This window comes from Scytonema hofmannii PCC 7110 (assembly GCF_000346485.2).
GTDB classification, from domain to species: domain Bacteria; phylum Cyanobacteriota; class Cyanobacteriia; order Cyanobacteriales; family Nostocaceae; genus Scytonema; species Scytonema hofmannii.
On the sequence record NZ_KQ976354.1, the window covers coordinates 3867107 to 4097792 of the forward strand.

200 protein-coding genes, 3 tRNA genes and 2 pseudogenes (2 of these 205 cut by a window edge) are annotated in these 230686 nt (G+C 40.8%); 81 read left to right on the top strand and 124 right to left on the bottom strand.

All coding sequences use genetic code 11. The annotated features are described in order from the left end of the window. Nucleotides 1–182, bottom strand: partial view of a protein-tyrosine phosphatase family protein gene (locus WA1_RS15780; protein WP_017749455.1) — the 5' end (the start) only. It extends 364 nt beyond the left edge of the window; the window shows 182 of its 546 coding nt (coding positions 1–182); it begins with the start codon at nt 180–182; its stop codon lies off the left edge, out of view. A 127-nt stretch (nt 183–309) separates the two neighbouring features. On the opposite strand from WA1_RS15780, the gene WA1_RS15785 reads away from it, so the two are divergent. Further along, nucleotides 310–486 (top strand): hypothetical protein, encoded by a 177-nt coding sequence (locus WA1_RS15785; protein WP_272819149.1) that lies wholly within the window; start codon nt 310–312, stop codon nt 484–486. Here the strand turns inward: WA1_RS15785 and WA1_RS15790 are convergent. Then, entirely contained in the window at nt 483–761 is a 279-nt protein-coding gene (locus WA1_RS15790; RefSeq protein ID WP_017749457.1) for a DUF7219 family protein, read from the bottom strand. The two genes, WA1_RS15785 and WA1_RS15790, sit on opposite strands and share 4 nt — an antisense overlap. Before the next feature lie 709 nt (nt 762–1470). Here WA1_RS15790 and WA1_RS15795 point away from each other — a divergent pair. Next, nucleotides 1471–2010 carry an MgtC/SapB family protein gene (locus WA1_RS15795; RefSeq protein ID WP_017749458.1) on the top strand — a complete coding sequence of 180 codons (540 nt, stop codon included), beginning with the start codon at nt 1471–1473 and terminating at the stop codon, nt 2008–2010. A gap of 60 nt (nt 2011–2070) precedes the next feature. Here WA1_RS15795 and pstB read toward each other — a convergent pair whose 3' ends face one another. The 5 genes from pstB to WA1_RS15820 form a co-directional block, all read right to left on the bottom strand. Then, nucleotides 2071–2877, bottom strand: a complete 807-nt coding sequence (gene pstB / locus WA1_RS15800) for a phosphate ABC transporter ATP-binding protein PstB (RefSeq protein ID WP_017749459.1) — start codon at nt 2875–2877, stop codon at nt 2071–2073. A 69-nt stretch (nt 2878–2946) separates the two neighbouring features. Beyond that, nucleotides 2947–3837 (bottom strand): phosphate ABC transporter permease PstA, encoded by an 891-nt coding sequence (pstA, locus tag WA1_RS15805; RefSeq protein WP_017749460.1) that lies wholly within the window; start codon nt 3835–3837, stop codon nt 2947–2949. 19 nt (nt 3838–3856) lie between these two features. Next, nucleotides 3857–4807, bottom strand: a complete 951-nt coding sequence (pstC, locus tag WA1_RS15810) for a phosphate ABC transporter permease subunit PstC (RefSeq protein WP_017749461.1) — start codon at nt 4805–4807, stop codon at nt 3857–3859. Between the two features lie 1696 nt (nt 4808–6503). Continuing rightward, nucleotides 6504–6926 (bottom strand): protein-tyrosine phosphatase family protein, encoded by a 423-nt coding sequence (locus tag WA1_RS15815; RefSeq protein ID WP_017749463.1) that lies wholly within the window; start codon nt 6924–6926, stop codon nt 6504–6506. A 41-nt stretch (nt 6927–6967) separates the two neighbouring features. Further along, nucleotides 6968–8113 (bottom strand): sensor histidine kinase, encoded by a 1146-nt coding sequence (locus tag WA1_RS15820; RefSeq protein ID WP_017749464.1) that lies wholly within the window; start codon nt 8111–8113, stop codon nt 6968–6970. Nucleotides 8114–9021: 908 nt separating this feature from the next. Here WA1_RS15820 and WA1_RS15825 point away from each other — a divergent pair. Beyond that, the gene (locus WA1_RS15825; protein ID WP_017749465.1) at nt 9022–12453 is read left to right on the top strand and encodes a glycerophosphodiester phosphodiesterase family protein; all 3432 of its coding nucleotides are present in this window, start codon (nt 9022–9024) and stop codon (nt 12451–12453) included. Between the two features lie 270 nt (nt 12454–12723). On the opposite strand, the gene WA1_RS15830 is transcribed toward WA1_RS15825, so the two are convergent. After that, nucleotides 12724–14112 carry an RNA-guided endonuclease InsQ/TnpB family protein gene (locus WA1_RS15830; protein WP_017750189.1) on the bottom strand — a complete coding sequence of 463 codons (1389 nt, stop codon included), beginning with the start codon at nt 14110–14112 and terminating at the stop codon, nt 12724–12726. 180 nt (nt 14113–14292) lie between these two features. Here WA1_RS15830 and tnpA point away from each other — a divergent pair, with 180 nt between their 5' ends. Then, complete coding sequence (gene tnpA, locus WA1_RS15835) at nt 14293–14706, top strand: IS200/IS605 family transposase (protein WP_017750190.1); 414 nt, start codon at nt 14293–14295, stop codon at nt 14704–14706. Nucleotides 14707–14765: 59 nt separating this feature from the next. Here tnpA and WA1_RS15840 read toward each other — a convergent pair whose 3' ends face one another. Both WA1_RS15840 and WA1_RS15845 read right to left on the bottom strand, forming a co-directional pair. Further along, a complete protein-coding gene (locus WA1_RS15840) occupies nt 14766–15401 on the bottom strand; it encodes a DNA-3-methyladenine glycosylase family protein (protein ID WP_066612902.1) in 636 nt (211 codons plus the stop codon). A 54-nt stretch (nt 15402–15455) separates the two neighbouring features. Further along, entirely contained in the window at nt 15456–16094 is a 639-nt protein-coding gene (locus WA1_RS15845; protein WP_017746414.1) for a hypothetical protein, read from the bottom strand. A 195-nt stretch (nt 16095–16289) separates the two neighbouring features. On the opposite strand from WA1_RS15845, the gene WA1_RS15850 reads away from it, so the two are divergent. Both WA1_RS15850 and WA1_RS15855 read left to right on the top strand, forming a co-directional pair. Next, nucleotides 16290–16799 (top strand): MarR family winged helix-turn-helix transcriptional regulator, encoded by a 510-nt coding sequence (locus tag WA1_RS15850; RefSeq protein ID WP_017746415.1) that lies wholly within the window; start codon nt 16290–16292, stop codon nt 16797–16799. Between the two features lie 90 nt (nt 16800–16889). Next, nucleotides 16890–17429 carry a hypothetical protein gene (locus tag WA1_RS15855; protein ID WP_017746416.1) on the top strand — a complete coding sequence of 180 codons (540 nt, stop codon included), beginning with the start codon at nt 16890–16892 and terminating at the stop codon, nt 17427–17429. A gap of 238 nt (nt 17430–17667) precedes the next feature. Here the strand turns inward: WA1_RS15855 and WA1_RS15860 are convergent, their stop codons facing one another. Continuing rightward, the gene (locus tag WA1_RS15860) at nt 17668–19209 is read right to left on the bottom strand and encodes an RNA-guided endonuclease InsQ/TnpB family protein (RefSeq protein WP_017750194.1); all 1542 of its coding nucleotides are present in this window, start codon (nt 19207–19209) and stop codon (nt 17668–17670) included. A 948-nt stretch (nt 19210–20157) separates the two neighbouring features. Between WA1_RS15860 and WA1_RS59820 the strand changes: the two genes are divergently transcribed. After that, nucleotides 20158–20913 (top strand): sensor histidine kinase, encoded by a 756-nt coding sequence (locus WA1_RS59820; RefSeq protein ID WP_272819150.1) that lies wholly within the window; start codon nt 20158–20160, stop codon nt 20911–20913. Between the two features lie 120 nt (nt 20914–21033). Continuing rightward, complete coding sequence (locus tag WA1_RS15870; protein ID WP_017746418.1) at nt 21034–21672, top strand: response regulator; 639 nt, start codon at nt 21034–21036, stop codon at nt 21670–21672. Nucleotides 21673–21679: 7 nt separating this feature from the next. On the opposite strand, the gene WA1_RS15875 is transcribed toward WA1_RS15870, so the two are convergent. Next, entirely contained in the window at nt 21680–23533 is a 1854-nt protein-coding gene (locus tag WA1_RS15875) for an alpha-amylase family glycosyl hydrolase (protein WP_066613375.1), read from the bottom strand. A 431-nt stretch (nt 23534–23964) separates the two neighbouring features. On the opposite strand from WA1_RS15875, the gene WA1_RS15880 reads away from it, so the two are divergent. Further along, a complete protein-coding gene (locus WA1_RS15880; protein WP_017746420.1) occupies nt 23965–24207 on the top strand; it encodes a type II toxin-antitoxin system VapB family antitoxin in 243 nt (80 codons plus the stop codon). 90 nt (nt 24208–24297) lie between these two features. On the opposite strand, the gene groL is transcribed toward WA1_RS15880, so the two are convergent. Continuing rightward, nucleotides 24298–25971: a chaperonin GroEL gene (gene groL, locus WA1_RS15885; RefSeq protein WP_017746421.1), complete on the bottom strand. Its 1674-nt coding sequence runs from the start codon at nt 25969–25971 to the stop codon at nt 24298–24300. A gap of 660 nt (nt 25972–26631) precedes the next feature. Between groL and WA1_RS15890 the strand changes: the two genes are divergently transcribed. Then, nucleotides 26632–27711 (top strand): MraY family glycosyltransferase, encoded by a 1080-nt coding sequence (locus WA1_RS15890; RefSeq protein WP_017746422.1) that lies wholly within the window; start codon nt 26632–26634, stop codon nt 27709–27711. A gap of 78 nt (nt 27712–27789) precedes the next feature. Here WA1_RS15890 and fabG read toward each other — a convergent pair whose 3' ends face one another. After that, a complete protein-coding gene (fabG, locus tag WA1_RS15895; protein ID WP_017746423.1) occupies nt 27790–28551 on the bottom strand; it encodes a 3-oxoacyl-[acyl-carrier-protein] reductase in 762 nt (253 codons plus the stop codon). Nucleotides 28552–28696: 145 nt separating this feature from the next. Between fabG and trxA the strand changes: the two genes are divergently transcribed. The 8 genes from trxA (at nt 28697) to WA1_RS15930 (ending at nt 40277) form a co-directional block, all read left to right on the top strand. After that, nucleotides 28697–29014, top strand: a complete 318-nt coding sequence (gene trxA / locus WA1_RS15900; RefSeq protein ID WP_017746424.1) for a thioredoxin — start codon at nt 28697–28699, stop codon at nt 29012–29014. A 286-nt stretch (nt 29015–29300) separates the two neighbouring features. Beyond that, nucleotides 29301–29504: a hypothetical protein gene (locus WA1_RS55020; RefSeq protein ID WP_148662696.1), complete on the top strand. Its 204-nt coding sequence runs from the start codon at nt 29301–29303 to the stop codon at nt 29502–29504. Between the two features lie 103 nt (nt 29505–29607). Next, the gene (locus WA1_RS15905; RefSeq protein ID WP_272819151.1) at nt 29608–31503 is read left to right on the top strand and encodes a ShlB/FhaC/HecB family hemolysin secretion/activation protein; all 1896 of its coding nucleotides are present in this window, start codon (nt 29608–29610) and stop codon (nt 31501–31503) included. Between the two features lie 173 nt (nt 31504–31676). Then, complete coding sequence (locus WA1_RS15910; protein WP_017746426.1) at nt 31677–34391, top strand: CHAT domain-containing protein; 2715 nt, start codon at nt 31677–31679, stop codon at nt 34389–34391. A gap of 176 nt (nt 34392–34567) precedes the next feature. Next, nucleotides 34568–35530, top strand: coding sequence for a DUF1822 family protein (locus tag WA1_RS15915; RefSeq protein ID WP_017746427.1), 963 nt, complete (start codon nt 34568–34570; stop codon nt 35528–35530). A 105-nt stretch (nt 35531–35635) separates the two neighbouring features. After that, the gene (locus WA1_RS15920) at nt 35636–37957 is read left to right on the top strand and encodes a CHASE2 domain-containing protein (protein WP_017746428.1); all 2322 of its coding nucleotides are present in this window, start codon (nt 35636–35638) and stop codon (nt 37955–37957) included. A gap of 167 nt (nt 37958–38124) precedes the next feature. Beyond that, complete coding sequence (locus WA1_RS15925; RefSeq protein ID WP_272819152.1) at nt 38125–38964, top strand: DUF928 domain-containing protein; 840 nt, start codon at nt 38125–38127, stop codon at nt 38962–38964. Between the two features lie 170 nt (nt 38965–39134). Continuing rightward, nucleotides 39135–40277: a SpoIID/LytB domain-containing protein gene (locus WA1_RS15930; RefSeq protein ID WP_017746430.1), complete on the top strand. Its 1143-nt coding sequence runs from the start codon at nt 39135–39137 to the stop codon at nt 40275–40277. 100 nt (nt 40278–40377) lie between these two features. Here WA1_RS15930 and WA1_RS15935 read toward each other — a convergent pair whose 3' ends face one another. The 3 genes from WA1_RS15935 to crtA all read right to left on the bottom strand — a co-directional run bounded on the left by WA1_RS15935 (nt 40378) and on the right by crtA (nt 43246). Next, complete coding sequence (locus tag WA1_RS15935; protein ID WP_017746431.1) at nt 40378–41613, bottom strand: hypothetical protein; 1236 nt, start codon at nt 41611–41613, stop codon at nt 40378–40380. A gap of 115 nt (nt 41614–41728) precedes the next feature. Next, nucleotides 41729–42382 carry a cyanoexosortase A system-associated protein gene (locus WA1_RS15940; RefSeq protein WP_017746432.1) on the bottom strand — a complete coding sequence of 218 codons (654 nt, stop codon included), beginning with the start codon at nt 42380–42382 and terminating at the stop codon, nt 41729–41731. 33 nt (nt 42383–42415) lie between these two features. Beyond that, nucleotides 42416–43246, bottom strand: coding sequence for a cyanoexosortase A (gene crtA / locus WA1_RS15945; protein WP_017746433.1), 831 nt, complete (start codon nt 43244–43246; stop codon nt 42416–42418). Nucleotides 43247–44008: 762 nt separating this feature from the next. Between crtA and WA1_RS15950 the strand changes: the two genes are divergently transcribed. Then, on the top strand, nt 44009–44488 hold the full coding sequence (locus tag WA1_RS15950) for a hypothetical protein (protein WP_017746434.1): 480 nt from the start codon (nt 44009–44011) through the stop codon (nt 44486–44488). A 72-nt stretch (nt 44489–44560) separates the two neighbouring features. Here the strand turns inward: WA1_RS15950 and WA1_RS15955 are convergent, their stop codons facing one another. Together WA1_RS15955 and WA1_RS15960 are read right to left on the bottom strand one after the other, a co-directional pair. Beyond that, nucleotides 44561–46792 carry a GumC family protein gene (locus WA1_RS15955; RefSeq protein WP_017746435.1) on the bottom strand — a complete coding sequence of 744 codons (2232 nt, stop codon included), beginning with the start codon at nt 46790–46792 and terminating at the stop codon, nt 44561–44563. Nucleotides 46793–47243: 451 nt separating this feature from the next. Beyond that, nucleotides 47244–47315 (bottom strand) — tRNA-Gln (locus WA1_RS15960). A gap of 317 nt (nt 47316–47632) precedes the next feature. On the opposite strand from WA1_RS15960, the gene WA1_RS15965 reads away from it, so the two are divergent. Both WA1_RS15965 and WA1_RS15970 read left to right on the top strand, forming a co-directional pair. Beyond that, entirely contained in the window at nt 47633–47947 is a 315-nt protein-coding gene (locus WA1_RS15965; protein WP_017746436.1) for a hypothetical protein, read from the top strand. 691 nt (nt 47948–48638) lie between these two features. Continuing rightward, nucleotides 48639–50270 (top strand): PEP-CTERM sorting domain-containing protein, encoded by a 1632-nt coding sequence (locus tag WA1_RS15970; protein ID WP_017746438.1) that lies wholly within the window; start codon nt 48639–48641, stop codon nt 50268–50270. A 47-nt stretch (nt 50271–50317) separates the two neighbouring features. Here the strand turns inward: WA1_RS15970 and WA1_RS15975 are convergent, their stop codons facing one another. The 31 genes from WA1_RS15975 to murA all read right to left on the bottom strand — a co-directional run bounded on the left by WA1_RS15975 (nt 50318) and on the right by murA (nt 86464). Next, nucleotides 50318–51508: a glycosyltransferase family 4 protein gene (locus WA1_RS15975; RefSeq protein ID WP_017746439.1), complete on the bottom strand. Its 1191-nt coding sequence runs from the start codon at nt 51506–51508 to the stop codon at nt 50318–50320. A gap of 90 nt (nt 51509–51598) precedes the next feature. Further along, nucleotides 51599–52471 carry a beta-1,6-N-acetylglucosaminyltransferase gene (locus WA1_RS15980; protein ID WP_017746440.1) on the bottom strand — a complete coding sequence of 291 codons (873 nt, stop codon included), beginning with the start codon at nt 52469–52471 and terminating at the stop codon, nt 51599–51601. A 126-nt stretch (nt 52472–52597) separates the two neighbouring features. After that, nucleotides 52598–53842: an O-antigen ligase family protein gene (locus WA1_RS15985; protein WP_017746441.1), complete on the bottom strand. Its 1245-nt coding sequence runs from the start codon at nt 53840–53842 to the stop codon at nt 52598–52600. A gap of 51 nt (nt 53843–53893) precedes the next feature. Then, nucleotides 53894–55090 (bottom strand): glycosyltransferase family 4 protein, encoded by a 1197-nt coding sequence (locus WA1_RS15990; protein WP_017746442.1) that lies wholly within the window; start codon nt 55088–55090, stop codon nt 53894–53896. 29 nt (nt 55091–55119) lie between these two features. Next, a complete protein-coding gene (locus WA1_RS15995; RefSeq protein WP_017746443.1) occupies nt 55120–56262 on the bottom strand; it encodes a glycosyltransferase family 4 protein in 1143 nt (380 codons plus the stop codon). Next, nucleotides 56263–57540 (bottom strand): glycosyltransferase family 4 protein, encoded by a 1278-nt coding sequence (locus tag WA1_RS16000; protein ID WP_017746444.1) that lies wholly within the window; start codon nt 57538–57540, stop codon nt 56263–56265. It lies immediately after the preceding gene. Next, entirely contained in the window at nt 57527–58582 is a 1056-nt protein-coding gene (locus WA1_RS16005; RefSeq protein ID WP_017746445.1) for an NAD-dependent epimerase/dehydratase family protein, read from the bottom strand. The genes WA1_RS16000 and WA1_RS16005 overlap by 14 nt, the downstream gene beginning before the upstream one ends. Nucleotides 58583–58981: 399 nt before the next feature. After that, the gene (locus WA1_RS16010; protein ID WP_017746446.1) at nt 58982–60085 is read right to left on the bottom strand and encodes a glycosyltransferase family 4 protein; all 1104 of its coding nucleotides are present in this window, start codon (nt 60083–60085) and stop codon (nt 58982–58984) included. A gap of 47 nt (nt 60086–60132) precedes the next feature. Beyond that, nucleotides 60133–61368 carry a glycosyltransferase gene (locus WA1_RS16015; protein ID WP_017746447.1) on the bottom strand — a complete coding sequence of 412 codons (1236 nt, stop codon included), beginning with the start codon at nt 61366–61368 and terminating at the stop codon, nt 60133–60135. Between the two features lie 24 nt (nt 61369–61392). After that, a complete protein-coding gene (locus WA1_RS16020; protein WP_017746448.1) occupies nt 61393–62616 on the bottom strand; it encodes a glycosyltransferase family 4 protein in 1224 nt (407 codons plus the stop codon). Between the two features lie 86 nt (nt 62617–62702). Then, on the bottom strand, nt 62703–63920 hold the full coding sequence (locus tag WA1_RS16025) for a polysialyltransferase family glycosyltransferase (RefSeq protein ID WP_017746449.1): 1218 nt from the start codon (nt 63918–63920) through the stop codon (nt 62703–62705). 8 nt (nt 63921–63928) lie between these two features. After that, complete coding sequence (locus tag WA1_RS16030) at nt 63929–64459, bottom strand: KdsC family phosphatase (RefSeq protein WP_017746450.1); 531 nt, start codon at nt 64457–64459, stop codon at nt 63929–63931. Between the two features lie 23 nt (nt 64460–64482). Continuing rightward, nucleotides 64483–65298, bottom strand: coding sequence for a 3-deoxy-8-phosphooctulonate synthase (kdsA, locus tag WA1_RS16035; RefSeq protein WP_017746451.1), 816 nt, complete (start codon nt 65296–65298; stop codon nt 64483–64485). Between the two features lie 138 nt (nt 65299–65436). Beyond that, complete coding sequence (locus WA1_RS16040; protein WP_017746452.1) at nt 65437–66315, bottom strand: hypothetical protein; 879 nt, start codon at nt 66313–66315, stop codon at nt 65437–65439. 97 nt (nt 66316–66412) lie between these two features. Then, complete coding sequence (locus tag WA1_RS16045) at nt 66413–67333, bottom strand: glycosyltransferase family 2 protein (RefSeq protein WP_017746453.1); 921 nt, start codon at nt 67331–67333, stop codon at nt 66413–66415. A gap of 56 nt (nt 67334–67389) precedes the next feature. Beyond that, nucleotides 67390–68391, bottom strand: a complete 1002-nt coding sequence (locus WA1_RS16050) for a glycosyltransferase family 2 protein (RefSeq protein WP_017746454.1) — start codon at nt 68389–68391, stop codon at nt 67390–67392. Nucleotides 68392–68513: 122 nt separating this feature from the next. Next, the gene (locus WA1_RS16055; protein ID WP_017746455.1) at nt 68514–70157 is read right to left on the bottom strand and encodes a glycosyltransferase; all 1644 of its coding nucleotides are present in this window, start codon (nt 70155–70157) and stop codon (nt 68514–68516) included. A 95-nt stretch (nt 70158–70252) separates the two neighbouring features. Beyond that, a complete protein-coding gene (kdsB, locus tag WA1_RS16060) occupies nt 70253–70984 on the bottom strand; it encodes a 3-deoxy-manno-octulosonate cytidylyltransferase (RefSeq protein WP_017746456.1) in 732 nt (243 codons plus the stop codon). 91 nt (nt 70985–71075) lie between these two features. After that, on the bottom strand, nt 71076–71975 hold the full coding sequence (locus tag WA1_RS16065) for a hypothetical protein (RefSeq protein WP_201789099.1): 900 nt from the start codon (nt 71973–71975) through the stop codon (nt 71076–71078). A 161-nt stretch (nt 71976–72136) separates the two neighbouring features. Further along, nucleotides 72137–73558, bottom strand: coding sequence for an MBOAT family O-acyltransferase (locus WA1_RS16070; protein WP_017746458.1), 1422 nt, complete (start codon nt 73556–73558; stop codon nt 72137–72139). Nucleotides 73559–73645: 87 nt separating this feature from the next. Further along, nucleotides 73646–75724, bottom strand: coding sequence for a carbohydrate-binding protein (locus WA1_RS16075; protein ID WP_017746459.1), 2079 nt, complete (start codon nt 75722–75724; stop codon nt 73646–73648). 174 nt (nt 75725–75898) lie between these two features. Next, nucleotides 75899–76891, bottom strand: coding sequence for a KpsF/GutQ family sugar-phosphate isomerase (locus WA1_RS16080; RefSeq protein WP_017746460.1), 993 nt, complete (start codon nt 76889–76891; stop codon nt 75899–75901). 25 nt (nt 76892–76916) lie between these two features. Beyond that, on the bottom strand, nt 76917–77771 hold the full coding sequence (locus WA1_RS16085; RefSeq protein ID WP_017746461.1) for a glycosyltransferase: 855 nt from the start codon (nt 77769–77771) through the stop codon (nt 76917–76919). Nucleotides 77772–77832: 61 nt separating this feature from the next. Next, nucleotides 77833–78510, bottom strand: a complete 678-nt coding sequence (locus WA1_RS16090; protein ID WP_017746462.1) for an acyltransferase — start codon at nt 78508–78510, stop codon at nt 77833–77835. 10 nt (nt 78511–78520) lie between these two features. Further along, on the bottom strand, nt 78521–79843 hold the full coding sequence (locus tag WA1_RS16095) for an ABC transporter ATP-binding protein (RefSeq protein ID WP_017746463.1): 1323 nt from the start codon (nt 79841–79843) through the stop codon (nt 78521–78523). Nucleotides 79844–79845: 2 nt separating this feature from the next. Further along, on the bottom strand, nt 79846–80760 hold the full coding sequence (locus tag WA1_RS16100; protein WP_017746464.1) for an ABC transporter permease: 915 nt from the start codon (nt 80758–80760) through the stop codon (nt 79846–79848). A gap of 672 nt (nt 80761–81432) precedes the next feature. Further along, complete coding sequence (locus WA1_RS16105; protein ID WP_017746467.1) at nt 81433–82248, bottom strand: WecB/TagA/CpsF family glycosyltransferase; 816 nt, start codon at nt 82246–82248, stop codon at nt 81433–81435. Nucleotides 82249–82695: 447 nt separating this feature from the next. Continuing rightward, nucleotides 82696–82980, bottom strand: a complete 285-nt coding sequence (locus WA1_RS16110) for a hypothetical protein (protein ID WP_017746468.1) — start codon at nt 82978–82980, stop codon at nt 82696–82698. 922 nt (nt 82981–83902) lie between these two features. Further along, a tRNA-Leu gene (locus WA1_RS16115) sits at nt 83903–83986 on the bottom strand. Further along, a complete protein-coding gene (locus WA1_RS52775) occupies nt 83965–84840 on the bottom strand; it encodes a M48 family metallopeptidase (RefSeq protein ID WP_026135002.1) in 876 nt (291 codons plus the stop codon). Before WA1_RS52775 ends, WA1_RS16115 begins: the two co-directional genes overlap by 22 nt. 226 nt (nt 84841–85066) lie before the next feature. Beyond that, nucleotides 85067–86464 carry a UDP-N-acetylglucosamine 1-carboxyvinyltransferase gene (gene murA / locus WA1_RS16120; RefSeq protein WP_017746469.1) on the bottom strand — a complete coding sequence of 466 codons (1398 nt, stop codon included), beginning with the start codon at nt 86462–86464 and terminating at the stop codon, nt 85067–85069. A gap of 166 nt (nt 86465–86630) precedes the next feature. Between murA and WA1_RS16125 the strand changes: the two genes are divergently transcribed. Then, nucleotides 86631–86712 (top strand) — tRNA-Leu (locus WA1_RS16125). Between the two features lie 101 nt (nt 86713–86813). Beyond that, nucleotides 86814–87602, top strand: coding sequence for a TrmH family RNA methyltransferase (locus WA1_RS16130; protein WP_017746470.1), 789 nt, complete (start codon nt 86814–86816; stop codon nt 87600–87602). Between the two features lie 50 nt (nt 87603–87652). Here the strand turns inward: WA1_RS16130 and WA1_RS16135 are convergent, their stop codons facing one another. Both WA1_RS16135 and WA1_RS16140 read right to left on the bottom strand, forming a co-directional pair. Next, nucleotides 87653–87901 carry a hypothetical protein gene (locus WA1_RS16135; protein WP_017746471.1) on the bottom strand — a complete coding sequence of 83 codons (249 nt, stop codon included), beginning with the start codon at nt 87899–87901 and terminating at the stop codon, nt 87653–87655. Nucleotides 87902–88201: 300 nt separating this feature from the next. After that, the gene (locus WA1_RS16140; RefSeq protein ID WP_017746472.1) at nt 88202–88612 is read right to left on the bottom strand and encodes an acyl-CoA thioesterase; all 411 of its coding nucleotides are present in this window, start codon (nt 88610–88612) and stop codon (nt 88202–88204) included. Between the two features lie 398 nt (nt 88613–89010). On the opposite strand from WA1_RS16140, the gene WA1_RS58115 reads away from it, so the two are divergent. The 5 genes from WA1_RS58115 (at nt 89011) to WA1_RS16160 (ending at nt 95635) form a co-directional block, all read left to right on the top strand. Beyond that, nucleotides 89011–89148 carry a hypothetical protein gene (locus WA1_RS58115; RefSeq protein WP_169886889.1) on the top strand — a complete coding sequence of 46 codons (138 nt, stop codon included), beginning with the start codon at nt 89011–89013 and terminating at the stop codon, nt 89146–89148. Nucleotides 89149–89643: 495 nt separating this feature from the next. Next, entirely contained in the window at nt 89644–90675 is a 1032-nt protein-coding gene (locus WA1_RS16145) for a glycine zipper 2TM domain-containing protein (RefSeq protein WP_017746473.1), read from the top strand. Between the two features lie 42 nt (nt 90676–90717). Further along, nucleotides 90718–92679, top strand: coding sequence for an Hsp70 family protein (locus WA1_RS16150; RefSeq protein ID WP_017746474.1), 1962 nt, complete (start codon nt 90718–90720; stop codon nt 92677–92679). A gap of 137 nt (nt 92680–92816) precedes the next feature. Then, nucleotides 92817–95267: a phenylalanine--tRNA ligase subunit beta gene (pheT, locus tag WA1_RS16155; RefSeq protein ID WP_017746475.1), complete on the top strand. Its 2451-nt coding sequence runs from the start codon at nt 92817–92819 to the stop codon at nt 95265–95267. A gap of 98 nt (nt 95268–95365) precedes the next feature. Then, nucleotides 95366–95635: a YciI family protein gene (locus WA1_RS16160; protein ID WP_026135003.1), complete on the top strand. Its 270-nt coding sequence runs from the start codon at nt 95366–95368 to the stop codon at nt 95633–95635. Between the two features lie 170 nt (nt 95636–95805). Here WA1_RS16160 and rsmH read toward each other — a convergent pair whose 3' ends face one another. Continuing rightward, nucleotides 95806–96705, bottom strand: a complete 900-nt coding sequence (rsmH, locus tag WA1_RS16165; protein ID WP_017746477.1) for a 16S rRNA (cytosine(1402)-N(4))-methyltransferase RsmH — start codon at nt 96703–96705, stop codon at nt 95806–95808. Nucleotides 96706–96974: 269 nt separating this feature from the next. On the opposite strand from rsmH, the gene WA1_RS16170 reads away from it, so the two are divergent. Next, nucleotides 96975–98159 carry an NAD(P)H-quinone oxidoreductase subunit H gene (locus tag WA1_RS16170; RefSeq protein ID WP_017746478.1) on the top strand — a complete coding sequence of 395 codons (1185 nt, stop codon included), beginning with the start codon at nt 96975–96977 and terminating at the stop codon, nt 98157–98159. A 308-nt stretch (nt 98160–98467) separates the two neighbouring features. On the opposite strand, the gene WA1_RS16175 is transcribed toward WA1_RS16170, so the two are convergent. After that, nucleotides 98468–98893 (bottom strand): EamA family transporter, encoded by a 426-nt coding sequence (locus WA1_RS16175; protein WP_017746479.1) that lies wholly within the window; start codon nt 98891–98893, stop codon nt 98468–98470. Between the two features lie 71 nt (nt 98894–98964). Between WA1_RS16175 and WA1_RS16180 the strand changes: the two genes are divergently transcribed. Then, complete coding sequence (locus tag WA1_RS16180; protein WP_017746480.1) at nt 98965–100161, top strand: class I SAM-dependent methyltransferase; 1197 nt, start codon at nt 98965–98967, stop codon at nt 100159–100161. A 398-nt stretch (nt 100162–100559) separates the two neighbouring features. After that, the gene (locus tag WA1_RS16185; RefSeq protein ID WP_017746481.1) at nt 100560–101423 is read left to right on the top strand and encodes an NAD(P)-dependent oxidoreductase; all 864 of its coding nucleotides are present in this window, start codon (nt 100560–100562) and stop codon (nt 101421–101423) included. Between the two features lie 468 nt (nt 101424–101891). On the opposite strand, the gene WA1_RS16190 is transcribed toward WA1_RS16185, so the two are convergent. From WA1_RS16190 to WA1_RS16205, 4 genes are all read right to left on the bottom strand, one after another. Continuing rightward, entirely contained in the window at nt 101892–104048 is a 2157-nt protein-coding gene (locus WA1_RS16190; RefSeq protein ID WP_017746482.1) for a tetratricopeptide repeat protein, read from the bottom strand. Nucleotides 104049–104305: 257 nt separating this feature from the next. Further along, nucleotides 104306–104485 carry a photosystem II assembly protein Psb34 gene (gene psb34 / locus WA1_RS16195; protein WP_017746483.1) on the bottom strand — a complete coding sequence of 60 codons (180 nt, stop codon included), beginning with the start codon at nt 104483–104485 and terminating at the stop codon, nt 104306–104308. Nucleotides 104486–104715: 230 nt separating this feature from the next. Next, entirely contained in the window at nt 104716–106698 is a 1983-nt protein-coding gene (gene thiO / locus WA1_RS16200) for a glycine oxidase ThiO (RefSeq protein WP_017746484.1), read from the bottom strand. Nucleotides 106699–106876: 178 nt separating this feature from the next. Next, on the bottom strand, nt 106877–107287 hold the full coding sequence (locus tag WA1_RS16205; protein WP_026135005.1) for a hypothetical protein: 411 nt from the start codon (nt 107285–107287) through the stop codon (nt 106877–106879). Nucleotides 107288–107846: 559 nt separating this feature from the next. Between WA1_RS16205 and cimA the strand changes: the two genes are divergently transcribed. Further along, nucleotides 107847–109502, top strand: coding sequence for a citramalate synthase (gene cimA, locus WA1_RS16215; RefSeq protein WP_017746487.1), 1656 nt, complete (start codon nt 107847–107849; stop codon nt 109500–109502). A 78-nt stretch (nt 109503–109580) separates the two neighbouring features. On the opposite strand, the gene WA1_RS16220 is transcribed toward cimA, so the two are convergent. Continuing rightward, nucleotides 109581–109826 carry a hypothetical protein gene (locus WA1_RS16220; protein WP_017746488.1) on the bottom strand — a complete coding sequence of 82 codons (246 nt, stop codon included), beginning with the start codon at nt 109824–109826 and terminating at the stop codon, nt 109581–109583. Nucleotides 109827–109985: 159 nt separating this feature from the next. Here WA1_RS16220 and WA1_RS16225 point away from each other — a divergent pair, with 159 nt between their 5' ends. Further along, on the top strand, nt 109986–112127 hold the full coding sequence (locus WA1_RS16225; RefSeq protein ID WP_017746489.1) for an NAD(P)/FAD-dependent oxidoreductase: 2142 nt from the start codon (nt 109986–109988) through the stop codon (nt 112125–112127). 56 nt (nt 112128–112183) lie between these two features. Here WA1_RS16225 and WA1_RS16230 read toward each other — a convergent pair whose 3' ends face one another. Both WA1_RS16230 and WA1_RS16235 read right to left on the bottom strand, forming a co-directional pair. Next, nucleotides 112184–113614 carry a hypothetical protein gene (locus WA1_RS16230; RefSeq protein ID WP_017746490.1) on the bottom strand — a complete coding sequence of 477 codons (1431 nt, stop codon included), beginning with the start codon at nt 113612–113614 and terminating at the stop codon, nt 112184–112186. Between the two features lie 490 nt (nt 113615–114104). Beyond that, nucleotides 114105–115445 carry a hypothetical protein gene (locus WA1_RS16235; RefSeq protein WP_026135006.1) on the bottom strand — a complete coding sequence of 447 codons (1341 nt, stop codon included), beginning with the start codon at nt 115443–115445 and terminating at the stop codon, nt 114105–114107. 981 nt (nt 115446–116426) lie between these two features. Between WA1_RS16235 and fmt the strand changes: the two genes are divergently transcribed. After that, complete coding sequence (gene fmt, locus WA1_RS16240) at nt 116427–117422, top strand: methionyl-tRNA formyltransferase (RefSeq protein WP_017746493.1); 996 nt, start codon at nt 116427–116429, stop codon at nt 117420–117422. Between the two features lie 31 nt (nt 117423–117453). Here the strand turns inward: fmt and WA1_RS16245 are convergent, their stop codons facing one another. Beyond that, nucleotides 117454–117819 (bottom strand): DUF6464 family protein, encoded by a 366-nt coding sequence (locus WA1_RS16245; protein WP_017746494.1) that lies wholly within the window; start codon nt 117817–117819, stop codon nt 117454–117456. 907 nt (nt 117820–118726) lie between these two features. Here WA1_RS16245 and psaC point away from each other — a divergent pair. Both psaC and glmS read left to right on the top strand, forming a co-directional pair. Continuing rightward, the gene (psaC, locus tag WA1_RS16250) at nt 118727–118972 is read left to right on the top strand and encodes a photosystem I iron-sulfur center protein PsaC (protein WP_010997613.1); all 246 of its coding nucleotides are present in this window, start codon (nt 118727–118729) and stop codon (nt 118970–118972) included. Nucleotides 118973–119230: 258 nt separating this feature from the next. Next, complete coding sequence (glmS, locus tag WA1_RS16255) at nt 119231–121129, top strand: glutamine--fructose-6-phosphate transaminase (isomerizing) (protein WP_017746495.1); 1899 nt, start codon at nt 119231–119233, stop codon at nt 121127–121129. Between the two features lie 512 nt (nt 121130–121641). On the opposite strand, the gene WA1_RS16260 is transcribed toward glmS, so the two are convergent. The 4 genes from WA1_RS16260 to WA1_RS16275 all read right to left on the bottom strand — a co-directional run bounded on the left by WA1_RS16260 (nt 121642) and on the right by WA1_RS16275 (nt 128076). Then, nucleotides 121642–122193: a hypothetical protein gene (locus tag WA1_RS16260; protein WP_017746496.1), complete on the bottom strand. Its 552-nt coding sequence runs from the start codon at nt 122191–122193 to the stop codon at nt 121642–121644. 2 nt (nt 122194–122195) lie between these two features. After that, nucleotides 122196–123164, bottom strand: a complete 969-nt coding sequence (locus tag WA1_RS16265) for a ParA family protein (protein WP_017746497.1) — start codon at nt 123162–123164, stop codon at nt 122196–122198. 515 nt (nt 123165–123679) lie between these two features. Further along, nucleotides 123680–126505: an nSTAND1 domain-containing NTPase gene (locus tag WA1_RS16270; RefSeq protein ID WP_017746498.1), complete on the bottom strand. Its 2826-nt coding sequence runs from the start codon at nt 126503–126505 to the stop codon at nt 123680–123682. Between the two features lie 236 nt (nt 126506–126741). Next, the gene (locus tag WA1_RS16275; RefSeq protein WP_017746499.1) at nt 126742–128076 is read right to left on the bottom strand and encodes a P-loop domain-containing protein; all 1335 of its coding nucleotides are present in this window, start codon (nt 128074–128076) and stop codon (nt 126742–126744) included. Nucleotides 128077–128875: 799 nt separating this feature from the next. Between WA1_RS16275 and WA1_RS16280 the strand changes: the two genes are divergently transcribed. The 4 genes from WA1_RS16280 (at nt 128876) to WA1_RS56975 (ending at nt 130702) form a co-directional block, all read left to right on the top strand. Further along, a complete protein-coding gene (locus WA1_RS16280) occupies nt 128876–129613 on the top strand; it encodes a TIGR04255 family protein (RefSeq protein WP_017746500.1) in 738 nt (245 codons plus the stop codon). After that, a complete protein-coding gene (locus WA1_RS16285) occupies nt 129613–129906 on the top strand; it encodes a hypothetical protein (protein WP_017746501.1) in 294 nt (97 codons plus the stop codon). Before WA1_RS16280 ends, WA1_RS16285 begins: the two co-directional genes overlap by 1 nt. Then, nucleotides 129903–130442 (top strand): hypothetical protein, encoded by a 540-nt coding sequence (locus WA1_RS16290; RefSeq protein ID WP_017746502.1) that lies wholly within the window; start codon nt 129903–129905, stop codon nt 130440–130442. Before WA1_RS16285 ends, WA1_RS16290 begins: the two co-directional genes overlap by 4 nt. A gap of 83 nt (nt 130443–130525) precedes the next feature. Beyond that, entirely contained in the window at nt 130526–130702 is a 177-nt protein-coding gene (locus tag WA1_RS56975; RefSeq protein WP_017746503.1) for a hypothetical protein, read from the top strand. A 24-nt stretch (nt 130703–130726) separates the two neighbouring features. On the opposite strand, the gene WA1_RS16295 is transcribed toward WA1_RS56975, so the two are convergent. From WA1_RS16295 to WA1_RS56980, 6 genes are all read right to left on the bottom strand, one after another. Then, nucleotides 130727–131065 carry a type II toxin-antitoxin system PemK/MazF family toxin gene (locus WA1_RS16295; protein ID WP_017746504.1) on the bottom strand — a complete coding sequence of 113 codons (339 nt, stop codon included), beginning with the start codon at nt 131063–131065 and terminating at the stop codon, nt 130727–130729. Continuing rightward, nucleotides 131052–131276: a ribbon-helix-helix domain-containing protein gene (locus WA1_RS16300; RefSeq protein WP_017746505.1), complete on the bottom strand. Its 225-nt coding sequence runs from the start codon at nt 131274–131276 to the stop codon at nt 131052–131054. Before WA1_RS16300 ends, WA1_RS16295 begins: the two co-directional genes overlap by 14 nt. Nucleotides 131277–131575: 299 nt before the next feature. Continuing rightward, nucleotides 131576–133126, bottom strand: coding sequence for an ATP-binding protein (locus WA1_RS16305; protein WP_017746506.1), 1551 nt, complete (start codon nt 133124–133126; stop codon nt 131576–131578). A gap of 207 nt (nt 133127–133333) precedes the next feature. Then, nucleotides 133334–134131: a sugar phosphate isomerase/epimerase family protein gene (locus tag WA1_RS16310; RefSeq protein ID WP_017746507.1), complete on the bottom strand. Its 798-nt coding sequence runs from the start codon at nt 134129–134131 to the stop codon at nt 133334–133336. Continuing rightward, nucleotides 134131–134829: a hypothetical protein gene (locus WA1_RS16315; protein WP_017746508.1), complete on the bottom strand. Its 699-nt coding sequence runs from the start codon at nt 134827–134829 to the stop codon at nt 134131–134133. The genes WA1_RS16310 and WA1_RS16315 overlap by 1 nt, the downstream gene beginning before the upstream one ends. Before the next feature lie 81 nt (nt 134830–134910). Next, nucleotides 134911–135078, bottom strand: coding sequence for a hypothetical protein (locus WA1_RS56980; RefSeq protein WP_158516643.1), 168 nt, complete (start codon nt 135076–135078; stop codon nt 134911–134913). 102 nt (nt 135079–135180) lie between these two features. On the opposite strand from WA1_RS56980, the gene WA1_RS16320 reads away from it, so the two are divergent. Continuing rightward, nucleotides 135181–135984, top strand: coding sequence for a prohibitin family protein (locus WA1_RS16320; protein WP_017746509.1), 804 nt, complete (start codon nt 135181–135183; stop codon nt 135982–135984). 77 nt (nt 135985–136061) lie between these two features. On the opposite strand, the gene WA1_RS16325 is transcribed toward WA1_RS16320, so the two are convergent. Next, nucleotides 136062–136523: a DUF7980 family protein gene (locus tag WA1_RS16325; protein ID WP_017746510.1), complete on the bottom strand. Its 462-nt coding sequence runs from the start codon at nt 136521–136523 to the stop codon at nt 136062–136064. Nucleotides 136524–136696: 173 nt separating this feature from the next. On the opposite strand from WA1_RS16325, the gene WA1_RS16330 reads away from it, so the two are divergent. Next, on the top strand, nt 136697–136984 hold the full coding sequence (locus tag WA1_RS16330; RefSeq protein ID WP_017746511.1) for a hypothetical protein: 288 nt from the start codon (nt 136697–136699) through the stop codon (nt 136982–136984). A 277-nt stretch (nt 136985–137261) separates the two neighbouring features. On the opposite strand, the gene WA1_RS16335 is transcribed toward WA1_RS16330, so the two are convergent. The 4 genes from WA1_RS16335 to WA1_RS16350 all read right to left on the bottom strand — a co-directional run bounded on the left by WA1_RS16335 (nt 137262) and on the right by WA1_RS16350 (nt 141015). Beyond that, complete coding sequence (locus WA1_RS16335; protein ID WP_017746512.1) at nt 137262–137834, bottom strand: DUF1634 domain-containing protein; 573 nt, start codon at nt 137832–137834, stop codon at nt 137262–137264. Nucleotide 137835: 1 nt separating this feature from the next. Then, nucleotides 137836–138675 (bottom strand): sulfite exporter TauE/SafE family protein, encoded by an 840-nt coding sequence (locus WA1_RS16340; RefSeq protein ID WP_017746513.1) that lies wholly within the window; start codon nt 138673–138675, stop codon nt 137836–137838. Nucleotides 138676–138821: 146 nt separating this feature from the next. Next, nucleotides 138822–139466, bottom strand: coding sequence for a cadmium resistance transporter (locus WA1_RS16345; RefSeq protein WP_017746514.1), 645 nt, complete (start codon nt 139464–139466; stop codon nt 138822–138824). A 91-nt stretch (nt 139467–139557) separates the two neighbouring features. After that, entirely contained in the window at nt 139558–141015 is a 1458-nt protein-coding gene (locus tag WA1_RS16350) for an APC family permease (protein ID WP_017746515.1), read from the bottom strand. A gap of 698 nt (nt 141016–141713) precedes the next feature. On the opposite strand from WA1_RS16350, the gene WA1_RS16355 reads away from it, so the two are divergent. Further along, complete coding sequence (locus WA1_RS16355) at nt 141714–142391, top strand: hypothetical protein (RefSeq protein WP_033336121.1); 678 nt, start codon at nt 141714–141716, stop codon at nt 142389–142391. 122 nt (nt 142392–142513) lie between these two features. Here WA1_RS16355 and WA1_RS16360 read toward each other — a convergent pair whose 3' ends face one another. Continuing rightward, a complete protein-coding gene (locus WA1_RS16360) occupies nt 142514–143299 on the bottom strand; it encodes a phosphatase PAP2 family protein (protein WP_017746517.1) in 786 nt (261 codons plus the stop codon). Between the two features lie 488 nt (nt 143300–143787). Here WA1_RS16360 and WA1_RS16365 point away from each other — a divergent pair, with 488 nt between their 5' ends. Then, nucleotides 143788–144585, top strand: coding sequence for a sulfite exporter TauE/SafE family protein (locus WA1_RS16365; protein ID WP_017746518.1), 798 nt, complete (start codon nt 143788–143790; stop codon nt 144583–144585). Here WA1_RS16365 and WA1_RS16370 read toward each other — a convergent pair. After that, nucleotides 144568–145230, bottom strand: coding sequence for a cadmium resistance transporter (locus tag WA1_RS16370; RefSeq protein WP_017746519.1), 663 nt, complete (start codon nt 145228–145230; stop codon nt 144568–144570). The two genes, WA1_RS16365 and WA1_RS16370, sit on opposite strands and share 18 nt — an antisense overlap. Before the next feature lie 75 nt (nt 145231–145305). Between WA1_RS16370 and WA1_RS16375 the strand changes: the two genes are divergently transcribed. Continuing rightward, entirely contained in the window at nt 145306–145989 is a 684-nt protein-coding gene (locus WA1_RS16375; protein ID WP_017746520.1) for a cadmium resistance transporter, read from the top strand. Nucleotides 145990–146196: 207 nt separating this feature from the next. Here WA1_RS16375 and WA1_RS16380 read toward each other — a convergent pair whose 3' ends face one another. The 3 genes from WA1_RS16380 to WA1_RS16390 form a co-directional block, all read right to left on the bottom strand. Then, on the bottom strand, nt 146197–147141 hold the full coding sequence (locus WA1_RS16380) for a DUF4351 domain-containing protein (protein ID WP_017746521.1): 945 nt from the start codon (nt 147139–147141) through the stop codon (nt 146197–146199). Between the two features lie 157 nt (nt 147142–147298). Further along, complete coding sequence (locus WA1_RS16385; RefSeq protein ID WP_017746522.1) at nt 147299–147733, bottom strand: RrF2 family transcriptional regulator; 435 nt, start codon at nt 147731–147733, stop codon at nt 147299–147301. Nucleotides 147734–148016: 283 nt separating this feature from the next. Further along, complete coding sequence (locus tag WA1_RS16390) at nt 148017–148943, bottom strand: LysR substrate-binding domain-containing protein (protein WP_017746523.1); 927 nt, start codon at nt 148941–148943, stop codon at nt 148017–148019. Nucleotides 148944–149098: 155 nt separating this feature from the next. Here WA1_RS16390 and WA1_RS16395 point away from each other — a divergent pair, with 155 nt between their 5' ends. Further along, on the top strand, nt 149099–149515 hold the full coding sequence (locus WA1_RS16395; protein WP_017746524.1) for a YidH family protein: 417 nt from the start codon (nt 149099–149101) through the stop codon (nt 149513–149515). 27 nt (nt 149516–149542) lie between these two features. Here the strand turns inward: WA1_RS16395 and WA1_RS16400 are convergent, their stop codons facing one another. Then, nucleotides 149543–150025 carry an RrF2 family transcriptional regulator gene (locus tag WA1_RS16400; RefSeq protein ID WP_017746525.1) on the bottom strand — a complete coding sequence of 161 codons (483 nt, stop codon included), beginning with the start codon at nt 150023–150025 and terminating at the stop codon, nt 149543–149545. Between the two features lie 412 nt (nt 150026–150437). Between WA1_RS16400 and WA1_RS16405 the strand changes: the two genes are divergently transcribed. Beyond that, the gene (locus tag WA1_RS16405) at nt 150438–151640 is read left to right on the top strand and encodes an FtsW/RodA/SpoVE family cell cycle protein (RefSeq protein WP_026135007.1); all 1203 of its coding nucleotides are present in this window, start codon (nt 150438–150440) and stop codon (nt 151638–151640) included. A 174-nt stretch (nt 151641–151814) separates the two neighbouring features. Here WA1_RS16405 and thrS read toward each other — a convergent pair whose 3' ends face one another. Next, nucleotides 151815–153029, bottom strand: a complete 1215-nt coding sequence (thrS, locus tag WA1_RS16410) for a threonine--tRNA ligase (protein WP_017746527.1) — start codon at nt 153027–153029, stop codon at nt 151815–151817. 610 nt (nt 153030–153639) lie between these two features. On the opposite strand from thrS, the gene WA1_RS16415 reads away from it, so the two are divergent. After that, nucleotides 153640–154263 (top strand): HD domain-containing protein, encoded by a 624-nt coding sequence (locus WA1_RS16415; RefSeq protein WP_017746528.1) that lies wholly within the window; start codon nt 153640–153642, stop codon nt 154261–154263. 87 nt (nt 154264–154350) lie between these two features. Here the strand turns inward: WA1_RS16415 and WA1_RS16420 are convergent, their stop codons facing one another. Then, nucleotides 154351–157002 (bottom strand): EAL domain-containing protein, encoded by a 2652-nt coding sequence (locus WA1_RS16420; RefSeq protein WP_017746529.1) that lies wholly within the window; start codon nt 157000–157002, stop codon nt 154351–154353. Between the two features lie 838 nt (nt 157003–157840). Next, nucleotides 157841–158428 (bottom strand): hypothetical protein, encoded by a 588-nt coding sequence (locus WA1_RS16425; protein ID WP_017746530.1) that lies wholly within the window; start codon nt 158426–158428, stop codon nt 157841–157843. A gap of 419 nt (nt 158429–158847) precedes the next feature. On the opposite strand from WA1_RS16425, the gene WA1_RS16430 reads away from it, so the two are divergent. Both WA1_RS16430 and WA1_RS16435 read left to right on the top strand, forming a co-directional pair. Further along, a complete protein-coding gene (locus WA1_RS16430) occupies nt 158848–159075 on the top strand; it encodes a type II toxin-antitoxin system ParD family antitoxin (RefSeq protein WP_017746531.1) in 228 nt (75 codons plus the stop codon). Nucleotides 159076–159086: 11 nt separating this feature from the next. Further along, nucleotides 159087–159389 carry a type II toxin-antitoxin system RelE/ParE family toxin gene (locus tag WA1_RS16435; RefSeq protein ID WP_017746532.1) on the top strand — a complete coding sequence of 101 codons (303 nt, stop codon included), beginning with the start codon at nt 159087–159089 and terminating at the stop codon, nt 159387–159389. 223 nt (nt 159390–159612) lie between these two features. Here WA1_RS16435 and WA1_RS52790 read toward each other — a convergent pair whose 3' ends face one another. Further along, nucleotides 159613–159807, bottom strand: a complete 195-nt coding sequence (locus tag WA1_RS52790; RefSeq protein WP_081402892.1) for a methyltransferase — start codon at nt 159805–159807, stop codon at nt 159613–159615. A gap of 23 nt (nt 159808–159830) precedes the next feature. Continuing rightward, nucleotides 159831–160253: pseudogene (locus tag WA1_RS16440) on the bottom strand (TetR/AcrR family transcriptional regulator); the annotation flags it as partial. Between the two features lie 459 nt (nt 160254–160712). Here WA1_RS16440 and WA1_RS16445 point away from each other — a divergent pair. After that, complete coding sequence (locus WA1_RS16445; RefSeq protein WP_017746535.1) at nt 160713–162125, top strand: HlyD family efflux transporter periplasmic adaptor subunit; 1413 nt, start codon at nt 160713–160715, stop codon at nt 162123–162125. A gap of 511 nt (nt 162126–162636) precedes the next feature. Beyond that, the gene (locus WA1_RS16450) at nt 162637–166209 is read left to right on the top strand and encodes a WD40 domain-containing protein (RefSeq protein ID WP_017746536.1); all 3573 of its coding nucleotides are present in this window, start codon (nt 162637–162639) and stop codon (nt 166207–166209) included. 360 nt (nt 166210–166569) lie between these two features. On the opposite strand, the gene WA1_RS16455 is transcribed toward WA1_RS16450, so the two are convergent. Together WA1_RS16455 and WA1_RS16460 are read right to left on the bottom strand one after the other, a co-directional pair. Next, nucleotides 166570–166836: a hypothetical protein gene (locus tag WA1_RS16455; RefSeq protein WP_017746537.1), complete on the bottom strand. Its 267-nt coding sequence runs from the start codon at nt 166834–166836 to the stop codon at nt 166570–166572. 96 nt (nt 166837–166932) lie between these two features. Further along, entirely contained in the window at nt 166933–167787 is an 855-nt protein-coding gene (locus tag WA1_RS16460; RefSeq protein ID WP_017746538.1) for a hypothetical protein, read from the bottom strand. A gap of 728 nt (nt 167788–168515) precedes the next feature. On the opposite strand from WA1_RS16460, the gene WA1_RS16465 reads away from it, so the two are divergent. Then, complete coding sequence (locus WA1_RS16465; RefSeq protein ID WP_026135008.1) at nt 168516–168896, top strand: response regulator; 381 nt, start codon at nt 168516–168518, stop codon at nt 168894–168896. 242 nt (nt 168897–169138) lie between these two features. On the opposite strand, the gene WA1_RS16470 is transcribed toward WA1_RS16465, so the two are convergent. Beyond that, nucleotides 169139–169546 carry a hypothetical protein gene (locus tag WA1_RS16470; RefSeq protein WP_017746541.1) on the bottom strand — a complete coding sequence of 136 codons (408 nt, stop codon included), beginning with the start codon at nt 169544–169546 and terminating at the stop codon, nt 169139–169141. A 963-nt stretch (nt 169547–170509) separates the two neighbouring features. On the opposite strand from WA1_RS16470, the gene WA1_RS58700 reads away from it, so the two are divergent. Then, nucleotides 170510–170980 carry a hypothetical protein gene (locus WA1_RS58700; protein WP_017746542.1) on the top strand — a complete coding sequence of 157 codons (471 nt, stop codon included), beginning with the start codon at nt 170510–170512 and terminating at the stop codon, nt 170978–170980. Nucleotides 170981–171308: 328 nt separating this feature from the next. On the opposite strand, the gene WA1_RS16480 is transcribed toward WA1_RS58700, so the two are convergent. After that, nucleotides 171309–171986: a sugar transferase gene (locus WA1_RS16480; RefSeq protein ID WP_017746543.1), complete on the bottom strand. Its 678-nt coding sequence runs from the start codon at nt 171984–171986 to the stop codon at nt 171309–171311. A 397-nt stretch (nt 171987–172383) separates the two neighbouring features. Here WA1_RS16480 and WA1_RS16485 point away from each other — a divergent pair, with 397 nt between their 5' ends. Next, entirely contained in the window at nt 172384–172683 is a 300-nt protein-coding gene (locus WA1_RS16485) for a hypothetical protein (protein WP_026135009.1), read from the top strand. 3 nt (nt 172684–172686) lie between these two features. Here the strand turns inward: WA1_RS16485 and surE are convergent, their stop codons facing one another. The 3 genes from surE to WA1_RS16500 all read right to left on the bottom strand — a co-directional run bounded on the left by surE (nt 172687) and on the right by WA1_RS16500 (nt 176151). Next, nucleotides 172687–173367: a 5'/3'-nucleotidase SurE gene (surE, locus tag WA1_RS16490; RefSeq protein WP_017746545.1), complete on the bottom strand. Its 681-nt coding sequence runs from the start codon at nt 173365–173367 to the stop codon at nt 172687–172689. Then, nucleotides 173345–174784, bottom strand: a complete 1440-nt coding sequence (locus WA1_RS16495) for a sodium/proline symporter (RefSeq protein ID WP_017746546.1) — start codon at nt 174782–174784, stop codon at nt 173345–173347. Before WA1_RS16495 ends, surE begins: the two co-directional genes overlap by 23 nt. A gap of 428 nt (nt 174785–175212) precedes the next feature. Continuing rightward, nucleotides 175213–176151: a manganese catalase gene (locus WA1_RS16500; RefSeq protein ID WP_017746547.1), complete on the bottom strand. Its 939-nt coding sequence runs from the start codon at nt 176149–176151 to the stop codon at nt 175213–175215. 359 nt (nt 176152–176510) lie between these two features. Here WA1_RS16500 and WA1_RS16505 point away from each other — a divergent pair, with 359 nt between their 5' ends. Further along, nucleotides 176511–177368 carry an RNA-guided endonuclease InsQ/TnpB family protein gene (locus tag WA1_RS16505; protein WP_017746548.1) on the top strand — a complete coding sequence of 286 codons (858 nt, stop codon included), beginning with the start codon at nt 176511–176513 and terminating at the stop codon, nt 177366–177368. Nucleotides 177369–177513: 145 nt separating this feature from the next. Here WA1_RS16505 and WA1_RS16510 read toward each other — a convergent pair whose 3' ends face one another. The 4 genes from WA1_RS16510 to WA1_RS16525 form a co-directional block, all read right to left on the bottom strand. Further along, nucleotides 177514–178635, bottom strand: a complete 1122-nt coding sequence (locus WA1_RS16510) for an alpha/beta fold hydrolase (RefSeq protein WP_017746549.1) — start codon at nt 178633–178635, stop codon at nt 177514–177516. A gap of 706 nt (nt 178636–179341) precedes the next feature. Next, nucleotides 179342–179743 (bottom strand): fasciclin domain-containing protein, encoded by a 402-nt coding sequence (locus WA1_RS16515; RefSeq protein WP_026135010.1) that lies wholly within the window; start codon nt 179741–179743, stop codon nt 179342–179344. A 320-nt stretch (nt 179744–180063) separates the two neighbouring features. After that, complete coding sequence (locus tag WA1_RS16520; RefSeq protein WP_017746551.1) at nt 180064–180495, bottom strand: Hsp20/alpha crystallin family protein; 432 nt, start codon at nt 180493–180495, stop codon at nt 180064–180066. A gap of 207 nt (nt 180496–180702) precedes the next feature. Next, the gene (locus WA1_RS16525) at nt 180703–181008 is read right to left on the bottom strand and encodes a YkvA family protein (RefSeq protein ID WP_017746552.1); all 306 of its coding nucleotides are present in this window, start codon (nt 181006–181008) and stop codon (nt 180703–180705) included. Nucleotides 181009–181310: 302 nt separating this feature from the next. On the opposite strand from WA1_RS16525, the gene WA1_RS16530 reads away from it, so the two are divergent. Beyond that, the gene (locus WA1_RS16530; protein ID WP_017746553.1) at nt 181311–182546 is read left to right on the top strand and encodes an ABC transporter substrate-binding protein; all 1236 of its coding nucleotides are present in this window, start codon (nt 181311–181313) and stop codon (nt 182544–182546) included. 65 nt (nt 182547–182611) lie between these two features. On the opposite strand, the gene WA1_RS58705 is transcribed toward WA1_RS16530, so the two are convergent. Together WA1_RS58705 and WA1_RS58710 are read right to left on the bottom strand one after the other, a co-directional pair. Next, entirely contained in the window at nt 182612–183145 is a 534-nt protein-coding gene (locus WA1_RS58705; RefSeq protein WP_017746554.1) for an alpha/beta fold hydrolase, read from the bottom strand. Continuing rightward, nucleotides 183135–183434, bottom strand: coding sequence for an alpha/beta fold hydrolase (locus WA1_RS58710; RefSeq protein ID WP_017746555.1), 300 nt, complete (start codon nt 183432–183434; stop codon nt 183135–183137). Before WA1_RS58710 ends, WA1_RS58705 begins: the two co-directional genes overlap by 11 nt. Nucleotides 183435–183663: 229 nt before the next feature. Here WA1_RS58710 and WA1_RS16540 point away from each other — a divergent pair, with 229 nt between their 5' ends. Then, nucleotides 183664–184467 carry an MOSC domain-containing protein gene (locus tag WA1_RS16540; RefSeq protein WP_017746556.1) on the top strand — a complete coding sequence of 268 codons (804 nt, stop codon included), beginning with the start codon at nt 183664–183666 and terminating at the stop codon, nt 184465–184467. Nucleotides 184468–184773: 306 nt separating this feature from the next. Here WA1_RS16540 and WA1_RS59830 read toward each other — a convergent pair whose 3' ends face one another. From WA1_RS59830 to WA1_RS16555, 3 genes are read right to left on the bottom strand one after another with little or no spacing between them, the layout of a single operon-like run. Then, nucleotides 184774–184947 (bottom strand): macro domain-containing protein, encoded by a 174-nt coding sequence (locus WA1_RS59830; RefSeq protein ID WP_272819154.1) that lies wholly within the window; start codon nt 184945–184947, stop codon nt 184774–184776. 34 nt (nt 184948–184981) lie between these two features. After that, nucleotides 184982–185422 (bottom strand): hypothetical protein, encoded by a 441-nt coding sequence (locus WA1_RS16550; protein ID WP_017746558.1) that lies wholly within the window; start codon nt 185420–185422, stop codon nt 184982–184984. After that, on the bottom strand, nt 185376–185861 hold the full coding sequence (locus WA1_RS16555; RefSeq protein WP_017746559.1) for a hypothetical protein: 486 nt from the start codon (nt 185859–185861) through the stop codon (nt 185376–185378). Before WA1_RS16555 ends, WA1_RS16550 begins: the two co-directional genes overlap by 47 nt. A 459-nt stretch (nt 185862–186320) precedes the next feature. On the opposite strand from WA1_RS16555, the gene WA1_RS16560 reads away from it, so the two are divergent. The 4 genes from WA1_RS16560 (at nt 186321) to WA1_RS16575 (ending at nt 188772) form a co-directional block, all read left to right on the top strand. Further along, nucleotides 186321–186926, top strand: a complete 606-nt coding sequence (locus WA1_RS16560) for a hypothetical protein (protein WP_017746560.1) — start codon at nt 186321–186323, stop codon at nt 186924–186926. Between the two features lie 13 nt (nt 186927–186939). Beyond that, entirely contained in the window at nt 186940–187335 is a 396-nt protein-coding gene (locus tag WA1_RS16565) for a hypothetical protein (protein ID WP_017746561.1), read from the top strand. Between the two features lie 151 nt (nt 187336–187486). Beyond that, complete coding sequence (locus WA1_RS16570) at nt 187487–188023, top strand: opioid growth factor receptor-related protein (protein ID WP_017746562.1); 537 nt, start codon at nt 187487–187489, stop codon at nt 188021–188023. A 500-nt stretch (nt 188024–188523) separates the two neighbouring features. After that, nucleotides 188524–188772, top strand: coding sequence for a hypothetical protein (locus tag WA1_RS16575; RefSeq protein ID WP_033336100.1), 249 nt, complete (start codon nt 188524–188526; stop codon nt 188770–188772). Between the two features lie 691 nt (nt 188773–189463). On the opposite strand, the gene WA1_RS16585 is transcribed toward WA1_RS16575, so the two are convergent. The 3 genes from WA1_RS16585 to WA1_RS16595 form a co-directional block, all read right to left on the bottom strand. Further along, nucleotides 189464–189763, bottom strand: coding sequence for a hypothetical protein (locus tag WA1_RS16585; RefSeq protein WP_017746565.1), 300 nt, complete (start codon nt 189761–189763; stop codon nt 189464–189466). Continuing rightward, the gene (locus tag WA1_RS16590) at nt 189756–190058 is read right to left on the bottom strand and encodes a hypothetical protein (RefSeq protein WP_017746566.1); all 303 of its coding nucleotides are present in this window, start codon (nt 190056–190058) and stop codon (nt 189756–189758) included. The genes WA1_RS16585 and WA1_RS16590 overlap by 8 nt, the downstream gene beginning before the upstream one ends. 618 nt (nt 190059–190676) lie before the next feature. Continuing rightward, nucleotides 190677–190868: a hypothetical protein gene (locus tag WA1_RS16595; RefSeq protein WP_017746567.1), complete on the bottom strand. Its 192-nt coding sequence runs from the start codon at nt 190866–190868 to the stop codon at nt 190677–190679. Nucleotides 190869–191467: 599 nt separating this feature from the next. On the opposite strand from WA1_RS16595, the gene WA1_RS16600 reads away from it, so the two are divergent. The 4 genes from WA1_RS16600 to WA1_RS16610 all read left to right on the top strand — a co-directional run bounded on the left by WA1_RS16600 (nt 191468) and on the right by WA1_RS16610 (nt 196680). Then, nucleotides 191468–194212 carry a DUF4394 domain-containing protein gene (locus WA1_RS16600; protein WP_017746568.1) on the top strand — a complete coding sequence of 915 codons (2745 nt, stop codon included), beginning with the start codon at nt 191468–191470 and terminating at the stop codon, nt 194210–194212. Between the two features lie 457 nt (nt 194213–194669). Then, nucleotides 194670–195671: a sensor histidine kinase gene (locus WA1_RS16605; protein ID WP_017746569.1), complete on the top strand. Its 1002-nt coding sequence runs from the start codon at nt 194670–194672 to the stop codon at nt 195669–195671. Nucleotides 195672–195862: 191 nt separating this feature from the next. Then, entirely contained in the window at nt 195863–196036 is a 174-nt protein-coding gene (locus tag WA1_RS52795) for a TIGR03985 family CRISPR-associated protein (protein WP_081402894.1), read from the top strand. Nucleotides 196037–196056: 20 nt separating this feature from the next. After that, nucleotides 196057–196680 (top strand): HD domain-containing protein, encoded by a 624-nt coding sequence (locus tag WA1_RS16610; RefSeq protein WP_017746571.1) that lies wholly within the window; start codon nt 196057–196059, stop codon nt 196678–196680. Nucleotides 196681–196898: 218 nt separating this feature from the next. Here the strand turns inward: WA1_RS16610 and WA1_RS16615 are convergent, their stop codons facing one another. Further along, nucleotides 196899–197153: a hypothetical protein gene (locus WA1_RS16615; RefSeq protein ID WP_017746572.1), complete on the bottom strand. Its 255-nt coding sequence runs from the start codon at nt 197151–197153 to the stop codon at nt 196899–196901. 232 nt (nt 197154–197385) lie between these two features. On the opposite strand from WA1_RS16615, the gene WA1_RS56985 reads away from it, so the two are divergent. Genes WA1_RS56985 through WA1_RS16625 form a run of 3 tightly spaced genes read left to right on the top strand, consistent with a single transcriptional unit; the run spans nt 197386 to nt 199293 of the window. Then, the gene (locus tag WA1_RS56985) at nt 197386–197592 is read left to right on the top strand and encodes a hypothetical protein (RefSeq protein WP_158516644.1); all 207 of its coding nucleotides are present in this window, start codon (nt 197386–197388) and stop codon (nt 197590–197592) included. Next, nucleotides 197579–197716, top strand: coding sequence for a hypothetical protein (locus WA1_RS56990; protein ID WP_017746574.1), 138 nt, complete (start codon nt 197579–197581; stop codon nt 197714–197716). The genes WA1_RS56985 and WA1_RS56990 overlap by 14 nt, the downstream gene beginning before the upstream one ends. Before the next feature lie 59 nt (nt 197717–197775). After that, entirely contained in the window at nt 197776–199293 is a 1518-nt protein-coding gene (locus WA1_RS16625) for a caspase family protein (protein ID WP_051077092.1), read from the top strand. 750 nt (nt 199294–200043) lie between these two features. Here WA1_RS16625 and WA1_RS52810 read toward each other — a convergent pair. Both WA1_RS52810 and WA1_RS52815 read right to left on the bottom strand, forming a co-directional pair. Then, nucleotides 200044–200187: a hypothetical protein gene (locus tag WA1_RS52810; protein WP_017746577.1), complete on the bottom strand. Its 144-nt coding sequence runs from the start codon at nt 200185–200187 to the stop codon at nt 200044–200046. Continuing rightward, nucleotides 200171–200335, bottom strand: a complete 165-nt coding sequence (locus tag WA1_RS52815) for a type II toxin-antitoxin system HigB family toxin (protein WP_017746578.1) — start codon at nt 200333–200335, stop codon at nt 200171–200173. Before WA1_RS52815 ends, WA1_RS52810 begins: the two co-directional genes overlap by 17 nt. 66 nt (nt 200336–200401) lie before the next feature. Here WA1_RS52815 and WA1_RS16630 point away from each other — a divergent pair, with 66 nt between their 5' ends. The 3 genes and pseudogenes from WA1_RS16630 to WA1_RS52820 form a co-directional block, all read left to right on the top strand. Next, nucleotides 200402–200746, top strand: coding sequence for a hypothetical protein (locus tag WA1_RS16630; RefSeq protein WP_017746579.1), 345 nt, complete (start codon nt 200402–200404; stop codon nt 200744–200746). An 8-nt stretch (nt 200747–200754) separates the two neighbouring features. Continuing rightward, nucleotides 200755–201192 (top strand): type II toxin-antitoxin system VapC family toxin, encoded by a 438-nt coding sequence (locus tag WA1_RS16635; RefSeq protein ID WP_017746580.1) that lies wholly within the window; start codon nt 200755–200757, stop codon nt 201190–201192. Nucleotides 201193–201229: 37 nt separating this feature from the next. Next, a pseudogene (locus tag WA1_RS52820) lies at nt 201230–202345 on the top strand (IS4 family transposase); the annotation flags it as partial. A 175-nt stretch (nt 202346–202520) separates the two neighbouring features. On the opposite strand, the gene WA1_RS16650 reads toward WA1_RS52820, so the two are convergent. From WA1_RS16650 to WA1_RS16670, 5 genes are all read right to left on the bottom strand, one after another. Next, nucleotides 202521–202766: a hypothetical protein gene (locus WA1_RS16650; protein ID WP_017746583.1), complete on the bottom strand. Its 246-nt coding sequence runs from the start codon at nt 202764–202766 to the stop codon at nt 202521–202523. A gap of 143 nt (nt 202767–202909) precedes the next feature. Further along, complete coding sequence (locus WA1_RS16655) at nt 202910–209215, bottom strand: DEAD/DEAH box helicase (RefSeq protein ID WP_017746584.1); 6306 nt, start codon at nt 209213–209215, stop codon at nt 202910–202912. After that, complete coding sequence (locus tag WA1_RS16660; protein ID WP_017746585.1) at nt 209212–210165, bottom strand: hypothetical protein; 954 nt, start codon at nt 210163–210165, stop codon at nt 209212–209214. Before WA1_RS16660 ends, WA1_RS16655 begins: the two co-directional genes overlap by 4 nt. Nucleotides 210166–210256: 91 nt before the next feature. After that, nucleotides 210257–214075: a coiled-coil domain-containing protein gene (locus tag WA1_RS16665; protein ID WP_017746586.1), complete on the bottom strand. Its 3819-nt coding sequence runs from the start codon at nt 214073–214075 to the stop codon at nt 210257–210259. Nucleotides 214076–214211: 136 nt separating this feature from the next. Then, the gene (locus WA1_RS16670) at nt 214212–215081 is read right to left on the bottom strand and encodes a sugar kinase (RefSeq protein WP_017746587.1); all 870 of its coding nucleotides are present in this window, start codon (nt 215079–215081) and stop codon (nt 214212–214214) included. A gap of 89 nt (nt 215082–215170) precedes the next feature. Here WA1_RS16670 and rsmI point away from each other — a divergent pair, with 89 nt between their 5' ends. Continuing rightward, nucleotides 215171–216013 carry a 16S rRNA (cytidine(1402)-2'-O)-methyltransferase gene (gene rsmI / locus WA1_RS16675; RefSeq protein WP_017746588.1) on the top strand — a complete coding sequence of 281 codons (843 nt, stop codon included), beginning with the start codon at nt 215171–215173 and terminating at the stop codon, nt 216011–216013. A 30-nt stretch (nt 216014–216043) separates the two neighbouring features. Here rsmI and pth read toward each other — a convergent pair whose 3' ends face one another. The 3 genes from pth to psbH all read right to left on the bottom strand — a co-directional run bounded on the left by pth (nt 216044) and on the right by psbH (nt 217453). Beyond that, on the bottom strand, nt 216044–216679 hold the full coding sequence (pth, locus tag WA1_RS16680; protein ID WP_017746589.1) for an aminoacyl-tRNA hydrolase: 636 nt from the start codon (nt 216677–216679) through the stop codon (nt 216044–216046). A gap of 57 nt (nt 216680–216736) precedes the next feature. After that, nucleotides 216737–216985 carry a TatA/E family twin arginine-targeting protein translocase gene (locus WA1_RS16685; protein ID WP_017746590.1) on the bottom strand — a complete coding sequence of 83 codons (249 nt, stop codon included), beginning with the start codon at nt 216983–216985 and terminating at the stop codon, nt 216737–216739. 264 nt (nt 216986–217249) lie between these two features. Beyond that, nucleotides 217250–217453 (bottom strand): photosystem II reaction center phosphoprotein PsbH, encoded by a 204-nt coding sequence (psbH, locus tag WA1_RS16690; protein WP_017746591.1) that lies wholly within the window; start codon nt 217451–217453, stop codon nt 217250–217252. A gap of 83 nt (nt 217454–217536) precedes the next feature. On the opposite strand from psbH, the gene psbN reads away from it, so the two are divergent. Then, entirely contained in the window at nt 217537–217668 is a 132-nt protein-coding gene (gene psbN, locus WA1_RS52825) for a photosystem II reaction center protein PsbN (protein WP_081402896.1), read from the top strand. Nucleotides 217669–217927: 259 nt separating this feature from the next. Here psbN and WA1_RS16695 read toward each other — a convergent pair whose 3' ends face one another. The 4 genes from WA1_RS16695 to WA1_RS16710 all read right to left on the bottom strand — a co-directional run bounded on the left by WA1_RS16695 (nt 217928) and on the right by WA1_RS16710 (nt 222656). Then, nucleotides 217928–218134: a bacteriocin gene (locus WA1_RS16695; protein WP_017746592.1), complete on the bottom strand. Its 207-nt coding sequence runs from the start codon at nt 218132–218134 to the stop codon at nt 217928–217930. Nucleotides 218135–218649: 515 nt separating this feature from the next. Then, nucleotides 218650–220380: a serine/threonine protein kinase gene (locus WA1_RS16700; protein ID WP_026135013.1), complete on the bottom strand. Its 1731-nt coding sequence runs from the start codon at nt 220378–220380 to the stop codon at nt 218650–218652. A 269-nt stretch (nt 220381–220649) separates the two neighbouring features. Then, nucleotides 220650–221504 carry an alpha/beta fold hydrolase gene (locus tag WA1_RS16705; protein WP_017746594.1) on the bottom strand — a complete coding sequence of 285 codons (855 nt, stop codon included), beginning with the start codon at nt 221502–221504 and terminating at the stop codon, nt 220650–220652. Between the two features lie 708 nt (nt 221505–222212). Then, nucleotides 222213–222656 carry a retroviral-like aspartic protease family protein gene (locus WA1_RS16710; protein WP_017746595.1) on the bottom strand — a complete coding sequence of 148 codons (444 nt, stop codon included), beginning with the start codon at nt 222654–222656 and terminating at the stop codon, nt 222213–222215. Nucleotides 222657–222828: 172 nt separating this feature from the next. Here WA1_RS16710 and WA1_RS16715 point away from each other — a divergent pair, with 172 nt between their 5' ends. The 5 genes from WA1_RS16715 to WA1_RS16735 all read left to right on the top strand — a co-directional run bounded on the left by WA1_RS16715 (nt 222829) and on the right by WA1_RS16735 (nt 227114). Then, a complete protein-coding gene (locus WA1_RS16715; RefSeq protein ID WP_026135014.1) occupies nt 222829–224664 on the top strand; it encodes an ABC transporter ATP-binding protein in 1836 nt (611 codons plus the stop codon). A 379-nt stretch (nt 224665–225043) separates the two neighbouring features. Beyond that, on the top strand, nt 225044–225445 hold the full coding sequence (locus WA1_RS16720) for a hypothetical protein (protein WP_017746597.1): 402 nt from the start codon (nt 225044–225046) through the stop codon (nt 225443–225445). Nucleotides 225446–225887: 442 nt separating this feature from the next. Then, entirely contained in the window at nt 225888–226157 is a 270-nt protein-coding gene (locus tag WA1_RS16725) for a hypothetical protein (RefSeq protein WP_017746598.1), read from the top strand. Nucleotides 226158–226302: 145 nt separating this feature from the next. Continuing rightward, nucleotides 226303–226674 (top strand): hypothetical protein, encoded by a 372-nt coding sequence (locus tag WA1_RS59835; RefSeq protein WP_272819156.1) that lies wholly within the window; start codon nt 226303–226305, stop codon nt 226672–226674. After that, entirely contained in the window at nt 226674–227114 is a 441-nt protein-coding gene (locus tag WA1_RS16735; protein ID WP_017746600.1) for a hypothetical protein, read from the top strand. Before WA1_RS59835 ends, WA1_RS16735 begins: the two co-directional genes overlap by 1 nt. A 56-nt stretch (nt 227115–227170) precedes the next feature. Here WA1_RS16735 and WA1_RS16740 read toward each other — a convergent pair whose 3' ends face one another. After that, nucleotides 227171–229096 (bottom strand): di-heme oxidoredictase family protein, encoded by a 1926-nt coding sequence (locus WA1_RS16740; protein ID WP_017746601.1) that lies wholly within the window; start codon nt 229094–229096, stop codon nt 227171–227173. 1 nt (nt 229097) lies between these two features. On the opposite strand from WA1_RS16740, the gene WA1_RS59840 reads away from it, so the two are divergent. Further along, on the top strand, nt 229098–229253 hold the full coding sequence (locus tag WA1_RS59840; protein ID WP_017746602.1) for a hypothetical protein: 156 nt from the start codon (nt 229098–229100) through the stop codon (nt 229251–229253). 323 nt (nt 229254–229576) lie between these two features. Continuing rightward, nucleotides 229577–229807, top strand: coding sequence for a hypothetical protein (locus tag WA1_RS55040; RefSeq protein WP_148662700.1), 231 nt, complete (start codon nt 229577–229579; stop codon nt 229805–229807). Here the strand turns inward: WA1_RS55040 and WA1_RS16745 are convergent. Next, nucleotides 229804–230686: the 3' portion of a WD40 repeat domain-containing protein gene (locus WA1_RS16745; RefSeq protein WP_017746603.1), read on the bottom strand. It continues 143 nt past the right edge of the window; the window shows 883 of its 1026 coding nt (coding positions 144–1026); its start codon lies off the right edge, out of view — the gene reads right to left on this strand; its stop codon occupies nt 229804–229806. The two genes, WA1_RS55040 and WA1_RS16745, sit on opposite strands and share 4 nt — an antisense overlap.

The following is a 230686-nucleotide window of genomic DNA, read 5'->3' on the forward strand; positions in this document are numbered from 1 at the left end:
TAAACTTCAAGCAAATTTGAATAGCGGGTTAGCTGAGTTTCAGGAAGCAAACAGCAGACGCGCTTGATGTTTTGATTCTCCATGAACACAATCCACTCGTTCACTAGCTTATCGCTGTATCCAGGTCGAGCAGATCCAAACACAATGGGTTCGTTCACCGAAGCTGCAGCAAATTTATACATAGCTTAAAAAGTTAAACTCTTTTAGGTTAAGATTAGGTTATAAAATTTATCGGATTTCACTTGTATAAGTTCTTCTTGAAATTTTCAGGTGAGGAGTGCTATTTACCCCAAAGTAGGAGACAAAGTTTTGATACTACGCCCTGCATACGTTGCCGGGAAAGTTGGTGTTATTCTCGATAGAGAGATGCTTTCAGGTGCTACATTTAGCGATCGGTGGCTCATTCAAGTAGATTCTGAAAATATTGTTGTGTCATTGATTCCAAATGAATTTGAAGTAGTCAACGGTGAAAATGAAATACTTTAAATGCCATCTAACGATTCCGATCCATTTGGTTGGTCGTTGCCAATACCAAGTTCCTTTTTACTCCGTTTTAACTGTTTCCAAAGGACTTTAATTTGGTTGTAAGCTTCTTCAGGAGAAAGCTTCCCAGATGTCTCTAAACTAGTAATAATGGCGACTTTTTGAGCAAATTCTTGAAGATTGGCATTAAACAATAGATTTGCCGGCTTAACTTGACCGTAGTAGCGACCACGAGGATAGAAAAAACCATCTTTGTCTTCTTGATTAGATTGTTCCATCAATACATCCTTCGTTAATCAGTTAGTCATTTTTTTAATGCTATTTAATCTTAGCCTCATCTTAAATATAAGAATATTTATTAAGAAAACACCTTTAAAAATTACGCGTCACCTATCAAAAGATAGATTTTTTACAAAAAGGCTTAAAGATCTCATCCCATTTGATACCAACAGGCCATCGTCTGTACACAATCACAGCAGTATGAATATATCTCCAATGATAGAGAGCGTGTGACAAAAGAATAGTAATGAGCAACAAATTTGTTCAAAACTGGTTTTTTGTTCCGGATAAATTCGGTAGTTTGTAAAATTTTGTACTATATGTATGTAGCACTTCCGTCAACAGCATCTGTATTTCGGCAGATTCTCATCGAGAATTAACTTGTTGATTTTAATCTATTTTTAACCTAAAATTAATCTTAATTAACTAAAACTTGAGCTATTGACCGTAATAACTTGAGACTGTCCAACCGAAAACATACAATGTCTGAAACAGCTTGGCTGTCCTTGCTCAATTTTTCTTTGGCGTTGTGGAAGCGTGCGTATGAGTGATTTTTTAGCCTCACGCCAAGACGCAAAGACGCCAAGCTTTTTTTGGGTCTTGGCGCTCATGCTTTGAGATTTTCATAGTATCAATCAGCAACGCCTTTTCTTTAGTACCAATGTGGACTAAAGGATACGTGTTTTAGTTCTCTTGGAGATACAGGCAATGAATGAGATGTTTTTTAGTCCGAGTGATTGGCAGAGTGTAAGTTTTCGGCTAGTTGTGGCTCTACTAGTTGGTGGTGCAATTGGTATTAACCGCCAGCGAACTGGTAGACCAGCTGGGTTAAGAACTTTTATGATAGTCAGTCTGGGTGCTGCTCTTTTTGTGATGATACCCTTGCAGATAGAGTTTAACGGTAGTTTGTCTGATAATCTTCTGGCTCGCTCTACAGCTCTGAATGCTATGGCTCGCATTGCCCAAGGGATAGCAACAGGCGTCGGATTTCTAGGAGCTGGAATCATTCTACGACAGCAAAGGTCGGACTTTGGTAAGGAAGAAATTAAGGGGCTAACTACCGCAGCCAGTATTTGGCTCGCGGGTGGATTGGGAGCTGCGTCTGGCTGTGGTTTATGGCGAATGAGTCTGATAGGTACGCTCTTAGCGCTGGTGGTTCTGAGTGTAGTCAAAAAACTCAAAAAGTCTAATTTGATCCCTCAAAATCCCAAGTCAGAGGAAACAGAAAAGTCGGAGACAAAAATTTAATCAGTCATAGATGAAAGAAACACGGTTTCACGTGCGTGTTTCTTCGGAAGAGAGCAAATTTCAACCAAACTTACCACTAACGTACTCTTTAGTATCTTCCTGTTTGGGATCTTGGAAAATGGCTTCTGTGCTGTCATACTCTACAAGGTAACCAGTACGATTGCCGTTGTCTGTTGTTTGAACGTTAAAAAAGGCAGTCAGATCGGACACTCGTAAAGCTTGTTGCATATTGTGAGTCACAATAATAATTGTGTAATGCTGTTTGAGTTCGTGCAGCAAGTTTTCAACCCGTATGGTGGAGATGGGGTCAAGTGCGGAGCAAGGTTCATCCATCAGAATGACTTCTGGCTGCACTGCGAGCGCACGCGCAATACACAAGCGCTGTTGTTGTCCTCCAGACAAGGATAAACCACTTTGGCGTAGTTTATCTTTGACTTCATCCCACAAAGCCGCTTGTCGGAGCGATCGCTCTACCAACTCATCCATATTCCCTTTGAAACCGTTGAGCCTGGGACCAAAGGCTATATTGTCATAAATTGACTTTGGAAATGGGTTTGGTCTTTGAAACACCATTCCAATCCTACGACGTACTAAAACAGGGTCGATGTGAGGTGCATACAAATTTTCTGCCTGGTAATAAACTTTTCCTTCAGTACGAAACCCTACAATTGAGTCGTTGAGGCGGTTATAACACCGTAGTAAGGTACTTTTTCCACATCCAGAAGGACCAATGAAAGCAGTCACTCGATTTTGAGGAATCTCAAGCCAAATCTTGCTTAACGCTAAAAATTTGCCGTAGTAGACGTTGAGATCCTCTGTACGTAAAACAATTTTCGTTTGATTTTCGGTCTTTGTCTGAGTTGCCATAAGTTTTAGAGATTTACATTTGCGTATCGTTAAACTTTTACTCGGCTTTAGTTATGCTTTGTGTGTGACTTATCTAACTGTGCGACTAGTTGCCACGCGAGCAATGACGCTAGTCAGTAGAACCAAAAGCACCAAAATCAGAGACGCCGCCCAAGCGAGTGACTGCCAATTTTTAAATGGAGAAATAGCGAAGTTATAAACCAACACAGCCAGAGAAGCTGTCGGTCCGAATACATCGCGAGGCCAGTACTGAGAGAAGAGAGCCGTAAACAATAAAGGTGCAGTTTCTCCGGCGGCGCGGGCGATCGCCAAAGTTGCACCAGTGACAATTGCTGGTACTGCAGCTGGCACAACAACGAGTGCAACTGTCTGAAAGTTAGTGGCACCTAATCCCACAGCCGCAGTTCGCAAATCTTGTGATACCAATTGCAAGGCTTCATCAGCTGTTCGCACGATAATTGGCAACATCAAAATCGACAAAGCAAATCCCCCAGCCACCGCAGAGAATCCACCCATCCTAGCTACGACAATACCGTAAGCAAAAACACCTGCAATGATTGAGGGGACTCCACTGAGAACGTTAGTTGCAAAGCGAATCCAGCGCGATAGCTTACCAGAGCTAAATTCAGTTAAATAAATGGCTGCTAAAACTCCAAAAGGAATGCTAATCAGACCACCGATTCCTACCATAAATAGCGTTCCTATGATGGCATTGCCAATACCCCCTTTTTGTGACAATGGTGGTGGTGGCAATTCGGTAAACAAGTTGAGGTTGAGACTGCTCCCGCCTCGAATGATGACGTAAGAAAGCACTGCTATCAAAGGCAAAAGCGTGAGAAAACCGCAGAGAACTGCCACGACTGACATCACCGTGCTCAACAGAGTCCGAGAAGACATGGGAGAACGAGCTAGGCTGCCGATATAGCTGGCAGACGGCTTGTCTGAAACAGGAGAAATCATGAATTATTCAACCCAAATCCTATATTCGCTTGGCTTGCACAACAATTAACTCTGCTAAAATGTTCACGAGCAGAGTCAACACAAACAAAACTAATGCGGCATACATCAGAGCACTGACTTGCAGACCACTGGCTTCCGCAAATTGATTTGCCAACAGAGAAGAAATCGTATTGGCTGGTGCAAACACAGAAACATTAATCACGTTTGCGTTGCCAATCAGCATCGTCACAGCCATTGTTTCTCCCATCGCCCGACCCAACCCCAGCATCACAGCACTCACAATGCCTGAAAAAGCCGCTGGAATTAAAACTTTTAAAATCGTTTCCCACCGGGTGGCACCAAGTCCCATAGCAGCTTGGCGCAAACTAGAGGGCACAGAGATCAGTGCATCGCGGGAGATTGCTGTAATGATTGGCAACGTCATAATTGCCAAGATGACGCCTGCGCTTAACATCCCTGGTCCTGTGGGAGGAGTGCTAAAAATAGGTATAAAGCCCAAGTTAGCGTTTGCCCATTTTCCAAATCCTGATAATAAAGGAACTAAAACGAAAACTCCCCAGACTCCATAGACAACACTAGGAATCGCTGCCAGTAGTTCTACTAAGAAAACTAGTATCATTCTGACTGAGGATGGAAGCAAATTTTCGCTCAGTAAGACCGCCGTGCCAACGCCGATTGGTACGGCTATGAGCAAACCAATCAAAGCGCTTACCAAAGTCCCATATATTTGCGGTAGCACTCCATACTCACTCTTGACTGGGTTCCAAACGCTTGTAACCAAAAAGCTAACTCCAAACTTTTGGAGTGCGGGCATCGCCTCAATGGCAACCTGTATGGAGATCCACAGCAAAATAACTACCACTGCCAGTGCAAAAATCCGAGTCAGCCAAATAAAACCTCTATCCAGAGACTTTTCCAAGTTAGAGCGAGGTCTAATTTGAGATTGAAGAATGTCGATTTGTGTATTCATGAATGACTTCACCCTTGAGCTGGAAAAAACGTGGGAGTAAACCATATGTGTCAATTGTCTTCAGAAGGACTGGCTGAAGTTCAGCCAGTCCTGAGCTCGATCGAGCCCACCCTTCGAAGCGCTTGATTTAATCTGGACGCTTTTTTAGTTCGGGCTACACTTGTGCTCAAAATTCTGATTCTTTCTCCATATATGAATTCAGGGCTTATAGCGATTAATTCTCTTCCACTTCTGAACTTTTGAACTACTTTTCGGCCAATCTTGACTTTTTAGTTTTACTGAGTGCTATTTGCTAGAGCATCGATACATTAAGCCCAAAAGCCCAGTTTCTTTAGTAAAACCAGAAAAAGAATAGTCAAGAGTAAAACTGTTTTGTGCTTGCTCTCTACCGCCGCACCTAGCTAAACTCATTGTCAGTGGTACAACTGAAAATGCCTTTGTAAATCTAGAATTATTTATTACAGGATAATGAAAAAACATAGACGTGCAATGTTAAAGATTTTCAAACTGCGCGTGTTACTATACACATGCATAGTAAGGAACAGGTGACAGAGATGTTCAGGTAGATGCACTACGTTGCAGGAAGTTAGACACTACAGTTGTACCGCAGCATATAGTCTAAACAAATGAAAACTGCTATAAGTAGTGGGAGTTCTTCAAAAATTTGGCAGAAAATAGAGAGTCCTGTTTCAACAGATTCAGGCGACGCTACAAATTAGCCAGACCAAAAGCTATCTCAGTCACTGTCTCAATATAGAATAAAAACGCAGTTGTTCAGCAGTTGTTGCCGGATTATAAAGATATAATGCCTACAATTTTGTCATCTTTGCTAAAAGCATTGGCACCAAGACGCAAAAAAAGCTTGGCGTCTTGGCGTGAGGCTCAAAAATCATTCATAGGTAAGCTTCAGTAACGCCCAAGAAAAACTGAGCAAGGATAGCCAAGCTGTTTCAGACATTGCATATTTTCGGTTGGACACGCTCAAGTTAGTAAGAAAAGTAGCTGAATTTTTAGTGATTTAAGATTAAGTTAAGGTTAAAAAAAGATTAAAAACAACGAGTTAATTCTCAATGAAAGTCTGCCGAAATAAAGATGCTGTTGACGAACGTACTACAAAAATGCATTATAATATAATACAAAGCCTTGGCTTTATTCGGAACAAAAAACAAGATTTGAATAAATTTGTCGCATTTCACCAAACGATCGCTATATGCGATTGGAACTAGCCCTCCTTTAAGGGCAGCAGGACTGTTTATTATTATAAGAAAGGAATTTTGTCAATACCATGCGTCGATATTCTAGAGCGCCAGTACAATGATCAAAAAGGAGGCCAAAAACCCGGTAACTTCATCGTTGAGCATACGAGATATCAAGCTTTGCAAGGGAGAGAAACCGGGTTTTTATGAATACTAGAGCATCGGTTCAGTAATCCCAAAGCAAAAAACTTTTGCTTTTATCCCATCACTATAAAAATCTTACTGAAGAGAAGCGTTGGATTTTTTGACCTTAGAGATCCATCCTTTGTATAAATTCAAAATTTCTGAATAGGACATTGTGGTGTCAAATATCAACTCTGAAATAGGAGGTGTAAAGTATTGCGGGAACGTTTTGTGTAAAATTCTAGCAACGCTTTCCCTTAAAACAAACTCAATAAATAATCCTGTAGTTGAAGGAAAAGCTTTATCACCAAGCTCTACTAAAGCATGGGCGTCCTGCTTTCGACGGCAACTTCTGGAAAATTTTTTTGAAAAAATTGGAGAACTTCTTCTGTTGTAGAGAAAGAATCGACCTGATTTTTGTTATGAAGAAATAGAATGACACCGCTCATTCCTCCATCCAGTTGATGCAGTAAAACTACATATGTGCCATCTTTTTGTATCCAAGAGTGAATTTTGCCTTGTTCTAGATTAATTTTTGCATCTTGAAGAGGAGGAAGGAAAATCGATTTATAGTCATTGGCGACGTACTTTTGTTCGCAGTGAAAATCTTTTGTGTGTAAAAAATATTCTCTGACCACAGAACGAGATCCATCTGCACCAACTAAAATATCGTAATCAACCTCAAAATCTGTTTCTGGCTCTAAGTTTTGAACTCTTATATTCTTCGCCGTAAAATCCACGAAAGTGCATTGACTATTGAAGTGAGTATTAAGCTGACTCGTCAATTAATAGAGTCAGGAAAAGTAAAGTAAAATGTAGTTCCTACTCCCGGCTCAGATTCAGCCCAAATACGTCCGTGATGGCGATTGACAATCTTTTTGCAAATAGCTAGACCGATACCAGTACCGGGAAACTCTTGACGAGTGTGGAGACGTTTGAAAATTTCAAAAATGCGATCGAGATACGTTGGTTTGATGCCAATTCCATTATCTCTTACCGAAAACAGCCATTCCCGATCCTTTAACTCAGCAGAAATATGAACTTGGGAAATTTCCTCCCGACGAAACTTAATAGCATTGCCAATCAGGTTTTGAAAAAGCTGTATTAATTGAATTTTGTCGCCTTGAATTGTTGGTAAATGGTCATGCGTCACAATGGCATGATTCTCCGCAATTGCTACTTGCAGATTCTTCAAAGCCCGATCTAACACATAATTGCTATCAGTAAGTACAAATACTTTATTCCGAGTCCCAACGCGAGAATAGGTTAGCAAGTCTTGAATTAACTGCTGCATCCGCGTTGTTCCGTCTACGATGAAATCCATGTATTCAATTGCTGTTCCATCCAGACGCTCTTGATATTCCTGCACTAGAATCTGAGTGTAACTTGTTATTGCCCGTAATGGTTCTTGTAAATCGTGAGCCGCTACATAAGCAAATTGCTCTAGTTCTTGATTTGAGCGTTTTAACTCAGTGGTTATTTGTTCGAGTTTCCGTTGTGCTTCTTGTCGTTCATAGTTCTCTGTTTGCAACAAAGCATTTTGCTCTGTGAGTTTCTTTTGCAACAACCGGAGATCCAGTTGATTTTTCACACGAACTAAGACTTCTTCTACCTGAAACGGTTTTGTAATATAATCAGATCCACCAACGTTAAACGCTTTTACTTTATTCAAGGTTTCATTAAAAGCACTTAAAAAGATAACTGGGATATCGCGAGTCTGTACATCGGCTTTGAGATGTTGACAGACTTTATAGCCATCAATATCTGGCATGATAATATCCAGCAGAATTAAATCAGGTAAGGTTTCTCGCGCTGTAAGTAAAGCCAATTCTCCGTTCTTGGCACACTGCACTTCATACCCCTGCTGAGTCAAGGTGGTAGATAAAATGCGTAAATTGTGCTGTTCGTCATCTACTATCAATATCATATTATTAATTTTTAATGGTTGGTTTAGTTAGGCTATTCTGTACTGTTGTCTTAGCACAAAGAGTAGTTAGCTCCAGAATTTGCTAGATTCAGCACGATATAAAAATCCTAAATCATGCATAAACAATTTTAAGTACTGTAGGTAGGGCTAAAGCCCACTCTACGTGTATTTCAAAAATCAACTAGGATTGCTGTATGTAATCATTTTTTCTACAGTAACCTCTTCTTTGAAGGTTGACATAGGTAATTTCAACAGAGTGTGGGTAGATCGGGAATTTTGTTTAAGCGTTAATAGCTTGATATTTATAGCGGTTTTCAATTGAGTGCAATACATAAAAAAGTTATGGAACCGCAGCCTGTAGCAGACGAACGCGGATAAATCTGTACTTCATTCAAGTGATAACCGCTATATAAATGAAAAAGCTTGTTATTTGACGGTTTAGTTAAACTTTAATAAATTTTTACTTATTTTAACGGGAAAAATGCTTCTCCTCAGTGCATACCGATTTAGAAAAAATACTGAATTTTAATCAAAACATTTATTGTTCTTAACCTATAAGCGGTTGGATGGAAATGTATAGAAAGCTTAACTCAGGCTTCCGTGCATTTTATTAGATTAAATGCGCGGAGCGTATCCTTTAAGACTTTCTATAGAAAACGCTGGCTCGATCTTCACGATCCAATTTTAATTCTGATAAAGAAAATACACCGTAAATAGAGCCTAAAGGATGAAGGAAGAAAAGATGAAACAAGAAGCAGTATCAAGTTTAAAAGATAAAACATTTTATACTTCATTTCACACTTCATACTTAATCTTTCATCCTTCAAAAAATCCATTGTCCTTTGCTATGGATAAGCAGAATATCCGTAGCCCAGGACATTGTGTGTCTCACAAGATAGGAAAATATTATGGCAGACGTAACACTCAAGGGATTTGCAGTTCTAAGCGCAGATACATTTGCCGAAGGTCCTCAATCTGGCAAATTTCTCACAAGCACCAATGGAAGAACCATTCCATTCCCAGGTCAACCTGTTCAGGGCTTTAGTGGTGTACAGTTTGCCGACCAAAACACTTTCTGGTTCTTAACAGACAATGGTTTTGGTGCAAAAAATAATAGCGCCGATTACCTGTTACGAATTTATCGCCTTGACCCTAGCTTTCAAGGTATAGAAGGGGGTGATGGTAGTGTTAAGGTGTTGAACTACATACAACTCTCTGACCCAGATAACCGAGTCCCTTTTAAGATTGTTAATGAAAGTACGAGCGATCGCACCTTAACAGGTGCAGACTTTGATGTAGAATCATTTGTATTAGCAAAAGACGGCACACTTTGGCTCGGTGACGAGTTTGGTCCTTACTTGCTGCATTTTGACAACACGGGTAAGCTACTTGAGGCTCCTATCTCTGTACCTAACAGCAGTGTTGTTAAACTCAACACCCTCAACGGTCAAACCCCTCTAGTTGTCGGACACCGAGGTGCAAGCGGTGAATTGCCAGAACACACTCTCGAAGCTTACAAACTGGCTATCGAACGAGGTGCGGACTTCATTGAACCAGACTTGGTTTCTACTAAAGATGGAGTGCTAATCGCCCGCCACGAACCAAATTTGATTGCCACAACCGATGTCTCAACTCGTTCTGAGTTTGCTGACCGGAAAAAAACTAAAGTCATTGATGGAGTGACGGAAGAAGGTTTCTGGGCTGAAGACTTTACTTTAGCAGAAATCAAAACTATACGGGCGATTATGCCTCAAAGCTTCCGCCCTCAAGTCTTCAACGGAGTGTTTGAAATTCCTACCTTAGAAGAAGTCATCAATTTGGTCAAAGAGGTAGAAACACAAACAGGGAAAAAAATTGGTATCTATCCCGAAACCAAACACCCCACCTACCATGACTCCATTGGTCTATCTCTAGAAGAACCCCTGTTGGCAACTCTAGAAAAAACAGGATTTACTGACCCTAGTCGAGTTTTTATCCAATCCTTTGAAACCAGCAACCTCAAAGAACTGAATCAGAAAACAGACATTCCTTTAGTTCAGTTGTTAGACGCTACTGATGTTAGAAATGATGGTTCTTTGATTGAAACCAAGCCTTATGATTTTGTTATCAACGGCGATTCCCGTACTTACGCAGACCTGCGGACTCCAGAAGGCTTGAAAGAAATTGCCACTTATGCTGATGGCATTGGTCCCTGGAAGCGGATGATTGTCTCAGTGAAGACAGTTGATAAGGATGGAGATGGCAAACCAGACGACCTCAACAATGATGGGGTCATCAATGATACTGATAAAGTCACAACTCCACCCACAACACTGGTACAAGATGCCCATGCAGCAGGGTTACAGGTGCATCCTTATACCTTCCGTGATGAAGGACGTTATCTAGCATCAGATTACAATGGGAACCCACAACTAGAATACAGACAGTTCTACCAGCTTGGAGTTGATGCTCTATTCAGTGATTTTCCCGGTACTGCTGACTTAGTGCGCGACCAAATCGTCGCAACTTTTGTCCGCTCTCCTGACAACCCTGATGTCCTGAGAAGGGCTGAATTTGATACATTAACTGGTAGTGCTCCTATTGTTATTGGTCATAGAGGAGCGAGCGGCTCTCGTCCAGAGCATACTTTAGAAGCTTATAAATTAGCGATCGCATTAGGTGCAGATTTTATCGAACCCGATCTCGTCGCCACCAAAGATGGAGTCTTAATTGCTCGTCACGAAAACGCTCTTGCCATTCTCAACGCAGATGGTACGCTCAACGCTTCCGACACCAGCACCGACATTTACCAACGTCCTGAGTTTGCCGATCGCCTGACCACTAAAGTCATTGATGGTCGTACTATCAGAGGCTGGTTCTCAGAAGACCTGACCCTGGCAGAAATTAAAACTCTCAATGCTATTGAGCGCTTACCCGATTTGCGAGGAACCGAATATAACAATGATGGTTTAAAAGTTCCTACCCTAGCAGAAGTCATCGACTTGGTGCAGCAAGTTGAAAAAGAAACCGGACGCAAGATTGGCATTTATCCTGAAACCAAGCACCCCACCTATTTTGCTACGGAAGGCAAACGTATCGATGGTAACTCCATCAATACCAACTTGGGTAAAGAGTTAGTTGATACCTTAGTTGCCAAAGGCTTTACCGATCCAAAGCGGATCTTCATCCAATCCTTTGAAGTGGGCAATCTACAGGAACTTAATGATGTACTGTTACCCAAAGCAGGAATTGATGTGCCACTAGTTCAGTTATATGGTGGTGCAACAGAAAAACCTTATGACTTTACAGTCAGTGGCGACTCCCGTACCTACGGCGACTTAGCAACCCCAACAGGGCTAGACTTTGTCAATGACTACGCTGCTGGTATTGGTCCTAACAAACGTTTAATTGTCCCAGCGCAAACAGTTGACCGCAATGGCGACGGTCAACCAGATGACCTCAACGGTGATGGTACAATTAGCGATGCGGATCGAGTCTTGGGCAATGCCACAACTTTAGTTCAAGATGCTCATACCGCCGGATTGTTGGTGCATCCTTACACCTTCCGCAACGAAAGTGTTTACTTAGCATCTGATTACAACGGCGATCCAGTACAGGAGTACAAGCAGTTCATCGAGTTGGGCGTTGACGGTTTCTTCACAGACTTCCCCGGAACAGGAGATACGATACGCGACCTGTATGTAGGAGAAACTGTAGTTGCTAACCTTGGTGGTTCTAGAGGGTTTGAGGGCTTAGCAATTAACCCCAGTAAAACGACTCTGTATCCATTACTTGAAGGAACTGTTGTGGGCGATCCAGTAGGTTCTTTGAGAATCTATAAATACGATCTGCAATCCAGTAAGTTTGACGGTATAGCTGGTTACTATCAGCTGGAGAACCCAAGCAACGCTATTGGCGATTTTACTGTCGTTAACGAGAATGAGTATCTCATCATCGAACGTGATGGCGGTCAAGGTGCTACCGCACAGTTCAAGAAGATTTTCAAAGTTGACCTTTCTCAGAAAGATGCCAATGGCTTTGTTGCTAAAGAGGAAATTGCTAACCTGCTGAATGTTCAAGATCCAAATGACTTGAATGGAGATGGCAATAAATTGTTTACTTTCCCCTTTGTGACTATCGAAGATGTGTTGGTGCTCGATCGCAATACTATCTTAGTTGCCAATGATAACAACTACCCTGGTGGTGGTGGGCGATCGTCTGCTCCCGATAATAACGAAATTATTGTGCTTGAGTTAGGAACAACACTGAATCTCGATCCGCGTGTGGGACTTGCTGGGCTAGAATATGGCTTGGCTAACAATAACCTTGCGATCGGTAATATCGACGGCTTCATTGCTTAGGGACTTCCAAATAAAAAAATATCCCAAAATTTCTTGTGGTGCGGGCGTCCTCGCCCGCCACTAATAGAAGACGGGCGGGGACGCCCGTCCCACAATATGGGATAATTTATCTCCTGGAAATCCCTTAACGGAATCTTACCTTTCTACTAAGCCATTAGATTCCCGATTTCTTGAAGGATGCTGTAGGCGAATGATGGCTTTCTGACCCCAATTTTAACTACGGGACTGGTGCTCTAATTGAGTTCTCCCTCGGTTGAAACACGAGGGATTCTAAATGGATGTTGCTACGTGGTCTAAAGACGCACTTCGCAACGAATTGCGAAATGAATTCTTTAGATCGCGGAACAAGTCATACCGATGTGGCAGACTCAAAACTGCCCTACCCACCTTAACTAAGACAAGTCCTAGCTGTGTGGCTACTTTACGCATGATGTTGGCTGCGCCGTTGCAGTCAGCATTGATTACAAAACCAAGAAAGGTTTTGTAAAGACCACGTTCAATTCTTTCACCTGATGGCTTCCATCCGTTGGGTTTCTCACCAAATGTAGGTAGCAAGTCATCATCAAGAAATGAACTCTTGGATGTGTAGCTCTCTTCGGTAATTGTTAAAACAATTCCGTACTCTGGACAAAGTTGTTTAAGACGTTCAATCAATCTACCCGTTGGAATGGGTACAAAATTTTGATTGCCACGCTTGCCCATATCAGAACCATTCTTCTGTCCCTCATTCCAACCAATAATAAGATTTCCCACACCATCAGCGAGGCATCGATTAATAATAAACCTAGCTGCTTTATTAATGGCATCTCTCATCTGGTTATTGCGTTTGCGTTGAATCCTATCAAGGTTAGAGTCCCAGTAAAAATCTGACTTCCCTTGCTTATATTTGGCAACAAGACGGCAGTAACCCTGATTCATTGAACGTAACTTTCTACCATCAATAATTAAGCTCTGCCCAAGTGTTGAAACACCTGTTAACCAATTATTTCCACCGTGGTCAAAACTCCAAGCTTGCGTGTAAACAAGATTGGGATTCATCTCCATTATTTGCTTGCCATCATCAATTACCCAATTAATCCAAAACTGACCGTAACAAGGACGAACTGTCACTTCCTTCACCCAATCTGAATCAATGAATTCTGGTAATGGTAAAGCAATTTCAGCTAACAAATGTGGTTTAGTTTCTCTACTAATCGAAGGATAAAAACAACCATTTTTGTAAGTAAGTGCTTGCCTTGGGAACGTAACTGCCGCCAGTCCACCGCTTTTTCTATATTGTGGTAACGATGGTTTATCAACCTCACCTCTGTAATAAGCATTAACAAGTCCGTTGTAAGAAGTAATTGACTCACCAATAGATTTCAATGTTTGCTGTGCAGCCTGTGCAGCCAAAGCCTTGTAATGTGGATTGTCTTTGAGAATTTTATCAAGTTCTGGATAAGTAGTATTGCATCTGTAGGTTTTCCATCCGTGGCGTAATTCATCACCTTTCCAGTAGGTCGTGAAAGCATTACCCGACTCTTCAAGTCTTGAATAATGAGTTTGACGAACATGATAAAGAGCGCAATTAATCAAACTGTTAGCGTGTTGGCACTGGTCTAGCCAAAACGCTTGTTCAATATCTGTAAACCTTGCTTTAACTGGTAAAGTTTTGTACACCTTGTCACGGGGGTCTTACACGTACAAAAATGGGGCAGCCTTAAAAACAAATTGTTCATCTGTATTAGGGATTGCAACCTCAGGAAGGCTGCCCCATTTTTGAGGGGACAATGCGTCGTCATCACCTCCTGTCGTTTATTATATTAGTTACTACATATAAAGTCAACAATACTCCGGAAAATGGCAAAGCTCTCAAAAGAAGACCATGACTACAGAAGAACGGAGAATTCCGTGTCCTCAATCAATTATCATTTTGTATTTGTACCAAAACGACGAAGACCCGTATTGGTCACCGATGTGGCAAGAAGACTGCAAGAAATTATTTTTGAACTAGTGCAAGAACACAACTGGAGACTCATTGCATTAGAAATTCAACCCGACCACGTGCATATGTTTATTAATGCACCTACAGATGAAGCGCCTTCACAGATTGCTAAATGGGTTAAAGGTAGAGCATCCCATCATCTAAGAAAAGAATTTCCAGAACTTTTAAAACTACCTGCTTTGTGGACTCCAACCTACTTTGTAGCGTCAACAGGTCAAGTTAGCACAGAGGTAGTTAAAAAGTACATTGAGAACCAGCGTGGGAAGTGAGACAACAGGTTAAAACCTGTTGAGTCGGGTTTCATCCCCTGGCTGAAGCGCAGGGGTTCTCACCCTCCCATGCTGTTTTGATAGTAATGCCACAAAATTCTTGCCGCAACAGCACGCCACGGTCTCCAAGTCTCTGCGATCGCCTCAAGTTCATTTGGAGTCGGGCGTACCGTCCAACCCTTCATTTTTTGTAAGGCTATAGCCAGTGCTAAATCACCTTTGGGAAAGACATCAGGACGTTGTAGAGCCATTAGCAAGTAGATATCCACAGTCCAGTCTCCGATCCCCTTAATACGCTTGAGTTCGGTTCTGATAACAGCTTCGTCTAATGTTTCTAGCTGAGTTAAATCAAGCTGACCGCAGGTAATTGCGTTTGCTAGCGCACGACCATAAACGGTTTTTTGCCGACTAAAACCGATTTCCTTCAATTGCATATCGTTAAATGTGAGAAAATTTTCGGGTGTTAGTGGCACGATTACCCCACACAAACGGTTGAACACAGCCCTTGCAGAAGCTAGGGATACTTGCTGCTCTAAAATAATGCGGAGGATTGTTGGAAAACCTGTTTCTCTACTCCAAAACGGTGGATGACCAAAAATGTCTAAGATGCAAGCAAAATCGCGATCGCGACTAGCGAGTTCCATCAAACCCAGCCTCAGGCTTTCTTCTGTTAGGGATGTTAAATTAGTCAACATAAAGGACACTTAAAGAATGATAATACCTGAAGCTAACAAATACTATGTTCATGTTCAAATGATGGCGATCGCATCCAATGGCTGCTGTTGAGAGTCTTTAATCATCCATAGCAGAATACTTAGTATTTTTTCAACAGGCGGTAGAGGATAGTCAAAAAGTTCAATAGTGACGATATTCCCCTCCAGCTTTAGAAATCGCCACGCTGTTCCAGTGGTCACACTTCCGTATACAGTTAGAATATTTGTTCTGTCATCAGTATTAAGTTTCTGGGCGGCAACCATTTGAGCAATGCACTGTCCTAAGCAACTTTTTATGTTATCTCTTTTCGCCTCAACTATTAATAAGACTGGCGCTTCTATTTCAACTTGTTCTAAAGAAGCGCTTATTAAGAAGTCACAGACGCCGTTGAGACCTCTAGACTCATCTACTGTAAAATCTTCCCCTGAGAATACGTTTACTACTCTATCTAATAGTTCTCTTACTTCTATTAGAACAGGGTATACTATACCTTCACTTCTAACTTTTTCACTACTTGAGGCGATGACTGAAGGAATCGTTCTTTCTAGAAAAGCGCTTAATACTGATGAAGCGGATATTGGTTCTAACTGAGGAATAAAATTTATCTTCTCAACTATAGTTAAATTGAAATCGTTTTTAACTTGTTTAAGTGTCTTAAACTGAGTGTAAGGCATAGTATATCCCAGTATAATCTACAGTATAACATATTAATAACTATTTCACCACTTGAGAGCATGGCATGAGCGTTTTATAAGACTTTTTTACCCTTACTCCCGTACAGACGCGCCATGGCGCGTCTCTACTACTCCTCACTCCCTCTTTTCTAAACAGTTTATAATTAACAAGCTCATCAAATTTCCTTTTTGACTGTGGTTATATTGCGTTCTTTTGTTGATAAGCAGACCATACTGGATTTTGCCAAGTCTTATCCTGAGTTAGATCTTGCTTCAGTGGAAACTTGTTTGGCTTTTCTTAACACTACAGCTGATGTTTATCAAGCCTTGGATAGTCATTTCGCCCGCTATGGTCTTTCAAGAGGAAAGTTTACTCTACTAATGCAATTGTATCTAGCTGGTGACCAAGGGTTAACACCTTCTGAATGTGCTGAACGTGCTGGTGTCGCGAGAGCAACAATCACAGGTTTGCTTGATGGACTCGAACGAGATGCATTGGTAAAACGCGAACCTGACCTCTCTGACAGAAGAATGCTGCGGTTGCAACTGACAGACAAAGGGCGTAACTTGCTGTCTCAAATGCTTCCAGACCATTTTTGCCGCACCACTAACTTGATGGCTCATCTTACTGATGGCGAAAAAAAGACACTCATTGAACTTTTAAACAAGGTACGGGCTGGAACTCCAGCAATGTTAGATCCTTAAGAAAAATGCTTGTGAAGGATCGCAGCTTGATATAATCTTATAATTAGGTAGCTAACTATAAGGTAGCTAATCAATTTTGGGAAACAGTGTATGAATAAGCTAAGTGTCAAGCAAAAAAACTGGTTGCTAACTTTTCATGTTGCTTTTGGAGGAATTTGGTTCGGTACTGCTTTATGTATGGTGGCTATTGGTTTGGGGACTCAACACACTTCTAACGGTGATGAACTGTACGCTATCAACTCTGTTTTAAAGTTGATGGATGACTTTGTGATTATCCCTTCCGCCACCTTATCCCTGATTACAGGTGGATTGCTCTGCTGGTTAACAATTTGGGGATTTTTTAAACACTATTGGGTAATCGTGAAATGGATAGCAACTGTAGCACTTATTGTCGCTGGTACTATCTGGCTTGGTTCTTGGACAAATGCGATGACTGCGATTTCTGAAGTAGAAAGATTACAAGCACTGCAAAATCCACTGTACGTTTTTGATAAAAGGGGAGTGCTTGTGGGTGGAATAATTCAGTCTTTCTGTCTTCTAGTCATTATCGGTATTTCAGTTCTTAAACCTTGGGGAAGAAGAAACCTCAAAAAGCAGGAAAAACAGCAGCCAGCTGCTTCTAGTAGTTAGTTGTTTTAGTGACAGTCTGAAACGACGCATCCCAATACTGGATATAAGGCAATACGGTTCAGTTAAGGGTCGCGAGGGGAGCACCAAACCCGGTATCTTGGAGATACCGGGTTTCTGGCACCTCAACTATCCTTAACCGACAAGTATTGGGTAGGAAGGGAGTAGAAACATGGGGAACAGTTTATCAAACCTTGACTATCATGAACCACCCCACCGCATGGCGGATGGGGTTTCTAATTTACTGACCCGGTTCAGTGAGTCCTATAGTCGTACAACAAGACAAGCCTGCTGCCGTACCTTTACGTGATGGGAATTTTTTACCGAGGATTAAGCCTTTAAAAAAAGGGGGAATGCCCAAGCCCCTTGATTTATTGAGGGGTAGTGCAGGATATCCATTAATGGCATTCCCCCTTTTTTTCTTGCCCTGTGCGTGACCTATCCAAATATTGATTGTCTTGAGAATTTGACACACCCGAAAAGTAATTTTTGATGTATCAATTTTGGCCTTTCTCAAAATATTGGAAGCCCCATTGGCATCCGCGTTGATAATTGTGTTATTTCCTGTTTTGTATTCCCCGCGTTTTGTTCTTCTTCCAGAAGGCTTAAGATTCTTCTGTTCTTCGGTTTCTTGACCGTAAACGGGTAATTCATCACCGTCAAAAAATGACATTTTTGAGGTGTATGATTCTTCTACAACTACAAATTCTATACCAGATCTCTCACAGAGATACTTGAGTGTATCACGTAATGCGGTGAATGGAACCTGTACAAAATTTTGATTATTGACACGTCCGTTATCTATTTCATTCTTAATTCCTTGGTTCCAACCAAATACAATTTTACTTATTCCTGATTCTAAACATTTATTGATTATTGTCCGTGCAGATTTCTTGATAAAATCGCGGACTTGGTTATTCCTAGACTGCGTTGCCCTAGCTAAACTACCACTCCAGAAATTCTCATCCTTACCCTTTTTTAGCTTAGATACAGTCTTGTTATAAAACTGATTTATTGCCTTTAATGGTCGCCCATTTATGAGAAATCCTTCTTCACCTGTGTTCGGAATACAGGTAACAAAGTTGTTCAATCCGATGTCAATTCCTAAAACACTTGACTTATTTAATGTGGCAACAATTTCATTTTTCTTTCTGCATACCCAATGTAGATAAATCTCTCTATGCTTTGATGTAATCACTAGCTCAACGAGGTTAGAGGGGTCAATGTCATCGGGAACTCTGAATCTCAATCTCTCATTTAAACTTGTTCCCATGACATCTTCTTTGTGCTGCTTCTTGAACATAATGCCAGTAGAAACAGTAGCAAATATAATGCCATGCTCTTGTGATATATTGACTGATTGACTGGGATATGTCACTTCAAACATACCACCTTTTTGACGATAACCTGGTAATAATGGTTTCTTTGTCCCCTCTCTAAAATGTTTGTCTAAAAGCTGTTTGAATGATTTGAAATTCTCAGTTACCTTGTGACACACGGATTGTGCTGCTTGAGAATGCAGCATTTTGTAATGATAGTTTTCTTTGAAGTCAGTTTGTAAATCAATAGTTAGAGATTGAAAATTCAGAATTTTGTGTACAAAAAATCCTTGCCTCAGATTGAAGGTTAAAGTATTGTATAAACTGTTTGCGTGTGACAATATGTCTGATATTACAGCATACCCAAGATTGGACAATTTCAGATGCTGCACAACAGTTGAAATGTGAGTATTTTTATTCTTTTCTTTATCCTGCTCTTTTTGTTCCTTACTTTTGAATGACATATTTGAACCACCACCTTGCCGTTTTGTCGTTACCCTTTTATTCTGACATTCATGTAGACGTTGTGTAGATAGCTATGACCGGAGACCAAGCTCTGAAAAAAGGGGAATGCCCAAGCCCCTAGATTAATCGAGGGGTAGTGCAGGATATCCCGTAATGGCATTCCCCTTTTTTCTTTCGCAAAATTCGTGACCAAAAAAGGATTGAACTTACGGATATCTGAGCGGAGGCTGAATAAGCTAAGGTTATATGCCGCAAGCAAGGAGAAAACTATGACTCAATTGGTTGAAAATTGGATTGATAGATTGCCGAGCTTAGAGGTTGACAACCACTCGGACACCCATAAAGGGTGTACCTCGTAGTTGTCGCGCTATCCATCCCCACCGCATGGCGGATGGGGAATTCCGCGAATATGTTAAAACAATAGCTATAGCGATCCACGCACCTGAAGTGTCTTTTATCCCTGCACATAATATTTCTTAATGTTCCAGTTAAATTTCACCCCATGAATACTAATGAGTTCCATCACAAGCACTTCATCTATCCGCCGTACTCTGCAATATATAGAATGGACCCTTTTAGGTGTATATCTAGTTCTTCTCATTGCAAATCGTCGAGGAAATAGCTATTTATCACTACCAATCCCCACTTTTGTTTCATTTTCTTGTCTAGCTGTATTGACTCTCTTAAGTTTTTTCTTCCCAATTAATCGTCCAAATTGGCAAAGAAAATTTTATATATTTTTAGAGATATTATCAGTTATGATTCCCCGATCTGTTGATGTAAACTTTGAAATATTACTATACCTTATAATAGCTAAAAGCTGCTTCTTGCTAGAGCGCAAACTTATTGTTATAATTGTTATTATATCAGGAATAATTTGGAACTTACTTATAGTTTGGAGTTTACCTCCCAAGCTAGAGTTTAAACGTTCTCATCTTGCTCAAAAAATGACTGAATTATATGATACTAAATTCAACATTACTAAAGAAATTATCAATGATACAGGTAGTTACTTAGCAGCGAGTACTTTTGTGCTGTTACTTTCATTTGTAGTTATTGCAGAGCAAAAAAGCAGACAAAAAGCAGAGATTTTAACCAAACAAGTAGAGACCTTAGCTGCCACTTTGGAAAGAACGCGCATTGCTCGTGAAATTCATGATTCTTTAGGGCATTCTCTGACAACCTTAGATGTACAATTAGAATTAGCGCAAAAACTTTACCAACGCGATCCCATTCAATCTGCTAGATCTTTGGATATTGCCAAACAATTAGCCAATCAGTGTTTAAGCGAAGTGAGACGGTCTGTACAAACAATGCGACAGTCTAACTTTAATTTGAATGAAGCATTGAGTACTTTAGTAGAACACGTAGGCAGAAATCAATCATTTGTTATCCATCTAGATGTAAAACTTCCACAATTACCTGTTCAAACTAGCCACCAACTCTACTGTATAGTTCAAGAAGGTCTTACTAACATTCAAAAACACGCCTCAGCAAGTTTTGTTAGTCTCAAAGGTTACCAAACATCCAGTGAGATTATCATAGAACTGACTGATAATGGACAAGGATTTGAGGTTAGCGCCCCACATAGTGGCTTTGGGCTGAGGGGAATGAGAGAGCGAGTCCACATTTTGGGAGGAGAAATCAAAATAAACAGCTCTCTCAATTCAGGAACTCAGATTTACGTCATGATTCCAATATGATGGGGATTGGGCATTGGGAATTGAGTATTGGGAATTAGTGATTAATATTTCTCCATAGCCCAATCCAAAATTCAAAATCTAAAATCCAAAATCCAAAATCTAAAATCCAAAATCATTAAAATGATTCGAGTGTTGCTTGTAGATGATCAACCACTTTTTCGCCAAGGATTAGCGTCTTTACTGTCGCTAGAAGAGGATTTGGAAATTATCGGACAAGCGAGTCATGGAAATGAAGCTATTGCTCTTAGTGAAACTTTACAACCAGATGTCATTCTTATGGACGTAAGAATGCCCATCTGTGATGGTGTGGTTGCAACTCGCGAAATTCACCAGCGTTGTCCTTGGATAAGAATTCTTGTGCTCACAACTTTTGATGAAGATGAATATATTTGGGAATCACTACAAGCAGGCGCACTCGGTTATCTTCTGAAAAGTACCCCCTCAGCACAGTTAGCTGCAGCAATTCGTACTCTTCATCAAGGACATTGTCAACTCGGACCCACAATTGCGTCAAAAGTCTTTGCTCAGTTACGTCCCCCAACTGTTGGTAAGCAAAATACAGTACAGTCTCGTTTGAGCGATCGCGAATTAGAAGTTTTGACTTTAATTGCTCAAGGCAAAAGCAATCGGGAAATTGCCAAAACGCTATTTCTCACTGAAGGGACGGTGAAGAATTACGTGACTCAAATTCTGGGACGGTTGGGTTTGAGAGATCGGACGCAAGCTGCTTTGTGGGCAAAGGAAAATTTAACAATTTAATTTTTTCTCATTGAGAATAAATCAGAGCACTGTAAGGAGCGATCGCAAAACCAGCGCTGTATGCCATTCCATCTTTAGGAGAAGACTCGCCACTAACAGTATGTCCGCCAAAATTACTGAAATCGCTACTATACCCATTCCAATCGCTTGAGAAGCGACACCACCAAGTCCCCAACCGAGGTAACCCCACTCGGTAAGAATTCCAATAGCGGTTGGAAAAATTCAAAATGACAATAACGTCATCACCAGGACCACCTCCATCCCAACGATGGTAAGCAGTGACTTTATTTAAGTTATCAACCACATGGCAGTTGATATGCTGTCCTCTCAAACCGCGAGTATTATTATCCCAGTTGCGGCGCAATTGACAAAGACGTTGGTAGAGGTCGTGAATACCAGCAAAGCGCTGCAGTCTATCCCAGTCCAAAGGATCGTCATCACGAAAATGATCCACTTCTAGAAACTCTTGACCTTGCCAAATCATTGGAATTCCAGGTGCGGTGAGAACAATGGCAGTCCCCAAAGTGGACCGCTTTTTAGCAACCCATGATTCGGGGTTCTTAGGATCTATTTGCCTGTTGAGTCGAGTTTTTCCATTGGCAGTTTCATCATGGGATTCTATATAAATTACTCGCTTAAAGGCATCGCCATTGAAACGACCGTAAAGTGCACTGGCAATCTCATTCATGTTCCGATACTCATCCAAGGGATTTTCCAATTCGTGTCTGACTTTGTGAATAAACCAGTGCCATTCAGCATTCATTCCTGCACCCCACGCAGGGGTAGGTTTAGTTAACCACCCGTCGTTATGCCAATCTTCAGCAATCAAAATTTTGTGTCTGGGGTATTTGAAAAAGTAGTCGATCTCATCGCTAATCCAACGCAACAGATTAAAACCATCATTGTTCCAGCCTTTACCATTGTCAAACCCCCAAATGTTACAGGTGCTATCTATTCTCAACCCATCACAGTGGCATTCTCCCAGCCAAAACATGGCATTATCTCGGAGAAACTGACGCACTTCCGGTCTGCCATAATCTGGTTTCGTATTTCCCCAAGGCGTTATGGCACGTCCATCGTTGTAAAAATAGACACCTCCCCAGTTATCTAAACTCCATCCATCGAAGCGCCACATTCCATCTTGTAGATCGCTAGGGCCAAAATGGTTGTATACGCAGTCAATGATGACAGCAATACTACAATTGTGAGCCGCATTCACAAAATTTTTAAAGTCATCTAAATGACCGTAGGTAGACTCTAGAGCAAATGGAAAAGCAGTGTTATATCCCCAGGAAAAATTAGCGGCAAATTCACCTGTGGGCATAATATTAATGCAGTTAATTCCCAAATCTCGCAAATATGGCACTCTCTCAACTGCTTTTTTTAAATCTCCTGGTTCTCCTTGAGGCGTATCATTAAATGTACCTAAGTGCAACTCATAGATGATAAGCGAGTTGAAATCAGACATCCGAAAATTCTCATCAGTCCATTCAAAATCAGATCGGCTGACAATTCCTTTACCAACTGAACTCGTTACATCTTTGGCATAAGGATCTATTTTCCAAAGGACTTCTTCTGAATCTCGATTAACGATGCGATATCTATAAAGTTGTCCCGGTTTAATATCTTCTACATCACCTGACCAGTAACCATTTTTCTCAGAAGCGAGTTCTATAAGTTGTTGCGGCTTATCATTATCCTGATTTTCCTGTTCGTATAGGGCTACATGGACTTTTTTGGCAAATGGTGCCCATACTCTAAAAGCCGTACCGCGATCGTAAACAGTACTACCCATTCCTTGATGTTTACTGCTTACAGAAGTTTCTGTGACATTTGAAGATGGTTGTGTGGTGGAAACCATAGAATTGAGTCCTTGAAAATAATGTTGTGAAATATCTACAAGGCTAACCTTGTAAAGGAAATCAATTACAGCAGTTTTCAAGTAAATGAACCATATTATGCTCTTGTGGTACGGGCGTCCTCGCCCGTTCTAGACAAGAGCGCGGGCGAGGACGCCCGCCCCACAAGATGTAATATATTAAGTTGTAACTTGCCACATAAATAAGCATTGCTAGTTCGTAGTGGCGATGCATGCGCTAAAGCGCAACTACGAATGAAATCTCTTAATTTTACATTTTGTAACATATGAAGAAATATTGTCTTTGATTAACACATCCCAGAAGTTGTTATGATGGGTGAGTTATCCACAATCATATCATTCCGCAAGGTTTCGTCCCATTGGTGTAAACGGCATCAGTTTTACAGTTACGTATTTACCATAATTAGCTATGCATGACAAAATTGTGGTTAGAGGTATACGTTTGTCCAACCGATCGCATGACTATTAATATCCCAATCGACGAAGCTCTTATCCAAGAAGTTCTAAATGTTGGAAATCAACAGACAGAACGTGATGTCGTAGAAGTTGCATTACGGGAGTACGTACAACGTCACAAGCAGCTAAAAGTACTTGAGTTGTTTGGGACAATTGACTATGATGCGGATTATGATTACAAACAGCAACGGCAGTCATGAAAGTTGTTGTAGATACTTCCGTGTGGTCATTGGCACTGCGTCTATAAAAAAGGTGGGCAATGCCCACCCTAAGGTATGGTGTAAAAAGGATTACATCATTCCCATGCCGCCCATGCCGCCCATGCCGCCCATACCGCCCATACCGCCCATACCGCCCATGTCAGGCGCACCGGCTGGTGGTTTTTTCTCGGGTTTTTCAACGACGAGTGCTTCGGTTGTTAAGACCATTCCTGCAATAGAAGCAGCATTTTGCAACGCTGAACGTACAACTTTTGCAGGGTCGATAATTCCCGCAGCAATTAAGTCTTCAAATTCCCCGGTGGCTGCGTTGTAGCCAATGTTGAAATCGGTTTCCCGTACTCTTTCAACAACGACGGAACCTTCAACGCCTGCGTTGTCTGCAATTTGACGTAGGGGTGCTTCGAGCGATCGCGCTACAATATCAGCACCAATCTTTTCTTCGTCACTGAGGCTGTCTTTAAACTCTGCTACTTTCTTGGATAAGTGAATCAGGGTTGTTCCACCACCGGGAACGATACCTTCTTCCACAGCCGCTTGGGTAGCGTTAAGAGCGTCATCAATTCTGAGTTTGCGGTCTTTCAGTTCGGTTTCTGTTGCCGCACCTACTTTAATAACCGCAACACCACCAGCAAGTTTGGCGATGCGCTCTTGCAATTTTTCTCTATCGTAGTCTGAATCGGTTTCTTCTAGTTGTTTGCGAATTTGACCAATTCTCTTTTGCACGTCTGCTTTGGTGTTGTCACCTGCAGCAACGATGGTTGTGTTTTCTTTATCAATTGTGATTTTACGAGCAGTTCCCAGCATTTCCAAAGAAGCGGCATCTAAAGTTAAACCGATTTCTTCGGAAATCAACTGTCCGTTGGTGAGAATGGCAATATCCTGTAACATAGCTTTACGGCGATCGCCAAACCCAGGAGCTTTGATAGCGCAAACAGTCAGTACACCGCGTGCTTTGTTAACCACCAAAGTTGCCAAAGCTTCCCCTTCTATATCTTCCGCAATTACCAACAAAGGTTGACCCAAACGAGCTACTTTTTCCAAAACAGGAATTAAATCCTGAATGGTGCTGATTTTTTTATCAGTAATCAGGATGCGAGCATTTTCAAACTCTACCGTCATCCGCTCGTTGTTGGTAATGAAGTAGGGAGAGATGTAACCCCTGTCTATCTGCATCCCTTCAACAACTTCTAGTTCTGTTGTCAGAGACTTCGATTCTTCAACGGTAATTACACCATCTTTGGTGACTTTTTCCATTGCCTCAGCTAGCATATTACCGACTTCATCGTCGTTACCAGCCGAAACTGCAGCCACTTGTGCGATCGCAGCCCCTTCCACTGGTTTTGCCACTTTTGCAATTTCTTGTACCAACATCTCAACAGTTTTGTCAATTCCCCGCTTTAGGGAAATAGGATTAGTACCCGCTGCAACGTTCCTCAAACCTTCCCTGACCATCGCCTGCGCCAATACAGTTGCAGTTGTAGTCCCATCCCCAGCAACATCTTTAGTTTTTGATGCTACTTCCTGGACAAGTCTTGCACCAGTATTTTCTAGGGGATCTTCTAGTTCAATTTCTTTAGCAACGGTGATACCATCATTGACAATCTGAGGTGCGCCGAATTTCTTCTCTAACAGAACGTTACGACCCTTCGGTCCCAAAGTAATTTTCACGGCATCAGCTAGAGCGTTGATACCTCGTTCTAACGCCCGCCGAGATTCCTCGTTAAATGAAACAATTTTCGCCATGTTTAGTTCTCTAGCACGTCCTATTTTACAATTTAGCACTCAGAAGACAAGAGTGCTAATTTTTCCTAGGCAAAGACTGCGGATTGTTTGGAAAAAATTGATTAATATGTAGGAGCTTGGGAATCACCTGACCAGTGACCAGTGACCAGTGACCATTGTCCTCTAACCTCCAATCCAGTAAGCAACCTCCGGCTTAAGACCGGAGGCTTCAGCCAGACTCGTTCTGATTGAAGCCGAGCTTACCAGACTATCAGTAGTTTACTACTGGGTTTACATTAAGTGTTAAAGCTCTCACCTACGGATGCGTAGCCAGTTCGTAGCACTGAAACCAAGCAATTAAACAAGCATAACGGTTTAAAGCTAGTGTTGTTTGGAAAGTACCGGATGTAAACAAAGTCGAGGCTCACATTACTCCTGCAAAGGAAGGCTCGCAAGAGCAAACCCATTATGCGTACAGAGAGAGCGATACCAGTTCGTAACTGCCCGAACGAAAGTAGAATGCAAAACTACCAGATATCAATCTCTCCAAGGCGGTAATGGTTCACAAAAACAAAATGCAAAGCCGTCCTAGAAGGACGGGGTTTCTACCCAAATTTTCGATGACAAATGACAAATGACAAATGACTAATCACAACAAGCAGGCAAACTTAATGGCAAAACATGAAGATATACAACGCCCTTCGTTCCCTAGGTATTGCTGACCCCAGTGGTTCCGGCTGGTTGGCAGTAGTTTTTACATTTCTCTTAGCTTATGCAGTTACTTGGCGCATGATTCCCTCAGTCCGTAAGTTTGCCTTGAAAGTTGGATGGGCTGACCAACCAAATGCACGGCGGATTAACCGCGAACCTCTTCCCAATGCAGGAGGTTTGGCTATTTACGCGGGAGTGATTGCTGCAGTGGTACTTGCTAGCCTCTTACGACCCATTGAATTGGAAAGAGTACTGGCTCAGGTACTCACTATTTTACTAGGTGGTTCGATCTTAGTACTTGTAGGCTTTATCGACGACCAGTTCGGTTTACCCCCTCTTTTTCGCTTATTAATTCAAATACTGACAGCTCTGTTATTGGTTGCCAACAGGATCACTATGAATGTTTCTTTTGGCACCCCATTCGACTATATACTATCGATATTACTAACAGTACTGTGGGTGGTAGGAATCACCAATGCCATTAACTTAATGGATGGTATGGATGGTTTGGCAGGAGGAGTCAGTTTTATCTCTGCCATGAGTTTACTAGCTGTTTCAGCCCAAGTTCCCAACCGTGCCGCCGCAACATTAGTTTTGGCAGCATTGGGAGGAGCAGCACTAGGCTTCCTACGTCATAATTTCCACCCCTCACGCATTATTATGGGTGATGCTGGAGCTTACTTTTTCGGCTATGTACTAGCAGCTACTGGTATTTTAGGGAACTTACAAGCCCCCACAGCGGTCTCGTTAGTAGCTCCAGTTTTATTTCTACTACTGCCAGTGCTAGACACGACTCAAGTGTTTATCCGACGCTTAATGGCAGGTAAAAATCCTCTTAGTACTCCTGGGAAAGACCACCTTCATCACCGCCTGCTTGCTTGGGGTCTATCTCAACGTCATGCTGCACTGACTCTTTGGTCAATTGCTTTGATTTGCAATTTGCTAGCCATGAGATTGCAAAATATGAGCTTAGTACAGATGTTTGCAACTACGATTGGCATCATCTCTCTCTTAGGTTTCGTTGTTTTGCAAAAAATACGAACAGCATAGGAACTGGGGAGTGGGGAGTGGGGAATGGGGAATGGGGAATTTGCCCCTACTCCCTACTCCCTACTCCCTACTCCCCCACTACATTACCATTCCGCCATCGACGTTAAAAATTTGTCCGGTAATATACGCTGCTGCTGGATCGGCGGCTAGGAAGCGCACCATTCCAGCAACTTCTTCTGGTTGACCGTAACGGCTTAGGGGAATAAATTTAAGAATTTCTTCAGATTTCAGTTCGCTTGTCATATCTGTGGCAATAAAGCCTGGAGCAACTCCGTTGACGGTAATACCGCGAGAGGCAAATTCCTTAGCAACTGCTTTGGTAAAGCCAATAACTCCTGCTTTGGCTGCACTGTAATTGGCTTGTCCGGGATTACCGATTTGCCCTGCAACGGAGGTAATGTTGATGATTCGCCCAGAACGTTGCTTGAGCATAATTTTACTAATGGCGCGAGTACAGAGAAAAACGCCCGTGAGGTTGAGATCGATTACGGCTTGCCAATCTTCTGGCTTCATGCGTAGAAGTAAATTGTCGCGATTTATACCCGCATTATTGACTAAAATATCAACTCGGCTGAGCTTCTCCATGACCGTGTTGACTAAGGCTTCCACTTGGTCGGCTTTGCTCACGTCTGCTTGTAGTGCGATCGCATGTCCTCCAGCATCGGTAATTGTCTTGACAACTTCGTCAGCTGCATTGCTGGAACTGGCATAGTTGACCACTACATTCGCGCCCAGTTTCGCTAATTCGAGTGCGATCGCACGTCCAATTCCTCGTGAAGCACCTGTTACAATTGCGACTTGTCCGCGTAAACAAAGCAAATTTTCTGGCAATAAGTCCATTAAGCATTCCCCTTCATTATTCTCGCGCTATACATAATAGGGCTATCCGAGTGCAAGAATAAAAACAATCGTTGAGACTGGGCGGATAGCTGCTAGCAAAGATTACTATTGAAAAATAAAACTATCAAAAATTGGTGGGTATTACATGACTACCAAAAAGCAATTCAACAGTTTTGAAGAGATGCTGTCTGGTTCTGATGTTCCTGTCTTAGTGGATTTTTACGCTGATTGGTGCGGTCCTTGTCACATGATGAGTCCGATTCTAGAGCAAGTCAATGCCCAGCTCCAAGGGCGTATCAGAGTTGTAAAAATTGATACTGAAAAATATCCTCAGTTGGCAACACAATATCGGATTGAAGCTTTACCAACACTTATGGTGTTTAAGCAAGGTCAGCCTGTGGATCGGATTGAAGGTGTCGTACAAGCACCACAATTAATACAACATTTGAATACGTTGATTTAAAGACTTCACCCACTTGGGTGACGTGTACTACTTACTAAGTTTAAATTAAGATGGGAGGGTGAAAAAAGTTGTCACAAATTGTGCTAAACTGCCTCCCATTATTTCGTATTTATCACAAAATTCTTTGTTAGGGCTAAAGCTCACCATTCAATGTTGGTAACATTGCCAACCCTACGTCCATTGACAGAAGAAGCAACGATAAGCTGGGTACAGCTTGCGCTTCGCGATAAGCCGGGTACGGCGGCGCTGCCATGCGAACGCAAATTGGATCGAGCGCGATCCAGCTATGGGAACTCTTTTAAGTTCAACGGAATCGTTACAAACAAGCAATAATCGCTACTATTCTTTCCTAAAAAACCCTGATTCCCATAAAATTGTCGAAGCACAGGGATGGATTGTCGATAAATACCGTGATGTTATCCTTGTTGCTCAAGCAATATCCGTGAATTCATCTTCTGTTCCCCTATCACTATTCTGTCATGCTCCGTAACTTCCGCCAAAGATTAAGCATCTATCAGTACTGCTGTTGCTTAAGTTCAGTGGCAATTTCTTGCACTTTGTTAATAAAATCAGTACAAGCGCAAGTTGCTAATATGGCACAAATACAAAATCAAACGAACAGTGCTTCTGATTTGATATTTGCTGCTTCTGCAAGTTCCCCTCAATCCCCTTTAAAACAGGAGGCGATGTTCCAATACAGTTCTTCGGTTAAGGGAAACTGGGGACAAAGAAACCCAGTTTCTCTAAGAAACCGGGTTTCTGAACTAAGCTTATCTGAATCGACTATGTTTTCTCCTTTTCATGAGGAGATTACCGCCCAAGTCCCCACACCACAGCAACCTGGAATCCCACCTGGGCAAATTGAACCCCCCTCTACGCCCCCTTTAGAAGAAGCACCGCCACCAGCACCAGCACCAGAACCACCTTTCCGCTTACCGCCTCCGGAAGAGTTACTTCCACCGGAAACAACACCGAGAACTCCCAATACAACTCCAGGAGATGTTCCTCAAACTATCAATGTTAAAGAATTTCAAGTAACAGGTAGCACAGTCTTTAGTCAAGAAGAATTTGCAGAAGTTCTCAAAGACTATACAAATCGACCCATAACCCTAGCCGAACTCTTCCAAGCACGTGCAGCAATTACTGAACTCTATGTTAAAAAAGGTTATATAACATCAGGAGCGTACATTCCCACTCAAAAGCTTCAAGCTGGTGTCGTAGAAATTCGGGTCGTAGAAGGTGCATTGGAAGATATCAAAGTGACTGGTACCCGCAGATTGAGAACGGGCTATGTGCGAAGCCGACTTGCTATAGCTACAAAGAAACCCCTCAATCGCGATCGCTTGCTCCAATCACTACAATTATTACAACTCAATCCTTTAATTGATAACTTGTCAGCCGAACTATCAGCAGGTTCGCGTCCAGGAGTGAGTTTGTTAGAAGTACGGGTGAAGGAAGCAGATACCTTTAACGTTCAGTTTGTTTTGGATAACGGACGCTCTCCGGCTGTTGGTAGTTTTCGCCGTCAAATTCAAGTCAGCGAAGCCAACCTTTTTGGATTTGGTGATAGCATTAGCGCTATCTATACCAATACCGATGGTAGCAATGCCTTTGACTTTGGCTATAGTTTTCCCATCAATGCTCGGAATGGAACTATTTCGTTTAACTTTGGTATTTCTGATAGCAATGTCATTGAAGAACCCTTTAATTTCCTTGACATTCAATCCAATTCACGCTACTACGAATTAACCCTACGCCAACCCATCATTCAAACTCCAACTCGCGAACTTGCACTAGGTCTAACAGCAACTCGCCGCGAAAGTAAAGCCAGCCTAAATCCACCAAATAGTGAAGAAATTCCCTTTCCCGCATTTGGTACCAATGAAGAGGGCGAAACTAAAGTCACCGCCTTACGTTTTTTCCAAGAATGGACTCAACGCAGCAGCCAACAGGTATTTGCTGTGCGCTCTCAGTTCAGTTTGGGACTTGATGCTTTCGATTCCAATAGTTTCTTTGCTTGGAGAGGACAAGCGCAGTGGGTGCGACTGTTAGCGCCCGATACTCTCTTCCTCTTAAGAGGAGATTTGCAAGTAGCAGATCGACCCCTGGTTCCATTTGAACAATTTGGCTTGGGTGGTTTGGAAAGTGTTCGAGGTTACCGCCAAGATGCCCTGCTTACAGATGATGGCTTTTTTGCCTCTGCTGAAGTAAGGATTCCCATTGTACGATTCTCCCGGCGTGGTAGCGTTCTACAAGTCACTCCTTTCGTTGATATTGGTACTGTTTGGAACCGTTCTGGTAGACCCAGCCCAGATGCTGAACTAGAAGAAAGTACACTCGCCTCTGTCGGATTTGGGCTACGCTTGCAATTAGAAGACTGGTTAACTGCACGCATAGACTGGGGCATCCCATTGATTTCAATTTCTGGAAATAAAGACACTTTGCAAGAAAATGGTTTGTACTTTTCTATCATCGCTAATCCTTTTTAGTCATTTGTCATTTGTCATTTGTCATTTGTCCAAGATTCCTTTTCTTTAAAAAAATATTATGAAAAAATTCAATTTAACTCATTATTCTTTTGTTGGTGGGCAATGCCCACCAACATTGAATGGTGGGCATTGCCCACCCTACGTGTATTTCAAAAATCAAATAGGAGTTTTATATGAAAAAATTCCATTTAACTTATTATTCTCTTCTAGCTGTTGTAACAGCTTTACTGTGTATTTTTAGTTCCCCTGTCCTAGCAACACTCCCCCCCTCCCCCCACAGCCCTATTGCCTTACTGAGACAGGGGAAAGTACTATACGATGACGGGCGCTATTATGAAGCAGTTCAAGTCTTGCAGCAAGCAGCACAACAGTACCAGCAGCAAGGGGATGCCATCAGTCGTGCAGCGACTTTAAGCAACCTTTCTCTTGCTTACCAACAACTTGGTGGATGGAATGAGGCAAAACAAGCGATCGCTAGTAGTTTAGATATCCTCGGTTACACGCAGCAAGACTCGGAAAACAGAGTCAGCCAAAATCCAAAATCCAAAATCCAAAATTTACCAATTCTTGCCCAAACTTTAGATATTCAAGGACGCTTGCAATTGGGAATGGGACAACTAGAGCAAGCTTTAGTCACTTGGCAAAATGCAGAAAAACTTTACAACCAAGCAAACGACAAAAGCGGTGTTATGCGATCGCGCATTAACCAAGCCCAGGCATTCAGAACCCAAGGATTTTACCGCCGTGCAGAGTCTTTACTCATTCAAGTAAACGAAACATTGCGATCGCAACCAGATACCTTAGAAAAAGCAGTTGGTTTGCGATCGCTTGGTGATGTTCTCCAACTAGTTGGCGATTTAGACAAATCCAACGTTGTCTTACAACAAAGCTTGGAAGTTGCCCAACGCCTTCAATCTCCAAAAGAAATTAGTGCAAGTCTTTTTAGTTTGGGAAACAACGCCCGTGCTTTGCCGCAAAAACCAAAAGCTGTTGATTATTACAAAAAAACAGTTGAAGTTTCTCCTTCACCACTCACAAAAGTTCAAGCACAACTCAATCTTTTAGACCTATTTCTAGAAGATAAACAAATAACAAATGCCCAAAATTTAATACCTTCAATTCAATCGCAACTCGACCAACTTCCTCCCAGTCGTGCTGCTATCTACGCCCGAATTAACTTTGCTCAAAGCCTTTCGATTTTGGATTTTAGATTTTCGATTTTGGATTCTGAGCAGTCTCAATCCCAAATCCCAAATCCCAAATCCCAAATCCCAAATCCTAAACCCCAAATCCCAAATCCCAAATCCCAAATCAATCAATCCAAAATCCCAAATCCAAAATCCAAAATTGGTGAGATTCTTGCCACTGCAGTCCAACAAGCCCGCAATTTAGGGGACAAGCGAGCAGAAGCTTATGCTTTAGGAAGTTTGGGAAGTTTATACGAACAAACCAAGCAGTGGTCGGAATCCCAAAACCTAACCCAGCAAGCATTATTTCTCGCACAAACTAGCAATGCACCAGAGATTGCTTATCGGTGGCAATGGCAGTTGGGAAGATTACTGAAAGCACAAGGAGATATTAAAGGAGCGATCGCAGCGTATGATGCTGCTGTAGATACGCTTCAGTCACTCCGCAGCGATCTTGTAGCAGTTAACCAGAACGTCCAGTTTACCTTTCGAGACAGTGTAGAACCTGTCTATCGGCAATCAGTAGAATTACTGTTGCAATCTCAACAAGGACAACCCGATGGAAAAGTTATAGAGAAAGCACGTCAGCGTATAGAAGCACTACAGTTGGCAGAACTCGATAACTTCTTTCGGGAAGCTTGTTTGCAAGGTCAGAGAGTGCTGATTGATAAAGTTGTAGACCAAGATAACCCAACCGCAGCCATTCTCTATCCTATCATTCTCGAAAACAAACTCCAAGTCATTGTAAAAATTCCCAAACAACCCCTGCGGGTATATGGTCGCGAAATTTCCCAAGAAGAAGTGGAAAAAACATTAAGTGAGTTGCGGCAAAATCTGGTCAAACCATCTGCCATTAAAGCATTCAGAACACAGTCACAACAGGTTTATAATTGGTTAATCCAACCCATAGAGTCAGAATTACAAGCAAGTGGAGTCAATACCCTAGTCTTTGTATTAGATGGAGCTTTGCGAAACATACCACCAACAGTTTTCTATGATGGTAAGCAGTACTTGATTGAGAAGTACGCCGTTGCCCTTAGTGTGGGTTTACAACTTTTTGAACCCAAACCACTAGTGCGACAGCATCTAAATGCCCTGACGGCGGGGCTAACGGAACCACCACTAGAGTATTCTGGTCGTTTTTCACGTTTGCCCGCCATCAAAACAGAATTAGACTTAATTTCCCAAGCAGGTGTATCAACTACGAGCTTGGTAGATCGGGAATTTACGAGCAAAGCTTTAGAAAACAAAGTCAGTAATGTTTCATTCAGCATCGTGCATCTAGCCACTCATGGTGAGTTTAGCTCTCGTGCTGATAAAACCTTTATTTTGGCTTCCGATGGACCAATTGACGTTTCTCAATTTGGGAGTATCCTTCGCCAACGGGATGATACCAGACCAGAAGCAGTACAACTACTTGTTTTAAGTGCTTGTAAAACAGCAGCAGGAGACAACCGAGCAACACTCGGTCTTGCAGGGGCTGCTATCAAAGCAGGCGCACGCAGTACAATAGCTTCTCTATGGCAAATTGATGATGAATCAACAGCTCAGTTCGTTGGTGCTTTTTACCGAGAACTCAAAAATCCCGACATCTCAAAAGCCGAAGCTCTCCGTCGCGCCCAGCTGCAAATGTTGAAGCATCCCAACTTCAACAAACCCAGCTTTTGGTCTGCTTATGTTTTAATTGGGAATTGGTTGTAATTGGGGATTGGTTAGTGGTTAGTAGTTAGTAGGGGCGCAAGGCATTGCGCCCGTACAGTAGTTGGTAGCCACTAACAACTATCAACTAACTACTAACTACTAACAAAGCTGTTGCATAAAATCCGTAACTTGGAGCGATAAGTATTTAGCAGCACTCATTAACTGGGGATTCAACTATGAAGCGCACCATCTATGAAGTAGAAAAAATTCCATTGACTTTGCCTATTACATTAGCAGCTCGCAGAACTGCCGAGAAGTTTGCGAACGAGCAACCGACTCCTGAAAAAGCCGCACAAGTCCGGCTCAATACTCTTTGTGTATGGGTGGTGCGTGACTACTTGGAGCTTATGGGGATTTCTACTAACTTAAATAAGAGTGACAGTTGGAACCCAGTGATACGTTTTTGTGCTGACATTGCCGATCTGGAAATATCTGGAATAGGTCGTTTGGAGTGCCGTCCCGTACATCTTGCCGAGCAAATTTGTTACATTCCTCCAGAAACTTGGGAAGAACGGGTGGGGTATATCGTTGTTCAAGTTGATGAATCTTCTCAATTCGCTAATATACTTGGCTTTGTCCCCAGCATTGATACAGAACGATTGCCTTTAAGCCAGCTTCAACCTTTGGAAAATTTGATTGAACATTTGGGAGAACTGCGGCAAACCCCAGCCAAAACTCTGGTAAATCTGAGTCAATGGTTGACTGGTGTCTTCGATACAAGTTGGCAAACCCTAGAATCTTTATGGAACCAGCCAGAATTAAGACCGGCTTATGCTTTTCGGAACAGTGAAATTGTTGACCGCACGCAAGAAGGCAATTCACTGACTAAACGCGGAAAATTGATCGATTTGGGAATCCAAATTGCCAATCAACCCGTCATGTTAATAGTGGAAATTAGACCAGATACAGACTCACAAATGAGTGTTCGTCTTCAAGTACATCCTACTGGTAACACCAGTTACCTCATGCCCGGTTTGCAATTGACGGTGCTAGATCGGTCTGGCGCAATTTTTCTGGAATCTCAAGCGAGAAGTGCAGATAATTACATTCAATTACAGTTTAAGGGCGAACCGGGAGAACAATTTAGCGTTAAGTTAGGATTAAATGATGCTAGTGTCACAGAACACTTTGTGATTTAGTGAGTGAAGGAAGAAGGATAAAGGATGAAGGCTAAAGGATAAAAATCTTTTTCACTTGATTCTTGTTTTGATACTTCATACGACAAAGCTGAATACTTCTGTGTTATGTGTAAATTAGTCGTATTAAAATTCGCCGATGGTAGCTTTGAGCAAGGGTTTTCCGTAACCCTTCAGATTGGTGAAGAAGGTGAGCGTCCCTCAACTGAAATTGCTGGGAGATTGCCGGCAGCTGCAGAAATGCCACTGTATTACAATCATTGGCAAGCTAGCTATCGACAGTTGGGCAGTCGCTATCGTCTATCTGCTGATAAAGTACAAGTGACAAATGTGTCTGTGACTCAGGATTGTCAAAACACAGCACATATTTTGCGATCGCGTTTTAACACTTGGCTAAAATCTGAGGAGTTTCGTCCTGTCCGAGAGAAATGGCTGGAAAAATTGCTGCCTACGGATGAGTTACGAGTTATTTTACAAACAGAAGATTATCAATTAAAGCGTTTGCCTTGGCATCTCTGGGACGTACTAGAGCGATATCCAAAGGCTGAGGTAGCTATAGCGTCACCAACATACGAGCGAGTTGCTTCCAAGAAAACACGCAACGATAAAGTTAATATTTTAGCAATTGTTGGTAACAGTCAGGGGATTAATACTGAGGCTGACCTGAATTTACTACAACAACTTAATGATGCAAATGTCACTTTTTTAGTGGAACCCCAGCGTAAAGAATTAACCGACCAGCTTTGGGGCAATAGTTGGGATATTCTTTTTTTTGCAGGTCACAGTTCCAGTCATGGTAAAGATTGCACCGGACGGATATATTTAAACACCACCGATAGCCTGACTATCAGCGAACTCAGATACGCTTTGAGAAAAGCTGTGGAACGTGGTTTACAACTGGCAATTTTTAACTCCTGTGATGGATTGGGATTAGCGCGAGATTTAGCCGATTTGCAAATTCCCCAAATCATTGTGATGCGCGAACCCGTTCCAGATTTAGTAGCACAGGAATTTTTAAAGTATTTTTTAAAAGGGTTTGCCAGTGGCGACCTATTCTACTTAGCGGTGCGAGAAGCAAGAGAACGGTTACAAGGTCTTGAAGATACATTTCCTTGTGCTACCTGGTTACCCGCGATCTGTCAAAATTTAGCAGAAGCACCTCCCTCTTGGCAGCAGATTACGGGCAGAGTTGAAGTACTACCCTTAGAACCACTTCCTTCTCCAACCGTAGCTTCACCTAAAATTACTGTAGCAATTTTGTCATCTTTAGTCGTGGCTGCCTTAATTTGCGGGCTGAGGTTTTTAGGATTTCTACAAGGACTTGAACTGCGCGCTTTTGACCAAATGATAGCAGTACGTCCTGCTATTTTTAATGAGAAACCAGACGATCGCTTGCTGATAGTAACGATTGAAGATGCTGACATAGCACAGCAACGGCGCAATGGCGAACGTTTAGATGGAAAATCCATTTCGGATCGCTCTCTTAACCAACTTTTGGAAAAACTGGAGCAATATCAACCCCATGCCATTGGTTTGGATCTCTACAGAGATTTTAAAGCTCAAGACCCAAATTTAATTACCCGTTTTCAGCAAACCGAAAATTTAGTTGGGGTTTGTAAGGGGAGTGATGGATTTTCATCTGTAAACGGTATTGAACCACCACCTGAAATTCCAGAAGAACGCTTGGGATTTAGTGATTTTGTTCACGATCCTGATGGAGTTGTGCGCCGACATCTGCTTTTCATGGACCCAGAGGCTATATCCTTATGTCCCGCTTCCTTTGCGTTTAGTACACAACTGGCATTCCGTTATTTATTATTGGACCGAGGTATTCAACCAAAGTTTACACCAAGTGGAGATTTACAACTTGGCAAAACGGTTTTTCCTGCTTTGCAACCTCGCACTGGCGGTTATCAACGTATCGATACCAATGGCGGTCAAATTTTGTTGAATTATCGTTCCCTAAAGAATATTGCTAAGCAAGTGACGCTGACACAAATTCTGTCTACTCCCATTAATCCCAGTGCAGTTAAAGACAAAATTGTTTTAATTGGGGTTGCAGCTAAAGGGGATTACCCGGATTATTGGGCGACGCCTTATGGGAGTAAGTTAGACGAGGAAATGCCAGGAGTGTTTGTACAAGCGCATATGGTCAGTCAAATTATCAGTGCGGTTTTGGATGGGCGATCGCAACTGCAAGTTTTATCACCGTTGGTTGAAGTCGTGTGGATCTTGGGGTGGTCTGTCATAGGAGGAGTGTTTGCTTGGCGAGTTCGTTCGTTTCCTAAATTGGCGCTTTTTATTGGTGTTGTTTCTGGTGCTCTCTACGTTGTTTGCTTTGGTATGTTAATACAAGGATACTGGGTGCCATTTGTGCCTTCTGCGTTGGTTTTGGTTGTGACTGTTGTGGCTACGTCGGTTCAAAAGTAGGGAGTCGGGAGTAGGGGTAGGGAGTAGGGAGTAGGGAGTGGGGAGTGGGGAGTAGGGATTGGGATAAAGAAACCCGATTTCTGAAATAATTGGTCACTGGTTACTGGTTACTGGTCACTGGTCACTGGTCACTGCTTTTAAAATCTCGTGAAATCACTAAAATAATTATGATAAAAATTTCAGGTTTAATAAAACTCATTTTGGCAGTTGCCTTCGGCTGCTTTAGTATACTAGTTAGCTCAACTTGGGTAACTGCACAACCTGCTCGTCCCACTGCGACAGAACGTTCCAATTCTACTCCGCCTGAGTCTAAATCGAGAACTCGCAGACAACCCGTGCGGCTGATATTACCTCCACTTCCTAAAGACACATTAGCTCCAGGAGGTCGTCGTTTTGGTGGAGCCAGACGAACTGGGTGTCCAAAAGATGTAGAATTGCAGCTGACTGCCCTCGTCCCTGCGACTGAGTCACAACCTACTATTACAAATGTGTGGGGTTTAACGTCAGTAGAACGTCCCATGCTATGGTTTTACACGCCTTATAATAAGAGTTCTAACTATCCGGCTGATTTTGAGTTGCTTGATGACAAGTCAACTCCAATCTACAAAACAGCGATTTCTCTTCCAAATGTAGCGGGGGTCATTGGCGTTCCTCTACCTCCACTGGCCGTGGACAAACAATATCGCTGGTTCTTCAATGTTTACTGCGATCGCCAGCAGCAAGAAACGCCCATTTTTGTTGAGGGCGTGGTACAACGAGTTAATCTGAGTCAAGCCATTAAAGAGCAACTGCAAAAAGCAGAGGCAATACAGCAAATTGCTATCTATGCCAACAATGGAATATGGCATGAAGCACTGACGACACTAGCACAATTGCGTCAGAAAAATCCTAACGATGCAACACTTGCAGAAGACTGGAAGGAATTGCTAACTAGTATTGGTTTAAATCAGTTCGTTACACAACCGTTAACTGTTGGGGAACAATCAACAGCTAACAGTAATCAGTGACCAGTGACCAGTGACCAGTGACCAGTGACTAGTGACCAGTGACCAGTGACCAAAAAAGGTGTTGTTAGTACTGAATGGTTCATCTATATTTGATTGAGTGAATCCCTAGTGGAGAAAACGATCATCACTTATCGAGCGTCCAAGGTACTAAAGTAAATCGTATTGTTAGCATGAAATTCCAACTGTTCCCAGATTTTTTATTTTCCCAGATTAAAGTACGTCATTGGTGGCTTGGTATCCTGATATGGGTAGCGATGGTTGCTCCGGCTCAAGCAACAGTGATTCTACGTGTCGCCATTAAGCGGGATGTTAATCAAGTTAATGTCGGTAGTTCTACGGCTGCTGTCGTAAAAGATGGTAGTGGTCGTACTTTGGGACAACTCCCTGGGTTGAGTTCTTACTATGCTCAAGCTGTTCCTGGGGGAGTTGCTTTGGATAGATGGAAATCTAGTTTATTCTGGATTGAGCCTACCGGTAAAGGGTATGTCTATATCGGAGATCGCTGGTATCGAGGTAGAACTCTGGTTGTTCCTTCACAAAAAGGGTTAACTGCGGTTAACTGGGTTGCTATGGAGGAGTATCTTTACAGCGTTCTTGGTGGGGAGATGGACTCCCGATGGCCTATAGAAGCGCTGAAAGCACAAGCGATCGCCGCCCGTACTTATGCACTTTACGAACGGGGAAGACAGCGCAACAATCCCATTTACGATTTGGGTAATACACCGGATCGCTGGCAAATTTACAAAGGCGTGGTGAGTGAATCACCTACCACTTACGCGGCTGTAGATGCAACAGCAGGGAAGGTGCTGACTCACAAAAATAGAATTATTCTCTCTGTGTTTCACGCTTGTTCTGGTGGTCACACCGAGGATGTAGAAAATGTGTGGGGAAGCTATGAGCCATACCTGCGTGCTGTTCCTGACTTTGACCAAAATATCAGAGAATGCAATTGGGTCAAAACCTTTTCACCGGCAGAAATTAGCGCTCAAATTCCTGAGGTTGGCAATGTCAAGCAAATTGTGACTGAGAGCACTTCGCCTTATGGCAGTGTGAAAGCCCTAAAAATTGTGGGCGATAGAGGTGAAAAAGTGCTCAGAGGCGAGGATGTGCGTACAGCACTCAAGCTCAAGAGCACTCGTTTTACCGTCAGTAATGGTAACGGTAGCTTTACGTTAAGAGGTCTTGGTTTCGGTCATGCTATAGGCATGAGCCAGTGGGGAGCATACAATCTAGCACTACGCGGATACAATCACCTGCAAATTTTGAATTACTATTACCGAGGTGTGGCTCTCGCTCCTATTCAAGTGAAATAGGGAGTGGGGAGTGGGATTTTAGATTTTGGATTTTGGATTTTGGATTTTGGATTGGGGAAATTCCCCTACCCCCTACTCCCTATTCCCTACTCCCTACTCCCTAGTCCCTACTCCCTTCCCTAAATTGTTGTTCTAACAAGTCGGTTTCGGTGGAGTAAGCTAAATCATCGGTACCGATGACTTTCTCTACAGCGAACTGACGAGCATAAGAAATTTTTTGCTGCAATTGCGTGTCTGGATCTGCTAAGAATCTGGCGCGAGATTGTCGAGTGCGGTTGCGATCGCTAATTTTGCTGTTGCGCCATTGAATCCAAAAGTATCGGATTAAGGGTATAACAAGGAAACCCGTGCCATAAGCTAATAGCAGCCAGTAAATTCCTTGAACAAAAGCAACCAATCCTCCTAACTGTGCTGCTACGCCATTTCTTAACAAACTTCCCAGCACTAACGCACCAACAAAATTTGCGCCTCCCAACCCAGCACTTAACATAATTTGCCCTGATGTTGCTGCACTGAATCGCCAAGAAAATTCTATGAGATGGTCTGACAGGGAGTCATAATGCTTTTTAGCTGCGCTCACTTGCAATTCTGGAAAGTAATAGACAATTTGTCCTTCAGGGCTGACTGCAGGTTGTCCGTTAAAACGAGTCAGAACAGGCAACATATAATCTTCGTACTCTTTTGCAGAACCTTCCCCTATATCATCAAGATAAGGAGCAATCTGTTCGGCTACAATTGCACCTTGATTATTGCGAATGATGGTAGCAATTTCTTGCCAACGGCGTTCTTCTAAATTAGTATTGGGATTACCATCACCAAATAAAAACGAAAATACGGCTTCAAAGAAATTGAGAGCGTTTTTTTCTCGCCGCCTTTCTCTTTGGTGAGTATCGTAGTCAGGGCTAAGATACCAAAAGAGGTCGGGGAAATAAAAGAAACTAAAGCTACTACCCCCGTCGTCGCGATCGCGGTCTGAGTTTGCGGCAGAGATGATTAAGATAATTGAGACGGTTATCAGAGCAATGGAAGCAATGAGGAAAATTCCAAAGGAAATCCGGATCAGGTAAAAAATAATTCCCCAAATTTTTTGCCACCATTCCTGCAACCTTAATTGAAAGTATTTATTACGTAAAATAACTCTAAAGTTTTTAGGAAATAGGTAAACGATATCACCTGTTTCTGAAACTTGTAGATGTCCACCAGCATCAGAAGCTAGGGCTAGTAAACCCTGATTTGCTTCTGCAACATTTAAACCAGCTTGAGTTGCCACATCACCAACGGTGACGCGGTAACCCAATTGTTCTACAGTATGCATTATGGTGGGATTTGGAGCCATCGCTCTTCCCTCGCAATGAAAAATAATCTTCTTTCTCTAGTATAAAGATTTCTTTTTTAATGGAGTTCTTGAAAACGTTACACTAAATCAGAGCGCAGAAAGAAATGACTAAAGATCAGAGTTTGGGAAACCGAGGTTGCCACCACTGATACCAAGAAAACCAAGCGTTTTCTAAGATTTGGTAAGCATCTTTAGAGGAGTCATTTTTTAAGGGAATCGATAAACGTGCCCAAAGACAACGTCTGTCTTGAAGCGGTTGTTGATTAAGTAACCAAGATAATAAGCGATGGGGTTGCATCTGGGAGATGTACTGATTTTGGTCAAATTGTTCTTCTGTGAAGGTACTGCTGCCTTGTGCATGAATACAGGCGCTCAGATAAGCCCGTTGTTTCTCAACTCCAAGACCATAGTAGCCTATTCCTTCTTTTTTGCGTACTATAGGGGGTGATGAAGTAGAAGCCAAATTTTCGAGCGATATGGGAGTATTCCGATCTTTTAGATAGTACATTTCAATATCTAAAGACAAGTTGTTCTGAATATATTGGTAATGCTTTTGAGCTAATAGTTCGGGATATTCTTTGCTTACATTGGGTAGGAAGTAGCTTTGACTAAACTGCCACTTTGGTAATGGTATTTCTTCTGGAAAAACAAAAGAAGCGACATTGTGTTGGTCTATTTTAGAAAGTAGCATGACATTGCCTAAAACCACAAGGATACAGATTAAGGTCAGTCCTAGCAGCAGAATGCGGAATTGTTTCCAGATAATCACCTTTTTATCTTAGTAGCGTTTTGATTTTCAGACTCACTTTGTTTGTCCAATGAAAAACCAGCAAAATAACCCAAAAATTAGGACAGAAATAATTGAGAAAATTAAAGAGCCATTCCCATGATGCCAGTATTCAAAAGCTGCCTGGTTATTTTTTGTTACTAAAACAGTCATGAGTACAACCCGTATTCCATTGACGAAAAATCCTACAATTCCTGCTACTATTGGTATCAAAAATTTCTGTTGCCTTAAAGTGGAGACCATCAAGAGAAAAAGTAGCGCTAAACCCAACATATGGAAGATAAGTTCCATCCCAGAACAGCCACCTAATACTTCAACACTTCCTGTGGGAAGATAGATTGTGACGCCAGAGAGAGTCACATCCGCACCTGTACACCAAAGAATGAAAGCTGCAAATTTAGCTGTGAGTGGAGATATATCAATTAGCCATGAGGGTAATATTTTGGGAGCGTCGAGAAAAAATAGGAGAAGTAATTCTTTCTGATATTGTTTTAATCCTATAAAACCAGAAGCTAGTAAGGCAAGACCAAGGGCACAAATGAAAGGAGAAATAAATAAAAATAGCCCAAAACTTTTCAGAGCCACACTTTTAATAAGTACGATTCCAATAAGTGATAGACCAAAAAAGCTAGAGAAAATTTCACTCTCCAGTACTAAGCTATATCGTTTTTCCCAAACCAAAAACGATACAGCTGACCAAAACAAAAGACTGCTACCTAAAAGACTACTATTGCCCGCTTTCCAGGTAGCGGTCAAGTGAATTGCAATTAAGCCTGCTCCTATAGCTAGTAGCCAAAACTGAGGATATTTGAGTTGTGTAATTGCGATTGAGTAGGTAGCTTTCATGCACTAGGAAGGGAGTAATTAACAGATAAGATTTTGATGGAGATTTACCCTGAAGTGAGATTCGCTAACACTGCAAATAATTACACAAACATTCTTACAAAAAGCTAGTCTCAGCGATAGACTAGCTTTTCTAGATTGAAACACTAATAAAAATTATTAAAATCTCTAGGTGACTTCCATTTTAATATGCTATTAGTGTTTTAACTAAAATTATGAATACGACTTAGTATACTAAGTTACTAAGATTTCAAAAAAAAATCAATGACTTTGTATTAGACTTCACTGAAATTTAACAATATTGACAAAAACAACACAAAGCACAAATTTAGAGAGATTTAGGACTTACGCAGAAACCGGGTAACTTTTACGAAAAATCGTCGTTTGAGCCATGAGTCTCTGCCCAGAAACCAGGTTTCTTTAGATGTGAGTGCGTAAGTTATGATATGGAATTTCTATGCCTACTTCATTCGGAGAAATCAACGTCTAAATCTCTGGTTCAGTAGTCAAGCAGGCGGACAAAAAAACCAGCTTCTCCCTCCTGCAAAGCTTGATATCTCGTATGCGTAGAGACTAAGCATGGCTAGTCTCTACAAAGAAACCGGGTTTTTGGGATTACTGAACCGACGCTCTAGAAAAGAGGTTCCCATGAAAAGTAACTAAGGTTAACTTTGCATTGTTCATCTTTTTTTGGTTTTGTGGCTTGTTTCGCGTTAGAATTATTACCCTTGGCTGGTTAAATAGCAAATTTTCTGCCTAATTACTATGGTTCAGTACACTCTTGCCCAAAGCCCAGAAATTATTCTTACCGTTCCTGGAAAAGATTCGGCCAAAGCTCGTGAGAAAGCAATGGATCAGTTGATGAAACTGATGGATGAAGGTAAGTTACCCACAGAACTAGAAGATGGGTTTGGTCCGCAACAACTGATTGAAGTGAAAGAAACACCAACCGATAGCACAAGCGATGAAGACGCCATTTCTCAAGCTGTTCAAGTTTTGAGTAACCTTGCTACCCTCAAGCTGAAAGTGCAGGAGTCACGCAGTGAGGCACTTGAAATTCGTAAGGCAATTGACGTTTTATTCTTAGATAAGTCCGTGACTGAGGAGGAAATTACTCGTTTGAAGGAAGGTTTTAAGGTACTCAAAAATTATGCTCAGGCTAATTTGCGTTATCAGGAAGCCAGAGCAAAAGCAGAGGAAGCTCGACAAGTTCTAGATCGGGCTTTAAAATCTCCAGAGAAATAACTAAATTGTAGTTGCGCTATAGCGTAACTACAATCTTATAAATTCAAACAGCTAGTTTTTCGGGGATGGTCACTACTCTTGTTTAGTCTTTTTTCCAGACGAGGTTGAGTGGAAATTGCTGAAGTCTGAGTTAGTGCTGTCTTCAACCCGGTCAGCGCTCATACTCTTTTTATAATATTGCTGATAGTAGCTGTAAGAGGTTGTGGTCACATCTTTGGATTTGTTAGCGATGACTCCTAATATCGGTGTGCCAGAGACTTGGAGCTCCTCTAATGATTGTTGGAATAGAGTTCGTTTGAGTTTACCTAACCCAGCAGTGAGTACCAGTCCATTGGTATTGGCTGCTAGCAAATTAGCATCTGCAAAGCCCATAAGAGGCGGCGTGTCATAAATTACTAAATCGAAAGTGGATTGCAGCTGATTCATTAAATCCTGCATCTTTTGAGAGGCAAGCAACCGGATGGGGTCGGGCGGAGTGGGACCAGCTGTCAAGACAAACAGGTTGTCCTCTACGGGCGATCGCTCAATCACGTTATTCCAGTCTAAGTCTTGTGAAATGACATCGGTAAGACCTTGAATATTCATCAATCCTACAAGATTGTGTATGGTTGGAGTTCGTAAATTGGCATCCACTAGCAAAACTCGATGTCCCATTGCCGCTGCAGCTAAAGCAAGGTGTACTGCAACAGTTGTCTTTCCATCCTCTGGTGCTGGTGAACTAATGACTAGCGATCGGATGGATGTGTCTGAACCTAGTAAAAGAATATTAGTGTACAGAGAGCGAAAAACTTCAAAAAATGAAGCTCTAGCAGCTTGTTGAACTTCCCCAGCTGCCTCTTGCCAAGCCATTGCTCCAAGTTCTTTTCTGAGAGGAACTATACCTAGCAGTGGTAGTCTGGTCGAATCTTTGAGGTCTTGGGCAGTGTAGAAGACATTACTTAGCTTATCCACAACTAAAGCTGCTCCGACACCTAACAATGACCCTAGAACCGCTCCCATAACTAAGTAAATCTTGGCACTGTCTGAGACAGCTTCAGGTTTTCGTACTGTAGTCAGTTTTGGATCTAATAACTTCCACGGTTGCTGCTTTTGAGCTTTTTCTATCTCCAATGCTTGTTGTTTGGCTAAAAATTGATTGAGATTTTCGCTAGCAATTTTTAACTCCTGCTGAATGTTATCGTAATCCCGATTGATGTTTGCTAAGCTTTTTACATACTTATTAAGGTTATTTATTTTTTCAGTTAAGGATAAATCGCGTGCTTCTAATTCCCGAATGCGGCTTTGAAAATCTTTGTTAACTCTTTGTCGCTCCTGCTGTAGAAACGCAATTGATGCTGCCTTCTGTTGGTTGAGACGCTTCATGCCTTCTTCGTCATCTGTAAATACAGAACCTCGTTTGGAAATATCGGCATTTAGTTGCAAGAGCTGATCTAGTATCTTTTGGTAACGAGGATTGTCACTTAGTAACGAATTACTAGCTGCTTCCCCAGGCTCTTGTGCTAGTTCCTTTTGTAAGTCGAAGTACTTAGCTCTCATCTGCTCCAGCATTGACCGATTTTCCAGTTGCTGCTGAGTTAAAGTAGCAATATGACCAGACACTTCTTGAGATTTTTGTGCTGGTTCAACCATGTTATTAACTTGTCGAATAGTTCGCAATCTGTCTTGCCAACTCTCAACACGCCCTCTAATTGGTTTAACTTGCTTGTTAACAAAAAGAATTGCCTGATTGATGTCCGCCTGACGTTCCTTAAGACTGTACTCTAAATATGCATCAGCAACTAATTTCAAGAAATTACGCACTACCTCCTGCTCTGGAGCCGTGTATTCAATCTCCAAAATATTCTGTTTTGTAGGTGTAATGATAAAATTCTCAAGAACTGATTCGTAACTCAGGTCTAGATCTGGATATTTCTTCTGATATTTATCCTGAAGCTTTTTAATAACTGGTTCTAGCATCCCCCGGCTTTGCAGAACTGCAATGGTTGTATCCACTGATTCCTCTAACTCAGGAGGTGATACTGTACCTTGGGAACCCAAAGTTTGAGGAAGATTCGCTACTGCCCGACCCTCTCCAGAAACAGGCTTGGTTAAAATCTCAAATGTCCCTTTATATACTGGAGGTTCCATCTTCGCCTTCAGTACGGCTCCTGCTGCTACCACACCAGTTATACCAACTATTAAGAGTGCTCTCCGTCGCAGAGCTTGCCCAACTTTGCCTAGATTCAAGTCATCATCATCTGCACGATTTAATGGAGCCGCGTAAGTTTCTAACGAAGGATGAAAATATTTTTCTGACTTCAGCATAATCTTGGTAAATCTTATAACTCGTATTTCTTACGTAGATTCACGCTTCGACTCAATCTTGGCACATTTAGAATGTCAAGCGCTTCGATTCACCCTGGTTCATCATTGTCTTCCCTGGCTAACCAATTGTTCCTACTGTCTCAAAGCAAACTTGAGCACAATTAATAACTTAACTTGATAGACCCATTACCCTGTGTGCAACTTAATACTTTAGCCAATCCGAAGGGATGCACTATAACTACAGTAACATTACGCAAGGCAAATTAACTCTCTTACAATTAAAATACTAACCACCGGCTTCTAAGATACACCATTAATTCTGCCGTTGAACTATCAATAAACTCTAGAAAAACTTTCGGAATAGTTTTCCATCTCAGTCTCAAGGCTCTGGGACAGAAAAAACCATATTAGTTACCAACTATTTAAAAGGTATTGCTCTTAAATGTATTAACTGGGGCGCTAGGATTCGAACCTAGGGATGGCGGGACCAAAACCCGCTGCCTTACCACTTGGCTACGCCCCATCACTTTACATAATAGAGTATAGCAATAACTCCTGGGTTAATGTCAAGTACTTTCACAGGGCAAAAAGAGAAAATATCTAGATTCCTCCTTTGGAAAGCGGAATGATATCTGACAAAAGACTTCTGCAGCAGAGGTTACATCAAATTCTTCAGTAAGACAGCCATCTTGTAGAACCGCCGATTGGGGAGCCACTAACTGCTGGGAACAACTTAAATATTGGTTATTGAGATTCTGCCCGCGTTAAAATGAAAGAAACTTATCATTTAATTTAGCCTTTGTTATTAATTCCATAATTTATTTTTTCTCCAATTCTTCTATGTTTTCTACCAGGTCAAGCATCAGCCCTAGTGTATGGATTTCTACATTAGTTTCTTTTATAAGAAATAGATTAAAACAACAGAAAAATAAAACTCACGACTATAGTCAATTGGTTTGCGGACATGACTATATATTTGAACCTATAGATAACCTCACGCAAGGTTATATGACGGGGCAGGGGAAAGGTGTCAATCGCGGCGATTGTATTGTCTTGCAAATTGGCTCTCAGGTTGAGAAGTATCAAGTTGAAGAAATTGATTATTATTCCGAACCTTCAGATATGTGGATGGCGTTGCTTAAGCAAAATGCTTAAGCTGTTGGGTTAGTAGTTTACAACACAGTTTCATAAATCCGCCTTGTGCATCTTCATTATTGGAAGAAAGGCACAGGGCAGCTAGGCTGAAGATAAGAAAGGTTTTTTATCCACTCCTGGTGTACGCAGTTCATGACGGCTACTTAATTAGAATCTCCTTGAAGCGTGAAACAACTTCTGTTTTAAAAATTCCGCTTACTGGTACTGTAGTGCGTTTTTTGAAAAATTGATTTTCCGTATCAGTAGATTTTTTATAAGCATTTGCAAAATAAATACCTGTTGTCAAGAGGTTTATGCTAGTATCTTTCTGAAGCAAATATTAAGTTAAAGCATAATAATATAAGTTGACAATCCTTTTGCGTCGTAGTTATTCTGGAATAGTTATTGCCTTTTAATTTCAAAGGCTGCCATTTATCCAGGGTTATAGGCGGTATAAATAGATACAACAGTTAAAATCTCGTGAGTAGTTTCTATTTACGTCATACCGTACTAATGCCATTCTTTTTCAGCAAAACGCATTTACCCTTAGAGTTAAAGATTTTCAAGCTTTTGGAATCAGAAATTTAGAATTAATCAGGTATCAACATAGGGCTGCCAACTTAGGGAGTTGAAATTTAGTGCAAGAGGTTTCTACCGAACCATCACTTGGACTTTAAAGGTTGAAAATTTTGAGTCATTCAGTACAAAACTTATGAAGAATGTTCGATTAAGGTCTTCTATTCTCTGGTTATTGCCGTTTGGTTTTTTCTTTTGCGGATATACAGAGCAAGCTTTTGCTGCTGAGTACTACGTAGACATTAAGGGAGCAGATTCAGGAAACGGTACGCAGTCTTCACCCTGGCGTACCCTGCAAAAAGCCCTTTCATCTGTCGCTCCCGATCGCGGACACACTGTTAAGGTAGGAGCTGGTCAGTACGATCTTGGTGGAAAAGTTTCAGTCCCGTCAGGATTGAACCTTGTGGGTTCAGGCGTAGGTTCAACCACCATAATGGGAGAGCTTCAAGTGGTTAAAGTTAAAGATGTCACCATTAGAGGCATTAAATTTGATGGAAATAATCGTAAATATGGACTGGGTATGTTCATTCGAGACGCCAATCAATTAAATATTCAAGATGCGGCGTTCAATGGATATGCGAATGAGGCTATCAATATGGAAAGAGTTTCCAATAGCAAGATATACAACATTAAGATTAGAGACAGTTCTCATAACAATCGCGTTTTGGGTGGAGGTGGTAAGCAAACTTCCTCTATGGCCATCGGCAACTTGTCAAATGTTCTAGTGGATACTATAGATCTTGATTCCAGAGCACGTGGTGGCGCAGGAATTACGTCAATCAGTGATGCTTGGTCTAAAGACCAACCCTGGAATAGTCCATCTGGAGTTTTGAAAAACGTTAAGTTTTCTAATTTAAATATTAATGTCGATCAGTGGAGTGCTTGGGCAAGTGGCAAAACTCCACAAATGGCTTTGGAATTGTGGCATCAACAATGTATTAACTGTGAGATTTCTAACTCTACCTTTAACAGTACAGTTTCTTTAGCAACTGATAACTCAACGCGCATTCACGTACACCACAATAAGTGGGTGGGCGATAACCCTTATTATGCAGTGGAGGTAGACAGTGACAACATTGAATTTAATCATAATATAATTACGGGTGGGACTTATCCCCTAGCAATGTTTGGAAAGGGGCGGCAAAGAAATAATTTATACGTACATCACAACATCTTTGCAAACACGGATGATCCTGTCTTACTTGGTAATTTTTTGGGTAAAATGAACAATCTCAAAATTATTGCAAACACGATTGTTCTTGATAAGGATGGCAAGCTTTTGAATTCAGCAGCAGGGGAAGCTCCCGACCAGCAGATACGCGATAACATTTTCTTTCGACAAAACAAGGGGAACAACACGATAGGAGCTAAGACTGGTGTAAGCAACAATCTTTTTTACAATGTTCCTGCCGAAGGGTCTGGTGCAGTGAATGCCGATCCTAAGTTTGCTCTTTCGGGTGATTCATTATTATCCTACTATACACCAACAAATGGTGCAGTAAAGAAATATGGTGCCCTTTCAGCAGGGACTTCAGCATGGACTGACCAACGGACTGATAATTTCGTTGATTCTTCCAATACTTCTGATGATTTTGCTGATTTTTCCAACACTGATGAGAATCAGTCGAGATCGTCAAACAATCTCTCATTTTTTAATAAGATGAATAATTCTAAATCTGTTCCCGAACCCCTCACCATTTTGGGATCTGCAACAGCCCTCAGTTTCGGTGCATACATGGTGCGCCACTTTCGGAAAAAGAAGATTTAGCTAAGAGAGTAAACAGTAAGCTTTGGAGTAACAAATAAGCAATATCCTCAAGCTGACTTTTTGTTGGCAATTTGTTGATAAATGTTCATCAACTGCTGATAATTAGCTTGGGGAGTATACTTAGCTTCATATGTTTGACGAGCATTCTGACCCATAGCAGTTCTTTTTTCTGGATGAGTCATTAACCATTTGATTTTGGCTGTTAAATCTGTTATATTTCCTGCTTCAAAATGGCAACCAGCTACGCCATCTTCTACAATTTCTACCATACCACCTAATTTAGTCACTAGTACGGGTAGACCACACGCAAAAGCTTCAGCGATTGTTAAGGGAAAACCTTCATACCAAATAGAAGGAAAGACTAAAAATTGTGCATTCTGCATCAGATTCAATACTGTTGGCTTATCTTGAAATCCCAAGAATTGAATCGCTTTGTCAGCATTAGCATTTTTAACCTTTTGTTGCAAAGTTTGGCGTAAAGGACCATCACCAACAATTTTTAGCGGTACGCGTAAATCATTTTCTATGTAGGCATCAATTAAGACTGAAACTCCTTTTTCTTCAGATAATCTGCCTACAAAAAGTAAATAGTCACCACGTTTTTCATTTTGAGTTAGAGAATCAGGAGCAAAAACAAAATTTGGTTTTATATAAATCTTGTCCGATGGCAAGCCAGCCGGAATCAATTTCTCTTTTTGAAATTGGGTAAAGACAATATAGGCATCTACCCGTTCACGCCAAGTCCCTCGCAGTCGATGCCATGTAATCATAGCAGTTACAGCAGAACTTTGCAGGCGTGAGTTGCGGTAGCAGCCATGTGCAACACCTTGCCAGGGTATTAACTCGCCAATACAATCTTCACAAATTTTGCCTTCACGAAAAGGCATTGCTTTTGGACAAACAAGTCTGTAGTTGTGCAAAGTTTGTACAACAGGTAACCCATTTTCTTTACAAGCATCATAGACTGAAGGAGACAGCAGTGGAAAAAAGTTGTGTACGTGAACTACATCAGGACGAAAATGCTCAATTTCTTGGCTAACTTGTTGTTTAGCAGAATGTGAGTAAATTGCGTTGATACCAGCTGTCACTTTATCCCATGGATTTGTAATGTCTTTATTACTAACTTCTAACACACGTATTTTGTGACCGTTTGCCTCTAGTAAAGACTTTTCAGCCTGTACTACTCCATCTTCTCCACCTGCTAGTTGATAGCGGTTATGTAGCACTAGCACTTTCATAAAAATCACCTTTTTATAATTGTATATTGACGCTCAATATACTTATTTTATTAGGTAAAAAGAACTATAATTCGTCTTTTTACTATTTAGTCAATAACATTGAAAATCTAATATTTTTTCATCAATTAGATTCAAAATTTTTGAATTTATCACTATATCAAATTTTCTAGCAAAAAAATGTGAGGCTTTGAAAAGCTTATCAAAATCATCTTCCTCTAAAATTCCTGGAGGAGTAGGATTGTGTTTTGACCAGTCAATATACCTGTAATTATTATTAATAGTTCTATCCTTAAATTGAGAATTGAGAATAATTGTTTGAAAGAAGATCTCATCAGGAACATAAGTATATTTGAAATAATTCACAAACTGAGAATTAGATTGAACAAACTGATTAATATAATTCAAGCATTCTTTTGACAAACACCACCACTGGCTACCTCCATATGGCTCAAATCCATAAGGAAATTTTCGCTTGAGAGGAATGTGAAAATGGTTTCCGCGAAAACGAAAATGCCAAACATTAATTCTTTTTAGGGCTGGATAGTGTCCAAGCTCCTTAACCCACTTATTTTTTGAATACAGTGAGAAAAAATCTATAAATTCTTTTCCTTGATTGTCTTTTAAAAATTTTTTAAATTCATTCACGGGCTTTATTGGGTAATCTTGCCCTGAAAGTAATACAGAATAATCAAAGTTTAAATGTAGTTTAAATATTTGTTGGATTCCTTCAAGGGTGGCATTGACAATATTAAAATCTCCCCAATGAGTTTTATATCTTTTTAAAAAATAAATATTTGAAAAATGCTTGAGTTTTTCTATGAATTGATTGTAAACTTCAGGTTTTGTGTTGCCATCAATATGAATAAAAAAGAAGGCTTCATGAGAAGCATTATTTAATCTTAAAATTAAACGAGTTAGTTGTGTGGGATTCTTATGTGCAAGAATTATATAAGCTATTCTCATGATTCCTCATCTTCGCTTACAAAACTGTTTGACGTAGAGAATGTTTTCAAATCATGAAATCAAAGAGGTTTAAACAAACAGAAATTTTTGACCAAGTTATATTTAATGACAAAAAGCTCCTTACATTTAAGTCACTAATTTTCCTAAATTACCTGATACTAAAGACCAGTCACGATCTGAATTAATTTCCTTTCTACGGCGACTCCCATTTCCAATGGAAGCTCCTACTAGTATGCCTAATGGATTCATTGAAAAAATGTATACTACCACGTTATCACTTAGCATTCCTAATGCGACAGCTACCAAAGCAAGGAAAGCAGCAAGGTGAATATGAGCAACCGTTCTATCGTTGCGGTCTGCCCACTGCCAGTTTTGCCAAGTTTTCGCCATTAATCCAAAATATCCCAGAAACCATAGGAGCGTACCAATTAAACCGTAATCATGAAAAATTCTTAAGTAATCGTTATGTGGGTGATCGAAAGCGGGACCAGCAGCTTTGAGAGCGATTGTAACAGAACCTGGTCCTTTACCAATCCAAGGCGATTGCAATGCTGATTCGTATGCAATTGGCCAAGCTGCACCTCGTCCAGCTGTATTGATTTTGACACCACCAACAGTAGCATTATCCCCTACGTCTGTAAAACGAGCTCGTATTGGTTCTACAAATGTAAATGCTAAATACGACACTGTAATTATGAGACATATAGTGGCAATCAAACGCACCCAGCCCTTAATGGTTGTTAAGGATATTTGAGATAAGGGGAATAGAATTAAACATATGATTGCTGCTGTGCGGGAAAAACTAAAAGCGATCGCGATTGTCGTGGAAATCGACCACAAGAATCCTCCCGGTAAGCGATATCGCCACCATGCCAAAAACCAAGCAAGCCCTATAATAGCGAATAAGGCAAATGAGCGAGCACCCATAATACTGCTCGTTCCCGGACCACCTAAAACAATACTTAGCCCGTAAAGCCCCACTGATATCTGAGCCGCTCTTGTGAAAGTATGGCTGATATACTCTGGGGGATCAAAGGTGCGGTAACTCTGTGTAATACTAAGTATCGTAAATCCTACAAATGCTAAAAATACTGCTTGGTTCTGAATTGCATTAACAATGGGCAAACTAGATTTTGAAGAAAACCAAAACCAAATGATGAGGTTTGATAAGATAAAGAGTACCAGACATGATGTTGATAATACAGCTTTAGGCATCCTAGAGCGAGAAAGTACTAGAAACCAACTTGCTCCAGCTAGAAGTATGGTCAGTACACCTTGACTGCTGATTGGACCAAAGCTAAATTTACGGGTTAGATCTGTCAGTCCGCTAAGGATAAGGGTTAGAGATAATAAAGTCTTGTACAAGTTCATATTGGTCTGCGCTAAGTTGGAGCGTAATGCATACGTATTTCTGAAAACTATTTAGGTGACAGTACTATTTAGTAATATGCAGTTTGTGACTTTCGCAAGAAACTGTGCTGCGGTCTCTGGAGTATGTTCAGCTATAATCTGTTTGGAGTTTCTCCCAAAAGAGGCAATTAAGTCTGGAGTACTGATGAATTGATACATAGCATCGGCTACCTCTTCAGGATTGCGCGGATCGAAAAGGTAGCCATTGTGTCCGTCAAGCACTAATTCAGATGCTCCTGCCCACTTAGAGCATAAAATGGGTTTACCGTAAGCCATACTTTCCAGCACAACCATTCCCCAGGTATCTTCTAAAGTAGGAAGGATAAAAACATCTGCTAGTTGAAAATATTCTCCTATACGACTATAGTCAACCCATCCTATCCACTTGATGGATTGTTCTAACCCATAGTCCTTACTCATATTTTCCAACTTCTCTCTGTCAGGTCCTTGACCAATAATCATTAATGTGTAGTTGCTGCATCCTCGTTGTTGAAGAATTTCACAAGCTTTGAGTAATAAATGTAGACCTTTTCTAGGAATTAACTGTCCTACAAATAGAAATATAGGTTGCTGTAGCTCTTGCTGATTCAATTCACTGTTTTCTGCTAACTTTGACATTGCCTTAGCTGTCGGTACTTCATAGGGTCGAGCAAAAGTGCGAGTTTGCTTAGCACCCAGTATATCAATTAAATAAGCCTTACCTGCTTCGCTATTGGTAATAAAAGCATCAGCAAACTGAACCATCCTCCTGCGGAAGAAGAGGCGAATTGGAGAGTTACGAAAGTCTACATTTGGCGTACTACCTTCATAAGCAATAATCACTCGCCATTTGGTCAGTAGCTTAAGCAATATTGCCAACAAAGTCCATGCCGAAAAACCGTTTGCAAAAACTATCTGTGGTTTAAATTTCAGAAGTTTCCCTATAATAGCGGGAGAAACATACATAACACCACGGGAGTATGATTCTTCTGATTCAGTTATGGTCAATAACTTCATTTTTCCCACTAACTCTACCTTGAATGAATTCTCATATCCCGAAGCAAAGCCAGTCCAAAAACCCGTATATATAATCGTCTGTGGAAATATTTTTGTAAATTCGCTAAATAAAGGGTGCCAATAATTACCTCCTTCAATAGTGGGAAATACCCAAGCGACTCGAGGGGATTCTACTAGTTTTTCTAACTCGTTTTCTCGCTCTGAACTAATCATATTTACTCATTACTAGTAGTTGATTGACCTTAAACTAAGGATGATAAAACAGTGTGCCAGCGTTCTACAAAAACAGTTTTATTGTACTCAGAAGCCTTATGGTGTGCTGCTACACCCATTTGCAGTAGTCTTTCGCGATCGGTAAGTGCAACTTTTAATGTTTCTGCAATGCATTTTGCATCTCGTTCAATCAACCACCCATTAACACCATTTTGTAAAAACTCTTCTACTCCATAGACTTTCGTTGCAATAATGGGTAAGCTAGCAACAGCAGCTTGAAGAGTCACTAAAGGAAATACTTCATAGTTTGATGGAAAAACAAATAAATCAGATAGCCATAAATAAGGGCGTACATCTGATTGAAAACCTAAAAAAACTACTTTTTCGGCAATTTCTAATCTATCTCTAATTGCTGCATATTCTTTAATTTCACTGTGATTACCACCAACAATAAGTAGTTTTGCCTGAGGATTTTTTAGAATTGCTAAAGCTTCAAGTAATGGCTTTAAACCCTTGCGATCAAAGTCACCTAACGCTGCAAAAACAAGCACTACATCCTCTGAACTCAATCCTAGCTTTGTACGCATTAATTGGGAATCAAAGGTTTGAGGGCGTGTAAAGTGCTCAACATCAACTGGGTTAGGAATTCTTTTGATTTTCTTTTCGAGCAAGGAACCGTAGACTTGAGTTAACTCATTAGCCAGCCCTTTGGATGGAACAACAATAGTTTCGGCATGAGTATATGCTTTGACTTCTTGACTGGCATTAAACCGTCTGTTAATTGAACGAGCGAATCTTCTTGGAAAACTGGCTTTATTTGGAAACCGTTTCAAGTATGCTTTATGGCAAAAATGTGCATAGCAAATATCACAGTTAGGAAATTCTCCTTCAGTACCTATAACAATTTGAGGTTCACCTTCAACGCGAACGTAGTTTCGATAGTACTGAGGTGCAAGCCAATTAAATGCCATGAAGCGGAGAAAAACAGGTTTTTCTGGGAGTGGTACTCTAATCCATTTAATTCGATCGGGTGCTGGATTTTCAAACTTGTCTGCAAAGACTACAAATTGATAGTCTTCACATAACCCACGAATCATTTGGAGAAGACAACTTCCAATCGGGCTATTTGAAGTGACACACAAATCAAAAATAGCAACTGTTTTTTTACTCATTTACATATAACTAAAAATAGTACTGGCAAATTGTTCAACTGTATTTTGCTCGGCTAGAAGTTTCATTTTATTGCGATCGCAAAACTTTTCTGGAGTTTCAAGTAAAAACTCAGTTAACCCTCGAGCAATTTCATTTGGTACAGTTGAGTCAACTGTTAAACCAAGCTGGTGGCGGCGAGTAATTTCTCCCATCAAACCATAATCTGACGATAGAACAGGTTTTTGAGCCGCCGCCGCCCTAACCAAAATAGCGCTCATTCCAACATGACGTTGGTATGGAGCCAGTATGACATCTGCTAGCTGGAAGTATGTTTGAATATCACGGTCAACAACGAATTGGTTACAGGTAATAATTTGCACTGGCAAAGACTGAGAAAGATGAGCAATTTTAGCTCGAACCTGTGATTCTATCCCAGAATCGATCGGCCCAACCAGTAACAAACAAAGTTTCTGACACACATTCGATGGTAAAAGAGAAACAGCTTCTAGTAGCTGGTGTAGCCCTTTACGTTGATTCAACCCGCCGAATAAAAGCAAAACTTTCCGGTCAGCCTCAACACCCAAACTATGACGCAGTTTCTCTGGAGGCATTGTTGAGGTGTTGTTATAAATCTCCACTGGGTCTGGTAGATATACCATGTTCGCAGCAGTGTTGAACTGGTTCAAATGTTTCAACACAAAAGGGTCTAAGCATAACAAAGTTTTTAACTGTCGATGACGCAAAACCAAAGATAGCAAGAATTTTTCATAAGACTGCTGCAATCGGTCTTTCCAAGTGGGCTTGTAGTGTTCAAAGTCATCGTAGTGGAAGGTCGGTCTGAAGTAGATAGCGGAGAAAGAACATGGAGATTTTCCACCAAAAGCTATAGGAATTTGAAGCGTATCAAAGTACATTAACAAACAATGAGTTGCATTGAGTGCTTTAGCGTACTTGCGGCATAACTTCCACTCTTGAAAAAAATAAATTTTCCTGTTCAAATAACTTGACTGAGGAAAAAAAGCAGTTTCTTCTGCAACACTTATCGGAACAAAGTTCACCCGGTCTTGACCGTATTTTGAAGCCAAGTTAACAATATCAGTATGCCGTTGCATGAACTTGGGTGATACGACAACATCAAGGCATCCCGGACCGCCGCGTTCACCCCAGAAGTTAATCAGATGCTGAATATAACCAGGATGATGACCATCTGTTGCAAGGTTAAATAGCATAATCTTGCGATCGCTTCCGATCTGGTTGCGGTCAATCCAGAGTGTGCTGTTTTGACTAAGTTCTGGCATACTGTTCCTCTTGAGCGACTACGATTTCCTGAAAAATCTCCTTGATACTCAAAGTAATTCCCCATTCTGGGAAATGTGACTTCATCTTGCTTAAATCAGAAATGTAGCAAATGTGATCGCCAATTCGGTTCTGCTCAACATAGACCCAATTCATCTTGCGGTTTGTCAAGCTCTCAACTAGGTCAAACGCTTCAAGGATTGATACGCTATTTTCACGTCCCCCACCCAAATTGTATACTTCGCCCGGTTTGGGATTGCGTCGGAATGCTTCAAATGCTTGAATGACATCGTAGCTGTGGATGTTATCTCGGACTTGTTTACCCTTGTAACCAAAAACTTTGTATGTACCGCCACTTACTGCTACCTTCACCAAGTATGACAAGAAGCCGTGCAATTCTACTCCGGAATGAGAAGGTCCGGTTAAACAACCTCCGCGAAAGATTCCTACTTTCATGCCAAAATAGCGACCATATTCTTGAGCTACAACATCAGCTGCAGTTTTAGAAGCCCCAAACAGAGAGTGCAAGCATTGGTCAATGCGACAGTTTTCTGATATACCGTTGAAATCTTCTGCTCTAGCGTAGTCATATCGTTTGTCTTTCTCAATCAATGGTACCTCATTTGGAGCATCACCATAGACCTTGTTAGTACTCATATGAATAAAGACAGCTTCCGGACAGAACTGTCGCGTGGCTTCCAGTAAATTTACTGTACCCAAAGCATTAACTTCAAAGTCCAAGAGCGGAATCTGACAAGCTTTATCGTGAGACGGTTGAGCTGCACAGTGAACGATCAGGTCAAAAGGATTTTCTTTGAATAAATCAAAAATACTTTGGCGATCGCGAATATCTATATTCTTGTGTTCAAAAAACTGAGTGTTGTCCTTCAAACGATGAAGGTTCCAAGTCGTGTCTCCTTGAGCACCAAAGAAGGTAGCACGCATATTGTTGTCCACACCAACAACATGATGACCCTCTCTATCGTAATATGCAACAGCTTCAGAGCCAATTAAACCACTTGAACCCGTAACTAGTACTTTCATTTGCTTTCTCTATAGTTTCAAGACTGCATCTACTTTGAACGCGGTGGATTGCTGCCCTCAACTTGAGTCTTAACCTGTGATTTATCTTTTCCCTTGTAATTTATTCTATGTAAACTTTTGCTATCAGGACTATCCGTGAATTTATAAAGTATCTTTACTGATAGTTTACATTGACCATATTTTTCTGTTACTCCCTTTCCGCCAGAAAATTACCTATTAAAAAACTGCCAAGACGCTAAGGACGCCAAGAAAAAGAAAGAACAGGATCGGTAATTTTACACTGGGAAGGGAGTAGTGTTATCTAAATATTGTAAAATAAATCACTGCAAGTATCTTAAGAGGGTTAAGATTAAAGCTTGTTATTTTGAAGGATGCAAGATTCTAACCTCCCAGATCTTCTTATAGTAAAGAAGAATAAACTAGCCCTGTTTGCTTTGCACATTTTTCCCATGTAAAAAGTTTTACTCTTTCTTTCCCCAGCGTGACTAAATCCAAAGCTCTTTGTTCTGAGAACAAAATCTTTTCTAACGCTTCGGTAATGCTTTCAGCTTCTTCAGGGTCGAAGAACTCAGCTGCATTGCCAACAACTTCAGGTAAAGAACTCTTGTTACTGCAAGCTACCGGGCAAGCCAGTGCCATTGCCTCTAAGGGTGGAATACCAAACCCTTCGTAAAGTGAAGGGTATACAAAAACGGAAGCATATCGATATAAAGCTGTCAGAGCCGTATCATCACCAGAAAAGTATAAAACTTGTTCTTCAGTTAATCCTAATGCAGCCATTCGCCTTAATTCGTCACTGGAAAATGAACCTCCACCAAAGCACACTAAATTAAAGTTATTTTTTATTTGATCGGAAGTAGCGTAAGCTTGCAACAGACCTTGAAAATTTTTGTATCCTTCTCTAGCACCAACATAAAGAATATACGGCTCAAGTTGGTGAATGTTATCATGTTTCGTTTTAAAGGGTACAGCGACTCCATGATAAACAACAGATATTTTTTCAGAATTAACATCTAATATTTCCATCAAATCTTTCTTAGTATTCTCAGAAACGCATATAATCCGATCGGCTCTTTTTATGGCCTCAATTTTTTCAGTCGAGGTGCGATATCCTGGAAAAAAATGTGGAAATTTTTCATGCAGCATATCGTGAACAGTAGCTACCACTTTGACTTTACGGGAAACTATTCTTTGAGGATAGTAAAAAGTTTGATGTATAATATGTGGTCTATTTGCTGTAAGATAAATCTTAGAAAGATTACTATTGAAGCTTCTAATTAAATTTCCCGTTTTTGGTATTTTTGGTATTTGATAACCAACAACAGTATTGGCCTTATTCTTATGCAGGGCTTTCAAATATTGATTAACGTAAGCCATTGCCAAAATTTTGACATCAAAATTTTTATCCTCAGCCAAATGATTTACAAGCTCACAGATATATCGTGATATTCCTCCATATTGCTGCCAGCAAAAAACTTGATAATCATACACAATTTTAATCATAGAAATTCTCCTAAAACCAGTTATAAGTAGCTCATAATTAAAAATAGCTAAATAGCCGCTAAAATTTTTTGAAAAGACAGAGTTACTTGCTCTAAAGAATGTAAATGGCAGTATCCTTCAAAGTCCGGTTTGATTAAATGAAAATTGGCTTTTTTTAGATTGAATAAGCAACGTAATGCTTCAACATACTGTCTAACATTACTCTCTGCAATGGTTAAGCCTAATCTAAACTTTCGTACCCTCTCACCTATACAAAAATTTTCACTCGCAATAACCATTTTTTTAAAGATGGCTGCCTTAGCTAGCATATTGCTGCTGTAAGGAAAATTTTCATAAACTACAGATAAAACATCACATTCCTTAACCAAAGCATTAAATTGTGCTTCATCAGGAATATGTTGAAAGTGGAAAAAGCAGTTGTGGGGAGGCGATTGAGCTAAATGACGAATTTGCATTAATTCCTCAGGAAGAAAGGCATATTCAGTCAATGAACCAACAAAAATAAAAAACCAATCTTCAGCGATTGACTGTTCGGCTACTTTTAATAGCGTCAAAATACCTTTACGTTTGCTTTGAGAACCTAATGAGCCAATGATTTTCCGACCTTTAGCCTTTTCTCGAATTTGCTGAATAATGGAGTAATTGGTATCCGGCGGTGATTGGTCTGCAAAGTCAGGAAAAACAACAACTGGCTTTTTGTTAAGTTTGTTCTGCAATTTGTCAGCCACACCTTCATCTAGTAAAGCGATGGATCGACAATAAGAAGATTTAAGAACTGCATCTGGATTAAGAGGACCGAGACGAACAAAGGATAACCTCTGTTTGACACGTAAATGTAGAGGTCGAAAATAAAGACCAGACCAATTGTAAGGAAATATTTTATTAACCAAATGGTGTGTTAACAAAGGAGATAAGTAACTGTCAATCCAAGGAAAAAAGACGAGATCTGGTGTAAAGCCAATTTTCAGTGATGCATTTTGAAGAGCCTCAGCAGCATATTTCCAGTATGCGAGTGTAGTAATAACTCGTCGTAATGGAGAAATTGAGTAAAATGAAGTATCGAACAGCGAGGTTGAAGGTATTTCTGGTTCTTGCGCTGTAAAGGTGTAAAACTGTTCGATCTGATTTGGGCAATGTGAACTTACCCATTCATGCAATTTCTTAGGTTCTGGGCAAAAAGCTACAACTTGATAACCAAGTTCAAGCAAAGTTCTGGTAAAGAACCTAAAGTAGGTTGGATGATGTCCATCCCAACAAGAGTCAAATAGGGCGATAGCTTTCATTTACTTTTACGTAACTGCATTATTTTAATGTCGCAGAACTTGTTGATATAGCTGTATGTAACGACGAGCTTGTAATTCTAGAGAGTATTCTTCAAGAGCGATCGCCCGACAATTCTGGCGCATACACTGGCGCAAAGAATCATCTTCTAACAGCTGCACAATCCCGTTACAGAAATCATTGGCATCCTCTGGTGTCGCTAAGTAGCCGGTGATATTTGGACGCACGAGATCGGGAACACCACCGATTTTAAACGAAACCATAGGAGTCCCACAAGCCATGCTCTCTTGCAATACAAGGGGGAGGTTATCTGCACGGGTGGGAAAAACAAACAGGTCAGCAGCGGAATAAGCTAGGCATTTGAGCCGATCGCTACTAATGTAACCTAAATTTATAGTTGCCATTCCTACTGATTCAGAAATTGCTTCTCCACCATCACCCAAAATGAGCAACACAGTTTCTGTTTTTAAAGACTCAGGTAACATACGCAGAGCTGCTTGCAGCAAGTCGCTTCCCTTTCTACGATCTGTCAAAACCTCTGCTGCAAACATCAAAACTTTTTTGCCATTAGGGATACCAAGTACAAAGCGGCTCTTTTCTGAATCAAGAGGCTGATAAACTTGCGTATCAATACCATTAGGGATGTGATAAATGGGGAAGCGATTGAGCATACTTTGCCTCACCTGCTCTGTCAGCCATTGACTGAGCGTTACAATTGCCAATTGGCTTTTACTGTAAACCCAGTTTTTGAGCTTCCACTCCAAGTGAGTATTATCTCTAGGAATTTTAGGGTCTGTATCTGGATAAGGGCATTTACCACAACCTATTTTCCAGCGCTCGCAATCAAAGCTATAGACACAGTGACCTGTAAAAGCCCACATATCATGGAGAGTAAAAACAACAGGTTTGTTTTCAGTTAATAATGGAATCGCCAAGTAGTTAAAATAGCCAGTATGTAAGTTGTGGAAGTTTAAAACATCTGCATTTTGAAAAAAATGGTGTTTTGTAATCTCAAAACTGCTTATCTGATGGATGTAGTTCAAGCCAAGACGCCAAGTGACGCGGCTGATTTGTTTTTGAATGAATTGGAACCTCTCTGGAACAGAAGCTACGCGATCGCTACTGGTTTTCACTTTACCTGCTAGCAAACGAGAGTCAATTTTCTGTGCTAGCAAACCTTGATGGAGACGGTAACCAGCAATGGCAGCTCCACCAGAGATATCGGACTGATTGATATGCAGAACATTCATATAGATAGTTTCATTGCCTCCACAAATAGAGAATCAATCTTACAAACTTTATTTTCCAATACTGTTCTGCTACTTTAATAACAGGATTATGCAATTGCTCTAATTGCTGCTTCTAAATCTCGCTCATGTTGCAATCTTCCATGCACGTAATTTTCATAGAAAGCATTGCTTGTCACTTGCTCGCCAAAGCCAATGATACTGGGAACATTAAATAACAAACTGAGTGACAGACATGCCGAACTAACAGCAAATACCTGAATTGGATTTATTGGTGTCAGGTCTGGCTTTAGAAAAGCCTCCATGAACAAGACTTCAAAGGGAAGAAAAAACAGGCTGGGTTTTGATAGAGTTATGACTTCTTTGTACAAGTCGGCTAATTCATATTGCAGTTGGCCAATTTTAGCTTCGTTATCTCTGGGATGGGGCTTGATGACTAAAATAGAGTTTGGCTCTATCTCTTTTGAGGTTAAAAATTTACGATAAGCAGAAATCTCTACGTCTACAGACATCCGATCTGCTTCCGAGAAGTTAGAAGTCAGCAGTATCGAAACAGGAGCATCAGTAAGTTTTGCTTGCAAAAAAGCAATATACTCAGTCTCGACCAAACCTCGCAGCTTTTGAAAAGTTTCTAAAAGTGCCTCTTTCCCTGCAACAATAGTTTTCATGGGAGGTGATTCTCCCATAATATTGGGTAACACAAAATAACCTACATCAAAATTTACATTTTTGAGAATTGTTTTAATACGTAGGTTATGTTGTATATTATTAATTGTGTTTATAACACTCCATTTGATATCCCTCAAGATTTTAGGTGTTTTTGATGGCTGGGCTGCTCCAAAAATAGCAGTCGCATTCTGAGAGAAGTATATGCCAATGCTATCCCCATAACAAATTTTTTGAGCTGGTTGATAAGCATTGATTAGCAATTGGTTCCCAAACTGCCAATTCCTGCATAGGTAAATTTCATCAGCCGATTCAACTCCTACTAAACTATGCACTAGCTTGAATATCTCTATACAACCCGTACAGTTTAGTTTGTCTTTAATTTCTTGGATTTGCTGTGGAGTGATATGCACTATTGCTTTCCAAGTACATACGAAAGTTGCCATTTTCTGAATTAAGGCAACAAACGCGTCTGTTTGCTCTAACGGAGCATAGAGGTCATAGATAACCAGATAGTTTTCATATTCACAGCCAAGGTGTTGCTGCTCTTTTTCTTGATAGCTGAGTACTGATAGAGCAGTCACTAGCTGTATGGTACCTTGACACGTTATGACCCGTTTGATGATTTGGCGACTGGTCATTGTTTTACTTAGGAAAGTCCGACTTCAACAACTTCTGACTTAATCTTCAATAAGAGATCGCAAATCTCTCGGACACATCCCATACCTCCATTTAATTGAGTGACGTAGATTGCACAAGCTTTGTTCTGCGACATCGCATCAGCTACTGTCAAAGGACAACCTACGACACGCATTATAGGTAAATCAACAATGTCGTCACCAACATAAGCAACTTGAGACAGGGATAAACTCAAATCCTCACAAAGTTTTTTGAGGACTGTTAACTTGTCCTCAATGCCAATAAAGGCGTACTTAATACCCAGCTTTCGAGCTCGATGCAAAGTGGCATTAGAGGTGCTTGTAGTAATGATAGCGACCTCAATACCAGCCTGCATCAATAATTTAATTCCCTGTCCATCCTTAACATTGAACTTTTTTAGTTCTTCTCCGCTGTCTGTATAATACAGCCCCCCATCGGTCAGAACACCGTCTACATCTAGTGCAAGAAGTTTAACTTGAGATAAACATTCGTGCAACTCAGAATTGGAACTGTTGCTCATTTTATGTTAACTAGGGAAAGTACCTATACAGTATTACGTATGTTCAGTATTGATTTCAGGATTTCTTCCAAATTTGATAGCGGTACCATATTTGGACCGTCACTTGGAGCAACATCTGGGTTTTCGTGGACTTCCATAAACAGGGCGTCAATACCTACGGCGGCGGCGGCTTTGGCTAGGTAAGGTACGAACTGCCTTTGTCCGCCAGATTTATCTCCTTGTCCTCCTGGCATCTGGACGCTATGAGTGGCATCAAAGACTACGGGATAGCCTAGCTCTCGCATTTGGGGAAGCGATCGGAAATCTACTACCAGTGTATTGTAACCAAAAGACGTTCCTCTTTCCGTGAGCAAAATATTCTTAGCTCCCCCAGCTTCTAGCTTGCGAACAACATTTTTCATATCCCAGGGAGCAAGAAACTGACCTTTTTTCACGTTCACTGCTCGACCTGTAGCCGCCGCCGCCACTAGTAAATCTGTCTGACGGCAAAGAAAGGCTGGAATTTGCAAAACATCCACTACTTCAGCAACAGGTGCTGCTTGGTAACTTTCGTGGATATCAGTAAGCACTGGCACACCAACCTTGTCTTTGACTTTTTGCAGGATTTCTAACCCTGTATCTAAGGTTTGTCCTCGAAAAGAGCTAATTGAAGTCCGATTGGCTTTATCAAAAGAAGACTTGAAGATAAAGGATATTTCTAAGCGATCGCATACCTTGCGAATCTCTTCTGCCATTTTCAAGGTGAAATCTTCAGATTCAATAACACAGGGACCCCCTATTAAGGCAAACGGGCAACCATCACCAATAGAGAGATTATCCGCAATTTGTGTGTAAGCCATAACTTTACCTTTTCTCTCAAAAATCCTTCTTTATTTAATATTAATTTATTCTAAGTTTTCATCCTAGAGGATAAATATTTTTTTGGCACTAGTAGAAAACAAAACACACAAAAATAATGCTATACTTATATGTTAAGATTATTTATTAGCGTATTGATTATATACTGTGATCGCTTTATATTTTAATAAAGAAAAAAGTATTTGTTGTTTATTTCCTGTAAAATAGTCCTTCATGTGCTTTTTCGCTTGACCTTGAAAATGGAGAGAGTTAAATTTAACTTCTCGATCGGAATCCAGATATTTACAATACAAAAATCCATCTTTCCAGTAAATCTTTTTCATTCCCTCATGCATTTCAAATCCGTCTGAAGAATTTATATTAGCATCATAAACAGAGCCATCAATCATATCAGATGTCAAACCGATTTCTTGGGAATACCTTTGGTAATACTGATTCAACAAAGTCATATCACAAATTCCACCTGCTTTTTGCCCTGCCAACAATGCTTTTTCCCTAATGGAATTCAAAATTTGAAACAACTCTGGGTCAGTATAAAACTTTATAAGGAGTTCGCAAAATTTCTTAATTCCCTCATACTTGATATAAGAATTGTGTCCCGAACCTTTTTTTGATAATGTAAAATTAAATTTTTCAAACTTTTTGAAAAATTCTTCTGATGCATCAACGTAAAGCATGACGTCAGAATCTATGTGTAAGCATTTTTCTAGTTTATTTTTTTCTAGAAAATTTTTAATAACAAACCATCTTTGAAAACAAAATAATTCATATTGGTAATTACTAAAACTCAGATGTTTTTCTGAATAGAGTTTTTCAAATTCTCTAGCCTCATCGTAGTAATTCTCTATGCGCTCGTGATTAATAAAATTTATAAAACTATTTTTATCATCTCCTAGCAGGATAATATCACTTTTAGGATTAAATACCTTAGCTTGTGCCAGACAATATGGTACGTAAGCTGAGTATCCACGATGAAGAACCACAATGGGCAAATACATAATTTTTCTATCTTTAAACTAAGAAACTTCTTTAAACGCTGCCGAGCATTGAATGATAAATTCTCAAAATAAGATTTTGAGAATAAACAATTGTAGGTTAATGAGAAACATCCCTTTTACTATAATAATGCGTGTAAAGAGACAAAAGCATAATTATCTTTTTAACAAAAGGAATTTTAGCCCATTTGATGAAAGCTCTATATGTCTTAAACTCTTTTTCAGTAGGATGAGAAATTGTTTGAAACTCAGTATGGGCTTGTTCGCTTAGATTACTGGAATAGTTCATTTTTTCTCCCAAAAATGAGAATAAGCGCTCAACACATCGATCGTATTTCTGCAAGTACTCGGGTGTCCTTTCTTTACTGCGTCCATAGTGACCATTATTACCGTGAACTCTGTACCTGACTAGAGGATTGGCTAAATAAAATTTTCTTGCTCCTACTATAGAAGCGCCATAAACTAAGCAATCATCAGCACGAATACGCCAATCCTCTAGATAAGGAATTGGTAATAAATTTTCTAACACATGTCTCCGCATTGAAACAGTCGATGTCCTGTGACCTATCCATACTTTACTGTAAAGAGTGATAATTCTGGAAATACCTAAGTCACGGTTTTTATCATAGCAATGAGCAATACGTTCTTCATGACCAAATAATTCAGCACTACAAAATAAAAAATCGCATTCTGGATGTTCTTTGTAAAAGCTCACGACTTCTTGGACATAATTCTCTTTGTAAAGATCGTCAGCATCAAGAAAACAAATAATATCTCCGCTAGCCCTATTAAAACCTTCATTAAAACTTGACAATTGCCCTTGATTGACTTCTTTAAGAACTAGACTGACTGTTTCATGATTGGCAAATTCTTCTTGCAATATGCTAACTGAATTATCTGTTGATTTATCATCCACAACAATAATTTCACAAACAGGAACTGATTGATTGATGACACTATTAATGGCATCAACAACATATTGTTGGTAGTTATAGTTGTTAATAAGTACAGAGACTTTCACTTTTAATGGCTCCTAAAAACTACAAGGTGTACCAAAATGAAAACTTCAACCTCTGGTCAACAGAGAATGTGCTGGTTCTTGTTTTTCACATCAATGTCTTGTTGCAAACTCGCCACTTGTCGTGCAGGAGGAAAGAAACGACCCGATAAATCTCCTTTAGTCCGGAAATGAGTGTAAATTGATATAAACATCATGAGTTTTTTCCAACGAGGAAGGTTAACCTCATTGAGAAGAGATTTAACATTCACGTATTCCTGGATTAGAGGATGAGGAATTGTTCTAAATTCTATATGAGCTTGCTCGTAGAGATTACTTTGATAGTTCATTTTTTTGGATAAATACGCAATCAGGCGTTCAACTGCTTGCTCATATCGTTGTTCGTACTCTTTTGTCTTTTCATGGCTGCGTCCGTAATAACCATTTTGACCGTGGACTCTGTATTTTATTAAAGGTTGTGCTAGATAAAACTTTCGTGCGCCCACTATTGATGAGCCATAAGTCAGACAATCATCTGCACGGATACGCCAATCTTCTAAATAAGGAATTGGGAATATTTTGTCAAGAACGTGTCTTCGCATAGAAAAGGTTGAAGTTCTATGTCCCAACCAGACTTTCTGATACAGAGTCACAATTCTAGAAATACCTAAATCGCGATTGGTTTCGTAAGCATCAACAATTTTTTCTTCATTCCCGAATACTTCAGCGCTACAAAACAAGAAATCACATTCTGGATGTTGCATGTAAAACTTGACAATTTGCTCTACATAATCATGTTTGTAAAGATCGTCAGCATCCAAAAAACAGATAATGTCGCCAGAAGACGCAAAAAAGCCTTCATGAAAGCTGGAAAGCTGTCCCTGGTTTTCATTTTTTAAAACTAATTTTACTTTTTCATGTCCCGCGTACTTATCCTTTAAAAGATTTACAGAATCATCTGTAGATTTATCATCGACAACAATTATTTCATCAACGGGAACAGATTGTAGTAACACACTGTCAATAGCATCAACTACATACTGTTGATAATTGTAATTATTAATGAGAACAGAAACTTTCATGATGGATTCCTCCTTAAAAAAATCACGATCTATGTTGAGTTAAAGTTAAATTTTCAAGCATTTGAAGCTACACTGTTGATTCAACATACAGTGCAGTAGATTTTACTAAACGCAGTTGTGGCTTAGCGTTTCTTTAGTAAAAAACTGTTCACAAATTTGTTTAGTTGTAAAACTAGTGGTAGAGAACGCAACTGCAAGCGCATCTTTGCTTGGAGACTAAGTTTGTTAATAAATAACTCGGATTTTTGCTGGCTCTGATAAACCTTGCTGGATTTAGACAAGTTCTGATAAACAAGGCAAGCCCCGCCTCCTAACTCCTGGTGAGAACCTAAAGCACAGAGACTCACAGATCGAAAACCTCTCGATTTCGCTAGCAAGTTTAAAATTCTTGTTTTGTGGTTTTTAGTGTCTCCTATCACGAATAAAAGACCGGATTTTGCAACTTGCTCTTGAATCTCTAATAGGAGAGGCTTTATTGCATCAGGTGTATCTGGTAAATCCAGTAAAATAATTTGGAACTGTTTTTCTAAAGGTGAATTTTCTAGCAAAACTTTGTCTTGAATACCAACCTTAGAACACCAAGATTTCATTTCCAATAAAGCTGCTGACGAATTAGAATATGTAATTTTTAACCGTGGTAAATCAGCTAAATCGGACAACAGTTCTTTATTATTCCCTTTCCAATATAAGAGTTCTATCTGAGAGTTAATTCGATGTATTTCTTGAATTATTTCGTAAATTTTGAGTCGAATCTTAAATTCTTTCTCACTTCTGTTTTGACTGATATGCAGAACTCGTTTGTCATGTTCAAGCAAGAAAGGTGGCTCAATTTCACCTTTCAATACAAAATTGTAAAACTTCTGTCGAACTGTATGCTGGTTGTAAAACTCTGTCAGCTTTTGATGACCCGCTAAAGCAATCTGTTCTGCTCGTTCGGGATTTTTAAGATAAAAATTGATTTTTTCGAGCAGTTCCCTTTCGTTTCCGTAGCACTCTAGATGAATACCTTCTTTAAATAGAGAAAATAAACCTGACTGAAGACTTAAACGGTCTGTAAGGAGAAAACCTCCTGCCATCAATGCCTCATAAACCCGCCTATTTGTATCTCCGTTCAAGCTACAGTTGAAAACTATTTTAGATTGAGTATAGTCTTCTAAGCATTCAATGTATGGTTTCTGCTGAATGTCGATATTGACTCCAGAGTTCTGCAAAAACTTCAACAGTCTGCTACGGTGAAGATGAACTTCAGATTGAGATCCTCGAAAAACAACATCGTAGGGCTTGGATTCTTTTGTCTGAGGAATATAATGTTTAATAACTGGGGTTCCAGGCAGCCAGAATACGTTCTTCAGACCAGCTTCCACGAAAAAGTGTAAATGCTGAACTCCTTGGTATACCCAATGATAGTCACACTTTAAAGCCTTACAGTATTCAATTATACCACTTAATGAACCGTCTCCCCAATGAAAAGTATCACCAATTTTCATAACCTTTGGACATTTGATTTTCTCAAGTCCTCTTGGTAGAAAGCTCATATTTCTGGCTGATAAATTGACTATCTCCGGTTGGAAATGGTCGGGAAGCTGCTCTAAAATTGCACTTACATTAAACTCGCCTGATAGAATAGATACAGCTTTACCTACTTTCACAGCCTCCAGGGGTGCTTTAGGACAGGCGATAATAGTTTTGTTAGCTGTATCTTCCAGATTAAATTCGCTCAACGGTACGGGGTATGCCCGTATAATTAACTCTGTGGGATTAAACACTTTGAATTTAGAACGTGTAATTTAGTAAATCCCTTTTCAGGGTTGAATATTTCTATTTGCCCGTCTTGTGACGGTTTAAATGCAATTTCTTTGCATCAAACTCTCGCAAGAATTGTGCTTTGTGCTTGAACCAAGTCATCGGGAGTGTTAATTTCCAAGACTGCCTTTTCCGTGAGGCATACCCGAATGTCAAAACCATGTTCTAGAACTCTCAGTTGTTCTAAGGCTTCACACTCTTCTAATGGAGTGGGTGTCATTTGAGCATACTGTGCCAGAAAATTTCTTTCAAAAGCGTAGAGTCCCAGATGATGAAACACGGGTGCATTCCCAGAATTACGGAAGTAGGGAATAGGGGCGCGAGAAAAGTAAAGGGCGTTGCTTCTGCGATCGCACAAAACCTTGACGGTATTGGGATCGGAATAGCCAACTTCAGAGTTTAGAGGGCATGCTAACGTTGTCATGACAGGCAATTCTCCAGAAATATAAGGAGAAACTAACTGGGACAACATCTGACCCGTAACAAAGGGTTGATCGCCTTGAACATTGACGACAACTTCCATGTCGGGATAACGTTGAGCAACCTCTGCCACTCGGTCTGTACCAGTAGCATGGTCAGAATGAGTCATTTCCACCTCTCCACCAAACTGAAGCACGCAATCAGCAATGACTTGGCTGTCAGTCGCGACGACTACCTGAGTGAAATCAGAACAGCTTTTAGCTGCTTCATAAACCCTCTGTACCATTGGGCGATCGCCAATGAGTGCTAAGGGTTTACCTGGAAAACGGGATGAATTGTATCGGGCGGGAATGACTGCAAGAATATTCATAATAGACTCGTAGAAAGGTTGTAAAAAACTAGAATTCTTTGTTAGCTAGTAGGATTTTCACTGCAAAATTTTGAGAGATTTTATTGAACCATTACTTTTGGAGTGAAATAATTTCTGTTATGAGTTGCTTAGTATATACTTTGGCGGCATCGTATATTACATGATCGGCATTTTCCATTTGTTCTTTTGCAAAAGTTATAGGTTTTTGAATGTGATGCACTCTAGGGGTTCTATCTGCGTAGGCATTGAGTGTTTTTTGAACTTGATTGAAGTAAGCTTGGAACTGTTCATTTTCATACAAATCTTTATAAATTGGGCTATTGGCTAAGTAAATATCAAAATTAAATTTTTCTGCTAAATCAATAAATTTATCTATAGCTAAACGATTGTGAGAAGAAATCTGAAATTCATGATTTTTAAGAAGCTCTATTTGTTCTGTTTTCTGCTGTTCAACATAACTAGGATTGGCTTGATTCCAAATCATAAATCCATCATCTTCAAGTTTGAAATTGCTACTTATTTTAAAAGAATCTAAGGGAAACATTACCATTTTTGCTAATGTCCGATTGGATGAATATAAAGGTAGATATTTTTCTAACAAAATTCTCAGTTGTTGTTTAAAACTCAGTTGAAGATGTGGTTCTAATTGCTGCAAATCACCCCACTGTAATGGTATTTTTGCCAGCAATGACGTCTGAAATTGACGGCTCCAAACTTCTGGAACGTGAACAACAAGAATATGCTGTGGAGGTTTAAATTTCTTCAAATATGTTTCTAACATCCATGCATCATTTAAACTAGTCAGGTTACCTATGGTGCAAAGATTAATAGAAGTCGTATTCAACACTTTGTTAAAGACACTTGGAACTACTCCTTGATTGCAACTAGAATCTCCTAGTATTAGCCAGTCAACAGGCTTCTGTAAATTGAGAAGCAATTCCCATTTAGCTCTAATTAACCACTCACCTCTATTTGTTGTATATTTCTCCAAATACCATTTAGCTGCAAAATTTGCAATGATAACAAGAATGACAACCCATATGATAGAGAGTATGATACTGCGAAATCTAATGGGGTTGACAATCTCTATTGGTAACTTTTGATTGGAAGGTTGAGCCATTTGTGTCTAGGTAAGTTGAAGTTGCTCTATAATTAAAATTGGAAGTAAATAAATTCACCAGATTCACGAACTCCAAAAATACAGATCCAAATAATAAAAAGGCTGTAAATCGGGATGTAAAACAAGGGTTTAAGCTTGGTGATAATAAGTAAATCTTGAGTCAAATGCTGGCAGAACTGAACGATAATAAGCGGTAGACAGAAAAATATTAACTCGTAAGTAAAGGTGAAACTGTGCTCTGAAGGAGTCAATCCAATATTAGTAAGAATATACCAAGTTTGGTCTAAAGAGCTTGAACGAAACATAATCCACCCAATATTTATGAGAAGAAACATCAAACACATTTGACTACAGATGAGAAACCATGGTGGTTTACTACCTTGCAACTTTTGATGTTTTGATTTTTTATCAAAAAAACGATAAACAATGAGAATAAATCCTTGATAAGCACCCCAAAGCACAAAGTTCCAAGCAGCCCCATGCCAAAGACCACCTAAAAGCATTGTTAAAAATAAGTTACGATATGTGTTGAGACTACCTTGGCGATTTCCTCCAAGAGGTATGTAAAGATAATCTCTCAGCCATCCAGAAAGGGATATATGCCAACGAGTCCAAAAATCACTGGGATTTAGGGCAAAATAAGGTAATTTAAAATTCAATGTTAGTTCAAAGCCCATCAGCTTAGCTATCCCTCGTGCGATATCAGAATAACCAGAAAAATCACAGTAGATTTGGACTGTAAAGGCAAGGATGGCAACGATAACGATCGCTCCTTTATACTGCGTGTAATTGTTGAAGATTTCGTTAGCAATAATTGATAAATTGTCAGCTATGACGACTTTTTTAAAAAATCCCCAAATTATGAGAAATATACCTGCATTAATTTGTTCTGCTTTTATTGTTCTTTCAGAATTAAATTGATCCATTAAGTTACCAGCTCGTTCGATGGGACCTGCTACTAACTGTGGGAAGAAAGAAATAAATAATGCAAAGTCAAAAAAATTATTTACGTGCTTGATATCTCCTCTGTAAACATCAATGACATAGCTCATTAATTGAAAGGTATAAAAAGAAATACCTAAAGGTAGAAGGATATTTAATGTCACCCAATCTAAATATATTCCACTAATGCTGAATAATTTATGTAGACTGTATGAAAAGAAGTTAAAGTATTTAAAAAATCCTAGTAATAACAAGTTTAAAATTATACAGACAGATAAAAGCTTCTTTTGTTGAGATTTTTCTTGATTGTCTTGAATCTTTTCAGCTATTATGAAATTCACTAAAATAGATATAAAAAAAAGAAATAAAGCACTTAAGCTCCAGTATCCATAAAATATAATGCTAGCAACTAGCAATAAATGATTCTGAACTTTATAGTTGGTTCTTAAAAAAATATAAATAGTATAAAATACCAAAAAGAAAATCACAAAATCAAAAGAATTAAAATTCATATTTTAAAAAAAAATTGATAAAATTAATAAAAAATCAAAAGGAACAAGAATGTTACATAATCTTGTTCCTCAAATCAACTAGCGATGCTAAGCGATCCCAATAACATTAGATGTGATACTGTTCGCTTGTACTCCATTCAGTACAGCTAATCGTTCGTTACCAAAGTTAATCCAGGTGTCAAAACCGTTGTTTGCTTGCATAATATTTAGTTGTCCAAAACTTAAGCCACTTGACAGTGCTAGCAAATCTTGACCAACTGAAAAATCAGTAATAGTGTCAGTTCCTTGTCCTGTAGATAGGACGAATTTATCTGCACCATTTCCTCCTGTTAATAAATCATTACCACCTCCACCGTTAAGGATATTAACACTTGCATTACCTATTAAAGTATCATTATGAGAAGAACCAATTACGTTCTCTATATTACTAAGCTTATCCTTTCTACTCTCAGTATTAAGAATTGCTTGATGCCAAACTTGAGCAACTTTGTTGTAACCGTTTTGAGTGGGATGAACACCGTCTTGTAAGTCATTAGGTGTTAACGCACTGTAAGCATCAACAAAAGAAACTTTTTTCCCTAAAGCCGCTTTGTCAGAAACTATCTGAGATATACCCTTCCGGACATTAGGTATCCCAAAATTAAAATCTTTGCCTTGCTGATTTTGTTGCGAGTTTGTAGTAATTGGCGCAATTGAAGCTACCAAAAGCTGGGCATTAGGTACTTTATTAGTAATTTGATCGATGAGATTGCTCAAACGATTGGGTGCATTATTGATGTCGTCATTCTTAAGGATGTCATTAGTACCGATCGTCAAAAGCACCATATCTGGCTTGTGTGTATCCAACCAAATATTGACATTACCATTGGCATCATTATTACTTGCAATATCTCTGATTCGCCACCCACCAAATCCAGCATTGTCTCTGTCAAAGCCTTGAGGTCCTGTGGAGCGCGGACCAACAAAATCCACATTAAAACCCCCATTTTTCAATGAATGCCACAAATCGTCACGGTAAGCACCGGAATCCCATTCAATCATGCCAAAAGTGTTGGAATCACCAAGAGGCATGATTTTGAAAGGCTGATTGCTCGCAGTGGCGAATTTATGGGAGACAACACCAGTATTCAGATTGGCAACGATAGGAGCTTTGGCTTGAGCATATGTGATAGTATCAATTCCATTACTTCCATTAAAAGTGTTACCACCAATACCGCCTTGGATGACGTTACCAAAATTGAGAGAAGGTTGTTGTGCGTTGGAGACGGGAATTAACTCGAAGTAGTTAACATTGAAATCACTTGTCAAAGCATCAAACCGCAATTGCTGTTGCCCTGCACTGAGTGTTAGGTGTTGGGAAGATTGGGCATTTTGCCAGTTTTGCCAGCTACCAGTCCCGCTAAAATTAACTGTTGTGTTTTGTCCGCCAACACTGACCTTAAAGCTGTGATTTTTGTTAATTGCAGAGGCAACGCGACCAACAACTTGATAAACTCCAGCAGTCGGAACGTTAATGTTGTAAGTCAGCCACTCTCCGGACGCAATCCAACCTACACCTGGAGTGCCATCAATATCCCCACTAGCAGCAATATCTACATTATCAGAGCGGTGTTGACCGCCACTATTACCAAGTGTAGTGTCGTAGTACGCGACGTTTTGACCACCACTTTTATAGTTTTCAGCTTGAATGCGAATTGATGAACTATTTGGGCTGGGAGATACTGGCTGTGGACTTGAGTTTGAAGCAGGGATTAACTCAAAGTAGTTAATATTAAAATCACTAGTCAAAGCATCGAACCGCAATTGCTGTTGACCTGCACTGAGTGTTAGCCGTCCTAAAGATTGGGTATTTTGCCAATTTTGCCAGCTACCAGTTCCGCTAAAATTGACAGTTGTGTTTTGTTCGCCAACACTGATCTTAAAGCTGTGATTTTTGTTAATTGCAGAGGCAACGCGACCAACAACTTGATAAACTCCAGCAGTAGAAACATTAATGTTGTAAGTCAGCCACTCTCCGGACGCAATCCAACCTACACCCGGACTGTTACCAATATCTCCGCTAGCGGAGATATCTACATCATCAAAACGATACTGACCTCCACTATTTCCAGATGTAGTATCGTAGTAAGCTAAATAATCTTCTGTTTGTACTCTAATAGATGACATATCGTGATATCGATCTTCCGCGATGCTGATAAAGTTTACTATTTAGAAGGACAACTAAATACTTTGCCGAACACGGAATAATAGGGAAATTAACACTTATTACTAATACCAATATTGTTTAAGTAATACTTAGCCTTGCTCTATAGAAGCAATATGAGAAACAATGCTTGGAATTTATAAGCCAATACGAATAATATCGTGAAGCCTAACCAAGCCCAGGCACTGCTTTTGAAGATCGACCACCGGTAAAACAGAAATTTGAGAAGGGCGATCTTCCATTAACTTGAGAGCATCATAAGCTAAGGTATCTGGTGTTACAGTTACCGGATCCATGGTCATTATTTTTTCCGCATTCAAGCTCTGCAACTCTTCTGAATTGGTTTTTTGCACCCATCGACGCAAATCTCCGTCGGTAATTAGACCCATCAACTGACCTGTTTCATCAACAATGTTGACTGCTCCCGAACCGCCTTGACTAATAATACTCACGACTTCAATCCAAGAGGCTTGAGGTTGCAGGATGGGATTGTCAAAACCTTTGCACATGAGATCCTCAACCTTTAATGTCAATCGCTTACCCAATCGCCCAGCAGGATGATTGAAAGCGAAATCTTCAGGAGTAATACCTCGCATTTGCATTAAAGTCATTGCGAGAGCATCTCCAATAGCAAGAGCAACCGTTGTACTGGTTGTAGGAGCTAAGTTCAAAGGACAAGCTTCGCGATCGACAGTAGCATCCAAAACAACATTTGCTTGTTCTGCTATCGTAGAGCGAATGTTGCCCAAGATAGCAATCATAGGTACTTGTCGATGCTTGAGATGAGGAATCATTTGAATTAATTCTTCTGTTTCTCCACTGTTGCTCAACAACATAACTACATCACTAGCCATGACTATACCTAAATCACCGTGTAAAGCATCGCAAGGATGCAAACAGACAGATACAGTACCAATACTATTTAAGGTGGCAGCAATTTTTTGAGCAACAATTCCAGATTTACCAACTCCTGTGAGCACGACTTTACCTTGACAGTTCGTCAACAGTGTTAATGCCTGTTCCAATTGGTCAGGATGTAACCTCTCAGCAGCTTTATTTATGGCATCTGCCTCTAATTTGAGGAGTGCAACAGTCTGGTGAACCGGAATGGAGGTGATAAATGAGTTCATACTGAGATTTTAAATAAGAGGACTTTTAAGCAAGTTGAACTTTCCAAAGCTTCCGTACTGATGCTTTAGCAAAATTAATCGCTTCCTTAATGCAATTATGAGAGTCGGCTTTAGGTGAGTTCCCTTCTAATAAACTCTGCCTGACATAAGAACGTACTAGACTTAATTCAATATCGCGCTCGGTAATATAGCCAGCAGCCATAGCTTCTCGGAAGTAGTTAAACCACAGATCTCCATATGGATGATTTGGATGCTTCCAAGGTTGGGTATAGAGGTTTGTATAGTGAATTAGTTTAGTGTCTTTGTCGTAGTAATCAAAAACATTCCACTTCGGATCGAGTTCACCAATCTTATAAGAATGATAAGCCAGAAATGTCTGGCTCATACATGAAAAGTCTGTATATGTATATAAAGTTTTAGTAAGTTCAGCACATATACTTTCCAGGTCGAACTTACATTTTTCACAATCTATCAGCATAACGCTTAACCCCCAAAGGTCTTCGCTATTATTGGCGTAAGCGTCTTTCTTAGCTAAAAAGTCAAAGCCATTTAGGCAAGTGTCAAAAAGTTCGCCAATATCAGTCAGACAGATAGTATCTGAATCTATATAAATAGCTTTGCCTTGATAGTTACAAATTTGAGGAATTAAATATCTATAGAGACTAAATTCAGTGACGTTCTGGTATTTAATATGGAGGGGCATGGGTGCTGGAAAAGGCTCTCCATCGTTGAGTTCAACAGCATTATGAGTCCCATTGAAAACATAAATATCTAGATTTCTTTTACTATGTTTTCGTAAGGAGTAAATTGACACTTTTCTTTCTAAAAGACTGGCTTCTCCAGAGCCAACAAAAACCCTAACTCGCTCTTGTGTATTCATGGCTAAAACACTGTAATTGATCCTTAAATATCTTCTTATGCGCTAATTAAAATAGATTTCATTAGCGCATAAGCAGAGATTTGTCTATATCATTTCTTTTCGACTCACCTCTTTTCCGAATAATTCTCCCAGGGACACCAACAACTACAGAATAAGGTTCTACACTTTTGGTGACTACTGTTCCAGCACCAATCACAGAACCTTTACCGATGGTGCAGCCCTCAAGGATGATTGCACCTGCTCCTATCCAGACATCATCTTCTATAATGACGCCTTTGTTGGTTAAAGGCTGGTAATCTATTGGAATGTCGATATCATCAAATAAATGATTGGCAGGATTAATAACCACGTGGGTTGCTATTCTGACCAAATCACCTATTATCAAATCCCCACAACCAAATAAAGCAGAGTAAGGATTGACGCTACAATCACGTCCAATTTTTATCTGACCTTGCATAGACTTAAGTATTGCAAAGTGCCTAATAATTGAGCGATCGCCAAGATAGATAGCAGAATTTTCGAGACTGCATTCAAGAGTTGCATAATCTTCTACGATTACATCATCACTCACAAACAACTGATTCAGATTACTTTTGATTAAAATTTTGCTACTAAGACTACAATTTCTACCATATTTTCCCAGGTTTTTTTGATAATCATTTTGAAATACTCGTTGCTTCAAACTCCCGTATCGTTGCTCAATTTTGTCGCAAACACTTATCAAATGCTTTAGTAACATACGCTAATCCTTATTGAGAATTCTTCGCCAAAGAACTTGGAGAAATTGAATCTTTAACAACTTTCCATTCTCTTTGTTGATAATACAAACATTGATTCATGTTGGACTCACTCTTCACAGAAAAAACAAAAGTTTCTACTGCATCAAAAACATTTAATATTCCCTCAGCTACGTTTAATTTTGCAGTGTAGACTCCAGGTTTTAACCCAAAGCAAGGCATATGTAACCGGAGTTCAAAATTTCCAGGTGAGACTGTCAGATCGCTACTTTTCTTATCACTCTCTAAAAATAGTACCCTTTCATTTTCAGATCCAGTATTAGATACAATCACCGTTGCATTTAAACTATCAACCTTCTTATGAGCTTTACAACCTATACATAAATTAACTGACTCACCTGTTAGAGGGAAATCCAAAACTTCTCCTTGCTCGTTTTTAAAACAAAGGTATGTAATATCAACGCCAGAACTATTTTGTGCGTTCTTTTCAGGAAATGTCATAGTTCCTTGGTGAGTTGTTGAGGTGTTTAAAAATAAATCGCTTTCATACTGATTCATGACGGATAGTGTTTCACCACTAGCTATCAGCGTTCCCCGAGATAAATAAACAGCAGAATCACATATTGAAAGAATCGATTGTGGGCTGTGAGAAACTAAAATGAAAGAAGTCCCTTTCTTACGCAGTTCTGCCAATCTCCGATAACACTTGATTCTAAATTTCATGTCTCCCACTGCCAAAACTTCATCAATTAAGAGGATGTCTGGCTCTGTATAAATAGCACTAGCAAAACCCAACCTTGCGGCCATTCCAGAACTGTAAGACTGTACGGGAGAATCAATTGCATCCCCTATTTCTGCAAACTCTACAACTGCATCAAATCTCTCATCAATCTCTTTTTTAGCCAGACCTAAAATAGCCATATTAGCGTAAATGTTTTCTCGCCCTGTCAATATTGGATTAAATCCAGCTCCCAAGGCAATCAGTGGTGCTAACCGTCCATTCACTTCTACCAACCCAGTATCTGGTTTAATCAGACCAGATACTATCCGCAATAGAGTCGATTTCCCACTGCCATTTTTTCCAACTAAGCCTAGTGATTCGCCCCGACGCAACTGAAAGCTAACATCTTTTAGCGCCCAAAACTCTTTAGGTCGTAAATTATCACTTTTCTCGCGTAGCCCTACTAACTCAGAAAAGATATCTTGAACACCATAAACTAAAGACCGCTTCAAATCCCGACAAAACTTTTTGGAAACCCCATTAACAGAGAGAATGACTTCATTTTCAGAATTTTGTGGGTTCACTGAAATATCGTGCTCAGTAATACTCGTCATTATTAAGAACTCATCCTTTCTACTACATAGGGAATTGCGAGACGATAAATAATCCAAGCTAGCAGTACCCCCACAAGTGTAATTAAGCTGACTATCCAAAACCCTTGCGGATCGGATATCACCCCTGTGGTTGCTAATTCTCGCGTTGTGACTAATAAAGGAGTGACTGGATTGAGCTTGACAATAGTTCCAAAAACGCCATCACTGGGAGTTGGATATACGACTGGAGTTAGAAACAGCCAAAATCCAGTGAATAATGTTAGACCCATTGTAAAATCTTGGTAAAGAGCACCTACTGGTGCTAACAGCAAACCAAGAAATGTTCCCAACAGGATTAAATGAATAAGTGACACTAGCGCCAAAATTGCGCTCCAACCTACTGGTATTTTGAAGAAAATAAACAAGCCCACAATCAAGATCAGCTTGATTCCAAAATTGAAAAACACTTCACCTAACTTGGCAATAATCAGTGCTTCTCGGGGAAAATTAATCTTTGATAACATTGCTTTGGCAGATGTTACAGCTTGGACGGGACCATTTAACGCCTCTACAAAAGTTTGCCATAGAGTTATGCTGAACATAACATAAGCAGGATACGGCAAACTCGTGTTTCCAAGATTAATCACCCCACTTGCTTTTGCAATTGTAAAGCCACCAGCCATGACGATAGGAGGGAGAAAAGCCCACAAAAGTCCCAGAAATGATTGGCGATATTTAGCGCTGATATCTCGAACCAGAAGTCGCCAAGCTAGTTCTCGTGACGCTAGCAAGTCCCGCCCCATCTCTTTAAACAACTCAAGTGGATGTCTCATCCTACTTTCTGGTCGATGCACGACTCTGTATTCTTTTGAAGAACCTCTTCTAGGAGAAGTCGAGTCATGATTTTGTTTAGTATACTTTTGGCTATTTTGTGTCATGATGCGATGAATTCCTCTTTTTGGGCATCAGTCTAATTCACTTGATTTACCTACCTATCTGACCAAATTTACTATTGGATAGCCCTAAAATTCATGACTACAGCTATGCCTCCCGCCAAAAAAATTACTTCTCACTAAAAAGCTGAGTATACGGGCTTACTCAGTTTCTACTCTTGTATGGTAGTTGCTCAAACTAATCTTGTCATACGTTCTCGGCAAAGTGGCAAGTATTTTAGACATCTTTATCAGAACATTTACGGTTATCTAGGCTCTTTCTTTAAGAAAAATCAGTGGAATTACCACTTTTGTTTGGTTTTGAGCAATATAACCGCCTGAAACATCTGAGGATAAATTTTTGGACTTTCTGTGAATTTTATTGTTCCTTCCGGATAAAGTTTTTTGTAGCATGAATCCCAACCGGGAGTTTGAGAAATGAAGATTGCTGTTGTACTCTGCATCATAAATTCACACATAGCTGGAGAGGCTGGCAATCCGAAATGTTTTGCTCACAAATGTTAGGACTTTCTTCTCTACAATTAATAGCTTGCTTTAAGAAAGTTGCCCAAAGTAAAGGTAGTGCTCTAGAAAAATCCCAAAAAGAGCTTGTGCTTTTATTTGCTAGATGCAGAATAAACAACAACAAACATACTTAGCTAGAGCAATGAAAGAGCATTAATTCTTCCATCCTAAATACCGTTCCCGGATATGAAATGGCGTACTAATGACATCACTGGATGTCAACAGTTGCTTAACAGCCAACCAGATAAATGGTGGAATAGTCTTTGTATAGCGATGCCAAAGGCGACCTGGTTCTTGTAACCACCGAAATAGCCATTCTAACCCCAAATCCCGCATCATGCGGGGTGCTCTTCTTTGAATTCCTGCATAAACAGGAAAAACACCTCCCAAACCAATCATCACTGCTTGAATTCTGTCCTTATGTTGGGCTATCCAATTTTCTTGTTTTGGACATCCAAGAGACACAAACACCAATCCAGCACCACTGGAGTTAATTCTTTTAATGAGTGCTTCGTCTTCAGTTGGAGTTAGAGGACGAAAAGGCAAGGGTTCCATTGCCGCAATTTTCAGGAAAGGAAATTCCGTCTCTAACCTTTTTCTTATGCGAGAAAGAATCTCTGCTTGAGAACCGAGGAAAAATACACTGACATTCTGTTTTTGAGCAAGGTCGCACGCTTTTAATAAGATATCCATCCCTGCTACGCGGTCTTGGTAATGTGCGCCTAAAAGCCTCATCATCCAAACTAGAGGCATACCATCAGGAGTGACAAGGTCTGCATTGTGTAATACAGTGCCAAAGTCGGGGTTCCAATAAGCTTCCATCAACATATGTACGTTGGCTACACATACTGTCTTGCTCTCACGAGCTGAAGCCCACCTTAGTATTGTCTGGATTTGGTCATCAAACCGTAAGGCAGTGATAGGAAAATCAAGCACTCTCTGAGTAGGGAGAAAAAACCCTCCTACCATAAGTCACTACTCCTTGTGTCCAACAAATTCTCAACACACCGACTTGACAATTCTCAAGATTGAAGATGGCTAGTTATGTCTCTCTGGACTGTCTTCTCAACTTGGGGCAATGTCGGAAGTTAACACGCGGAGATGCATTAGCTCTTTCAGTAAATTTCTAACTTCCCTGGTAATAAGTATTTTACTTAGCCTGTATAGCAATTTACAATAAAACTGTACATTAATATATGTTTTCTGAAAAACTTTATATTAACTTCATATTGTCTTTTTAAAATTTTTATCTAAGGATGATTGACTTGAGTAGAAATATCTACGTAGAAATAAATAATTAAACTCGCAGCCAAATCTAAAACAGTTAAGTCACTAGAGTTTACGGTTTAAAAAACTTGAATCGTAACTGAAAGGAACAATATAAATTTTTAGTAAATTAGAAAAAATTTGCCAGAACTATTTCGTGACAAGCTTTATCCAACTTTCACTTTCATACACCATACGGAAAGCTACATCAATGCCATTTTCTATAAAAAACAAGGGGAGAAGATTTGATTCTCTTCCCCCCTTTGGTTCCCCACTATTTTTATTTCGCTTATCATTATCTAGCAGCTCGCCCTCCTTCAGTTTCTTGCGGAGCATTTGCTGCTGTTTCTTTAGCTGACGCTGTCTTGCAGAACCACCCCTACCTTTATTGTTCCTACCTTCTCGGCGAGGAGACTCCCATCTTTTCAATCGCATTGTGATTAACCTCTCTTAATTTAAGAAGCGATCTATTGTCTAAAACCAAAAACTTTTACCACTACTAGAGAATACTAAAAGTTTTTTTTATGAGAACTATAAGTTGTACTCTTACATTATAATTCATGGATATTACATTGTCAACTCATCTCGGCAATTCAACAAACATACTGTAGCAACAGATAACTTGTGGCTGTTGTTACACATCTCTAATTTTCCCTTCACATAAAATCTTTACTCACCCCAGAGATAGATGTGGATAAAAGAGTCTTTACTCCTCAAAGATTAAGCTTCAGAAAATTTGTAAAACGGGAAGCGATCGCTCCGCTTGCATTCTCCATACACAGAGAGATACTAGTTTAGCTTTAAACAAAAAAACAAATTTAATCGCAAAAGACACAGGTCTCTTTACAAAAACTTTATACTTACTAACTGTATTCACAATGTATAAGCTGTTATCCGGAAACAGACCTGTAAATAAGAAAAATCAAGTAAGCCACTAAAACGGATAAAGGGCATGGCACAAGCAAAGAATGATTTTCACGCTCCTTTTTTAATCACCGCCTATATGTGTCTAGTTGAAACGATATCTAACTCTCACTTCCAACCAGACAGATTGTAAATCTTACTACTTTTTAGGGATGTCCAAGAAATAAATTATCCCCAATTGTGGGACGGGCGTCCTCGCCCGTTCTATATCAATGGCAGGCTAGAAGCCCGCACCACAAGAAATATCAATGGCGGGCTAGAAGCCCGCACCACAAGAAAAAGTTGGAGATTTTTTATTTGGAAGTCCCTTACCCAAAATTCAGAAACGAACTATGCAAACCTCTTCACACAGGTAAAGATATTTTACCAAAGTTGCAACAAGCGAGCAATGCCCACCCTACTACTGATTACTGGTTACTGTTCGCTGATTAAATGGGCAAGAGGAGAATCGAACTCCTATGACCGCAAGGTCGCCACATTTTGAGTGTGGTGCGTCTACCAGTTTCGCCACTCGCCCTTGGTAGCAACTTCACTAGTATAACCTATTTTTTGATTTTGCAACAACTTTTGATATTCTTTACTGCCTGCCCAGCGATCGATTTCTCTAGCTCTAAGTACAGGCACCGGATGTGTTAACTGGGAAGTCCGGGTAGCTTTCACCATTTCACCCAATTCTGTCTTGCTAATCTCATCATAAGCACGAGCCTGGGCAATAAAAGCATCTAAGTTAAGCTGCGGTGCGAGAGTGGGCGAACCACCTGCTAGTTTCATCAAAACCGACATCACAACCCTGGGATTTTGCGTTGCCAACAATGCGGCGCGATCGCAAGTAAACTCAGCACACCGTATCCATTCCAAAAGCTGTGCTTGTATTGCTTGAGCGAGAACAGCACCCACTGTAGGCACTACTGCTGCAGCCAATATCAATATATTTACCGGAGTCAAATAAACACTGTGGTCACACTTGAGATGTCCTAATTCATGGGCAATTACTGCCTGAATTTCTTCTGGCTCCAGCATATCAATCAAAGAAGTATGCACCACGATAAACGGCTGTTTTCCACGCATCGCAAAGGTATAAGCATTAGGAGCCGGATGTTGCCTTACATACAATGATGGTGGCTCGATATCCAATATTTTGCAAGCGTCTAACAACAGCTGGTGTAAGTGAGGAAGTTGTTTTTCACCCACTAGAACACTTGATGCAATATTTTCCACATAAAAAACCTGTTCCGCCAAAGGTCCCAAAAGACTCCGTACTATCATATCGACTCCGGGCACCTGCTTAAGTGCTTGAGTTGCCTCCAGATCCAATGGATGACGAAATGAATCGGCTTTGAGACCAATCAATTGAGTTTTGGGGAGTAACATGGGGAAAGCGTTTTTAACCTTACCATTACTAGTATAAGGGAGTAGGGAGTGGGGAGTGGGGAGTAGGAGAGGAAGATTTTCATGATTTGAAATTTTTTCATCGCGACTGCCTCGCCATACAGAAGACGGAGCCTGCGAAAAAGGCATTCCCAGCGCTGGCTGGGAACGAGGTGAGGGGTCAGCCTCACCATTCGCCAACAGCATTTTGCTAGGTGGAAAGTGCCAATTAAACTACAGCCGACTCTTGAGAATTCATAACGCTCTTATTCTCTTCGGCTTCGATCTCTGGAACAGCAGGCGATCGCTCAATTTTAGCTCCCACTTGCTGCAATTTCATATCGAGCCTGTCGTAACCCCGATCCAAGTGACGCAATCCTTGAACGACAGTTTTACCTTGTGCTGCAAGTCCGGCGATAACCAACGCTGCTGATGCTCGCAAATCCGTACCCAGTACAGGTGCGCCTGACAGCATAGAAACTCCCCGAACAAATGCAGTATTCCCTTTAACTCGAATGTCAGCCCCCAAGCGATTTAACTCCGAAGCATGGCGCAAACGATTCTCAAACACGGATTCGTTAATGACACTGTCCCCTTCAGCCAGTGTAAGCAATGCCATAAAGGGCGCTTGCATATCTGTGGGGAAACCTGGATGTGGCAAAGTTTCGATGTCAGTCGCCCTTAGGGTTTCTGCTGGCAAAGTCCGCAGACAATCCGGTGCTTCCTCAATAATTGTGACTCCGATTTCTTTTAGTTTGGCAATCACAGGTATGAGATGCTCGGGTACCACTGGTGATAGAAGAAGTTCTGAACGGGTAATGGCTGCTGCCACTAAAAAAGTACCCGCTTCAATGCGATCAGGAATAATATCGTACTCCGTAGAGTGCAACTCAGGCACACCAACAATTGTAATTGTGCTGGTTCCCGCACCCTGTATTTTTGCTCCCATTGCGATACAGAAGTTTGCCAAATCGATCACTTCCGGTTCGCGAGCAGCATTTTCAATGATGGTTTCGCCATCTGCAAGAGTCGCAGCCATCATCAGCGTTTCTGTAGCACCTACGCTGGGAATGTCTAAATATATCTTTGCTCCCTTCAATCGGGGGTTTTTGCCAGGAACATAAGCATTACAAATACCATGTTCAATCTGAACTTCAGCCCCCATTGCTTGAAGTCCTCGAACATGGAGATCTACTGGTCTTGCTCCAATGGCACAGCCTCCCGGTAACGGGACTTGTGCAACTCCCAATCGTGCCAGAATTGGACCGATAGCAAAAAAACTTGCCCTCAATTGTGTCACCAGTTCGTAAGGAGCCTTAGATGTTGTAATGTCTCTGGCATTAATCTCTAAGATTTCTCCCTCTTGCTTCAAGCCAACGCCCAAAGCTAACAAAACTTGACCCATCCGTGCAACATCTGCCAGTAGCGGCACATTGCGAATACGACATTCACCCGAGCAAAGCAATGCCCCAGCCATTATGACTAGTGCTGAATTTTTCGCCCCACTAATTTTTACATGACCGTGCAAACGATGCCCGCCCCATATTTGCAAGACTGAGGAGTCTGCTTCGGAATAAGATTTGGCATCTGGTAAGCCGCTAGAAGGAATAATAAGCCTACCCTCCATAAAGAACTATACTATACGATATAAGTTGGTTTCGATTCTACACGATAGATTTTGATTGTCCACTATTATGTCGGAAATGGGGCGTGGGAAGTAAGGGTTGACAATCAGAAATGATTGAGCAATAATAAGCAATCGTGAGTAAAATAATATCACGAAAAAACTACACGCGGAACTGGCGGAATTGGCAGACGCGCTAGATTCAGGTTCTAGTGCCGCAAGGCTTCCGGGTTCAAGTCCCGGGTTCCGCATGGAAAATTATAAATTATGCATTAAGTTAGGTTTAGATCCCCGACTTCTCAAAGAAGTCGGGGATCTAGTAGATCTATCAATTTAGCGGTCATAATTGTTGATGTTAACTAGTTTACAAAACACACTGGTAAAGCAAATTCGCAAACTTCACTCCTCTAAGGAGAGACACAAGCAAGATCTATTTTTAATAGAAGGAACGCATTTAGTCGAAGAAGCTGTCAGCGTGAATTATCCTCTAGAGGCGGTGTGTTGTACTTCAGAATGGCAAGCAGCACATTCTTATCTATGGCAGCAAGCTTGTAATCTAAGCGAAAGAGCAGAAACTGTAAGCGAAGAAGTTTTGAAAGCGATCGCAACGACAGTACAACCAGATGGGATCGTGGCAACGGCAAAAAAAGGCGATCGCACTCTGGCAGTTCCGTTTACCGATGTCGTGTTAGCATTAGAAACAATACAAGATCCCGGCAATTTAGGTACAATAATTCGTACTGCAGCAGCAGCTGGTGTATCGGGATTGTGGCTGAGTGAAGATAGTGTAGATTTAGATAATCCAAAAGTGCTACGTGCTTCTGCAGGGCAGTGGTTTCGCTTGCCAATAGCAGTTAGCCCCGATTTAAAGACGACAGTACAGCAAAGTCAGAAAGAGGGGATGCAAGTTGTGGCAACCTTGCCAACAGCGACTTTAACTTATTGGGAAGTAGATTGGTGCAAACCCAGTTTGATTTTGTTAGGAAATGAGGGTGCTGGTTTATCAACAGACTTAACTGCAATGACAGATTTACAAGTCAAAATCCCTTTACAGCCCAGTGTAGAGTCTTTAAACGTTGCAATCTCTGCTGCGTTAATGCTTTACGAAGCTCAAAGGCAAAGGAATTTTGCTAGTTGTTAGTTGTTAGTTGTTAGTTGCTTATTTTTCTACTATCCGCTAACCACCAACAACTAACCATTAACATTTCCATTTTTCCGTGCCATATATTGCTCGATATCAGCAACTGCATCTTCAAAAGCTTCTAAATCAATTCCGAATGAATCGTTAGCTTCTTGTATTTCACCGATACTAGCACTGGGCAACTCTGTGGTTTCTTCATTTTCAACAGTGTTCTCATGAAGCATATCTTCCAACTGGTTGAGAGATTTAAGAAACTCCTTAGCAGCAGCACGACGCTGTTTTTGCTCATTTTGATCCATAATCCGTTTATAATCCCCTTTGTCACTTACTCCTATACTGTTTTCTCCATCTGTTCTAACGGATTGTATCTTGTTTTCTTTCTCCTATCTTCTTAGAGTATGTGGGGTAACCCCTTTGATTTGTACCGCCTCTGATATTGTTAAGTACCTAGACATAGCCTTTGCGTGAAATTACTATATCTAGGTATACCTAATTATTTTGTGAACTGCTTAACCGCTAAACGTAGATCGTACTCTTTAATGACTAAAACCGCCACGCCTACGTGATTGGCAGTCAGCTTTTATTAAGATTTTTTACCTTCAAATACTTATTTGTAAGAATTTTTCTTGCAAAAAATTGGGTATTGGTCGAGGGCGCATTGTTTTGACATCCACCCACACCCACAAAACCTCAGCATTGACAAATAAATCTTCTTGATTCTGCTTGCGAATTTCGTACCGTCGATAAGCACGAGTCCCCCGCATTTCTTTCAACCAAGTTGCTACTTCAAGCGTATCACCTGCGATCGCGGGACGGAGGTAATCAATTTCCACTCGTCGCATAACAAACATGCCACCCAGTTCTCGATAAACATCCAGAGTCAAACCCAAGTGTTCGGAATGTTCTATAGCGGCTTGTTCCAAGTAATTTTGGTAAACGGCATTATTAACGTGTCCTAGAGCATCCATTTCGTAGTGCCGAACCCGCAGTAATGTTTTAAATGGTTGCATGAGTGTTATGAATTGCAGAAAGCAGATGATATTGTAGCAGCATCAATCCGGTAATTACCTGTCACTTTTTGTTTATATTGTTAGCGCGAACAATAATAAGCATTAAGTTTTTTCTCAAAAAAGTGCGATCGCGTAAGTGTCAACCTTTACTTGTGAGAGTATAATAAAGATATACAGATAAGAAATATCTTTTCTGTACATCGTGTTTATTTAATTAGGAAAATGGGTTTAAAAACTCATGTCTGATTAAATTTTAAAAGATAAATTTCAATCTGAGCTAGTTCATACTTGAAAATCGGTGAGGTTTACTCATCTTTTCCAAGAAAAATTAATATAGCTGAGTTGAAGTTCGATTAGTGGCGTCTAGTACGAGCTACTAAAAATCGGAGGGAATCGATATGGCTACTCATCAGAATTTAATAACTAATTTGTGGCATAAAGTACAGCAAGACTCCGTAGGTTGGGGTTCATTAATGCTTTGGGTGGTTGGAATGGTTGTGCTATTACTAATGATTGTGATGTTTTCTACGACTTAGTGATGTATCACCTGACCATTGGGCGTTTAAAGCAGTGATGACGATGTATGACTGTGAAGCATTCCGTCAAGCTACCCCACCCTCATTGCTGCAACAACCTCAACCCTCTGAAAGCGAGCAGTTTCCCTAAAAAGAACCTCAGTCGCAAACAGAGCAGTCGTAAAGGGAAAATTACATCGAATGGTTAAATACGTGAAAAGAGCCTGGTTTTGGAAAAAACTGGGTTTCTTTCTATATGTAGCCAAAATCTAAGCCGATCGCTAGAGTCAATAATACGAGTTCACAGCTAGTATACAAACATTAACCAATCTTACAACTATGGAAAATGATGTTAAAATAAATTAATAAATAAAAGAATTTTGCGTCATAAATTTAACCTAGAGCGGAATTCAGCCACGAGATATTGCCAACAGGGTTTACAGAAACCTCAAAAGTCCAAGAATCAACGAATGGAATAGCAAGGATGTCAAAAACTGGGATGCCCTAAGATTTATTATGAAAACACTTATATCTTATTATCAAGAAGGAAAACAAAAACTCAAAACTCAACTAGAAGATGTGGAGAAACCCGAGCAAATTGTCCAGATAGTCCAAGACGAGATTAACAAGCTTGCAGACTTTAGTAGTGATTATATCAACGGATTGACTCCACAACAAGCACGTCTTGCAACAGTTATGTTAAAAATGCTCAATCAATATACAAGTATTTTGATATTGGTTGAAATGCAAAGCTCTACTCAAAATACTCTTGAAATTAGCAATCCTGATATGCGATCGCAAAACCAGGAAGGCTTAACCAATTTCAGCCTTAGTACTATATTGCCATTGCACAACATTTCTTATGTAGAGAAAAACTTAAAAGATTGGACTTCCCTGGATTATTACAAGCAAGTTCTCTCACAACAAATTCAACATAACCGCGAAGTCGCTAGCAGCTCGCTAGCTGGAGGTGTAGCGGGAACTTTAGCGGGAGGTTATTGGTGGGGATTAATAGGTGCAGTCACAGGAGGGATCATAGGAAAAATAGTTCAGGAAATCAAGTTACCTGAAAACACAACTGTTATCCCACAGGTAGAATCTCAGCAAGAGTTACAAATAAATCTAAATATTGATAAATTACTCGACCACCTCCATCAAGCTTTTCATTCCATAGATTTGACGGTTGCTGCTTATGGAGTCAGAGAAGATAAAGCATCCAAACTAGGGTTGGAAAATAATTTAGACTTGTTAGAGTACTTACAAGACTTAATGGCAGACGCATTAGATAAACAAACTCAACTCTCAACTGATGTACGCAGGCGTATTGAACAAGCGGCAACAATTTTAAGACACTATGGAATAGAGACTAGAGTTTATCAACCCTTGCAGGAAGAGAACTTAGACATAGAAGCTTTATCAATGTTTTACTTTGAGCCAAGTCTCGATCCACAAGTCACAGATTATATTACTCTGAAACACGCCTTTGTGAAAGATAACCAAGTCATTTTACCAGGATCTGTTATTGAACCAGTGACCAGTGACCAGTGACCAGTGACTACATAAAGTTTCTAGAAGTAGATAAATTAAAGAATGCAAGATTATCAAGAAATCAAAATTATCGGATTTGATTTAGGACACGGGGAAACAGCGCTGACTTGGGTTAGAGCGGATAATTCAGAGTCAGAACCCCAAAGCTTACTGATTAATAATCGAAAAAGCCAAATCACTGCCATTGCTCATCATCCTAATAAAGGAATCATTATTGGTGAAGTGGCGTGTCAAATGTCTGATGCTACTATCTTTGAGATCGCTTTTAAAACTAGAAAATTTAATGTCATAGAGTACAAAAAAAGTCTTCAAGAGTTTGTCAAGGCTATCTACCAAAATCTTATTAATACAAAACAAATTCAGTTAGATGATATCAATCACTTTTTTATAGGTTGTCCCTCAGGATGGTGGCAAGAAGAAATTGAAATATACAAGCAAATTATTTCGGAAGAAGGATTGCCAAATGCAACGGTAGTGAAAGAGTCACGAGCGGCTTTAATGCATGCTAAAGAAAGTGGTATATTCACTATCAAAGAATTGCAAAAGTCAGTGTTAATTGTCGATATTGGCTCTTCTACAACAGATTATACCCTTGTCAAAGGAATGTCTGATACTCCCATAGATTTTGGACACGATTTAGGTGCATCCCTTATAGACAAAGAAATTTTCAAAACAACCCTTAAATGTCACAAACAATACAGGGAGGGACGTGAAGAAATTTTACGACTGGGAGAACTTCTTAGAGATGAGGAAATTTTACAAATAGAAGATGTTTTTCAACTTGAAAAAATCTTTGAGCAAAGTCCACTATACAAAAATCGCTGCGAACTACGATGCCGAAAAGCTAAAGAAGAATATTTTACCTATGAAGATTCTTATGAAAAGAATTTAGTGAATGTAGGTATTGAGGATATTCAAAGGAAATTTAAATTTTTACCAATAGTTAATGGTAAAATTATGAATGCCATCCTCAATGAACCTTTGCCAGCACTGGGGAATAAAAGTTGGTATGATGCTTTCCGCGACCAGTTGCAAGAAGTCAAAGAAAAATTGGAGCAAATAGGTATCCAACCTAGTGCGATTCTCCTGACAGGTAGTGCTTCCAAAATGGGCTTTATAGTGGAAATATGTCAAAAAGTTTTTCCCGATTTACCTTGCAAGCGAGATGGAGAACCAGAACTTTGTATTGCCAGAGGATTGTCGCGTTGGGGACGAGTCTATATTCGTACAGCAGGGTTTTTGGAAGAAATTAGTCAATTTCTTGACCGAGAATTGACAGGTATTGTGGGAAATCATATACCCGCCTTCTTGGAAAAGTTAGCAGAGGACTTGGCAGATGGTTTGGTAGACAAGGTGATTGAGCCTAGCGTAAAACTATGGCGCGATCGCAAAATTTTAACTCTCTCTTCTCTTGAGTCAGAAATACAGCAGCAAGCCAAAACTTGGTTAACAGGAACTGATGCCAATGACAAAATGGCTGTTAGTTTAGTTCAGTGGCTATTAGATGTTCAAAACGAGGTGAGGGAAAAGACAGATTCCATTTGTCTTAAGTATGGTTTACCCATTGGTACATTTGGAAATAAAAGAATCGATCTGGGCGATCGCGCTGAAAAAGTACCTACTTCCATATCATTTAATGATTTTACAGGGCTTTCGGTTTTTGTTGGTCACCTTGTAGGTATTATTGTTGGAGTTATCTTAGCTGGCTTATTTCATATCCTGTTTTTTACGGGAATTATTGCACCGATTGTCGGAGTCTTAGCTTACTTTGTGGGTGAGTCTTTAATCAAGGATACAGACATACCCGCTTGGATACGCAAATTCGTTTCAGACGCCAGAATCGATGAACTCGCACTTCAGAAGAAACCGGAGTTACAGCAAAAAATTCAACAAACTTTCAGACAAGATCCAACAATTGCTGTCAAACTGGGTAAATCAATCGGTGAATGGCTCAAGGAAAGCGTTCAAGAGCAAGCTGATAAAGCAAGGTTGCTTATTGCATAATTATGATAGTGGTTAGTTGTTGGTTGTTAGTTGTTAGTTGTTAGTTGTTAGTTGTTGGTTGTATCACTAACCACTAACCACTATCCACCATCCACTATCCACTAACCACTATCAACTAACCACTATCCAACACATTCATGCGTATCTCACTTAAATGGTTACAGGAACTAGTCGAGTTAAAACTTAGCCCGGAAGAGTTAGCAGAAACACTGACATTAGCTGGGTTTGAGGTAGAAGATATTGAAGATCGCCGCACTTGGGCAAATGGTGTTGTTGTGGGGAGAGTCATTGAACGTCAACCCCATCCCAATGCTGATAAGTTGAGTGTTTGCCAAGTCGATATAGGTAAGGGTGAAAATCTCAATATCGTTTGTGGTGCATCTAACGTCCGAGCAGATATTTACGTACCAGTAGCCACTGTAGGAACTTACTTACCCAACATCGATCTGAAAATTAAACCTGCAAAATTACGCGGTGTCCCATCTGAGGGTATGATTTGTTCTTTGAAGGAACTGGGTTTGCCTAACGATGTAGACGGAATCCACATTTTTACTCAAGATAACCTGCCATTGGGTAGCGATGTGCGTCCGCTATTGGGTTTAGATGATGTCATTTTAGATGTGACTGCTACTGCTAACCGTGCTGATGCTTTATGTATGGTAGGTATAGCCCGTGAAGTTGCAGCCCTAACTGGTGCCAAGCTATCGCTACCCGAACCTAGTGAAACATCGAGTTCTCAGGGTGAGTTTATTTTATCTCTCAAAATAGCAGATACACAAGCTTGTCCCGCCTACATCGGGACGGTTATTGAAAATGTAAAAATTGATACATCACCTGAATGGTTGCAACAGCGACTTCGCTCTGCTGGAGTACGACCCATAAATAATGTTGTAGATATTACTAACTATGTAATGTTAGAATGGGGGCAACCATTGCATGCTTTTGACCGAGAACGTCTCCTGAGTGTTGCAGGTACACCGACGCGCCCCGGTACTTCTCTAGAAATTGGTGTCCGTTTTGCCAATGCTGGGGAAACGATGAAAACTTTAGATGGGCAAACTCGCACTCTGTCAACTCAAAACTTATTGATTACTGCAGGAGATCGACCTGTTGCGATCGCAGGAGTTATGGGTGGAGAAGAAACTGAAGTCCATGATGGCACTCAAAACCTGATACTGGAAGCCGCACTGTTTGAATCCGTGGCAATTCGCCGTTCTTCTCGTAGTGTGGGTTTGAGAAGCGAGTCTTCGAGCAGATACGAACGGGGAGTCAACCGCGCTGAGTTGGAAATTGCAACACGTCGCGCTTTGTCACTCCTGAGCGAACTGGCTTTGTGTGCGATCGCACATCAAGAAATCTCTGACTCCCGCCCCGATCCCTCTACTTGGACGCGATCGATAGAATTGCGTTTGGACAGAGTGAATCAGGTTCTCGGACCTACCGATTTAGGAGAAGACACTGGAGAACTACAAAGCCAAGACGTTGAACGTACATTAACCGCACTTGGGTGCAAGTTAACTCCCGTAGATGAGAATCGGTGGACGGTTTCCGTTCCTCCCTATCGTTACCGCGACTTAGAACGGGAAATTGATTTAATTGAGGAAGTTGCCCGTCTCTATGGATACGATAAGTTCTGCGAAACTCTACCAGAAACTGCAGAAGCAGGTTACTTGCCTGTTGATTGGGAACTCACTCGCAAGTTGCGATCGTCGCTTCGGGCTACAGGATTGACCGAACTGATGCACTACTCTTTAGTAAAACCAGGGGAAGGCAGACAGATCGTTCTGAGTAATCCTTTGTTTGTAGAATATTCGGCGTTGCGAACCGATCTTATAGATGGATTGATTGACGCGTTTCAATACAATATAGAGCAGGGGAATGGTTCGCTCAATGGTTATGAATTTGGACATATTTTCTGGCAAGACGAAGACGGGCTGAAAGAAGCAGAAGCGGTTGCAGGGATTCTTGGAGGTGATACAACTTCCAGCAAGTGGGTAAGAAGCGGTCACGAACAACCCATGACTTGGTTTGAAGCCAAAGGGATTTTGAATGGTGTCTTTCAGCACATGGGAGTGAATGTAGAATATCAACCCGATTGCAAAGATTCCCGCTTGCACCCAGGGCGGACTGCTTCTTTATGGATTAGGGGTAATAGATTGGGTGTCTTTGGACAACTGCATCCCCTGGTGCGAAGAGAAAAAGGTTTACCGGATTCTGTATACGTCTTCCAGTTAGATCTGGGGGTAATGTTGAATTCTTTGGACACAAATGAAATTCTCGTACCGCCCTTTAAGCCTTATTCCACTTACCCAGCCTCTGACCGAGATATCGCCTTTTTTGCGTCTGTGAAAGTCACAGTTGCTGAGATTGAAAAAGCAATTACCAAAGCAGGGAAAGAGTTGTTAGATGGTGTGGAACTGTTTGACGAGTATTGTGGCGAACACGTACCCCAGGGACAACGGAGTTTGGCATTCCGCTTACTCTATAGGGCGAGCGATCGGACTTTGACTGATGCAGAAGTGCAATCTGTTCATAATAAAGTACGCGAAGCTCTGGTTGAGAAATTTGGGGTGACTTTGAGAAGTTAATTGGAATTATTGAACCGCAGATGAACGCTGATGGACGCTGATATGATGGTTATTATCTGCGTGCATCTGCGGTTTTTATTAATTCTAAAAAAATAACCATGCCTAAATACGTGATGTGGGGAAGTTACTGCGAAGATGTTCTAGAAAAACGTGCGCCTTACCGCCAAGCACATCTAGACGGACTCGCAAAACAAAAAGAATCTGGTGTATTAATTACTATTGGTCCTACCAAAGATGTCACTAAAGTTTTTGGCATTTACGAAGCTGAAGACGAAGCCACAGTGTGTCAGTTAGTTGAAGCCGATCCATATTGGCAAAACGGTATTTGGACTGAGTATACAGTTAAAGAGTGGATTCAGGCTTTGTAAGTTGTTGGTGGATAGTTGTTAGGGATATCCAAGAAATAAATTATCCATCTTGTGGGACGGGCGTCCTCGCCCGTTCTTTATTAGTGACGGGCTAGAAGCCCGTACCACAAGAGAAAGTTGATTATTTTTTTCTTTGGAAGTCCCTTAGTTGTTAGTTGTTAACTTCTGATTCATACACCTGTTTTCCGTTCCGCTATTCTCAATTTTGCCGAACGCGCACGGGGGTTATTGCTAATTTCCTCGAATTGTGCAGTTATAGGTTTCTTAGTTAAGACCTGCAACAAAGGTGAATCTCTCAAACCGTGCTTCACTATCCGATCTTCCAGGCTGTGAAAACTAATAATCGCAATCCTACCACCAGGTACAAGAGCATTCGGCGCTTTCGTTAAGAAAGTCTCTAAAGCTTTTAACTCATCATTCACCGCAATTCGCAAAGCTTGAAAAACACGGGTAGCAGGGTGAATTCTACCATGACGGTATTTACCAGGTACAGAAGATGCGATCGCCGTTGCTAATTCTGTAGTTGTTTGAAAGGGGCGTTTTTCAACAATACGTCTGGCAATGCGTCGCGATAGACGTTCCTCTCCATACTTAAAGAAAATATTCGCTAATTCGGCTTCATCCCAATCATTGATAACATCAGCCGCCGTTAGAGATTGTCTCCTATCCATTCGCATATCCAAACGAGCCTCTCGACGAAAACTAAAACCGCGTTCTGGAGTATCCAAATGGTGAGAGCTTACACCCAAGTCAGCTATAATACCATTAAAAGTGCTTTGAAGAAATCCGCAACTTGCAAAGTTACCGTGTATAAACTGCACTCGTTCCTCAAACACGGCTAATTCCTTTTTCGCTGCAGCTAGCGCATCTTCATCTTGGTCAACAGCTGTTAATCTTACATCAGGAGCAGATTCCAAAATCAGCCGACTGTGACCTCCACCGCCAACGGTCGCATCCAAGTAATGCCCGTTGGGATGTACTGCTAAACCCTCAACGACTTCCCGACTCAGGACGGGAATGTGTGAGAATGCAACTTCTTCAATATCAAGCGGTAGTTCGGAATCGCTCATAATAACCCCCAATCCCTTCTATGAAAAAATTCCTACAACAACCTGTCCTTTCGCCCCATCTTTATATAATTAATGAAGAAGTGCAACAAAATAAAACATCAAGTAAAAATCTCGACTGCCACCCTCTCCCCAACCACCGAGCTTTGTGGAGTGCTCAATTGAAGTTCTGAGTCCCGCCCTAAAGGCTCAAATCTTCGCTCGGACGTCTCTGTTGCGACGAATGTGGTTCGATTTAAAATTTTTCCAAGACCGGAGAACACACTGAATCTATGGCAAGAATCGAAACCCGCACCGAACCAATGGTGCTAAACATGGGTCCCCATCACCCCTCAATGCACGGGGTACTAAGACTGATTGTCACTCTAGATGGCGAGGACGTCGTTGATTGTGAACCAGTCATTGGCTACTTGCACCGGGGAATGGAAAAAATTGCGGAGAACCGCACCAATCTTATGTACGTCCCCTATGTCAGTCGGTGGGACTACGCTGCGGGAATGTTTAACGAAGCCGTTAGCGTTAACGCCCCAGAAAAACTGGCAGACATTCCCGTTCCTAAACGCGCCAGCTACATCCGCGTTATCATGCTAGAGTTGAACCGCATTGCCAATCACTTGCTGTGGTTCGGTCCTTTTCTAGCTGACGTAGGTGCTCAAACTCCCTTCTTCTACCAGTTCCGCGAACGGGAAATGATTTATGACTTGTGGGAAGCTGCTACTGGTTACCGCATGGTCAACAACAACTACTTCCGGATTGGTGGCGTAGCTGTAGATTTACCTTACGGTTGGATAGACAAGTGCTTGGACTTCTGCGACTACTTCACACCTAAAATTGATGAGTACGAGCGATTGGTAACCAATAACCCCATCTTCCGGCGTCGTGTTGAGGGTATTGGCACTATTACTCGTGAAGAAGCAATAAACTGGGGACTTTCTGGTCCAATGTTACGCGCTTCTGGGGTGAAGTGGGACTTGCGGAAAGTTGACCACTACGAGTGTTACGACGATTTTGATTGGGACGTGCAGTGGGAAACCGCAGGTGATTGTTTAGCACGTTATATAGTGCGGATGCGAGAAATGCGCGAATCCGTCAAAATTCTCAGACAAGCTGTCAAAGGGCTTCCTGGCGGTCCTTACGAGAATCTAGAAGCCAAACGCATGATGGCTGGTAAAAAATCTGAGTGGGATGGATTTGATTATCAATACATTAGTAAGAAAATCGCCCCCACTTTTAAAATTCCTAAAGGCGAAATCTACAGCCGTGTAGAAAGCGGTAAAGGTGAATTGGGAATTTACCTCATTGGAGATGATAACGTCTTCCCGTGGCGCTGGAAGATTCGCGCTGCTGATTTCAACAACCTGCAAATTCTGCCTCATTTGCTAAAAGGCATGAAAGTAGCAGACGTTGTAGTCATTCTAGGTAGTATTGATATCATTATGGGGTCTGTAGACCGCTAACATATTTCAATACTATTTCTTAGAAACCCGGTTTCTTAAATAAAGAAACTGGGTTTCTTGGTTATCTTAAAGAATATACAAGATACTGGAACAACTTCAGTAACTCTGATAGACTAATTGTATCCGTTGGTTCTAAATTAATTTGCTTCATAGCTTTACCTCTACCCCTTGAATATAAAGAACATTGTGCTCCTTTTTGCCAACAGCAACCACGATAACAGTGATTACTTCAATTATCGTTAACCGAGTAGTATCGCTATTATTCCAACTCAATGAAACGTCGTTTTTATAGCCTTCAGGCTAAACTGTTAATCTGTCATAGAACACAGTACGATCGCAACTAGAGCTAGTAAAATACCAATACTCTGTATTAAAGACAGAGATTCCTTAAGAATAAAAACTGACAGGAGGATCGTGACTATAGGATATAACGAAGTTAGAGGTAAAATAATAGAACTCGCTCCTTGAGTAATAGCAATAAAGAAAAGAAATGTTGCCAATGTTCCAGAAACACCAACTAAAACAGCATAGAAAATACCTAGATTATCTACCTTGACTCTGAAGCCATTATTGCCAAACAATACTAAACTGACCATAAGCGCACCTAAAACCTCATAAATGAGAGCACTCTTTGGGTCAACATAGTTAGTCGCTAACTTACTAAAAAATCCCCAAAAACCATATAAGAAAAGAGCAAGTAAAGTATAAATGAGCCAACTATTGATTTGAAACATGAATTATGAGACAGCACAAAGTTCTGATATTTTCAACTTAACGTGATTGGAATTAAACATTATTTTATTCTATGCATTCTAATACTGCTTTATGTGATGCGATCGCACACCAAATCGCGACAAGCCCTCAAAACCAAATCACTTTCGCTGAGTATATGGACTTAGCACTATATCACCCCACCCACGGCTACTATACGAAAAAGGCGATCAATATTGGAAAACAAGGTGATTTTTTCACGAACGTTCACCTCGGCTCTGATTTTGGCGAACTGCTTGCGGTTCAATTTGTTCAAATGTGGGAAATTTTACAGCAACCAGTACCATTTTCCTTAGTAGAAATGGGTGCGGGTCAAGGACTGCTAGCTGTAGATATTCTGAAGTACATTCAGCAGGAATATCCAGATTTTTTAAAAGTACTGGATTACGTTATTGTTGAGAAGTCTCCAACCCTCAAGCAACAACAACAGCAACGCCTGCAAACATTTTCTGTACGTTGGTGCAATCTAGAGGATATACCCAGTAACTCTATCTCTGGCTGCTTCTTTTCTAACGAGTTGGTAGATGCTTTACCAGTTCATCAGTTTGTTTTGGAACAAGGACAATTGTTAGAAGTCTATGTCACAACTCCTAATTTCTCTGTTTCTACTTTCCCCACTCCCTCACTTCCCTTTGTAGAAGTCGCCGATACACCTTCAACTCAGCAACTTGGGGAATATTTTGAATTAGTAGATATAGATCTTAAAAATGGTTATCCTGATGGGTATCGCAGTGAAGTTAACTTAGCTGCTTTAGATTGGTTGAGTGCAGTAGCAGGTCGGTTGCATCACGGATATGTCTTAACAATAGACTATGGCTATCCGGCTAATCGTTATTACAACCCAAGGCGATCGCAAGGAACGCTACAGTGTTATTATCAACATCATCGCCACAACAATCCGTATATCAACATTGGACAACAAGACATTACATCTCACATCAATTTTACTGCGTTGGAAAGGTGGGGCGAGCAGTGCGGACTCGATAAAATTGGTTTTAGAGAACAAGCATTGTTTTTAATGGCATTAGGATTGGGAGAACGAATTGCCAATCTTTCCTATACAGAAATACCAATGTCACAATTACTACAGCGTAGGGATGCACTCCATCAACTTTTAGATCCTTTAGGATTAGGTGGCTTTGGTGTTTTAGTTCAAAGCAAAGGATTGACTGAAGCACAAGTTGCACAAACGTTGAAAGGATTTACTGTACCAGTGACCAGTGACCAGTGACCAGTGACCAGAGGAAATGCAAATCTGAAGATTCCACTGTATTAACACTGTAGTCGAGATCCTTGGTCTAACATAGCAGTGATTGCATAAGAAACAAAAAACATTAGGAGGGTAATATTTATGTCTCCCCACGATTTATTAATGCTAGTTGTACTGCTAACCCCCGGAATTTTACTTTCAGTCATGATTATGGTTACGTTTGCGGCGGGGGGTTAGTAGGGGCGCAAGGCCGCCGCGCCCGTACATTAGTTAGTAGGGGCGCAAGGCCGCCGCGCCCGTACATTAGTTAGCTGTTTTCCACCAACCACTAACGATGACAGGCGTCTCGCCTGTCCTACGCCACTAACCATTAAATTATTCTTATTCAATCTAAACAAACTAATAACGGACGGTGAAAAATGAAGGTAGCATTTCTGGGGACTGGATTGATGGGACTCCCGATGGCTCAAAAGCTTCTAGACGCAGGAATACAGGTAATTGCCTATAACCGTACCCCAGAAAAATTAGCACCACTCAAAGCAGCAGGTGCTCAAGTTGTAACCCACTCCTATCAAGCAATAAATTCTGCAGATAGTATCATTTTGATGCTGAGTAATGCTGCAGCTATATATAGTGTTTTACTTTCAGATAGGTCTTGGCGCACTGTAGCAGGACGCACTATTATCCAAATGGGAACAATTACTCCCGCAGAAAGTAGAGAAATTAGAGATGCAGTCGTTGCTGCTGGTGGGGAGTATGTAGAAGCGCCTGTTCTTGGTAGTATTCCAGAAGCAAAAGCTGGCAAACTCATTGTTATGGTGGGAGCATTTCAAGAACAGTACGATCGCCATTTAGATCTATTAAAAAACTTCGGTCCGGAACCTGTACTCGTTGGTTCCGTGGGAAGTGCGGCTGCACTTAAATTAGCACTTAACCAATTAATTGCTTCTCTAACAACTGCTTTTGCCCTCAGCCTTAGTTTTGTTCAAAGACAAGGTGTCAATGTCGATTTGTTTATGGAAATCTTGCGAGAAAGCGCCCTTTATGCACCCACATTTGATCAAAAGTTGCAACGAATGCTTGAGGGAAACTATGACAATCCAAACTTTCCCACAAAACATTTGATGAAAGATACGGAGCTTTTTATTTCAGAGGCAAAATCTGCAGGTTTAAATGTCGCCAGTCTTGAAGGTGTGCGGGAAGTTATAGAACAGGCAATGAAAATGTCATTTTCTAATGCGGATTACTCTTCGCTATTTTCGGCAATTAATTCTGATGGCTAACGGTTAGTAGTTAGTAGTAGGTAGGGCTAAAGCCCACCATTCAATGTTGATACTCCTATCCCGCAAGGGAGATTACCTAATTAAATGAACCGCAAAGACGCAAAGAGCAAGGGAGTAAGAGGAGAAGAAAATCGGTAATCTTGTGGCCGAAAGGGAGTAGTTTGAACGGTTAGAAGTTTCACATCTCATGTCAAATCCGTGTTTTAGACCCCCTTATGATTTAGTCCGCGTAGGCGGACTTTGTTTGTATAGCCGCGATTTCCAATCGCTAGGGCTAAAAGGCAATACAGTTCAGTTAAGGGTTATCGGTAAGAGTTTTAGGCGATCGTAGAGACGCGATCACCCTTGTCTTTACATAGGTTGACGGTGAGTGAATTATCTTAACTGAACCGTATTGGGCTAAAAGGGGTTAGAAAAGCAGATTTAGTATGAGCCTATGAGGAGTAGTTGACTATTAGCAATTAGCAATCACAACTTTGGCAAAATCTCTGGTAATAACTGACCGGGAACTTTGGATAAAGCTAAATTTTGTCCTTGAATTCCCAATTCGTTATGGAATGCCCTGATAGTCTTAACTACATACGTAAAGGTTGTTTGATAAGCATCGGGTTGTTTGCTCAATCCATTTAACGCTTGTAAATGATTGTCTAACGCTGCTTCTAAATGTTTGGAACGTTCTGCTTTTTCTAAACTAAAATACTGATCTGTTGCCAGTTGATAATGCGCTAATCCTAAATTATTGTGGGTGGCAAATATATCAAAGCTCAAAGACATACCACCTAAGGAGTGTGCGAGAGAAAGGGATTCTCCATAAGAAACAACACACTGCTCTAACAATTTTTGCTTTTCTTCTCTTGGTGTTTGCGCTTGATTTGCCAAATGCCAATAAGCAGTACCAAGATTATTTTGAGTAGCCGCACAAGCAGGGGGAACATTAGTAGGAGTACGATACTTCAGTGCTTCACTGTACGCCTCAATGGCTGAACGTAAATTTTCTGGTGGCTGTTCGTATTGGGCAATGTTCCAGTACGCTGTACCGATGTTATTCTGAATCATGCCGTACTTGAGCGGTTCTTGTTCTGGGTTATAGTGAGTTAGCGCTAAGTTGTAGGCTGCGATCGCTTTCTTTAAATGCTCGACTGGTTGGTTATACTGTGCCAAATGCCAGTAAGCTGTACCCAAATTATTCTGACAAGCAGCATATTTCAAGGGTTCCATTTCTGCTGTTCGGAACCGCAGCGCTTCGCTGTAAGCGAAAACTGCTTGTTGCCAGTTTTCTGCTGGATTAGCAAAACGAGCTAAATCGCCGTAAGCTGTACCCAAGTTATTCTGAACGCGAGCATAAGTGTCGGGATGTGTTTCCGGAGATATCAGTTTTAAAGCTAGATGATAAAATTCTATCCCTTGCTCTATGTAAGCTTGCCCCTCTTCTGAATTCGGTGGGGTACGGTAGAGCATCCAGTAAAGAGTACCCAAGTCATTTAAAATATCTGGGACTTGAGGTGAGCTTTCATCATGGGTAATGGCTTCTTGGTAAGCTAAAATTGCCACCATCAAATTTTCCAAGGTTGACTGTCCTTGTTCAATTTGGAGGCGATATAAATTCCCCAGTCGCTGATAAGCAACCGCTATTTTAACTCCAGACCCAGGTTGTGAGTGTGCTTCCTCTATTTCTTCTAAGATTTCTCGTACTTGCGAGTTTTGGTCATTGTCTTCTGAGATGGCACTATTGAGAGTTGCCAGTACTAATTCTGTTAATTCCTTGCTAATATGAGATACACGCTGTGGTGCAAGAGGCTCTGTGCGATCGCTTGTATCAGTTGGTTCATCTTGAAAAGGTATACTTGCCAATATTTCTGATTTGGCACCAGACGGTTCCTGTGGTTTATGTCCGCGATTAACTGGCAGTTGTTTTTGAAAATCGTAATCTTCTTGAAGAACTGATTCTTCTAGAAAAGATTGGTCAAGATTACCCAAATCTGGATCTTTAGAACTAGAAAAACGTTCTGGCGAACTCTTATTCTGACTCGTTGGCGTAGGTTCTCCCGCAAACACAAACACTCCAGTACGATAACGCCAAAACTGTGGTGCTGATTGCTGGATAGCGTGCAGCCAAGGACGCGGTATCCACAACAGAAGACTGGATTCAAAATTGGACAGTTGTTGTTCCGATAAGCGCAAGTAGTGCAAGAATAGACGCTGTATCGTCACTGATTGTCTAGTGAGCTGCTCAACACCTACTATCTGAAATGCTGGTACTGGTAAAGCTCTTCCTGGAGTCTCTTTAGATGTGCCAATAATAGGCGGTGGATAACTTGACAGCCATTGATTGATCTGCGCGATAGGATTGGGATCGCTTAAATTCAACCTTAAAGTGACCAATCGCGGATAAGCTGATGTGCTGCTAGCTTCCTGAGTGGAAGACGGCTGATACAACACTTGTCCAACAGGAGAAGCCAACGTTGAGTGCAAGCGTGCAGCCACCTGATTCCTCAGGTTTAAATCATCACACACTGCCAAAAAAATTTGTCGCCGCAAACCTATACTAAGGGCAAGTTTTAGGCGTTGGTAAACTTGCCGATTCCAAGCGGAATTATCAGAGGGTGTAGTTTCATTCACATTCATGGCGGCTAAAAGAGCCAAATAGCAGTATGTCTACCCTTTTGGGGTTGTGTGAGCAGCTGGTAAATCTAACCATGACTATGACTTTCAAGTAAATTTTGCTTGATTCAGGATAAAATAAGCTTCTATATTTAATCTATTGTAGTATACAAATATACCGGACATCTGATGGAATTCTAACAAACTAGAAAACAGGCTCCTACATAATAAGGAACCTGCGATAATAAAAAAGTCAACAGGCTGACTAAAAGTGTTAATTATTAGCTGAGTGCAGATACAGAAAACGCAACGAAAATCAAACCACCCACTAACACTAAACCAATAGCTCCCAGGACAACGTAGTTTAGCTGTTGCTTTTGATTGGGAGGTTCTGCTTGATAAACTTTTGGTTCTCTAGCAAAGTTATTTAGGCGACCACCTTCTTCTGTTGTGTAGGGCATGAGTACAATTCCTTATCCTGCATATTCATTTAATGTTACAGAAACGCTATAAACGCTCTCTCAGGTAGTATACAAATCTTTACATAAAAAGGGAGTAGGGAGTGGGGAATCGGGAGTAGGGAAATTCCTCCACTCACCACCTCAGCCGTCTGCCCTGGCTTTCCCAATTGCACGTGGGGAATCGGGAGTAGGGAAATCCCCCCACTCACCACTCCCCACTCCCTACTCCCCTAATTAACTGTTCCAGTTAAAGGAGAACTAGCACTAGCGTAGTTTTTCAAAGGCATTCTGCCAGCAAGGTAAGCCAAACGACCTGCAACGGAAGCCAAATTCATAGCCCGTGCCATTGCGGGTGGGTTTTGTGATAAAGCGATCGCACTATTAATTAACAACGCATCTGCGCCCATCTCCATTGCCTGCGCCGCTTCTGAGGGAGTTCCAATGCCGGCGTCTACCACCACTGGTACATTGGCATTTTCAATGATGATTTGAATATTCGCAGTTGTTTTCAATCCCTGTCCGGAACCAATGGGGGATGCTAAAGGCATGACAGTAGCACAACCCACTTCTTCCAAACGCTGTGCCAGAATTGGGTCAGCGTTAATGTAAGGCAATACAGCAAATCCTTCTTTCACCAATTGTTCTGCTGCTTGTAAAGTTCCAATAGGATCGGGTAGCAAATACTTAGAATCGGGAATAACTTCTAATTTGACAAAATTGTTATCTTCCTGTCCTAAAAGCTTTGCCATTTCCCGTCCCAAACGTGCCACCCGAATGGCTTCTTCCGCAGTGTGACAACCTGCTGTGTTGGGCAACATCCAAATTTTTGACCAATCTAGTGCTTCAGCTAAACCTTCGTGTCCCGGTGCATTTGTCTGTACTCGCCTTACCGCAACAGTGACAATTTGGCAATCGCTGGCAACAACACTTTGCTGCATTTCCTCAATGTTGCGGTATTTGCCAGTTCCCGTCATCAAACGAGAATTGAAAGTTTTGCCAGCAATTTGAAGTGGTGTGTCTTGAAGAGGGAGGGGGGGAGGGGGAGTGGTGGGGAGTGGGGGAGTAGGAAGTGTCAGCATTGAAGTAGTAGATGACTTGGTATGGAAGCGCGAATAGTGAAAGTGAGAAAGTAGGGGGTCTGATTTTTGCTCTAAAATCAAATCCGCGATTAATGCTGCTGTTATGGGTGCTAGAAGAATACCATTCCGGTAATGACCAACAGCAAAGGTTAGGTTTTCACAGGGACTGGTGCCAAGAATGGGTAATTCATCTGCAGTCGCAGGGCGAAATCCCCACCATAGTTCCTCAATAGGATAATGCTGTAATTGAGGATATAAACGGATTGCTTTTTGTAGTAGAGATTGAATTCCGGCTGGGGTGTTATTGGGAGTGAAGCCAACATCCTCAATGGTTGCACCAATAATAATGCGCCCATCTCGTCTCGGGACAATGTAAATTTCTTCCCCAAATAAAACCCTTGTCAAAGGCAAATCCGGCTCATTTTTGGGGACTCGCACGCTCAGCATTTGACCTTTTCGCGGACGCACGGGGAGTGGAAATACTGCATTAGACCAAGCACCAGTTGCCAAAACATAGTGTTCGGCTTGGATAACGCCTGCATTTGTTTGTACGCCAACAACTAGCCTCTGTTGCTGCTGAATTCCTTCAACCGCAACACCCTCTTTGATTTCAACACCAAGAGATTTGGCAGCAGCTAACATTGCTTGTGCTAAGGCGCGATTATCCACTTGTGCGTCTTCAGGATACCACCAGCCGCCGATCGCGTCTTCTCCCAAACCAGATTGGTACTGGTGTATTGTTTCTCGATCCAGCCAGTAACTTGGGGACGAGGAGGGGAGGATAGGGGGATTACTCTCTCCCTCTCTCCCTCTCTCCCTCTCTCCCTCTCTCCCTCTTTCCTCAAGAACTGGTGTCAGGATACCGCAAGACCAATAACCAGTGTTTAATCCTGTAAAAGTTTCCAGTTTGTGCGTCCAGTCGGAATATGAGGACAAAGAACGCTGGCATAACTCTAGCATGGCTTTATGGGAAATTTTTTCAGCACTAGGTGCCAGCATTCCAGCTGCTGCATGAGTTGCGGCGGTTTGAAAGTTTTGGCTTACTAGTGTGACTTTAGCCCCGCGCAATTTTAGTTCTATGGCGATCGCCAATCCAATAATGCCGCCACCAATAATTAAAACGTTACTAGTCATTAGTTAATAGTCAGTAGTCAACAGTCAACGTTCAACAATCAACAGTCGTAGAGTCAAGAGTCAAGAGTCAAGAAGTCGTGGCTTTTGACTATGGGCTATAGACTGTTGACTAATAACTAATAACTCATAACCGATGGTTCATATGTCTTAATATCTAGATTTGAATCAATGGCTAGTATTACCACAAAGCTCTAATGGGTTCGTTTTGCTGATTTGTTTCCTCAGTTGACTGATTATTTGTTGTATTGGGTGTATTTTCCGTTCCTTCTTGGATTTGCTCCTCAGCATTATTGGGCTGCTGCTGAACTTGAGCTACGTTATCTCTACTAGCACTATCCGTGCTGTCATTAGCAGTATCCGTACTGCTATTACTCGTGCTGTTATTGTTGGTACTGCGAGGAGCATTGCTGTTACCAGAGCTATTAACATTGATATTAGCTGGTAAAACTCTTGATGCTCTGGTTCTTTGTGCTGGTGCTGGACCTTGGGCAGTATTTTGACCGCCCATAGGAAAGCTAATTCCTAGTAATGTCCCTAGTAAAATCGCCAAACCCCCAGCCATTAGGATGAGTGGTGTCCATCTGCCCATGTTATTTTTCTCCGTTTTATCCTTTTGGTTACCTTAGCACTGCCATTATGCAGGTCAATACCATTTTGCAGCAATATTTGCCGTAAATTATCCCCGCACTGGCACTCAATTGTTTTTCCTTGAGCTTGTACTGTAGGGATTTATTTATGATAGGTGTGTTACCTCTAGGTTGTATTGTAACAATTTATTTCTAATCTAGAAGTAGACTCATATAGTATACTATTGTGCCACTTCCAAACTACTCCTTCCTTGTCCAAAAATTATCTATATTGAATGAACCGCAAAGACGCAAAGGATAGGTATAGCCCCGAGCATAGCCAATGGCTGACGCCACGGCTAGCGCCGAACGGCATCCCGAAGCGTCTCGAACGCGAGTGCGTCTCCGTCAGGAGAAGAGAAGAAAGAGGAAAAGAAGAATCACCTTATAATACCCAAGGGACTCAGATTGAGTCTGTGGCAAACAGGGGAAAACTGCGTAACTCCTTCAACAAGGGTAAAGGATGAAAGTCCAATGCCCAATGCCCATTTTCATTGCAAGTTGTCTCTTAATCCTCATCATATGACTGCAAATTCATCATCACAGCTTTGGATTTATGACACCACGTTACGGGATGGCACTCAACGCGAAGGGTTATCAGTTTCTATAGAAGATAAGTTACGCATTGCCCGCAGACTAGATCGATTGGGAATTCCTTTTATAGAAGGTGGTTGGCCTGGTGCAAATCCGAAAGACGTGCAGTTTTTTTGGCATCTTCAAGAAGAACCCTTGACTCAAGCAGAAATTGTTGCTTTTTGTTTTACTCGACGCCCCAATAAAATAGCTTCAGAAGACCCAATGATCCAAGCAATTCTGGCGGCTGGTACTCGTTGGGTCACGATTGTTGGGAAGTCCTGGGATTTACAAGTGACCGAAGGGCTGAAAACAACACTGGCAGAAAATTTGGCCATGATTCAAGACACAATTGACTATCTTCGCAGTCAAGGGCGTCGTGTTATCTATGATGCAGAACATTGGTTTGATGGTTACAAGCACAATCGAGATTATGCTTTACAAACATTAGAGACTGCGATCGCATCTGGTGCTGAGTGGATAACTCTTTGCGATACCAATGGTGGTGTTTTGCCCCATGAAATTACTGAAACTGTCCAAGCCGTCAACAGTCATTTATCATTTGTTATGAGTCAAAAACCCATGACAAATGACAAAGAACAAAGAACAATCCCCCTATTAGGTATTCATGCTCATAACGATTCAGATACAGCAGTTGCGAACACAATAGCTGCTGTCATGGCAGGGGCAAAAATGGTACAAGGCACGATAAATGGATATGGCGAACGTTGCGGCAACGCCAATCTTTGTTCTTTAATTCCCAACTTGCAGTTAAAATTGGGTTATCAGTGTCTTGAAGATCGCAAAATATCTCACATTACAGAAACCAGCCGCTTTGTCAGCGAAGTTGTGAATCTTGCGCCTGACGAACATGCTCCTTTTGTAGGACGTTCGGCTTTTGCTCACAAAGGTGGTCTTCATGTATCGGCGGTAGAACGAAATCCCCTCACATACGAACACATACAACCAGAAAAAATCGGAAATCGTCGCCGGATAGTCATTTCCGAACAATCAGGAGTGAGTAACGTTTTAGCGAAAGCACGAACTTTTGGGATTGAACTGGATAAAAACAATCCAAAAACCGGGCAAATTCTGCAACGTCTCAAAGTTTTAGAAAATGAAGGATATCAATTTGAGGCAGCAGAAGCAAGTTTTGAGTTGTTAATGCGCGAGGCTTTAGGAAACCGTCAGTCCTTCTTTGAAGTTAAAGGCTTCCAAGTTCACTGTGACTTAGTTCAAGGTGAAGAAACAACAAGTGCGCTTGCGACTGTAAAAGTTGCTGTGAGTGGTAGAGATATTCTGGAAGTTGCAGAAGGGAATGGACCTGTTGCGGCATTAGATGCGGCATTACGCAAGGCTTTGGTGAATTTCTACCCGCAAATTGCTTCCTTTGAACTGACAGATTACAAAGTGAGAATTTTGAACGGGCATACAGGGACAGCAGCGAAAACCCGAGTTTTAGTAGAATCGGGCAACGGGCATCAACGCTGGACTACTGTGGGAGTTTCGACCAACATTTTGGCAGCTTCCTATCAAGCTGTTGTTGAGGGCTTGGAATACGGTTTATTGCTACACTCTCAAGCTGAGGTGGCGTTAATGAGTTAGTGGATAGTTGTTAGTTGTTAGTGGATAGTTGTTAGTTGAACTCTTAACCACTAACCACTAACCACTAACCACTAACCACTATCCATTTTGAGAAAAACTGTCCCAGACTTGGGCAACGACTTTGCTCAGCCAGCGTCTCTGCTGTATGTCGAGCAAACTATCGTCAGCAAGGAGTTGGGCAGTGACCTCCTCTAAGGATTGACCCTGAGCGCGAACAATTTTAATGACACCAGCAATTGCGGCAGCAACCACTTCTGCATCAACAGCAGGTTTGTGTCGTAAAGCAAAGATTTCTTGAGGACTGTCTGGGATGGGATAATTCATGGCGTAATGTTTACAGAAAAACAAAATGAATAATAAATATGAGAACCTCTTAAAGTTTCTTTACTGAATTTTGTTCAAGTAATAGGGCGGAGTTTACCGTGATTTAGCCTTTTGTTAAATCTGTCTTAATACATAGATTTATTGGAGATTCTAGAAAAAATGAGAGAGTTACTGTATTTAGAAATCCCTACTCCCGACACATCTGCTGTTTGTGATTGGTTGCAAACTCATTTTGACCCGGCAATAGGGGAAAAATTGCTGACTTCGGAAGGCTTTCGCTTAAGAACCCCAAATACTACAACTACTAACGAGAAAATCTCGGAAAAGTTACCGATAGAATTATCTGTATTTGTTTGGTCGGTACAGCGAACAACTTACTTGAAAGCATTCCGTTGGGCAGACAAACCATTCCCAAAAGAGCGGCAAATTCTTCAGCGCCTTACCACCGAGATTCGCCGCCGATTTCCTCACAATTATCCTGAACCACCAATCGTTGATTTATCAAAAGCATCAATTTTTGAGGCACTTGCACCATATTATCCTCTTACTGTCAAATTTTTTCAAAAAATGCCAAACGGGGAGTATGATCTCAAACGCGTCTACTGGTGGGAAAAACAATGGCGTGAAGGTGTGCGTCATCCCAAGCAACCGCGTCAAGTGGTGTTTTCTCATACTGGGGACTGGGGACAAGAGACTGAGGACTGGGAAAAAGAAACTTCCAATCCAAAATCCAAAATCCAAAATCCAAAATCCAAAATCCAAAATCCTCCATATGACCTAATCTACATCGGCGGTGCGCTTGGCATTATTCATGCAGCTGTGATGGCAAAACTGGGTTATCGAGTGCTGCTAATAGAACGGTTGCCTTTTGGACGCATGAATCGCGAATGGAATATATCTCGTGATGAAATTCAAAGTTTAGTTAACTTGGGCTTACTCACACCTTCAGAAGTGGAATCTTGTATTGCACGGGAGTATAAAGACGGATTCAATAAATTTTTTGATGGTAATAATCCCAAAAATCTCAAAGCATCGATTTTGCATACGCCCACAGTCCTTAACATAGGATTGGAGTCTGAGAAATTACTGCAACTCTGCGGGCAAAAGTTGCGCCTTGCTGGTGGTGAGATTTGGGATGAAACGGAGTTTGTGAAAGCGGATGTATACAATACACAAATTGTGCTTAGTGTCAAGCATTTACCAAGCCAAACGGATAAACAGGTGAGTGGGCGACTACTCGTAGATGCAATGGGAACAGCTTCACCAATCGCATGGCAATTGAATGGGGGTCGTGCCTTTGATAGTGTATGCCCTACAGTAGGAGCAGTGATTGAGAAAGGATTTGAACCTGGAGTGTGGAATTCTCAATATGGAGATGTTCTTAACAGTCATGGAGATATTTCACGCGGACGGCAATTGATTTGGGAATTGTTTCCTGGGGCAAATGAGGAACTAACAATTTACTTATTCCATTACCATGAAGTCAATGCTAAAAACCCAGGTTCTCTGTTAGAGATGTACGAAGATTTTTTCACAATTCTGCCAGAGTATCGGCGTTGCAATATGGAAAAACTGGTGTGGAAAAAGCCAACATTTGGCTACATACCAGGACATTTTAGCCTAGGGAGTCGCGATCGCACGGTTGCTTTTGACCGTTTGATAGCAATAGGAGATGCAGCATCGCTACAGTCTCCCTTAGTTTTCACAGGTTTTGGTTCTCTAGTTCGCAACTTAGAACGCTTAACAACCCTTTTAGATGTCGCGCTTAAACACGACTTACTGCGCGTACAGCACCTAAATAAAATCCGTGCTTTCCAGAGTAATGTTGCTGTCACCTGGATGTTTTCTAAAGGAATGATGGTTCCTACCGAGAAATTCTTACCACCTCAGAGAATTAACTCAATGCTCAACAACTTTTTTGGTTTGTTAGCAGACGAACCCCCAGAAGTAGCAGATAACTTCATCAAAGATAGATTTGATTGGTGGACATTTAATCAACTGGCATGGAAAGCAGCAAAAAACAATCCAACATTACTGCTGTGGATTTGGGAACTCGCTGGTGTTAGGGATTTAATCAAGTGGACGGGCAATTATTTTGACTTTGGACGCCATACCCTAGTGAGGGCTTTATTAAAAGGATGGTTCCCACAGTTGCTGCGTCAAACGAGTTCCTGGTTAGAACCACGCTACCCAGCATTGTGGCTGCAACTCCTCGCAATTAATTATGCTCTCACCACAGGTGTAGGACGCACTCAAAGCCAAGCAACAAAAGTGACATCAGAAGCACAAATTCAGTGTTAATTGTTAATTGTTAGTTGTTAGTTGTTAATTCAAAATTAGCCACTAACCACTAACCACTAACTACTAGCATCCTTATTAAACTTTGGCAATTCAACAGATGAGAGAGATTTTCGTCTTTTTGGCGGACGGTGTGGATAAAGTAGGGGTGAGGGGGAATTGGAGTTGGCAGAATCATTCATCAGTTGCACGTGGGAAACAGCAGTTTCTGATAATTCGAGAACTGGTGCTTGGTCTGACCATAGATCTACACATTCCTCTGGTTGAGTTTCATTCGTAAATACTGGAGTTGTTTCTGGTTCTTCTGGTTCTTCTGCCAAATGTGTGGCAGTCGTTTCCCAGATAGCCGCCGATGCTGGTGTGTTGTCTTCATGCACTTCTACAGGAGATGCTGGCTGTGCAGGCGCAGAATTCGCTGTAAAGAACATTTGGATGACCCCATCTAACTGCCGATCTAAGTCGCTAGACTCTGGTATAGCGCCTGTTCCTATTACGTCGGTGTCGGTGGTTTGTGTTGGGGATGGGATTTCTTCTTCTTCCTCATCTGAGGTGTCCCAAGGCGATGGTTGATTGGGAGATGTGCTTTCTCCTTTCTGAACAGGTGATGAAGATTCAAACCAAGGATTATCTTCATCGTCTGTAAATGAATTCTGTTCTCCTGACCAAGGTCTAATTGGTTGCGTGTAGGTAAATAAGGAATTAACCAACTTAGGGGGTCTTGGGGCTTTGCTCCCTGGGTCGTTATCATCAAGGGAGTCGTAGCTAGGAACCGGGGTCTCCAAACACTTTTCTAGCGCTGCTTTGAATTGTAAAGTCTGGCGCTGCTGTCGCATCAGCCGAGTCCGTAACTCTCGACAAGTGGTTTCTGCTTGTACTAAGTGATGGGATTGTTCGTTATAGTTAGATTGAATAAGAGCGCACTCCCGCTCTAGTTGGGCAAGGCGTTGCTGGTTAATTTCTAATTGCGCTTTAGAGCTTTCGACTAAACTTTCTTGGCGCTGAGCGCTTGCAGTTGTAGTTTCCAATTGTTGATATAAAGACCTGATTTGCTCTTGAGCCGCCGCCAGTTCCTGTGCTTGTTGGCTGAGCATTGACTCTGTGACACTGGAGCGCTTTTTCTGCCACTCTACAGCCTTTTCTGACTCACTTAAAGTCATTTTAAGCTGCTGCACTTGGTTGTACAAGTCATCGTTGCTCAAGCGCAGTTCTTCGTTCAAGACCAATAATTTCTTGAACTCAGAGTCTATCATCTGCTGTTTGTCACTATCTGGTTCTGCAACCCAGTCTTCGCCAGAAGCACCATCCGATGTAATATCTTTCTCACATCCCTTATCTTGTGCTGGTGCTAGTAGTGGAACTTTTGCGATCGCTGTGGTTTCATCAGGCAAAACAGAGTAAAACGGGCAACTTGCAGGTTCCGGTTGTGGCGAGTTACTCGATTTTAATGGTTCAACGAAAGCTTCATTTTTAGGGGTATCAGCTTCATTCATCACTATTCTTTGCCGAAATTCATCGGATGGTTCCTAATCCACTAGCTTAAACTTAAAACCAGAGACTGTGGTAATATTTCACCTAACATATGCTGTCATATCAAAATCTTTTCCATAGGGCAAATTGATTTTTTCTATGATTCAGGTACCAGCCATCAGTTAGACGCAGCTTTTCCGTGCTGATGCTGACAAAACAGTAGAAATTAACGGATTCTGATGTTTTGAGAATTGGGAGTGGGGAGTAGGGAGTAGGGAGTAGGGAGTAGGGAGGCTAAGCCGCAAGCTCCATGTATGTGAGCAGTACCTTACCTAATATTTTGTTCTCCTGAGGGGGCAATATTAATTAACAATTGAGAAACCCGGTACATAGAACTTTCCGGGATTCTCGTTTGGCAATTTATTTAAGTTAACATTGATTTGCTTTCAGATAGTATATTTTGACATCGGATGTGAAGTCAGTATATCTAGAATTCATTAACCTTTTCTTAAACTATCTATAGGCGACTGGAGGATCTCCCCACACCCCTTTCACTTTTTGCCCAAAGGTTACTGGTTCATCTGTATTATTTGCCGCTATGGTTGAACCATCATAGGCAACAGCGACCATTGGCCATGTTTCTTCGCCCAATTCGCCTGCACGGAATAATACCTGTTCTGGTTGAGCTTTACTCCAACCCAACAAGACGGCAATTTCATGCTTGTGTTCGTTTTGGGAGGGTGTAACGCTCTGAGATTGACCGTTGTTCCGATCCCAAATAACAGCGCGATCTGTCACATCAGACGTGTTCATGTAGCCTTCAAACTTACGTGCTAAAAAGCGATCGCCTTTCTCCGACCAGCTTACAGGAACCAAAACTCCAATAGTTCCTTGCGTGTCGCCTTCTGTTGATGTGACACTCACTTTGAGTAAGGGATCGTTTACATCAGAAGTTGAGCTGACCACTCGTAACTTTTTAGTTTGTCTATCTTCTACAAATAGAACGCTACTAACGCGGGTGTTATGCATTTCTGGTTTAACTTCTATTTGTACGCGACTGTAGGCTGCATATCGTCCATCGGGAGAGATGACGGGTACGCTGCGATAGTAACGTACTCCAGAAGCACCCTTAGAACCAATAGATTCTTGGGTGGATTGAATCCATTGCCAAGGAATGGGATGGGGGCTTCCCACGGGATCTTGTTGTACAAGAGCGCCTTCTGGTGGCTGTTCAACAACAGGAACAGATGTGATTGGTTTTAATTTATTTATTGAAGGAGCAACTGTAGCTGCTTCCAAGACTTCAGCCACCAAAAATTGTTTGGATGCGGAGTCATTGTTCTTGGCTGCTAGGACTTGTACTTTAGCAGCTTTCAAGCGTTGCACCAGGTCTAACTCGCTTTCAGACAGGTTTTCGCTCTTGGACTCCTGTAAGATGCTTGATGGAGCCAGTTGAACTGCGGCGAGTAGATCTTCATCAGCTTCAGGAATTTCTCTCGACAGAGAATCATTTTCTATCAACGCCTCAAGTTCGTTATGCGATCGTTGCAGTTGGTTAACTGCAGCTAGAGACGTTGGTGTGGCAAGTGATTTAGAGGCAAAAGTCTCTTGAGATATTTTTGCTACTTCATCTAAATTCTGTTCACCGTTAGCAGCCGTTTCTTTTGACACAGAGTCAGATGACGCTGAATCAGAGTCTGGTGTTACGGGGGTAAGCTTAGCTGCTTGTGTTTGTTTTGCCAAGGTAGAGTAAGCCGACGTCGCCATTAAGGGCGCTATCAGCATCACAAAAATGACATACTTTTGGAATGGTTGCACGCTTAACCATCCTGACAACATAGGGTGTTTCAGCATTTGTTGACTCTCTAAAGGGCGGTTGCTGTGTGAGGAGGAATGCCTGATACAGCAATCGGGCAGACTATCAATAATAGGTATAACAAGGAACTCCCAATTTAACGAGATTTTTTACTCAAACTTCGCATACTTTTACAAAATTGAGTATCTTTTTCTACGCTTTGCTGTTACTGATGTTTGGGAGAAATTGCGAACAAGTATTTATACAGACCAAATAGAGGATAGCCTTTTACACGTGCTGGTAATAACACTTTGCACTGCCGGGATGAGGCATAGCTCAATGATTATCTGTGTATTAGCAAGATGCTAACACTTACAGCAAGTGCGTAGTACGTACTTAGTCTGACTGTCACGAGTGGGAATCAGTTGTTTATATTTTGATACCACACTATAGATACCAGTCTCGGTACAAGTATGGCATTAGTTTAAAATTTTGCCAATCGAAACTTGTCTCCAAGCCAATTTTGTGATCGCTTCTGATATCCAGCCGAAGGGAAGACACGATAATCAAACTGCCAAAACTGCATGACTCAGTTACAACAGTTGTGGAGAAGCACCTCTGGTTTGAAAGGTCGTTTCCAGACTCAGAATGTTTGGAGACTATAGAATTTGGTATTAGACATCTCTAGAAATTAATTAGACGCGCCATGGCTCGTCTCTACATTTTTTTCGGAAATGTCTATTTAATTGCGTTGCACAAATAATAGCGCTTTGCATCATCGCTTTAGCGCTTTCTACGCTTTCACGCCATCTCTTGACTCGCTAATCTCTACTTTGAGACAAAGAGAGAAGGTTGATGACCATTGCGGACGATCGCTAACAAGTTAAACTTGGCTAAAGCAGATGCTAATGGTGCTAACTTGTGTTCTAGCGAAATCATTATAACCCTACAAAGCCACCTTTTTTTTTCAAAAACCAACCAATTTGTCAAATAATAGTGACCAGTGACCAGTGACCAGTGACCAGTGACCAGTGACCCTTATGAAAATAGTTTTCTTTGGAACTCCTGATTTTGCCGTACCTACTCTAGAAAAACTGCTGAACCATCCGGACTTTGAAGTCATAGCAGTTGTGACACAGCCCGATAAACGGCGCGGACGCGGGAACAAATTGACACCCTCACCAGTCAAAGCAGTTGCGACTTTCGCAAGTTTGCCCGTTTGGCAACCCCAAAGGGTGAAAAAAAATGCTGAAACTTTGACCAAACTTCGAGGAGCAGATGCTGATGCATTTGTTGTTGTCGCTTACGGGCAAATTCTATCGCAAAAGATTTTAGATATACCCAAGTTGGGGTGCATCAATGTACATGGCTCAATTTTACCAAAGTACCGAGGAGCAGCCCCCATTCAATGGTGTTTGTATAACGGCGAAACTGAAACTGGTATCACAACTATGTTGATGGATGAGGGGATGGATACTGGTGCAATGTTACTAACAGCCACAACACCCATAGGATTATTGGATAATGCCCAAGATTTGGCAAAAAACCTTGCGATCGCAGGTGCAGATTTATTGGTGGAGACTTTGTTGAAGCTTAAACGCCAGGAAGGGGAACCAATCCCTCAAGATAATTCTGAAGCGACTTATGCACCAATGATTACAAAAGATGATTATCGGTTGGATTGGTCAAAAAGTGCAATACAGTTACACAATCAAATTAGAGGCTTTTACCCTGACTGTGTGACAACTTTTCGCAATCAACCTTTAAAAATTACTGCTACTGCGCCCCTTGGCTCTACTTACGGATATGAGTTACCACTAGAAATGGAAGCAATACAAAAGAAATTGCCGGATTTATCAGCAGTGTCGGGTAACCCAGGGGAAGTTGTCGGCATTGCCAAGGGGATCGGAGCGATCGTAAAAACTGGAGATGGTTTGTTACTCCTGCGAGAAGTTCAACCTGCTGGCAAACGTCCTCAGTCAGGGTGGGATTTTATTAATGGTACGCGTTTAGTCGTGGGAGAAGTTTTTGTGTGAATTATGAATTATTAATGATGAATGGAAGGTTTTAGCATTCAGCATTTATTCTTTCGTAGTGGCGGCAAGTTTCACAGGGTCCGTCTGGTTTAACTGCACAGCGCATCATTTCTGAATGAGCATTATAGCGGCAAGTTGCATCACCAATAACCCAGCGTCCTCCCACAAAACTTTTCTCATTTGGGCGTGTTGCAGATTGCACGTAAAGAGCAATTTTTTGCAACCGATAGCGCCCCGCCTTTAATTGGTAGCGGTGGCGACGCTCTAACACAGCATAGGTTTTTCCTTCAAGGTCAAGATAATTTCCAGGTTGTGGTGTCCAATCAAGTTGGACATTTCCAATAGTCTGACGTGGATGTGTCAGAATGACCTCGGTTGGTAGAGAATCTGGTTCCATGGGCATTTGTAATGGTATTTACATTAATAGGATGGTAACGTAGGAGATTGTGTTAGCTCGTTGAGTTTATGTTATAGTTAACGATTTCCTAATAAATTGTAAAAATTCACTTCGTACAAGTATACATTTACACTAGTCTGTTTTTTCATGTTTCGTTCCTAAATCGGTGTCATCTATGTCCAAAAAGAGACGCCTCCTGGCAAAAGAGCGAGATTGGCAAGGTTTAAGGTACAAACAAGATAATGAGTAACCTCTTTATATTAGTTTACACTCTGTAAAATCTCTTGATATCTTGTGCTCTTCTCAATAACACCCAAAACATTGGTTTGAGCTAAAGTGTGCAAAAATAGCGCACGCTATATTATTCGTGAAAAGTTAGATCCCCGATTTCTTCAAGAAGTCGGGGATCGGGACACACAAAACAAGGCTGATGAGATCGTTCAGTTTCTTGGAAGAAAAAAGCAATAACGCAATACAGTGGGGAAATTTGTTAAATATTTTTACATTTAATTACATTATTTTAAAAAATAGAATTATTTAGAAGGCATAGAGTTTTTATTTCTACGAGAAGTTGATACTTAAGAAGTGGCATATGTCACTCACCTTTTTTTCTTGTTCTGATTGACTTTTTATTCATACATCTTTATAATTTCATTTTTTGGATAAAAAGGAGTGAAGCATAGAGAATTTCTAAAAAGCTAGAATTGAGTCTATGCAAGCTATTCAACAGCTTTAAACATCTTATTTAAATTTAAAGTGACTGCTGGTGCTCGGCTATCGAAAAGTGCTTATTACATTGTTTAAAGTTATGTAGCCTTTTAATTACGAAGGTCAAGGCACTGCAGTAAACTAACCATGATTATGGATTCTTTTGCACTAAAAAAAATAGCAAAGGAGCTTTTTTTCGATGTCTCATACCGTAAAAATCTACGATACCTGCATTGGTTGCACACAATGTGTCCGTGCTTGTCCCACAGACGTACTAGAAATGGTGCCTTGGGATGGCTGTAAAGCGGCGCAAGTTGCCTCATCACCCCGTACAGAGGACTGTGTGGGTTGCAAGCGGTGTGAAACTGCTTGTCCCACCGACTTTTTAAGCATCCGGGTTTACTTGGGTGCTGAAACCACTCGCAGTATGGGTCTGGCTTACTAATTTATCTGGAAACTGGTAAAAAAGTCTCTAGATAGCAATCAACTTTAGGATTGTTGGGCATGGGGCATAGAGTATTGGGCATTGATTCAATACCCTATGCCTTATGCCCAATATTATTCTTTGACCCATGTTTTTTTGCCGAAACGCTACCATCGAAAATTGCCACAAGGGTACTGCGGCCTTCCCGAAGGGATTAGGCACGGTAGTTCAATGTGTTAACAACTATACTGGTTTAAATAGTAGTTATATATTTAAGCAATGTGCGGCATCGTTGGTTATATTGGCACTCAAGCGGCAACAGAAATTTTGCTATCTGGGCTAGAAAAACTGGAGTATCGGGGCTACGATTCTGCGGGGATCGCCACGATATGGGAAGGTGATGTTAATTGTGTTCGGGCAAAGGGTAAGCTTTACAATTTACGTTCTAAGCTAGAACAAGTCGAAACTCCTGCTCAGATTGGTATTGGTCATACTCGTTGGGCAACTCACGGTAAGCCAGAGGAATATAATGCTCATCCCCACATGGATACGGCATTGCGTGTGGCGGTGGTGCAAAATGGTATTGTGGAAAATTACCGTGAATTGCGCGAACATTTGAAAACACAGGGACACCAGTTTCGCTCGGAGACGGATACTGAGGTTATTCCTCACCTCATCGCCCAATTTTTGAAAGAAGCCTCTCCCTCTCTCCCCTTCTCCCCCTCTCCTTTCCTGGAAGCAGTTCGCCAAACAGTCAATAAATTAGAGGGGGCTTTTGCGATCGCAGTTATTTCCGCCGATTATCCAGACGAACTGATTGTTGTTCGACAGCAAGCGCCTTTAGTGATTGGTTTTGGGCAAGGGGAATTTTTCTGTGCGTCTGATACGCCAGCGATCATAAACCATACTCGTGCGGTATTACCGCTAGAAAACGGAGAAATAGCACGTCTCACGCCTTTGGGAGTAGAGATTTACAATTTTGCTGGAGAAAGGTTAAAGAAACAGCCCCGCCTGCTGAACTTGAATCCCACAATGGTGGAAAAGCAGGGATTCAAGCACTTCATGCTTAAGGAAATCTACGAACAACCGGGAGTTGTGAGGGCTTGTTTGGAAGCTTACTTTAACGCTGATTGGAATGCAGGTGATTCTACGAAATCTCCAGTTAACCTTGGTTTATCTACACAAATTTACACCGATTTAGAACAAATCCAAATTGTTGCTTGTGGAACTAGTTGGCATGCAGCATTGGTAGGGAAACACTTGCTAGAACAAGTAGCTGGTATTCCCACTCAGGTGTGTTACGCATCGGAATATCGTTACGCTCCATCACCACTGACAGCGAATACTTTAACTATCGGCGTTACCCAATCTGGAGAAACGGCTGATACCCTAGCAGCTTTGGCAATGGAACAAGAACGCCGCCAAGGTAAAGAAGCGAAGTATCAAGCCCGGTTGTTGGGGATCACCAATCGTCCGGAAAGTACTTTGGGTCATATGGTACCTCAAATTATCAACACTCTTGCAGGAATTGAGATTGGGGTAGCGGCGACGAAAACTTTTATTGCTCAATTGATGGCGTTTTATGCTTTGGCATTAGATTTGGCATATCTCCGTCAGGCTATTTCGCCTACAGAATTACAGGAAATTATTGATGGGTTGCGGCAAATCCCCGGAGAAATTGAAGCAAATTTGGAAAAACAAGAGCATTCTATTGGGCAATTGGCTCATGATTTTGCAGAAACTAAAGATTTTATCTTTTTGGGGAGAGGGATTAATTTCCCTATTGCTTTGGAAGGGGCGCTGAAGTTAAAAGAAATCAGTTACATTCATGCAGAAGGATATCCAGCTGGAGAAATGAAGCACGGACCGATCGCTTTGTTGGAGGCAAAAGTGCCAGTTGTTGCGATCGCAATGCCTGGTAGTGTTTATGAAAAAGTGATTTCTAACTCTCAAGAAGCGAAAGCCCGTGATTCTCGTTTAATTGGCGTGACACCAGTGAATGATGGAGAAGCAGGAGAAATTTTTAATGATATTCTCCCTGTTTCTCATGTTAATGAATTGCTGTCTCCCATTCTCACAGTCATTCCTTTACAATTGCTGGCTTATCATATTGCAGCACTTCGCGGTTTGGATGTGGATCAGCCGAGGAATTTAGCGAAGTCTGTGACTGTGGAGTAAGACGCAGGTAGGGGCGCAAGGCATTTATGGATGAATAATTCGGTTGAACAATAAATAGAAAGGTTGAATAATAACTCCTGAAATAGTACGATTTCATTCATGAAGATGTGCAATCGCTTTCAGGAGTTATTTTTTATCCTCTATCTCTGGGTATGCTGTTGCACTGGTAATAGCACGTTGAATTTAAAAAACTTGTGATATCACCCTGGTTTATCCAAGCTTGGCGAGTAATCAAAACTGTTGACTTTTTTACTATTATACCGCTTTTCAGTTGAACCCAATACAGAGTTCTTGTGGGGCGGACTGAAAAGCCCGCCTAAAACGGGCGTCCTACCCGTTTCACAAGACCATTTTTAATGTATTGCAGCCAACTGAAAACCACTATCATTAGTTTACTAGTAAAAATATTATAATTCGGCTGACGGTGTCAGCCGAATTTGAGGGGCAATTTACACCACAAGTTTTCTTACAATAGCCCCCACTTTTAAAACATAGTCTAAACTGCTGCTGTATTATGTCGGAGATTTATTTTTGTTTTTCCATTCTTTATAAGCTGTTAGCCATTTCAATGACTGTTTAGAACCTAGCTGTTTTTGTACATCCTCTCCTGATTTATAAGGGCGTTTCGATACTATCTTCTGAGAGTATTTTTCCCCTATGCCATGAATCTCGGTAAGAGGAGACGTTGGGTTATTTAAAAAATCCAAAAAATCTGTAAAATCTTCCGAATCAATTACTATTTCATTTAGCTTAGATTGCAAATTAAATTGTTGAATTAACTTGCCAGCCTCATTTTTTTTATCAGCTATAAGGAGTACCCAGATTTGTTCTAAACCAATTTTTTTAGCAGATTCATATATTGGAAACCCTGTTAGCAGAAAGAATTTATCTTCTTCCTCGGACATGCAAACTATAGGAAGTGATAAATTATACTTTAATTGGCTTAAGCTTTTACTAACTTTTGATAAATCTTGTTTATTTGAATAATTATATAAACTAACTTTTGGAACTATTATTTGGCTTAAAAAAATCAGACCTGGTCCACTTTCAAGCTTGTTATACATTCTTAAATTCCCCTTTGGCTTTCATCTTGGTCTATTCTTTCAATAATTTTTTTTGTTAAATTAGATAGCTGATCCACAGCTTCTATTTCACTATTTATTCTCTTAGATTCAGGCTTTTTTTCTACGAAAACTCGCAAAGGAACCCTTTTTTCAGCAGCATCAGGAAAACTCTTTGTCCTTTTAATTTCTGGTAACAAATCTGTGCCTAGTTGTGCTCTCTTCAGTAATTGTTTAGCAAAATTGTTAATTTTGATTTTACTAGCAGATCCTTTATTTCTACCACGTACAGGTTCTGTCATCATAGGTACAATACCTAAAATTCTTGCTTGCTGTCCCTCCATTTCTTCATGAACTCCTCGCTTAATTTCCCTCACTACTGAACTAACACCATACACTGAGAAATATTCTAACTGGGTAGGTATAATTAAATAACGAGAAGCATATAACCCATTTAGTGTAACCGGAGTAATATTCGGTGAAGTATCTAAAATAATATAATCATACTCGTTGTCAAACTTTCTTAGAGCCTTTTTCAGAAGCATTGCAGTATTTCCCAATCTGCCAACACGTGAAGTTAATCTGTCTACTTCATCTGTAGTTCTATAACTACTAACAATTACATCTATTCTACCATTAGAATCAATTGCATTCAAATATTCATTAAATGGTGATGTTTTCCGTATGTAATCTTTATAATCAAAACTTGAAGAGTAGATATCAGAACTCAAAAAATGTATAATTTCTTTTTTAGACTTAAATCCTTCTAAAATTTTGTTGAAATCATCTAGTGTTTTAGCTTTATCAAGCTCGTCAGCTTGATTAACTCCTAGATATAAACTGCTATTACCCTGGTCATCTAAATCAATTACAAGAACTTTATTACCCAACCTTGCTATTTCATAGGCAAGATTGACAGATAGAGTAGTTTTACCAACTCCGCCTTTGGAAGTATGAATTGCAATAGTACGCATTTATTTCAGTAGAAATGAAATTAAGACTTTAAATTTATAGTAGGGTTCAGGTCATCAACCAAAACGGCCAAAGCTTTCATCCATAAACCTTTTTAGCGATTTAGGGAGGTTTCTTTAGTCTCAATAAGAAGCGTCAAAAGTTTATTGTTTCGTGCCTTATTGCGATTAAAGTTGTTTTAATACGGCTCCGTCAAATCTGAAAGTAGCTCTCTAACGGTATCTCAACACCTACATCCTTACAATTCATAACGATTACAAACTTGTCTCTAATTCATGATAGACCATTAACTCATGCCGATCAAGAGAACTTGGTACAAACTTTGTTTATTTCTTTAAAGAAGGTTGGATGAACGAGGTAATAAGAGGTGACTTCAAACTACTAAGTGGATTTAAGGCTATGAAGTCAGAGATTTTGGTGAGGAGCTTAAATCCTGTTTTTGCAAAGCAAAAGGGCTTCCCTTATAAACTTTTTTCTTTCCTTCTGCTTTCTGACTTCTACTTTGCAAAAAGGGATTTCAAAAAATTAATACTTTTTGTAAAAAATCCTTACCAAGACGTAATATTTGACCTTCCCAATCAAACACTTCTAGATCAATAAACTTGCTCAATCCTTCAAGTCTAATGCTAACAAGATAAGGTTGTACTGTTCTTGTTGTGACACCATTTATATATTGTTTCTCTCCTATGGGCTTTGCATTAATTTCACGTAGTATCCGAATCGGAACCAATGTTTTATTATCTGTGTTGTTAATGAAAGCTTTTCCAGTGATTGCTGCGTTAGAAGGCATCTCGTAAGATTTGATTTCAACCAAAGTACTATAATTATGCTTTAATGATAATATAAAAAGATTGTTATCTTTTGTCTTATCTCTAATAGGCTTAACAATATAGTCATGAATAAGTTGATAACGATTACTGTCTATCTCACGTATCATAATTAATAACCCTGAACCTGACAGAATCTCTAGTATAAAATCTATTTTTTCCTCAGGTTCATCAGATATAGATATCAAATCATTCCGACTTCTTAGAGGACGGATACCTCTTTCATCTGTTAATGCGTACAATATCCTCCAAGCAACATTTTCATTCTCTCGTCCACAGTCTTGAACTACATCTTCTAAAAATTTTTCTACCAGTTTTTCTTGAGGCATATCTCCAAGTTTTTGATAATCTTCTAACTGAGTAATTTTTTCATTTTCAAGTTGCATTCCCACCACTTGTAATTCAATAGGGAGTACTATTTCCTCTTTTACCGCCAAATCCTTCACCAATTGTTCAATTAGACTCAACTCTAAAGGAAAGGCCGAGCGTCTAGTCAAGCTTTGAACCACTGTTTTAGCATCTTCTCTTGAAAAATGACCCAAGTAATAGAGAATATTTTCATAATTTTTATCAATTCTTAAACTTGTGAGACGGCTTATTTTTAATAAGAAATGGATGTAATCCTCCCGCAAAGATAGGATGACCTTCAAATAGGGAATTTCCAAACACTGGCGCAAAAAATCAGAAAACCATTGTTTGTTTACTGGATTATTGTTATCGAAAAAAAACTCTTCAAATTGGTCAAAAATGAGTATGGTGAATAATTTTTTTTGTTCGTTTTCACGCAACTGTTCTATTATAATTGAAAGGTAGGCAGATAGAAAGTTGTTGTCCAGTGGTTTTGCTAAACACTCACCCAATCTATTAAGCCAATTCTTATAATCCTGTAATAAAATAGGCAACACGATGCGTCCTTCAAAGTAAGTTCTTTCGAGTGCTGGCACTAAGGCAGCTTGCACAATTGAACTTTTACCCACTCCGGATGGACCATAAATTACCGTTAATTTGCAATCGCGTCTCTTCATCCGTTCAATCAGTGCCTCTACGTCTTTCTGTCTTCCAGAAGCAACTACAATATCCTCTACGGGCATATCAGGACTTTCCCCTGCATAGGTTGCTATCGGATTGATAACCCTTTGTGGTGGTTGTAAACAACCTGCACCGATGAAAGCTCGCAACCCGTACTGATTCGCAATCTCCCGTTGTTCTTGCTTTAAATGAAAAGCTTCTAAATATTTACCTCTCTTAAATTGAATATTTCGCAACTCCCCCAGTATTTCAACATAAAGAATTGGATCGTACTGAGGCTGGCTTCTCTTTCTTGCCTTCTCCAAATTCTCGATCGCATCTTCGATTTCCCTCAACTGTTGCTGTGCTTGAGCTAAAATGAAGTAATTTAAACCTAAAACTTGAGATTCATCATCAGATATATTTGGAAAAATTGCAGGATATTCAAAAATTTTGAGAGATTCCAATGCTAGTTGCTTCGCCTCCTCCCAGTCTGAATTTTTTTTGAGAGCAACTGCTGCTAAAAAAGTATAATCTTGAGCAACCAACTTTAACTCGACCTTCTGTTGGTGTATGACTAGTGCTTTTTGAGCAAGGAGTTGCAATTGTTCCCACTCTTCTAATTGTCGCAGCACATCTCCCAACTTATTGATATATTTCATTGACCAGTTAGAAGATTTAATCTGTTCAAATATTTTCAAATATTGTTGACTATAAGTTTTAGTTTTTTCTTGATAATCTTTTCCCTTCAAGTAACAAACTAGGACAAGATGGAATAAAACTATTCCACTTTGTTCATATTGTTGATTGTTCTGCCAAAAATACAAACTTTGCTCATACTGCTTAATGGCATCATCTAAATGAAAATTTTTGTAACAGGCTAAACCATGTAGAAACGCTAATTTAGCTTGAATTTCTGGTTTTAATTCTTGACCGGATTCTAGCAAATCTTGTTGAGCCGCTTTAAGTTCAGCATTATCTAAGCTAAACTCTGGCTGCTCAGCGAAGGCTTGCTGAGCATTTTCATGTAGTAACCTTATCAATTCTCGTTCTGTTATTTTGAATTCAACTATTGGTCTAGCCCAATTTATAAAATCTGGTGCTTTTCGCCTTAGTTGACTCCACATCGTATCCCTTACCCACAAAACCACTGGGAAGGCAAAACGTTGAAATGAGTCTCTGACATTATTGGTAGCATAAAGCAAACTGTCAATATCTTCCACTACCTCAAAGCCCCAAATAATTAATGCATCTAGTTGCTGCCGATCAAATCGTTCAAGAATATTGGTATAAAGAGTCTTGGCAGATGGTTCAAGGGGGAACTCTTGAATAACTAGATTGTATTGCTCCTGTAAGAGTTGCAGGATCTGCAATCGCAAACAAGCATAGTTGCACCGCACTAGAATCAAGGAAAATTGCCCTTTTGAGTTTGCAATTGCTCGTTGCAAGGTTTTGAGAGATTGAGCATTATCGGCTGAAAGTTCTTGTAAGCGGTTTTGGTTACTCATATAAGCACCGACAATTTGATTGTTTAGTTCCTTTGGGGGCAGGTTGATGAAACCGCTTGTAAAAATGGCAATACATTTATTGAATTTTATCCTTGGCTAATGGGCTCGATTGACCAAAGTTTTGCTAGCCTACATTTAGAGTTATAGGTAAATGTAATTCCTAAAGCCACACTAACAATAAAAACTTTATTTAATTTTAAAATCAGTGTCATCTATAAGCTAGCAGGTCAAGCCTGCTAAACATTCTGCTGTTGCCACAACTTATATTTGTCAGTTTCAAACAACAGCGGATTTAACCCAAACCATTTACCTTCCTCATCTTGGTATTCAAAGACAAAGAGGCTTTGCAAAAGAGCTTGATATTCTAGTTCTCCCTTAACTGCTTGTTCTTTTACCACCTGAAATAGTAAATTCCACTCCTCTTGATCAATTGCAGCTACCAAAGAATCCCGCTCCGTCCGAATCACCTTTTCCACAATTTTTTTAGAAATTGGCGGATCGTCTTCCTGAAGACAGCTGTAAAGCATCCCCAACAAATTCCGCACGTGACCGCCACTAACTCTGCATAATCTATCTAAGGTGTCAATACTGTCGAAAACTTCTGTCACTAAACTCAACCGATTTTCTCGTGAAATTTCAGGAAAAGCTCTCGCTAACACCATTTGCTGCAATAACTCCATTCCTTTAGTATGTTCAGAGCCGTCTTTATGTTGCACCGAGACCATTGGTAATACCATTGGGCTGGTACCTTTACCCAAGCGGTTCTTCAAGACTTCTCGCTGATTGGAAAAAATTAACGATAGTGGAAGAGAATAAACCAAATGACAATTTATTTGGCTTAACTGCTCTCCCCGGTCAACAAAAAGATACTCTGGCTGGGGGTTGCTGGATGCAGAAGATGGTTTATTCTGTATCCGATCCAAATTGTCCACAATCACAACCAGCCCTTGATAACCCTTCTTCTTCAGCTGTTCTATGGCAAGAGTAAAAATTTCTTCATTAATAATCTTTAAAAGTTTTGTAGTTTCTGGTTCTAGGCGCTGTCTAAGTCGAGAACGCAGTTGTTGGCTATCTTTCATTGTTGCCGTAATCTTGGCAATACCTTGGGGTAGGGAAGTTTCTATTTCAGTGATTTCGATTGGTGTGTTCAAAAACTCCCACGCTTCCTTGAGAAAACCCTTTAAACCGCGTGTAGGCAAATCAACTTTTTCCTTTGCCACACTTTCACTTACCTGATGCGCGATCGCGAGTAAAATATCAGTAATGTCTACATCTTCTACATCCAAGTCATCCGTAGCTTGAAAGTAAACAACGTGAAATTTTTCCTGCTTCAACTCATTTTGTAGCCGTGATAACTCAGTAGATTTACCACAACCAATATGTCCAGTGAACAACTGACAAGTAGACTTATCGGGGTAAAGGCGGGTAATAGTTCGCTTTAGCTTATTAACAACCTTGTCACCTCGAACAGAAGCAAAATCAATATAATACCCTCGGTCTTCAGGGATCTCCATGTTTAAGGTTTTGGTCGGACGACACGCTTCAATAAATTTACGTAAATCTAGGCTCATGATAGAGTTTGGTTGGAAGTCAGCAAAAATATCTCCTTTGATACTACATATCAAAATCTTGTCAAGCAATCTTCACAGGCACGCTTGCCGAGAGATAGATGGCTACTCCAATATTCAAAGAGTAGATTGTATAGCGACAAAGACGAACTATAAAATAAAAGTTAAGAAATGATACACTGTTCAGGGCTTATCGTTTTAGAGGCGATCGCCACCAATAGCTTTTTATATAAGTAGGTTTTTATATAAGCAGTATATTGGCAGTCAGTATTTTTGGAGGAGATTTTTAATTTTAAGTATCGTGAAAAGCCTTACTAATAAAGGATTTGCAGAAATTGTTCAACCGCTTGATTTCTAAAAAGTAAAGCTATGTTACTGTGCGTTCGCTTATTTTGAGATCCGAAGGGGAATTAAAGCCTTAATGTAAAAGGAAAACGGGGCTTTTTACGTGAACCGTTATTTTTAAGTAAAATTTGTGACTATCACAGAAGGCTTCCAGAGGCGATTCTTTAAGGCGCAGGCATATGATAAATCATAAAATGACCAAAAGCTCAGTGCTTTTAAAAATGCCTTCATCCATTGTATTGCCACCGATTACAAGCCCTGTAAGGCTTAATTAAATCTTGCGGTTAAAAATGAGCGAACGTACAGTAACCAGGAGCTACAGCAGCTAATTAACGAAGCAAAGCAGTATCCGGTTGACAGTAAAAACCCACATGACCGAGCAAAACGACGGATAGCTTTAAAAAGGTATAGTCGCCTGCATTGCCCTAATTGACTCACGCAGTTTAAAATAGACAATATGCAAGCAAAACAACACTACTCACCCGCGCCAATCACCGAAGCACTGATTGACATACAAGTTCAACTCCCACAAGAAGTAAAGCTTGATGTTTTGGCGCAAGTGTACTCAAGCATTCAAGCTGAGTACCCAAAACGTGAGGAGATGTTAATTTTTCAGGGGCAAGCGATCGCAGGTGCCAGTGTTGGAGCTACGGCAAGCCAATCTGAGATTGGCTACAGGTTCTTCAGCAATGACCAAAAACAGATTCTTCAAGTGCGTTTGGATGGCTTCACCTTCAGTCGTCTTGCTCCCTACGACTGTTGGCAAACGTTCCGAGATGAAGCAAAGCGGCTGTGGAGTATATATCAGTCCTTGACACATCCACAAGCCATTGCTCGGTTAGCACTCAGGTATATTAACAGGCTAGATATTCCTCTACCTGTAGGAGATATAAAAGAATACTTAAAGACATTTCCTGAAGTTTCCCCAGACTTAACGCAAGGATTAAGTGGCTACTTTATGCAGCTACAGATTCCTCAAGAGGATTTAGCAGCAATGCTTATTCTCAATCAAGCATTAGTTCCTCCACCAACACCCAATTTTGTTTCTATACTGTTGGATTTAGACTTGTTTCTAGAGCAGGACATCCCCAATGATGAATTGGGAATTTGGCAAATTATAGAACAAATGCACCAACAAAAGAACAAAGCTTTTGAGGCTTGCATTACAGAAAAGACAAGGGAGTTGATTAACTGATGACTACAATTACCCCCCTACTCAATCATGGAGTTTCAGCCCAACCAAAATTACTAGTGTTAGAACCAAAAGTTACTTCGCAATTGCAAAGTCCGGAAGGACGACAGATTGCGGAGTTAGCTGATGAAATTTTGGAGAATTTGACAGCTATCAAAGAATATCTGAAAACTCTTGAAAATACTGGGGAAATAGATTACAATTCAGTGCCACCAAAGCGCTCAGAACGTGTACGTATGCGTGCTCAGTTTACAGGGCGTAGAAAACCTCTGCCGTATCCTCAAGACGAAGAATGACGATAGACCCTTTCTGGGTGCAGGTTAATGAACCGACTCTCAGGCAAGGTGACTACCTGCCTGGGTGTTTCGTACCAGTACCATTATTTGACCCAACAACTTTTGGAAAAAAAGACAATGAAACTCAAGAAATAGAGGTAGAAGTAAACGAACTAGATTTAATTGTTTTAACTCAAAGTTGTGACCTAGATAACAAAAAGGTCAGTCAAGTAGTTGTGTGTACAATTAATCGCATTTCAGAATTTGAGGAGGTTAATCCAGCATTTGCGAAAAAGGGCAAATGGAATGAGGTTTTAACGGGTAGAATAGAAGGTTTACACTTACTTGCATCGCCAACCAACCCTGACAATAATAGAGAGGCACTAGTTGTAAATTTTAGAGAAATATACAGTTTACCTTATGCATATATTTTGAAGCATGCTACTGAGTTAGGTTGTCGGTGGCGATTAAAGTCTCCTTACTTAGAGCACTTTTCTCAATCATTTGCAAGATTATTTATGCGAGTCGGCTTACCATCTTCTATTCCACGTTTTTAGAGAGAGGAAAAGTTTGAAAACTAGACAGAGTAAACTTTGTAGCACCCTGAATAATATTGATGTCTTAACAGGTGAACTTAGCGGTGATTACAGTTTGGCTGCAAAGGGCTGTTGACGGTAAGTTTCAGTTTATAGCGGGCGGTATTCTCCCATTTTTTCGGCTTTCTGCTGGAGAATTGCACAAGCCGAACTCCGAGCATAACGAGCCGAACTCCGAGTATATTAAAACTGTATCTTTAGAAGAAATAGCAGCCCCTTAGTGTGGAATCTGGGTTATCAACAATTTAATCCAGCTCTAAATGTAGTTTAAGAGCGGCATTTACTAATTGCATCAACTCTTGGCTCAAAGTTCCCACTACCTCTTGTACAATGCGCTCTTTAGAAATTGTGCGTACTTGCTGTGCTTGGACTTTAGAAGGCTTGGGTAAACCTGTGTCTTCCGGATTTAGTAAAATCTCAAATGGGTAAACACGACTAACATTAGATGTTAGTGGCAAAATTGTTACTGTAGTAGCAGCACGATTATTAGCATCATTACTAACTATCAGCACTGGACGGCGTTTATCTATTTCCGAACCAACTGCCGGACTAAGATTAGCGTAGTAAATATCACCACGTTTCATTTGTCAATCCATCCGCAACTGTGACATCCCAATCAGCATCAACTTCACTAGATGCTAATCGGTAAGCCTCCTCTAGTTCCTGATATCGCAACAATTCCAACGCTGCTTCAATCACTTGAGAGCGAGATTTACACCCTTTGGCTACCTTGTAACTCTCAATAAATTGCACCAGAGAGGCTGGTAAGGAAATTGATAATTTTTCACTTTGCATGGTATTACCAAATTGTCATCACACTTCTCCTACTTTAGAATAACCTGTTGAGTAGGAAATTATTTAGAATTGATGACTAGTCATTTTTATACTATTTAATGCCCTTCAAGGTGACTCGTTAGCAGCTCGTTTGTACTGGGTGGGTGGAGGATTTGCCATGAAGTTTAAAAGCTATCCTACTGCTACCCGGACTATATCGTTTGTCTAAAAAAGTCGATCTGCCAAAAGTGGATGCTCCCTGCATTGCCCCGTACCTTACGATTGTAAATCAAACAACGGGCTGATAATTTTATCAAATTTTATGCCCGAACAATAGTCACAAAACGTCCGTTTTTGGTAGTTGTCACTTGAGTATTCAATCGCTCTTCAATAGGTAACGCCTTCGTGCGTCGGTCAAAAATCACTAACCAACCAAAATTTACCCCCAACCTTGCCAAATAAGAATCTAACTGTTCAATACCTGATTCCATTGGGTCTGCTTTTTTATCGCGCCAAGCTTTCAACTCAATCCCTAACGTAATTTTTCCATATCTCAAACACAAATCCATGCGATCTCGTCCAATAGCATATTCCCGTTCCAGGGTTCCTCCCCCATTCACAACGCGATGTAAAAATGCCATCAACACCAAGTGGGGTGCAATCTCATGGTAAGCTGCACTACCCAGTAATGGTTCGCCATGCTGTCTCCAGAATGCTAAAAATGCCTGTAATAAAGCATCGGAGTCTAATTCCCCGTCAGTCGTCAACCAAGTTGGTGCAATTTGAGGCAATGAAGCCATTGGTGTTACTGTTAATACTCTTGGTAAAACCTCACGGTAAATCGGGTTTGCGATCGCCAATCCTCCCAGGGGGTCGATTTTACACAAACCCAAGTCGATAACAAACTGGATATCATCATTAGGTATATTCCCCAGTTCCAAACCTGCTAAAATTGGCTCAATTATGGCTTTGACTCTCGGTTCTCGCAATCGTTCAGCAAGGGAATCAAGATGGGTATCTTGTCTTTTTATAAGCACTTCTTTTGCTTCATGAATATAATCTGGTGTAATAGCTACATCCGTATCCGTTACCATTTCTTCGACAATTTCTTTAGCTAAAGCATTAACCAACCAAGGTTGTCCCTGAGTCAAATCAAATGCTGTTTGAATTGCCGATGAAGTAAAAACTTGTCCCGTCTCGTCGGTATGTTGCTGATAGAGTTGCTCGACTTCAGTGGCATTAAAATTTCTTAAAGTTAGGGAGCGGACTTTAATATTAAAGGGACTTGCTGTATTGAGTCTGTCACTTCCTCCAGAAGCCACTTTGTAATCCCGTACATCTCGTAAACCAATTAACCCTACACATAATGGAAAGTTTTTGGGGCGATCGGGATAACCATCTCGTAACTGACGCAAAACAGAAATCAGCGCTTCATCCTGTAAAGAGTCAATTTCATCGATAAACAGCACCAAAGGTCGTGAAGAAGCTTGCGCCCATGCCTTGAGATTAGCTTTAATCCTCTCTCCATCTGGCGCTTCCAGCCATGCAGGGGGTTGCTGGTCTTGGGGTAAGCGGATTTCTATTGTATCACGCCAAGCACCGAGGATTGCCAATTCTGCTTTTCCTGGGTCATGGGTAAACGGTGCGCCCACTTCAGCTGATACCATGACTGCAGTGTAGCGTCCACTTTCTGTCAGTTGTTTTGCCAGCGCCAACATTGCAGTAGTTTTACCAGTTTGACGCGGTGCATGAATAACAAAATAGCTACGTTGTTCAATCAGCCGCTCCAAGTTTGGCAACCGAATCGTGGGCGGTAGCATATAGTGAATGTCTGCTTGACAAGGACCTGCGGTATTGAACCAACAAGGCATAGGAATTTGGAGTGCTTTTGGAGGAATGCCCTCAGTGTAGCGCGTGCTTACCTTCTTTTTACCATTTCAAGCTTAACGCTCTTTTACCACTCTAGATAGAGAATAATTGAGGTGACTGGAAGTCGCGGCTACACAAACAAAGCCCTTCTCGTGCGGACTAATTGCTATGCATAACACGCGACTTTTGTCTAAGCAGAGAAGTTCAGTTTAATTCATCCACAGCAATTGCTTCACCCGATCACACTCTTGCGTCACACCTGCAACAGGTAAACGATTCAGGCGACTTTCCAACACAATCGGTACTCCGACAGGAAATTGGGAAATTTGCGATACCCACCAGGTCTGCGGTGTAATGCGGGAATGGGTATCGTGTCGTCCGTCGTTATCGGAGATATGAATTTCTAAAAGTCGTTCTGGTGTAAGTTTTAACCATTGCAACTTTGCAAGGTGGCTGTGGTTATGCCAAATATTCAAGTGTGCTAAATCAATGACTAGCTTGATTTCTGGGGCATCTTGGCAAAACTGAGTCACTTCCTCAGCATTGTCCAAAAGGTTCTGGGTAGCACTAGTGGGTAACATAGGATACATGGTTTCCACACCAAGAGCAATACCTCGCATTTGGCACAGTTGATAGAGGCAATAGACGTTTTCTAAAAAGGTAGCATATGCCAGTGAGCGATCGCAGACCGTGGCAAAGTTCCCACCATGCACCGAATAGGCTGTGATGCCCAAACTAGCTAAGAAATCTGTCAATCTCTGGAAATAGTTCCAGTCTTGGGGTTGTGCCAGATTAAACGGGTGATGGCGATCGCCCCAAACAAAAGCGTGGTGTGCGCGGTAAACCATCCCTTGCTGCCCAAAAAGCTGAATTGCCTGTACTGCATCGGTATCGGGTTGCGAACCAATTGCGAGTTCAACCTGACGAATACCAGCCTCCCAAAATACCGTCAATGCCTTGCGGGTTGGCACTCCACCATAAGCTGACAAACTGAGGTACAGTTCCATTATTTCTCTTGTGTTGATGGGTATATAAAGGTTGCAGTTCTGGGCTTGAGAGCAAATAGAGTCGTAGCATATCCCACCAGATTGCCCACTTCCTGACACAGATGCGTCCTTTCCGCCTCTGAGTGTCCTATCTCTCTTAACAAGTCCTCTGCTTCACTTAAGATATAGTAGTCGATTTGCTCTCTCAGGGACGAATCAATCTGCTCATTCACGTTGTATATGCGTTTGTAAGGAACCTCAATTTGACGCTCAGCATTGCCTAATTTTAAAACCAGAGAATAGCTATACCTAATATAAGTGCGCTCGTCATCGTAGCCGTTAGGATCTTCATGCGTCTTGTAGTTGCTGATACTCACTGGCAAATTAAGTGTTGCTAATAACCAGGTTGTGGGGTCATCTGCGAAAGTATCCTTAAATTTTTGACTATACCAGTAGTCTCTAGGAGCCTTTTTCAACTCTTGTACAAATGCACTGAATTCTGGTGTTGGCAAGAAACAACGGGCATCAGTGGCAAGGGCATCAATGATATCTTGCAGTTTTACCACTTGAGCTTCTACCAGTGCCTGTTCCTGCTGGCTCAAGTCTTGCATACGTTGCTCTACAAGTTGTTGTAAGGTTATGATTTCTGGGTCAAACTGACTAGCATGGTTTTGCACCAAGGCTTGATAGCTGGAAAGCAGGAAATTAGAGTTTGCCATAACAACATTCCTCTTGGTTTTAGGTTGCAATTGCTGCACACCCTTTAGTTCTTTTGTACTAAAATACCATTAGTTAATTCATTAGACAATCACTCTGTTCTTCAACAGCAGGCTGTAATAAAGAGATTGCACACCAGTAAACAGTACACTATCGGGAGAGGCTTGGAAGTCTTCTAGTGTCAGTGCTCCTGATAGCACGATCGCAAGTTTAATCGTTTTATGCCAAAATAATAAACTTTTGTTAAGCAAATCCAGAAAGCAGGGACAAATCAATGAGCAATATTCATCCTACTCTATAGGAAAAAAGCAACTGTCAAATTTGTTACAGATACTTTACATTTGCTAGGAATTATGAAAAAAAGTAAAGCATTTAACAATGCCGGTAAATTGACTGCACTTCTATTTCTAATAACTCTGTTTCTGACTCCCTTTGCGATCGTAAATGCAGGAGAACGAGGTGTATTGATGGAATTTGGTAAAGTGCAAGACAGAGTTCTCGGAGAAGGTATTCACGTCATTGTACCAGTAGTAAACACAGTAAAAAGATTGAGCGTGCGAGTTCAAAAGCAAAATATTTCTGCTAAGGCTTCCTCTAAAGATTTGCAAGATATCTCCACAGACGTTACTCTAAACTGGCACATTATTCCAGAGCAAGCCAATACTATTTTTCAGAAAATTGGAGATGAAAATAATGTTGTTGATCGCATTATCAATCCAGCGATTGAAGAAGTTCTCAAAGCAGTTGTCGCGAGATACACTGCTGAAGAAATTATTACCAAGCGAGGAGAAATGAAAGCAGGAGTAGACGAGACTTTAACAAATCGATTAGCTAACTATCATCTTGCAGTAGATGATATTTCTCTAATCCACATTCACTTCTCTCCAAAGTTTAATGAAGCTGTAGAATCAAAGCAAGTTGCTGCACAAGAAGCTAAACGGGCAGAGTTTATAGCCTTGAAAGCATCAAGAGAAGCAGAAGCCAAAGTGAATTTAGCAAAAGGTGAAGCAGAAGCACACAGGGTACTCCGCGAAAATTTGACACCAGAAATTCTGGAAAGGCAAGCACTGGAAAAATGGGATGGCAAGCTTCCAATCATTGTTGGTCAAGGCGAGCAAAAGTTATTAAATTTGACCGATTTTTTGAAATCTTATTAAATTGGTTAGTGGTTAATTGTTAGTTGTTAGTTGTTAGTTGTTCATTCCCACTACCACTAACCACTAACTACTAACCACTAACTATTTGGAAATAAATTCGGAGTATCGATAACTTTTAACTGGATTAATGTTAAAATAACAACTGTAAAAATAGTTGAAGTGACTAAACCTGTGACCAACTCTTTTCTCGTATTGCGCTCTGCTGGTTGGTTTTGAAACACATCTAAAGCCCCTCTTTGCATCAAGAGAATTCCAACAATGTTAGAAAGCCAATAGCCTGCTATTGAGCAAGGTATAAGTAGTTGTGGCGAGAATAAACTGCAAACATAGCCAAAACCATAAGCGATCGGCAGATTGAATATTAGGTCATTCCACCAACACAGAGGCGATAGTAAATATCCAAGGACAAAAAACAATCCTCCTCTTATTCTTTTGAAAATTCCTTGTTTCAAACCCAGAGGAGCATCTGATTGCAATTGCTCAAGGGCTGTCTGCGCTGCTAAGTTAGACTCCTGAGGTATTTGTGGGATGTTTTGCATAATTTAACTTACATAAAGTTTATTCAATTACCGTAGTATAACAACAATTAAACAAAAAGTCCAGTGGTCTGCGGTACAAGATCCCCGACTTCTCCACGAAGTCGGGGATCTAATACCTTAACTTCTAACTTTGTACATAACCTCTTGGGTAAAAATTATAGCTATAATAGGGAATGACAGAATTGACAAAAACTATGAGTGCTTTACCTTTAACTAATATTTTGTTAATTTTAGGAATAGTCTTCCTTACTATTTCTGTTATAGGACAATCGCGATTGGGTTTTATGGAAATTAACCCTGGTTTTTTTGGAAGAGTTCTGGCTTTAATTATTGGCTTATTGAGCTTGGGTTCTGCTGCTGCGTTGGGATTATTTCCAGTTGAAATGATTGATTTGGTAAGAACTTCTGTTTCGGAGTTTATTCAACAAAATCTGGGATTGATAAATCAGTTTATTTCATAGGTTTCTGTTTTTGAAACCCCTTTTTTTAAATGTAGAGACTAGCATGGCTAGTCTTTACGAAATTTATTTTTCACATTAATTTTTCAAAATCGTATTAGATATTTTCAGCAAATCTCTAGAAAGTGGGCTTTAGCCCTATCTACAATCAGGGACTTCCAAATAAAAAAGTCTTCAAATATATCTTGTGGTACGGGCGACACGAGCCGTCACTAGTAGAGAACGGGCGGGGACGCCCGTGCCACAAGATTGGGTAATTTCCCTAAATTAGAAGACAAATCTAAAATGCACCTAAAAAGCTGCACATTAGAGCAGTGAGGACAATCGACGTGATAACAACGTAAGTATAATCTCCCTGTCGTAAAAATATGAATAGAGAAATAACGACTCGCAATATAGGAACTGCAACTAATAGCAGTAGTCCAAGTTGAATAATTCCACGATAGCTGCCTGCTCGAATAACATCTATAACACCTACAGGAGAACGAAATTCAAATGATTCTTCTTTAAAAATTTGATATTGGGCAGGTTCACTACCGTGGCGGATGATGTAGAGTAAACCTCCGATGAAAATGACAGCACTAGCAATGAGTACGCCATATTTTAATAAATTGCTAAGTAACGGCTCAAGTTGTAAATCACTTAACGTCTTTGTACCGGAGTTGCTAGCATCAAGCTCAGAGTTATGAGAGGCTGGTGTAGCTGCGTTGATGTCCTGCTGAGTTAAGTTGCGATAAGCCTCTGGCTTAACAGCTGAAGCCGTATCGCCAAATTGCTGTAACTGAACTTGAGTTGATTCACTTTTGGAAAGTGTAGGTGAACCCCACCAAAAACCAAAACTCATTTTTTCCATATTACGCTGCCCCTATTGTTAAGCTGTTAAATACCATTTTGCAAGCCATTAGAACCAGCACAAGACTGAACACAATTCTTAAAGTTTGAGTTTTAACCCCTATCAGAACTCGCGCCCCTAAAAAAGCACCAGGTAATACCCCCAACATAACTGGCATTGACAATGCAGGATCGATGTAACCTCGTGCTAGGTAAACTCCGGTGGATGCTGCTGCTGTCACCCCAATCATAAAGTTGCTTGTGGTTGTAGAAACTTTAAACGGGATACGCATAATTTGATCCATTGCTAGCACCTTAAACGCGCCCGAACCAATACCCAATAAACCAGAAATCACACCAGCAACAAACATCACGCTAAATCCAGCCGGAACGGAGTGAACTTGATAAGAGACTACCCCTTCAGGCGCGGGATAACTACCATTAAGTTGTAAATAATTTCCTAAAGGATCGGGTGACTCGCTTTCTAAATTGTCAAGTTTCGGTTGTTGTGAAAGGTACGCTGAATAAAGTAGAACAACAGCCAGTACAATAGTCAAAGCTTTCACAGAAATAAACGTAGCAATCAATGCTCCAATTAAAGCCCCAATCGTTGTTGCCACCTCTAAAAACATTCCCAACCGTAAATTTGTGTAGCCCTTCTTTATATATGTAGATGCTGCACCTAAAGAGGTGGCAATGACGGACACTAAAGAAGCACCGACTGCATATCTAATATCAACTCCAAAAACCGAAGCTAACAAAGGGACAATAACAACTCCGCCGCCCAAACCAGTTAAAGCCCCTAGAAATCCAGCAGTAAATGACCCTATCCAAACTAATAATGAAAATTCTAAAATAGTCAACTTTATTCCTCAAATTTATAAATTTATACTAAAATATTGACTAGGATATTTGTATAGTTTGTAACTAAAATGGTTAGTGGTTAGTAGTTGATGGTGTAGGACAGGCGTCTCGCCTGTCATTATTAGTGGTTTTTTACAACTAACAACTAACAATCCTTGACAAAAGAAAGTAGAGGAGTCAAAACACCACTTTCTATCAAAATCAAAGCACCTAATCCCATCAAGACAAATGGGACAAAATTATTGCCATGACAAGATAGCATTTCAGCTATGGCTCTTTGATTGGTTAATTGATACGCTGCAAAGCACAAAGCTCCTACAAGTAGAAAAAAGACTCCTATAATAACAAGCAAGCTTTCCAAAGTGCTGCTAGCAAATAAAGGAATATAAATACTAATGTTATCGCTGCCATTCGCAAACGTCACAGCAGCAACACTGTAAATTTGTACATTAAAAAATTTGGTAAAAACCGAGCGTTGAGTCTGCTCTGGTTCTTCCTCAGCTTTTTCCGAATCTTCATCTTTATTCATTAAGCACCTAATACCAATTAAGATTGGCACTAAGCCAAAGAGTCCAATCCATGGTTTCGGTACAATTAAACCTCCAAAAAAACCGGGAAGACTGGCAAGAACCAGTACTGCAAAGCCTAAGTACTGACCAAGTATAATATGCCAGCGACGAAATGTCTCGTTAACTTGTGAAAAAAAGATTGTCAGGAGAACAATATCATCAATGTTGGTAGCACCAAAAGCAGCAGCCCCCGTGCTAATTGCACTTACTAATCCACTCATGTCAATTTTGGATTTTGGATTTTAGATTTTGGATTTTAGATTTTGGATTTTGGATTCTTTATCTGCGTTCATCTGCGGTTATAAATTGAAATTAAAGCCCATCACGATCGCTAAATCGGGCATGAATTTCTTCTACTCCTTGCCGCATTTCCGCAACAATATTAGGCGATCGCAGTCTCTGTAATACAAACGTACCACAAGTGACAGCCAAATACATCAAGAATAGGTAGGGGAAAACATCATAGGGTGCTTCTGGAACTGGAAACATTGTGCTACCTGGAATGCCCACACTTCCCAATACAGGAATCATCATAAACGCAACCGCTAGCACAGAGAAAACGATATGATGCAAGCGGAGTTTACCAATTTTATATAGATAAACTGGTGCAGCAAGAGAAATGAGGATATAAACTGTGAGAAATCCATAACTACATATAGCCCCCAGGTAACCCATACTCTCAAACAACTTAACGTTAAATAGGGACATAAGTGCAGGAACTAAGAAGATTGCAAACGAGCAGATTGTCACTGCAATATGGGGAGTGCGATTCAAGGAGTGTGCATTACCCAGCTTGGAGTAGAACAATCCGTGACGTGCCATCATGAAGAATATTCTAGCAGCAGGATTGATACAGCCCAGAACGCAAGCGAAAAAGCTAAACAGCGCTCCAACAGCAATCAACTCTCCCAAAAATCCCATACCTACTTGTTGGGATAAAAACCTTAAAGGTTCTTCGGTTTCGGTAATCGACATACCAGTACCGCTAAAACCTAACACTTCAATATATGTTGTCGATATATAAAATAGCCCAGCCAGAATAACACTACCCATCACCGATCTGGGAATGGTTTGTAACGGTTTTTTGGCTTCATCACCTAACGATGTAGCACTTTCAAAGCCAGAAAAAGCAAACATCACCAACACCAATCCCGTTGCAACTTTGCCAGGAGTGACATCAGAAAGTGTCAGTTGTGACATATCTAGAGCAAAACCTTTATTTGCCCAAACGATCGCGCACAATACTGCAATCAGAGCAAGCGAGATTCCTTCGAGCCAAAGCATTGCCATAGCAGAAAGCTGAATATCTTTATAGGCTGCATACCAGGCTATTCCAGCACCCAACGCCAATAGTGTAATGCTGGAGGGATGAATACCCAATTGACCAATTAAAATTCCACTGAAGTTGGCGAAACCACACAATACCGACATTCCCGTGAACAAATATGCCAGCACCAAACTCCAGCCACAAATAACACCAGCTGTTGGACCTAAACCTTTAACAATGTAAGAGTAGAGGGAACCGGGAGAAGCCGAACGACTGGCAAACTGATTAATGTTGATACTGACTAAGACCAGTCCAATTAACCCGATGAGAAAACTTAACCACGCTCCTTTTCCCGATAGTGCTACTATCAAACCAATATTAGATGCAGGAATTGTGGTAGGTGCAATAACAGCAAAGGATTGAGCTAGAACTTCCCCAAAAGAGAGACAAGCGGGTCTTAATCCGTGAGCACTTTTATGGTGCGACAATTTTTTTTGTTTCATCTTGCGAGTTTTTTAAACCTGGAATAGTGCATATTTTGGGTGCTTTTTGAGAAAATTCTTAACCAGCTTGGACAACTGCATTTAAAGTTGTCTAATCCTTCGCATAAACAGATCTAATGCATCATATTAAATAATACAATCCATTTTTCAAGTGATTTAATTGAATTCCAATCGCGAAGTAAATCATAGCTTATATAATTTCGACAATCAAGTCTTTAAAAAATCCTAAATGAGCATTTTTTAATCACTTCTAATTCTACGCCAAGTTCATCGGAATAGTAGAAAATCAATTTTCCTCGAACAAAAATAATAAGTATTATGCTATACAAAAAACTAGTTTTATTTAATACATGCTAAGCCGCTCAGAAAACTTCAAATGACTTGTTAAGAAAGCTGAACAATTTGATATGATTGAAACACAGCAACTAAAAGCCATCAAAGAGTTGCGATCACGTTGTATAAAATTAATTTTTTTTTAAGATTTTACAACTCACTGCCAGATGATAATGTAATTTTTGAATTGGTTAAGATACATATTCGCGGGCAATAACCCAAAACAAAGCATGAACATCGCTCTTCTCTAACCCCTATTCCCAAACCCGTATTTTTTGGCTTTGCAGTTGCTACAATGTGGAGAATGCTACCTGCAAGCCATAGGTTTCAAATTTTTGATTTTGTTATTTGGTTTGGAAAAAATCATGAAAGCTTTCAAATATCTTTTGATGGTGCTGCTACTGCTAGCAAATTTTATGTTTGCTCAACCTTCCTTTGCAGATGCACCAAAAATTACGAAAAGCCCTGAATACAAAGCCTTGACTAAAGAGATTAACAAGTTGCGAACAGTGCAAGAATCTCAAACAGAACTCGAAGGTTATACACCAGAAGAAATAGAAAATAAACTTGGGGAGTTGGAGTTGCTCAAATACGCTTTCGAGTCGGGTGTGAATTGGGGTCAGTGCGAAAACAAGACTGGTAAAACTCTAGCTGTTTATGGGCCAATACCAGGAAACATTGAAGAAGAAGATTTTCCATATGATGCCGGACTTTACTTTCTGGCTAATGGTCAAACAACCCAAAATGACTGGGATTGTCAGGGAATTTATATACCCAGTGATGTCACTGCTGTATCCCCAACTTCTGACGGAGAAAATCAGGAAATTACTGGCGGTGTCGTTGTTAAAGTACCCAAAGGAACTAAGTTAGCGATCGCTACCAATCAAACGACAGGAGCACTGGAATTCAATATGCCCGTTGCTCAAGTGTCCAAATCTAGTAAAGTGAACTGGTTTGTTCCTACAGTCTCTCAGGCATTTTTAGATACACGCTCTACCACTGCGCCAACAACCGAGACTCCACAAATCAGTCTTGGTGATTAAGTGCTATTCATACTTGTGGAGCGGGCGTCTTGCCTGCTATCAATAACTAATAAAGGACGGGCGAGGACGCCCATCCCACAAGAACTTGATTGGATATTGTTTATCTGAAAGTTCTTGAGCAATCAACCATCCGTTACTGATTTCTCTTTCAAAATCTGCTTTTCTTCTGGTAGTAATGTAGTCTCTTCTGCCGTTGGCGCTTCGGTGACGGCAGTTTTTTTAGTGACATGGGGTTTGATAATTAGGCTGACGCCAATTACCCAGGCTATTGAAACCATCCAGCCTGCAAAAATATCGCTGGGAAAGTGAACTCCAAGATAAAGTCTTGTCCAGCCAATGGCTACGACAAAAAAACTTCCAGCAATCAGTATAACCCAAGACCAAATCGTACCCCAAGTTAAAACAACCAAGCTTGCTACTAGTGTCATGCTCATCATGGAATGACCGCTAGGAAATGAAAAATCTAACTCAGGTGCAAGTGAATCCCACAAGTGGGGGCGGACTCTATGCATGAACTCTTTTGCTGTACGGTTGATAATGGCGCTTCCTATAGTAGTGGTTAGCAAAAAAGTGAGCGATCGCAACCGTTGTTGGAGCAAAAGAAGCAGCCCAAGAAACCCGATAGCGGGAAACATAAATTTTGCAGAACCAAATTTGGTCAGCACCACTGCGATCGCATCAAGTTGCGCTCCTGCTGTGGAGTGAACTGCCTTGAGAATGGGTACATCCCAAGGGAATGGGAAACCCCCTTTGCTTTCCAAAACCGCTCTTGCTAGAAGCCCAAAGATTTGTAGGGGTAAGTAGATACCTATAAGTAGCAATAGCAGAGACTGCCAACGAGCAGCGAGTAATCCTTTGACAAAGTCGAAAAAAGACTGGTTTTGTTTGTTGAAGTCAGTTTGAGACATTTTTGTAACGCTAAAACACTGAAAGGATCAAGGGTGAAAACTAGATACAATCACCATTACGACTAACTCCGAAACCTACGGAGGATATACCTTCATACTTTATCTTCATCCTTCATCCTTACTGATACTCCTAAAACATACGTGGGATATATTTTATCCTTCATATTTTCCTAGAGTCAGAGTAATCTGGGTGTTAAAATGCTAAATTGTGATTTTTATTCTGCTAGATTTTATTCTAGCAGAAGATTTATATAGCTTCAATCGCTTACTCCATAAAGCTTTTGAGTCGTAGTCTGCTCGCCAAGTTACTGTAACAAATAATTTAGTTGCGTATGTGCGAATACGCTGGACGTTTGATCGGAATTTGAGTTAAAGTACGGTAAGCCTATAAAGTTTTGTTATTATTAAAGAAAAAGGGGTTTACATCTACCAATCTGGCTTCCATTGGAAGTTCGGGCAATATAACAACCCTGTACACGAGCAGTCGTATGCATTATCTCTTATTACCCTTCTTCAGTTTTTTTGTTGGTATCGTCGTTGGTTTAACGGGAATTGGTGGAGCATCTCTCATAACACCAATGCTGATCTTTATCTTTCAAGTTCCACCCTCCGTTGCAGTCAGCTCTGATGTAGTGGCGGCGACGTTAATGAAATTTGTGGGCGGCTTTAAGCATTGGCAGCAAAAAACTATTGACTTGCAAGCGGTAAAATGGCTGGCGTTTGGCAGTGTTCCTGGTTCCTTGTTTGGCGTAGGAATCCTGCACTTTATCAAGCACACTGGGGAGTACAATCTCGATCGCGTTTTGCTGCACTCGATCGGGGTAATGATTTTGTGCGTCACCTTATCCGCCTTGATACAACTGTTGCTGCTAACATTTGTCCCAAATTTGAAGTTTCCCGATTTACCGAAGTTTGATTTGGAAACTATATGGGGTCGTGTGTTGGCAATGAGTGTAGGAGCGATTTTAGGCTGTTTGGTTGGTTTAACGAGTGTCTCTTCCGGTTCAATGTTCGCGTTGGTGCTGATTTCCTTTTTCCGCTTGGATGCTCGTAAATTAGTGGGTACAGATATTTCACAAGCAGCTATCTTGTTATTTTTTACTTCTCTTGGGCATTTGAGCTTGGGAACTGTTGATTGGGGCTTGGTATTACCAATATGGTTTGGATCAGTACCTGGAGTTCTCCTTGGTGCCAAACTTTGCGAAATTGCACCCCAACGCCCATTGCGATTTGTCATCTACACGCTTTTGCTGATGGTGAGTTACAAGTTAGTTTCTCCAGTGTGAGTAAAGCCATGCGATGGTACCTCTTTCGTACATAATAAATAAACCCAAACAAATCAATACAAAAGGGACAGCAACTCTACCATAGCGGCTTAAAGTATGAGCGATCGCCTCTTGACGAGCTAATAGGTAAGCGATCGTACACCAAACACCAACCATAACAAAGAAAATAATCAAAATCACACCCATACTGGCATAGCTATTTCCTGCAAATAACGGTATGTAGATGCTGATATTATCTCCGCCATTCGCAAGAGTGACTGCTGCTACTTTATAAGTTTGAGGGTGCAAAAGACTGACTAGAAAAGACCCCAGAGGATGGTTTGATGAAGATGCCTTAAAATCGCTAGTTACTGTCTGAACTTCTGTAAATTCTTCTTGACTCAACAACTTTTTAATGCCAATTGCTATAGGTAATAATCCGAGCAATCCAATGAATTCGTGCGGTACTACCAAACCACCAAAAAATCCTGGTAGGCTAGCGATGATAATAGCTGAAAAACCAAGGTATTGACCAATAATGATATGACGCTTGCGAAAATTGGCATCTACTTGTGAGAAAAAAAGTAGAAGGATTAAGATATCATCAATATTGGTTGCTACAAAAGCAATTATACCTTCTGTGAAAGCTGCCCAAAGCGTAGTCATGCTTGCTTTTATGAGAGAGTGTTACTTTATAAAAAACAAGTGCGTCTTTGCGTGGGATTAAACAATAAAGACAACATGGGTGAATTTATCACTGCAATTAGCACGGGAATCCTTGCCTTTACTGCCACTAATATAGACGACCTTCTCATCCTATTATTGTTTTTTTCTCAAGTAAATGCCACCTTCACTTACAAGCATATTATTACAGGTCAGTATCTAGGTTTTTTTATACTGATTGTTGCTAGTCTTTCTGGTTTGTTTGGGGGGTTAGTTTTATCGGCGCACTGGATTGGATTACTTGGTTTAATGCCAATTGCTATGGGTATTAGCAGTTTGGTGAATGGAGAAGATTCTTCAGAGGACAGTGAATCTGAGACAGAAGAGTCTGAAGAGTCAATTCTGTCTGGTTTGGTTTCTCCTCAAACTTATAGTGTTGCATCTGTAACCATTGCTAACGGTAGCGATAATATCAGTGTCTACGTGCCATTATTTGCTAGCGGCAATTCCGTAAGTTTTTTGATAGTTGTCTCTATCTTTTTTCTATTGATAGGAGTTTGGTGTTATGTAGCTTACCAATTGATTCGTCAAAAAGACATAGCCGAGATTCTGACACGATATGGTAATGACTTGGTTCCTTTTGTATTGATAGGATTGGGAACTTTTATTATTTTAAAAAGTGATGCATTAAGTCTAAACAAGCTAATTGCTAGTTGTTTTTGTTTAACAATTTTAGTGAAAAAAAATGATAGTTTGTCATGAGAATTTTAAGCGATCGCGTATTTAATGTATAAGAAAAGGAACCGATGCAAAAATTTGGTGATGGCAATATTCACTTTGCGATCGCCGATGAGTGTCTATGATGAAATATTGACAGAAATTTTGTCAATATACAATAAAAGCGCTAAGTTTTCTGAGTCACTTAACGCTTTAGTGAGATAATATTCGGAAAATGTGGGGAATTCTTGTTTACCGAGCTTGCAACCAAGCTTGTAAATCAGCAACACTGGTAAAATCTAACAAAGCTTCCGCTAAATCTTCTAACGAAGATGTGGATAAATTCTGAATTGACTCCTCTATTTGAAAGTCTAGCGTCCCGAAGCGACGCTTGAGTAAACGCAACACAAGAGTCATCGCTTCTTGCTCTCTTCCTTCAACTCTTCCTTCAACTCTTCCTTCAACTCTTCCTTGTTGCAGACCTTCTTCCATCCAACTCGTAACAATTTGCATAACTTCCTCCTTCTGCCTTGGTTCAATCCTAGCAAGCTGTTCTTCAAAAATGGCTGTTTCTGAATCATTTAACCTCAGGTAGGTGTCAATAAATCCGGAGATTAACTTGACTTGTGCGTAGTTGAGTCCCAAACTCGAAAGCATTTGTAGTGACATCAGCTTGACCGTAGGACGTTCAGTTGTGCTCATCCGCATTTTCGACATCAACGCACTCGCCACTGGATTGCGCTCGTTGACAAAATCTTGCCAGTTGAGGCGATTGAGTTGAATGACTTTGTAGTGAAACTCTAAAATTGTCCACCCTAACAATTCCACACGATAGGAATCGGAGACGGGCGTTTTTGGGGCATCATGAGAATAAATGACAATCGGATACACAGGTAAACAATATTTTTCGTGCAAGCGACTGAAATAGCGAAACATTCGCTGATTAAAATTAGGTTGGGTGTAGGATTGGTGCTCAACATGAATAATAAACAGAGTCTGTTGATTTCGCCATTGGGCTGTGAACAACAAATCGATGATTTTCTTTTCGCCCTCTGGAATCTCGCTGAAGACTTCTTGGGGGAGAAATGTCACAGAGTTTTTATCCCAACTGTTACTGATATCAGCAAAGAACAATTCAATAAATTCTGGCAAAAATTGCGAAATGAGTTTTTTAAACAGGCTGTCATGGTCAATCATGGTGGAATCTTGACAAAACTTTTGTCAATATACAATAAAAGCGTTAAGTGACTCAGAGAACTTAACGCTTTACTGGGAGAATTACCCGGTTAGCTTGGGATAAATTGCTTTCTTAAATTAATATTCTGGGTAAAGATGATCTATACGGCGGGGTAGCTCATATATAGTACATGAGTTCCATTTGCCGCTTAGAGATTCGCTGTTCGCAAAGATCTTGAAGTGTATGTTTTTGTAAAACGTCGTAAGCTGCTTGACGAACTTCTTGCCAAACATCACGAATGACTTCAGTTTCTACTGTTTTGATATTGGAAGGCTTACCTGGTTCATCATCTAACCCTTCTATACAGCGCAAAGCCTCCAGAACCGTAATTTTTTGAGGTTCCCGTGCCAAAACGTAACCTCCTTTCACCCCGCGTATGCTCTTAATCAAACCTCCACGCCTTAGAGTTGCTAGAAGTTCTTCTAAATAGCGGTTGGGAATGTTTTGACGTGCTGCTATCTCTCGGATTTGCAATGATTCACCGTCAGCATAGCATTTTGCCAGTGCTAGCAAAGAGAGAATTGCATACTCTGTTTTGTTTGAAAGTTCCATAGGTTAAGAGAGATTAGACACCTAAGAGTTACTTCATGACACAAGAGGGTGATTCAGCCTAACCAGATAAAATCAGGTTAGATTCTTAATTGATGTTCTCGCGAGCTTCTATGCTGGCGAGTTGACACCACTATAATAAGACTACCGTCAATAAAAGCAAATGTTTTTCTTTCTTATTTTAATAAAAAAAAGTGATTGACAAGCATAAAAAAAGTCCATGGAGAGGGAGGAAGACAAGGTATAATCTTCTTCCTTGTCTTCCTTGTCCCCAATCCCCAGTCTCTCACACCCCCAGGGAACACTGACTGAGAATTTGTTCAAAAGCGCTTGCGACTCTAGTTTGAAAGCGTTGTAGGTGTTTCAACTTCCACACGGGTTGGACAATTTCTAACTTTGTACCAACATCCTTATCAACAACACGAACTGCATGCAGCGTAGATAGCTGGAGTTCTTTTTTCACCATTAACTCTGGAATCGCTGCTGTACCTATACCACTTTCAACAACTGCTTTGACCATCTCGCTGCTGCTGAGGACGAGGACGACATCTAGTTCAGTCGGATCTATTCCCCAATTTTGTAGGGCTTGCTCAAACATCTGTTGCGCCCCGGAACCTGATTCTCTCATCACCCAAGTTGTTGTGAGGAGTTCTGCGAGGGAAATTTCTCTTCTTCCAAACCAAGGGTGAGATTTGCCAACAACTATCTGCAAGCGATCGCTTCCCACAACTTCTTTTTCCAGATAGTTTCTCAGGGAGACTTTCACATCACCTGTTACTAACCCGAAATCAAACAGCCCTGTTGCTGTCCCTTCACAGATTTCTTCAGCGTTACCCAACGTACAGTTTATATGAATACCGGGATACTGACGATTGAACTGGCTAATTTTTTCAGGTAACCAGTAGTTACCAATAGTAAGACTTGACCCCAGTTTTAACTCACCCCGTTGCATATTGTTTAATTCTCGCAAGCCCCTTTGAGTTAAAGAAACTTGGTCTAGAATCTTCTGTGCTTCCAGTTGGAGCAGCTTCCCAGCATCAGTGATTTCGATATGACGACCAATTCTATGAAATAATTTGACCCCGTATTCTGTTTCCAGACTCTGAATTGCTGCACTAACAGCAGGTTGAGTAATGTATAGAGATTCTGCTGCACGGGTAAAGTGCATCAGTTCTGCTACGGCAAGAAAAATTCGTAACTGCTCAAACGTCATATAGGCTCTTTCAAGCATTCCTGACCGAGTATTTCACCCCAATAAGCTTACAAAAGTATACTACTACACGGTAATTCAATCAAGTTACTGTAGTAAATATAGTCTATTCTTAAAGACTGCTAAAAAAATTTGTTCATACAACTCCGATTAAATTTATGACAACAGATGCACCAGAAAAACCAGAAAAACCAAAAAGCCCCAGTGCCGATCGAGTTCGAGAACATCTGGCCAACGAGCGCACTTACTTAGCATGGATGAGAAGTGGAATCTCCCTCATGGGTTTTGGTGTTCTCATTGTCCGGATTCGCATACTCCGCCCTCCCCTTGCACCTCAAGGTCCGGGTAATGGCTGGAAGTTAGGGTTAGCCTTTTCACTAGTTGGATTGCTAACGGTCATGCTTTCAACCCAGCACTACCTTGTCGTTCGTCGAGATATTGACGAGGATGCCTATGAACCAGCAGACCGTTGGGTTATTCTTTCTAGCCTTGCTGTGATTCTCTTGGGAATTGGAGTTGTCTATTACGTTTTTACCATTCCTCTTGACTCATTAAATTCCGTAATAGTTGAGTAAAAAACATACCATAAATTACTCCTTTGTCTAAATGTAATACATTGGACCCTGTTGTATGCGAGCTTCCCTTTCCTGGCACAAATCTTGGAGTGTATAGTGGCGTAAAACCTCAATAGCAGCATTATTGGCTCGATCCCAGACTTCATGAACTAAGTTCTTTTCCAAAGTGGGGGGAAGAGAAGATTCTCTCTCCTTCCGCTCACCTTCAACGACAGTCACAATTTCCAATAAGGTAATCTGCCAAGGTTCTCGAACTAAAACGAATCCGCCTCTTGAGCCACGATGGCTTTGTACCAGACCCCCTCGCCGCAAACTGGTGAGAATTTGTTCCAGATAGCGTTCGGGTATGGGTTGTCTGGCGGTAATCTCGCTCATCGTGAGTGGTTGTCTTTTTCCTTTATTGCTTGCTAGTTCTAAAAGAGCTAGCAGTGCATACTCTACTTTGGAAGACAAATCCAAAAGAGTGTAGTTTTGGCTATTCAAGTCCTTAATCAATATACTACTGTTCATTGATGTGCTTATAGTAATTTCATGAGAAATGAGTTCTTATGAGAGAGTTTAATATGGTATAGTGCCAATCCCCACTCAGAAACTCTATATTTTTATCGACTTACCGTAGATTATCTAACAAAATTCCCAAAACGATAAATTTTTCTCAAATTATATTCTTTAAGAAACAAGCTAGACACCCACGGGCAATTGCTCACAACGAGGTAATGAAAATTTTCTTATCCCTACTCTCTACTCCCCACTCCCTACTCCCTATTTTCAAGACAGACACTTACGGGCAAGATGCCCATCCCACAAGATGGCAGGTTATAAAAAATTTGTAATTCTTGAGATTGTAATGATGAATTGGGGACTGAGGTAGTATCATTAACTGCATTCTCAACGATTACACCTTAGACATTTAGTTTAAATCGTGAATTTACGCCGCCTGATTCCATTCTTCGATGACTCCGTGTCCAGTTGGGCGCTTGAGGCACGGTTATTGCGTTGGTTGACATTGATATGGCTGTTTGTGGGATTAATCGTTCTGTTTTCTGCATCATATGCCGTTGCGGACGATCGCCACAATGATGGGCTGTATTACTTCAAGCGTCAAGTCCTGTGGGTGTTTGTAGCATTAATAATATTCAATATTATCGTGAATCTGCCCTTACGCAGGATCGTAAACATATCCCACTGGTTTGTCATATTGCTATTGGGGCTGATTTTCCTCACTTTGATACCGGGATTGGGAAGAAAAGCATTTGATGCATCGCGCTGGATAGCTATAGGATCGATACCAATTCAACCCTCCGAACTCATTAAACCCTTTTTAGTGTTACAAAGTGCGCGACTTTTTGGTCAATGGGAAAGGTTAAGTTGGCGAGTGCGCTTTTTTTGGCTGGGCATTTTTTGTCTGATTATTGTAGGAATTTTAATACAGCCTAACTTAAGTACAGCAGCACTATGCGGGATGACGATTTGGCTGATTGCCCTGGCTGCGGGATTACCCTACAAGTACTTGGGAGGAACAGCAGTTGGGGGAGTACTGTTGGCAGTTCTGAGTATTAGCATTAAAGAATATCAGCGCAAACGAGTACTTTCTTTCCTAAATCCATGGGCAGATCCAACTGGAGATGGCTATCAACTCGTGCAAAGTTTGCTTGCTGTCGGTTCTGGTAGGCAATGGGGATCGGGGTTTGGACTTTCTCAACAAAAGTTATTTTATTTGCCAATTCAAGACACCGATTTTATTTTTGCTGTCTTTGCTGAAGAGTTTGGTTTCGTTGGCAGTATGGTGCTGTTAGTACTGCTCGCTTTATATGCCACTTTAGGATTAATCATAGCTCTTAAGACCAAACATTCAGTTTATCGACTTGTGGCAATCGGGGTAACAGTTTTGATGGTGGGACAATCATTACTTCATGTTGGTGTAACCACTGGTGCTTTGCCAACAACTGGATTACCGTTACCCATGTTTAGTTATGGTGGAAATTCGATGATTGCTAGTTTACTATCTGCTGCTTTATTGATTCGTGTGGCACGAGAAAGCAGTGAAGCCGATGTAGTACCGTTGCGAGAAGAACCAGAGAACAGGCGAAGACGAAGATTTTTCCAGAGAAATAATCTCAGTTGAGAACCTTAGAAGAGGGATTGGGGATTGGGCGTGGGAAAAGAATTATTTTTGTTGCTTTAAATTTCTAGTTGTTTATTGTAGTACGGGCTTCTAGCCCGTCCATTCCAGTAGGACGGGCTAGAAGCCCGTACCACAAGAAGTAGATTGGAGATTTTTTAATTTGGAAGTCCCTTACTAAGGCTTTAGCTCCTCCTTCAGCTTGACCAATTTAATTTCTTCTTGCCCTGCAACACCCAATCGGCGAAGGTTAACAGTACCATTGACTTTTTCTTGTTCGCCAACTACCGCAATCAAAGGAACTTTTTTTGCTGAGAGTTCTCGAATCTTTTTAGAAATCGTGCGCTCGCCAACGTAAAGTTCTGTTCTAATTCCCATTGACTCGATCTCTTGTGCGATCGCTTCTGCCCAATCTGCAGATTTTTCCGAAATCGAAGCGACAGCAATTTGAACTGGAGCTAACCAAAGAGGCAATGCACCCTCTTGATTCTCCAACAAAATTCCGATCCAGCGTTCAAGAGAGCCTAAAACTGCCTGGTGTAAGATGACTGGTTGTTCAAGTTGCCCATCTTTATTGACAAAAGAAAGCTCAAAAATTTGGGGGAGGTTAAAGTCAACTTGAATTGTGCCGCACTGCCAAGATCTTCCAAGACGATCTTCCAGGCTAACCTCGATTTTAGGCCCATAAAAAGCGCCTTCTCCCGGTAATATCTCGTAAGCATATCCTAAAGCTTGGCATGCTCCTATCAGTGCTGCCTCCGATTTGTCCCAAAGCGTGTCAGAACCCAATCGCTGTTGTGGTCTTGTAGAAATCCGGATAGCAAAATTTTTGTAGCCAAATGCTGAATAAACTTCATTTACCATCTTGAGAAAGTTATTAATCTCGTTCGTCAAATCCATTTCTTGACAGAAAATATGGGCATCATCCTGTACAAACTGACGCAGGCGCATACAACCAGATAAAGAGCCAGAAGGTTCATTGCGATGAACAATACCAAACTCCATCAGTCGCATGGGAATTTCTCGATAACTCCGCTTGCGTGATTTGTAAATAGCAATGTGAGCCGGACAAGACATTGGTTTTAAAGCATAATCGATAGCTTCTAATTCTGGGTTTTCTACATCAGCGTGTTTATCTTGGTTGATGCTACCCACAAAAAACATATTGTTGCCAAATTTTTCCCAGTGACCGGATTTTTCCCAAAGTGAACGGCTCAATACTAAAGGCGATCTCACTTCCTCAAACCCGTGAGACTGATAAACTTGCCGCATGTAGTCTTCGATAACCCGGAAGAGTCTCAAACCCATGGGATGCCAGAAAACCATACCCGGACTGTGTTCTTCAAAATGAAACAGATCCATATTTTTAGCAAGAACTCGATGGTCGTACATTGTCGTCAATCTCCAAGCGTGTTGTTTACAAATAAAAATCCCCTCCGGGTTAGCCTGGAGGGGTGAATCTTGCTTGCACGCAACAAATCACTTCACGTCCCTCTAGGCGCGATCGCGGTAGTAGTGGTAGTGGTTGTTATGAAGTGAGTGAAAAACGTCATTTGTTTGCGTACTTCGATAGTTAGATTCTTGTTGTTTGCTGTATTTACAAGCAATCTTCTGTAAAAACTAAAACCCCCCAAGCAATTACCAGGAGGGTTTCCAGCCTTGTTATTTGTGAGTCAACATACTCGCCTCACAACCCTCCCAGATTGATAATCAGGGTAGTTCGTGTTTTGGTTGTTAGACGGATCTGAAGTTGCATAACTGGCACTCTTATGTTTGCTCAATAGAATTTGCGGTGCATATCTTAAGTTGTAAACAAACCTACAGCATTTGTCAACTCCATGGTAATCGGTTGACATTACTCTTCTATTAATTGTTTGAGTTCATTGAGATTAGAGGAAAACTTCAGTTCATGCACAAATGAAGCACAAGTTAGCATGGAATGCGATAGCGCGTGCTTTTGATAGCGCACTCATACGGAAGTAGGTAGGTAAAGTTGGTGCTAATGATACAATTATTTAACAAATGGCAACATTTACTTGCATCTTTTGACATTAAGCCAGATATCGCCCACGTGACATTTACTCAAATAGTCACAGCTTACTCTTTTCCCGAACGTTATTATCATACGCTAGAACACATAGAACACGTTCTCAATATAATAGAAACTTTGCAAGACCAAACTAAAGATATGACTGTTGTTCAACTTGCTGTGTGGTTTCATGACTTGGTTTATGACACTCAAGCAAATGATAATGAAGAAAGAAGTGCTGAATATGCAAGTGATTGGCTCGCATCCCTGGGGTTTTCCTCAAGGATTATTGCTACCGTAAGCCGTTTTATTTTGAGTACTAAATCTCATCAAGCTGCACCAGATGATTTTGAGTGTCAGGTTTTTCTAGATGCAGATCTGGCAATATTAGGCAGTCCTCCTGTTGAATACGGTCATTATGCTGTCGCAATTCGTCAAGAATATGCCTGGTTACCAGAAGCAGAGTATCTTGTGGGAAGAAAGCGGGTTTTGCAGAGATTTTTGCAACGCGATCGCATTTACTACACAGAATCAATGTTTCAGGCTTTTGAGTTATCTGCTCGTTCTAATATTTTGCAAGAAATACAGCAGATATAGCAATCCTATTTGATTTTTGAAATATACATAGGTAGGGCTAATGCCCACCATAAATCATTTATGATTCCTATAAATGTTTGTAAGTAGCTAGAAACATAAATTTTGTAGATAATTAAAGGTTTTTAAAGGCAAAATGTTATTAAAATCCTGGTTTTTTGCGAGCAATATACCTGTTTCTTCTGCGTTCAAGGGCTTAGAAAACAGGTACCCTTGTGCAAAAGCGCATTGTAACAGCTTAAGTTGTGTCCACTGCTCCATTGTTTCCACTCCTTCAGCAACAACACTCAACCCTAAATGAGAACCTAGGGTGACAATGGCTCGAACGATCGCTAAACGTTCATTATCGCTATCAATTTGATTGATAAAAGAACGATCTATCTTCAAAACATCAATGGGAAAACGATGTAAATAGGCAAGGGATGAGTAACCTGTTCCAAAGTCATCAATGCACAATTGTATTCCAAAAGCTTTCAATTGCTTAAGCACAGTAGCTGCTGTTTCAGGACTTGCCATAATTGTGCTTTCGGTAATTTCCAGCTTTAAGCTGCTCGGAGCAAGCTTAGTTTCTTCTAAAATCTGGCTAATTTGCTTAACAAGATTGGGTTGGGAAAATTGTTTGGCAGAAAGGTTAACACTGATGCTCAAGGACTCAAGAGCAGGAAATTGTTTTTGCCATTGTCGTAACTGTTGACAAGATTCACGAAGTACCCACTGACCAATTGAGACAATCAGCCCTGTCTCTTCTGCTATTGGAATAAACTTGTCTGGAGAAATCATTCCTTGCTGGGGGTGTTGCCAACGAACCAGTGCTTCAAATCCTGTAATAGCTCCTGTGGAAACTGATACAATTGGTTGGTAGTAAACGCGCAACTCTTGCCGTTCTAGCGCTCGACGCAATTGAGTCTCTAACTGTAGCAGTGCTACTGCTTGATCGTACATGACAGTATCAAACACGATATGCCCGCTTTTACCTTGCTCTTTGGCACGGTAAAGAGCCGTGTCAGCATCTCGAAGCACATCTGCAGGTTGGTCATACTGAGTTTTACCTACGGCAATGCCAATACTGGCACTTGTAAAAACTTCAGATCCACTTAAGTTAAAGGGGGATTTGAGTACGTGATGAATGCGTTCTGCAACAAGAGTAGCATCCTCGATAGTTTGAATGTGAGAAAGCAGGATGGTAAACTCATCTCCCCCCAAACGAGCAACGGTATCGTTCTGTCGCAAGCAGCTTTGCAAACGTTGAGCGATCGCAACTAGGAGTTGGTCGCCCACTGCGTGTCCTAAACTATCGTTAACAACCTTAAAACGATCCAGATCCAGAAACAGAACAGCAAACAAATTTTCTGGGTGGCATTTGACTTGGGCGATTGCTTGTCCAAGCCTTTCCATAAACAACACTCGGTTAGGTAGTCCCGTTAAAGCATCATAAAAAGCTTGATAGGCTAGCTTTTCCTCCATATGTTTGCGCTCGGTAATGTTAGTAACCATTCCTAAAACCCCAGCATAATTTTTCTGTTCGTCAAACAAGGGAGCACAAGAAACAATCGCCCACAGAGCCGAACCATCTTTACATCGAAATTTAAAATCGTGCATCTCGTGAATACCTTGATGACGACGTTCTAAATAGGTGTTAGTAATTGCCACTCCTTCTTCATCCATAAAGGAGAACAAAGTCTTGCCAAGCATTTCCTCAGTTGTGTAGCCCAACATACTTGCCATTTGTTGGTTGACAAAAGTGGTTTGGTTGTCTTGATTGAGTAACCAAATTCCTTCCCCTGCCGTTTCTACAATTCTGCGGTATTGTTCCTCCCGTTGCCGTAACGCAAGAAGAGCCTCCTGGCGTTGAGTAATATCAGTCTGAACGCCAATAAAGTGAGTTAAGTATCCAAGAGAATCAAATACGGGAGCTATATAAAGTTCATTCCAAAACAGAGTGCCATCTTTGCGGTAATTACGTAAAGTCACGTGGCAATCTCTTTGTTCTATCATGGCATGACGCAGATCGTTAAGGGCTGGCTGATTCTGCTCGTTTCCTTGCAAGAAACGACAGTTCTGTCCGAGAATTTCACTAGCTTGGTAACCTGTGATTTTCTCAAACGCTGAATTGACATAAATGATCGGATTGTCTGGTTGAAGGGCATCGGTTAAAACAATTCCGTTGCTGCTGGCTGCGATCGCACGTTCCATCAAATGCAAGCGTTCCTCAGATTCCTTGCGATCGATTGCCAGTGCCAAGACATTGGCGACAGATTGAAGGAAATAGCGATCGTCATCAGTGAATATTCGATCTTGAGTTACATACGCTCCTATAATGCCAAAGACTTTTCCTTGAGTAGCGATCGCAATGCTAATACCGCTAACCACTCGGTGATTGTGCAGTAGGGGAGAACCATCAAATCGGCTTTCTACTCGCAAATCATCAACAATCACTGGCTTTGAAGTTAGCAGAGTATGACCGAAGAGAGAACTTGGCTCAGTCCCTGTCATTGCCGATCCCACTAACCCTTCATGCCAGCCCACCCCTGCTTGAAGCAGTAAAATATTACCTCCTGGCAAAAGTTCTAAAATTCCGCTAAGTTTTACATCCAGAACTTGAGCAACTAAATGAACAGTTTCGTCCATCAGTACTGACAGATTGGTGTTAGCCAATGCTCTCTGTGCCAATTCCGCTATAGCTCTTTGTTGTTTTAGTTCTTGCAAGTCTACTTTTGACTGCTGACAAATTTCTAATTCCATCTGTAGCTCGCGATGAGTCTTCTGACATTGAGGACTGCATTCCTGAGCCAGCTGTACCAACTTTTTGTTTGCCCTATTTAGCCTATGCTGATTTTTGTACGCGTAGCGACGAGTCAAAACCATTGCCAGAGTTATATAAATCGAAAGGGAATCGAAACTTGACATTTAACCTTTTTGGCAAGCTTGGACAAGCTACTTCACAGCACACCCACACCAGTAGAAGAGAAAGACGTAATTTTGCTCAAATCTTTGTATAAATGAAAATTATTTTTAATTCGATTTAAGCAACATTACGTAAAAACAAATGTTCTAGTAATTTAGAACAAACGACTAGAAACAAAACAACTATTTTAAATAGACTTTTTTAACTGGGTTAGCACTTTTATGTTGATTGTCACAGCTATTTCTTAAGGTCTTCTTAACTTTACTCCAGAGAAGAGAGAATGTTATCTTTTTTACCAAAAATTCATATCAAATTCGTATTTCTTAACTTTGATGTAAGCGTTCGGTTTTTGTCATTGCTAAAATGTAGTGTCAATTTGATTATCAAGAGCAATTCGGGCGTTGCTTCATTGTTGTACGTTCGCTCATTTTTGAAAGGTGTGAGGTAATTAGGGTCATTGACTTGGCACAGGAAGCAACGATGTTTCTTGGCTATAAGGTTCAGTAAAAAAAACAAAGTAAAAAGGCTGAAAGCCGCTACAATCCCTATCTCGTTATGGCAAAGAGTTTTATCTCAAAATACATATTTAGGTGTGATTAATTAACATCACACCCTTTTTATTATTAGTAGTCAATCGCTTGGTTGGTCCAGAACCAGATTTCTGCGACCTTAGATTTATCTATGAAGTACTTTATCCTTGACTTGACATTTCAGTACAGAAAGAGCGCCGAGAGTGCTGAAGACCAGTAAGCTAAAGATGGAGGTGGGTTCAGGGACGGTGATTATGGTTGCAGAAAAACTAATGGGTAACTCACTATCTTCCGGTCCAAAATTTTCAAAACCTGGTATAAATGGCGACGCAGAAAAAACCTCTAAATAACCTGGTGTTGGTAAAAAACTAGCGAAAAATGGGCTAGAATAATTTCCCCCCGAAGTGGAATACCCAAAACCGTCACCCGTTAACTGCTGACTATTAAGACTAATTAAATTGTCAACATTAAAAGGTTCATTCCCCGGTATAGGAGTCCCGGCAGCTTGCAGACCAGTAATTGTTTCACCATTTCTTGTACCAGTAATTCCAGAAATTTGGTAAAAACCCAAATCGTTAGTGGTGTCATTTGTGGTAAAAGTACCACTCGCCTCTAAGTCAGTACCAGAATAACTCCAGTTCCAAGTTAAAGCAGAGGCGGCTTGCATTGTCCCGAAAACTAATCCAGATGTTGCCGCAAGGGCTGTAGCAGATAGTAGCGCTAGATTTTTCACCGTCAAAACTCCTCTGTTATGTTTGATAATTAGTAAAAAATGTTCTACAAATGTTAGACATTTTGCTCTCGCTTGACAAAGCGCATCAGTGTTAACTATCTTCTCTTCTCAAAGAAAAATATACTTTGTTTGAGCGCTTAGACTGAATATTAATCAAAAGAAAAACCAGATTTTATAAATTTTTCAACAAGAACTTTGGTACAAGATTTTCTATTGTTAAATAAGGTACACGTCAAAAAGTTAGTACTATCGTGTATAAAAAATTAATTTATCCTACTGAGGCGGACTGCTACCGCCATTGCGATAAGCTTCGCTTAACGGCTTAAGCCCCTAACAGCCGCACCGGATAAATATTTATAGTAATAGTTAGTATCTATTACTATAATATGGTCATACAAGGACATAGGAGGCGGCTGACCATGGCAGGAAGTTACTCACTAGGGGAACATTTCGACAATTTCATCAAGGCCCAGGTTGCCTCTGGACGCTACAACAACGAGAGCGAAGTGATACGGGATGCCTTGAGACAGGCAGAACTACGAGAGATGAAATTAACGGTTCTGCGTGAGCACCTGACGAAGGCCATCGCCCAAGGGGGAAACTATACCGATGATGACATTGCCGCCATTCTGGCCGCAGATGTGTAACGGTAGAATCTATGTATGAATTACGTTACCTGGAGCAGGCTAAAACCGACCTTCTTCGCATAAAACGCTACATTGCCAAAGAAAGCGGCAGCAATGACGTGGCGCTTCAATACACCAAGAAACTACGGCAACAATGCCAGAAACTGGCCGAACTACCCGGCACGATGGGCAGGGCAAGACCCGAATTAATGGAAGGCGTGCGAAGCTTCCCGCATGGGAACTATGTCATTCTGTTCAGGTATATCGATTCCGTGCTGGAAATTATTTCGATTATTGAGGGACACAGGGATATAGAAGAACTATTCCGGCAATAACACTGGGGGCGTTTTCGGACGAAGGATTCATTTTTTTTATCTTAGGGCTTGCTGAATACAATTGGAGTCTAGGAAAAATAAGGGTTTCAAGCCTTTCTTTGCCAAACAAGTGCAAGTTTATAACATCTGTAGTCTCAAAAACCTTGCATTTTCGTCAGCGATAAGCGCTCTTTCAGCTTGCGCTTCGCGATCGCTGGGAAAATTGGGAAACTAAGGGATGAAACTACCATTTTGCTAGCTGTGTGGCTTCTAGAGTCGCTAGGCTCAACTTTTTCAGCAAGCCAAGTTCTGGATAAGTTTTGAGAATAGTTATTAATAGACTGCCCTGACCACCGCCAACATCCACCACTGTTTTAAATGGTGAAAAGTCATAACTTGACATAATCGCTTTTAAATGAGAATCAGTGAGATTAGACATTGCCCGGTCAAAAGTCTTACGATGTCGATCGCGGGCTTTATCAAACTACCAACACAAAACTGAGCTAATTCGGGAAAACGCCCGGACTCTCCTATCAAGACTCGATTAAACGCACGATACTCTTCATCGTCAAGCATCTCATTCAATGCTTTTAATGCCAATCGACGCAGGACTACTTTAGGATTCCCTTTGAGAGAAGCTGTCCCAAAAACTGAGTGAAATCGTTCTTGTGCTAGTTTTTCTATCAGCGTTTTAAATAATCCCTGTTTATCTTGAAAGTGACTGTAAACTGTTGCCTTGGAAACACCAGCGCATGATGCTACTTTATCCATACTAGTTCCTGCGTAACCATGGGATAAAAACTCCTGTATCGCACCTTGCAAAATCTGTTCAACCTTATCTGCTGAATTATCCCGTTCAACTGCAGTCATTCTTGCTTTTACCATTTTTTATAGTCCTGGCGTGGAAAAGGGAGTGGGGAGTAGGGAGTAGGGAGTGGGGGTAAGACATTTTCATTCCCTCGTTGTGGGCAATTTGCCGTGGGTGTCTGGCTTCTAATATCACTAAACTTAGTTTTTTGCAATATATCTTAAATAGTATTTTTAAACTGGCAATATGTGATACTAGTAATCTCATGGTGTTTTTTTGTTACCACTAAAAAGCAGAAAATGCTATCTTAAGATATAAGGTTTCTGCACTCGTTCCTGAATATCCTTTTGCTATAGTGTATTCAGCAAAAGCGGGTTCTGTTGAATGGCGTTGGAAAACAGCACAACCACCATCAGAGATTATACTTTTGTGAGTGTAAATACAAACTGGTAGAAGCAAAGCTAAATTTATTGATTTAGTTAAGATACTTAATAAGACTAAACGGTTTAGTTTTTTTATCCGATGGAAACATAACTATGCTCGAATATTTGTCTAAGTTTGAGGGTTCATCTCCTTTAAAGCCTTTTGTGTATGGGCCTGCTCTTCTCGTTCTCTTAGCAACTTCTATAGCAGCAGGCTTAAATTTTTATAAAGCACAAAAAGTTCAGAGCAATGCGACGGTAAGCGAACAGAGATCGACGATTGCTCCAAAGATTAAAACGATAACAGCATTGGGACGTTTGGAGCCTAAAGGAGAGGTTGTCAAACTTTCTGCACCAGCATCAGCTAAAGGAAGTCGGGTAGAACAACTCCTAGTTCGAGAAGGAACTAAAGTAAAACAAGGGCAGTTAATCGCTATTTTAGATAGTCGCGATCGCCTTGCGGCAGAACTATCAGAAGCACAAGAGCAAGTGCGAGTGACACAAGCAAATCTTGCCAAAGTCAAAGCAGGTTCCAAACAGGATGACATAGAGGCACAAAAAGCTATTGTTGCTCGCATACAAGAGGAAAGAAAGACAGAAATAGAAGCACAAAAAGCGACTATTGCTCGCATCCAGGCAGAGAAAGATAGGGCAATTGAGGCACAAAAAGCCATTATCGCCCGCCTAGAAGCAAAAAAAGTAACAGAAACAGAGGCACAAACAGCCACAATTGTTCAGTTCCAAGCACAAGTGGACAATGCTCAAGTAGAATACGAACGCTATCAAAAGTTGTATGAGGAGGGGGCGATCGCTGCATCTTTATTAGATGACAGGCGCTTAACTCTGGCAACAGCACAACAACTCGCACAAGTCAAAGCCAAACTTAAACGTGTAGAAGCCATTAGAGAACAGCAACTCGCAGAAGCCAGAGCCAACCTCAAACGTGTAGAAGCCTCTGGAGAACAGCAACTCGCAGAAGCCAGAGCCAACCTCAAACGTGTAGAAACATTAAGAAATCAGCAAATCAAGAAAAGCACAGCAACTTTAAATAGAATCGCTGAAGTACGTTCTGTAGACGTAGTAACAGCTCAAGCAGAAGTCAATCGTGCCTTGGCATCTGTGAAAAAAGCCGAAGCAAATCTCAGACAAGCTTTTGTGCGATCGCCTCAAGAAGGTCAAGTTTTCAAGATTCACACCCGTCCTGGGGAAGTTGTATCCAATGAAGGCATTGTAGAAATTGGACAAACCAGCCAGATGTATACAGTGGTAGAGGTTTATCAGAGTGATATCAACAAAGTGAGAATGGGACAGAAAGTACGCTTAACAAGTAAGTCTATGCCCGATGAATTGCAAGGAATAGTTGAGCGAATTGGCTGGCAAGTGCAGAGGCTGAACGTCGTTAATAGCCCTCCCACAAGCAATAAAGATGCAAGATGCGTGGAAGTGTACGTTCGACTTGATGAAACATCTAGTCGTAAAGCCGCAAAATTCTCTAATTTGCAAGTTACAGCAATGATTGATTTGTAAATGTTTTTGGTTACTAGTTAGTGGTTAGTTGGCAGGTGAGCATATTATGGTTAATCTCATTTTTCAAGAATTTAAGAAGGGTTGCGCTCGCTATTTTTGGATATTGCCGATCGCATTGCCCGTTTGTCCATGTGGAAGATGTAAGTTAACAAGTAGATTTGCTGTTGCAGGGTAAAAATTAGTTTTTACATATTTTTTTAACAAACTCTCTGTGTTATTACATAGAGAGAAAATTTTTATATCTCAACTTGGTATTTGAATATCAAGCGAAAATACGTGTTTTTACTATAGATCTTTAAACCATCGTCTAGTGTAAACTAACAAAGGTAATTTGCTTTCAGTAATTTTTACTAAGCGCAAAAATTGATATAGCTTATGAGTGTGCGGTTAAAAGGAAATCCTGGTTTTATACTCGTACAACCAGTAGCAGGGGTGGTGACCAAAATGTGAAGTTATGGAAAAGACCTTTTGGGGTAGATAACCCAAGTCCGGCATTTTAATATGAGAGATTATGCAATCGCAGAAGCAAAAGCGCAACCGTGGACTTATACTCACTCGTGAAGGCTGGCAAAAGCTTCAGAATGCTAAACTTGAGTGGGAATTTCAAGAAAATTTTGGCTCTAGGTTGAGTCTTGAAGAATTAAGTGAACGAGTTGGAATAACTCCTGTCACTTTTAGGAAAGTACTGACTCGCGAAGTAGGAGTTGACAAACAAACCCTTGTTCGTTTGTTTACGGCGTTTCATTTAGAATTGAATAAAAGCGATTATACAAAGCCAGATTCAGAAAAGCAGGAAAGCGTAAAGCTCCTCAAGCGCGTTGATTTGAGAGAGGCCGTTGATGTATCTGTTTTCTATGGACGCACAGCAGAATTGGCTCTGTTGGAACGATGGGTTATGAAAGAGCACTGCCGAGTGGCGGCGTTGTTGGGAATGGGAGGTATCGGTAAAACTTCTCTGGCGACTAAGCTGGTACGTCAAATTGAGCAAAGGTTTGAGTATGTTATCTGGCGATCGCTCTACAATGCGCCACCACTTTTTGAGCTACTCGGTAACTTGATTCAATTTTTTGACAACTCGCAGGATTTAGAAGCTGAGTTACCAACCACCGTAAACGAAAGAATCTTACGACTGATTAATTATTTGCAAAAACAGCGCTGTCTGATTATACTCGATAATGCTGAGACCATTCTGCAAAGTGGCGTTATTGCGGGAAGCTATCGAGAAGGCTATGAGGATTATAGTCAGCTGATAAGACGGGTAGGAGAAGTTTTCCACAGGAGCTGCTTGCTGCTGACTTCTCGGGAAAAACCCAAAGATGTAGCATCACTTGAAGGAGAAGCCCTGCCTGTTCGCTCATTACGACTCAGTGGTTTGGAGGCGGTAGATGGGCAAAAAATATTTGAAGTCAAGGGATTTTCTGGCTCAGAGTCAGAATTGAGAACAGTCGTTGAGCGCTATGCTGGTAACGCCTTAGCTTTAAAGATAGTAGCGACAACAATTCAAGATGTCTTTGATGGTAATCTTTCTGAATTTTTAAGACAAGACACGACTGTCTTTGGTGACATTTGCGAACTTTTAGAGCAGCAGTTTGCACGCTTGTCATATTTAGAAAAGGAAATAATGTACTGGCTGGCAATTAATCGCGATCCAGTTTCGCTATCTGAGTTACGAGAAGATGTTGTATCACCAGTACCACCACAAAAATTACTGGAGGCTCTGGAGTCTCTTATAAGGCGATCTCTAATCGAGAAGGCTACGCCTACGCTAGTTGAGAAAAGTGTATCACTCTTCATGCTACAACCTGTAGTTATGGAGTATGTGACTAATCGATTGGTAGAGCAGGTTTGTGGAGAGATTAAGACTCAGAATATTGCTTTGTTTAGATGTCATGCTTTAATGAAGGTGACGGCAAAAGACTATGTTAGGGAAACTCAAATTCGCCTCATCCTTAAACCAGTTATTGATGGGCTGCTTGCTGTCTTTAGAAGCAAAAGAAATCTTGAAAATCAACTGACTCAAATTCTATCAACGCTAAAAAAGACATCGCTGCTAGAACAAAGTTATACGGCTGGAAATATTCTTAATCTGCTTTGTCATCTAGAAACTGACCTAAGTGGCTATGATTTTTCTCATCTGACTGTTTGGCAAGCTGACTTGCGGAATGTGAAATTGCACGATGTAAATTTCCATTCCGCCAATCTAGCGAAATCTGTTTTTGCTGAAACTTTCGGCGGTGTTTTGTCGGTAGCCTTTAGCCGTGATGGCAAACTTTTGGCTTTAGGCGATACGAATGGTGAGATTCGCTTGTACCAAGTTTCGGATTGGAAACAACTTCTGTCTTGTAAGGGTCACACTAAGTGGGTTGTATCGCTTGCCTTCAGTCCTGATAGTACAACCCTGGCTAGCGGTAGTAATGACTACACGGCGAAGCTGTGGGATATCAGTAATGGTCAATGCCTTCAAACCCTGCAAGAACACGATAAAGAGGTTTGGTCAGTTGCCTTTAGTCCCGATGGAAACATGGTAGTAAGTGGTAGTGATGACCAGATGATTAAGTTATGGAGTATCGAAACTGGTGAATGCAAAAGAACGTTCCTAGGACATACAAGTTGGGTATGCTCGGTTACCTTCAGTCCGAATGGGAAAACGCTTTTTAGTGGCAGTGATGACCACACAGTTCGGTTATGGGATATCAACACTGGTGAATGCCTCAAAACTTTGCGAGGACACCATGATGGGATACGAGCAATTGCCGTCAGTTCTGATGGTAAAATGCTGGCGAGTGGCAGTCAAGACCACACGGTAAAATTATGGGGTACCGACACCGGTGAATGCCTCAAAACTTTTCAGGGACATTCCAATGAAGTATATTCAATCGCCTTTAGTCCACAAAGCGATCTTCTAGCTAGTGGCAGTTTTGACCAAACGGTAAGGCTATGGAGCGTTAGCACTGGTGAATGCCTCAAAACTTTCTGGGGACATTCTTCCAGTTGGGTATTTTCGGTAGCCTTTAGTCCACAAGGCGATCTCCTAGTAAGTGGCAGTTACGATCAGACGGCGAGAGTATGGAGTGTTCACAATGGTGAATGCCTCAAAACGTTCAAGGGATACACTAATCAGCTACTCTCAGTCAGCTTTAGTCCAGATGGGCATAGCATAGCAAGTAGCAGTCATGACTTTTCGGCGAGGTTGTGGAATGTTAATACAGGTCAAGCCTTGCAAACTTTCCTGGGACATCATGCTGTGGTTCGTTCAGTTGCCTTTAGTCCAAATGGGCAAACACTGGCAAGTGGCAGTGACGATCAAACGGTAAGGTTGTGGGATGTCAATACGGGTCAAGCTTTGCAAACTTTCCTGGGACATCGTGCTCTGGTCTGGTCAGTTGCCTTTAGTCCAAATGGGCAAATACTGGCAAGTAGCAGTGACGATCAAACGGTAAGGTTGTGGGATGTCAATACGGGTCAAGCCTTGCAAACTTTCCAAGGACATCGTGCTGCGGTTTGGTCAGTTGCTTTTAGTCCTCAAGGAACGATGCTAGCAAGTGGGGCTTTAGACCAGACAATCAAATTGTGGGATGTCAGCACTGGTGAGTGCATAAGAACATTGGAAGGGCATACGAACTGGGTCTGGTCAGTTGCCTTTAGTCCAGATAGTCAGTTGCTGGCAAGCACTAGTCCAGATGGGACATTAAGATTATGGAGTGCCAGTACTGGTGAATGCAAAAGAATCGTCCAGGAAAATACGGGTTGGTTACAGTCAGTTGCCTTTAGTCCAGATAGCCAGGTACTAGCAACAAGCAGTCACGATTATACAGTTAAGCTGTGGAATGTCAGTACTGGTAAATGCTTTAGGACTTTGCAAGGACATACGGGTTGGGTCTGGTCAGTCGCTTTTTGTTGTGATAATCAAACTTTGGCTAGCGGCAGCGAAGATGAGACAATTAGACTATGGAATATAGCAACAGGTGAGTGTTTAAAAACTCTGAAAGCAGAGAAACTGTATGAGCGGATGAACATTATGGGGGTTACAGGTTTAACTACAGCAACTACTGCTACCCTAAAAGGGTTGGGCGCAGTTGCTTAAGAAAAACGCCTATCTAGCAGTTCTATAAAACCAATAGAGATTTCTCCACCTTAGAGATCGGTCTACAGCCAATCTTATTTGAAACATCAGCTCAATGAACTGGAAATTTTCTCTGCCAGATAACTGTTAATTCCTGACTATCTAGCTGTAACAGTAGTCAGGGATAACACGCCTTGAGGCTGCTTTAGCTCCTGGCTTAACAGCGTCTAGACAATCAGGGCTATGGACTGTTTTAATCTTAAACTACTTAACTACAAATAAGTAGTAAGACAAAATTAATTACACAATATTCGACCTGAAACCCTGATCCAGCCTAGAACGTAATGTGTAATTATTTCTGTCCGATTACTTAAGTTAAGTCTACAAAATGCCCAATTCGGTGTCGCTTGGCAATCCTTGCGCGAACTCATTTATGATACTTTCCAAATCATCAAGTGCGATGTCATTCAATACATCGAAACTAATCTCAGGGCGATTGTTGGTGAGATCGTGGCTTAAAGACTGCTGCTCGATAGTTGTAGTCTTTATTACATTTGGAAAGACCCGTGAAAAAACAGCTTCACAGGCAGAACCTAAACCTAGCCATACTAAAACAGAAAATCCAAATTTTAAAATCTGAAATCGCATCCTTCTTCTCCTTAGTGCTTGAACAGTATAGTTAAGGGTATCTGAGAAAAGCCCTTCTTGCTTACCGGGTCATTTCTTTAGCCTCGGAAAATTAGTTTATACTCGTAGGTACGTGTTTAACTCTAGCGGTTTCAACACATTCAGAAGTTCCTCATCTGAGATGTAGTCCTCCTTAGGTGGGTTAAAGCGTGACAATGCGGTTTCATAACAAGCTCTCGCTACGCAGATAAGCTCCTGCGGAGTAAGCTCTGCAACAACCTCAACTGTCTCCTCTACATGTTTCACTTCGTCACCAACACCGCTGTGTACGCGTAGCCAGCGTGTGGCATGAGTACCTGGTGGTAACAAAGTCTTTACTCTCTGGATGTACTCTTCTCCTGCAAGTGTCCCTAAGCGCTCACCCGCATAGAAAACACCAAGACAACCAATTGGATCTAGAGCTTGTACAGTTTGGGTGAAGTAATCTACAAAAGCTGTTGCACCAGATGGTAGAAGCACTTGTACCACAGCCTCTGCGTTGTATCCCATCGACTGAATATCAAGCAGGGCGAGTCGGTCGTGACCTGCTTCCTCTCTGGCTTTCTGTGCAGCCCACTGTGCCAAATTCTGACGACCAGATGCAGCAAAGCGTTGGGTGGCTTCTTCCATCAGTCGTGTGGTATGGCGACTTGAATGGTAGGCACCTGCAAGCCGCCATACCCAACGTGTACGAGTTAGATCTGGTGGTCTGCGGCTCGACTTTATATCCCTCCAGGCTAATACTATTGCCCTATCTAAAAGCTTCTGAGTTTTAATTATGCTGTCTGCGTCAATTATTTTTGGGGCGATGCCATTCCTGTTTCCCACAGGACTAGGTTGATCCACAGTAGTGGGGTGGGCAGTAGTCTTCGGCACTACTTTGTCAGGCGCAATACGCACCCGTTCAGTATCAAGTAAAAAATCATTAAGCATGGTTCGTTTCCTCGAACTAGAAGCGAAGCTTGTTGGGATCTGATTGCGTAAGACAAACTCTAATCTGTGCTCTTGTTGCTACGCCAAGGCAGAAGCAAAGCACTAGCGCTGCAATAAGAGAGCAGTTAAAACATCGCCTTACAGATCATTCATGCTCTCTTCTACTAACCACCATCTAACAAACTTAGTATATGACGGGAGGAGATTATCCCAAGGGAATGTGGAAGTATTAAACAGTACACCACACTGCTGATTAGTCATTTGACGCACCCTGATTAATTAGTGAATAAACAAATACCTGTGACAACAAAAAAGATTACTCTGTTTGCAAAACTTAAGCAACTCAAAATAACAAACTTAAGAAAAAAGATAAGTTTTTGCACTAGATTCTTCTTGAATCTGAGATTCCCCTAATTTTAGAGTTAGCAAAGCTCTGATTGTACTCCGGAAAACCGTAAAACATACAAAACGTATACTATAGAGGAGTTTCTTGAATATGTGGCTTAAGCAACACGAGGCACTGAAGAACTACAAGATGCAAACATATATGTGCATAGCAGTTATCAAGTTATTTGCTTGCTAATAACTATTTTGACTGCTACTGCAATTGATATTGATAACGAAGAAACTTCAAAAGTGTTCTTAAAATTTCTATTTTTCCTTGTGAAAATTTTTAAAGGAATAGATAATAATACGGCATTTTCATGATAATAAAAATACTTCGACTTATGAAGATCGAAAAATATATCTTAGCTATTAACTTTGAAGCAAATCAAAGTCATTTTATTAAAGTTTCTTTAGAAAGCAATTCAAGTTTGAAAGTCATCACAACTGAATCTATAAGTCACGGAGTGCTATTTGTTAAGAATTATATTCCAGATGCTATAATTATAGATATAATGATACCTGATTCCGATAAATTTACATTTTTTAAGGAACTTAAAAATGATTTATCTACTCGAAAAATTCCAATTATTTTACTAATTGATAAAGTACAAAAAATAAACTTCAATCAGTTGATACACTTAAATATTGTGGGGATAATTTCCAAACCTTTTGAAATATTAAAATTGGCAGATCGGCTTGCTGAACTTATGGAATGGAAATAATTTACTCTCCTATGCTTTCCAATAGACCTGCCTTGAAAATCCAATTATCGAGGCAGATGTAATGCTGCTTGGATCTCACGCAAAACGTGTAATACAGCGATTTCATCTGCTTTCAAAAATATATAAATATTTATGCATAAGTACTTATATGTTCGTTGAGTGAACTTCTTGAATAAGTGTAGAAAAATCAAGTGTTTGTATATCCATGGTTAATGGCGTGTGCAGTACACTCCTCATTTTATTCAATCCCTGATAGCAATAAACGAATCATCAGTTTCCTCACACTGCATATAAATACGTCTTTGATCGATAATCGTCAGTATTCTATATGTATCAGGAATAAAAAAACTAAAAGTGCTGTTTAGCGCAGTCGTAATAGGCATTTGGAAAAAATCAAGATTCCAAAAAGAGTTGGGTGTGTTTTTAGACTTCAAAAATAAGGTAGCTTTTTCTACATACCATTCACCAATCGTTTTATTACCGAAAGGTAATTGCATCAATTCATTGATAACCGATGTTTGTTGATTCCAAGTTTGTTCATAAGTATAATCATCGTTTAAGATCAGCATAAAACCTCCTCGACTTGTTTCAAATCGCCATTTACCAAAAAGAAAGTCTTTTATCTGCAAATCTAAAAGATTACTTTCCATATTATTTCAAAATGTAAACACAAAGCGGAACAACTGCTTATAGGTGCAAACCACCAGAACTTATGCATTATCTCCCACTCCCACTCCCCATCTGTAGAAAGAGTGTAGGGCAGACCTCAGTGTAGGGTTGAAACCCTTACCCAGTTTCCCCTCGTCTAAACCATGACCACAGCAGTGGCGAGGAAAATAGTGCCTGCCTCAATTAAATGTAATTTTGGGGAAGAATTGATGAAGTAAAAAAAATACGGTTGAAAAGGCTCAACCGCTTATTTCAATTTACCAGTTATGATGAAAATCCGGTTAGGAATTTTGTCAATCACAAATGGAATTATTGCATCCTTTTTCTGGTTTCACCACAAAAGTTTAGCAAGTTAAGCTTAATTTTTATTTATTTATTTTATCTAAATATGTTTTAAGGATATCAAAAAATGTAGTTATAGGCAAAATATTTAGCTGGCTAATTACGACCATAAATTTTGTATTCACTGTTGTTATATAAATACCGTATCTAATGACATGAGGGGAAGAAAATGGAAAAATTCTGAGGAACCTTATGCGCTCTAAAAAGGTTAAAAAAAAGGTTGAGAAGGCTCAACCGTAAATTCTTCCTTCAATTCCCAGTTGTTAGAAGAATTAGGCTAGGAATTATGTCAAGTGAAATTGTTGCATATTTTTTATCCTGACGCTAGAAAAGTTAAGTAATTTAAGGTTAACTTGCTAAAGTTTTCATTGGTTGATCTTATCTAAGAGAAAGTATGAATATTAAGCTCGGCTATGCTGTAAACTTCTAAAAAATTCCGAAGACAACTCATATTCTTCTATATAAGCGGAATAATTATCTAACACTTTTTGCTCAATTGTGTAATTTGTATCCGCTCAATAAGTCGAGGTAGCGCAGAAAAATTAGAAGATGCCACATGGCTCTATGGAAATCCGATTGGATGGTGAAAAATTCATTTAGATTTGCACTCATGCTCCACAGAACAGACAGAAACACGACTAGCTTCAGCTTTCACTAAAATCACTCAACGAGCGCTAGCATCCAAAAAACCAATTGTTGTTGAAAAGTTAGACTTCTTCCACAAGAAGAAAGATCTCAACAAAGGCAAGAAATACAACCGGATGTTATCTGGTTTTGCTGACGCTCGAAGTATGGAAAAAGCGCCACGTCCGTGTCGTCCGCGAATGTTTGAAGCAATTGTACGAGCAAAAGTCACTGCGAGCCTTCTAAAAGGAGCAACACATCTTTTTGCGGCTTTGAGCGTTGCTGAAGGTCTGATTTATGGTTGTTGTCGCCCAACAAAAACATTCCTTGATTTTCAAGCATTTCTGTTGGAGGTATTGATCCTAGAAGCCATTCGTTTGGGCGTGCGCCATATTGATTTGATTCTCGACAACGGCTCTACCCATGCGCCAAAGCAATTGCAGGCTTGATTGAATCAGAAGCAAAAACAGGAGGGGTGGAATTTTACGGTGGAAGTGGTCTGGCTACCAAAATATGCTTCGTGGTTAGATCAAATTGAAATCTGGTTCAGTATTATAAGCGCGTAAATTACTGACTCCAAATGATTTTCCTGACCTGAAGACGTTACAACAACGTATTACTGATTTTATTGCTCATCACAACGACTCTGACCAACCCATCAAATGGTCATATACAGTGGCGCAGATGATGGAGAAATTCGCGCTCGTATTAATGCAAAGCTGTACTAAGTTAGCATTAGCTACAAACTAACGACTAATGACTCGTAGCTAGTTTTTTCTAGAAAGCACCAACCCGACCTAGCAGGATAATAAACGTCCGGGTAATCAAGAGTAAATCGTACAATGGATACCACTTCTTTTGATATTGCAAGTCTAGATCCACAATTTGCTCAAAATCTTTTACGTGAGAGCGACCGTTGACTTGCCATTCACCAGTTAACCCAGGTTTAACATTTAAACGCTGCCAGTGGCGTTGATTGTAGTGGGCTACTTCGTCTGCTGTAGGGGGACGAGTACCTACCAAACTCATTTCGCCTACTAGAACGTTCCAAAACTGTGGTAACTCATCCAAGCTTGTACTTCTTAAAAACCGTCCGACTCTTGTGACTCGGAAATCATTTTTATTTTTAAAAATGAGACCGTTGGCTTCATTTTTTACTATTGATTTCAATTGTTCAGCATTTGAAACCATAGAGCGGAATTTCCACAGGCGGAAGCGGTGACCGTGAAGCCCGTAGCGTTCTTGTGAGAAGAAGATTGGACCGGGGCTATCTAGTTTAATTGCTATTGCCACGGGTAGGGACACAATTGCAAGAATCAGTAGTCCTACTAAACTTCCTAGGATGTCTAAGAGACGTTTAAATTTAGAGTTGACAGAAGAGTGAGGTTTTAGTTGCAAATCCCAAGTGTTAGCAGCTGCACCTTCAAGAACGGTTGTGTAAGATATCTGGTACATTGTCAAGCCAGTTGAGCGAAAAACGTAAAATCACGTAGATTACTTTGACTATAAACTCTGTTTCACAAAAGGGAATCAAGCTCAACAGTACTTTCACTGAATCTTCATCCATCTGGATGGGATCGGGATCTATTATAAATTTCGCATAAAGGATAAAGAAGCCCTCTAGAAAGTTTGTAATGAACAGATTTTTGCTTTGTTCTGTGAATTCTCCGAGAAAATACCTTTGATTACAAATCTTGAAAACGATCTAAATTAAGGGTTTACACCAGTGTCTTCAGAACGCTAGCAGAATACGATTCAATCAGCAATGTTTATTTTGCATGGCTAATTGTATATTTATTTCAAATTTTTACAAGAAATTACTGAAAACTTTCAAACGGAAGGTGTAAAAGACATGGTACTAGCAGGGTCTCAAATCAAAGTAGGCAGATTAGAGTCCATCGTGGAACAAATTGGAGAAGCTGTACTTTCTACTACAGAGACTATAGAACGTCTCGCAGAAAGAGTGGATACTCTTAGCATCCAAGTTGAAGCACAAGGAAGACAACTACAGCAGCAAGGCTATCAAATTTTTGCGCTGTGTGATGCCGTGCAAACTCTTGCGGACACTCAAGATGACTCATTGCAAAAACTCACACAACTTACACGAACTTTAGATCGTCTCATGACGTTGATTGAAGGACCGTCGGAATGAAGGTTAAATCTTTAACTGAGTAATAGCAATTTTTCCTGAAAAACATATATCCACGTCGCTACCTGGAGTGCGATCGCGCTTGGCATACTCTCCATAATAATAAAAATTATCGCCTTCAATACGGTAGTTGATGGGTAACGGTTTGGTACAGGGTTGGCAAAACACAACTTCTGGATCGGGTTCTCCTGGCATAAGATGGGGTAGGTTGACGTTCCAGAAGGTTTCTGGTTCTAGAGGACGTTTGAGTAAGTCAGCTAAAACATTAGATGTCCATCTTGCCAGAACATCCCAATCTACGACTACATTTCGTTTGCGATAGTGAGAAACCGCGATTCCAGGAATACCGTTCATTGCAGCTTCTCGCACGGCGGCAACAGTACCGGAAATGTAGGCATCAACTCCGAGATTCCCGCCTGCATTGATCCCAGATAGCACAAGTTTGACATTTGGGCAAATGTGTGATATGGAAATTCTGACACAATCTGCAGGAGTGCCTGCGATCGCATACTCATTGTCTGAGCGGCGGTTGACTTGAATTGGTTGAGTGGTAGTAACTTGGTGTCCGCAGCCAGAGAGGTGGTCTCGTGGGGCGGCAATAATAACTTCGCGACCATTGACAGCTTTCAGAAGTGCGCGAATACCAGGGGCGTCGATCCCGTCGTCATTTGTAAGAATTAATGTCATTTGTCATTTGTCGATTTTTTGTAAAAATGCGAGCAATCAAATAGACAAGTATACCCGCAACCATTCCTGGTAGAACTTCGTAAACAATAGGAGACAATTTGAAGACGAGATTCCAACTGAGAGCAGCCGCAATCCCAGTCACTATCATTAATATTGCCACAGGTGTACTGATAGGCAATTGCCAGACACGCAATATCAGTAGTGGACCTAATGCTGAAGCTAAAGCAGACCAAGAAAATGTGACGAAAAGGAATACATTGTCATCACCTCCTAGTGCAATGCTCAAAACTATCATTGCCACCGTTAAGGTTCCTAACTTTACCAGTTTGTAAGAATTGGCAAATTGAGGAAATATGTCTTGCGTGATTGCTGCCGAACAACAGAGGATTTGAGAATCAGCAGTAGACATGGTAGCGGCAAAGACTCCTGATAGCATTAGCCCAACAAAGACGGCTGGTAATAAATCCTGGGCTAAATAAGGTAAAGCTAATTCGGGATCGCCGCCTGTCATCAAGCCTGGTAGAAGTACTCTCGCAGTCAATCCTATACCAATGGCAGAAAAAGAATTAATCAGAGCACAAATGGTTTTGATATTGAGAGCACGGTTAATATTGTTAGGCGAGTCGATCGCCATTGCCCTTACCAATATATGCGGTTGACCGACCACACCAAACCCAGCTACTATCCAGCCAATAAAAAAAGGCACAAAGCCCAGAGGAAGGTTTTTGGGATTTAAGTTAACGAGTTGCGAGTCAATAGAAGAAAGTTTAGTCCAAAGTTCGCCGACTCCACCACATTTGGCGATCGCAACAGTTAGCAGTAACAGCAACGAACCAATCATCACGATTCCTTGGGCTGCATCTGTCCAGATTTCAGCACGAACACCCCCAGAAAAACAGTAAATAATGACAATGATAGCTCCTAGCACAATTCCTAGTGAGTAGTCCCAACCAAACACGACATGAAGTGCTTTGCTTCCTGCTACTAGTTGTGATGCTGCATAGGAACCAAGAAAAGCGATAATTACCACAGCCGAGACAATAGAAATCCAACGAGCACCGGAGTGATTTTGAGCAAGAAAGGCAGAAACTGTATCAGACGAGGTTTCTTCTGAAATTTGTCTTAACCGTTTGAAAAAAAATAACCAGGCTAAGTAATCTCCTATTGCCCAGCCAATAACCAGCCAAATTGAAGAAATTCCTATTTTATAGGCAAAACCAACCTGACCTAGAAACAACAAGCCACTCTGTCCGGTAGACATTGCTGAGAGAGCTGTCAGCCACGGACTAACTGCTCGACTCGCTAGTATGTAATCAGCAGTGGTATTTTGCTTGCGGGTAGATGAGTAGATTCCGACACAGACAATCAGAGCAAGAAACCCAATGAAGGTTGCTGCTACAAATAGTTGATTTGCCATGAGGATTATAAGGATTATCTTTAGGATAATATAGAGTAAGATATTGCGCTTATAAAAATCCACTTCGAGAAGGGGCGTCCTCGCCCGTCCCACAAGAGCTAGTCCTGTCCAGCCCGAAGGTTACCTATTTCAAGAAACTGCGTAATAAAAAAGTATCAATTTAGTCTATGTGCGTCCCGGTACACCCAGTTAGACGGCATGAGGCTATCTCTGAAAGTGAAGGCGAGCGATGTTTGTGAGAGCGTCGTTTCTCGTTCAATACTACTCGGATAAGCGAAATTAGAACCCCGGTTCCTTCAAGAAACCGGGGTTCTGACACCTCAACGCTCGTAATCCCTTGCAGTATTGGGTGCAGATCCACTACCTGACGGTTTTCCGGCTCTTGATGGAACAAGGGGTAGCCAAAACTAGGAGGAGAGAGCCAGTAATTATTTGCTAATAGTGGTGCGATTAATCAAAGGAGAACCGTTACCGCCTTGAACTTGTCCCGTTCCATCTGTAGGTGAGAGTGGAGTACCATGGAGTCGTGGATCGGATTGTGGAGGATTGGGTTCTGGTCCGAGGGGCTGGGGATTTTCAATATATTGGAATTCGCCCTTACCATCTGGAGAAGGACCTTTTGCCCAAAGACCTTCAGCACTTTCGGTTCCTTCAGAATGATTCCAGAACTGGTATGCAAACTCGCGCTTCTCCAAATCCAATGGGAAGGAACCGGGAACGGGTGTTGTTTCCAATCCAGATTCTTCCAGATCCTTGACAGCTGCTATCCACTGATTCTGATGCATGGTATCGCGAGCAATCATGAAACTTAGGGTATCTTTAACGCCAGGGTCGTTACTCATCTCGTACATTCGCACAGCTTGCAAACGTCCCTGAGATTCAGCATGAAGATTGGAGCGGAAATCTGCCAACAAGTTACCGCTAGCAACAATAAAGCGACCATTCCAAGGGAAACCAACACTATCAGCAGGCATTGCACCCAACCCAGACACAATAGCGTGTTGGGGATTCATCGCTGCCCCTATAATATCAGTAATGCTATCGCGTGCCTTAGTTCCGCCCATGACTGCTCCCACAACTGGGTCTTGTGCTCCCTCTTCTTGTAATTTGATAGGTGCTTTATCCAGCAAGTGGGCAATCATTGTAGCAAGCATCTCAACGTGACCGATTTCTTCAGTACCGATATCCAAAAGCATATCTCGGTATTTAGCAGGTCCGCGACAGTTCCAACCTTGAAACAGGTACTGCATCATCACAGTCATTTCACCAAAAGTACCGCCAATCAGTTCCTGAATTTTCTTTGCGTAGATAGCATCTGGTTTTTCTGGTGCTTTAAAATACTGTAGTTTTTTGGTATGATAAAACATGATTCATTCCTCAATGAATACTTGGATTGGCACAAATTCAGGCTTCCCCAAAATCTGATATTTGTGCCAATTCCTTACGCTTCCTAGGAAACCTAATTGAAAGGGCTTTCTACATCACTCCCCAGTAATACAAAAAAATAAATAAAAAATAGGTAAGTTGACCGAGGTGATCGCATTGTCCGGTATGATAAAACTTTACTTATAAAATAGTAAAATATAGGGTTCTTCAGTACTTGTTATTTTAGCATAACAAGTACTGAAGAGCCCCTAGTTATATTGACGGCGAGCTCAACATCGTCAAATTTAACTATCAAGCTATTGGTAAAAAGGAGTTTAAAAATGGCTGCATCGCACCTTCGATGTCTCCAATTAAGATACCAGTAAAACCTGGGTTAAAATTTGAAGACTTGCGTGAAGTAAGAATCATACCTAAAACAGGTTGTTTTGTCATAGAAATTGTCTATAATGTTCCAGACTCTACAGAATTTTTTTGTAGTCTCAATCCAGAGTTAGCAGCCTCTATAGACATTGGGTTAGACAATTTAGCCACGATTGTCTTTAGTGACCCAACCATACAACCAATAGCCATAAACGGTAAACCTTTAAAATCAGCTAACCAGCTTTACAACAAGCAGGTAGCTAGATTTAGAGGTTTCCTACCAGCAGGTATTGGTACATCTAGGCGAATTCAAAATGTTGTTCGCAATCGGAATGACTTTGTTGATAGCTACTTACATTCCTCAACAAAGATGATTGTTGACGAGCTGCTTAAAAATGGTGTAACCCTAGTAGCTATAGGGAAAAACGAACAATGGAAAACTTCTCTAAATATTGGGAAAAGAAATAACCAAAACTTTACTCAGATCCCCCACGCTAAATTTATCGAGATGTTGACTTACAAATTAGAAAAAGTTGGCATCACTGTTAAGGTTGGTGAAGAATCATACACATCCAAGGCTTCGCTAATTGATTGGGACATCATCCCAACATTTGACCCTCATCACAAGATAAAACATACTTTCTCTGGAAAGCGAACACAACGTGCGTGGTATATCAGTAAAGATGGTTTGAAAATTCATGCAGATGTTAATGGTGCGTTTAACATCGCAAGAAAAGTAATCCCAAACTCTTTTAATTGCTTGCAAGAGATTGTCGGGAGGGATAGGGGATGTCTGGTAGTACATCCTTTGGCGTTTAACACCTTTGTTCTGTCGTGAACACGATAAAAAAGGTGTTGCTTAAACCCAGATGTAGTAGTCTGTATATATTTGACTATGTAAACTGGAACTATATTCCAAAAATACTTCTTACCAGTTACTGGTCACTGGTCACTGGTCACTGTTCACTGTTCACTGGTCACTGTTACACCCAACGACTCAATTGGGTTGAGCCTGAAAAGTAGTCAAAACCATCTTCATACCAACGTTCATCACGGCGGTTGATGTTAAAGCAACCTTCATGAATTGAGCCATAACTTGCGTTGTTGTCGAAGCGGTTAGACTCAAAAGCAGGTAGGCGGCGCTGGTGGGAAATGAAATCTGTATATACTTCTACCACTGCACTGTGGTATTTCACATTCCGGTCATACTCATTCCAATTATCACCACGAAAACGTAATAGAAAAGAATTACTAGCAGTAGCTGCATGGTTATTATCACCAGCATAGCCTCCGCTTTCGTCTGATACGACCACTGCTAACGATTGGTAAGCAACATCTCCAAATGGCTTAGGTGTTTGATTACCAAAGTTATTACCATCAATATCATAAGTACTAGCTTCGTAAGCAGGATCTAAGGCTGTGAGATGAGCTGCTTTGCCCAAAAGAAATCCTATTTCAGCAGCAACATATGCTCCCAGACTAAAGCCTACAAGACTCAATTGCTGACCTGTTATTTCCAGGCTGTTGAGAGTTCTGGCAGCCCATTGAGCAACTGGAGCAACAGAGCCTGATGTGTAATTAGGTTTTAGTCCCTTGTCTTCATCGTGATTTGCTGGATCTCGCCAATCTAGAGCGAGGATTTGTTTAGAAGGGTTCTGTTTAGCCAATTCTCGCTGTAAGTTGCTAAAAATCTCATCGTCAGACGAGTTTTTCCAACCATGAATCACTAGGATTGTCTCTTTCGCATATTCAATACCCTGGTAGGTTCGCCCACTTGCATCAAAACGGTAGAGATGAACACCATCTTTATAGTATCTTGGTTTAGCTCCACTTCCATCTTCTCTTAATCCCCAATTAGCAATATCGCCTGCTATTTCTCCCGGTAATACCCTTTGAGTTTGAATTCGCTCTTCAGCAATTTCTTGACTAACAAATTCTTGGGAAGTAACGAATTTAGTGATATGACTGAGAGCAGAGGAATGTGATGAAAGGGGATCGTGACTTAATGTCAGAAGTGCTTGTTTGCTTGACAAAATATTATTGTTAGTCTGTGAACTAGTCAAAAGCGGTAAGCTCACAGTTGGTAAGTCCCTGGAAACATTCATACTTGGAGCATTTCCTGTCTTCTAAAATATATCCGCAGTTTTGAGTTTTGCACCATAGATGACTCGCATTCAACATACTTTTAGTAATTTTCAATAGCAGCAATTCTAGATCCCCGACTTCTTTGTAGATAGGGCTTTAGCCCACCCTACGTAGATTTCAAAAATCAAATAGGACTTCCATAACACAAGAAAAACAGTTTCTTGTGTAAAAACACAATACTCGCTTTTCAAATACAAATTTGTAATCTATGCTAGAAATTTGAGTCTAGCGATCGCTTTAAATCAAGCATCTCTTCCGATCTAGCGGATTGAGCCATTATCTTGAGTTTGTAATTAGAGCGAGGGATGAGGATACTGTCCGATTACAAGCGCGATCGCAGGTTTTCTAATCAAAGAAGCAGCTTTGTTATAAGTTGACTCCTGATTCAGCTATGTTTTTGGTTCTCGACAGCAAAGCGTATGTGAGAAGTGCTATAGAATTTCTCTTATCTCCCTTTGTAATGATGAAATTTTTAATTGAAGCTTTCGTACATGAAGAAAACCCGCGAATGCTTTTACATCCACAGGCTGTTTTAAGTATTACGTAGTGTAAGGTATTCCAAATATTTATCGATGAACGTCAGCTAAATGGGTGCTAACTGGAGAGCGCTCGCATAAGCGAGTTAAATTTGGCTAACCAGATAATTAACAAAAAACGAAAACGTACTTATTGAGGAATCAGCACTGTATCAATGACATGGATAATGCCATTATCAGCAGCAATATCTGGTGTGATAACTGTTGAGTCATTGACTTTCACACCATTTGATGCATCAATTTTTAAAGTTGAACCTTCAACTGTGGGAGCTGAATCCAGGTTGACCACATCAGCAGCTGTGACCTTTCCAGCAACAACATGATACGTCAAGATCTTCGTTAGTTGGGGAATGTCCTGAAGTAATGACTCAACTGTACCCGAAGGCAGCTTAGCAAATGCATCATCTGTTGGCGCGAAAACGGTGAACGGGCCAGGTCCTTTAAGGGTGTCTACTAAACCTGCAGCTTGAACAGCAGCCACTAAGGTGTTGAAAGAACCCGCACTCACTGCAGTATCTACTATGTCTGCCATATCGGAACTAAACTCCATATGTAACTTCATTAAGTAGTGTAAACGAAATTGGTTATTATTTGAGCCGGAAATTTTCTTTTCTGTCCTCTGCCCTCTACCCAATCTTGTGGGACGGACGGGGACGCCCGTTCTATACTGGTGACGGAGGCGAGCGCGATTTTTGGATACCAAATCGAGAAGTGCCACGCTCCGCGATAAGCTGGGTACAGCTTGCGCCAAGGGCGATCGCACTCCATAGAAAAAACCCCGGTAACTCTAACTAGACCGGGGTTGCTTGATAATTATCTACATACAAGGAAATTTATCCCTTAAACAGTCAACTAAGCAGCAGGCTGTTCTAGATTGACTTTGACCACTTTGTTCTTTTCTTCCTCTTTCTTTGGCAGTGTCAGATTCAAAATGCCGTCTTTGTATTCTGCTGTCACCTCAGTATTCTGAATCTTGATTTTCAAGGGAATTACGCGATGAAACTTACCATAGTGGAATTCAGTCAAAGTACGGTCTTTGTCTTCGGTCTTAGTTTCGGACTTGCGCTCTCCACTAATAGAAACAGAGTTTTCTGTCACTTGGATATCTAAATCTTTAGCATCCATACCTGGAAGTTCCAACTTCAGGTAAACAGCATCATCTGTTTGGGTCAGTTCAGCAGAAGGAACTTTAATGAAATCTCTTTCAAATGGAACTCTTGTATCTTCCAACAGGCGTTGGAGTGCGTTTATCTCTTTCCAAGGGTTATAACGAATTAGTGTCATAAGTGTTGTGAATAATTAACGATCGCGTTCTTGTTGTTTACTTTCTATTCTTATGATATTTCTGAGAAAAACCTTTATGGTTCGGCTTTAACTACTATCATTATTGATAATAACCGTACCGTCAAAGCAATCGTTATAAATGAAATGCGATAAGCTGGCGGCTTATCGCACTTACAATATGTTTGCTAAAATGCAAAAATAGAAATTTTACGAAAGCGTTACAGCTTCAACATCAATTGTATTTCCTGTTTGAGGAGAAGTTGATTCAGCAGAAGTTACTTTTTTACGCTTTTTCATCTCTTCTATAAGAATTTGGGAAGCTTCTGCAACTACAAAGCTAGCAATCAAACCATCGTCTACCCATCCTAAAAAGGGGATAAAATCCGGTGAAATATCTAATGGACTGATTAAATAGAATAAACCAGCAACAATTGCAAATAACCGATATTTGGGATGACGTAAAACTTTACGAATACCAGTTTGAAATATTTGGTTAAAAAATTTCTTTTTCATTCAAACGCCCTTAAGCTACAAGATTATATTGACAAATTTCTCTACCAAAGGAGAAGTGCAGATAACCGCTAAATTTATAGTGAAAATCCACCGTACTTGTTATGTACAGTTAACCGTATATTGAGTTCGTTCATACACTACAAAAGCTATAGGCGATCGCACATGATGCTCTTGCCCAACCACATGGTACAGTGATGCTAGAGGGCGAATAGAATTCACTACTATACAAACGCTCGTCCGCCTGTATGGACTAAATTGTAAAGAACTTACAGAATTTCGATCTTGTCTACAATCTAACAAACATGAAAGATATAAAGTTTTTACGATTCAAACCTATAATCTTTTTCTGTCAGATAGTCTTAATTACTATTTTTGTGGTTTCTTGCTACAGTTCAAAGAAAACTAGCAATAACACAATTACAGGATATAATAGTAAGCTTAACCAAGAATGCGTTAAAAATTACAGTGAAACAACCGATTACTTTTCCAAAAGAGTCAGTGTTGATTATGCAAAAGGTTTTGGAGTAGAATACCATAAAAACTATAAAATTGTTACAGTAAAAAATCCATGGCAAAATGCAAATACCACATTTCAATATGTTCTTGTACAATGCGGTACGCCTGTTCCCAAAGGATTTCAAGAATCACAAACTATTCAAGTCCCTATCAATACCATCGTTTCGCTTTCTACGACTCATTTACCTCATTTAGATAAGTTAGGAGTTGTAGATAAACTGCTTGGAGTCAGCGATATAAGTACAGTCAATACCAGTAGCGTTGTTGAAAAAATCAAAGCTAATAAATTAGTCAAATTAGGAATTGATAATAGTCTGAACGTAGAAAAATTATTAGAATTAAACCCAGATTTGGTAACGACGTATGGAGTAGGTAATCCAAACATTGATAGCTACCCCAGACTCATAGAAGCAGGTTTAAAGGTAGCTATTAATGCTGATTATATGGAATCATCTCCATTAGGACGAGCCGAATGGATAAAATTTACATCTCTATTTTTTAATCGTGAAGCCAAAGCAGAAGAAATTTTTGACGAAATTGCAAAACAATATCAAGCAATTTCAGGCAAAGCCAAAGCCGCAAAAAATCATCCAACCGTATTTGTCGGATTTAACTCAAAAGGAACCTGGTATATGCCAGGAGGTAACAGTTATGTAGCCCAATATTTTGCTGACGCAGGTGCAAATTACATATGGAGAGAAAATAAATTATCAGGAACTTTACCATTATCCTTGGAACAAGTCTTTGAACGTGCTACCAATGCCGATTATTGGTTAAATGGGAGTTTATATTGGAAAACTAAAAAAGATTTACTTGCTGAAGACAACCGTTATGCAGATTTTAAAGCTGTCAAAAAAGGGGATCTCTATAATAATAACGCTCGTCTTAACTCCAGTGGAGGTAACGACTACTGGGAAAGCGGAATCAGCAACCCCCATCTCGTCTTATCTGACATCATTAAAATTTTACATCCAGAAGTTTTACGCGAGCACAAGTTAGTCTACTATCGCAAGCTTTCCTAATGTTTTCAGATCCTCGACTTCTTTGAGAACTCCGGGATCTAACTTTATCGGGTTTTTATTCAATCTTAGTTTAAAAGAAAATTTAAGAGCAAACTATTAACTTTTTTAGGCTGGTCAAGCTGCATCCAGTGGCTCGCGCCCTCTATTCGTTCATAATTCCACGCTCCAGAAACATATTGAGCGGATAAGAGCATCTGCGTTTCGGTTAGATAGGCATCTTTGCTGCTCCAAACTCCCATCACTGAGGCTTGGACGTTTGGGAGCAACCATTTCTCTGGAAGCCATTGTTCAGGAGCCACATTTGCTCGATACCAGTTCAAAGCTGCTGTTAAAGCTCCCGGTCGTTGGAGATCTTTGAGCCACTTAGACATCTCTGGATGATGATTAAACAAGTCACGAAAGAGCTTCCAATCGTCACGAGTCAGTAACTCTTCAGCAATTCCGCTAAACTGAAATAGCAACATATACCACGACTTTTCTCGTTGCTCCATCCCAGTTTTGAAAAAAGTCGCCGGATGTCCTACGGAAAGAGCAACTAGGCGATCGACCCGCTCTGGATAAAGGGAAGCGAGCATCCAACTCACTGCACTACCAGTCATGACCTACAACATGAGTGCGCTCAATACCGAGTTGGTTAAGTATCCCAATTACGTCTTCAACAATGAGTTGCAATTTGTAAAACTCTGGCTCTGCTGGCTTGTCAGACTCACCAAACCCACGTAAATCTGGAGCGATGATATGCATCCCCTCGGTAGCAAGTGCTGGAATCTGATGTCGCCAGAGATATGAAGAATCTGGAAATCCGTGCAGAAGCAAAACTGGTAATCCGTTTCCTTCTTCTAGAACGTGGAAGTTCAAATGTCCAATCTGAATTTGCTTAGATGGCATAGCTAGCAATCTCCTCAAAAAGAAGTCCTCCAGCCAGGATTTGATTACATAAAATCTAAACACATAACTTTACATAAATCAATACAGTTCAGTTAAGTGTACTAGAGCATCGGTACAGAAATCACCAAAACCCGGTTTCTTCAAGTTGAGCATACGAGATATCAAGCTATAAATTCAAACAAAAGTTTAAGTGATACCATAAATTCAAAGGACAATTCAGGCGTTATTTATGAATGACGTGATTCCTTACGTTTCAAGATTATTCATTTATCCAATTAAATCTTTGGATAGAGTTAGCATTGAGAATATAACTGTTCTCAAAAGTGGTGCATTGAAGCAAGATCGCAAGTTTGCTATCTTTGATAAATCGGGTCACTTCGTCAATGGTAAGCGTAACGATCAAATCCATGCCATACGCTCTGAATTCGATCTCGAAACCAACATTGTTTCTTTGCGGGTACAGGAAACAGATCGTGTGAATATATTTCATGTTGAGAAAGAGCGTGAAGCACTTGAATGTTGGTTGGGTGAATTCTTTAATTTTCCAGTAGAAGTGAAGCAAAACCTCGACACGGGATTTCCAGATGATACTGTGTCTCTTGGTCCAACCATTATTAGCACAGCAACACTAGAAGCAATTGCCTCATGGTATCCCGGACTTGATGTTGAAGAAGTTCGTTTGCGTTTTCGCTCGAATATTGAAATTTCAGGTGTCCCTGCCTTTTGGGAAGATCGGCTTTTTACAGAAGCAGAGGGAACGGTTAATTTCCAGATTGGAGATGTACAGTTTATGGGCATTAACCCTTGTCAGCGCTGCGTCGTGATTACTCGTGATTCCAAAACCGGAGTTGCTTACCCAAACTTCCAAAAAACCTTTGTGGCACAACGACGCACAAGTTTACCTGCATGGGCAGAGCGATCGCGATTCAACCACTTCTACCGCTTGGCAATCAACACGCGGCTACCTGTTACCGAAGAAGGAAAAACAATTTGCGTTGGTGATGAACTTAGAATTTACTCTTCTCATCAATAACCTTACGGTAGCTCGATCTCGACGAACTTAGCAACAACTCAAAATTCGCGATCGCAAAAGTAATCTATTAAATTCTCAAAAGAGATCCTAGCTATGCTTGTTTTTACGGTAGGGCGCTTTAACTAATTTGTCAAAACTGCTTTCAAACTTGTCTAAGCGCTTTATTATGATAGGTTATGCAGCCACTCACGGGTTTCCTGGTTCCACCTACTACTTACCCAGCAAAGTTGATGTGACAGACTACTAGTACTTCGGCAAAGGAACTTTGTTGGGTAAAACAACGTTCAGACTCATATTCTTTTTATATTACTTTGCGCCCTTTGCGTCTATGTCCTTACGGACACGCTTCGCGAACGCGGTTTTTTTTTCATCTTTAAATTGCAAGGCGATATCTTTACCCATGATACCGACACAATTAACTGTGTTTACTAGAGCTTGGGCTGGTTCTGTCAATAAGTTGCCTTGCGTAATTTCAATCATTGCTGTGAAATTCGATCTGTGCAATATTAAATTTTTATTCAAAGTCATCTGTTAACTCAGTTGGTTCTTGCTGGGCTCGCTGTTGTATGCTGTTAAACTCTCTTCGTAACTCGTCATCACCCGGTCTTTTGCGAAACTCTTCATGAGTGTACACCCAAAGCAAATAAACTGTGTGCTGGGGTTCGTGAACAATATACATCAACCGACCATACCTTGCTGCACCTTGCAGTTCGGGCATATTAAAGCGTATTTTTCTAAACTGAAAATCTATCTTATTACACCCTTTGGGAAAATTTTCATCATCTGATAGTTCAAAGCTAGGATTTTTTCGGAGTTCATCAATAAAGTAATCAATTAAATTCTCGAAAGAACTCCTAGCTCTTTTGTTTTTACGGTAGTGCGCTTTAACTAGTTTGTCGAAACTGCTCTCAAATTTGTCTAAGCGCTTTATCTGATAGGTTATGCAGCCACTCACGGGTTTCCTCCGCCCCTATTTCTTGACCCTGTTCTTGGTCTAAGTACAACTGTTCTAGAGTATCAGATAAAACCGTTTGATAGCTACTATCATCACGCTCAACAGCATCTAAAATGTTATCAATTAGTAGATCCAATGCCTCAATGCAAGAGTAAAACGATCGCGTTTGATTGGTCACAGCAAGGAAAATTGCGAAAGCTATTGTCCGAACCTCTTGCCATAGATTGAACGATATTTTAGAAGGTTCAATCAAGCCATATGCAATATTTTTAAGCTTTTCGCGATCTTCTGTAGAGTAGTCATTCCACTCTTGCTTAACTTGCCTTGCTGCTTTACGTAGCTTGGCTGCAATCTCGTCAAAGCTTGGTGACGGATTGACGACTTTTTTTTCCCTAAGTTGCTGAATTTCGTTCCAGTTAATCCCAATTGCAGTTGACACCGCTTTTCTCCCCAGACTTGCTTTTGCAGGCAGAGTTTGACCTAAGTTACTCTCAACAAAAGTTGACTTTTCTTTTATTGTAAGACAGACAACAATTCGTGTCTTCCGTAATTGGTCAGAAGTTTTTCACAAATCTTTACAATTCAGTCATGTTCAACAGGTTTGTTACTAGTTATACAGTTTTTAGGTGACAACACTTGTTACAACACTTGTCAAAAGACAAACTGTCAAACTTGAAGATGCGATCGCAATCTGTATGAAATATGTAATTATACTATAGTTCTCAATGTATTATATATGACAAAATGTTTATGCAGCCACTTGGATAGTAAAGTGGTAGAGGACAATTATAAAAGTGTCCAAAAAAGCGGCAGGAATTCAGGAATTAAAGAAAACCATTAGGTTTTGATTATCAAGTGCTTGCTACTAAATGACTCTCTGTAATTGTTTGAAACAACCATGACCACCCCGAAAGAATCATCTGCTCGCTTCCGTTCCGCTACAGAATTTCCCAAAACTATCGAAAGTTTACCTCAACCTGAGGCAAATAAGTTGTACGAAGAGATGCGCGATTGTTTGATTTTTACAAATCGCAGCCGAGCACAACTCCAACGTAGAAACGAAGAATCCAAACAGTCTGCTATTCGCTTTAAAACAGATCTAGAGCGCCTACAGAGTATGCTTGGTCAACTCAAACAGGAGAAAGAACAGCTTGCTGAGAGCAACCGACAGATTGTTTCGGATTTGGAGCATGAACTCTCCTCAATGGTGGGACAGATGGATCGACTTTCAAAAGCTTTTGATTCTGTCTCGGATGTTGAAAATCCAGACCAAGTTTACTGGAGTGCTCTAGCCTCTCCCAGCCGTTTCATGAATTTCTTAAAAGCAATTAAAGCGATCGTAATGTGGTGGCGTGAGGACAAAGGAGTGGAGGGAAAAGTGAACCAACTGTCCCAAGCCTCTCCATCTCACCTTCCTGGTAGTGTTGATACCGACGAGCGAAGGGAGAAACCACAAATGCATACAGACCCTGCTTCAGTTGGACGAGCACTTTTAGATAAATAAATAGGTAAAACTCATGGGAAAAAAACGAATCACTCAACTTATAGAACAACTGAAAGACAACCAGCAGGTGGAATTGCAGAATGCGGCGGCTGTATATACGGTTGCAACTGTTGCGGTTAACCAACTCTTGCAGCAGGAGTCCCAAGTCACTGAATCGGCTGTTGCAGCTTTACCTGGCGGACTACAAAAAATTGATAAAGCACAGTTGCTCGAAGAATATGGTTCTTACAATGCTTGTCGTAAAGCAGCTAAAAAACAAGGAATTAAGTTTTCTCGCACTCCTAATTGGAAGCAACTAACAGCTGCATTTAACTACGCACAAGCATTTCAACAAATTATTATAGCTTATGTAGAAGCACACCCCGAACCTGGGCTTAAAGGGACTACATTTGAGTTAAGTATTAAATAATGTACCAAGACTTTTCGAGTTATGCGATTTGTATAACTACAACCCCAAACTAGTCAAGAAATGCGATACGGCTTAAGCCGTTATGCTTCGCTTATCGCACTTCTTGACTGTAATATCAAGTTAGTATTTTAAAAAACTACAATTGCTTGCTATGAAAACTGAAAAACAACTCACCGCTATGATTGTGCCGTTTTATCTGGCAGAACAGCCAGATATAGAAGGGCGAATGATTCAGGAAATATGGGCTTGGGATTTTGAGAGATTGGAATACAAACACGACTATATCCAATGGTTATTTCCTATAAGTGAGAAAAGCTTTTTTAATTCCCACGCACCTGTTCTTAACAATGAAGTTATTCAAAGATTTCGGACTGAGTTTAACCTTCAAAAAAACTTGTTACAGTCTTTCACTGTTATGTTGAGGTTTTACGGTTTAGAAGGCAACATGGAGGACGATCGCTATGTTGTGACGAAAGCACAAAACTATGAAATTCGTGCAAAAGAGTGGATAAACTTTGGAAATCATAACTATCTTCGCATCACTCGCATTCTTAAGTGCTTACTGATATTGGGATTTGAAAGGTATGGACAAGGATTTTACCAATGTTTACAACAAATTTATAATGAGGAAACCCAAGCGATTACTCATAAAACTTTTCATTATTGGACAGATGCAGCTCGTTCTTAAAAAAGAGATGAAAATGCGATCGCTACTTATAAACTAAGAATTTTTTAACTTGCACAGTCTCAATCAATTCAACATGAGGTCAAATGTAATGTTAGAAGAGCCTGTAACGAGCCGTACAGATCATTATCTCCTACCTAATTCGTCCGGGGCGGGAACAAGATTATGAGGAATGGCTGCATGGCATTGTTGCTGTCGCCAAGCAGTTTGATGGACACATGGGTGTGAGCATCATCGACCGTGCGAACGCACTCATCCAAAATACGTTGCCATTTTGCGGTTTGACCGCTACACCAAGCTGAAAAAATTGTTTGAGTATAGTTATTTTTATTATATTGTCGGGTAGCTTAACTGAAGAAATAACTTCTTGAATTAGAGCGAAAAAAAATATTTCAAAGGCTTGAACTTTGCCTTTTTTAATTGATAACCTACAGGTACAACCTAAGCAACTTACTGTGCTTGAATTGTTCCAAAGCTACTTAAATTACTCAGGAGAATCGCAGATGGCAAATATCGAAATCAGTAATCTACTCCCCGCAGGTTCCGAGCTGTTCCAGGATTCCGAAAGCTTCCTTAATGAGATGACCGAGCGCGAAATAGAAGATATTAAAGGCGGTTTGTTAGGTGGTCTGTTGGGAGGAATAGGATTAGGAATACCTACTCTTGACATCTTAACAGGTCTTTTAGGAGGAGTTATCCCAGCTACTGCTCCTGCTCCCGTGGAACCAGCACCTGTCGAGCCTCCTGTTTAGGGATAAGTCGAAGACCAAGAGCTTCTGCTTTCTTCTGGAGACTTTGAGCATTAAATGCTGGTATTTTTTCTCATAGTAGTGCATACCAGGAGTAAAGAATAATTGCAATTGTTTTATTTTCCTTTGAATAATTATGGACTCAGGTTTTCAGCAATCGCCTGAGTCTATTTTTTTAAGTGGTTATACAAAATTAATTGCATAGTTAGGCTGGAGTACAATTTGACCTGCTATATCTTTCAGCAGCTTGATTGAAGTGCTATCGCGAAGCTAACCGCACTTGCAGCCTTATCGCACCTCGGATTGCTGAGTTGTGTTTATTCAAGGTGATGTCGGTTTTTCAGTGATTAGCTTATTTAGGATGAAGGTTGGTTTTTCCGTGATGAGCAAAGTCATGAAAATTAGCAGTTTGATGAGCAGGGGTGCGAAAGTCACACTACACAGAAGTAAGAACAAGGCAGTTAATTTAACTGCCAACCTCACTATCTCATCCATAATACTTTTACTGGTATAAAGACAAACTAGGGCAAGTGTTATTCCGATTAATGAAGTAATAAACATGACAACTACCTAGCGATTTTTACGGTTTTCAATGACCAGCAACTTGTCAAAAGTTGTTGGCTTAACTCTAGGGTGCAATTGTCTCACACCCAAGTTTTTGTCACTTTCCTCGAATCTAGAAAAATTGATTCAACTAAACTTTAGGGTTTGGAAATGCAACCCGTAACACTATCCAAATTACGAGAACAAAATGAAGAACTCGTGGAGAATTCAAAAATTTGTTGCGGATGTCCACAAGGAGGTGTAGTAGTCGGAGAAAGCGATCGCCACCCATGGAAAAACTTTGCCAATGTTTACATAAAGCATTTGTAGCTAAAGTTAGCTTATTGAGCGATAAGCCGGGTACGGCTTGCGCCGAAGCGATAAGCCGAGTACGGCTTGCGCTAAGAGCGATCGCACTTTGAGGCGTGTTTCCTTGCGAGTCATCAAACACCGAAAGAACCAAGTGCATCAATACCCAAAGTTCTTGACGCGATAACAGCAATCAGCACGCCGAAACCTAACGCTCTACGAAAATAATTAACGCCTTGAAATAATTCCAGCCATGCCCAAGTAAATAAAGAGCCAAAAGCCAGTAAGTCTAACGCTGTATTCCCAACGCCTGTTGTAAAAATTAGTTTGAGTAAACTAGCTGCGATCCAAATAATAATCGGTAAATTTGGCATCTGAGCTAAAACAATTTCGCCATTGCTATCGCGGAAGATTTTATCAAATAATGTATTTTTCATGACTTTCAATTGCAATAAGTGCCAAAAATTAGGGCTTTCCAAAAACTACCATTCGCATTAAAACATTCAGATCTCTCTCTCATCTAGCACCATTATGCTGAGATTTAGAAACCGTAAAGCATATTTATATATGATGCTTATTGAGGTTTTTTGTATAACGAACCAGAAGAGTGACAGAGGTCATTGACATTGGTGACAAATTGTTAATCTCTTAAGTGAAACAAACTTATGCACCTTTAGCAACAATAGGCAGTGGTGAGGGGAGCATCCCAATTGAGCACAAGCCTGCAAGAATAGAATTCTCTTGCTATACGTCCAAAGCCTGCCTCCGTAGGCTTTGATGCATCAGTCCACGCAGGTGGACTTTGTTTGTATAGCCGCGATTTCAATTCTCTTGCGTGTTTTTTCCAAATTTGGGATGCTCCCGTGGCGATCGCACGGCAAAGAAAACCCCATGACCAGTATCACAGGGTCTACTCATTGACGTTTGGCTTCCAACTTCAACTATCTCCACAGTGGCAAGCACTAGTTGTCTAGGCTTGTCAGATGCAAGCGTCTAGCAACTTCGGTTAATCCAACTCCGGACATTTCATGTGGAGAGCGCACAAATTGAACTCGTTAATTATCTGTTGAGTCGCGATCAAACGCGATTTGCAACTCAGCTTCAGGCATCACCCGACGCAAAACTGCTAAATGCCCATCTGCATCGTTGCGGTTACGAAAGCGAGCCACAATCGTTCGTTCTTTGAGAGAATGTAAGTGAACAACAATCCAGGGTTTGAGTGCCGCACGATACACTGTCTTTTTCATATGTATGAGATCCATTTCAAGGTAATACCAGCCAGTAAAAACTAACTGGTGCGGTACTAGGAGATTTTTGGATTGAAAAATTCGCTTCCAAAGGAAGCGGATTTTTAATCCGTGAAGTCAGTATCGGACAACAAGACGAAATCTTAAGCCTAAATATGTGGTCTGCACGGGCTACCTTTTCGGTAAGCCTTTGATGTAGTGGATTAGATGCGACCACTGATGTACGGTGTTACTTTACCACGAAATTACAAAATTTCTATCACCAATAAAAAAATTAGTCCCTCTGATGCAGATTATTTATTTTTCTGCGTCAAGCTCTCTTGATAATTTGTAATATTCTGAGAGTTCTTTACAAAAATACACAATGTTATAAAAACGAGATCTGTTTTGAGTTATTTGCCGACACAGTCCATGGTGTGCAATCACATTGATACACATTTTTTTATTTTCTTTACTCAGTGATAATCCTGAAATTACCGTAACTATTTTGAATAATTAAATTGGGTATTTTTTAAAGATACTACATAATTTAGTTATCTCAAGTTCATCAGTAACTTCATTGAGCAGCAGAACACCCAATTTAGTAGAAAGATAAAATTATGACAACGGCTTATGTTCTCAGTAACAATACCCTGATCTCGTTTGATACTTCTAATCCTAATAATTCTAACGCTAGTATCCCCATTACTGGACTGGCATCAGGTCAGAATTTAGTAGGTATTGACTTGCGTCCCCAAAACGGCAAACTCTACGGAATCGCTAGCAATGGTATGGGCAATGCCCAACTTTATGCCATCAGTACCCAAACTGGGTTAGCGGCTGCTGTCGGGACATTGGGGCAATTTGTTGATGATACTGGCAACTCTGTTGCAATTACAGGTTCCGGCTTTGGAGTAGATTTCAATCCAACCGTCGATCGCCTCCGCATTGTTACCTCAAGTGGACTAAACTTTCGCGTTAACCCAAACACTGGAGCCGCGATCGATGGCAATATGCTTGTGGCGGGTACCAATCTTGATGGTTCGATTAATGGCGGTACGACTACAGTGGATGCCACGGCATACACAAACAGCACTCCCAACGTTACAGCAACGACGCAATACACACTAGATTCAGTCACTAATACATTATTCATTCAGAATCCCCCCAACAATGGTACTCAGACATCACCACTGGTAGTGACTCTTAATGGCAGTCCTCTGGACTTTACTAACGTCAATGGCTTTGATATTCCATCAGGTGTTAATGTCTCAGCATCAAATACTTCAGTCACCGGACAAGCATTTGCCGTTCTCACAGTCGGTGGTAGAACTGGACTTTACGCTCTAGAACTTTCTACAGGTGCGGCGACATTAGTTGGAACAGTCGGTGCAGGAACAGATCCAGTTCAAGGGTTTGCACTCCAAAATGAAGTGGCTCCTGCTAGCATACCCCTGATTGGATTGACTGCAGATGGGACTCAACTCCTTCGCTTCAATAGTGCCAGTGCTGGAACAGTGACACCCGCCTCTGTCACTGGTGTAGCAGCAGGTGAGACCTTAGTGGGCATCGATCTGCGTCCAGCGACTGGGCAGTTATATGGACTGGGAATTAACGATGCAGCTAACACAAGCAGTCTGTACCTGATCGATCCTCAAACTGGAGCAGCAACAATTGTGGGTGGGGGAGCAGGGCAAATTGCCTTTGTTGATGCTCTTGGCAACCCTGTGGATCTACCCTCTGCCAACACTGGTTTTGGTTTTGACTTTAATCCAACGGTCGATCGCATCCGTGTCGTCACAGGTACTGGCTTGAACTTCCGCCTCAATCCAATTACAGGTGTAGCTGTTGATGGAAATGCTGAATTAGCAGGTATTAACCCAGATGGTTCAGTGAATGGACTTCCCATCGGTTCAGTTGGGATTTCTGCCACTGCCTACACCAACAGTTTCAATGGAACCACAACCACAACTCAATACACGCTGGACTCTACTAGTAACAGCCTGTTTATTCAGAATCCACCGAATAATGGCACACAAACAGTTCAGTTGCCAATTACTCTTAACAATACTCCACTAGACTTTACTGAAGCCAGTGGTTTCGATATTCCGTCAAATGTAAAAGTCTCTACATCAAATTCAGCAGCATCCGGACGGGCGTTAGCAGCATTGAGGGTTGGGAGTGACACTAATTTGTATGCGATCGAACTAAGCACGGGGGCTGCTACCTTTGTTAGTCCCATTGGTACAGGTGCAACAAGTTTAGCTGGTTTGACGATCGCGGAAGCTCCTATTGACACCGTGGCATTTGGCACCCCTACCGATACCGTTGCTGAGAATAGCGCTACGATCGCAGCTAACTTTGCTGCCAACGGTAGTACTATTATCTCTACCGCTAGCAACGTTCAAAACCTTGTGCAGTTTTCCTTATCCAGTCAAAAGAATGCTTTTGTCAACGAGATTGTTGCTTTCACGGTTGATGACGATTTGGGTACAATCAATGGCATTGCTCCTAATGCCACAGGCTATCTTGATGCTGCGATCGCTCGTTCCCGTATCATCTTCTCCACACTCAGTAACAATCCCAATGGCTTTGACTCTGAACTCTCAAGCACTTTAGATTTTGGGCCAAATGCACGCTTTTCCACTTTCTTAATTCAAAACGGTAGCCTTGATGGATTGCGAGCCGGACAGATTCCTACCAGCAGCGTCTTTTTTAGTAACCAGACTTCGGTACGTGTTTCTAATGCTACTGCCAGTAATTTCACCTTCGGCTTTGAAGATAGTCCCAACAGTGGTAATAATGACTTTAATGATGTAGTAGTGCAAGTCGATCTGGTTAACCAAGGTACCTCAGCAAGAACAGCTTTGCAGGGACAAGGGCAGGGCGAGGTGCTGGATTTGCGCTCTCTGACAGGACAAGTCAATGCTTCATTTACGGTTAACCGCGAAGCAGCCTTCGACAATTTTGTTGGGTTCTACCGCGTGGTAGACCAGAATGGTGGAATTGATACCAATGGGGATGGTACCGCAGACATCCTACCGGGTAACACAGGTTATGCTCAAGCAGCGGTCAGTAATCGTGTAACAGGAATTGACTTAAGTGTAGGAAACCAACAAACAGCAACCCTCTCAGGACAGTTGGCAAGTGGCTCTATTTTTGCTCCTTTCCTAATTGCAAATGGTTCAGTGAGCCAGGTTCTCAGCGGTCAAAAGTTAGATGAGGTATATTTTGCCTACTTGGGAGCAAATTCTGATCGCGTCGATCATATTCGCCTTCTCGGTAACAATACCTTCGGCTTTGAGGATTTACAGGGTGGCGGAGATAGGGACTTCAACGATGTGATTGTGCGTGTCACTATCTAAGTTGGCAGGGTTGAGGGGTGGGGGAACAACGAATCGTTGTCAAATTCTACCCCCTCTACGTCAGCGAATCTGTCGATACAAAAAAATGCTCGTAATCAGAGAAAGCCAAAAGTTTACTTCTTCATAAGTTCTTCATTTTTTACACATATTATAGAAATCTCTGAAGTCTAAAAAAACTGAATACTTAGTAGCAAAGCAGCTGTAATTACAGGAATTTTTAGTCCCTATTAGCATTCCTCAAATGAGCTTAGCTAACAAACGAATTCTCCTGTCTCTCCATAACCCTAAAAATCAGATTCCTCTGTAGCTTGGACTAGGTACTACTCCATACAATCAGAGGGTTAGGATATTGCCTGAAGTTTTGTTTCGTTAGTTAATTTTTATGTTTTTTTTGCAATTCAGAAAAAATACAATTAGAACACGCTTAACAGCCAGTTACATACTACTTTTGGGGTGTATGTTGGTAATTTTTGATACCTACTTATATACTCAAATTGGTTGGTTGCAAGTTGCTCAATCCCTTGAATCAATTTCTAAAGCCACAGAACATCTGCTGACTTTGATGCTTTTTAGTTGTCCTTTCATTCTGTTGATTGTAGGGTTTGGAGGATTATTTTTTGCTGAACGGGTGTTACGTCCTATCAATCGTATTATCCACACCGCACAGGCGATTGGTCCCAATGATTTTACCCAACGCATTGGAGATCGAGGTTCCACAGATGAAATAGGACGATTATCTATCACCATGGATAAGATGTTAGATCGTCTGCAAGAAGCATTTGAGCACGAACGAAGATTTACGGCGGATGTCTCTCACGAGTTACGCACACCTCTCACAGTGATTAAAGGACGGCTTGGTGTCACTTTAAGTCAATCTCGCAGTGTAGAAGAATACGAGAGTACCCTGCGAGAATTACAAGGGGACGTCGATAGCTTGATTCGCTTGACTAATAGGTTACTTTTCTTAGCTCGTTTGGAGCAAAGCGAATCTGAATACCAATTTAGCTTGACTAATATTGACTTGAGTGATTTATTAGAAATCCTTGTAGAGCAAATTCAGCCAACGGCAGAAATTAAGAATATTACGATAAGTATAAATATAGAGCCTTCTCTTTATATTGCTGGCAACTCCGACCACTTAACCCGGATGTTTTTAAATTTACTGGATAATGCCATCAAGTATACGAACCGTGAAGGTCAAATTACGGTAAGAGCACATGGAGAAAGGGGACTGGCTAAAGTGACTGTGACTAATACAGGTAAAGGTATTGAAGCCGAACATTTACCCCATCTCTTTGAGCGTTTCTACCGCGTAGAGAGCGATCGCTCCCGCGATACAGGAGGATCGGGATTGGGACTGGCGATCGCTCATGAAATTGTTCGCTTGCATCGGGGTTCGATCCACGTCACGAGTCAGCCCAATCGACTCACAACTTTTACCGTGCAATTGCCATCTTAATATTAGGGACTTCCAAATAAAAAGAGCTTTTGAGATGGAAATAGCATTTTCCACCTGCTGCTAATCTATAAACATACACCCACAAGCAGCAGACATCATGAAGAGAGAAGAGAGAGAAGTTTTTAACTATTCTCCGACTGTAGAAGTCTTAAAATTGTTAACGCCCCGTTCTTTAAAACAATACTTAGGAAATTTGGAAGCAAGATAATATTCCATTAGTTAGATTGACATATCAGAGTGTCAAGCTATATCAGAAAACTGTCAATTGTATTGTTTATCCAGTTTGTATTTACTATTACCAACGCGCACCTTATCTATTTGCTTACGGTCAAGTTCCCAAACGAGAAAAGGAAAATAGTTTATAAATAATCGCGATCGCAACACTATGAACTTAAACGCCACAGATACATCAAAATTAACCCATCGTTTTGAACAAGCTTTGGTTTACGCTACCAGACTCCACGCCAAACAAACTAGAAAGGGAAGTAAAGTCCCTTATATTAGTCATCTTTTAAGTGTAGCAGCATTGGTATTAGAAGATGGTGGGGATGAAGATGAAGCGATATCAGCATTATTACATGATGCTGTAGAAGACCAGGGAGGGAAAGCAACCCGCGAAGCCATTTTAAATATATTTGGTGAAAGAGTCATCGAAATCGTTGATGGTTGTACCGATGCAGATACTATACCAAAACCGCCTTGGAAAGAACGCAAAGAGCAATACATTGAAAAATTGCGTTATGCTTCCGCTTCAGTTCGCAGAGTAGTGCTAGCAGATAAATTGCATAATGCGCGTTCTATTTTAAGAGATTTGGATAGGGAAGGGGAAGCAACTTGGGAAAAGTTTAAAGGTGGGAAGGAAGGAACGTTATGGTACTATCACACTCTAGTGAATTTATTTTTAACTACCGATCCTAATTCTTGGTTAGTTAGGGAATTAAACGACGTTGTTAGCGAGTTTAACAGTGACCAGTCACAATTTGCTCAAAGTAATCCGGTAAGATATTAGGCAGCATAATTGAGTCGTTGCTCTATTTCCTGATGCAAAGCCAGGTAATGACGGTAATCATTTGCCCATTCTATAAATAGAGCATCATCTGACAATAATCCCCGAATCCAACCACACTAGCTATTTATTTCTGCTATTTTTACATTCATCCATCTTTAAGTGTAAAACGCTGAAAAACAGTAACAAGCGCTACTGTTCTTATCCCTAACTCCTATTACTCAATCATCAATATCATCCTGTTCAGAATTGTCTTGAGAATCCTCATCGGATTCTTCATTCTTACTCTGTGGTTCGGGACAATCTATTTTTTCAGATTTATAAAATCCCCAAAGAATCTCTTTAGTTTCGCGATAAGCCGGGTACGGCGGCGCTGCCATGCGATCGCATTGTTGTTCAATGCGTTCTAGAGTTTCTTTTTTTTCAGATTCATACTTAAAATTGAAGTCAAAATCAAAACTTTTTTCGCCAGACATAACTTTTTTCCTGCATTATATAATATATCCCAACTTAATCTCGACGCAAAACTCTTTTAGAGCAAACTTACTCGCTCAAAGCTAAACCTAGGGCGAGGGATAAATTAGTGTGGCATTTTATACTTTATATAAAAGTAAAGAAACACAAAGTGAAATGCAATGAATGTCAAGTGTAAAAATGCCACATAGTATAATTATCCTGATACAAATCAATAAAACTTAAAGGGTCAGGATGATGGGGGAATCTACTGTTAAACTTATAATTGCCTTGCAAGATTCAGATTTAGACGAAGAAGAGTTAGACAAGCTGACAAAGAATTTGCTGCAAGAAATAAAAGACCTGGATGATATTGAAAACCCATGTCTTGCGGCAATTACACAAACACCCCAAGGGACAAAGTTATTTGGAAGTTTTCATGCAGGGGATGTTGCCGGCTGAAGTTAGCACTGGAAACCTTAAGAAATTGATTGGATTTGTGGGCGATCGCTTGGGTAACAAATCCATTGATTTTAAAGTCCAAGCCAAAGGCAAAAAACTGAAGCTCAAAGCCCTAGCTAGCTAGAGCTGCAAGCGGTGTTTCAGGCAGCGAGAGCGATTTGTATCATTGATGTAGAAATCATCATGGCTAAGAAAGTTGCACTACTGATTGGTGTTAGTGAGTACGGACAAGGTTTAACTCCACTCCATGGGGCTGTAAAAGATGTGGAAGCAATGCAGCAAGTTTTGCAGCACCAAGAGATGGGTAATTTTGATGAGGTGATGTCGTTATTAAACCCCGATCCTCTGGCAATGATGGAGGCGATTGAGAGTTTATTTTCTGGTCGAGCCAAAGACGACCTTGTACTGCTATTTTTCTCCGGTCACGGAATTAAGGATGAGAACTTTAAGCTTTACTTTGCAACTGGTATCACCCGCAAAAGCCAAACAGGAGAACTTGTGAAAGCAACTGCAGTTCCAGCAAGTTTCATACATGACATGATGAACAATAGTCGCTCAAAGCAACAAGTGGTGATTTTGGATTGTTGCTTCAGTGGAGCTTTTGCCCGAGGTTTATCAGCAAAAGATGATGGTTCTGTAACTATCAAAGCGATCTTGGGTGGCGAAGGAGGAGCCGTCCTAACATCTTCGACGTCTACCCAACTTTCTTTTGAACAGCAAGGGGGAGACCTATCAGTTTATACTCGTTATCTAGTCGAAGGTATTGAGACGGGCGCAGCTGACATAGATAATGATGGTGTGGTTTCTGTTAATGAGTTGCACGACTACGCCAAACAAAAAGTTCAAGAAGCGGCTCCAGCGATGAGACCAGAGATATATACCATCAAAGAAGGTTATAAAATACGATTGGCTCAAGCACCTACTGATAATCCAAAGCTAAAATACCGTAGAGAAGTTGAGCGTTACAAAAGTCAAGGTGAGATCTCCTTTGTTCGTCGTAGTATCTTAGACGAGCTTCGAGATAGTCTGCAACTATCACCTGAAGACACTGAAGTTATTGAAATGGAAGTTCTTAAGCCTTATCGGGAGTACAGAGAAAAATTACAGCGATACGAGACTGTGTTATCTGAAGCGCTCCAACGCGAAAATCCCCTCAGAGACAATACCCGCGATGATTTGAAACGCTTGCAGCAAATTTTAGGTCTAAGAAAGGAAGATGTAGAACCAATTGAAGAACGAATTCTTGGGAACACATCAGAAAGGGAAGCGAGCGATCGTCTTTCACCCATACAACAGACTCTTACTTCACAGCCTCAAACTGTGCTTCCAGAGCTAAATGCTAGTATAGACATTTCTGCACGACCCCCAGGAGCGCAACAAGGTACACAAGCCAACGATCTTCGCAGTGCTTCCACTCTTCGTAAACTGCTACTACTGGTGATTGGGGTAGGTATTACCACTACTGTGACCATTGCGACTTTCAAATGGGGAACTCCAAAATTAACTTCATCTGAATCGTCGTCATCAAACTTAACTGATATTGATATACTGACACAAAAACCTCTGACACAAGAAAAATGTAAACGGTTAAGAGAGCTATACCTCCATACAAATGAACTATATAACCGTATTCCCCTTGAAGATGGGGATATTAGGATTGAATGCAAACAAAAGTGGAATGTCGTTATTCCTACCGGCTGAGTTCTGTTGCTGTAGACTGCTTTTTAAGCATCCTCCCTAGAGCGTCGGTCTAGTAGAAGTAGTTGACATAAAATGCAGGATATGAGTCTCGTGTAAATCGAACTTTTAGGCGCTCAGGTTTTATGCGCTCGCTAAAAACTAGATCTAAAAATTTAGCCTGAAATAGGCGGTTTAACTTATACACATAATTCTATTTTTGTCAACCGTTATTATTTAACTGACGCTCTAGTAAAGTTTGTGGTGAAAATGAAACTTGTTCCTGAAGGCACTCGGAAAATGACGTGAATTTTAAGTGTAGGTTACATACCACAAACTGGAGACAAAGTATGATCGGTCACTCCTCTCAGCGGACAATCGAGCTGAGTATTTTTGCTTTCTTCTGTTTTAGCCCAATAGCTTGTTCACTTGTGTATCCGAGGAGGATCGTCGGTTTTACGCTCTAAGCCAGGAAGACATAACGCAATAGTAGGAGAACTTCCAGAGGACACAAAGGTGAATCTTATTTCTCAAAGAAATAACAAGAAAACAATGACTACAACTGCTATTAATGAATATACTGCCATTCCACATGAGATGACCACAACGATTACCGATCAATATACTGGAAGTCGAGGTGAGTGGATAAAAGTCAGAGCTCAAACAGACGCAGAAGGTTATGTCTTAACAAGTCAAATAAGACCCTGCTTCACGCATCCCTAATGAATTGCCTTGCAGATAACTTTATTAAGAATGATTAACTACAACATAAATTCATTCTGTAACACGATAAAGACTCTTGTTCTGTTCCTCGGCTAGTGCGATCGCACGCTCATTTTCTTCATCCGTTTTAATTACCTTGGGTTGATATTCAACCAGTAAATTGGTATAACTTTCTGGATTAATAGTAAGGGTCATTTGTCCACTTATCTTTGTCGTATTCGGCATGAGTTAAAACATATTTAATAAAAATTGTGGCTTCTGGATAGATAATATCTACTATTAAGCGATACTTGTGACTGTAAGTGCGATCGCCTCTTTGGAAAGCTGCGTATTTTAACCACATTTCCCCTACTAGTTGCTAAGATTGATGTATTGCGCTCGTTTAAAACTTTAATTTTACATGACAACCATGCCACAGAAGGCTAATTTGAAGATAAATATCTTATTAGAGAATAAAAATGATAGGGTAATTGCTTCTGCCCTAGAGCTTCCCTCTTATCGAGTGGAAGCTACTACTCGCGAGGTAGCACTTGAAACCCTTGAGCAACTCTTAGCGACTCACCTTAAAGATGCAGAAATTATTCCTGTAGAGATTAATATGTCTGAAGCTACAGATGAAGAAAATCCTTGGATTAAGTTTGCAGGCTTTTTCAAAGACGATCCATATTTTGCTCAAATTGCAGAAGCAATTCGAGCTGAAAGGGAGTCAAACGATGATTCAGAGGTTGACCCCTCCTTGTACATGGTTGAGTAGTTCATGTCATGAGTCGATTTATACTAGACACAGACCATGTTTCATTATGGTTTCGAGGTCATTCCTCAATTTGTGCTAGAGCCGCGCAATCTTCATCTAATATTGCAGTTACGATTGTCACGGTTCAAGAGCTGTTTAATGGATGGGTTGTTAATATCAATAATCCCTCCTCTGCCAAGAATTTAGTCGAGCTGTACACAAGGTTCTGGGCAACGGTAGAGTTTTTGCAAAGCGTAAAGATATTAAATTTTGATGCGGCGGCTGACACACAATATTGGCAGCTACTTAAGGAGTATCCCCCGCTCCGCAAAAATCGAATTCAGAAAGATGTGCGGATTGCAGCGATCGCCCTCTCGGTCAATGGTGTTTTAGTGACTCGCAACCAGCGTGATTTCTCGCAAGTCCCAGGCTTGCTCTTGGAAGACTGGACACAAAATACTGTCTAAGCCTGGATAGATCTATCTCAAATCTTATGAATCTTCTAAAACCTCAATTAGTGAAGCCCGTCAACGCACTGGATCTGCAGTGATGACTCGTTTGTTTGAGATGGTAGCTAAACCATTAGCAACGATTTTAACACCGGGTGCTTTTTTGGGAGGATTGCGAATCATGGCCTTAGACGGAACAGTTTTTGATATACCTGACACAGTTGAAAATGCCAGAGTCTTTGGTTATCCAGGTTCTCCCAAAGGTACACATCCAGCATTCCCGAAAGCGAGATTAGTTTTCTTGCTAGAAGCAGGTACTCATTTAATTATCGATGCCTTCATCAGTCCATATCGAATTGGGGAAAGAAAAGGGGCTTTAAAACTCTTACGAAGCGTTGGTTCTGGTATGTTACTAATGTGGGACTCTTGATTGCATTCTTTCAAGATGGTTTACGCAGCCATCAATCAAAAGTGCCATTTTCTAGGTCGAGTCCCAGCCAATGTAAAATTTGAAGTTGTCAAGACTTTAGCCGATGGTTCGTATTTGTCATGGATTGCACCTGATGGCAAATCTAAAAAGAAGGGTGCGACGCGAATTCAAGTTCGCGTGATTGAATATGTGATTGAAGAAAACGGCACTGAACAAGTTTACCGTTTGATTACCGATTTGATGGATATTAGCACCTATCCGGCATTGCTTCTAGCACAAGAATATCATCAACGCTGGGAAGCAGAAACCACATTGGATGAATTAAAAGTTCATCTAAACGGTCGCAAAACTCCTGTCCGCTCCAAGAATCCTCGTGAGGTGATTCAAGAAATTTATGGTTGGTTATTAGCACATTATTGCATACGTTCTCTCATGTTTCAAAGCGCAACGCTAGTTGGAATTTCTCCTTTACGTTTAAGTTTTACTGGTAGCCTACGCGTGATTCGACGTGCCATTCCTCAATTCCAACAAAATCTTGACAATTCTAAGAATCTCAACATATATTTTAGCTGGCTAATGGAGGAAATATTAGACTTAGAAATCCCCCCACCACAAAACAGAACTAATCCAAGAGTCGTCAAGAAAACTCGCTCAAAACATAAAAGTAAAAAACGATGTCATAGAAATAATGGGACTCAACGACAACAACTCTCTTTCTTAATTTTTCCAGCCGCTAGTTAATAGAATTTCTGTTTGTCATTAAAGCCAAGTCTTCATTCTCAATTGATCGTTTAACGTTTTCAGTATTGGTTTTCAATTAACAATCAGGTTTGTTTGACAGAGCTAAATTCACTACTGTCACAAGTATCTTATCGGTTGTTTTGTTCTCGGAAATAAAACGCGAACATATTAGTCTTTATTTCACCCCCCATTTCTCCTTAACCGAGCAGTATTGCATCGGGTATTGCTCATCCTCATATTTTTCGCTCAAAGCAATCAAAAGTTCAAATAAAGCAAATTCTTCTGCTGTTTTATTTTGACGATGCGCCAGATCCTCAGCTAGTGCGATCGCACGCTCATTTTCTTCATCAGTTTTAATTACCTTGGGTTGATATTCAGCCAGGAAATTGGCATAAATTTCTGGATTAATAGTAAGGGTCATTTTTCCGTTCCCTTTAATAATGAAGTATAGATTTATCCGCGTTCATCTGCGTTTATCTGCGGTTCCATAACTGCATTAACATTTTGACCAAGAGGCTTGACATAAAAGCATATGTACGCATCTTTTGTATAGATACTTATCCCTTACACCTCCAACTCAGTGACTACAACATAACTTCGTTCTGTAACACAATAGAAATCCCTTGCTCTTGGCTCTAAAAAGTCAATCCCCTTATCAAATAAGACCTGAAATTTCTGTCCGTCTTTTTGATAGACTTCAAGTTCTCGTGCGTGAGGAAAATGGACGCGATGTTGCCAAGGTCGAACAATTATATTTAGAGAAACTCCCCTTTCTTTGAGTTTGCTCAGAGCTAATTCGAGTTGGTGTTTTCTCTGTTTCTGTGTTTCTCCTTGTGAATCTTCTAAAACCTCAATGGTCACAGAAGAATTTTTATTCAGCCCATCACTTTGTAACAGATGGGCAAGAATTTTAGCTCCTTTTTCATTTAAGTAGCGATCGCGATACACTATCTGGCTGAGACTACCTAACAAAACTTTGTCTAATCCCAGTTTATGACGCAACTGAGGTAATGTTAAATCTCCCCAATTTCTATCTGGGAATGCGACTGAAGTTTGTGGATCTTCGAGTTCTTTAGCTGTCACTAACTTGGCTTGTGATCGCAAACCCTGTAATCTTTGAAAAACAGTACTGACTCCTTCATAGCTTCTTGTTTGAAACCATTCCCATATACCAATCTCTGAATTTTGATGAAGTTGCAAAGCAATCCGGTTTTGTTGCTCGGTATTCAGACACAAAATTGGCAAAGCGCTAACGGGAGTTTTATAAAGTTTAAGCAATCCTTGGTCTATCCACTGTCCCAAGCGTTTGTAGAACACCTGTAGATAAGTTTTTTCTGACTCCGAAGCAACACCACGCGCTTCTAGTAACTGATTGACAATTAATTCTAATGGAATTTTGCTACGTTGCATTGAGTAAACAATATCTTCTAACAATGCAAACCAAGATAACGGTGAATTATTGTTTAAATTATACCTATCTAACAAACTTGGTAAATAAATTGTACTCACTTCACTCGCCCTTCGCGAGACTGCAGGTAAGCGATCTGCCATCTGAGCTAATTGCACGCGAGACGCATGAGGAGCAAAGTTTTGTAATTCTGGATCGGGAGCAAGTTTTTCTACTAAAGGTCTTAGAAAGTCAGCTATTAAATTCCGTTTTAACTCAGCATGAAATGGCTGATTTGAATAAGTTCTCAAACAATCGTAACAACTCGTATCGCAGCTACAAGTGGTAACAATTTGATAAGCTAACTCTAGTACCTGTTGAAAATTGTCTGCAATTCGTTTGCTATAACCAGCGCCTCCTGGCACGTTATCATATATAATAATCTCAGCCAATCCATCAGTTAAAGGTCTAAACAATCCATCGAGTTCTTGTCGTGGAATATCAATAGCTTGAGCGGCGGCGGCTAGTAAAGCGTAAGTGAGAGAACGCCAAAAATCCAAGCCATTAGTTGCTTGATTGGCAGTGTTTGTAACTGATGAAACGGTATTGCTATCCCTATAATTAACAACTTTGCCAAAAAGCAAATTAGGTTTGGTATCTCTATCAAATCTTATTTTGAGTAGATCGCTGCGGAATTCATGACCTAGATGAAGCAGTTCATAACCTCCTTTACATTCTCTCCCAGTAATAGGGTGATTGTGAATCAGCAGTTGAGATGGCGAAGGAGTTGAGGGCTTTTTACCCTTAGGCTTACTATTATTTGTTTGGTTCGCTATTTGAACCCTCTCACTTAAGTTGTAACCGCAAGTTTTACAAATCGCAAAACCTTGCTTGTTGAATCCTTTACCGGGTGCTAATCCTTGGTTTGCAAGGAAGAACCTTCCGCCTTGACTGGTTGTGAGAAAATAAAAGCCAGAATGAGAAAATTCTTCTGCTTTTTCTCCTTCACCTGCTAAGAAAACCTGAGATGTTGGTTGGCGTTGGGGTTTGGTGTATGGAGTCACTTTTGGAGTTGCTGTCCACTCCGTACAGAAAGCTTTGGGAACTTTATATGCTTTCATTTTCTTAGCAGCTGTTGAGGGTTCTACATTACAGACAGGACACTCATCGATCGCAACTGGCTGATTTGAGCGAAGAAAATGATTGCAATTGTGACAAATCCAGTAGTATTCTTGCTCTAAATCTCCTGGTCTGACAATTGCTACGCTTTGATAAACTCGGTCATCTACAATTATTTCTTGACCAGGTGCATATTCACCCAGGGCTAAACGGCGATCGCGTTCCAGTCTGTGTTTCCCTTGAGAGGATTTGTACTCATTGCTTTCACCTGTCAGTAAACGCACGACATCTATAGGGAAACCGTAAATTGGCAAAATACTGGCTTGCACTAATTCATCATGAAGTCGGCGTTTGGCAATTTTATCAAGCTCATCTTCAACACTATCGCGCCGCTTTTCGAGCACCTTGCGTTTTTTGCGATCGCTTTCTGCGCTAATGTCTTGCAGAATATTTTGCAGTAGTGATGTCAGTCCGTTCCAGTCTCCAAGCTGCTCTCGCTCAAAATTTGATAGTGCTTCCAAAAACAGATCGATAACGTTTTGAGCAGTCCCTACACTCTTCAGTCGCTTAATCCAAGATTTTGCAATGGAACGAGCGCGATCACTATCCAACCATTCCTGAAACTCACAAAACAGTGAAGTTGCAGGCGAGCTAAAATTTTCAGCAGAATAGTTTTGTGGTAAACTGAAGAAATCGCCAATTTTGACTTCCTCTGCACCTACATTATGAATTCTCAAAAACTCAGCTAGTAACTCAGATCGGAGGTGACGCTGTTGAATTTGAAGGTTACCCACATCTAATTTAGGAATTTGATTGCTACCTGCTATGAGCTTTTCTGGCTGCTCAAAATAAAATCGATCGTGAGGACGCCGCTGTCCGTACATTAAAGTAATTGCAACACCGTCAGTACGCCTTCCCGCACGTCCAGCCCTTTGCTGATAATTACTGACATGAGGTGGAAAATTCCGCAAAACGACGGCTTGGAGTTCCCCTATGTCTACTCCCATCTCTAAGGTTGTCGAACAACTGAGCATATTGATTTGTCCGCGTCGAAAACGATTTTCCCGTTTTTCTAATTCACCAACACCTAGCTGTGCTGTGTGTTCTTGCGATCGCAACGGTAACGGCGCTCGATGTTTGATAAGATGCTGTTGATAATGCTCGTTTGTGACTCGTGTCATTTTTTCGCAAGAGTAAGGTTGAAGCTTCCCTTGACACTTATATGACGGACATCCAAAGACATTAATTGTTGGTTTATCTACTTTCGATAAACCAGGAACGTGAGCAATGTGCTGACAAGAACTACATTGATACCAATCTTCCTCTGTGTTCTGAAGATTCAATTTCATCCAATTGAGTTGATAGCCATTTTTAGCACTGACTAATAAACGAGAATCTTTAAGCTGCTGAAAAAGCCAAGTTAACTTTTCTCGACTTGGAAATCTTTCCCCAAATAGCTGAAAATAATACCAGCCCAGACGATTTTGGGCTGCGCTCACTTTTCCGTCTTTTCTCCACTTTGGCAAAAATGAAGGAGAATCTTGAAATTTTTTCCTTTCTTCTGGTGATTTTTCCAGAAACAAATAATTTTTAGATTTTCCTTGAACGTCCACCATCTCTGGACGAACATTCTCAACACCACCAGTTTCAGGAAAGTACCGCGATGCACCATCAATACTCACAATTCCCGTGCGGCGAATAATATCTGTAAGCACTGTCAAGAAAATTTGTGCTTCATCTTTGGAAATTTCAAATTGAGTAGATACTAACTCAATCAGGCGTTCATCTAAAGATTCAAGATGACAAGCCAAAACCGTAAATGCTTCTAATGTATAACGACGGTTAAAAGGTAAAGCAAATTCTCGGAGTAATAGCTCCTTCGCACGTGCTTCAGAAGCATCTTGGCAATCTTTCTTATTGTCTAGACTCTCCTCATCTTCTGGAAAATAGCTAAGGTAGTTACGTCGTGAATCTCGGTCAGGGTGGGGAATTGATGTTTCTAAAAATAAGAGTTTTAATTGGTTAATGACTTGAGACATTGAAGTAATATTATCGTTATCTTTGACTTCTTCAAAAGCTCTCCAAATCATTTGACGGTAAAGGATTTCTGTATGATTTCGCTGATAATCAGAAGCAAAAAATGCAGCATCTTGGCGACCATCAGAAAAAGTCAAGAGTTTTCGTTTGGTAGCACCTCCTTGAATAGCTTCTGATTCTGGTAAAATCTTAAAAAGACTATCAATCATAGCCTCTAAAGGTTCATCAGTGTAAGCAACAAAACGATTAATTGCTTGAGCGCGAATCGGTCTCGTACCACAAGCCGCACACTTGGGAAGGTAGCATCCTTCTAAATCTTTGGCATTGTTTTGAGAATGACGATACCAAGCTAAATGAAATTCACCTTGTCCTTGAGATTTTTGTGAAAAGGTTTCATTGGAGGGAATCCCAATCCAACCATTTCGCTGACGTATTGTAAAAGTTTGTGGTGCGGAAGAACTAATTTCCTCTTCTATTTCACCAATCTCCTCGTCTTCTATGACGCTGTCTAAAACCCCTGAAGTCAGGGTGTAAATGTTTTTATGATTTTCTTTTTCTCGCAATCCTTGATTCGATCTAGGAAGAGATTCTAATTTAGATGAATTATTTAGTTGAGTGAAAGTATAAGCTTGACCGCATTGAGCGCAACTACCCAACTCTAAAACTGGTGCGGTACAGTAATCGCAAGTTATCTTTTCATTTAAATAAAGACGACCGTAACGTGGTGACTGTGGATAGTCTGGATCGCATTCTACACCAGAACAATCGGGATTAATACAAGCATAAACACCTTCTAAACTCCGAAAAAGAAGATGCAGACGAACTGGTAATAAAGGCAAATCTTCAGGATTTTCACGCGCTAGAGTGCCTAATTGTAGTAGATTAGATAGTGCTACTTTGGCATCTGTATCATCAACTTGTCCATCTAAAGTGAAAGGGAGATTGATGCACCATAATTCTTGCGATCGCGCAACGTGTTCCCATTGTTGGGGTTGACGGCTGAGGAGATCGATGAGTCGATGTAAGAGAGGATGTTGTTTGAGAGCAAACCAAAGAAATTTATGTATATTGCCTTGGGCTTGAGATTGTGCTGATGCTAATTGTCCTTGTGGGGTGATATTGCCAAGTACATCCGACCACTGCTCAATATTATCATCAAGATTGGGGAGTTCTAGAATTCTCAAAAAGTTAAAGACTTCTTGATGACTGAATTCAGAAGGTAAAACATAAGGGCTACCCAATCTTTCTGTAGCTGTAACGCGGCTACCTCGAATAACCTGACTAAATGGCTCATGAAAAAAATCCTCAGCGAACTGCAAGACTTGCTTATCGACTAATGCATCTCCCAAGCTCGCACTTGTAGCAATACAGCGTATTTGTCCGGGTTTTTCTATACCGATTGCTACCTTTAAACGCTCTAATAGCATGGAGACTTCGCTACCAGTAGAGCCGTTATAAGTATGTGCTTCATCTACAACTAACATTTTAAACGTTGATGTTGATACCCCAAAAATTTCGTTGCGTTCCTTTGGGCGAATCAACATATGTTCTAGCATTGAGTAGTTTGTGACCAATATGTGAGGTGGTTTTTCCCAAATCTCTTCACGGGAAAGACACTGAACTTTAAGAGTTTTTTCAATAGCTTTATCGATTAATTTTTCCCGACTGTGGAGTTTTAAATTTTTTATTTCCGTTTCTGTAAATAACTCCTCAAGTTCCTTATATTCGTAAGCTGCAAATTCTTGCTCTAGCGCCTCTAGGGCTTTTTCTTTCTTTGTTTCTGTCCGGCTTGTATAAAATCCAAATCGAATTTTTATCGTTGTTTGACGACAGAGCAACTTTCGCAGACGCTTAACTTGATCGTTCACCAAAGCGTTCATGGGATACAAAATCAACGCTCTGACCCCTGAGATCAATACTTCTGTCTCCTCTTTAAGAAGCATATCCAGCATTGGTAACAAGAAGCACTCTGTTTTCCCGGAACCCGTACCAGTCGCAACAACAATATTTTGTTTGTCTTGAATAACTGCTGTAACAGCTTTTTCTTGATGTTCGTAGAGGGGGCGCTGACTGGGTACAAACAGCGGTACCATTTCTGGATGCAAAATCTTTTGATTGACTAAGCTGTTAACGCTGCTAGCTGGTTTGTAAGGTTGAGAACCTTCTAAGTAAGGATGTTGCCAAACTGTCCCCGGTTGTTCGAGTTGTTGCTTCAAAGCGTAACGGAGATGGCGATCGCGCAGTGGATATGCTGTGAGCAAGTAACGAATAAAATCTTGGCGGGGTTGTTCTACTGCTGCAATTGGGTCGAGATACTTGCTGGTCATACGAGGATGCATCCTAGTCGCTGAAATACGATTTCTACAAAGGGGTGATTTTGATTTTCAAATAGTCGATGTCGGTATCGTTCGCTGTCTGGTTCAGATAACCGCCAAAGCAATTGAGCATAAAGACTTGGTAAGATAGTTCCTTGGAGATTCAACCGACCTGGTTGTATATCCCATGGAATTTTTAAAGGATTGTCTGTTTCTCGATCTTTGTCAAACATTGCCAGAATTGCTGTATCTGGTTCTAGTTCATAAAAAGTTTGGTCTTGAAACCAGAGATACTCTCCTGTGGGAAGTTGTAGCAATGCTTTGTCTTGTAATTGGTGATAGCTAAGCGGTGTCCAACGTTTTTTTTGGCTTGTGTCGCGACGAGGTACGTACTGTTGTATGGTGCGATCGCTCCAATTTTTGACTTGAAAGGGGTTTTCCAACCAAGGAGAACGTAAGATAGCTTTGGATGGTTGGCAAGGAGGGGGTAAATACTCAATACTATCAGCAACGGTAATGAGGCGAATTCCTACTTGGTTAAGACAAGTGTTGATTCTATCAAAACCGTGTATTTTAGGGTGAAGTGATGAGTCATCACGACTTTGTTCTGTTTTTAGGGCTTGGTGGGCTAGGGGAAGATAGGCGCGATCGCCTCGAAATCTCAACCCAGTCGGGTTATCTTTGCTTTGGGTTAAAACGGTTGGAGGCGTCATGCAGTAACGATTTCTGATTCCGGCGTAAACTTCTCCTCGTGCTTGCAGTTCGGTCAAAGCTTGCTGAATTTCGGTTTGCGATAAGCCGGGTACGGCTTGCGCCAAGGGCGATCGCTCTTGCATGGAGTTGGGCGAGCCACTCGAACGGAGTAGCGAAACAATCTGCTGTTTCGTCAGCGTCATTGGTATGGTTGGGTTGTTGGGCTGTCTGTGATTGCTCAGCAGAAGAATAATTTTGTCAAACCACATTATAGTCATTTCCACTTTTGTGAGGTACTTGGATAATGAATTAACCGCAGATAAACGCTGATGGACGCTGATGAATTTTTACTTTCGTAGACTAGGAATTGCTATAGTTTACTCCTAACATTTCGCTTGCTTTTTGTAGAGATAATGGTTGCTTTTCTATGTTGTAGAAATATGCAATTTTTCTTAAATGAGGATAGGCTTCTTGATAATTATTTAAATGTAGTAACAAAATATTTTCATAAACTGAATCTTTGGGAATCTCTACTGATACAATTATATTTTGCAATTTGTTTTTGGTAATCGCTTCTTCTAAAATCTTTTTAAATAGGTCTCGTTTTTTAGGAGTCGCATAAAGTAAATACCAATTACTAGAGGGAGATTTAACAGGATCTTCCTTTTTCGTAATATATCCTGCATTCAAAAACTCTAAAAGTCTTTTAAGCTTACTTAATAAAAAATTTGAATCTAACAAATTCGGAAAATGATACTGTTGATTTTCTAAGCTAGAAATTCCTAGTTTGATTTTCTCAATATTAAAATTTAACTTCAATTTCTTTATAGTATCTATAAATTTTTCTGGCGATACATTGTTATCCAAGACTGCATACCAGTAATTTTCTCTACTTTTCTCTCCTAGTGGAACCTTAGACATATTACTCTGATCGTTAACAGACCACCATCCAAGATTTTTTATTAAGTCTTGACCACTCATCAATTGAATATGATAAACACCAATTGGTAAATTCAGACTGATTAGAATCCTTTCTTCAATCTGTTTGACGAGGGGAATCTGTACCTCTTCTGGTTGTCGATCTGGTGACAGTAAGTTCCAACAGAGTAAAGAGTATAGTTTCCTGGGCAAAAGCCCCGTTATACCAATATTCTGTTTATCCCAAACCCAACTTAAATTCTGAATTGAAGTTGGCATTTCTAACAGTCGTTGGGGTTCGTATCCCAAACGTTGGTAATCTAAAGCGTACCAATCAGAAGGAGGAAGTAGATCGTGTAAAACAGATACATGAATCGCTAAAATACCAAGTGTATCTGCTTGTAATTGATAGGAGATTTTCTCATTCTTATTAGATAAGAAGAAGATCACTTCTTCTAATGGCCAAAGTTCTTCGATTTGAATGACTTCTGCCCAAAACTTTTCTACAGTATCTTGTTTAATAGGCAGGTTTGTTTGCTCAATCCCTAGATGGTTGCGAATTCGCGATCGCTTTAAACCAGGATTTTCCAAAATTTGATATCGCGATCGCACCTCGAATTGATACGACCATCTCTTTTGAGCAAACCAGAAACGGGCTTCGTAATGTCCTGGTTCATTTATCCACTGATTCAAATGAACTGCAGCCCAACGAGGTGATGGCGATAAATTTTCAACTGAGCGAGCAACAATAACTCGCTTATCAAAACTTTCTATTAAGACATTCAGGGCTAAAACTCGATTGATGGGTGGATACCAGAAAGTAGGAGGTTCCAAGTAAATAGACTTTTTGCCCTTTAACCTTAATCCTGTCAAAACAGGTTCACTGTTATCAACGAGCTGCCAAGTAATCACCTGGGACTGATTGGTTTCAGATAGTGTTAAAGTAATAGAAGATATTGGAACTGTCAATCTCATTTGCCGACCCAGCCACCCCTTCATACTGGAAGGAATGCAACTATCTACAATTTCAATACCATCAGCTATTGTTGGTTGGATGTTGCGTGGAGTGTAACAGATGATTTCTTCAACAGCTAAAATAGAGGGATTGGGTAAATTTAATTGCAAATGTTCGCCTGTTAAAGCATCAAATATTAAACAAGGTAAGTGACTGCTAATACCTTGATACTGCCACTTCATCAGTTCCTGACGATTGTGGTTTAGTAATTGACAGTTCCAATGTTCTGCTTCTCGATTGACCTCTATAATGAGTTCTGGAATAATCAAATCTCCTTCTCTAGGAAATGTTTCTTCCCAATTCGCTTGTGGAATTTGACAGTATGTTTCCCGCAATAATCGCCATTCTGGTTTCCACAGCTTTTGTTCTGGCAATACTAATTGTGTATTCCAAGAGTCGCTAATATCCAGATTCATCATTAAAGGCTGGACGCGCCGAGCGATAATACCTCGGTTGCGTTTAACACCTGGTTTGGGTGTTAAGACTTTTATTAACGAGTCCCAATTCCGTAAGAAAAAATTTTCTGGTAAATAATTATGACCCAGTATTTCTTCTCGACCCTCTTCATTTTCTAAAGCTTGAGGCGATAATTTTTGACGTTCTAATTCTTGAGCTACTAAGGCGATCCCTTGTAATAGTTGTCCAGAAATAGGCTCCGTCTGTGTTGTCTCAGAGTAGGAAGCTTTGAGGAAATTAATCAGCGTACCCCATTGGGGATGTTTTTCCTCGCAAATGCTCAATAAGACTTGTGATAATTGTTCAACTGGGGTGTGTGCGAGTTCCCACCAACCAAAGTCATCAGCTATTTCTTGAACGAGTTGAGCAAAGTGGTTTAGGTTTTGTTCGGGAACGCCACTTTGTAACCATAGTGTGGAGACGTATTTGTATCCTCCACTAGCACGCACTAAACCTAAAAGATTTATTCCTTCGCCTACAACCTGACGCAAGGCAATTTCTACTCGTTGATTATGGTCAATATCTAAGCGATCGCAAAAGCCTTGCCAAAATTTGTCACTGGAGTAGTAGTAAGCGTATTCTGAAGTCGCGAAAGTAAAAACTTTTAACCAGTCTTGCTCCAATGCGTAAAAGTTTTTTTTCAAAGAATCATAGGTAACTGTATTTAGTTTTTGTAGGTTTTGTCCAACAACATCAAGTACTCGATCGCTCGTTTGGCGATGAACGCGAACGCTACCAAGAAATCTCTGTCCTACAGGGCGATCGCGATGCGTCCAATGAGGGAGTATTTCTTCTTCCCACAATTGTTTATATTGAGAGTTGGCAAAGGTAGATCTACTTTTTATTTCGTGTTGTAATTGATTTTTTTTAGAAGCGAGTTCTGATAATTCTTGATTCAGGTGTTGTTTTTGTTGTTGTAAATCTCTAAACTGTGTTTGTAAAGAATTAAACTTGACTTGCGCTTCTTGTTCTTGATTGCCAAGATTGCTGAGAGATTGATTCAGCAAAACTAACTTTTGTTCTAAGTTAGCGATTTGAAGTTGTAAGTGAGAGAGTTGAATCTCTAGTTGCTGCTTCTGCTGTTCTAAATTGCTTATTTCTTGAGTTAGTTTGGAGCGATCGCTCTCTTGTGCTGCTATCTGATTTTGCAGTTGGGTTAACTGTTGGGTCTGTTCATTGAGACTTTTTTCTTGTTGATTTTGCTGGGCTACTAGAACACTTTGTAGTTGACCTAGTTGATTTTTTGAGGAATCAAACTCATTATCTACCTGTTGTTTTTCTCTAATAATCGCTGCTAGGGCTTGGTTGAGTTCTGTCTGTTGACTTCTTAAGTGTTGGATTTGTGCTTGTAAAATCTGAGTTTCCGCTTCTAACTCCTGTTTGTCAGCATTTTGAGAAAGAACTGCTCGTTCAAGGTCTTGTTTTTGGGACTGATGAGATGAAACTGCTGTTTGCAATTGCTCTAGATCTGTTTGTCGAGTCTTCAGTAAAGCCTCTACCTGTTCCTTTTCTACAGTTGCAATGGAGATAGCTTTCTGTAAACTACCTTCGTGTAGTTTCAGTTGTTCTGTTTGTTTCTCTAATTCTGAAGCCTTTGCTTGTAGTGACTGTGTATCTTTCAGTTGCTGCTTGCGCTGACGTTCTACAAATGCGACACCTGCACCTGTGGCTGGTAACGTAATCAACCCTGTGAGGGCGGCTCTTCTAATATCTTTGTCAAGTGTCAGACTGATACCGAACCCCACGCCAAAGCTAAGTACACCCAAAACGAACCAGTTTCTATTTTGCATAGCTTGTCCTTTGCATATTTGAGAACCTCACTTTGACGCTGAAAAAGATTCTATGTATCAATCTAACACAGCAACCTGTTGCCAGATCCCCGACTTCTTTGAGAAGTCGGGGATCTAATTGGGGTTCTGACCAACTTCAGCCATCAAAATTGATGTCCATCCAACGACGCGTACCAAAAAACTGACATGACAAAGAAGCCACATGAGACGCTTGCTCAAGTGCATCTGTAAAACTTGACCGCAAAATATAATGACAGAACGCACCGTGAAAAATATCTCCAGCCCCCAGTGTGTCAACAGCCCGAACACTCGGCACATTTAAAACACCTCTTTTACCATCAATACGGTATTGAATGGGGTTTTCTCCGTGAGTTATGGCAATGTGGGGAATGCCAACTTGACTCAGATAGGCAAAAACTTCTTCCTCACTTTTACATTGGGGAGGATGAAAATTAGCAGAACAAATAGCGTAATCTACGAAAGGCAAGAGTTCTTCAAATCCTGGTTTCCAGCTACCACCATCAATGACAACAGGGATATTTTTGATTTTGGCCATTTGGGCGATCGCAATTCCAACCGTCATTTGATGCCCGTCCATTAGCACAATATTAACATTTTGTACAACATCTAAGGAAATAGATTTCCCAGACGCCTGAGTTTTGACAGCGTTGATGGAAATAACTGCTCGTTCACCAGTGGATTGGGTAACAATGATGGAAGAAACAGGTGGTGGGTTTTGGGTAGTAGAGTCGAGATCGATGATTCCTACTTTGTAGTTTGCCAAATCTTCTCTAATGAGTTGTGTCATTGGGTGAGAACCTACAATTCCCAACACAGTTGCGCGATCGCCCAAATGACCAAAAGTGACTGCAGCATTCGTTGCAGGTCCCCCTGCAGCCACAGTATAATCAACTGCTACAATTTTCTGGTTATTCTTAGGGGGAGACTCTGCAAGATAAATTAAATCCAGAGTCACTAAACCAATGAAGAGTCCGTTAATGGGCATTTGTTAGTGGTTAGTGGTTAGTTGTTAGTTGTTTTCTCTCCCTACTCCCTACTCCCTACTCCCTACTCCCTACTCCCCACTCCCCAATCATGCAAACAGGAATACTTTACATTGTCGGCACGCCTATTGGCAACTTGGAAGATATGACATTCCGGGCGGTGAGGATTTTGCAGACTGTGGATTTGATTGCTGCAGAAGATACACGACATACTGGAAAGTTACTTCAACATTTCCAAGTCAAGACGCCTCAAGTGAGTTATCACGAGCACAATCGTAGCAGCCGTGTTCCGGAGTTACTGGAGCAACTGAATCATGGTAAAGCAATTGCCCTAGTGACTGATGCGGGAATGCCAGGAATTTCCGATCCTGGATATGAACTGGTTAAAGTTTGTGTTGAGGCTGGGATACAAGTTGTGCCAATTCCTGGTGTAACTGCAGTCATTACGGCGTTGAGTGCAGCTGGATTGCCAACGGATAAGTTTGTTTTTGAAGGGTTTTTGCCAGCTAAAAGTCAACAGAGGCGATCGCATCTTGAATCTCTTAACACAGAATCTCGTACACTCATTTTCTATGAGTCTCCCCATCGCTTGCGGGAAAGCCTCAAAGATTTGGCAGAAGTTTTCACTCACTCCCGCCAAATTGTTATTGCACGAGAGTTAACCAAGTTATATGAGGAATTTTGGCGGGGAACCATAGCAGAAGCAATAACTGAGTACAACCAACGCGAACCCCAAGGCGAGTATACCTTAGTTGTTGCCGGCAGCCCACCGACTCAAATACAGTTTTCAGAAGCAGAACTTAAAGCAGAATTGGAGAAGTTGATACGTCAAGGAATATCGCGAAGTCAAGCCAGCCGTGAATTAGCAAAACTGACTTCTCTTACACGACGTCAACTTTATCAATTGGCTCTTTCTCTAAAGGACGAAGTATGAAGGTAAGACATAGCTACCGATCGAACACAATTACTCGGGTAAATCGAAAGAACGGCTATTACAAACATTCATTGCCTTTTCTACTCCCTGCTTGAGGCACATTTCCGTACATTCAATAATAAACTGCAGTACAAGAGACATAATTTGATTTTCAGCAACAGAAAATTTTCCCAAGACGTGGGAAATTGTACCAGAATCATCAGTGGCAGAACCTTTTGGTCTGCCTATACCTATACGCAAACGAGGAAAGTTTTGGTTTCCAAGATGGGCGATGGTACTCTTCATCCCATTATGTCCACCAGCAGAACCTGACAAGCGCAAGCGAATTTTACCCATCGGTAAATCCATGTCATCATAAATCACCATAACCATTTCTGGTGGTAATTTATACCAACTAGTAACGGCTTGTATGGACTGTCCCGAACGGTTCATGTAAGTCAGTGGTTTCAGCAGGCGGATTTTGTCTCCATTTGGGGCAAATCCTTCACCGTAGTCTCCCTGAAACTTACGATTTTCTGATAAAGGAATTTTCCACGCACGAGATAGGGCTTCTATGGCAGCAAAGCCAATATTGTGGCGCGTCTGGTCATATTTTGGTTCTGGATTCCCCAACCCCACAACAAGCTGGGGAATGACAAGAGTTTTTTTGGCAACCGCTTCTGTCATCTAAAGTGTGAAGTGTAAAGTATAAAGTGAAGAACAGAGCATTTCATCCTTTAGTCTTTAGCCTTCATCCTTTGTAGCTGCTTCTATTTGTTTGGGTTCGAGTTCGGCTGTTGTCTTGACAGCTTCTTCTAGCTGTACAGTTTCCTTCTGAAACTCGTTTTGGAACTCTTTAGAAGCATCTTGAAAACCGCGAATCGCCTTTCCCACACTCCGACCAATCTCTGGTAACTTCTTGGGACCAAAAATCAACAGCGCTACGATAAAGATAAGAGCCATTTCTGGCAAACCGATACCAAATACGTTCACAACCCTTCTCCTTTAACAGTGACCAGTGATAACAGTGACCAGTGACCAGTGACCAATCTAATTTTTAACTTAATAACTGCCACAACATCTCACATCTTGTAGTTTAGTCCAAGATTTGATTGTTCGTTAGTGGTTAGTGATGAGTTGTTAGTAGAGATACCAGCCACTAACTACTAACCACTATCAACTAACCAAAGAAAGAAAAAAACCCGGAAGAACCGGGTATGGGATAGTTTTTTATACAAGTTTTGTAAATGTTGTCAATTATCTGCCGAGGCTCCGCCAATCGACATTTACGTCTTGAACCAAGATTGACCTGTTGTAGAGCTGCAGAATAATCAGCAGAAATACGAAAAATAGTCCTATAAAAACAGCCATTAGGGGGGTAGTACCCCATCCTGGAGCCACTTTACCATACTCAGCGTTTAAAGGTCTGAGGATATCTCCCAACCGCGTCCTTTGTGCCATAGTTCACCTAAGATGAATTGCCAAAGCATTTTTTAATGTTCTGTAATATTCTATAGGAAGACTACTCATAATATATACTTCTTATGGAACCCGCAACAGTTCTTAGCATTTCTGTCGGTGCGATCGTCGTCGTCATCACGGCGTTGTCCATTTACACCTCCTTTGGCCCTCCTAGCAAGGAATTGAGCGATCCGTTTGAAGATCACGAAGATTAATGCTAGTCATTTGATAAGTGTACTAAACATCTCTAAAAAATAATGTAAAGACGTGCCATGGCGCGTCTTTACAAGGTTTGTACGCCATCCACAATGAATTTTTGGAGATGTCTGCTGTCTTTGCATCACAAACCCTAGCAAAGAGTGTAAAGCTGGCGATTTTTACAGCGTTCTTGTAAAGATTTGTGAATTTAATGAGAATTGGGGGATGACCTCCGCTCGCTGAGAGGACTAGTGGTAGCCCTCTCAGATCCCATTGCTACTGTCTTTTTTGTTGTTCTGATAGCGCTTGCAAGAATCTTTCTATTTCTCCTGGGTCAGTAATAACATAATCAGGGTTAAAGATACCCCGCCCACCAGTAACTGTTTTAAGATCCTCGTCAGGAATTTCCTCAAATTGCAGTGTTTCGGTTTTGATATCGGTTTGAATACCAGATAACAAATCAACAATTTTGATTTTGGACATAAGTACTCCTAGTTGTGTATTTAGAAGCACCCCTTATTGTTTACTCTTATACCATGAATAAATTTTTAGCGCACAAAAATTAAAAGAATTGCCAAGACTTATCAACAAGGCGTATTGTTCTAGATTTGACCTTTATATTATTTAGCTATAAGTCTTGACAAAATAATAAAAACATGGTTGTATTTTACAAGAAAAACTCTAAGAAAGTTAGCTACATTTCTTTAAAATATTCCTTTGGCTGCTTAAGTATAGCAATGAGAGCATCCCAATTTGGAAAAAACACCTAGCAATTGAAAATCGCGGCTATACAAACAAAGTCCACCTACGTGGACTTCATATGAAGTCCTTGCCTTGCGGACTTGGCTTGTATAGCAAGAGAATTCTATTCTTGCAGGCTTGTGCCAAATTGGGATGCTCCCATAGCAATAAAATTAATTTTTTTCCATTGAATAATAAAAACTAAGTTTTAAAAAATAATGCAGACATATATTTTGTCTGCAAATTGTCTGCGTTAACTATAAATTGCTGGGGGTTGTTTTAAATTTTTCTGGAGAACCTAGAGAATAATCTTCTAACTTGAAGTCAGCAAATGGTTTTTTCTCTAACCTATCCCTAAGGGCTTCATCTAAAAGAACACCTTCTGATTGTTTTCTCACTCCAATGATAATAATGCTTCTTTGATAAGCGGTTAAATCTTGGCTCGCCTGACAGTCGTTTCGACGAAATTGCCCTAAATTTAGTAAGCGATAACCTTTGACACTATTCGTATTACTAAATATTTTTTTAGCTAAAAGCTGTATCTGTTTTGAACGCTCCAGCGCCCTACGTTCTTCAGCTGCTACGACTCCTTCACATGAAGCTGTTCCTACAGAAATAATCTCTGTAGGATTTTGCATAATTCTCTGTATACCTTCTTGCTCTAAATTGGATTTTAAAGCATCAAGATTAATGATTTGATCATTGTATTTCACTTGGAAATCACTACCCAAAAGCCATTTATATTCTACTGAAAGAACAGCTACGTTAAATTCAGCAATTCTACCTTGGCTATCTCTACCTTCTTCATAGGGGAAGTAGTCAACTTTTCCTTTTCTTTCTGGTACTTGTCCGTAATTGGGAATCGAAGCAAATTGTGGAGACCGTGTTGCTAATGCAACGATACCAAGGAAGCCCAAGACCACTAGCAGGGCTGCAAACAGAGAAAGTAATGGCACTTTTTCGGATGGCTTCTGTGGTGGTACACAGTTGGATTGTGGCGGTAACGTTGTCGTATCTGGTGATGACAACTGTTGTGTATCTAAACTTCCCACAACATTGACAGTAGCGACAGCACTTCCACCCAACTGTTGTTCGATCGCAGCGAGGCGTTTTAAGATTTCTTGAGCATTGGCTGGACGTTGACTAACTTCTCTTGCCATTAGCCAATCGATACAATTTAACAGGAGTGGTGAAATGCCAACAGTGCGATCGCGCCAATGCAATACGTTGTGATGAGCATCGTACAATGTTATTGGGTTTTGTCCTGTCAGCAAAAATACAAAAGTGCGCCCCAAAGCAAAAAAATCTGATTGAGTTACAGCCAATCCATGCAATTGTTCTGGAGGGCTATAACCGGAAGACATAATTGCTGTGACACCGCCTGCACTACCATGTAGTTTTGCTAAGTAAGTTCTCGTCACCTCCCTAGCGGTGCCAAAGTCAATGAGTACCAATTGCCCATCCGGTCGAATCATAATATTAGATGGCTTAATATCTCGGTGCAGATACTGCTTTCCATGCACAAGCCCCAAAATCTCTGCTAATTGTTTCAACCAAGCTATGGCTTGGTCTTGAGAAATGGGTCTATTTTGCTGTTGTCTCAGCCACTGTTCTAAGTTAGGACCCTCAATCTTTTCCATCACAATGCAGTGTAAATTCAAACCGTCTCTGGTTTGATACTGGAAGTAGCTATCTTCATTGGGAATGCCAGAATGTTCTAATTGTCCCAATACAGCCACCTCTTGCTGAAAAAGTTCCACCGCTTTGGCGTCCCCTGATAATTTCTCTTTAAGAACCTTGAGAATTTTTGGCGTGTCCCGTTCATAAGCCTCATAAATTTTACCAAAACCAGTTTTATCGCTTAAAAGCCGCATTACCCGATAGTGTCCCTGCAATTCCATTAGGGAACCACAGCTTTGACAAAAGCGATTTTCATCATTATCTGGATGGTTGGGTTGAGGACAGATGGGATTTATGCACAGGCTCATGACAAACAATGAATAAGCGTACCAGTACTTTATAGTAGCGACTAGGAGTTACTTGTACTAATGACAGATATACGTAATTAAAGTTGCAATATCTCACGCAAAGACGCTAAGAAATATTTTGCGCTTTATTTATTTACAGGAGTTGTCAGATTAATAGAACACATGGAGTGGGGTGGGCGTCCTCGCCCGCTCTTTTATTCAGTACGGGCGGGGACGCCCGTACCACAAATACCATAAGTATTATAAGTACCACAAGAAGATGCTGTAGTTTATTGACTTGAACATTGCTCTAAATCCTGTAAAAACGCTTTTACAGTTTGATTAAATATCTCAGGCTGACTCAAAAATGGCCAATGATTACCAGGAACTGTGCTTATCTGTAAATTTTTCAGATAGGTTTTGTAGGGTTTGAGTTGCCAATCTTTGCGGTTAACTCCTTTTTCTGGTTGTATAAACAGGGTGGGAGTGTGAATTGGAATTGTAAAACCAGGAACTCGCATCACTTCTTCAAAAATTCCATTACGGGCTGCGATGGTAAATTTACTACCCCAGCTACCATCAGGTTTTTGTTCTATACCTTCTTTAAAAACCTGCTGTTGTAGCGGACTCCATCCTTGGAATTCATATAACTGACGTGCTTTCTGTTCTGCTTCTTCGTAACTAGCAAACGGTCCCATACCTTTAAGAAAAGATAAAGAATTGTACAAAAGCGGAAAAGTGACTTTGAAAATACTGGGGATTTTCCAGATAAAAATTGGGTCTATTAAAACCATGCTCCGGACACGTTGGGGATTCAGTCTTGCCCAAATCACAGCCAGTTTTCCCGACCAAGAATGACCTACAATATGAGCAGATGACCATCCTAGTTTATTCATGAGTGCTTCTAAGTCCGCGATCGCACTCTCAAAACTGTATTCTTTTTCGGGTTTGCTACTTTCCCCATGACCGCGCATATCTGGCGCAATGATATGGTAGTCTGCTGCTAAGTCATCTCCCAAGCTACACCAAACTAAGGCATGGTCGGCTAAACCGTGTAACAGCAGTAATGGTTCTTGGCCTTGGTTCCATTCCAAGTAAGAAAGTTGCATATCCGGCGTTGACAAAGTTTGACGTACAGGCTTCATGGGAAAGTTACCACACTTTGAGACTTCTTAATATTCTGTTATATCCAGGAAATTTTTTCTGCTAACTTAGCTAGTATGAATAAGTAAGACCGTGGCGAATAAAATTCACAACTATACAGGCAAAACCCACCTGCGTGGGTTTAAAAACCTGAATTTTCATTACTCAATTAGGATTGCTATAAGTCTGCGAGGTTACAAAGATTGCTAGAGCGCCAGTACAATATTCCAAAAGGGGGCAAACAACTCGGTTTCTCTTTCCAGCCAAAGCTTACAACAGTTTTCAAATAAACGAACCACACTTTGCTCTTGTGGTACGGGCGTCCTCGCCCGTGCATTAGAGAGGATGGGTGTCCTCGCCCACCCCACTCCATGTGGTCTAATAAGAGCGAAAATTGCTGTAATATCTCGTTGGCTAAACTTCAAGAAACCGGGTTTTTGAGATTACTTCTATCCCGCTCGAAGATTACCTAATTAAATAAACCGCAAAGACGCAAAGGACACGAAGAAAGAGGAGAAGAAGATCGGTAATCTTATGGCGGCGAGGGAGTAGTGTACCGATGCTCTAGATTTTCAGGTGTTCTTAATAATAATGCTAACCAACGGAACGGGTTTTCCGTATGAGCGCGATGCTTCCGGAGAGAGCCGCCTACTCGTGCGATCGCCTACTTTATGTGTCCGCATATCTTTAATTGTTGTGCCGCTTGCGTTTTACAAAATTGTGAGATAAGTTTCTGAAGGGCTAATGGGTAACACCTTCAAAGTTTGATTTTGCAAGTCAATTTCTAATCCCAAAGCTTCTAAAGGAATGACACCTAACAAAGCATCTGAACCTCCAGGTAACTCTAAACACTCAAAAGTCCCTTCGCGATCGCCCAGAGATATTTTAGCATCTTGGAAAATTCTAGCTTTACCAATGCCCATTGCAGTTGCAACATCAACTTCTCGAAGTAGCTTTAGTCCTAACTGGGCTACTACTTCTGGTGGTAAACATAAGGTTGTGGCTCCTGTATCCACTAACACATTTCTCAGAGTGATTGAGCGCACTCGATCGGGTGTAATTGTCCCATCTTCAGCACGAATTTGGTCGGCTCGATTGGTTATAGTCAAGGTAGTAAAGACTTTACCCATTCCGTTTGTATCTTTTATTTGCATGACTTCCAACCACTTAATTATGTAAAGCCTTGGCTCTAATTTTTTATAAGATTAGTTTAACGTTGCAGAACTAAAGTGAAGGTCTGACTGTAGCCAGTTCTTTGTGTGCGATGAAGAAGCGATTACGGAGTACAGCCGTATCGCGAGCGTGATTTTACGCTATAAAAATATAATGAAGATACGTAAAAAACGCAACGCTCTGCGCCAATCCCTTGCAGTCTTTCGATACAGTGGGCGAGCTGTAAGCTTAGTCTGGACGACTAACCGCTTGCTGACCGTTATTCTTGCGAGTTTAACTTTAGTCGCGGGTCTTTTACCAGCTGCTGTAGCCTATATCGGCAAGTTAATTGTTGATGCTGTCATAGAAACACGCAATTATGCAAACACACATAATAACGATTTTGTCAATATTTATTACCCATTAATATATGTCGGACTAGAGGCAATTGCTGTCGCTTTACTAGCAGCAAGCCAACGAGGTCTAACTGTTTGCCAATCGTTGCTCAGAATGCTTCTCGGTCAACGGGTAAACGTTCTTATCCTGGAAAAAGCTCTTTCACTAGAACTCACTCAATTTGAGGATTCAGAATTCTACGATAAAATGACCAATGCGAGGCGAGAAGCATCCGTTCGTCCTCTATCTCTTGTAACTCGCACCTTTGGCTTGGTACAAAGTGCGCTATCACTCGTCACTTACGGTCTTTTGTTAATCAATTTCTCAGTTTGGGCATTGCTGATGTTAGTTGTAGCAGCAATGCCAGCATTTTTTTCGGAAACCAAATTTGCGGGAGAAGCCTTTCGCCTCTTTAGCTGGCGTGCGCCAGAAGCCCGCCAACAGCATTATTTAGAAACACTTCTTGCTAGAGAAGACTTTGCTAAGGAAGTGAAGCTTTACCAGCTAGGAGATATGTTGCTCGAACGTTACCACAGTATCTTCAATCGACTCTTTGGAGAAGATCGCGACTTGACACTGCGGCGAGGACTGTGGGGCTACCTGCTCAGTTTGTTGAGTACTGCTGCTTTTTATATAGCTTATGCCTGGATTGTGGTGGAAACAGTTGTAGGCAGAATTTCTCTAGGAGATATGACAATGTATCTCACCGTTTTTCGTCAAGGACAATCAACATTTTCTGGTGCGCTCACCTCTATTGGAGGAATGTACGAAGATAACTTGTATCTTTCCAATCTCTATGAATTTTTAGAACAGGGAATACCAGAACCAAAAGGCAAAGCAATCAAAGGGCTGAAATCCAAAGATGGTATTCGTTTTGAGAACGTATCATTTACGTATCCAGGAAATTTGCAACCAGCGCTGAAAAATATTTCCTTCCATCTCAAACCAGGAGAAAAACTAGCCATTGTTGGTGAAAATGGTTCCGGTAAGACAACACTTATCAAACTTCTGACCAGACTTTATACTCCCGATTCCGGGAGAATCTTATTAGATGGTTTAGATTTGCAAGAGTGGAATGTGAATATATTGCGGCGGCGTATTGGGGTGATTTTTCAGAACTTTGTTCGTTACCAGTTTACAGTTGGTGAGAATATTGGTGTAGGAGATGTGGACAATATAGAAGATAACACTCGCTGGGTAACGGCTGCAGAAAAAGGTATGTCACTTCCTTTTATTGAACATTTGCCTGACAATTTTCAGACTCAGCTTGGTAAATGGTTTAGGAAGGGACACGAACTTTCTGGAGGACAGTGGCAAAAAATTGCCCTTTCCCGTGCTTTTATGCGAACTCAGGCAGATATTTTGGTTTTAGATGAACCAACTTCAGCTATGGACCCCCAAGCTGAGTTTGAGATTTTCGATCGCTTTCGCACTCTTACTATTCATCAGATGGTTTTTCTAATTTCTCACCGTTTTTCTACAGTACGAATGGCTGACAAAATTATGGTTGTTGAAGCAGGGGAAATTGTAGAACAAGGAACTCACGAGGAGTTGTTAAAATTGGGCGGACGCTACGCAACACTGTTTTCTTTGCAAGCTGCAGGGTATCAATAGCAGTCAGAAGGCAATACTACTCGGATCTGCTTATATCAATACAGTTCAGTTAAGCAGTTATTTAGAAACCCGGTATCTCCAAGATACTGGGTTTCTCGTTTTCTTTTCACCGAGCAGTATTGGATACCGGGTTTGGTGCTCCCCTCGCGACTCTTAACTGAACCGTATTGCTGCCTATATGCCAATCATTAAAATGGCATGCGACATATGGAATAATTAATTAACTAATAGTAAGTCAAAAGATATATTGTGCTTTCATGAATAAAAATTACGGTAATCATGAAAGCATTTTCATGCACAAACCGTTTGCTTTTGTCTAGACTAGAGAAGGGGAAAATGAAACTCAAATAATATTGTTCAACGCTTGAGGAGTAAGTTTATGAATTCGATTTTGAAGCGTACACTACTATCAAGCCTGATGGCAACAGGTTTAATTGGTGCAACTTTTCTGCCATATCAATCTGTACTAGCTGACAAAAAAGTGGGACGCGATGCGGCTGTTGGCGCTGGCGTTGGTGCTGTTTCAGGGGCTATTAGAGGTCGTGGTTCCGTAATCAACAATGCTGTTAAGTGTGGTGCTGCTGGTGCTGCTGTTAACGGTGCTAATGGTTTGAGGAAAAATCCTAGAAACCGTAGTTTGGCTCAAGATGTCGCAGTTGGTGCAGCATCTGGTGTAGCCGTTGGTGCTATCACTCGTCCTGGCAAAGATACCCTTGGTGATGCCGTTGATTGTGGGGCTGCAGGCGCAGTTATTAACATAATCAATAGAAGAAAGAAGTAGAAAATTTCTTGTGGTGCGGGCGTCTCGCCCGCCACTAGTATAGGACGGGCTAGAAGCCCATGCCACAAGACAGATAATTTATTTCTTGAAAATCCCTAAAAATCGGTCGGTAGAGAGGTGCTGTTTATTCAGCCATCTCCTCGACATAAATGTACGGAAATTCTGGCTAGGAGTTAACAGTGTAAACTGGGTGTAACATAATAAAAAAAATCTTTTTTGGTAGGTTTTACCGAAAGCACTGTGAGTTGTCCAGACTGAGCGGTGCTTTTTGGTTTCTATATTTAGAATAGGCAGTGTATAGGTAATTGTAAATACTTATGCTACATTTCGTATATGCAAAGCCTGAAAGGTAGAAAAATCTAGAAAAAGTAATACATAGACGTTGCATAGGCATTGGTTAGATGGCTAGTCTATGTATAGACGAAACAATAAAGAGAAAACTATGGCAGACGGGCAATTAAACATTCGTGTGGACGATAAGCTTAAACGGGAGTTTATCGAAAAAGCTAGGCATAATGGCACCACAGCTACAGATGTCTTAGTGGAATACATGAGGCAATACATCGCATTGCCTCACCAAAAAACGGAAGCGGAAAAAATTGAAGAGCTGGAACGAAAGCTAGCGAAAGTAGACGAGTTAGCTAGGGTTGATGAAGAACTAGCCATCAGATTATCGAGAGTAGAGCAAGTGTTGGGGGAATTCGCAGCCTGAGAAAAGAAATCTTAGACGAGGTTCAATTTCTCAGGCACTGGCGTTCTCGCGTTCGCGATTCATTACAAGCAAATCCAAAATCCCCCGATGATGAACCGGGGGATTTTGCTTAAGTGGGTCGTATATACTTTACTTAGGCGATGTATTGACTTGCATATGCTTTGCCTATATAATTACTAGTCAGGCGATCGCACTCCTACATAGCTTAAAAACCAAAAACCTTCAGCATCTGTTTGAACACGGTTGCTGGAGATTGGTCAAACCAAAAGATAAGGAGATCGCGTTTCCTTGCCCCCAACAAAGAAATATGCCAAAACCGAGGTACGACGAAGAAGAGGACAAGTCTCGCCATGCAGCAGCCAGTCCAAAGCACTGCAAGGAGATGGAAAGAAAATACGGATGGAAACTTGTTGACATCGAGAAAACAGGTGACAGCATCTTGAAGGTCGATTGTGTTTTCAAAGGTAAGACCGAATTTCCAAAATCATTTCAAGAAAACGAAACGGAGGAAGAGTAATGCGTAAGTGGATTGTTTTCAAAGCGATTGATGACGATCTGGGATGGGAGAATCGCTCATTCTCTCACACTGGTTCTCTAACTGACATTCTAGCTGAGCACTTCGATTCTTCAGACAGTGACATACCTAAAGTTGGTTACAGACCTCCAGAATTTATCAGAGTGGAACAATTGATTGACCCTCAGTTCCCCGAAGCCAAAACCCATTACCGCCATAGTAATTGGGAGGTGACAAAAGTGGAAACTTACACTCCCGATATCCCTATGGGTGAATTTGACATGATTATAATTTGTCATTGCAAATACTCTCCTATCAACGCACCGCTTAAGCCAATGCCAGAGCGTCAGGTATCGCTTGACTCATTCGGTGGCGATGAGCAAGCTTACAAGCAATGGATGGAGCAAAACCAGGTCGCGGCTCAAGTAAAGCAAAGCGCTTAAATCAAACCCCCACTGCCAGGTTCTCAATCTCCAGTAGGGGGTGTTTTTATTTGACATTAAAAGCGACTGGGATCGTCATCAAGTGCGAGCAAGAAATTAACTAGGTCTGCTTGCTGCTTTGGACTGAAACCAGCTTGTTCATCCACATAAAAGTCATGACCTGTACCATCAAGGTTATTCCTGACTAAAGCAGGGTTAGCTTTGTTAGCGGCGATCGCTAGAGCGCGAAGTTCCCTATCTACTAAAGCACGCAAGCTGCTTGCAGCATCAGCAGGTTTAATTTGGCTGAGGGTACCAGTCAGTCCTAATCCACTAGGGTCAACAACAGTAAAACTGCCATCCTTAGCAAAATTTAAACTTCCCGAACGCACTGCTACACCACCATCATGCAAATATGGCGCACTTAAATAAAGACCTCGTAAAGAAGTTGTTTTGTAACCACCATTTGGTAGTATGCCTTGGGGTAGGGTTGTAGGACTATCAGAAATCCCCTCTGTTGGTACATCCAGGACCTGGGCGTTAGCAGGTATGGGAACAGGAGTATCAAAGGTGTAGAGCTTGGGTGGTACTAATAACTTATTCAGCCCTAAGCGAGACTGAGCACGCGCTGGATTAGTACCAATTTCATCAACAGAATGAATTTTGTTGTCAGTGAAGAAGGGTGGAATGTGACAAGTTGCACAGTTTGCTTGCTGAAACACTTTTGCCCCCCGTATAACAGAACCGCTCTTCAACGCTCGCAAGTTTTCCGGAGTGCGGTTAGCAGGTGGAACTAAACTATTTTGAAAAGCCGACATGGCGTTGTTGGCAAATAGGAAAGTGCCACTGGCAATATCATCTGGATTTTCACTATTTGGGCTGAAAACTAAACCGTTGTAAGTAAATAAACTGGGTTGTAGGTTTGGATAAGCATCCGTACCTGGAGCACTGACTTGATCTTCTAACTCTGCTTGTGTAAATTCTGGTGCAACTTTGCGGAGCCATTCTGAGGGTTTTACAGGTTCTCCGGCGGGTAAACGGAGCCTGGGATCGGCTGCATTCTGAAGAACTGTACCAAGATAAACTTCTGAGTCAATGTTCAGAACTTTTTCGCTCAGTTGGTAAGCTGCTAACAAGTTAATTTCAGAAGAGTGAACTCCATTGTTAACCGAGGTGAGTCCAGCAAACGGACCAACTGCACCCTGTCCATCAGCTACATAAGGATTTGTTTTAAATGTAAAGAGACTGGGAATTTGGGTAGTGTTATTAATACTATCTGGTGAACTCTCAAAGTGACCAAAAGGGACATCCAACACAGCATTGTCGAAAGCTTGTTCAAACTTCTGAGGATCTGGTAATTTTACTAATTGACCTTTACTGTCAATAATAGTTTTGCCGTTTCCTTGATATTGTGGGTCTAAGGGGTTGAAGTTTAAGCGTGCAAACCCTGCGGTTGTATTTGGTGACAGAGCAATCAATAGTGGAATCCCTAGTACGCCATTTGGTACTCCCGTAAGGCGCTCACCCTTATTGTTAAGGGTTACATGACACACTGCACAAGTCACGTTACCATTTGGTGTGAGTCCTAAAGGAACAGTCCCTCCCTTTTCTACTTGTAAGCCTGTATTAATGACAGTTCCTGCGGGAAAAGTCCGACTTCCTAAAACTATATCCTTCTGAAGGGTAATTTGTAAGTTTGTTGTCGGCTGACCGTGTAAATTGGTAATTGCGACATTTATTTCTGGCAAAATACTAGCCAACCCTTGTGCAAAACCAAACACTCCTTGTAAACCAAATGTATCGCCAATTTTGCGGTTGAAAAATATATCTTCACCTTTGGCGATTAATTCCTGAGTGATTTCAACTGCTCCTACTTGTTGATAGGAAGTTGGGTTATTAGAATTGAGTCCCTGCTGTTCAACTAGCTCGGCTGCTTGTTGAGGACTCAGCAGTTTGCCAAAATAGTCATAATAGCCTATTGGTTGAGTTGGAGCAGGTTGCATTATGTCTATTTTAGCCAAAGCTATTTGGTCTGCTGTTAACCAATGTGATAACAAAATTCCAAAAAAGCTCACGAAAAAAACGAATATTAAAAAGAGAATTCGTGCTTTAAAAGCATACAATTCCCTCAAAAAAGCATTTTTAGAGGTTGCTGTTTGAGGTTTCATATGAGGTGAATTGGAAACTTGTAGCTTAGGTATATCACATAGATAAGTAAATGTAGAAAAAATCGAATATTTTTTACATTTGTTGATATGTTTCAAAGTTGATATTTGGTGCTCCGCTATTTTGCTATTTCAACTTACTTTTTAATTTTATTTGCGATTTGCAGCTTAACTTTTTTGTGGCATCATGAAACCACAACTTAACTATAATTAGTAAGCTGTTCGCTTATAAGAATGTACGCGAGAACTAGCGAGGACGGAATGATGATTTGCTCCAACCTACTTACTTAACGCTCGTATAACTAAGCTTTAGGAAAAATGATATTTTTCTTTACAGAAATTAATTTTTTGACATCAATTTCCATATCGAGAGCAGGTATCAATACCTGTCGGTTAACTGACTTTTATCTAACATTCGAGCGATTTCGCCATGATTTTTCCCGGATGACGCTCAAAGAACTATTTTTGTACGCTGCACTATTTGTTGTGCTTGTAGGGGCGCAATGCCTTGCGCCCCTACGGTTGGTAATGTTGGTTCTTATTCGTTAAAAAATTAAATTCCAAATCTTAATTGTTTCATCTGCACTCCCACTAGCAAGAGTGCGATCGCTTTTGGGATTGAAAGCTAAACTCCAAACTGCTTTATCATGTCCTGAAATAGTTTTTAACAATTGCCCGTTTTGCACGTTCCATAACTGAATTGTCTTGTCATAGCCACCACTGGCAATAGACTTTCCAGTAGGACTAAAAGCAACTGACCAAACTGCATTGGTGTGTCCGTCAAGAGTGTTGAACAACTGTCCGTTGTCCAAATTCCATAGTTTAACTTTTCCTTCATAGTCGCCACTAGCGAGAACTTTTCCATCAGGACTAAAAGCAACAGACGTAACGGCTTTTTCATGTGCAGCTAAGGGAGTTTTTAACTGACCATTCGTCAAATTCCAAATCATAATTCTTCCGTCTTCAGTACCACTAGCAACGAGTTTTCCATTTGGAGCGATCGCAACTGTTTGTACTGGGTGTTTATGATATAATGTGCGAATTAATTTACCAGTTTTCAAGTCCCATAATTTAACTGTTTTATCCCAACTGCCAGAAGCTAAGGTTGTCATATCTGAGCTAATAGCAACAGAATCTATATTATCTAAATGTCCTTTTAATGTATGAATTAATTTGCCATTTTCAAGATTCCATAATTTAATTCGATTATCCCAACTACCACTAACGAGAATACGTCCATCCGAGCTAATCGCTAGAGATTTTACTGCATCACCATGACCGTCAAGCGTATCACCTTTGATAGTGTGAAGTAATGTGCCAACTTGTTGATTCCAAATCTTAATAGTACCGTCATAACTACCAGAAGCTAAAGTTTTGCCATCTGGACTCATTGCGATCGCATAAACCCAAAAAGAATGACCTTTAAGA

Coding starts and splice junctions, on each gene's coding strand:
- WA1_RS16370 (WP_017746519.1), bottom strand. CDS start 145,230: ATGACTACGCTTTGGGCAGCTTTCACAGAAGGTATAATTGCTTTTGTA.
- WA1_RS16520 (WP_017746551.1), bottom strand. CDS start 180,495: ATGACACTAATTCGTTATAACCCTTGGAAAGAGATAAACGCACTCCAA.
- WA1_RS16450 (WP_017746536.1), top strand. CDS start 162,637: ATGCAATCGCAGAAGCAAAAGCGCAACCGTGGACTTATACTCACTCGT.
- groL (WP_017746421.1), bottom strand. CDS start 25,971: ATGGCGAAAATTGTTTCATTTAACGAGGAATCTCGGCGGGCGTTAGAA.
- WA1_RS16140 (WP_017746472.1), bottom strand. CDS start 88,612: ATGCAACCATTTAAAACATTACTGCGGGTTCGGCACTACGAAATGGAT.
- WA1_RS16510 (WP_017746549.1), bottom strand. CDS start 178,635: ATGAATGTTTCCAGGGACTTACCAACTGTGAGCTTACCGCTTTTGACT.
- pstB (WP_017749459.1), bottom strand. CDS start 2,877: ATGGCAACTCAGACAAAGACCGAAAATCAAACGAAAATTGTTTTACGT.
- WA1_RS16390 (WP_017746523.1), bottom strand. CDS start 148,943: ATGACGTTTGAGCAGTTACGAATTTTTCTTGCCGTAGCAGAACTGATG.
- WA1_RS15820 (WP_017749464.1), bottom strand. CDS start 8,113: ATGATATTGATAGTAGATGACGAACAGCACAATTTACGCATTTTATCT.
- WA1_RS16185 (WP_017746481.1), top strand. CDS start 100,560: ATGAAGGTAGCATTTCTGGGGACTGGATTGATGGGACTCCCGATGGCT.
- WA1_RS15950 (WP_017746434.1), top strand. CDS start 44,009: ATGGTTCAGTACACTCTTGCCCAAAGCCCAGAAATTATTCTTACCGTT.
- WA1_RS16220 (WP_017746488.1), bottom strand. CDS start 109,826: ATGAATTATCCCATCCCAGACAGTCCTCAAGAAATCTTTGCTTTACGA.
- WA1_RS15860 (WP_017750194.1), bottom strand. CDS start 19,209: ATGTCATTCAAAAGTAAGGAACAAAAAGAGCAGGATAAAGAAAAGAAT.
- thiO (WP_017746484.1), bottom strand. CDS start 106,698: ATGACTAGTAACGTTTTAATTATTGGTGGCGGCATTATTGGATTGGCG.
- psbH (WP_017746591.1), bottom strand. CDS start 217,453: ATGGCACAAAGGACGCGGTTGGGAGATATCCTCAGACCTTTAAACGCT.
- WA1_RS52815 (WP_017746578.1), bottom strand. CDS start 200,335: ATGTGGTTAAAATACGCAGCTTTCCAAAGAGGCGATCGCACTTACAGT.
- WA1_RS16170 (WP_017746478.1), top strand. CDS start 96,975: ATGGCAAGAATCGAAACCCGCACCGAACCAATGGTGCTAAACATGGGT.
- WA1_RS15955 (WP_017746435.1), bottom strand. CDS start 46,792: ATGCTGAAGTCAGAAAAATATTTTCATCCTTCGTTAGAAACTTACGCG.
- WA1_RS16610 (WP_017746571.1), top strand. CDS start 196,057: ATGAACTTAAACGCCACAGATACATCAAAATTAACCCATCGTTTTGAA.
- WA1_RS15925 (WP_272819152.1), top strand. CDS start 38,125: ATGATAAAAATTTCAGGTTTAATAAAACTCATTTTGGCAGTTGCCTTC.
- psb34 (WP_017746483.1), bottom strand. CDS start 104,485: ATGCCCTACACAACAGAAGAAGGTGGTCGCCTAAATAACTTTGCTAGA.
- WA1_RS15795 (WP_017749458.1), top strand. CDS start 1,471: ATGAATGAGATGTTTTTTAGTCCGAGTGATTGGCAGAGTGTAAGTTTT.
- WA1_RS16285 (WP_017746501.1), top strand. CDS start 129,613: ATGACTACAATTACCCCCCTACTCAATCATGGAGTTTCAGCCCAACCA.
- WA1_RS16005 (WP_017746445.1), bottom strand. CDS start 58,582: ATGAAAGTACTAGTTACGGGTTCAAGTGGTTTAATTGGCTCTGAAGCT.
- WA1_RS16530 (WP_017746553.1), top strand. CDS start 181,311: ATGAAAGATATAAAGTTTTTACGATTCAAACCTATAATCTTTTTCTGT.
- WA1_RS16355 (WP_033336121.1), top strand. CDS start 141,714: ATGAAAGCTTTCAAATATCTTTTGATGGTGCTGCTACTGCTAGCAAAT.
- WA1_RS16415 (WP_017746528.1), top strand. CDS start 153,640: ATGATACAATTATTTAACAAATGGCAACATTTACTTGCATCTTTTGAC.
- crtA (WP_017746433.1), bottom strand. CDS start 43,246: ATGAAAGCTACCTACTCAATCGCAATTACACAACTCAAATATCCTCAG.
- WA1_RS16345 (WP_017746514.1), bottom strand. CDS start 139,466: ATGAGTGGATTAGTAAGTGCAATTAGCACGGGGGCTGCTGCTTTTGGT.
- WA1_RS16300 (WP_017746505.1), bottom strand. CDS start 131,276: ATGCAAAGTGAAAAATTATCAATTTCCTTACCAGCCTCTCTGGTGCAA.
- WA1_RS16575 (WP_033336100.1), top strand. CDS start 188,524: ATGGCAAATATCGAAATCAGTAATCTACTCCCCGCAGGTTCCGAGCTG.
- WA1_RS16090 (WP_017746462.1), bottom strand. CDS start 78,510: ATGTTACTAAAGCATTTGATAAGTGTTTGCGACAAAATTGAGCAACGA.
- fmt (WP_017746493.1), top strand. CDS start 116,427: ATGAAAATAGTTTTCTTTGGAACTCCTGATTTTGCCGTACCTACTCTA.
- WA1_RS16705 (WP_017746594.1), bottom strand. CDS start 221,504: ATGAAGCCTGTACGTCAAACTTTGTCAACGCCGGATATGCAACTTTCT.
- murA (WP_017746469.1), bottom strand. CDS start 86,464: ATGGAGGGTAGGCTTATTATTCCTTCTAGCGGCTTACCAGATGCCAAA.
- WA1_RS15980 (WP_017746440.1), bottom strand. CDS start 52,471: ATGAGAATAGCTTATATAATTCTTGCACATAAGAATCCCACACAACTA.
- WA1_RS16715 (WP_026135014.1), top strand. CDS start 222,829: ATGAAGATACGTAAAAAACGCAACGCTCTGCGCCAATCCCTTGCAGTC.
- WA1_RS16070 (WP_017746458.1), bottom strand. CDS start 73,558: ATGAATTTTAATTCTTTTGATTTTGTGATTTTCTTTTTGGTATTTTAT.
- WA1_RS16050 (WP_017746454.1), bottom strand. CDS start 68,391: ATGAAAGTTTCTGTTCTCATTAATAATTACAATTATCAACAGTATGTA.
- WA1_RS15875 (WP_066613375.1), bottom strand. CDS start 23,533: ATGGTTTCCACCACACAACCATCTTCAAATGTCACAGAAACTTCTGTA.
- pstC (WP_017749461.1), bottom strand. CDS start 4,807: ATGAATACACAAATCGACATTCTTCAATCTCAAATTAGACCTCGCTCT.
- fabG (WP_017746423.1), bottom strand. CDS start 28,551: ATGGACTTATTGCCAGAAAATTTGCTTTGTTTACGCGGACAAGTCGCA.
- WA1_RS16670 (WP_017746587.1), bottom strand. CDS start 215,081: ATGCCCATTAACGGACTCTTCATTGGTTTAGTGACTCTGGATTTAATT.
- WA1_RS16445 (WP_017746535.1), top strand. CDS start 160,713: ATGCTCGAATATTTGTCTAAGTTTGAGGGTTCATCTCCTTTAAAGCCT.
- rsmH (WP_017746477.1), bottom strand. CDS start 96,705: ATGAGCGATTCCGAACTACCGCTTGATATTGAAGAAGTTGCATTCTCA.
- WA1_RS16395 (WP_017746524.1), top strand. CDS start 149,099: ATGACAACAGATGCACCAGAAAAACCAGAAAAACCAAAAAGCCCCAGT.
- WA1_RS16230 (WP_017746490.1), bottom strand. CDS start 113,614: ATGAATGAAGCTGATACCCCTAAAAATGAAGCTTTCGTTGAACCATTA.
- WA1_RS16380 (WP_017746521.1), bottom strand. CDS start 147,141: ATGATTGACCATGACAGCCTGTTTAAAAAACTCATTTCGCAATTTTTG.
- WA1_RS15915 (WP_017746427.1), top strand. CDS start 34,568: ATGAAGCGCACCATCTATGAAGTAGAAAAAATTCCATTGACTTTGCCT.
- WA1_RS16720 (WP_017746597.1), top strand. CDS start 225,044: ATGAATTCGATTTTGAAGCGTACACTACTATCAAGCCTGATGGCAACA.
- psbN (WP_081402896.1), top strand. CDS start 217,537: ATGGAACCCGCAACAGTTCTTAGCATTTCTGTCGGTGCGATCGTCGTC.
- WA1_RS16500 (WP_017746547.1), bottom strand. CDS start 176,151: ATGTTTTATCATACCAAAAAACTACAGTATTTTAAAGCACCAGAAAAA.
- WA1_RS16175 (WP_017746479.1), bottom strand. CDS start 98,893: ATGTTTCAAATCAATAGTTGGCTCATTTATACTTTACTTGCTCTTTTC.
- cimA (WP_017746487.1), top strand. CDS start 107,847: ATGACTGCAAATTCATCATCACAGCTTTGGATTTATGACACCACGTTA.
- WA1_RS16330 (WP_017746511.1), top strand. CDS start 136,697: ATGACAGAATTGACAAAAACTATGAGTGCTTTACCTTTAACTAATATT.
- WA1_RS16420 (WP_017746529.1), bottom strand. CDS start 157,002: ATGGAATTAGAAATTTGTCAGCAGTCAAAAGTAGACTTGCAAGAACTA.
- WA1_RS15920 (WP_017746428.1), top strand. CDS start 35,636: ATGTGTAAATTAGTCGTATTAAAATTCGCCGATGGTAGCTTTGAGCAA.
- WA1_RS16040 (WP_017746452.1), bottom strand. CDS start 66,315: ATGTATTTGCCCATTGTGGTTCTTCATCGTGGATACTCAGCTTACGTA.
- WA1_RS16625 (WP_051077092.1), top strand. CDS start 197,776: ATGGCTAAGAAAGTTGCACTACTGATTGGTGTTAGTGAGTACGGACAA.
- WA1_RS16150 (WP_017746474.1), top strand. CDS start 90,718: ATGCAAGATTATCAAGAAATCAAAATTATCGGATTTGATTTAGGACAC.
- WA1_RS16260 (WP_017746496.1), bottom strand. CDS start 122,193: ATGTATAACAAGCTTGAAAGTGGACCAGGTCTGATTTTTTTAAGCCAA.
- WA1_RS15970 (WP_017746438.1), top strand. CDS start 48,639: ATGAAGAATGTTCGATTAAGGTCTTCTATTCTCTGGTTATTGCCGTTT.
- WA1_RS59820 (WP_272819150.1), top strand. CDS start 20,158: ATGACTGAATTATATGATACTAAATTCAACATTACTAAAGAAATTATC.
- WA1_RS16400 (WP_017746525.1), bottom strand. CDS start 150,025: ATGAACAGTAGTATATTGATTAAGGACTTGAATAGCCAAAACTACACT.
- WA1_RS16570 (WP_017746562.1), top strand. CDS start 187,487: ATGAAAACTGAAAAACAACTCACCGCTATGATTGTGCCGTTTTATCTG.
- psaC (WP_010997613.1), top strand. CDS start 118,727: ATGTCTCATACCGTAAAAATCTACGATACCTGCATTGGTTGCACACAA.
- WA1_RS16085 (WP_017746461.1), bottom strand. CDS start 77,771: ATGAATACACAAGAGCGAGTTAGGGTTTTTGTTGGCTCTGGAGAAGCC.
- WA1_RS16145 (WP_017746473.1), top strand. CDS start 89,644: ATGAAAACACTTATATCTTATTATCAAGAAGGAAAACAAAAACTCAAA.
- WA1_RS16505 (WP_017746548.1), top strand. CDS start 176,511: ATGTCTCCAATTAAGATACCAGTAAAACCTGGGTTAAAATTTGAAGAC.
- WA1_RS16000 (WP_017746444.1), bottom strand. CDS start 57,540: ATGCCAGAACTTAGTCAAAACAGCACACTCTGGATTGACCGCAACCAG.
- WA1_RS55040 (WP_148662700.1), top strand. CDS start 229,577: ATGATATTTTTCTTTACAGAAATTAATTTTTTGACATCAATTTCCATA.
- WA1_RS16615 (WP_017746572.1), bottom strand. CDS start 197,153: ATGTCTGGCGAAAAAAGTTTTGATTTTGACTTCAATTTTAAGTATGAA.
- WA1_RS16245 (WP_017746494.1), bottom strand. CDS start 117,819: ATGGAACCAGATTCTCTACCAACCGAGGTCATTCTGACACATCCACGT.
- WA1_RS16515 (WP_026135010.1), bottom strand. CDS start 179,743: ATGGCAGACATAGTAGATACTGCAGTGAGTGCGGGTTCTTTCAACACC.
- WA1_RS16375 (WP_017746520.1), top strand. CDS start 145,306: ATGGGTGAATTTATCACTGCAATTAGCACGGGAATCCTTGCCTTTACT.
- WA1_RS56990 (WP_017746574.1), top strand. CDS start 197,579: ATGTTGCCGGCTGAAGTTAGCACTGGAAACCTTAAGAAATTGATTGGA.
- WA1_RS16130 (WP_017746470.1), top strand. CDS start 86,814: ATGTTAACTAGTTTACAAAACACACTGGTAAAGCAAATTCGCAAACTT.
- WA1_RS16010 (WP_017746446.1), bottom strand. CDS start 60,085: ATGATTAAAATTGTGTATGATTATCAAGTTTTTTGCTGGCAGCAATAT.
- WA1_RS15975 (WP_017746439.1), bottom strand. CDS start 51,508: ATGAAAGTGCTAGTGCTACATAACCGCTATCAACTAGCAGGTGGAGAA.
- WA1_RS16105 (WP_017746467.1), bottom strand. CDS start 82,248: ATGGTAGGAGGGTTTTTTCTCCCTACTCAGAGAGTGCTTGATTTTCCT.
- WA1_RS16660 (WP_017746585.1), bottom strand. CDS start 210,165: ATGTGGTTTGACAAAATTATTCTTCTGCTGAGCAATCACAGACAGCCC.
- WA1_RS15905 (WP_272819151.1), top strand. CDS start 29,608: ATGGCACAAATACAAAATCAAACGAACAGTGCTTCTGATTTGATATTT.
- WA1_RS16360 (WP_017746517.1), bottom strand. CDS start 143,299: ATGTCTCAAACTGACTTCAACAAACAAAACCAGTCTTTTTTCGACTTT.
- WA1_RS16595 (WP_017746567.1), bottom strand. CDS start 190,868: ATGAAAAAGACAGTGTATCGTGCGGCACTCAAACCCTGGATTGTTGTT.
- WA1_RS15995 (WP_017746443.1), bottom strand. CDS start 56,262: ATGAGTAAAAAAACAGTTGCTATTTTTGATTTGTGTGTCACTTCAAAT.
- WA1_RS16365 (WP_017746518.1), top strand. CDS start 143,788: ATGCATTATCTCTTATTACCCTTCTTCAGTTTTTTTGTTGGTATCGTC.
- pheT (WP_017746475.1), top strand. CDS start 92,817: ATGCGTATCTCACTTAAATGGTTACAGGAACTAGTCGAGTTAAAACTT.
- WA1_RS16710 (WP_017746595.1), bottom strand. CDS start 222,656: ATGCAAATAAAAGATACAAACGGAATGGGTAAAGTCTTTACTACCTTG.
- WA1_RS15870 (WP_017746418.1), top strand. CDS start 21,034: ATGATTCGAGTGTTGCTTGTAGATGATCAACCACTTTTTCGCCAAGGA.
- WA1_RS15845 (WP_017746414.1), bottom strand. CDS start 16,094: ATGCCTTACACTCAGTTTAAGACACTTAAACAAGTTAAAAACGATTTC.
- WA1_RS16460 (WP_017746538.1), bottom strand. CDS start 167,787: ATGCTTAATGATTTTTTACTTGATACTGAACGGGTGCGTATTGCGCCT.
- WA1_RS16180 (WP_017746480.1), top strand. CDS start 98,965: ATGCATTCTAATACTGCTTTATGTGATGCGATCGCACACCAAATCGCG.
- WA1_RS15935 (WP_017746431.1), bottom strand. CDS start 41,613: ATGGCTCCAAATCCCACCATAATGCATACTGTAGAACAATTGGGTTAC.
- WA1_RS16030 (WP_017746450.1), bottom strand. CDS start 64,459: ATGAGCAACAGTTCCAATTCTGAGTTGCACGAATGTTTATCTCAAGTT.
- WA1_RS58115 (WP_169886889.1), top strand. CDS start 89,011: ATGGCTACTCATCAGAATTTAATAACTAATTTGTGGCATAAAGTACAG.
- WA1_RS16350 (WP_017746515.1), bottom strand. CDS start 141,015: ATGAAACAAAAAAAATTGTCGCACCATAAAAGTGCTCACGGATTAAGA.
- WA1_RS16665 (WP_017746586.1), bottom strand. CDS start 214,075: ATGCAAAATAGAAACTGGTTCGTTTTGGGTGTACTTAGCTTTGGCGTG.
- WA1_RS16315 (WP_017746508.1), bottom strand. CDS start 134,829: ATGGCAAACTCTAATTTCCTGCTTTCCAGCTATCAAGCCTTGGTGCAA.
- WA1_RS16135 (WP_017746471.1), bottom strand. CDS start 87,901: ATGGATCAAAATGAGCAAAAACAGCGTCGTGCTGCTGCTAAGGAGTTT.
- WA1_RS16025 (WP_017746449.1), bottom strand. CDS start 63,920: ATGACCAGTCGCCAAATCATCAAACGGGTCATAACGTGTCAAGGTACC.
- WA1_RS15840 (WP_066612902.1), bottom strand. CDS start 15,401: ATGTTGACTAATTTAACATCCCTAACAGAAGAAAGCCTGAGGCTGGGT.
- WA1_RS16480 (WP_017746543.1), bottom strand. CDS start 171,986: ATGTACCAGATATCTTACACAACCGTTCTTGAAGGTGCAGCTGCTAAC.
- trxA (WP_017746424.1), top strand. CDS start 28,697: ATGACTACCAAAAAGCAATTCAACAGTTTTGAAGAGATGCTGTCTGGT.
- WA1_RS16100 (WP_017746464.1), bottom strand. CDS start 80,760: ATGACACAAAATAGCCAAAAGTATACTAAACAAAATCATGACTCGACT.
- WA1_RS16695 (WP_017746592.1), bottom strand. CDS start 218,134: ATGTCCAAAATCAAAATTGTTGATTTGTTATCTGGTATTCAAACCGAT.
- WA1_RS16650 (WP_017746583.1), bottom strand. CDS start 202,766: ATGACCCTTACTATTAATCCAGAAATTTATGCCAATTTCCTGGCTGAA.
- WA1_RS55020 (WP_148662696.1), top strand. CDS start 29,301: ATGGGAACTCTTTTAAGTTCAACGGAATCGTTACAAACAAGCAATAAT.
- WA1_RS16225 (WP_017746489.1), top strand. CDS start 109,986: ATGAGAGAGTTACTGTATTTAGAAATCCCTACTCCCGACACATCTGCT.
- WA1_RS16190 (WP_017746482.1), bottom strand. CDS start 104,048: ATGAATGTGAATGAAACTACACCCTCTGATAATTCCGCTTGGAATCGG.
- WA1_RS16635 (WP_017746580.1), top strand. CDS start 200,755: ATGAGTCGATTTATACTAGACACAGACCATGTTTCATTATGGTTTCGA.
- WA1_RS16265 (WP_017746497.1), bottom strand. CDS start 123,164: ATGCGTACTATTGCAATTCATACTTCCAAAGGCGGAGTTGGTAAAACT.
- WA1_RS16725 (WP_017746598.1), top strand. CDS start 225,888: ATGGCAGACGGGCAATTAAACATTCGTGTGGACGATAAGCTTAAACGG.
- WA1_RS16075 (WP_017746459.1), bottom strand. CDS start 75,724: ATGTCATCTATTAGAGTACAAACAGAAGATTATTTAGCTTACTACGAT.
- WA1_RS16430 (WP_017746531.1), top strand. CDS start 158,848: ATGGCAGGAAGTTACTCACTAGGGGAACATTTCGACAATTTCATCAAG.
- WA1_RS16540 (WP_017746556.1), top strand. CDS start 183,664: ATGAATGACGTGATTCCTTACGTTTCAAGATTATTCATTTATCCAATT.
- WA1_RS16700 (WP_026135013.1), bottom strand. CDS start 220,380: ATGAGCCTGTGCATAAATCCCATCTGTCCTCAACCCAACCATCCAGAT.
- WA1_RS16310 (WP_017746507.1), bottom strand. CDS start 134,131: ATGGAACTGTACCTCAGTTTGTCAGCTTATGGTGGAGTGCCAACCCGC.
- WA1_RS16470 (WP_017746541.1), bottom strand. CDS start 169,546: ATGGAAAGTAATCTTTTAGATTTGCAGATAAAAGACTTTCTTTTTGGT.
- WA1_RS16385 (WP_017746522.1), bottom strand. CDS start 147,733: ATGGAACTTTCAAACAAAACAGAGTATGCAATTCTCTCTTTGCTAGCA.
- WA1_RS16655 (WP_017746584.1), bottom strand. CDS start 209,215: ATGACCAGCAAGTATCTCGACCCAATTGCAGCAGTAGAACAACCCCGC.
- WA1_RS16525 (WP_017746552.1), bottom strand. CDS start 181,008: ATGAAAAAGAAATTTTTTAACCAAATATTTCAAACTGGTATTCGTAAA.
- WA1_RS16335 (WP_017746512.1), bottom strand. CDS start 137,834: ATGGAAAAAATGAGTTTTGGTTTTTGGTGGGGTTCACCTACACTTTCC.
- WA1_RS16305 (WP_017746506.1), bottom strand. CDS start 133,126: ATGCCTTGTTGGTTCAATACCGCAGGTCCTTGTCAAGCAGACATTCAC.
- WA1_RS52810 (WP_017746577.1), bottom strand. CDS start 200,187: ATGACCCTTACTATTAATCCAGAAAGTTATACCAATTTACTGGTTGAA.
- kdsB (WP_017746456.1), bottom strand. CDS start 70,984: ATGAATATTCTTGCAGTCATTCCCGCCCGATACAATTCATCCCGTTTT.
- WA1_RS16325 (WP_017746510.1), bottom strand. CDS start 136,523: ATGCAAAACATCCCACAAATACCTCAGGAGTCTAACTTAGCAGCGCAG.
- WA1_RS15985 (WP_017746441.1), bottom strand. CDS start 53,842: ATGAACTTGTACAAGACTTTATTATCTCTAACCCTTATCCTTAGCGGA.
- WA1_RS52775 (WP_026135002.1), bottom strand. CDS start 84,840: ATGTTACTCCCCAAAACTCAATTGATTGGTCTCAAAGCCGATTCATTT.
- WA1_RS16290 (WP_017746502.1), top strand. CDS start 129,903: ATGACGATAGACCCTTTCTGGGTGCAGGTTAATGAACCGACTCTCAGG.
- rsmI (WP_017746588.1), top strand. CDS start 215,171: ATGCAAACAGGAATACTTTACATTGTCGGCACGCCTATTGGCAACTTG.
- WA1_RS16485 (WP_026135009.1), top strand. CDS start 172,384: ATGGTACTAGCAGGGTCTCAAATCAAAGTAGGCAGATTAGAGTCCATC.
- WA1_RS58710 (WP_017746555.1), bottom strand. CDS start 183,434: ATGCCATCTAAGCAAATTCAGATTGGACATTTGAACTTCCACGTTCTA.
- WA1_RS59840 (WP_017746602.1), top strand. CDS start 229,098: ATGTCTATTTTAGCCAAAGCTATTTGGTCTGCTGTTAACCAATGTGAT.
- WA1_RS16160 (WP_026135003.1), top strand. CDS start 95,366: ATGCCTAAATACGTGATGTGGGGAAGTTACTGCGAAGATGTTCTAGAA.
- WA1_RS15880 (WP_017746420.1), top strand. CDS start 23,965: ATGACAAAATTGTGGTTAGAGGTATACGTTTGTCCAACCGATCGCATG.
- WA1_RS16435 (WP_017746532.1), top strand. CDS start 159,087: ATGTATGAATTACGTTACCTGGAGCAGGCTAAAACCGACCTTCTTCGC.
- glmS (WP_017746495.1), top strand. CDS start 119,231: ATGTGCGGCATCGTTGGTTATATTGGCACTCAAGCGGCAACAGAAATT.
- WA1_RS16455 (WP_017746537.1), bottom strand. CDS start 166,836: ATGCGATTTCAGATTTTAAAATTTGGATTTTCTGTTTTAGTATGGCTA.
- WA1_RS16495 (WP_017746546.1), bottom strand. CDS start 174,784: ATGGCAAATCAACTATTTGTAGCAGCAACCTTCATTGGGTTTCTTGCT.
- WA1_RS16590 (WP_017746566.1), bottom strand. CDS start 190,058: ATGAAAAATACATTATTTGATAAAATCTTCCGCGATAGCAATGGCGAA.
- kdsA (WP_017746451.1), bottom strand. CDS start 65,298: ATGGCTTACACACAAATTGCGGATAATCTCTCTATTGGTGATGGTTGC.
- WA1_RS16740 (WP_017746601.1), bottom strand. CDS start 229,096: ATGCAACCTGCTCCAACTCAACCAATAGGCTATTATGACTATTTTGGC.
- WA1_RS16270 (WP_017746498.1), bottom strand. CDS start 126,505: ATGAGTAACCAAAACCGCTTACAAGAACTTTCAGCCGATAATGCTCAA.
- surE (WP_017746545.1), bottom strand. CDS start 173,367: ATGACATTAATTCTTACAAATGACGACGGGATCGACGCCCCTGGTATT.
- WA1_RS16465 (WP_026135008.1), top strand. CDS start 168,516: ATGAAGATCGAAAAATATATCTTAGCTATTAACTTTGAAGCAAATCAA.
- WA1_RS58705 (WP_017746554.1), bottom strand. CDS start 183,145: ATGACTGGTAGTGCAGTGAGTTGGATGCTCGCTTCCCTTTATCCAGAG.
- WA1_RS16560 (WP_017746560.1), top strand. CDS start 186,321: ATGACCACCCCGAAAGAATCATCTGCTCGCTTCCGTTCCGCTACAGAA.
- thrS (WP_017746527.1), bottom strand. CDS start 153,029: ATGTACGACCATCGAGTTCTTGCTAAAAATATGGATCTGTTTCATTTT.
- WA1_RS16320 (WP_017746509.1), top strand. CDS start 135,181: ATGAAAAAAAGTAAAGCATTTAACAATGCCGGTAAATTGACTGCACTT.
- WA1_RS15990 (WP_017746442.1), bottom strand. CDS start 55,090: ATGATTAGTTCAGAGCGAGAAAACGAGTTAGAAAAACTAGTAGAATCC.
- WA1_RS16020 (WP_017746448.1), bottom strand. CDS start 62,616: ATGAATGTTCTGCATATCAATCAGTCCGATATCTCTGGTGGAGCTGCC.
- WA1_RS16095 (WP_017746463.1), bottom strand. CDS start 79,843: ATGACGAGTATTACTGAGCACGATATTTCAGTGAACCCACAAAATTCT.
- WA1_RS16295 (WP_017746504.1), bottom strand. CDS start 131,065: ATGAAACGTGGTGATATTTACTACGCTAATCTTAGTCCGGCAGTTGGT.
- WA1_RS52790 (WP_081402892.1), bottom strand. CDS start 159,807: ATGTCTAATCTCACTGATTCTCATTTAAAAGCGATTATGTCAAGTTAT.
- WA1_RS15965 (WP_017746436.1), top strand. CDS start 47,633: ATGTTTTCTACCAGGTCAAGCATCAGCCCTAGTGTATGGATTTCTACA.
- WA1_RS15890 (WP_017746422.1), top strand. CDS start 26,632: ATGAAGATATACAACGCCCTTCGTTCCCTAGGTATTGCTGACCCCAGT.
- WA1_RS16235 (WP_026135006.1), bottom strand. CDS start 115,445: ATGCTGAAACACCCTATGTTGTCAGGATGGTTAAGCGTGCAACCATTC.
- WA1_RS15825 (WP_017749465.1), top strand. CDS start 9,022: ATGGCAGACGTAACACTCAAGGGATTTGCAGTTCTAAGCGCAGATACA.
- WA1_RS16735 (WP_017746600.1), top strand. CDS start 226,674: ATGCGTAAGTGGATTGTTTTCAAAGCGATTGATGACGATCTGGGATGG.
- WA1_RS16280 (WP_017746500.1), top strand. CDS start 128,876: ATGCAAGCAAAACAACACTACTCACCCGCGCCAATCACCGAAGCACTG.
- WA1_RS15930 (WP_017746430.1), top strand. CDS start 39,135: ATGAAATTCCAACTGTTCCCAGATTTTTTATTTTCCCAGATTAAAGTA.
- WA1_RS15790 (WP_017749457.1), bottom strand. CDS start 761: ATGGAACAATCTAATCAAGAAGACAAAGATGGTTTTTTCTATCCTCGT.
- WA1_RS16565 (WP_017746561.1), top strand. CDS start 186,940: ATGGGAAAAAAACGAATCACTCAACTTATAGAACAACTGAAAGACAAC.
- WA1_RS16205 (WP_026135005.1), bottom strand. CDS start 107,287: ATGGGCAGATGGACACCACTCATCCTAATGGCTGGGGGTTTGGCGATT.
- WA1_RS16600 (WP_017746568.1), top strand. CDS start 191,468: ATGACAACGGCTTATGTTCTCAGTAACAATACCCTGATCTCGTTTGAT.
- WA1_RS16605 (WP_017746569.1), top strand. CDS start 194,670: ATGTTGGTAATTTTTGATACCTACTTATATACTCAAATTGGTTGGTTG.
- pstA (WP_017749460.1), bottom strand. CDS start 3,837: ATGATTTCTCCTGTTTCAGACAAGCCGTCTGCCAGCTATATCGGCAGC.
- WA1_RS16630 (WP_017746579.1), top strand. CDS start 200,402: ATGCCACAGAAGGCTAATTTGAAGATAAATATCTTATTAGAGAATAAA.
- WA1_RS16015 (WP_017746447.1), bottom strand. CDS start 61,368: ATGAAAGCTATCGCCCTATTTGACTCTTGTTGGGATGGACATCATCCA.
- tnpA (WP_017750190.1), top strand. CDS start 14,293: ATGGCAAAGCTCTCAAAAGAAGACCATGACTACAGAAGAACGGAGAAT.
- WA1_RS59830 (WP_272819154.1), bottom strand. CDS start 184,947: ATGATTGAAATTACGCAAGGCAACTTATTGACAGAACCAGCCCAAGCT.
- WA1_RS56985 (WP_158516644.1), top strand. CDS start 197,386: ATGATGGGGGAATCTACTGTTAAACTTATAATTGCCTTGCAAGATTCA.
- WA1_RS16110 (WP_017746468.1), bottom strand. CDS start 82,980: ATGCGATTGAAAAGATGGGAGTCTCCTCGCCGAGAAGGTAGGAACAAT.
- WA1_RS16275 (WP_017746499.1), bottom strand. CDS start 128,076: ATGAGCCTAGATTTACGTAAATTTATTGAAGCGTGTCGTCCGACCAAA.
- pth (WP_017746589.1), bottom strand. CDS start 216,679: ATGACAGAAGCGGTTGCCAAAAAAACTCTTGTCATTCCCCAGCTTGTT.
- WA1_RS15855 (WP_017746416.1), top strand. CDS start 16,890: ATGAATAAGCTAAGTGTCAAGCAAAAAAACTGGTTGCTAACTTTTCAT.
- WA1_RS16080 (WP_017746460.1), bottom strand. CDS start 76,891: ATGAACTCATTTATCACCTCCATTCCGGTTCACCAGACTGTTGCACTC.
- WA1_RS15910 (WP_017746426.1), top strand. CDS start 31,677: ATGAAAAAATTCCATTTAACTTATTATTCTCTTCTAGCTGTTGTAACA.